Source organism: Cytobacillus stercorigallinarum (genome assembly GCF_014836495.1).
GTDB classification, from domain to species: Bacteria; Bacillota; Bacilli; order Bacillales; family Cytobacillaceae; genus Cytobacillus; species Cytobacillus stercorigallinarum.
This window is the reverse complement of the sequence record NZ_JACSQT010000008.1, coordinates 1-230,686: the sequence shown is the minus strand read 5'-3', so window position 1 is coordinate 230,686 and position 230,686 is coordinate 1. Positions and strand designations below refer to the sequence as shown.

Annotated in this window: 213 protein-coding genes, 3 pseudogenes, 3 riboswitches and 1 other annotated feature (1 of these 220 cut by a window edge); of the genes and pseudogenes, 68 read left to right on the top strand and 148 right to left on the bottom strand. The window is 35.9% G+C overall.

The genetic code is table 11. The annotated features are described in order from the left end of the window. Positions 1-898: the end of a squalene--hopene cyclase gene (gene shc, locus H9655_RS16370; protein ID WP_191815992.1), read on the top strand. It extends 1,046 nt beyond the left edge of the window; 898 of the gene's 1,944 nt are visible here — the last part of the coding sequence; its start codon lies off the left edge, out of view; its stop codon occupies positions 896-898. A 180-nt stretch (positions 899-1,078) separates the two neighbouring features. Here shc and H9655_RS22520 read toward each other — a convergent pair whose 3' ends face one another. Continuing rightward, positions 1,079-1,321: a hypothetical protein gene (locus H9655_RS22520; RefSeq protein WP_225230689.1), complete on the bottom strand. Its 243-nt coding sequence runs from the start codon at positions 1,319-1,321 to the stop codon at positions 1,079-1,081. A gap of 86 nt (positions 1,322-1,407) precedes the next feature. After that, the gene (gene purU / locus H9655_RS16365) at positions 1,408-2,307 is read right to left on the bottom strand and encodes a formyltetrahydrofolate deformylase (RefSeq protein ID WP_191815951.1); all 900 of its coding nucleotides are present in this window, start codon (positions 2,305-2,307) and stop codon (positions 1,408-1,410) included. A 266-nt stretch (positions 2,308-2,573) separates the two neighbouring features. Between purU and H9655_RS16360 the strand changes: the two genes are divergently transcribed. The 4 genes from H9655_RS16360 (at position 2,574) to H9655_RS16345 (ending at position 5,477) form a co-directional block, all read left to right on the top strand. Further along, a complete protein-coding gene (locus H9655_RS16360) occupies positions 2,574-2,951 on the top strand; it encodes a hypothetical protein (RefSeq protein ID WP_191815949.1) in 378 nt (125 codons plus the stop codon). Beyond that, positions 2,948-3,496 (top strand): hypothetical protein, encoded by a 549-nt coding sequence (locus H9655_RS16355; protein ID WP_191815947.1) that lies wholly within the window; start codon positions 2,948-2,950, stop codon positions 3,494-3,496. Before H9655_RS16360 ends, H9655_RS16355 begins: the two co-directional genes overlap by 4 nt. A 355-nt stretch (positions 3,497-3,851) precedes the next feature. Continuing rightward, positions 3,852-4,181, top strand: a complete 330-nt coding sequence (locus H9655_RS16350; RefSeq protein ID WP_191815945.1) for a hypothetical protein — start codon at positions 3,852-3,854, stop codon at positions 4,179-4,181. Positions 4,182-4,274: 93 nt separating this feature from the next. Next, positions 4,275-5,477: a CynX/NimT family MFS transporter gene (locus H9655_RS16345; protein WP_191815943.1), complete on the top strand. Its 1,203-nt coding sequence runs from the start codon at positions 4,275-4,277 to the stop codon at positions 5,475-5,477. A gap of 45 nt (positions 5,478-5,522) precedes the next feature. Here H9655_RS16345 and H9655_RS16340 read toward each other — a convergent pair whose 3' ends face one another. Then, on the bottom strand, positions 5,523-6,422 hold the full coding sequence (locus tag H9655_RS16340; RefSeq protein ID WP_318245502.1) for an AraC family transcriptional regulator: 900 nt from the start codon (positions 6,420-6,422) through the stop codon (positions 5,523-5,525). A gap of 216 nt (positions 6,423-6,638) precedes the next feature. Here H9655_RS16340 and H9655_RS16335 point away from each other — a divergent pair, with 216 nt between their 5' ends. Continuing rightward, complete coding sequence (locus tag H9655_RS16335) at positions 6,639-8,312, top strand: glycine betaine uptake BCCT transporter (protein ID WP_318245501.1); 1,674 nt, start codon at positions 6,639-6,641, stop codon at positions 8,310-8,312. Positions 8,313-8,340: 28 nt separating this feature from the next. On the opposite strand, the gene hemG is transcribed toward H9655_RS16335, so the two are convergent. Continuing rightward, complete coding sequence (hemG, locus tag H9655_RS16330) at positions 8,341-9,726, bottom strand: protoporphyrinogen oxidase (protein WP_191815941.1); 1,386 nt, start codon at positions 9,724-9,726, stop codon at positions 8,341-8,343. Positions 9,727-9,908: 182 nt separating this feature from the next. On the opposite strand from hemG, the gene H9655_RS16325 reads away from it, so the two are divergent. Then, positions 9,909-10,598, top strand: a complete 690-nt coding sequence (locus H9655_RS16325) for an ABC transporter ATP-binding protein (RefSeq protein WP_095370041.1) — start codon at positions 9,909-9,911, stop codon at positions 10,596-10,598. Further along, complete coding sequence (locus tag H9655_RS16320; protein WP_191815939.1) at positions 10,595-11,929, top strand: ABC transporter permease; 1,335 nt, start codon at positions 10,595-10,597, stop codon at positions 11,927-11,929. The genes H9655_RS16325 and H9655_RS16320 overlap by 4 nt, the downstream gene beginning before the upstream one ends. Before the next feature lie 102 nt (positions 11,930-12,031). On the opposite strand, the gene H9655_RS16315 is transcribed toward H9655_RS16320, so the two are convergent. The 7 genes from H9655_RS16315 to kynU form a co-directional block, all read right to left on the bottom strand. Next, a complete protein-coding gene (locus tag H9655_RS16315; RefSeq protein ID WP_191815937.1) occupies positions 12,032-13,096 on the bottom strand; it encodes a C45 family autoproteolytic acyltransferase/hydolase in 1,065 nt (354 codons plus the stop codon). A gap of 215 nt (positions 13,097-13,311) precedes the next feature. Continuing rightward, on the bottom strand, positions 13,312-13,734 hold the full coding sequence (locus tag H9655_RS16310; protein WP_191815935.1) for a GNAT family N-acetyltransferase: 423 nt from the start codon (positions 13,732-13,734) through the stop codon (positions 13,312-13,314). Between the two features lie 132 nt (positions 13,735-13,866). Beyond that, complete coding sequence (locus tag H9655_RS16305) at positions 13,867-14,766, bottom strand: hypothetical protein (protein WP_191815932.1); 900 nt, start codon at positions 14,764-14,766, stop codon at positions 13,867-13,869. Continuing rightward, the gene (locus H9655_RS16300) at positions 14,763-15,290 is read right to left on the bottom strand and encodes a signal peptidase I (protein WP_318245506.1); all 528 of its coding nucleotides are present in this window, start codon (positions 15,288-15,290) and stop codon (positions 14,763-14,765) included. The genes H9655_RS16305 and H9655_RS16300 overlap by 4 nt, the downstream gene beginning before the upstream one ends. 291 nt (positions 15,291-15,581) lie before the next feature. Continuing rightward, on the bottom strand, positions 15,582-16,430 hold the full coding sequence (gene kynA / locus H9655_RS16295; RefSeq protein ID WP_191815930.1) for a tryptophan 2,3-dioxygenase: 849 nt from the start codon (positions 16,428-16,430) through the stop codon (positions 15,582-15,584). Continuing rightward, positions 16,430-17,068: an arylformamidase gene (gene kynB / locus H9655_RS16290; protein WP_191815928.1), complete on the bottom strand. Its 639-nt coding sequence runs from the start codon at positions 17,066-17,068 to the stop codon at positions 16,430-16,432. Before kynB ends, kynA begins: the two co-directional genes overlap by 1 nt. Continuing rightward, entirely contained in the window at positions 17,068-18,336 is a 1,269-nt protein-coding gene (kynU, locus tag H9655_RS16285; protein WP_225230688.1) for a kynureninase, read from the bottom strand. Before kynU ends, kynB begins: the two co-directional genes overlap by 1 nt. A 184-nt stretch (positions 18,337-18,520) precedes the next feature. Between kynU and H9655_RS16280 the strand changes: the two genes are divergently transcribed. Both H9655_RS16280 and H9655_RS16275 read left to right on the top strand, forming a co-directional pair. Next, positions 18,521-18,970: a hypothetical protein gene (locus tag H9655_RS16280; protein ID WP_191815926.1), complete on the top strand. Its 450-nt coding sequence runs from the start codon at positions 18,521-18,523 to the stop codon at positions 18,968-18,970. After that, complete coding sequence (locus H9655_RS16275; protein ID WP_191815924.1) at positions 18,958-19,245, top strand: YxcD family protein; 288 nt, start codon at positions 18,958-18,960, stop codon at positions 19,243-19,245. Before H9655_RS16280 ends, H9655_RS16275 begins: the two co-directional genes overlap by 13 nt. A gap of 32 nt (positions 19,246-19,277) precedes the next feature. Here the strand turns inward: H9655_RS16275 and H9655_RS22515 are convergent. From H9655_RS22515 to H9655_RS16265, 3 genes and pseudogenes are all read right to left on the bottom strand, one after another. Beyond that, positions 19,278-19,497 (bottom strand): annotated as a pseudogene (locus tag H9655_RS22515) (IS3 family transposase); the annotation flags it as partial. A gap of 137 nt (positions 19,498-19,634) precedes the next feature. Continuing rightward, positions 19,635-20,600, bottom strand: a complete 966-nt coding sequence (locus H9655_RS16270; protein WP_191815922.1) for a bile acid:sodium symporter family protein — start codon at positions 20,598-20,600, stop codon at positions 19,635-19,637. Continuing rightward, a complete protein-coding gene (locus H9655_RS16265) occupies positions 20,601-22,016 on the bottom strand; it encodes an FAD-binding oxidoreductase (protein ID WP_191815920.1) in 1,416 nt (471 codons plus the stop codon). It abuts the gene before it with no gap. 174 nt (positions 22,017-22,190) lie between these two features. Between H9655_RS16265 and H9655_RS16260 the strand changes: the two genes are divergently transcribed. Both H9655_RS16260 and H9655_RS16255 read left to right on the top strand, forming a co-directional pair. Further along, positions 22,191-22,907, top strand: a complete 717-nt coding sequence (locus H9655_RS16260; protein ID WP_225230687.1) for a FadR/GntR family transcriptional regulator — start codon at positions 22,191-22,193, stop codon at positions 22,905-22,907. A gap of 50 nt (positions 22,908-22,957) precedes the next feature. After that, on the top strand, positions 22,958-23,434 hold the full coding sequence (locus tag H9655_RS16255; protein WP_191815918.1) for a glutathione peroxidase: 477 nt from the start codon (positions 22,958-22,960) through the stop codon (positions 23,432-23,434). Between the two features lie 410 nt (positions 23,435-23,844). On the opposite strand, the gene H9655_RS16250 is transcribed toward H9655_RS16255, so the two are convergent. The 4 genes from H9655_RS16250 to H9655_RS16235 all read right to left on the bottom strand — a co-directional run bounded on the left by H9655_RS16250 (position 23,845) and on the right by H9655_RS16235 (position 28,072). After that, positions 23,845-24,816, bottom strand: a complete 972-nt coding sequence (locus H9655_RS16250) for a proline dehydrogenase family protein (RefSeq protein WP_191815916.1) — start codon at positions 24,814-24,816, stop codon at positions 23,845-23,847. A gap of 383 nt (positions 24,817-25,199) precedes the next feature. Further along, a complete protein-coding gene (locus H9655_RS16245; RefSeq protein WP_191815914.1) occupies positions 25,200-25,910 on the bottom strand; it encodes a LutC/YkgG family protein in 711 nt (236 codons plus the stop codon). Beyond that, positions 25,894-27,336, bottom strand: coding sequence for a LutB/LldF family L-lactate oxidation iron-sulfur protein (locus H9655_RS16240; protein ID WP_191815912.1), 1,443 nt, complete (start codon positions 27,334-27,336; stop codon positions 25,894-25,896). Before H9655_RS16240 ends, H9655_RS16245 begins: the two co-directional genes overlap by 17 nt. 10 nt (positions 27,337-27,346) lie before the next feature. Continuing rightward, a complete protein-coding gene (locus H9655_RS16235; protein WP_191815910.1) occupies positions 27,347-28,072 on the bottom strand; it encodes a (Fe-S)-binding protein in 726 nt (241 codons plus the stop codon). A 444-nt stretch (positions 28,073-28,516) separates the two neighbouring features. Between H9655_RS16235 and H9655_RS16230 the strand changes: the two genes are divergently transcribed. From H9655_RS16230 to H9655_RS16220, 3 genes are read left to right on the top strand one after another with little or no spacing between them, the layout of a single operon-like run. Beyond that, positions 28,517-28,984, top strand: a complete 468-nt coding sequence (locus H9655_RS16230; RefSeq protein ID WP_318245500.1) for an RNA polymerase sigma factor — start codon at positions 28,517-28,519, stop codon at positions 28,982-28,984. Between the two features lie 3 nt (positions 28,985-28,987). After that, on the top strand, positions 28,988-30,178 hold the full coding sequence (locus H9655_RS16225; protein ID WP_191815908.1) for a hypothetical protein: 1,191 nt from the start codon (positions 28,988-28,990) through the stop codon (positions 30,176-30,178). A 3-nt stretch (positions 30,179-30,181) separates the two neighbouring features. Beyond that, positions 30,182-31,531, top strand: a complete 1,350-nt coding sequence (locus H9655_RS16220; RefSeq protein WP_225230686.1) for an MFS transporter — start codon at positions 30,182-30,184, stop codon at positions 31,529-31,531. Between the two features lie 327 nt (positions 31,532-31,858). Here H9655_RS16220 and H9655_RS16215 read toward each other — a convergent pair whose 3' ends face one another. The 6 genes from H9655_RS16215 to H9655_RS16190 form a co-directional block, all read right to left on the bottom strand. Next, the gene (locus H9655_RS16215) at positions 31,859-33,151 is read right to left on the bottom strand and encodes a globin-coupled sensor protein (protein WP_191815903.1); all 1,293 of its coding nucleotides are present in this window, start codon (positions 33,149-33,151) and stop codon (positions 31,859-31,861) included. A gap of 247 nt (positions 33,152-33,398) precedes the next feature. Next, positions 33,399-34,100, bottom strand: a complete 702-nt coding sequence (locus tag H9655_RS16210; RefSeq protein WP_191815901.1) for an ABC transporter ATP-binding protein — start codon at positions 34,098-34,100, stop codon at positions 33,399-33,401. Continuing rightward, complete coding sequence (locus tag H9655_RS16205; protein WP_191815900.1) at positions 34,093-34,848, bottom strand: ABC transporter ATP-binding protein; 756 nt, start codon at positions 34,846-34,848, stop codon at positions 34,093-34,095. The genes H9655_RS16210 and H9655_RS16205 overlap by 8 nt, the downstream gene beginning before the upstream one ends. Further along, a complete protein-coding gene (locus H9655_RS16200) occupies positions 34,848-35,843 on the bottom strand; it encodes a branched-chain amino acid ABC transporter permease (RefSeq protein WP_191815897.1) in 996 nt (331 codons plus the stop codon). Before H9655_RS16200 ends, H9655_RS16205 begins: the two co-directional genes overlap by 1 nt. Next, on the bottom strand, positions 35,840-36,700 hold the full coding sequence (locus H9655_RS16195; RefSeq protein WP_318245499.1) for a branched-chain amino acid ABC transporter permease: 861 nt from the start codon (positions 36,698-36,700) through the stop codon (positions 35,840-35,842). The genes H9655_RS16200 and H9655_RS16195 overlap by 4 nt, the downstream gene beginning before the upstream one ends. Positions 36,701-36,818: 118 nt before the next feature. Next, the gene (locus tag H9655_RS16190; protein WP_191815895.1) at positions 36,819-38,042 is read right to left on the bottom strand and encodes an ABC transporter substrate-binding protein; all 1,224 of its coding nucleotides are present in this window, start codon (positions 38,040-38,042) and stop codon (positions 36,819-36,821) included. Between the two features lie 653 nt (positions 38,043-38,695). On the opposite strand from H9655_RS16190, the gene H9655_RS16185 reads away from it, so the two are divergent. Both H9655_RS16185 and H9655_RS16180 read left to right on the top strand, forming a co-directional pair. Continuing rightward, entirely contained in the window at positions 38,696-39,793 is a 1,098-nt protein-coding gene (locus H9655_RS16185) for a CotS family spore coat protein (protein WP_404826108.1), read from the top strand. Next, positions 39,790-41,148, top strand: coding sequence for a glycosyltransferase family 4 protein (locus H9655_RS16180; RefSeq protein ID WP_191815891.1), 1,359 nt, complete (start codon positions 39,790-39,792; stop codon positions 41,146-41,148). Before H9655_RS16185 ends, H9655_RS16180 begins: the two co-directional genes overlap by 4 nt. A gap of 280 nt (positions 41,149-41,428) precedes the next feature. Here H9655_RS16180 and H9655_RS16175 read toward each other — a convergent pair whose 3' ends face one another. From H9655_RS16175 to H9655_RS16165, 3 genes are read right to left on the bottom strand one after another with little or no spacing between them, the layout of a single operon-like run. After that, positions 41,429-42,619: a glycosyltransferase family 4 protein gene (locus tag H9655_RS16175; protein WP_191815889.1), complete on the bottom strand. Its 1,191-nt coding sequence runs from the start codon at positions 42,617-42,619 to the stop codon at positions 41,429-41,431. Then, the gene (locus H9655_RS16170; RefSeq protein ID WP_191815887.1) at positions 42,619-43,572 is read right to left on the bottom strand and encodes an NAD-dependent epimerase/dehydratase family protein; all 954 of its coding nucleotides are present in this window, start codon (positions 43,570-43,572) and stop codon (positions 42,619-42,621) included. The genes H9655_RS16175 and H9655_RS16170 overlap by 1 nt, the downstream gene beginning before the upstream one ends. Then, positions 43,569-44,849 carry a UDP-glucose dehydrogenase family protein gene (locus H9655_RS16165; RefSeq protein WP_191815885.1) on the bottom strand — a complete coding sequence of 427 codons (1,281 nt, stop codon included), beginning with the start codon at positions 44,847-44,849 and terminating at the stop codon, positions 43,569-43,571. Before H9655_RS16165 ends, H9655_RS16170 begins: the two co-directional genes overlap by 4 nt. A gap of 206 nt (positions 44,850-45,055) precedes the next feature. On the opposite strand from H9655_RS16165, the gene H9655_RS16160 reads away from it, so the two are divergent. Further along, entirely contained in the window at positions 45,056-45,883 is an 828-nt protein-coding gene (locus H9655_RS16160; protein ID WP_191815883.1) for a UTP--glucose-1-phosphate uridylyltransferase, read from the top strand. A gap of 313 nt (positions 45,884-46,196) precedes the next feature. On the opposite strand, the gene H9655_RS16155 is transcribed toward H9655_RS16160, so the two are convergent. Beyond that, positions 46,197-47,282, bottom strand: a complete 1,086-nt coding sequence (locus H9655_RS16155; protein WP_191815881.1) for a CotH kinase family protein — start codon at positions 47,280-47,282, stop codon at positions 46,197-46,199. A gap of 156 nt (positions 47,283-47,438) precedes the next feature. On the opposite strand from H9655_RS16155, the gene H9655_RS16150 reads away from it, so the two are divergent. Beyond that, positions 47,439-47,648: a hypothetical protein gene (locus H9655_RS16150; RefSeq protein WP_191815879.1), complete on the top strand. Its 210-nt coding sequence runs from the start codon at positions 47,439-47,441 to the stop codon at positions 47,646-47,648. A gap of 148 nt (positions 47,649-47,796) precedes the next feature. Here H9655_RS16150 and rlmD read toward each other — a convergent pair whose 3' ends face one another. The 6 genes from rlmD to H9655_RS16120 form a co-directional block, all read right to left on the bottom strand. Then, positions 47,797-49,194: a 23S rRNA (uracil(1939)-C(5))-methyltransferase RlmD gene (gene rlmD / locus H9655_RS16145; RefSeq protein ID WP_191815877.1), complete on the bottom strand. Its 1,398-nt coding sequence runs from the start codon at positions 49,192-49,194 to the stop codon at positions 47,797-47,799. Between the two features lie 17 nt (positions 49,195-49,211). Continuing rightward, a complete protein-coding gene (locus H9655_RS16140) occupies positions 49,212-50,075 on the bottom strand; it encodes a DNA-3-methyladenine glycosylase family protein (protein ID WP_191815875.1) in 864 nt (287 codons plus the stop codon). A 175-nt stretch (positions 50,076-50,250) separates the two neighbouring features. After that, positions 50,251-51,165 carry a hypothetical protein gene (locus H9655_RS16135; RefSeq protein ID WP_191815873.1) on the bottom strand — a complete coding sequence of 305 codons (915 nt, stop codon included), beginning with the start codon at positions 51,163-51,165 and terminating at the stop codon, positions 50,251-50,253. An 81-nt stretch (positions 51,166-51,246) separates the two neighbouring features. Then, positions 51,247-52,041 (bottom strand): delta-lactam-biosynthetic de-N-acetylase, encoded by a 795-nt coding sequence (pdaA, locus tag H9655_RS16130; protein WP_191815871.1) that lies wholly within the window; start codon positions 52,039-52,041, stop codon positions 51,247-51,249. 116 nt (positions 52,042-52,157) lie between these two features. Next, a complete protein-coding gene (locus H9655_RS16125) occupies positions 52,158-53,708 on the bottom strand; it encodes a fumarate hydratase (protein WP_318245498.1) in 1,551 nt (516 codons plus the stop codon). A gap of 168 nt (positions 53,709-53,876) precedes the next feature. Further along, positions 53,877-54,059 carry an SE1561 family protein gene (locus tag H9655_RS16120; protein WP_191815870.1) on the bottom strand — a complete coding sequence of 61 codons (183 nt, stop codon included), beginning with the start codon at positions 54,057-54,059 and terminating at the stop codon, positions 53,877-53,879. Positions 54,060-54,203: 144 nt separating this feature from the next. On the opposite strand from H9655_RS16120, the gene yfkAB reads away from it, so the two are divergent. Further along, positions 54,204-55,331 (top strand): radical SAM/CxCxxxxC motif protein YfkAB, encoded by a 1,128-nt coding sequence (gene yfkAB, locus H9655_RS16115; RefSeq protein WP_191815868.1) that lies wholly within the window; start codon positions 54,204-54,206, stop codon positions 55,329-55,331. Between the two features lie 35 nt (positions 55,332-55,366). Here the strand turns inward: yfkAB and H9655_RS16110 are convergent, their stop codons facing one another. Together H9655_RS16110 and cax are read right to left on the bottom strand one after the other, a co-directional pair. Next, positions 55,367-56,176: a YfkD famly protein gene (locus H9655_RS16110; protein ID WP_191815866.1), complete on the bottom strand. Its 810-nt coding sequence runs from the start codon at positions 56,174-56,176 to the stop codon at positions 55,367-55,369. Between the two features lie 348 nt (positions 56,177-56,524). Continuing rightward, positions 56,525-57,583 (bottom strand): calcium/proton exchanger, encoded by a 1,059-nt coding sequence (gene cax, locus H9655_RS16105; RefSeq protein ID WP_191815864.1) that lies wholly within the window; start codon positions 57,581-57,583, stop codon positions 56,525-56,527. A 159-nt stretch (positions 57,584-57,742) separates the two neighbouring features. Between cax and H9655_RS16100 the strand changes: the two genes are divergently transcribed. After that, a complete protein-coding gene (locus H9655_RS16100) occupies positions 57,743-58,921 on the top strand; it encodes an MFS transporter (protein ID WP_404826107.1) in 1,179 nt (392 codons plus the stop codon). A gap of 189 nt (positions 58,922-59,110) precedes the next feature. Continuing rightward, complete coding sequence (locus tag H9655_RS16095) at positions 59,111-61,030, top strand: heavy metal translocating P-type ATPase (protein ID WP_191815861.1); 1,920 nt, start codon at positions 59,111-59,113, stop codon at positions 61,028-61,030. Positions 61,031-61,238: 208 nt separating this feature from the next. Here H9655_RS16095 and H9655_RS16090 read toward each other — a convergent pair whose 3' ends face one another. Continuing rightward, on the bottom strand, positions 61,239-62,063 hold the full coding sequence (locus tag H9655_RS16090) for a YihY/virulence factor BrkB family protein (RefSeq protein WP_191815860.1): 825 nt from the start codon (positions 62,061-62,063) through the stop codon (positions 61,239-61,241). Between the two features lie 20 nt (positions 62,064-62,083). Further along, the gene (locus tag H9655_RS16085) at positions 62,084-62,434 is read right to left on the bottom strand and encodes a YtxH domain-containing protein (RefSeq protein WP_191815859.1); all 351 of its coding nucleotides are present in this window, start codon (positions 62,432-62,434) and stop codon (positions 62,084-62,086) included. Between the two features lie 151 nt (positions 62,435-62,585). Between H9655_RS16085 and H9655_RS16080 the strand changes: the two genes are divergently transcribed. Continuing rightward, entirely contained in the window at positions 62,586-62,813 is a 228-nt protein-coding gene (locus tag H9655_RS16080) for a DUF1128 domain-containing protein (RefSeq protein ID WP_191815858.1), read from the top strand. 44 nt (positions 62,814-62,857) lie between these two features. On the opposite strand, the gene map (H9655_RS16075) is transcribed toward H9655_RS16080, so the two are convergent. Continuing rightward, entirely contained in the window at positions 62,858-63,604 is a 747-nt protein-coding gene (map, locus tag H9655_RS16075) for a type I methionyl aminopeptidase (protein ID WP_191815857.1), read from the bottom strand. 114 nt (positions 63,605-63,718) lie between these two features. Continuing rightward, a complete protein-coding gene (locus tag H9655_RS16070) occupies positions 63,719-64,234 on the bottom strand; it encodes a type 1 glutamine amidotransferase domain-containing protein (protein ID WP_191815856.1) in 516 nt (171 codons plus the stop codon). A gap of 338 nt (positions 64,235-64,572) precedes the next feature. Between H9655_RS16070 and H9655_RS16065 the strand changes: the two genes are divergently transcribed. Next, a complete protein-coding gene (locus tag H9655_RS16065) occupies positions 64,573-64,893 on the top strand; it encodes a helix-turn-helix domain-containing protein (protein WP_095370084.1) in 321 nt (106 codons plus the stop codon). 152 nt (positions 64,894-65,045) lie between these two features. On the opposite strand, the gene H9655_RS16060 is transcribed toward H9655_RS16065, so the two are convergent. The 6 genes from H9655_RS16060 to H9655_RS16035 form a co-directional block, all read right to left on the bottom strand. Beyond that, the gene (locus H9655_RS16060; RefSeq protein WP_225230685.1) at positions 65,046-65,171 is read right to left on the bottom strand and encodes an anti-repressor SinI family protein; all 126 of its coding nucleotides are present in this window, start codon (positions 65,169-65,171) and stop codon (positions 65,046-65,048) included. 286 nt (positions 65,172-65,457) lie between these two features. Further along, the gene (locus tag H9655_RS16055; RefSeq protein ID WP_191815855.1) at positions 65,458-66,363 is read right to left on the bottom strand and encodes a pseudouridine-5'-phosphate glycosidase; all 906 of its coding nucleotides are present in this window, start codon (positions 66,361-66,363) and stop codon (positions 65,458-65,460) included. Between the two features lie 15 nt (positions 66,364-66,378). Next, complete coding sequence (locus H9655_RS16050; RefSeq protein ID WP_191815854.1) at positions 66,379-67,473, bottom strand: carbohydrate kinase; 1,095 nt, start codon at positions 67,471-67,473, stop codon at positions 66,379-66,381. 112 nt (positions 67,474-67,585) lie between these two features. Next, the gene (gene motB / locus H9655_RS16045) at positions 67,586-68,353 is read right to left on the bottom strand and encodes a flagellar motor protein MotB (protein WP_191815853.1); all 768 of its coding nucleotides are present in this window, start codon (positions 68,351-68,353) and stop codon (positions 67,586-67,588) included. Continuing rightward, entirely contained in the window at positions 68,350-69,138 is a 789-nt protein-coding gene (motA, locus tag H9655_RS16040) for a flagellar motor stator protein MotA (RefSeq protein ID WP_191815852.1), read from the bottom strand. Before motA ends, motB begins: the two co-directional genes overlap by 4 nt. A gap of 206 nt (positions 69,139-69,344) precedes the next feature. Continuing rightward, positions 69,345-69,722, bottom strand: a complete 378-nt coding sequence (locus H9655_RS16035; protein WP_191815851.1) for a DnaJ family domain-containing protein — start codon at positions 69,720-69,722, stop codon at positions 69,345-69,347. 94 nt (positions 69,723-69,816) lie between these two features. On the opposite strand from H9655_RS16035, the gene H9655_RS16030 reads away from it, so the two are divergent. Next, entirely contained in the window at positions 69,817-69,978 is a 162-nt protein-coding gene (locus tag H9655_RS16030) for a hypothetical protein (protein WP_191815850.1), read from the top strand. Positions 69,979-70,035: 57 nt separating this feature from the next. On the opposite strand, the gene hutH is transcribed toward H9655_RS16030, so the two are convergent. After that, the gene (gene hutH / locus H9655_RS16025; protein ID WP_191815849.1) at positions 70,036-71,523 is read right to left on the bottom strand and encodes a histidine ammonia-lyase; all 1,488 of its coding nucleotides are present in this window, start codon (positions 71,521-71,523) and stop codon (positions 70,036-70,038) included. Positions 71,524-71,827: 304 nt separating this feature from the next. Between hutH and H9655_RS16020 the strand changes: the two are divergent. Then, a pseudogene (locus H9655_RS16020) lies at positions 71,828-72,400 on the top strand (toprim domain-containing protein); the annotation flags it as partial. Between the two features lie 131 nt (positions 72,401-72,531). After that, on the top strand, positions 72,532-72,648 hold the full coding sequence (locus H9655_RS22935; protein WP_404826106.1) for an aldehyde dehydrogenase family protein: 117 nt from the start codon (positions 72,532-72,534) through the stop codon (positions 72,646-72,648). A 561-nt stretch (positions 72,649-73,209) separates the two neighbouring features. On the opposite strand, the gene H9655_RS22765 is transcribed toward H9655_RS22935, so the two are convergent. Then, positions 73,210-73,338, bottom strand: coding sequence for a hypothetical protein (locus tag H9655_RS22765; RefSeq protein ID WP_263600760.1), 129 nt, complete (start codon positions 73,336-73,338; stop codon positions 73,210-73,212). Between the two features lie 351 nt (positions 73,339-73,689). Here H9655_RS22765 and H9655_RS16010 point away from each other — a divergent pair, with 351 nt between their 5' ends. Then, on the top strand, positions 73,690-74,010 hold the full coding sequence (locus tag H9655_RS16010; protein ID WP_191815848.1) for a ribonuclease E inhibitor RraB: 321 nt from the start codon (positions 73,690-73,692) through the stop codon (positions 74,008-74,010). A 446-nt stretch (positions 74,011-74,456) separates the two neighbouring features. On the opposite strand, the gene H9655_RS22930 is transcribed toward H9655_RS16010, so the two are convergent. Further along, a complete protein-coding gene (locus H9655_RS22930; RefSeq protein ID WP_225230684.1) occupies positions 74,457-75,677 on the bottom strand; it encodes a leucine-rich repeat domain-containing protein in 1,221 nt (406 codons plus the stop codon). Between the two features lie 15 nt (positions 75,678-75,692). After that, positions 75,693-82,355: a DNRLRE domain-containing protein gene (locus tag H9655_RS16000; protein WP_225230683.1), complete on the bottom strand. Its 6,663-nt coding sequence runs from the start codon at positions 82,353-82,355 to the stop codon at positions 75,693-75,695. 452 nt (positions 82,356-82,807) lie between these two features. Between H9655_RS16000 and H9655_RS15995 the strand changes: the two genes are divergently transcribed. From H9655_RS15995 to H9655_RS15985, 3 genes are all read left to right on the top strand, one after another. Next, on the top strand, positions 82,808-83,110 hold the full coding sequence (locus H9655_RS15995) for a hypothetical protein (protein ID WP_191815846.1): 303 nt from the start codon (positions 82,808-82,810) through the stop codon (positions 83,108-83,110). A gap of 222 nt (positions 83,111-83,332) precedes the next feature. Continuing rightward, the gene (locus H9655_RS15990) at positions 83,333-83,782 is read left to right on the top strand and encodes a hypothetical protein (protein WP_191815844.1); all 450 of its coding nucleotides are present in this window, start codon (positions 83,333-83,335) and stop codon (positions 83,780-83,782) included. Beyond that, positions 83,749-84,462, top strand: a complete 714-nt coding sequence (locus H9655_RS15985; RefSeq protein ID WP_191815842.1) for an efflux RND transporter periplasmic adaptor subunit — start codon at positions 83,749-83,751, stop codon at positions 84,460-84,462. The genes H9655_RS15990 and H9655_RS15985 overlap by 34 nt, the downstream gene beginning before the upstream one ends. Before the next feature lie 153 nt (positions 84,463-84,615). On the opposite strand, the gene H9655_RS15980 is transcribed toward H9655_RS15985, so the two are convergent. Continuing rightward, positions 84,616-86,805, bottom strand: coding sequence for a DNA topoisomerase III (locus tag H9655_RS15980; protein ID WP_191815840.1), 2,190 nt, complete (start codon positions 86,803-86,805; stop codon positions 84,616-84,618). 77 nt (positions 86,806-86,882) lie between these two features. Further along, positions 86,883-87,134, bottom strand: a complete 252-nt coding sequence (locus H9655_RS15975; RefSeq protein ID WP_191815838.1) for a transposase — start codon at positions 87,132-87,134, stop codon at positions 86,883-86,885. 116 nt (positions 87,135-87,250) lie between these two features. On the opposite strand from H9655_RS15975, the gene H9655_RS15970 reads away from it, so the two are divergent. After that, a complete protein-coding gene (locus H9655_RS15970; protein WP_191815836.1) occupies positions 87,251-87,478 on the top strand; it encodes a helix-turn-helix domain-containing protein in 228 nt (75 codons plus the stop codon). Between the two features lie 147 nt (positions 87,479-87,625). On the opposite strand, the gene H9655_RS15965 is transcribed toward H9655_RS15970, so the two are convergent. From H9655_RS15965 to H9655_RS15950, 4 genes are read right to left on the bottom strand one after another with little or no spacing between them, the layout of a single operon-like run. Further along, positions 87,626-88,342, bottom strand: coding sequence for a hypothetical protein (locus H9655_RS15965; RefSeq protein ID WP_191815834.1), 717 nt, complete (start codon positions 88,340-88,342; stop codon positions 87,626-87,628). Next, complete coding sequence (locus H9655_RS15960) at positions 88,317-89,978, bottom strand: tyrosine-type recombinase/integrase (protein WP_191815832.1); 1,662 nt, start codon at positions 89,976-89,978, stop codon at positions 88,317-88,319. The genes H9655_RS15965 and H9655_RS15960 overlap by 26 nt, the downstream gene beginning before the upstream one ends. 1 nt (position 89,979) lies before the next feature. Continuing rightward, positions 89,980-93,741 (bottom strand): hypothetical protein, encoded by a 3,762-nt coding sequence (locus H9655_RS15955; protein WP_225230682.1) that lies wholly within the window; start codon positions 93,739-93,741, stop codon positions 89,980-89,982. A gap of 3 nt (positions 93,742-93,744) precedes the next feature. Further along, entirely contained in the window at positions 93,745-94,974 is a 1,230-nt protein-coding gene (locus tag H9655_RS15950; protein ID WP_191815830.1) for a site-specific integrase, read from the bottom strand. Between the two features lie 120 nt (positions 94,975-95,094). Between H9655_RS15950 and H9655_RS15945 the strand changes: the two are divergent. Together H9655_RS15945 and H9655_RS15940 are read left to right on the top strand one after the other, a co-directional pair. Next, positions 95,095-96,639: pseudogene (locus H9655_RS15945) on the top strand (DNA topoisomerase); the annotation flags it as partial. Between the two features lie 198 nt (positions 96,640-96,837). Then, entirely contained in the window at positions 96,838-98,070 is a 1,233-nt protein-coding gene (locus H9655_RS15940) for an aminopeptidase (protein ID WP_191815826.1), read from the top strand. 288 nt (positions 98,071-98,358) lie between these two features. Here H9655_RS15940 and H9655_RS15935 read toward each other — a convergent pair whose 3' ends face one another. After that, positions 98,359-99,438 (bottom strand): hypothetical protein, encoded by a 1,080-nt coding sequence (locus H9655_RS15935; protein WP_191815824.1) that lies wholly within the window; start codon positions 99,436-99,438, stop codon positions 98,359-98,361. A gap of 279 nt (positions 99,439-99,717) precedes the next feature. Between H9655_RS15935 and mscL the strand changes: the two genes are divergently transcribed. Continuing rightward, complete coding sequence (gene mscL / locus H9655_RS15930) at positions 99,718-100,146, top strand: large conductance mechanosensitive channel protein MscL (protein ID WP_191815822.1); 429 nt, start codon at positions 99,718-99,720, stop codon at positions 100,144-100,146. A gap of 281 nt (positions 100,147-100,427) precedes the next feature. Here the strand turns inward: mscL and H9655_RS15925 are convergent, their stop codons facing one another. Continuing rightward, positions 100,428-100,766 (bottom strand): hypothetical protein, encoded by a 339-nt coding sequence (locus tag H9655_RS15925; RefSeq protein ID WP_191815820.1) that lies wholly within the window; start codon positions 100,764-100,766, stop codon positions 100,428-100,430. 127 nt (positions 100,767-100,893) lie between these two features. Here H9655_RS15925 and H9655_RS15920 point away from each other — a divergent pair, with 127 nt between their 5' ends. The 5 genes from H9655_RS15920 to tatC all read left to right on the top strand — a co-directional run bounded on the left by H9655_RS15920 (position 100,894) and on the right by tatC (position 105,107). Then, on the top strand, positions 100,894-101,529 hold the full coding sequence (locus tag H9655_RS15920; protein ID WP_191815818.1) for a Bax inhibitor-1/YccA family protein: 636 nt from the start codon (positions 100,894-100,896) through the stop codon (positions 101,527-101,529). Between the two features lie 113 nt (positions 101,530-101,642). Further along, a complete protein-coding gene (locus H9655_RS15915) occupies positions 101,643-102,392 on the top strand; it encodes a gluconate 2-dehydrogenase subunit 3 family protein (RefSeq protein ID WP_191815816.1) in 750 nt (249 codons plus the stop codon). Positions 102,393-102,416: 24 nt separating this feature from the next. Further along, positions 102,417-104,126 carry a GMC family oxidoreductase gene (locus H9655_RS15910; protein ID WP_191815814.1) on the top strand — a complete coding sequence of 570 codons (1,710 nt, stop codon included), beginning with the start codon at positions 102,417-102,419 and terminating at the stop codon, positions 104,124-104,126. A gap of 25 nt (positions 104,127-104,151) precedes the next feature. Next, a complete protein-coding gene (gene tatA, locus H9655_RS15905) occupies positions 104,152-104,358 on the top strand; it encodes a twin-arginine translocase TatA/TatE family subunit (protein ID WP_191815812.1) in 207 nt (68 codons plus the stop codon). 23 nt (positions 104,359-104,381) lie between these two features. Then, positions 104,382-105,107, top strand: a complete 726-nt coding sequence (gene tatC, locus H9655_RS15900; RefSeq protein WP_191815810.1) for a twin-arginine translocase subunit TatC — start codon at positions 104,382-104,384, stop codon at positions 105,105-105,107. A 115-nt stretch (positions 105,108-105,222) separates the two neighbouring features. On the opposite strand, the gene H9655_RS15895 is transcribed toward tatC, so the two are convergent. Together H9655_RS15895 and cls are read right to left on the bottom strand one after the other, a co-directional pair. After that, complete coding sequence (locus H9655_RS15895; RefSeq protein WP_225230681.1) at positions 105,223-105,537, bottom strand: hypothetical protein; 315 nt, start codon at positions 105,535-105,537, stop codon at positions 105,223-105,225. A 236-nt stretch (positions 105,538-105,773) separates the two neighbouring features. Further along, entirely contained in the window at positions 105,774-107,294 is a 1,521-nt protein-coding gene (cls, locus tag H9655_RS15890; RefSeq protein ID WP_191815805.1) for a cardiolipin synthase, read from the bottom strand. A 103-nt stretch (positions 107,295-107,397) separates the two neighbouring features. Here cls and H9655_RS15885 point away from each other — a divergent pair, with 103 nt between their 5' ends. Continuing rightward, complete coding sequence (locus tag H9655_RS15885) at positions 107,398-107,898, top strand: GNAT family N-acetyltransferase (RefSeq protein ID WP_191815803.1); 501 nt, start codon at positions 107,398-107,400, stop codon at positions 107,896-107,898. A 49-nt stretch (positions 107,899-107,947) separates the two neighbouring features. Here the strand turns inward: H9655_RS15885 and H9655_RS15880 are convergent, their stop codons facing one another. The 3 genes from H9655_RS15880 to H9655_RS15870 form a co-directional block, all read right to left on the bottom strand. After that, positions 107,948-108,280, bottom strand: coding sequence for an SCP2 sterol-binding domain-containing protein (locus H9655_RS15880; protein WP_191815801.1), 333 nt, complete (start codon positions 108,278-108,280; stop codon positions 107,948-107,950). Positions 108,281-108,622: 342 nt separating this feature from the next. Beyond that, a complete protein-coding gene (locus H9655_RS15875; RefSeq protein WP_191815799.1) occupies positions 108,623-109,141 on the bottom strand; it encodes an acyl-CoA thioesterase in 519 nt (172 codons plus the stop codon). A 65-nt stretch (positions 109,142-109,206) separates the two neighbouring features. Further along, a complete protein-coding gene (locus H9655_RS15870) occupies positions 109,207-110,121 on the bottom strand; it encodes a magnesium transporter CorA family protein (protein ID WP_191815797.1) in 915 nt (304 codons plus the stop codon). Positions 110,122-110,256: 135 nt separating this feature from the next. Here H9655_RS15870 and H9655_RS15865 point away from each other — a divergent pair, with 135 nt between their 5' ends. Beyond that, positions 110,257-110,514, top strand: a complete 258-nt coding sequence (locus tag H9655_RS15865) for a hypothetical protein (protein ID WP_191815795.1) — start codon at positions 110,257-110,259, stop codon at positions 110,512-110,514. A gap of 20 nt (positions 110,515-110,534) precedes the next feature. Here the strand turns inward: H9655_RS15865 and H9655_RS15860 are convergent, their stop codons facing one another. From H9655_RS15860 to H9655_RS15820, 9 genes are all read right to left on the bottom strand, one after another. Continuing rightward, positions 110,535-111,050, bottom strand: coding sequence for an RNA polymerase sigma factor (locus H9655_RS15860; protein WP_191815793.1), 516 nt, complete (start codon positions 111,048-111,050; stop codon positions 110,535-110,537). Between the two features lie 98 nt (positions 111,051-111,148). Beyond that, the gene (locus tag H9655_RS15855; protein WP_191815791.1) at positions 111,149-112,474 is read right to left on the bottom strand and encodes an oligosaccharide flippase family protein; all 1,326 of its coding nucleotides are present in this window, start codon (positions 112,472-112,474) and stop codon (positions 111,149-111,151) included. 375 nt (positions 112,475-112,849) lie between these two features. Continuing rightward, complete coding sequence (gene abc-f, locus H9655_RS15850; protein WP_191815789.1) at positions 112,850-114,736, bottom strand: ribosomal protection-like ABC-F family protein; 1,887 nt, start codon at positions 114,734-114,736, stop codon at positions 112,850-112,852. Positions 114,737-114,940: 204 nt separating this feature from the next. Continuing rightward, positions 114,941-115,105: an RAxF-45 family protein gene (locus H9655_RS15845; RefSeq protein WP_191815787.1), complete on the bottom strand. Its 165-nt coding sequence runs from the start codon at positions 115,103-115,105 to the stop codon at positions 114,941-114,943. Between the two features lie 274 nt (positions 115,106-115,379). After that, entirely contained in the window at positions 115,380-116,015 is a 636-nt protein-coding gene (locus H9655_RS15840) for a response regulator transcription factor (RefSeq protein WP_191815784.1), read from the bottom strand. Further along, positions 116,012-117,055 carry a sensor histidine kinase gene (locus H9655_RS15835; RefSeq protein WP_191815781.1) on the bottom strand — a complete coding sequence of 348 codons (1,044 nt, stop codon included), beginning with the start codon at positions 117,053-117,055 and terminating at the stop codon, positions 116,012-116,014. Before H9655_RS15835 ends, H9655_RS15840 begins: the two co-directional genes overlap by 4 nt. Then, complete coding sequence (gene liaF / locus H9655_RS15830) at positions 117,052-117,783, bottom strand: cell wall-active antibiotics response protein LiaF (protein WP_191815779.1); 732 nt, start codon at positions 117,781-117,783, stop codon at positions 117,052-117,054. The genes H9655_RS15835 and liaF overlap by 4 nt, the downstream gene beginning before the upstream one ends. Before the next feature lie 99 nt (positions 117,784-117,882). Further along, positions 117,883-118,527 carry a PspA/IM30 family protein gene (locus tag H9655_RS15825; protein WP_191815777.1) on the bottom strand — a complete coding sequence of 215 codons (645 nt, stop codon included), beginning with the start codon at positions 118,525-118,527 and terminating at the stop codon, positions 117,883-117,885. Positions 118,528-118,553: 26 nt separating this feature from the next. Further along, entirely contained in the window at positions 118,554-118,892 is a 339-nt protein-coding gene (locus tag H9655_RS15820) for a lmo0954 family membrane protein (RefSeq protein WP_191815775.1), read from the bottom strand. A gap of 167 nt (positions 118,893-119,059) precedes the next feature. Between H9655_RS15820 and H9655_RS15815 the strand changes: the two genes are divergently transcribed. Beyond that, a complete protein-coding gene (locus H9655_RS15815; RefSeq protein ID WP_191815773.1) occupies positions 119,060-119,974 on the top strand; it encodes a VanW family protein in 915 nt (304 codons plus the stop codon). A 325-nt stretch (positions 119,975-120,299) separates the two neighbouring features. On the opposite strand, the gene rraA is transcribed toward H9655_RS15815, so the two are convergent. Further along, positions 120,300-120,779 carry a ribonuclease E activity regulator RraA gene (rraA, locus tag H9655_RS15810; protein ID WP_191815771.1) on the bottom strand — a complete coding sequence of 160 codons (480 nt, stop codon included), beginning with the start codon at positions 120,777-120,779 and terminating at the stop codon, positions 120,300-120,302. Between the two features lie 307 nt (positions 120,780-121,086). After that, positions 121,087-122,229 (bottom strand): trans-sulfuration enzyme family protein, encoded by a 1,143-nt coding sequence (locus tag H9655_RS15805; protein ID WP_191815769.1) that lies wholly within the window; start codon positions 122,227-122,229, stop codon positions 121,087-121,089. Between the two features lie 176 nt (positions 122,230-122,405). Here H9655_RS15805 and H9655_RS15800 point away from each other — a divergent pair, with 176 nt between their 5' ends. After that, positions 122,406-123,929: an FAD-dependent oxidoreductase gene (locus H9655_RS15800; protein WP_191815767.1), complete on the top strand. Its 1,524-nt coding sequence runs from the start codon at positions 122,406-122,408 to the stop codon at positions 123,927-123,929. Positions 123,930-124,471: 542 nt separating this feature from the next. Here the strand turns inward: H9655_RS15800 and H9655_RS15795 are convergent. Next, positions 124,472-125,623 (bottom strand): DEAD/DEAH box helicase, encoded by a 1,152-nt coding sequence (locus tag H9655_RS15795; protein ID WP_191815765.1) that lies wholly within the window; start codon positions 125,621-125,623, stop codon positions 124,472-124,474. Between the two features lie 206 nt (positions 125,624-125,829). Here H9655_RS15795 and H9655_RS15790 point away from each other — a divergent pair, with 206 nt between their 5' ends. Next, positions 125,830-127,074 carry an MFS transporter gene (locus tag H9655_RS15790; RefSeq protein WP_191815763.1) on the top strand — a complete coding sequence of 415 codons (1,245 nt, stop codon included), beginning with the start codon at positions 125,830-125,832 and terminating at the stop codon, positions 127,072-127,074. 42 nt (positions 127,075-127,116) lie between these two features. Here H9655_RS15790 and H9655_RS15785 read toward each other — a convergent pair whose 3' ends face one another. The 4 genes from H9655_RS15785 to H9655_RS15770 form a co-directional block, all read right to left on the bottom strand. Next, the gene (locus tag H9655_RS15785; RefSeq protein WP_191815761.1) at positions 127,117-128,379 is read right to left on the bottom strand and encodes a S8 family peptidase; all 1,263 of its coding nucleotides are present in this window, start codon (positions 128,377-128,379) and stop codon (positions 127,117-127,119) included. Positions 128,380-128,785: 406 nt separating this feature from the next. Next, complete coding sequence (locus tag H9655_RS15780; RefSeq protein WP_191815759.1) at positions 128,786-129,778, bottom strand: zinc-binding dehydrogenase; 993 nt, start codon at positions 129,776-129,778, stop codon at positions 128,786-128,788. A gap of 226 nt (positions 129,779-130,004) precedes the next feature. After that, positions 130,005-130,748, bottom strand: coding sequence for a type I methionyl aminopeptidase (map, locus tag H9655_RS15775; RefSeq protein ID WP_191815757.1), 744 nt, complete (start codon positions 130,746-130,748; stop codon positions 130,005-130,007). Positions 130,749-130,911: 163 nt separating this feature from the next. Next, positions 130,912-131,112 carry a cold-shock protein gene (locus tag H9655_RS15770; RefSeq protein WP_095370123.1) on the bottom strand — a complete coding sequence of 67 codons (201 nt, stop codon included), beginning with the start codon at positions 131,110-131,112 and terminating at the stop codon, positions 130,912-130,914. Positions 131,113-131,354: 242 nt separating this feature from the next. On the opposite strand from H9655_RS15770, the gene H9655_RS15765 reads away from it, so the two are divergent. The 3 genes from H9655_RS15765 to H9655_RS15755 all read left to right on the top strand — a co-directional run bounded on the left by H9655_RS15765 (position 131,355) and on the right by H9655_RS15755 (position 135,444). Next, entirely contained in the window at positions 131,355-133,103 is a 1,749-nt protein-coding gene (locus H9655_RS15765; RefSeq protein WP_191815755.1) for a sensor histidine kinase, read from the top strand. Beyond that, positions 133,087-133,818, top strand: coding sequence for a LytR/AlgR family response regulator transcription factor (locus tag H9655_RS15760; protein ID WP_191815753.1), 732 nt, complete (start codon positions 133,087-133,089; stop codon positions 133,816-133,818). Before H9655_RS15765 ends, H9655_RS15760 begins: the two co-directional genes overlap by 17 nt. A 171-nt stretch (positions 133,819-133,989) precedes the next feature. Further along, the gene (locus tag H9655_RS15755; protein ID WP_191815750.1) at positions 133,990-135,444 is read left to right on the top strand and encodes a carbon starvation CstA family protein; all 1,455 of its coding nucleotides are present in this window, start codon (positions 133,990-133,992) and stop codon (positions 135,442-135,444) included. A gap of 226 nt (positions 135,445-135,670) precedes the next feature. Here H9655_RS15755 and H9655_RS15750 read toward each other — a convergent pair whose 3' ends face one another. Further along, positions 135,671-136,276: an exonuclease domain-containing protein gene (locus tag H9655_RS15750; RefSeq protein WP_191815748.1), complete on the bottom strand. Its 606-nt coding sequence runs from the start codon at positions 136,274-136,276 to the stop codon at positions 135,671-135,673. 225 nt (positions 136,277-136,501) lie between these two features. On the opposite strand from H9655_RS15750, the gene H9655_RS15745 reads away from it, so the two are divergent. Then, a complete protein-coding gene (locus tag H9655_RS15745) occupies positions 136,502-137,755 on the top strand; it encodes a sensor histidine kinase (RefSeq protein ID WP_191815745.1) in 1,254 nt (417 codons plus the stop codon). Positions 137,756-137,834: 79 nt separating this feature from the next. Here the strand turns inward: H9655_RS15745 and H9655_RS15740 are convergent, their stop codons facing one another. From H9655_RS15740 to H9655_RS15685, 12 genes are all read right to left on the bottom strand, one after another. After that, on the bottom strand, positions 137,835-138,404 hold the full coding sequence (locus H9655_RS15740) for a TetR/AcrR family transcriptional regulator (RefSeq protein WP_191815743.1): 570 nt from the start codon (positions 138,402-138,404) through the stop codon (positions 137,835-137,837). 70 nt (positions 138,405-138,474) lie between these two features. Next, positions 138,475-139,197 carry a DUF3888 domain-containing protein gene (locus tag H9655_RS15735; RefSeq protein WP_191815741.1) on the bottom strand — a complete coding sequence of 241 codons (723 nt, stop codon included), beginning with the start codon at positions 139,195-139,197 and terminating at the stop codon, positions 138,475-138,477. Positions 139,198-139,766: 569 nt separating this feature from the next. Next, positions 139,767-140,948: an L-2-hydroxyglutarate oxidase gene (gene lhgO / locus H9655_RS15730; RefSeq protein ID WP_191815739.1), complete on the bottom strand. Its 1,182-nt coding sequence runs from the start codon at positions 140,946-140,948 to the stop codon at positions 139,767-139,769. 21 nt (positions 140,949-140,969) lie between these two features. Continuing rightward, positions 140,970-142,226, bottom strand: coding sequence for a (Fe-S)-binding protein (locus H9655_RS15725; protein ID WP_191815737.1), 1,257 nt, complete (start codon positions 142,224-142,226; stop codon positions 140,970-140,972). Continuing rightward, positions 142,219-143,634 (bottom strand): FAD-binding oxidoreductase, encoded by a 1,416-nt coding sequence (locus tag H9655_RS15720; protein WP_191815735.1) that lies wholly within the window; start codon positions 143,632-143,634, stop codon positions 142,219-142,221. Before H9655_RS15720 ends, H9655_RS15725 begins: the two co-directional genes overlap by 8 nt. A gap of 17 nt (positions 143,635-143,651) precedes the next feature. Beyond that, positions 143,652-144,347: a FadR/GntR family transcriptional regulator gene (locus H9655_RS15715; protein ID WP_191815733.1), complete on the bottom strand. Its 696-nt coding sequence runs from the start codon at positions 144,345-144,347 to the stop codon at positions 143,652-143,654. A 255-nt stretch (positions 144,348-144,602) separates the two neighbouring features. Continuing rightward, on the bottom strand, positions 144,603-145,784 hold the full coding sequence (locus H9655_RS15710; protein ID WP_191815730.1) for a class I SAM-dependent rRNA methyltransferase: 1,182 nt from the start codon (positions 145,782-145,784) through the stop codon (positions 144,603-144,605). Positions 145,785-145,882: 98 nt separating this feature from the next. Further along, positions 145,883-147,169: a C4-dicarboxylate transporter DctP gene (gene dctP, locus H9655_RS15705; RefSeq protein ID WP_191815728.1), complete on the bottom strand. Its 1,287-nt coding sequence runs from the start codon at positions 147,167-147,169 to the stop codon at positions 145,883-145,885. A gap of 308 nt (positions 147,170-147,477) precedes the next feature. Beyond that, complete coding sequence (locus H9655_RS15700) at positions 147,478-147,993, bottom strand: PadR family transcriptional regulator (RefSeq protein ID WP_191815726.1); 516 nt, start codon at positions 147,991-147,993, stop codon at positions 147,478-147,480. A 248-nt stretch (positions 147,994-148,241) separates the two neighbouring features. Further along, positions 148,242-149,468, bottom strand: coding sequence for a cytochrome P450 (locus H9655_RS15695; protein WP_191815724.1), 1,227 nt, complete (start codon positions 149,466-149,468; stop codon positions 148,242-148,244). Positions 149,469-149,669: 201 nt separating this feature from the next. Then, on the bottom strand, positions 149,670-150,350 hold the full coding sequence (locus tag H9655_RS15690; protein WP_191815721.1) for a response regulator: 681 nt from the start codon (positions 150,348-150,350) through the stop codon (positions 149,670-149,672). 3 nt (positions 150,351-150,353) lie between these two features. Further along, positions 150,354-151,940: an ATP-binding protein gene (locus H9655_RS15685; RefSeq protein ID WP_191815966.1), complete on the bottom strand. Its 1,587-nt coding sequence runs from the start codon at positions 151,938-151,940 to the stop codon at positions 150,354-150,356. Positions 151,941-152,013: 73 nt separating this feature from the next. On the opposite strand from H9655_RS15685, the gene H9655_RS15680 reads away from it, so the two are divergent. After that, a complete protein-coding gene (locus H9655_RS15680) occupies positions 152,014-153,090 on the top strand; it encodes a DctP family TRAP transporter solute-binding subunit (protein WP_191815719.1) in 1,077 nt (358 codons plus the stop codon). A gap of 649 nt (positions 153,091-153,739) precedes the next feature. Here the strand turns inward: H9655_RS15680 and H9655_RS15675 are convergent. The 14 genes from H9655_RS15675 to H9655_RS15615 form a co-directional block, all read right to left on the bottom strand. Continuing rightward, the gene (locus H9655_RS15675) at positions 153,740-155,251 is read right to left on the bottom strand and encodes a succinate CoA transferase (RefSeq protein WP_191815717.1); all 1,512 of its coding nucleotides are present in this window, start codon (positions 155,249-155,251) and stop codon (positions 153,740-153,742) included. A 190-nt stretch (positions 155,252-155,441) separates the two neighbouring features. Further along, the gene (locus tag H9655_RS15670; protein WP_191815715.1) at positions 155,442-156,086 is read right to left on the bottom strand and encodes a LytTR family DNA-binding domain-containing protein; all 645 of its coding nucleotides are present in this window, start codon (positions 156,084-156,086) and stop codon (positions 155,442-155,444) included. 108 nt (positions 156,087-156,194) lie between these two features. Further along, a complete protein-coding gene (locus tag H9655_RS15665) occupies positions 156,195-157,505 on the bottom strand; it encodes a uracil/xanthine transporter (RefSeq protein WP_225230679.1) in 1,311 nt (436 codons plus the stop codon). A gap of 186 nt (positions 157,506-157,691) precedes the next feature. Further along, complete coding sequence (locus H9655_RS15660; RefSeq protein ID WP_191815713.1) at positions 157,692-158,900, bottom strand: acyl-CoA dehydrogenase family protein; 1,209 nt, start codon at positions 158,898-158,900, stop codon at positions 157,692-157,694. 95 nt (positions 158,901-158,995) lie between these two features. Then, on the bottom strand, positions 158,996-159,661 hold the full coding sequence (locus tag H9655_RS15655) for a methionine ABC transporter permease (RefSeq protein ID WP_191815711.1): 666 nt from the start codon (positions 159,659-159,661) through the stop codon (positions 158,996-158,998). Further along, positions 159,651-160,664 carry a methionine ABC transporter ATP-binding protein gene (locus tag H9655_RS15650; protein WP_191815709.1) on the bottom strand — a complete coding sequence of 338 codons (1,014 nt, stop codon included), beginning with the start codon at positions 160,662-160,664 and terminating at the stop codon, positions 159,651-159,653. Before H9655_RS15650 ends, H9655_RS15655 begins: the two co-directional genes overlap by 11 nt. Positions 160,665-160,748: 84 nt before the next feature. After that, positions 160,749-160,855, bottom strand: a riboswitch (SAM riboswitch). A 151-nt stretch (positions 160,856-161,006) separates the two neighbouring features. Further along, a complete protein-coding gene (locus H9655_RS22760) occupies positions 161,007-161,132 on the bottom strand; it encodes a hypothetical protein (protein WP_263600758.1) in 126 nt (41 codons plus the stop codon). 335 nt (positions 161,133-161,467) lie between these two features. Then, complete coding sequence (locus tag H9655_RS15645) at positions 161,468-162,334, bottom strand: peptidylprolyl isomerase (RefSeq protein WP_225230678.1); 867 nt, start codon at positions 162,332-162,334, stop codon at positions 161,468-161,470. Further along, a complete protein-coding gene (locus H9655_RS15640) occupies positions 162,321-163,550 on the bottom strand; it encodes a S1C family serine protease (protein WP_191815705.1) in 1,230 nt (409 codons plus the stop codon). The genes H9655_RS15645 and H9655_RS15640 overlap by 14 nt, the downstream gene beginning before the upstream one ends. A gap of 117 nt (positions 163,551-163,667) precedes the next feature. Continuing rightward, positions 163,668-163,961, bottom strand: coding sequence for a spore coat protein (locus H9655_RS15635; RefSeq protein ID WP_191815703.1), 294 nt, complete (start codon positions 163,959-163,961; stop codon positions 163,668-163,670). A 20-nt stretch (positions 163,962-163,981) separates the two neighbouring features. Then, positions 163,982-164,185: a hypothetical protein gene (locus H9655_RS15630; RefSeq protein WP_191815701.1), complete on the bottom strand. Its 204-nt coding sequence runs from the start codon at positions 164,183-164,185 to the stop codon at positions 163,982-163,984. A gap of 366 nt (positions 164,186-164,551) precedes the next feature. After that, positions 164,552-165,136, bottom strand: a complete 585-nt coding sequence (locus H9655_RS15625) for a class I SAM-dependent methyltransferase (protein WP_191815699.1) — start codon at positions 165,134-165,136, stop codon at positions 164,552-164,554. After that, positions 165,123-166,583 (bottom strand): HAMP domain-containing sensor histidine kinase, encoded by a 1,461-nt coding sequence (locus H9655_RS15620; protein ID WP_191815696.1) that lies wholly within the window; start codon positions 166,581-166,583, stop codon positions 165,123-165,125. The genes H9655_RS15625 and H9655_RS15620 overlap by 14 nt, the downstream gene beginning before the upstream one ends. Beyond that, positions 166,564-167,247, bottom strand: a complete 684-nt coding sequence (locus H9655_RS15615; RefSeq protein WP_191815962.1) for a response regulator transcription factor — start codon at positions 167,245-167,247, stop codon at positions 166,564-166,566. Before H9655_RS15615 ends, H9655_RS15620 begins: the two co-directional genes overlap by 20 nt. Positions 167,248-167,408: 161 nt before the next feature. On the opposite strand from H9655_RS15615, the gene H9655_RS15610 reads away from it, so the two are divergent. Next, positions 167,409-168,341, top strand: coding sequence for an aldo/keto reductase (locus tag H9655_RS15610; RefSeq protein WP_191815695.1), 933 nt, complete (start codon positions 167,409-167,411; stop codon positions 168,339-168,341). Positions 168,342-168,487: 146 nt separating this feature from the next. Here the strand turns inward: H9655_RS15610 and H9655_RS15605 are convergent, their stop codons facing one another. The 4 genes from H9655_RS15605 to H9655_RS15590 all read right to left on the bottom strand — a co-directional run bounded on the left by H9655_RS15605 (position 168,488) and on the right by H9655_RS15590 (position 171,710). Then, on the bottom strand, positions 168,488-168,874 hold the full coding sequence (locus H9655_RS15605) for a hypothetical protein (RefSeq protein ID WP_225230677.1): 387 nt from the start codon (positions 168,872-168,874) through the stop codon (positions 168,488-168,490). Positions 168,875-169,000: 126 nt separating this feature from the next. Further along, complete coding sequence (locus H9655_RS15600; RefSeq protein WP_191815692.1) at positions 169,001-169,186, bottom strand: hypothetical protein; 186 nt, start codon at positions 169,184-169,186, stop codon at positions 169,001-169,003. 44 nt (positions 169,187-169,230) lie between these two features. Then, a complete protein-coding gene (locus H9655_RS15595) occupies positions 169,231-170,397 on the bottom strand; it encodes a TraB/GumN family protein (RefSeq protein ID WP_191815690.1) in 1,167 nt (388 codons plus the stop codon). Positions 170,398-170,732: 335 nt separating this feature from the next. Next, positions 170,733-171,710: a ring-cleaving dioxygenase gene (locus tag H9655_RS15590; RefSeq protein WP_191815688.1), complete on the bottom strand. Its 978-nt coding sequence runs from the start codon at positions 171,708-171,710 to the stop codon at positions 170,733-170,735. Positions 171,711-172,006: 296 nt separating this feature from the next. Between H9655_RS15590 and H9655_RS15585 the strand changes: the two genes are divergently transcribed. Then, positions 172,007-172,297 (top strand): AbrB/MazE/SpoVT family DNA-binding domain-containing protein, encoded by a 291-nt coding sequence (locus H9655_RS15585; protein ID WP_191815686.1) that lies wholly within the window; start codon positions 172,007-172,009, stop codon positions 172,295-172,297. Between the two features lie 49 nt (positions 172,298-172,346). Here H9655_RS15585 and H9655_RS15580 read toward each other — a convergent pair whose 3' ends face one another. The 12 genes from H9655_RS15580 to H9655_RS15525 all read right to left on the bottom strand — a co-directional run bounded on the left by H9655_RS15580 (position 172,347) and on the right by H9655_RS15525 (position 182,631). After that, complete coding sequence (locus H9655_RS15580; RefSeq protein ID WP_191815684.1) at positions 172,347-172,802, bottom strand: NUDIX hydrolase; 456 nt, start codon at positions 172,800-172,802, stop codon at positions 172,347-172,349. A gap of 31 nt (positions 172,803-172,833) precedes the next feature. Beyond that, positions 172,834-173,970: a Ger(x)C family spore germination protein gene (locus tag H9655_RS15575; RefSeq protein ID WP_191815682.1), complete on the bottom strand. Its 1,137-nt coding sequence runs from the start codon at positions 173,968-173,970 to the stop codon at positions 172,834-172,836. Continuing rightward, complete coding sequence (locus H9655_RS15570; RefSeq protein ID WP_191815680.1) at positions 173,967-175,457, bottom strand: spore germination protein; 1,491 nt, start codon at positions 175,455-175,457, stop codon at positions 173,967-173,969. The genes H9655_RS15575 and H9655_RS15570 overlap by 4 nt, the downstream gene beginning before the upstream one ends. Next, a complete protein-coding gene (locus tag H9655_RS15565) occupies positions 175,435-176,532 on the bottom strand; it encodes an endospore germination permease (RefSeq protein WP_191815678.1) in 1,098 nt (365 codons plus the stop codon). Before H9655_RS15565 ends, H9655_RS15570 begins: the two co-directional genes overlap by 23 nt. Positions 176,533-176,664: 132 nt before the next feature. Further along, positions 176,665-177,441 (bottom strand): alpha/beta hydrolase, encoded by a 777-nt coding sequence (locus tag H9655_RS15560; RefSeq protein ID WP_191815676.1) that lies wholly within the window; start codon positions 177,439-177,441, stop codon positions 176,665-176,667. Between the two features lie 17 nt (positions 177,442-177,458). After that, positions 177,459-178,466 carry a FecCD family ABC transporter permease gene (locus H9655_RS15555; protein WP_191815674.1) on the bottom strand — a complete coding sequence of 336 codons (1,008 nt, stop codon included), beginning with the start codon at positions 178,464-178,466 and terminating at the stop codon, positions 177,459-177,461. Continuing rightward, positions 178,459-179,439, bottom strand: a complete 981-nt coding sequence (locus tag H9655_RS15550) for a FecCD family ABC transporter permease (protein WP_191815958.1) — start codon at positions 179,437-179,439, stop codon at positions 178,459-178,461. The genes H9655_RS15555 and H9655_RS15550 overlap by 8 nt, the downstream gene beginning before the upstream one ends. 387 nt (positions 179,440-179,826) lie before the next feature. Further along, the gene (locus H9655_RS15545; protein ID WP_191815672.1) at positions 179,827-180,468 is read right to left on the bottom strand and encodes a FusB/FusC family EF-G-binding protein; all 642 of its coding nucleotides are present in this window, start codon (positions 180,466-180,468) and stop codon (positions 179,827-179,829) included. Between the two features lie 100 nt (positions 180,469-180,568). Then, positions 180,569-180,832 (bottom strand): CD3324 family protein, encoded by a 264-nt coding sequence (locus tag H9655_RS15540; protein ID WP_191815670.1) that lies wholly within the window; start codon positions 180,830-180,832, stop codon positions 180,569-180,571. Between the two features lie 220 nt (positions 180,833-181,052). Then, a complete protein-coding gene (locus H9655_RS15535) occupies positions 181,053-181,772 on the bottom strand; it encodes a YebC/PmpR family DNA-binding transcriptional regulator (RefSeq protein WP_191815668.1) in 720 nt (239 codons plus the stop codon). A 105-nt stretch (positions 181,773-181,877) separates the two neighbouring features. Further along, a complete protein-coding gene (locus H9655_RS15530; RefSeq protein WP_191815666.1) occupies positions 181,878-182,225 on the bottom strand; it encodes a DUF3147 family protein in 348 nt (115 codons plus the stop codon). Then, complete coding sequence (locus H9655_RS15525; RefSeq protein WP_191815664.1) at positions 182,209-182,631, bottom strand: MarR family winged helix-turn-helix transcriptional regulator; 423 nt, start codon at positions 182,629-182,631, stop codon at positions 182,209-182,211. The genes H9655_RS15530 and H9655_RS15525 overlap by 17 nt, the downstream gene beginning before the upstream one ends. Positions 182,632-182,773: 142 nt before the next feature. Between H9655_RS15525 and H9655_RS15520 the strand changes: the two genes are divergently transcribed. Further along, complete coding sequence (locus H9655_RS15520) at positions 182,774-183,280, top strand: DUF6241 domain-containing protein (protein WP_191815663.1); 507 nt, start codon at positions 182,774-182,776, stop codon at positions 183,278-183,280. Positions 183,281-183,287: 7 nt separating this feature from the next. Here H9655_RS15520 and H9655_RS15515 read toward each other — a convergent pair whose 3' ends face one another. Together H9655_RS15515 and H9655_RS15510 are read right to left on the bottom strand one after the other, a co-directional pair. Then, positions 183,288-183,560, bottom strand: a complete 273-nt coding sequence (locus tag H9655_RS15515; protein ID WP_191815661.1) for a hypothetical protein — start codon at positions 183,558-183,560, stop codon at positions 183,288-183,290. Positions 183,561-183,705: 145 nt separating this feature from the next. Continuing rightward, the gene (locus H9655_RS15510) at positions 183,706-184,791 is read right to left on the bottom strand and encodes a citrate synthase/methylcitrate synthase (RefSeq protein WP_191815659.1); all 1,086 of its coding nucleotides are present in this window, start codon (positions 184,789-184,791) and stop codon (positions 183,706-183,708) included. A 111-nt stretch (positions 184,792-184,902) separates the two neighbouring features. Between H9655_RS15510 and H9655_RS15505 the strand changes: the two genes are divergently transcribed. From H9655_RS15505 to H9655_RS22850, 3 genes are all read left to right on the top strand, one after another. Beyond that, positions 184,903-185,781 (top strand): LysR family transcriptional regulator, encoded by an 879-nt coding sequence (locus tag H9655_RS15505; protein ID WP_191815656.1) that lies wholly within the window; start codon positions 184,903-184,905, stop codon positions 185,779-185,781. 125 nt (positions 185,782-185,906) lie between these two features. Next, positions 185,907-187,367, top strand: a complete 1,461-nt coding sequence (locus H9655_RS15500) for an aldehyde dehydrogenase family protein (protein ID WP_191815654.1) — start codon at positions 185,907-185,909, stop codon at positions 187,365-187,367. Between the two features lie 19 nt (positions 187,368-187,386). Further along, entirely contained in the window at positions 187,387-188,238 is an 852-nt protein-coding gene (locus H9655_RS22850) for a methyl-accepting chemotaxis protein (protein WP_191815652.1), read from the top strand. An 84-nt stretch (positions 188,239-188,322) separates the two neighbouring features. Here H9655_RS22850 and aspS read toward each other — a convergent pair whose 3' ends face one another. The 7 genes from aspS to pruA all read right to left on the bottom strand — a co-directional run bounded on the left by aspS (position 188,323) and on the right by pruA (position 197,694). Further along, positions 188,323-189,636, bottom strand: a complete 1,314-nt coding sequence (gene aspS / locus H9655_RS15490; RefSeq protein WP_191815956.1) for an aspartate--tRNA(Asn) ligase — start codon at positions 189,634-189,636, stop codon at positions 188,323-188,325. Positions 189,637-189,742: 106 nt separating this feature from the next. Then, positions 189,743-189,974: a binding site (T-box leader), on the bottom strand. 66 nt (positions 189,975-190,040) lie between these two features. Then, positions 190,041-190,721 carry a GNAT family N-acetyltransferase gene (locus H9655_RS15485; protein ID WP_191815954.1) on the bottom strand — a complete coding sequence of 227 codons (681 nt, stop codon included), beginning with the start codon at positions 190,719-190,721 and terminating at the stop codon, positions 190,041-190,043. A gap of 17 nt (positions 190,722-190,738) precedes the next feature. Beyond that, positions 190,739-191,854, bottom strand: a complete 1,116-nt coding sequence (locus tag H9655_RS15480) for a mandelate racemase/muconate lactonizing enzyme family protein (protein WP_191815650.1) — start codon at positions 191,852-191,854, stop codon at positions 190,739-190,741. Between the two features lie 59 nt (positions 191,855-191,913). Continuing rightward, positions 191,914-193,341, bottom strand: a complete 1,428-nt coding sequence (gene nhaC, locus H9655_RS15475; RefSeq protein ID WP_191815648.1) for a Na+/H+ antiporter NhaC — start codon at positions 193,339-193,341, stop codon at positions 191,914-191,916. 32 nt (positions 193,342-193,373) lie between these two features. Then, complete coding sequence (locus tag H9655_RS15470; RefSeq protein WP_191815646.1) at positions 193,374-194,465, bottom strand: amidohydrolase; 1,092 nt, start codon at positions 194,463-194,465, stop codon at positions 193,374-193,376. Positions 194,466-194,870: 405 nt separating this feature from the next. Beyond that, complete coding sequence (locus H9655_RS15465; RefSeq protein ID WP_191815644.1) at positions 194,871-196,070, bottom strand: ornithine--oxo-acid transaminase; 1,200 nt, start codon at positions 196,068-196,070, stop codon at positions 194,871-194,873. Between the two features lie 76 nt (positions 196,071-196,146). Beyond that, entirely contained in the window at positions 196,147-197,694 is a 1,548-nt protein-coding gene (pruA, locus tag H9655_RS15460) for an L-glutamate gamma-semialdehyde dehydrogenase (RefSeq protein ID WP_191815642.1), read from the bottom strand. Positions 197,695-197,913: 219 nt separating this feature from the next. Here pruA and H9655_RS15455 point away from each other — a divergent pair, with 219 nt between their 5' ends. Further along, positions 197,914-199,317, top strand: coding sequence for a sigma-54 interaction domain-containing protein (locus H9655_RS15455; RefSeq protein WP_191815640.1), 1,404 nt, complete (start codon positions 197,914-197,916; stop codon positions 199,315-199,317). 148 nt (positions 199,318-199,465) lie between these two features. Here H9655_RS15455 and H9655_RS15450 read toward each other — a convergent pair whose 3' ends face one another. The 4 genes from H9655_RS15450 to H9655_RS15435 form a co-directional block, all read right to left on the bottom strand. Continuing rightward, positions 199,466-201,274: an ABC transporter ATP-binding protein gene (locus H9655_RS15450; RefSeq protein ID WP_191815638.1), complete on the bottom strand. Its 1,809-nt coding sequence runs from the start codon at positions 201,272-201,274 to the stop codon at positions 199,466-199,468. Continuing rightward, positions 201,267-202,991, bottom strand: coding sequence for an ABC transporter ATP-binding protein (locus H9655_RS15445; protein WP_191815636.1), 1,725 nt, complete (start codon positions 202,989-202,991; stop codon positions 201,267-201,269). The genes H9655_RS15450 and H9655_RS15445 overlap by 8 nt, the downstream gene beginning before the upstream one ends. Positions 202,992-203,145: 154 nt before the next feature. Beyond that, complete coding sequence (locus H9655_RS15440) at positions 203,146-204,036, bottom strand: cation diffusion facilitator family transporter (protein WP_191815633.1); 891 nt, start codon at positions 204,034-204,036, stop codon at positions 203,146-203,148. A gap of 516 nt (positions 204,037-204,552) precedes the next feature. Continuing rightward, on the bottom strand, positions 204,553-204,759 hold the full coding sequence (locus H9655_RS15435) for a hypothetical protein (RefSeq protein WP_191815631.1): 207 nt from the start codon (positions 204,757-204,759) through the stop codon (positions 204,553-204,555). A 245-nt stretch (positions 204,760-205,004) separates the two neighbouring features. Between H9655_RS15435 and H9655_RS15430 the strand changes: the two genes are divergently transcribed. The 3 genes from H9655_RS15430 to H9655_RS15420 all read left to right on the top strand — a co-directional run bounded on the left by H9655_RS15430 (position 205,005) and on the right by H9655_RS15420 (position 207,601). Beyond that, positions 205,005-206,276, top strand: coding sequence for a sensor histidine kinase (locus H9655_RS15430; protein WP_318245497.1), 1,272 nt, complete (start codon positions 205,005-205,007; stop codon positions 206,274-206,276). Then, positions 206,251-206,922, top strand: a complete 672-nt coding sequence (locus H9655_RS15425; protein ID WP_191815627.1) for a response regulator transcription factor — start codon at positions 206,251-206,253, stop codon at positions 206,920-206,922. Before H9655_RS15430 ends, H9655_RS15425 begins: the two co-directional genes overlap by 26 nt. 100 nt (positions 206,923-207,022) lie before the next feature. Next, entirely contained in the window at positions 207,023-207,601 is a 579-nt protein-coding gene (locus H9655_RS15420; protein ID WP_191815625.1) for a YdhK family protein, read from the top strand. A 235-nt stretch (positions 207,602-207,836) separates the two neighbouring features. Here H9655_RS15420 and H9655_RS15415 read toward each other — a convergent pair whose 3' ends face one another. Together H9655_RS15415 and H9655_RS15410 are read right to left on the bottom strand one after the other, a co-directional pair. Further along, complete coding sequence (locus tag H9655_RS15415) at positions 207,837-208,322, bottom strand: GNAT family N-acetyltransferase (protein WP_191815623.1); 486 nt, start codon at positions 208,320-208,322, stop codon at positions 207,837-207,839. Positions 208,323-208,349: 27 nt separating this feature from the next. Further along, the gene (locus H9655_RS15410; protein WP_191815621.1) at positions 208,350-208,973 is read right to left on the bottom strand and encodes a Type 1 glutamine amidotransferase-like domain-containing protein; all 624 of its coding nucleotides are present in this window, start codon (positions 208,971-208,973) and stop codon (positions 208,350-208,352) included. A gap of 165 nt (positions 208,974-209,138) precedes the next feature. Here H9655_RS15410 and H9655_RS15405 point away from each other — a divergent pair, with 165 nt between their 5' ends. From H9655_RS15405 to H9655_RS15395, 3 genes are all read left to right on the top strand, one after another. Beyond that, positions 209,139-209,633 (top strand): sigma-70 family RNA polymerase sigma factor, encoded by a 495-nt coding sequence (locus tag H9655_RS15405; protein WP_191815619.1) that lies wholly within the window; start codon positions 209,139-209,141, stop codon positions 209,631-209,633. Next, positions 209,626-210,468, top strand: a complete 843-nt coding sequence (locus H9655_RS15400; protein ID WP_191815617.1) for a DUF3298 and DUF4163 domain-containing protein — start codon at positions 209,626-209,628, stop codon at positions 210,466-210,468. Before H9655_RS15405 ends, H9655_RS15400 begins: the two co-directional genes overlap by 8 nt. A gap of 470 nt (positions 210,469-210,938) precedes the next feature. Beyond that, positions 210,939-212,852, top strand: coding sequence for an acyltransferase family protein (locus H9655_RS15395; protein ID WP_191815615.1), 1,914 nt, complete (start codon positions 210,939-210,941; stop codon positions 212,850-212,852). A 317-nt stretch (positions 212,853-213,169) separates the two neighbouring features. On the opposite strand, the gene H9655_RS15390 is transcribed toward H9655_RS15395, so the two are convergent. From H9655_RS15390 to mtnK, 5 genes are all read right to left on the bottom strand, one after another. Further along, positions 213,170-214,168, bottom strand: a complete 999-nt coding sequence (locus H9655_RS15390; protein WP_191815613.1) for an ABC transporter permease — start codon at positions 214,166-214,168, stop codon at positions 213,170-213,172. Beyond that, entirely contained in the window at positions 214,137-215,675 is a 1,539-nt protein-coding gene (locus tag H9655_RS15385; protein WP_191815611.1) for a sugar ABC transporter ATP-binding protein, read from the bottom strand. The genes H9655_RS15390 and H9655_RS15385 overlap by 32 nt, the downstream gene beginning before the upstream one ends. 76 nt (positions 215,676-215,751) lie before the next feature. Further along, positions 215,752-216,819, bottom strand: coding sequence for a sugar ABC transporter substrate-binding protein (locus H9655_RS15380; protein ID WP_191815609.1), 1,068 nt, complete (start codon positions 216,817-216,819; stop codon positions 215,752-215,754). Continuing rightward, complete coding sequence (mtnA, locus tag H9655_RS15375) at positions 216,816-217,868, bottom strand: S-methyl-5-thioribose-1-phosphate isomerase (RefSeq protein WP_191815606.1); 1,053 nt, start codon at positions 217,866-217,868, stop codon at positions 216,816-216,818. The genes H9655_RS15380 and mtnA overlap by 4 nt, the downstream gene beginning before the upstream one ends. Further along, a complete protein-coding gene (gene mtnK, locus H9655_RS15370; RefSeq protein WP_191815603.1) occupies positions 217,865-219,049 on the bottom strand; it encodes an S-methyl-5-thioribose kinase in 1,185 nt (394 codons plus the stop codon). Before mtnK ends, mtnA begins: the two co-directional genes overlap by 4 nt. 146 nt (positions 219,050-219,195) lie before the next feature. Continuing rightward, a riboswitch (SAM riboswitch) is annotated at positions 219,196-219,349 on the bottom strand. 201 nt (positions 219,350-219,550) lie between these two features. Next, a riboswitch (SAM riboswitch) is annotated at positions 219,551-219,654 on the top strand. 98 nt (positions 219,655-219,752) lie between these two features. Between mtnK and H9655_RS15365 the strand changes: the two genes are divergently transcribed. From H9655_RS15365 to H9655_RS15350, 4 genes are read left to right on the top strand one after another with little or no spacing between them, the layout of a single operon-like run. Further along, positions 219,753-220,967 (top strand): 2,3-diketo-5-methylthiopentyl-1-phosphate enolase, encoded by a 1,215-nt coding sequence (locus H9655_RS15365; protein ID WP_191815602.1) that lies wholly within the window; start codon positions 219,753-219,755, stop codon positions 220,965-220,967. A 2-nt stretch (positions 220,968-220,969) separates the two neighbouring features. Continuing rightward, the gene (locus tag H9655_RS15360; protein WP_191815601.1) at positions 220,970-221,635 is read left to right on the top strand and encodes a 2-hydroxy-3-keto-5-methylthiopentenyl-1-phosphate phosphatase; all 666 of its coding nucleotides are present in this window, start codon (positions 220,970-220,972) and stop codon (positions 221,633-221,635) included. Further along, the gene (locus tag H9655_RS15355; RefSeq protein WP_191815600.1) at positions 221,632-222,261 is read left to right on the top strand and encodes a methylthioribulose 1-phosphate dehydratase; all 630 of its coding nucleotides are present in this window, start codon (positions 221,632-221,634) and stop codon (positions 222,259-222,261) included. The genes H9655_RS15360 and H9655_RS15355 overlap by 4 nt, the downstream gene beginning before the upstream one ends. Further along, a complete protein-coding gene (locus tag H9655_RS15350) occupies positions 222,248-222,781 on the top strand; it encodes a 1,2-dihydroxy-3-keto-5-methylthiopentene dioxygenase (protein ID WP_191815594.1) in 534 nt (177 codons plus the stop codon). Before H9655_RS15355 ends, H9655_RS15350 begins: the two co-directional genes overlap by 14 nt. 37 nt (positions 222,782-222,818) lie before the next feature. Here the strand turns inward: H9655_RS15350 and H9655_RS15345 are convergent, their stop codons facing one another. From H9655_RS15345 to H9655_RS15335, 3 genes are all read right to left on the bottom strand, one after another. Continuing rightward, a complete protein-coding gene (locus H9655_RS15345) occupies positions 222,819-223,358 on the bottom strand; it encodes a GNAT family N-acetyltransferase (RefSeq protein WP_191815580.1) in 540 nt (179 codons plus the stop codon). Between the two features lie 62 nt (positions 223,359-223,420). Next, positions 223,421-224,407 carry an acrylyl-CoA reductase family protein gene (locus tag H9655_RS15340; protein WP_404826105.1) on the bottom strand — a complete coding sequence of 329 codons (987 nt, stop codon included), beginning with the start codon at positions 224,405-224,407 and terminating at the stop codon, positions 223,421-223,423. 303 nt (positions 224,408-224,710) lie between these two features. Further along, positions 224,711-225,550, bottom strand: a complete 840-nt coding sequence (locus tag H9655_RS15335; protein ID WP_191815576.1) for an SDR family oxidoreductase — start codon at positions 225,548-225,550, stop codon at positions 224,711-224,713. Between the two features lie 127 nt (positions 225,551-225,677). On the opposite strand from H9655_RS15335, the gene H9655_RS15330 reads away from it, so the two are divergent. Beyond that, complete coding sequence (locus H9655_RS15330; RefSeq protein ID WP_191815574.1) at positions 225,678-226,607, top strand: AEC family transporter; 930 nt, start codon at positions 225,678-225,680, stop codon at positions 226,605-226,607. Between the two features lie 165 nt (positions 226,608-226,772). Here H9655_RS15330 and H9655_RS15325 read toward each other — a convergent pair whose 3' ends face one another. The 3 genes from H9655_RS15325 to H9655_RS15315 all read right to left on the bottom strand — a co-directional run bounded on the left by H9655_RS15325 (position 226,773) and on the right by H9655_RS15315 (position 230,611). Beyond that, positions 226,773-229,142, bottom strand: a complete 2,370-nt coding sequence (locus H9655_RS15325; protein WP_095370210.1) for a penicillin acylase family protein — start codon at positions 229,140-229,142, stop codon at positions 226,773-226,775. Positions 229,143-229,269: 127 nt separating this feature from the next. After that, positions 229,270-229,809, bottom strand: coding sequence for a GNAT family N-acetyltransferase (locus H9655_RS15320; protein WP_191815573.1), 540 nt, complete (start codon positions 229,807-229,809; stop codon positions 229,270-229,272). Positions 229,810-229,834: 25 nt separating this feature from the next. Continuing rightward, entirely contained in the window at positions 229,835-230,611 is a 777-nt protein-coding gene (locus H9655_RS15315) for an ArsR/SmtB family transcription factor (RefSeq protein WP_191815571.1), read from the bottom strand. Positions 230,612-230,686: the final 75 nt, after the last annotated feature.

The following is a 230,686-nucleotide window of genomic DNA, read 5'->3' as shown; positions in this document are numbered from 1 at the left end:
TAGTAGACAACAATATAAATTTGGAGATTGGATCATTCATAATCCTAAGACAAAACCAGGAGCTTGGGGGTTCTCTGACATCAATACTTTTCAGCCAGATACTGACGATACCTCAGCCACTCTTCGTGCTATTACTAACTCTGCAAAAAGCCGTGATGATATAAAAGAGGCTTGGAATTTAGGCGTCAATTGGCTCGTTTCCATGCAAAATGATGATGGTGGTTGGCCAGCTTTTGAAAAGAACACCAATAATAAGTTATTAGCTTTAGTACCAATCCAAGATAGTGAATTTATTCTTACGGATCCAAGCAGTGCCGATTTAACAGGAAGAGCCATGGAGTTTTTAGGAAATTACACACATATGCCGCACCAACATCCTCATTTTCACAGAAGTATTGAGTGGCTTAAAACACACCAAGAAAAGAACGGTTCCTGGTATGGCCGATGGGGCATTTGCTATATATACGGGACTTGGGCAGCTCTTACAGGATTATCAGCTATTGAATATGACAATAAAAGTAAAATGATCAAGAAGGCTACGAGCTGGCTACGATCCATTCAAAATGCTGATGGAGGTTATGGGGAATCCGCATTAAGTGACAAACAAAAAAAATATATCCCATTAGGTGATAGTACACTCACACATACAGCATGGGCCATAGATGCATTAATTTCGGTAAGTCAGAAGCCAGATGAGACAATTAAAAGAGGCGTAAAATATCTCCTCACATCTTTGGACAATAAAGATTGGCGTGAAGACTACCCTGCAGGGCAAGGTCTCGCGGGTGCTATTTATTTTCATTATCACAGTTATCGCTATATTTTCCCCTTATTAGCGTTGGCACATTATCGAGAAAAATACGGAGAAAATGAGTATGATAGTAGAATAACACCGTAAATAATTTACCTTTTTTCCACTCAAGAAAAGCCCGCACCTATTATATTCATTTAAAATCATTCAATGTGATCTGGGCTTTTTTTGAGGAATGATAAGGCTCGTTAGTTTTAGGGCGGAGAGATTATCAAGAATCGCTGCTTTATATTCTTTTCCTCTTTCTTTTACATTCCAACAACATTACTAAAAGTGTTGCAAGTAATTCACTTGGAAATTTCCCTTCTCCCTTTTCCCAGAAAGAACTTCTTCTGCAGGACAACCATAATAGCGAATTGTGCCGTTATTTTTTTCGTTTTCATCGCTTATAACAGCTTCCACACCAGCGGTACTGTTTGCGAATGTCCTGGTAATGCATTGAAAAAAATTTAAACAAGCTGTCAAATTCAAATTCCCGCATAAATAAGGATATTTTCTTACTTTAATCATTCTTTTTGAACAATAAACCGCTTTCATCGTTTTTAGGAATAAAAAATCGAGGAAAAATCCCCGATTTAAGTATTATGATTTATTTTTTAAAAAACAACCGTTTTATTACCATATACAATCACGCGATCTTCAAGATGCCACTTTACTGCTCTAGCTAAAACACTGCGCTCGATTGAGGCTCCCTTTCTCTTCAAGTCCTCTACTTCATCCCTATGATCAACTCGACTTATATCTTGCTCGATAATCGGCCCCTCATCTAAATCATTGGTGACATAATGTGAAGTTGCACCGATAATCTTCACTCCACGTGCATAGGCACGATCATATGGTTTCGCACCAACAAATGCCGGTAAAAAAGAATGATGGATATTAATAATTTTATTCGGTTGAGCAGACACAAATCGCGACGTTAAAATTTGCATATAACGAGCGAGAATGACAACATCGATATTATATTCTTCAAGTAATTGTAGCTGCTTTGTTTCCACTTCTTCACGATTTTCTTTTGAAGCAGGAATATGGTAAAAAGGTATACCTAATGACTCAACAATTTCTTTTGCCTCTAGATGGTTACTAATAACTAATGGAATTTCCATCATCATGTCGCCATTCTGCCATTCTAGGAGTATCTCTCTTAAACAATGTAGTTGCTTTGATACGAAGATGGCCGTTCTTTTTAATTCACTATTTTGTTGTAACTTCCATTCCATCTCAAAATCTTGAGCAACATTTATAAATGACTCTTTCATTTGTGCAAATTTTTGTGGAAGGTCAGGGCACTCAAATTCAATGCGCATAAAAAAGTTGCCGCCTTCATGATTAGTAGAATATTGACTGGATTCAATAATATTGGCTTGATATTGAAATAAAAACTTCGAAATATGGGCGACAATCCCTGGTCGATCAGGACATTTAATGAGTAGGCGTCCCCTATTTTTATTTTTCTCTTTATAAACTTTTGCTTGATTATTAAATAATGTATTCATGTTGCACTCCTTCAATATATTTATTGCATTTTAACCTTTTCTTTCATAAAGACGCAAACCTTTTGCAAAAAAAAACACTCATTGTACATTGCTTGAAATCAGACCCCATTCTCTTATACTATAATAGGAGCATGTAAGCTGTGTTTTTATATTACAGAAATATGACTTTAGTGGCATTTTTGTCATAAATAATCGTATTTCGACAAAAAGGAAGGTATAATTATAAAATCACAGGATAATAGTTTCATATGAGGAGGAATTATGAGATGGAATGGGTATTAGCCATTTTACTTGGTGCAGCAGTTGTGTTGCTCATTTTATCATTTGTTAAGGGTAAACAATCGAAATCGGAACAAGAGCAACATATTGATCAGGTTTCTTTTTCCTTAATGGATGAAATTCACCAATTGCAACAAAAAGTGAAATTCATGGAAATAGATGCTGAGATAACTGCCGTAGAAGCAGGTACTTCTGAAGTACAATCTGATCATAGATTACTTCTACGCGAAATGATAGACCTACATAGAAGAGGATATTCCAACGAAAGCATCGCTCAAAAACAAAAGATGTCTTTACAAGAAGTGAACAACCTACTAGCTCCATACGAAAAACGTAGTACGGAAAGGAGTAAAGTAGCTCAATGAGTGAAAAAACGATGCGCAGCTTTGCTGGTGGTTTAATTGTTGCAGCAGTCATCCTCGGAATTACCTATTTCCTTAGTCCGTCTGATAGCAAACAAACAGAAGCCGCTGAGCCGAAAGCAACCGAAGAAGTAGACCAACCAGCTGAAGCAAACAAAGAAGAACTTAGTACAGAAGAGATGGAAGAAGCATTACAATCTCAAGGATTTATTATTCACAGTGAAAAAGAATGGAACAATATCAATAAAGATATGAAAGATATTGCTTCTGTTAAAGAAGAAAATGAAAAGCTTAAAAAGCAACTTAACGATGCCAAAGCAAATGAAAATGAAAAAGCTGTTTACCGTACGATGCTCACAGTTACTTCTGGTATGACGAGTATCGACGTCGGTGATGCACTTGAGTCCGCTAAAATTATTAAAAATGGTAAAGACTTCTTTGATACAGTAGAGAAAAAAGGCCTCGAAAATGACCTGCGCCCAGGTACATTTGAAGTTAATAGCGACATGTCAATGAACGACCTTGTTAATACAGTATTTAAGAAATAAGTTTCCTCGAGAAAAGCATTTGATGACATCATCAAGTGCTTTTTTATTGTCTTCCTAACTCCTCAGTATTAAACAAGTAGCAGTGAGTAGAAACCATTTTCCCATAAATCATAGCGATAACAGTAAAAAACTGCGCATAGATGATTTGCTCATAGTGCATTTGCCTTTGATAGTTGCGCAAACTCCGATAAATAATAGAGCAAAAGCGACATAACCCTCCCTTCCTTTAATTAAGTTTCTAAGAAGAAAATGAATAATCGCAGCATATTAATATCAAAATACTCTTATATCATTCAATATCGACAAAAAATAAATGAAGTTTAAATTGATAAAAGAAGATTGGGGAATGTTCATTATGAGTATTTATGTATATCAATCGTTTCAACTTAAACAAGAAAACTTTCAAGAAGGTATTCAAAATCTCGCTAATATCAAAAGCTTTCGCAACGAAAACTATAGTCACGAGATTGAAGTCCTCTCCCCTATTTCCGGCAAGGATCATACCTATTGCCTCATTGCCAAATATGAAGGGCTCGCCGAGATGGAACTGCAAAATAAAAAAATGTTCGAAGACGAAAAATACAAAAAGATGATTAGCGATTTCTTTATTGAGCACACCGTGCAAAATAGTATAGAAACTCAATTGTTGCGCTGTCTTCAATTACCACCGAAGACAAAAAAATAATAGACATTAAAAAACATGTCATCACCCTATACATTAGTCAGAAAATTCATTATAATTAACGCGTCTTGGATAACTTGAAAAGAGGCGTTAATTATGACAGATAGAAGCAATCAAGGTAGGAATATACTTATTTTTATAGGCATCATCGCAGTTGCGTTTAATTTACGTCCTGCGATTACTTCAGTTGGCCCAATTATTGGAGACATTCAACATGAAATGCAATTTAATACGAGTACAGTGAGTTTACTAACCACATTCCCTTTATTAGCTTTTTCAGCCATCTCCTCCTTTGCCCCTATATTTGCAAAAAGATGGGGGATAGAGAGGACACTTTTCTGCGGGCTAACACTGATTGGGCTAGGTATCTTCATGCGCTCTACTAATATATTGTTCATTCTATTTGTTGGTACCTTCATGATTGGAATAGGAATAGGTATTTGTAACGTGTTACTCCCAAGCCTTGTTAAAGCACAATTCCCTTTAAAAGTAGGATTAATTACCGGCATATATACGTTAGCAATGGGTGTATTTGCTGGTTTTGCACCAGGTATTAGCGGAACACTTTCTAGCAATGGAATCACATGGGAACCTAGTCTACTCATTTGGGCAATCCCTGTCATACTTGCTTGTATTCTATGGATACCATTTATTAAAAAGAGACCTAAAATAAATCCTGTCCCGCTCCTTTCATTCTCTACTTTGTTTAAATCGGGCATCGCATGGCAAATCACCGGATTTATGGGATTACAATCGTTTATTTATTTTGGTTTTTCCACATGGTTACCAGAGATTTTGTTATCAAAAGGTTTCACGTTAGAAATGGGTGGTTGGATGCTTACTGTCATGCAATTTTCGGGGTTACCAGCAAGTTTTTTTATTCCTATACTAGGAGAAAGATTAGCGCATCAAAAATGGATTGGCTTAGGAATTGGTTCAACTCTTATTACAGGTTTATGTGGGTTATTTCTTACTTCAAGTACGGTGATATCATTTCTGAGTATTATCCTCATCGGTCTTTCTCTAGGTGCTGCCATAAGTCATTCTTTAGCATTAATGAGTCTACGATCTATGAACAGTGAGCAGGCAGCCTCTCTTTCTGGCATGGCTCAATCTTTTGGTTACTTATTGGCCGCATGTGGTCCTTTCTTACTTGGTTTTCTTTATGACCTTTTCCACCAATGGCATACAGCATTTTTTGCCCTTATTACTGTTGCTATTCTTTTTACTTTATGTGGTATTGGCGCAGGAAGGAATGTTTTTGTGCAGGAAACCACAAACCTCAAGCAAATCTCATAATCGTTTAGCTGGGTTTATGATTACAACCCAGCTTTTTAATTTTATTTAAAGCTCTTTGATTACAGGGACCCAAATTTCTGAGTAAAAATCGCTACGATTAGAATCACCTTCAGGATATACCTCTAACTCAACCGTTCCCGCATGTCTATAACCGCTTGTTGGAAACCATTCTGAGAATATTTGTTTCCACGTGTGCTGCATTGCTTGTGGCATCTCTCCTGTCACTTGAAATACGGCCCAAGTTGAAGCTGGAATCGTTATTGTTTCAAAGTTAGTCGAATCTCCATCATAGTTCACAGCAATCCAATATTCAATCTCTTGTTGTTTTTTATAATCCACACAAACACCAAGTAGACCTTTGATTGAACCATTATTTAATGAAAGTAAACGTTCACAAGTCCCATCTTGATTTACTTGATTCCAAAACTTTGGAATTTCTTTTAGATTTTCATCGTTTTCAAGCGAATAATTCTTTCTTATACCGACTACTTGAAAGCTTTCTTTTGAAATAATCGTATGATTCATTGGTTCGACTCCTTCTAATGTTACATGTATTTTTAAAGGCTGATATAATTGTAACTTTCCACGGTACTTCTTTACTTCTGATGGTGAGATATGATGTTGTTTTTTGAATGCCTTAGTAAATGCTTCTGGGGTTTCATAGCCGTATTTTAGTGCAATATCAATGATTTTCTCATCAAAATTACCAAGCTCTATGGCTGCACTTGTTAACCTTCGTCGTCTTATATATTCCCCTAGCGTCATATCCGTTAAAATGGCAAACGTTCGTTGGAAATGAAAAGGAGAAGTATTCGCTTGTTTTGCTACCTCCTCACTGTGTAATTTTTCCAACAAATTGGCTTCAATATAATCCAACGCTTTTTGTATATCTGTTACCCAACTCATATTCTCTTCCCCCTCCGCTTTGATTGTATAACGCATCATTTATTTACTCCTGTCATTTATTGCTCTGTTTGGATAGGTTAACTCAGGTCGCAAAAAGGAAGAACTTCCTATCACTCTTATACGCCTTATTTCCCGACACCATTTTTCACATGATCAGTGTACATAATAATTATATTAATTCGAAACACTAAAAAGGAGGAAAAGAAATGAGATCGATTTAAATGTTTCGAAACATAAAAAGGGTGGGATACGAGAGTGAAAAATATAGATAAACAACAAAAATTCGGGGCCGTCTTTTATTGGTCAGTCAGTATTTTACTCGTTTTAATTTTAATCGGTGCATTCGCTCCAAAGGTGATGGAAAACTATACAGCTGCTATTCAATCAGCCATCACCTCTACTTTTGGATGGTATTATTTAATCATTGTCACTATTTTTGTTTGTGTCTGCTTATTCTTAATTGTTAGCCCTTATGGCAAATTAAAACTTGGGAAGTCTGACGAAAAACCAGAATATAGTTATCCTACTTGGTTTGCCCTTTTATTTAGTGCCGGGATGGGAACAGGACTTCTTTTTTGGGGAACGGCAGAACCTATTTCTCATTTCGCTATTGATTCTCCTACAGGGCAAATGGGTACAGATCAAGCCGCAATGGACGCTTTAAGATACGTCTTTTTTCATTGGGGTATTCATGGTTGGAGTATATATGTCATTATTGCTCTTTGTATTGCCTTTTTCAATTTTCGGAGAGGGGGAGATGGTTCGATCAGCTCTACTCTATCCCCTATTATGAAGAATACAGACGGTCCTTTAGGAAAAATAGTAGATATTATCGGTATCATCGCCACTGTTGCCGGAATCGCAACTACTCTTGGCTTTGGTGCTAGTCAAATTAATGGTGGGATCTCTTACATTTGGAATGTCCCTAATTCTTTTCTAATACAATTAGTGATTATTATCATTATTACAGTTATATTTTTGATTTCAGCAGTTACAGGTATTGATAAAGGTATTAAAATCTTATCGAATGTGAATATGATTCTTGCTCTCGTGCTCCTCCTCTTTTTTATTATTTTTGGTTCAACGGTTTATTCCTTAAATTTGTTCACAGACACGATCGGGAAGTATATACAAAGACTGCCAGAAATGAGTTTTAGATTAACACCAAATAATGAGCAAAGTAGAGAATGGATTAATAATTGGACAATCTTTTATTGGGCATGGTGGATGGCATGGTCTCCTTATGTCGGCACTTTTATAGCAAGAGTATCTAGAGGAAGGACCATCCGTGAATTTACTATTGGCGTATTGCTTGTACCTACCATCGTCACTTTTATTTGGTTCGCTTTCTTAGGAGGTACCGCTATCGATCTACAAATGTCAGGGATAGCTGATTTGGCTTCAATGAATACTGAGCAAATGCTATTTGGGACATTGAGAGAGATGCCTATAAGTTTTATCACATCTCTTCTCTCTCTCATCTTGATTGCCATTTTCTTTATTACTTCAGGTGATTCAGCTACGGTTGTTTTAGGTATGCAATCAGTAAAAGGCGTGTTAAATCCTTCTAATCGTAATAAACTCATTTGGGGTGTCTTATTATCAGCCATTGCTACTGTATTGCTTTACTCTGGAGGCCTCCAAGCACTACAAAATACAATGATTATTGCTGCATTCCCATTTTCCTTTGTAATGATCCTAATGACTATATCTTTAGTTAAAGAACTTCAACAAGTGAAAAAGGAACTCGAACTTTCAGGAGCAACAAAGGATAAATTAATGTCAAGAAGGTTACAAAAACAATTAATCAAACAAGAATTAAAAGAGGAAAAACGTTGGATTGAAAGTAAAATGGAAGAAGAGAAAAAACGCTTAAAAAAGAAAAAGAAAGAAAAAATCGAAGAACTAAATAACAAGAAGGAGGACTAACCTCCCCCCTCTTGTTATTTTTATATCTTCACAATGTAGCTGTTATTTTTCTAGCTACTTCAATACCATTCTCCATACAATCTGGAATGCCTGAACCATAATAAGAACTTCCTGCTATATACACGCCAGGATATTTCTCTAGAAGTGTTTGTTCAATTCCTTTGATTACCTGTGGGTGGTCAAGTGTATAAGTGGGCATTAATTCATTCCATTTGGTTATATCCCATACAATGGGTTCAGCTGCTAGTTTTAAGCTTTTCTGTAAATCTTCTCTTGCAAGATCAAGTAATGCTGTATCTTTCTTATCCTTCACTCTATCGAATGAAGGATGGCTACTTTTGTAAAAGAGACGGACAAGGAGATTTCCACTTTTAGATGTATGTTTCCATTTTCTACTCGTCCATGTACATGCATTGCAATGTAGCTCATGATTATTTGAAGTAATAAAGCCCGTTCCATCTTCGGGTAAAACCGCATCAGGAACATCAAATCCTATGTAAACACTAATAAGTGAACTGTTTTTCATGTTAGAAAAATAATGATTCAACGCTGCATCATCAAGTAATTGTTGCGCAACTTGATGTGGAGTGCTCATAACAATATAATCTGCTTCTATCACTTCACCGTTTGAAAAACTCACCTTATATTGTTGCTTCTCTTTCTGTATGGATTGTGCCTCGTATCCTTTTCTGACTTCGACTGTCCCAAGAGATTTTTCATATGCGTCAATAATGGTTGAAAGACCATTTTTGAAAGAGAGGAATTTCTTCTCACCGCTACTCTGATATTTCTCTTTATGAGCGTTGAAACCCTTGATAATGCTACCGTATTTCTCTTTATATTCGAAAACAGCTGGCAAGGTAGATGAGATTGTCAAATCTTGTAGTTTTCCAGAATAAACACCCGATAATACCGGAGCAATCTGCTTCCTTACTAATTCTTCACCAAAATAATAGCTAAGAAAATCACCAATACTATCTTCTACAGTAAAAGGGTTCTCCTTGTGATAAACATCTTTTAATGCCCGAACTTTTCCTTCAGCAGAGACTAATGTACTTTTAGCCAATGACTCGATACTTGTTGGTATCCCAAATACCGCATCAACTGGGATGGGCTTTATCTCCCCATCGGTAAATAAATACGAGCGACCTGTCCCGTTATAGACGACCTCTTCATCTAAATTCAATTCTTTGAAGATCTCTCTACCCATTACTTTTCTGGAGACAATCGAATCAGCGCCCGTTTCCATCATAAACCCATCTGCTTCAATGGTTTTAATTTTTCCACCTAGATGATTGTGTGCTTCTGTTAATATAATGCGAATGTCTCGATTGTTTGCGTTTTTCCATTTTTGTAGTTCATGGGCAGTTGATAGACCATTTATGCCACCACCGACGATTAACACCGTTTCCATTACGTACACCTCGACTTTTTCTCAATGATAATAGTTTATCACAACATCACTACTTCAACTCAATCTCTATTAACAATTGAATGACTTTTGCATTTCAAAAATTTTTTTTGATAAATATGTAGGGATACTCCATTTCACTTACGTCTATTAAGTTGTATTCAAAAGAAAAGGTGGGAAAATGCATGATTGAGGTAAATAAGATTTATCATTCTTTTGAAATAGGTAAAAAAGAGAAGAAAACGGTCATACCTGTTCTGAAGGATGTATCATTCCAAATTAACAAAGGAGAAATTGTATCCATTGTAGGTAAAAGCGGATCTGGAAAATCAACTTTACTAAATATTATTAGCGGATTTATTAAACCAACGGATGGTGAAGTTAAGATTAATAATCAAACTGTGACGGAGCTTTCTGAAGGAGAGTTTGCTTCTTTTAGACTTCAGCATATCGGATTTATCTTTCAAAACTTTCAATTGATTCCAAGTATGACAGCATTCCAAAATGTTGAATTGCCGCTGACTTTTAAAGGGATGAATGAAAAAGAAAGAAAACAAAAAACACTAGAGACACTCGAGCGCGTTGGATTAGCAGAGTTTAAGGACCATTATCCAAGCGAGTTATCCGGTGGCCAACAACAAAGGGTCAGTATTGCTCGTGCACTCGTAGTCAATCCACCTCTTATTCTCGCTGATGAACCAACAGGTAGTCTAGATAGTGACACAGAGAAAAGCTTACTCGCTTTCATTAAACAATTAAATGAAGAATTAGGGATTACTTTCCTTATCATTACTCATGATGAAGAGGTTGCCGAGTTCGGTCATCGCACAATAGAAATTGTTGACGGTCATGTATTGGAGGAAGTAGGGAAATGACATTTAAAGATCAGTTTAAGTTCGTTAGACAAAATTTAAAGAAGAATAAATCTAGATTGTTTATGACAGTACTTGCTACTGCGATTGGTGTTGCATTCTTAATTGTACTTGCCTCTGTCGGCTTCGGACTTCATAAATCGCTTATTTCTGATATGATGCAAAACCAATTGGTTACACAAGTGGAGATCTACGGGAAAGAAGATTCACAAGGACTTAAAAATGAAGATATTACTTACTTTGAAGAGATGGATGGAGTTGAAGCTGTTACCCGCAGAAATGAATTGGCGCAGATGCCTTTCTTCCAACTAGATGACTATACATCTAATACGAATGCCATCGTCACACACTTTCCATCAGAGATTAAAGCAGACTTCAAGCTCGCCTCTGGGCGCTTACCTGAGGGGGAGAATGAAGTTGTTGTCGGTTATCACTTTACTGAAAGCTTAATTAAAAACGGTGCTAACCCTGAGAAATTGTACGATGATGAAGGAAATATCAACGAGGACTATGTCTATACTGATGACTTGCTAAATAAAGAAATGGACATGGAAGTAATTAAATTAACAGATGGGAAAGAAACGAAGAAAACCATTTCTGTTAAAATTGTAGGAATCGCTGAAAAGCCTGCTCGTGATTGGGCGTATGAAGAGCATGTCTTTATTTCCGAAGAAATTTTACAAGAAGTTGAACAATTCACTGGCGTTATGCGCGGGGCATCTGAAATGTACGAAGGCGGCGAACTTGACGCCAATCAATCGGAAGAAGTCTATGATTATGTAAAAGTATACGCAAATAACGTTCAAGAAGTAGAAGGAATTAACAAGGCTCTTGAAGATAAAGGCTATATGATTTATTCAATTGCCAATGAAATGAAACAAATTAATGTCATTTTCCTTATTATGAAAATCGGCCTTATCTTTATTGGTACGATTGCACTTATTATTGCTTCCATCGGTATTTATAATACAATGACAATGGCAGTCACGGAAAGAGCACCAGATATTGGGATTATGAAAGCGATTGGTGCACATCCACGTACAATTAAAAATATCTTTTTATTAGAAAGTACTTATATCGGCTTATTAGGCGCCATCTTTGGTACGATTGTTGCTTATGGTATCAGCTTCCTAGTCAATTTATGTGTACCATTTATTATTCAAACAGCATTTGATGAGGCAGCACCAGAAGGATTTTTATTATCATATATTCCTTGGTCACTTACCCTTATTAGTGTCGGTATTTGTTTACTCGTAACCGTATTCTCAGGTCTCCGTCCAGCTAAGAGAGCAACCAAAGTGGATGTTCTAAAGGCGATGAGAAGAGAATTATAATCAAAATCAACGCCATTACAGGCCAGCCTAAAGCCAGTTGCGCATTTCTTCATTTGCACAACTGGCTTTTGTTTTATATATATTTTCTATTTGATTGTCGCTTCATTTAAACCAATTGGCCCCTTCATCCATGTGAAGAAAGGGAATATCGGTATCCACTTCACCAGTCATTTTCTCCAAAGAAAAATCTTGTCCGGATAGCCAGGAAGAAAAGTCAAGCTCATAAGGTTGCTGATCACCACCTAATGCCATCCATACTTTTTGACTACGCGGAAAATAAACCGATGTATGAATAGTCCCCGCCCAGCTTCCATACAAATCAGAAAATACTCCTTTTCCTTTACCATTCATCAATTGAAAAGCTTGCTCTGGACTACTTATTGTTGCACGGTTTTCTTCCATAACTGCTAAACGACGCTTTGAATCTGCTAATTGATGGCGATTTTCTGTTAATAGTTTCTCAAAATGATTTGTACAAGATAGTGTTTCACGCACTGCCACTTTTCTTGGAGTGGCTTCTACTGCTGCACTTCTCCCCTTTTTATCATGAACAACGTAAGTAAAGGAGTGACGATGGGGAATTTCTTTTAACATCGCAACGGCTTCTTCAACATTTTGACATGACTCTAAAATAAGTCGGCCAATCATACAACAGATAAATCCATTACCTGGTCTTCTTCTATTCATAAAGTTATAGCCCATTGCTAAACCATGCTCATTCATACCATCCATTCGACCTGTCACTCGTTGCGACGGACCAATGATACTATAACCCATTCCATCAGTTGGTTGGAATAGTGTATATCGCCCTTCATATGTTTTAGGATGATAATCATAATTGCGGATTAAATAATCTTCACCTATATAAATAGAACAGCCTGATTTATGATGATTCACGCGATAGCCACCGAATTCTTGTAACACTCGCTCGATTGGCCATTCTAATGCCTCTTGTAAACCAATGAGTTCATCCCAAACTCCTGGAGCAAATTGTGTAACCATCGCCTTTGCTTCTTTTACATTGATTGTAAAGCGCGGCTTCCTTACCTTCCACTGGTCTTCTCTATTTTTCAAGGACAATGAGTCCTTTAATAATTCCCCTTGCAAAAAACCATAATCATAATGATTGCCTCTAAATTGAATAATATCACTATAGATTTGCTTCATATGTATCCTCCTTACAGTTGCTCTTAACCTAAGCATACTGGAAGTCCTGGGCAAAATAAAGACAACCAGTCAGGGCAAATGAATCTGCAGGATACCATCAACTTTTTGTGTTCACAAACATCTGTGAACATCTTTCCATTTCATTTCTTTTCCAATACAAAAAAACGAGCACAGCTATCGGAATAGCATTTGCCCGTTTTAATGTGAGAACATGTTTATATCGATCTCTTAATCTTTCTCCCAGACTGTCTCTCATAATTGCGTATAATCATGCTATTCCCCTTTTTCATGGCGAACCTTTCATAGTAAGGAATTAAATCATCATCACAAGATAAGTCAATCATATAAATATCGCTCAGCTCCTGTAACATCATCTTTACAAGGGTTTCTCCAATTCCTTGCTGTTGATAGTCTGGTCGTACTTCTAGCAGCGGAATGTATGCCGAAATCACACCATCACTAATAGCCGTAATAAAGCCAACAACTCTTTCGTTTGTTTCATCAATGGCCACAATCGCTTTATAGCTATTTTGCATGAGGTATAAATGCGTGTCTGGTTGCGGATAATTCCCCCATCCAACAAAAAAACCTGATAGCCTGTCTATCGTTATATCTTGTAGATTACTCGTATATATCATTCTTTACCCCTTTTCTTATTAGATTAGGCTGAAAAGAAGATATATATTGATTCATATAATAACAACCACCTTGCCCCCTTCTTAAACTCTAACTAAAACCATTCAACTGTAAGCTGTAGTTGCCTGCCTTCATTATTTATTTCCCGTAAACCATTTGTATAACTGCTGTGATTCAATAGTCAAATAAACATTTGACTCTTTTCTAAAATCAATTACACCAGACTGGGAAGTATTGACACGATCCGCTGTTAATTTCCAAACTTTTTCTCCTGCGTAATATTCATGATCAGTCACGACTTTATACCATGTATTTCCTCCCTCTTGTGATTCCGTTATTGTAAAATTACCGACTTTTTTCTCGAAGTCTCCATTACCTTCTCCCATCTTCACTTCAATGACTTTATTACCTTGGTCATTTTTATAGAAATTCACTTCTTTATTTGCTGTTGTTCTGAGATTCCCTGAAGGAGTGGCCTTAAAAGCGATGGAACCAGTATAATACGGTGGCCCTTCCTCTTCATCCACTTGCGTAGCAACAACGTTCAGTTTCAAGTTCCCTGTTTTCCCTTGGAAATTAATATCATTGTCACCATGCGGCCATCTTGCGAAGATACGAAATTGCTCGTTATCCACTGTCGGTTTAAATGTTGAGGTATGATCGATTTCTTTCCATTCCCCATTCACTTTTCTTTCTAATGACAAAACAATTGGCGAGTTTCCATTGGCAGGGAATAATTTACCCGATGGAATTAAATCCACTTGATATTCAACGGGCAACTCCGTATCATTCTTTTGAATTTCAAAAGCATACACTTTGACAGGCTCCATCCCTGGGTAAAAATTTTCACCTAAGGAGAACTGTCCATTACCTATCGTCTCACCATTTTCATTCACCGCGTTCACATTAAATTTTGCTGCTTGTACTGTATTTCCTGTACTCGTAAAACTTTTAGAAAAATAAGCAACAGTCCCAAAAATAGCTGTAGCAATTAATAATAATGCTAATGAACTTAACGATAATTTCGTTTTCAACTCTTCTCCCCCTCAAATTCATTTATGTTTATTTTTTTGTTTCTCCTTTTAAACAGCTTGTCCGAAAAAATAATGACGAGGACGATGAAAAACATCACACTTAAACCAAATGGACTGATTAGGAATTCAGCTATGGAGCCTACCTTTGGCAACACCCACTCCACTTTTCCTGTTAGATGTTCAGTCCGTATCTTCGTTTCATCCTCTGTATTATTTGCATCGCCCTTCGTCTTAAAATATGAGCCAGATTCATCCTTAGCTACTTCAGTTACTCTATGAGTGACAAAGTCTGCCCCATTCCTATATGTAATCACATCATTCTCTTTAATTTGATTAAACGGAGATTGTTTAATCACAACAACATCACCCGGTGAGATGCTCGGCTCCATGCTTCCTGTTAATACAATAAGAAGACTTCTGCCAAATAAAGATGGTGGCCTTTCTTGATTCTGGTCACTAGTGATTAAAGTGTATAAAGAAAGAACACCTAATAAAATGAGAAGGACAAATAAACTATTACCAATGACCGAAATAATCTTTCGAATACTCCCTCCTCCCTTCTCGTTTCAATTGTTCCATCAATTAAGAATAAATATAGTAATATTAGTAAAATATGACAAGAGATTAAATACCTAAATATTCAGAAATTTAAGTATAAAATAATCGAATCCTGTTATAAATGCCTACTTTTTACCTACTGAATGATTAATTCCTATCTTTTCATTCATTCACCCAACAATTTGCCATAATAGCAGAAAAAAGCCTCTAACATCCATTCATACAAAGAGACTTTTATCCCATTACTATTTAACCTTTTATAATTCTGTTCTTATCATCCATAACTCAGGGAAAAATTGTTGATCGATGACTTTCTTTAGATAACCGACGCCTGATGAGCCACCTGTCCCTTTCTTAAAACCTATTATTCTCTCTACTGTTTTCATATGTCTAAATCTCCATTGTTGAAACGAATCCTCAATATCTACTAGTTTTTCACCTAACTCATAGAGCTCCCAATACTTCTCATTATTTAAATACACCGTTTTCCATGCTTCTTTAACCGATTCATTATATTCATAAGTATCTTGAACATCTCTACTTAGAATCATCTCATCAATTGTTAATCCATTACGATGTAAACAATGGATACTCACATCATAGAGGCTTTTGGCTGCAAAGGATTTCAACAACTCTTCTTTCAAGTCTGCATCTTTTTGATAGATTTTTAGCACATGCGGTGTTTTATACCCTAAAGCAAACTCAATCATACGATATTGATAAGATTGGAAGCCTGATGCTTGTCCGAGGAAAGGTCGGAACTCGATATACTCAGATGGTGTAAGAGTGGATAGAACGTCCCAAGCTTGAATAATTTGTGATTGCGTTTTCGTTACCCTAGATAAACATTTTTGGGCTGTTGACAAGTCATCCGCTTCAATGGCTGCAATACTTGATTGTATTTCATGTAAGATAAGTTTCATCCATAATTCAGATACTTGGTGAATAATAATAAACAACATCTCATCATGATGACCAGACAACCTTTTTTGCGCGCCTAGTACTTGATCTAGTTGCAGGTATTCACCATATGTCATATTTTCTTCGAATGAGGTGTGTATCCCTTTTTCATTCTCAAACGGAGGCTGCCCTTCTTTTTTTGTCATTACGCACCTCCTCCTTCTAATTTTCTTATTACTGCTCTTACTGGACTGCCATCTCCGCCTGCAATTCTTAGGGGAAGGGCAATCAGTTCATAGTCACCCTGTGCAATATCATGTACAACGATATTCTCTAGTATATGAATACTGTGTTGATGGAGCTTATGGTGAATAGGTAATGCTTTACTATCCAATTCATCCACTGACGGAAAATCAACACCAATCAGTTCCACCCCACATTTTTGTAAATATTGCGGGACATCTTCACTTATGACAGGTACACTTGTCGGAAAATGCTTTGGTTTAGCCTCATTACTCGTTTTGATTAATAGTCGCTTTACATTTTGTAATGGGAACCGCTCTAATAGGGCTGTCGTAATTCTATCTTCTCCTGATAAATCAATCAGCTTAGCTCTACCAATATACAAATTAATATCCAGTTCATCTGTTTTTGTGCCATCTTCTATAAAATGAAACGGGGCATCTACATGGGTACCGATATGTATACTTGTTGACAGTTGACCAATGTTAACCGAACCGGTCTCTTTTCTCGTTGCAGATAACTTATAAGAAAAAGCTTCATCTCCTGGCCAATGTGCCATCCCATTGTGTAGTTGCTGAGAAATATCTATCCAATGTCCCATTAGGCAATCACTCCTCGTTTATTTTCGAATTTTTTATATGTTTCTTCTTCCATAATTTTCTTCAGTATGCTTATCGCACGCCAAACATCTTCAAACGAATTATATAAAGAGACAGGGGCTAAACGGATTCCATCTGGCATGCGGAAGTCAGGAATGATTCCTTCCGCCTTTAAAGCTTTGCATATTCTCGCTGCCTCTCTATGTCCAAGTAAAATATGTGCTCCTCTACTCTCATCTTTTCGGTTGTAAAGTTGAAAGGCAAAAGGTTTTAATTCATTGTGAATTAAGATCATCATATACTCTGTTAATTGCAAAGACTTTTCCCTAATAGCCTCTATGCCCACTTCATCAAACATAGAAAGCGCGCCCAATAATGGTGCCATGCTTAAAATTTGTGGTGTGCCCATTTGATAGGCACTTGCATCATCTGCTAGAGTCATCTCATGTTCCATGTCAAATTGTTTCTGTTTATGAGAACCAAACCAGCCAGCTAAGCCAGGAGCTGTTCCATGATGCCTTTCATTGATATATAAACCACCTACAGCACCAGGTCCACCATTTAGATGTTTATAATTGCACCAAAAGGCAAAGTCAACATTCCATTCTGTTAAGGAATGGGGAATAGCCCCAATCGAATGACACAAATCAAAGCCAATTAATATCTCTCTTTTATGGGCTTCTTCGACTAACCTTTTCATTTGTAGAATTTGTCCACTTCGATACAAAACACTTGGTAAAATAATCAGTGCCACTTCTTCATCCATCGCTGCAATAATATCTTCTTCACGAATAAATTGCCCATCTCTACTTTGTATACTAATGAAATGTTCTTCTGAATAGCCTCTCATACGAAGATGGCTTTTGATCGCATAAATATCAGACGGAAAGTTTAGCTCATCAGCAATAATTTTATTTTTCCCTTCCTTTGGTTGGAAAAAGGTAGCCAATATTTGATGCAAATTAACAGTTGTAGAATTTGATGCAATAACTTCTGCTTTCTTAGCACCAACTAGTTTGGCCATCCTTGCCCCAATTGTTTCGGCCATATAATACCACGGAGCCTTTCCCTCGGTCCAACCATCAATCGCGTATTCCTTCCATGATTGAATGACTTCATTTAGTGATTGTTCAGCTCTTTTAGATAATAATCCTAACGAGTTGCCATCTAGATATATTAAATCGTCTCTCAAGTAAAATTCCTTACGATATTTTGCCAATTGATCTTGCTGGTCCTTTTCTTTTGCAAAAGCAAGTGAGTATTTGTTCAAGCAAACACAACCTTTCTGAAAATTATCTATATCGCGAAAATTATAGCTAACTTCTTTCATCATTGCAATGAATAACGGCCTAAATGAATTATGTCAAAAAACGCACAATCTAATTTTGCTTACAAATTGTTAACCTATTTTGATATAATAAGTAGTAATACACTATTAGGGGGAACTATAGATAATGAAAAAAATTTTTGCAGCCATACTTACTGCAGCACTTGTCTTTTCACCAGTAGGCCCAACAATCTTCCAAGACCAGGTTTCAACTGTTGAAGCGAAATCTTATAAATCAGGTAAAAAAGGTGTTAACTTTAATAACAGCACAACAAACAATAACAACCAATCGAATGTTCAAAATAACCAACAACAAAAAAACAACACGGCTACAAATCAACAACAAAAGAATAATGGCGGTTTCTTCTCTGGCGGATTAATGAAAGGACTTATGCTAGGTGGACTCGCGGGATTATTATTTGGCGGCCTTTTTGGAAATATGGGTATGTTAGGTAGTATTCTTGGTTTACTTGTCAATGTTTTAGCTATTGTCTTTGTCATTATGATTATTCGTAAAATCTTTACAATGATTAAAGATAAAAAGAAAAAACAGGAACCAAATCCATGGAACAATTAATTATTCCTGAACAAGATATTGTCAATGCATTATGCGTATACATTTCTCGTAAAAAACAAGTGAAGCTAGAAGAAGTCGAAATCGAGCTCATGTATGATGACGATTATGGTTTCTCTGCAGAATCTCATGTTGGCGGTCGTATGCAAGTCTTAATTACAGCGAATATTATCGAAGCATTAAGATTATGGTTAGAAGAATTTCTTAATCGCGATCCATATGCAGGTATAAACCTCGTACTAGACGAAGAACAAGGGATTATCGCTGTTGTACAATAATAATAAAAGGAACATCCATTTTAAGCTGTTCCCTAATTCAACGATATAATAAAAAAAGGTAAGAATTTTAACTGATGATCTCTATATTGTTTAGGGGTCATCTTTTTTAGATTCCATTGATATCGATAATGGTTATCATACATCTATGTCCAAAGAAAGATTCTAGAGTAGCGTTACCCCAACAGTTTCCCTTATAGCCACAGACTGACCTAATCCATGCTTTTTCAGTAGTTCCTGATATTTTGGACTTGTATTGTAAAAGTAGCTTACTCGTGTTGTCTCCTATTTCTTTGGACAAAAGTTTAAGTATATAAAATACCTGTAGATCAACACTATTTTTTTGTGTGTTTTATCTACAGGTACTAGTTTTTTTCGGATGCTCTTTTTAATTATACAACTTTATTTTTAATTTCTACTGGTTTAGTATCCTTAACTGGACGCTTCGCCCAATAAGTTGCTAGGATAGGTCCAGAAATATTATGCCAAACCGCACCTAAAGCACTTGGAATAGCCGCAACTGGACCAAAATGAGCTAGTGCTAATGTTACGCCCAAACCAGAATTTTGCATGCCCACCTCAATGGATATTGCCCTTCGTGTGCCTTCATCCATTTTAAATATACGGCCAGCTAAATAACCTAAAAGTAAACCAGCTGCGTTGTGTAGCATTACCGCGATAAAGACTAAAAGACCAGCAGTTGCTAACTTTTCTGCATTTCCGGCCACAACAGCTGTGACAATAATGATGATGGCTGTAACAGAAATTAGTGGTACGACATTTAAACTTTTTTCAACCAGTGTAGGTAATAGTTTCTGTACAACAATCCCTAAGATAATTGGGATAATAATGACTTGTATAATGGACAAGAACATTTGCCAAGCATTTACTGGCATCCATTGACCTGCCAATGCTAAAAGAATAAGAGGTGTCATGATTGGGGCTAAAAGAGTCGACATTGAAGTCATCGTAATCGATAGCGGTACATTCCCTTTAGCTAAATACACCATAACATTTGATGCTGTTCCCCCAGGAACTGACCCTAGTAAGACTAAACCAGCAGCTAACTCAGGAGGTAATTGCAGTAAGTAGGCGATAGCAAATGCAGTCAATGGCATAATCGTAAATTGAGCCACAAATCCAAGTAAAACTGGAAGTGGATGTGAAAATACCAACTTGAAATCCACTGGCTTTAAAGTTAAACCCATACCAAACATTACTATCCCAAGTAACAACGTAATATAACCACCAAATACGAGGAATAGCGGAGGATAAAGATAGGCAACCACTGCTGCAATTATCACAAGAACAGCAAAGTACTTACCTGCCAAATTACTAATCGTTTCTAGAAGTTTCAATTAACTCTCCCCCTCACCTTTAAAAGGAATCACCTTATTTGGATTTAAGATATGATTAGGATCTAAGACATTCTTTATCTTCCTCATCACATCTAACGCTTTCCCATGTTCTTGTTCTTGATATTTCATTTTTCCTACCCCAACACCATGTTCGCCAGTACAAGTGCCACCCTTCTCTAAGGCATACAAGACAAGTTGTTCATTGAAATGTTTTGCTTTATTTACTTCTTCTTCATTATTCAAATCAATCATAACAAGCGAATGGAAGTTTCCGTCTCCTACATGCCCTGTCAAACCACCAATTAAATGAATCTCATCGAGGCATTTTCTTGCGTATGTAACAGCACCCGCTAATTCTGAGATCGGTACACATACGTCTGTTACCATCATTTTTTTACCTGGATAGCCGTGTACATAAGCGTAAGCTAAATTATGTCTTGCATCCCATAAAAGGTTACGTGCAGCCGTATCCGTCTCAAATGTAATATCTTGACAATGGAAATCAGCTACAATTTCTCTCATGAATTCAACATCTTGTTGAAGACCTGCTTCATTACCATGAAATTCTAAAAATAACGTTGGTTTAATCTCGTAATTGGTCTCACTATACAGATTCACTTGATTAATTGAAGCTTCATCTACCAACTCAACTCTGCCAATCGGAATACCAGCTTGTAGAATGCCAACCACAGCACCAACTGCATCATCAATTGTAGGGAAAGTTGCTCTACCAGCCATTTGGAATTCTGGAATACCATACACTTTTAACGTCAACTCAGTAAAGCAGCCTAAAGTCCCTTCTGATCCGACAAATAATCCATTTAAATGATAGCCAGAAGAAGACTTAGCGGCTAAACTACCGGTATGTATGATTTCCCCATCAGCTAAAACAACTTCTAAATCTAGTACTTGATCTCTCATTACACCATATTTAACTGAAGTTGTTCCACTTGCATTGGTTGCCGCCATCCCGCCTAATGTAGCATCAGCACCTGGGTCAACAGGGAAAAACAAACCGTACTTTTTCAACTCTTTATTTAGTTGCGAACGAGTCACACCTGGTTGAACCTTTACTAAAAAGTCTTCTTCCTTTACTTCTAAAATTCTATTCATTTCAGCAAAATTCATTGTTATTCCCTTTTTGTAAGGAATGACATGTCCCTCTAAACTTGACCCAACCCCAAAAGGAATAATCGGCGTTTGGAATTCTCCCGCCTTCTGTATAATTTGACTGACTTCACTAGCATTTTTTGGATAAACAACAATATCAGGATGACTACCTTTATGATAGGATTCATCTTTACTATGTAAGTCAAGGATGGTTTCATTGATAGATACTTGTTCATCTGTTAAAAAGCTCAATAAAGCGCTTACTAATTCTTGCTTATTCGTTTGATTGCCCTCTGTTGTTTTCATCTGTTTAGTCTCTCCTTACAAATCAAAATTGTACAGACCAATTATTGAATTTTGAGAAAATTGGTCTAACATGTTCTCATTGTACAAGAAAATTCAAAAAAATCAATAATTAAAAATTTAAAATTGCTGCATTTTCCCTTTTTTTGTATGATGATATGAAAGGGAGTGGAAATCATGTCGCAAAAGAAAAAAATACATATGATTATTACCGAACAATTAGAAGGATACATTATCAATCAAAAACTATCACCAGGAGATCGCCTCCCCCCTGAAAGAGTATTAGCAACTCTCTTTTCCTCTAGCAGAACATCAATTAGAGAAGCATTGAGAATTTTAGAAATGAAAGGTGTCTTAGAGATTAGGCAAGGGAGTGGAACATACATTAAATCAGTTGAGTATTTAACTTCTGAAGCACCTATCCTTTCTGCTAATCCGAAGACAAATATATATGAAATGTTAGATTTACGAAAAATTTTAGAAGTGGAGTGTGCTGGCTTGGCTTCCACTAGAGCGACATCAACAGATATAGCCAATATTCGTCATTCGCTTTTATCGATGGAAACGGCATCCACACCAGAAGACGGCATACTCGCGGATTTTCAATTCCACTTACATATCGTTTATGCGTCACACCATACTATATTTATCAATCTTATGACTAACCTTACTGAACATATGAAAAATACAATTAAAGTAACAAGGTCAAATCGGTTTGCCAAAAACAATAAACGGGAAAAATCTACTATGGAAGAACACCGTGAAATTTACTTGGCAATTGCATCAGGAAATGGTGATGAAGCGCGGCAATTAATGAATAACCATATTAATAGGGTAAGAAAAGAATTAAGCGAATCCATGCTTTACAATGAACAAGCTGAATTCTATCTATAAATAGTCTATTGGGCTAAAACAATTCTACTTTATATTTGGAGGAAAAAATAATGAAAACCATTTATGACTTTGAAGTAAACAAAACAAATGGTCAACCGCAACAGTTAAAAGATTTTGAGGGAAAAGTAATCTTAATCGTAAATACGGCAAGTAAATGCGGCCTTACTCCTCAGTTTGAAGGATTACAAGAGCTATATGAAAAGTATAAAGAAAAAGGCTTTATCATCCTTGGCTTTCCATGTGCTCAATTTAACAATCAGGAATTCGCGAATATCGATGAAACAACAGAATTTTGTCAAGTGAATTATGGTGTCTCCTTTCCTATGTTTGCAAAAATAGATGTAAACGGCGATAACACAGATCCACTGTTTGCTTATTTAAAAGAAGCGAAGAAAGGTGTACTTTCAAAAAATATTAAATGGAATTTCACCAAGTTTCTTATTGACCGGAACGGGAAAGTATACGACAGATATGCGCCTACAACCGAACCTGAAAAATTAACGAATGACATTGAAAAATTGCTCTAAAATGAATAGAAGGAGAGTGTGACGAGGCTGAGACTTAAGTATTCTAGCTAATGATTTATCCTTATGATTAGTAGTATCTAACATCTAATGATTCGGTTTTTCGTGTGATTTGAACCCTTATATGACAAGAATAGTGAAATGGAGCGGAAGACACTCGACTCCTGCGGGAAATAGAGGGAAAGCTGAGACCCCACAGGCAATGCCTTAGGAGGATCACCCCTCCCCGCGGAAAGCGAGTGTACGTGAGCGCAATGGAACGGACTTTTTATGCAAATGACGTTTTAAGATCTTCATTTGTTATTGTTCTTTTTTGAGGTTAGCTCGTTTAATTATGTCCCAGCCTCTTTCCTTACACTCTATTTTCCATAATCAAAAAAAGGCTCCAATTTGGAACCTTTTATTATATCAGTCTATTTTTTCTTTTTAGATAATCTACCAAGTAAGAACGCCCCAGCAGCAACACCAAGAATGGTATTCGTCTTCTTATTAAATACTTGTTTTGCAACGAGATTAATGTTTTGTGGTCTTTCTGCAAGACGTCTCATGTAATAGCCGTACCAGTCATCACCAAAAGGAATATATGTGGTAAAATGATAACCTTCTTTCGCAAGCTCTAATTGCATTTCTTTTCTGAATCCATATAACATCTGGAATTCAAATTGGTCATTTGGAATATCATGTTCCTTTACAAATTTCTTCACATGATTAATTACATGATGATCATGTGTCGCAATGGACGTGAATTTACCATGTAACAAATGAAATTCTATTAGTTTAATATAGTTGCTATCAATATCTTCTTTAGAAGTATAAGCAACTTCAGCTGGTTCTTTATATGCGCCTTTTACAATACGCAAACGATAATTTTTATATTTTTGTATATCTTCTATTGCTCTATAAAAATAGGCTTGGATCACAGTTCCTATATTATCATAACTTTTTGACAATTCATCCAACAAATCAAAAGAAGGTTGCAAACGGCCATGGTCCTCCATATCAAAATTGATAAAGATGCCATACTCATGAGCCTTACTTACTATTTCCTTTAAGTTCTCCAAACAAAAGGAGTAATCAATGTCTAAACCTAATTGAGAGGGTTTTAACGAAATATGGGCATCCACTTCATGCTCATGAATCGCTTCAACAACTGCTAAGATTTGTTCTTTTGCTGCAGTCGCATCCTCTTTTTGATTAACAAATTCCCCTAGATTATCTACTGTACATGAGATACCATGGGCATTTAATTCCTTAATCCTAACAATCGCTTCTTCAATATTTGTACCCGCAACGACACTTTGAGCACCGAGTTTTAAACCATATTTTTTTGCTGCACTATTTAAAAATTGATTTTGAGATAAGCCTATAAATAGATCTTTCAGCATAGCGATTACTCCTTGTCTATTAATTTTTACATGGTCATTATATCATAAATTAGCAATAAAAATTATTTTGCGAATAATTATTTTTTTCCTATATTTAAGAAGAAACAATGATTTCTTTCTTTAAAATAAATGTACCACTAAAAGAAAAGAAACAAACCAAAAAATTATATTTAAAAAATAAATAAGTGAGAATAAAACGGAAATAACCAGTTCATTTCCAGTAGGTGTATACATGTATGATGAATGAATGGGCCTACATATGAGAAAAAGCCATGACGAAAATTATAACAAAATGAAAAATGTCCATAAAAAAACGAACAAACACTATTCCCTAGTATTTGTTCGGATTCTAATTTTGCCAATCCCCTTGTTCCACAGTAAGCTTATAAATCAGAGATAATCATATAAGTTGCATTTATTGGTCCATGTACACCGACGACTAAGTTCATTTCAATATCAGCAGAATTACTCGGTCCAGTTATAAAGTTAATACAACTAGGGATTACTCCTGATTCTTTTATTTTTTCGCGAATATAATCCGCTGCTTGTGTCATCCTCGGTACGATAGAACTTCTAGGTACAAGTATAATTGATTTTTCTGGTAAGAAACTTACTGTTCTTCCTTTATGTTTATCACTAAATAATACGACAGTTCCCGATTCTGCAAGGGTAATCTCGCTAATCGTTAAGCCGATATTCGCCTTTTCTGCTAGTGCGATATTTTCTGCTTCAGCTTCATGATTCCATTCATAGTACGCTACACCTTGCTTATGCAATTCATCAAGCTTAGATGTAACACCCCATTCTTTTAATCTACTATCACGCCAAGTTACGATGGATTCACCCCCGTAATCTGACACTCGGTCCTCTAATGTTTGCGGCAAGTTTGCTAAACTTGTTTCAATCAAATCCGTGTGAATTAATTTGCATTGGTTCTTTAAAACCTCAATTAATTGGCTCTGTGATGCCCCCTTTAATACCCGCTTTTGTGGTGCATATTTCCACTGCGGTTTTTCTATCTTCTTGCTCACTTCATCTTTTCCTAGACGCGCTGCAATTTTCTTAAGAAATATTTCTCTATTTTCTATCGCCATGATTCTTTTCCTCCTTGCTCCTTTGTTTAAACCAGTCACGAAATCTTTCTTTTTGCGGAGCAGGAAAATCACGAATTTCAGTCCATGCCTTTAACGGACCGACACCTTTTGTAAGCTTTGTGCCATCAGAAAATGGACCAACCGCCTTGGAAGCAAATTTCCCACCCATTTTATATAAGGCAGGAGAAGCTGCTCCAAGGCCGAAAGCTTTCATCGCTAATTTTTCAGAGATGGGTGCTTTTCCTTCTTTTTCAACAATGACTTGCCTATGTTTATGAAGGAGGTCATGCAAGGGTATTTTCACCGGACAAACCTCCGTACACGCCCCGCACAATGTGGAAGCATAAGGAAGCTCTTTATAGTCTTCATAACCCCCAAGTAATGGAGAGAGTACTGCACCAACTGGACCTGAGTAGATGGATCCGTATGAATGTCCGCCTACATGACGGTAAACGGGACAGACATTTACACAAGCGGCACAGCGTATACATTGTAGGATCGATTGGAATTCTCCACCTAAAATATTTGAACGACCATTATCAACAATAACTAAATGAAACTCTTCAGGACCATCCACTGCTCCCTCTTCTTTTGGACCACTTAAAACGGTAACATAACTTGGTAATTTTTGTCCGACTGCACTACGAGAAAGCATTCCTACCAATACTTCTAATTCTGTAAACGATGGCACAAGTCTCTCCATTCCCATTACAGTGATTTGTGTATCGGGCAAAGAAGTTGATAAGTCGGCATTTCCTTCATTCGTAACAAGACAAATTGAACCTGTTTCAGCGACGGCAAAATTACACCCTGTTATACCTACATCTGCTGTTAAATATTCATTTCTCAGCATTTTCCTAGCATGTTTTGTTAATTCCTCCGGTCTATCTGTTCCCTGGTAACCTAGTTTTCTAGTAAACACATCTTTTACTTGCTCTTTATTTTTGTGTAAAGCCGGAGCTACTATATGTGATGGAAGATCATGTTCATCAATTTGCAAAATATATTCACCTAAATCTGTTTCAATGACCTCACACCCAACCGATTCTAAATGATGGTTGAGATCGATTTCTTCTGTCACCATCGACTTCGATTTTACTACTTTCTTGGCATTTTTCTTCTTAATTACTCCTTTAATATAATCATTCGCCTCTTCTGATGTTTGCGCGAAGAAAACATGTCCGCCTAACTTTTCTACATTCTCACTTAGTTGAAATAGATAATAATCTAGATTTTCTAATACATGTTGTCTAATTTCTTCCCCATGTGCTCGCCATTCTTCCCAATCACCCAATTCATTGGCTGCATCTTGTCTACGCACTTCCAAGCGATCTTGCGCCCCTGAAACCGCCCCTCTCATAAAGCGATTTTCTAAACCAGATGTTACACGATCAGTAAATTGCTCATTTCCAATCCTCATTGGCATATCAATCACCCTATCCTTCTGTTCTACTATTTAATACTTCAGCAATATGCATCACTTTAACTGGTTCGCCCACGCGATCAATTCGTCCACCAATATTCATTAAACAACCGCCATCAGCGCCAATTAAAAGCTCTGCTCCTGTTTCATTAATATGGGCAACTTTTTCATCTACCATTTGTTCTGAGATGGCTCCCATTTTTACTGAAAATGTTCCACCAAATCCACAGCATTGACTTTTATTTGGCAATTCCTTAAACTCTAATCCCTTTACATGTGATAATAATTTCAACGGCGCTTCTTTTACACCTAACAAGCGTGTCATATGACAGGAAGTATGATAAGTAGCTTTTGCCTGATAGCTTGCGCCTACATCCTCCACTTTTAACACATCTACGATAAACTCTGTTAATTCATATGTTTTTTTAGCTAATTCTTTCGCTTGCGGCCCCCAATGTGGATCGTCTTTAAATAGTTGCTCATATTCATGAAACATATATGCACATGAACCAGATGGGCAAACCACATATTCAGAATGGCTAAAGGTTTCTATCATCCTCTTCATTGCATCCTTTGATTCTTTTACGTAACCACTATTGTAAGATGGTTGACCACAACATACTTGATTTTCAGGAAAATCTACCTCACAGCCTAGCCTTTCTAATAATTCTACAGTTGCTACTCCTGCTTTACTGTTAAACATATCCACTAAACAAGTAGCAAATAGTGAGACCTTCATCTTATAACCCCCTTATCGTGCTAGAAATAATCACATAACTACTACCTATCGTACCATTGTTTGTATATTTGTTAAATTCTAAATATTAATACGTACTATTCATAAGAGGAATAAAAGATATATGCTTTAAGGTAAAGAAAAGTTTCCCATGATAAGCTAGAGTATCAGGCATTATAAATGTGAAGAGAACGATGTACATATTCAATTATGTAGGCATGGTCAAATGAAGGGAACCCGGCAGAACCCCTTTTGCTCAGTTTTCATTAGAAATTTCTAGTTAGGAAGAAAATTCCTATATTTCATTCTTGCTAAAAACATTTTCTAGATCTGTTGTTCAAAATTTCACTTTTCTCAAAACTTTTTTATTTTCCACCAACATTTTAAGTATCTATTTCGTTATCTATATGAAGCTGAGAAGAAAAACTATCTTTCCATGGAATAAAGGTGATTGTATTGCAATCTATTTATTTATCATTGCGCGATGATTTATATAAGTTTGCTTCATCTATTGCTTATGATGAGCATGAAGCACAGGATTTGATCCAACAAGCTTTAGAAAAGGCCATGCATCTAAGTGATTTATCTTCTTGGCCAAAACATAAGCAAAAAGCTTGGTTTTACCGTGTCATGAAAAATCAACTGATTGATCAGCGGAGAAAATTCAAGCGAGAAATGAATATTGACCAAAATGAAGAAGTGATTTTACCTACCTTAATGAAAACCTCAATTGAAATGGTAGAGTTACTTAGCCAATTAACAGCTATTGAAAGTGATATCATTTTCAAAAAATACTGGATTGGCTTAAATAGTGATGAAATTGCTATAAAGCTCGACTTATCAGCTTCAACTGTTAGGTATCATTTAGCAAAGGCAATTAAAAAACTACGCAAGATTTTAGAGGAGGAAGAATGAATAATGGGACAAAAATATAGTAATGTCGGGGTTTTAAATCTTATTCAAGCGACTGAAGAAAGCATTCAAGATATTGAAAAGATTAACAATGTCGGATTACTCGTCTATTCGCAAAAGAATGCATACCTTGTGCCAAAATTAAATATAAAAAATATAGGTCAAACGATTATGGTCGAGAAGAATGTAAAAATGGCTAATGGTGTCTTCAAGGTTGATTCTGCATATTTAAAAATTGTGGATGACCATGAAATGGTATTTATCAATGGGGTGATCATTGTGAATGTAGATGTCACACTTGAAGAACTTCAGCAAAAGAACATTACATTTATTGTCAACGGTGTCATCTATTCTCCGCCTCACTTAAAAGGCGCAATCCAATCCAAACTATTAACAACAAATGGGACATTGGTCAGTTATAAAGGAGCAGAACCTAAATTAGAAAATGGGAACCTTCATTTAACAACAGGATATTTAGCCGGGCTAGATGAAGGCACAACTCTATTAGTTAATGGGAAAGTGACAATTGATGAGCATGTTGATTTAACATTATTGAAAGAAAAAATTGAGAGATTAGATATTAACGGCACAATCCATTATTATGATTTCCAACAATCTTTAATCTCAGGAAAATTAAGTATTAACGGTAAACAATTCATTATCCCAAAAGGGTATCAAGTACTCTCAACTCAAACCCATTTAAATAAACATAATATTAAGAGATATAAACAACACTTGATCTATACATCCAAACCGATATTTATTGATTCTACTGTAACTAGAGAAGGATTGAATGAGGCATTCTCTGCTATTCATTCATTATCTTATATCTTGTGTCCAGAAGGTACAGAAGATATTCTCTTTGAAAAATTAACGAATCTCGAAAATGAAGTATTTGTTTATGCTAAGAACTATATAGCAGTAAAAGAGGAGACATGGTTTTCGAGTAACTTTAAACAGTTAGATCCACAAACAACGGTAATCATACAAGGTCAACTAACAATCAATGACATGTTAACAAATGAAGATATTGACCATATCTCAGAAATTATTTTAGCAGGGGATATTTTAGTTGTAGATGAGTCAACAAAAGGGGTTTTAAAGAAAAAGATCAATCAATCTTTTAAAGGTGAAATTAATGTTGTACAAAAGCATGATGAGCAACCAGTAACTAATATTGGCGAACTTGTCTTATAAACCATGGAACATTTTCCTTATGAAATAGCAAAAATCAAAATAGAAGAATTGCTGAGTACGGTGGAAACACGCACTCAGCAGCTCCCTTCGCCATGGCAAACAAAAGAAATTCCCCGTTCCATATGGGAAATCAAAGGATACAATAGGTTATTTTTCTCTTATTGCCTATCAATGATCGGTCAATGGTTTGACATGGTAGCGATTATGGTCCTATTCGGGTATGTTTGGCAAACGAGTTCTTTTCTACTTGCTTTCATACCTATTGCTTATGCTTTACCACAAGTTTTGTTTTCGCAATTTTCTGGTATTTTTGTGCAGAAGCGCAATAAAATAATCCTTATGGGATGTGCTGATTTAGTAACGGTACTTCTTACAATCTTGCTATTCTTTGCAAGCACTCCCTGGTTAGCCCTCATTTTATTGGCACTTCGGTCTTTTGTCGGTACTGTTCACTTTCCCGCTCAACAAGGTTTAGTTCATGAACTCATTCCAGCTCATCTAAAACTAAAGGCTGTTTCTTGGAATGGGGGGGTGAATCAAGCAGCAAAAATCATCGCTCCATTAATAGGTGGCGCATTACTCACCTTATTACCTGCAAAACACTTATTACTATTTAATGCTTTCGCTTTTATGATCTCTGCATGGTTATTGTTTTCTTTGCGAAATATCATACGAACAAAAGCAAAGTATACGCAATTACGGAGTGATACTGTTGACAATACTTTTATTAATCAATGGAAAGCCAGTTGGCAAAGTTTATATCGTGCTCCTACTTTAATGATGGTCTTATCATTAAATATTGTAGGAATGTTCATTATCCAATTAGTGGACGCACAATTCCCTGCTTTATTTCACCTGATTGCACCAACAAAACCTGTATATATGACACTATTGATTGCAAGTATCGGGTGCGGTTCAGTATTTACAATCTATTTCATTAGTAAAAAAGAACGATTTTTGCGGTTAGAGAGATGGCTTAGTTTTGCCCTTCTTAGTCTTGGTCTAGGCTTTACTGGCCTTAGCTTTTTAGAAAAAGGCTTTTCCCTTAGCTATATTCTCCTCCTTGGTGTCTTATGCGGGATCGGAACTGGCATTTCTATTATTATTACTAACTATTGTATTCAAACAATACCAAAGGAAGACGAAGTGAGTGCCATTGCTGGTATTTATCAATCATTAACAAGTTCAACGATTTTTATCTCCCCTCTTGGAGGAGCCATTCTTATTCACCTTTTTGGGATTCAAAATATATTCTTAGTAAGTGGCTTAACTCTTATTATATTAACTTTTTTACCTTTTCTCATGAATAAAAAGACAGCTGCTTACTCATTTGTTAAAAGTCATAAAAGCTAGGTGCAACCATGTGTACCTAGCTTTTACTTAGATAAATTTTGTTTGATTTTTACACAAATAGGTAAATAAGTAGGGATAGAATAACAAGAGTGTTGATCATGTTAACAAGAGCGGAAGAATTTCTTTTTCTTCGTAATTTATACTATTTAAAAACTCCTACAGAAAACACTCGAACATCAAAGAAAGATAAAGGAGCAAATAGCTGAGAAGATTCTATTAATAGAAAGGGTTATACAGTTTAAGATTAAAAGCTAGATTAGATTGGACAACACTTCTGCCCTAAATTAGCATATCTTTTCATTTATCATTATATATTTTTTCTCATCGTCACATCTCTTGAGCGATTGAGGTTAAGTTCTCTGCTGTAAACGCGACTTCTTCAAATCCTTTTCCTAAAACATGGACTACGTTAACAATTTCATCGATTTCTTCCATAATCTTTTGATTCTGATGCATCGTATCTTTCATTGTACCAACAATATATTCAAAATGTTCTTCTGTCGCTTTCATATGAGACTGACCGTCTTGGACAGTATTACTTACTTCTTGAAGCGATTCACTTAATTTATTAATTTGACCATTTGTATTAGCGATTAATTGTGAGACATTTTCTACAGATGATCTTGTTTGATCAGACAGTTTTCTCACTTCCTCTGCTACTACAGAAAACCCACGTCCATGTTCCCCTGCTCTAGCGGCCTCAATAGCAGCATTGAGTGATAAGAGATTTGTCTGACTCGATATATCCGTTACAATTGTCGTAATTTCATGCATTTCATCCATCACATATAATAAATTTTTTACATCTTTTTTAATGTCTGCAACAGAGTCGACAATCGTCAACATTAACTCACCTTGTTCATTGATAAATTGTTTGCCGTTTTCAGCATAATCCTTCGCGCGTAGAGAAAAATCTTGCCCCTTCTCAGCATGGTCAACTATCTCTTCTGCTTGAGCAATTAATTCTTGGAAAGATGCATTCGTTTCTTCAGAAATGGCAGCAAGGGTTTCGGTTTCTGTTGCCACATTCCCTCTTATTTCTTGCTTCTTTTCTTCTTCTTTTGCTTTTATTGTCTCAATTTCTGTATCGTAAGCCTCTAAGACTAATTGTTGTTCGAAGCTGAAAATTTTTGTAACGGCAGTAATTAAAAGGCAACAATCACGAGATGTAAGATCCATCTTTTCAACAAGCTGGATAATCGATAATAATAATCCTTGGAAGGCAGACATATACCATTTCGTTTGTAAGCCTATTTTCACATGTACATGGGCAATCCTTAATCGCTTCACCACATACTCCTCATTTATTATTCCGGCAAACATTTCTTCAATATGTCTCATCAACGTTCCTTTCAAACGCTCTACCGTACTATAATCTTCAATAATTTTAATAAGTGATTGCTCTTTAAATATATTATCATAAAATTGATTGACTAATTGTTCACTGTTCGTATGAATGATTGGCTGAATCTTGTTTATGAGACGTAAATCAGTTTCAGTTAAATTGATTACATCTAATTGCCGTGCAAACTTAGAGGCATTACCAAGATCCAATACACCCTTCCCTTCATCAACCACTTCATTTAACTTTTCACGCGAACTTTTTTTAAACAAATTCATGAATGTTTCCCCCGAGTAATTTTATAGGTATATTATACTATTTATATCGGTTGTTTTTGAAATGATTCCACATTCCTACATAAATATAAATATTCACCTAAATCAAACTATCCAGAAATCTTTTTAACATAAAGGAACATTTCAATTGTAAAAAGTTGAAATAAGAAAGTGGGAATAAAAAATAATCACGAAACAGTTCAACGAAATATGAACTGCTCGTGATTGATTTGATATACTTTTTGGTACTTTAAACACCTAAATGAACTTTTAATAACTCTTCATTATGCAATAGCTCGTTGGGAAGCCCTTGCCAAACGACTTCTCCCTTGTTTAAAATAATCACCTCATCTGCTACACAACAAGCTAAATCAATATTTTGTTCCACAATTAACATGGATAATCCCGTTTTCTTCACATCTAAAATGATATTTTTGATTTGTTCAATAATAACAGGTGCCAGTCCTTCAGATGGTTCGTCCATTAATAAGAAGTCTGGATTAAGCAGGAGCGCACGGCCAATGGCTAGCATTTGTTGTTGGCCTCCTGATAATTCATTGCCCATATTCTCTTCACGTTCTTTTAATATCGGAAATAATTGATAGATTTCTTCAATTGTCCATTGTTTTTCACTAGATGTACTTTTTCTTTCAGCTATTAATAAATTTTCTTTCACCGTTAAAGAAGAAAAAACCCGTCTCCCTTGAGGTACAAGACCCACACCAGCTTTGGAAATATGATTAGGTGTTTTACCAATAAGCTCTTTATCCTTGAACGCAATGGCACCTTCTTTAGGAACAACTAGCCCAGCAATAGAATGAATCGTTGTTGTTTTGCCTGCACCGTTTCTACCGAGAAGGGCAACACACTGACCCTTATTCACCTTTAAATTAACACCATGTAATATATGGCTATGACCATAATAAGAATGTACTTCCTTTAGCTCAATCATGACTCAAAGCCCCTCCTCCAAAGTAAATTTCTTGGATCATTTGATTTCCTCGAATTTCTTCAGGGCTAGCGGTCATCATCGCTGTCCCATGGTGGAGGACAGTGATTTTATTAGCCAAACTAAACACAACTTCCATATCATGTTCAATAATAACCAAAGTAATACTTTCAGGTATTTTTTTGATTAGTTTAACAAATCTACTTGTTTCTGTTGGCGACATACCTGAGGTCGGTTCATCTAAGAGAATAATTTCTGGATTTGTGCTCAAGGATAAAATAATCTCTAATAAACGTTGTTCACCATAGGAAAGTTCTTTGACCAATACAGCACGCCGATCTATCATTTCCCATTCTTCTAGTAACCGACGACATTCTGCTGCTAAATCAGTATAATTCTGCATAGGTTTTATCATATTGAGGCGGTATTTTTTTTTGCCCATAATCGCTAAACGTACATTTTCTTCCACTGTTAATTCCTCAAAAAGATTGTTCTTCTGAAACGTTCTCCCCATCCCCTTCTCAGTTCTTTTAAAGGAAGGGATATGATCAATACGGTCGCCAGCTAAATACACTTTTCCTGAAGATAATGGCAATGTACCATAAATACAATTAAATAATGTTGTTTTACCAGCTCCATTGGGGCCGATAATCACATGACGTTCACCCTTTTTTATTTCGATATTGACATCTTTTAGGATATGCAATGCCTTAAATGATTTATTTAAGTCTTCAATTTTCAATAATGTCATTAACTAGCTTGCTCCTTTCCTTTAACCTGTTTATCTACAGGAGCATTTCTAGATCTAGATGGTTTAAACAACTTTAAGCCAAATGTCGTAACAAACTGGATAAGGTGCAATATGCCTCCTCTTTTTAGAAGAACAATTGCAATGAATAATAATCCTAAGATGAGCGGCCAACGATCCGTCATCGTACTAATATAGTTTTGCAGGAAAACAAATGCCCCAGCACCTAATGCCGGGCCAAAAACTGTACCCAGACCGCCAATAAAGACCATGATCATTACTTCTGCACCCATATGTACACTGAAGAGTGCCGGAGAAACAAATTGAGTTTTATAAATGTATAAACCCCCAGCTAAACCAGCCATACTACCGGCAATTAAATAAGCAATCATTTTATAAGTCTTCGGATTATAGCCTAGAGCAATCATTCTACCTTCATTCTCCATCATTCCTTTTAGCACTTTGCCTGCTGGGGCATTAACAAAAAGTTTCAAGAGAAAATAAGAAAGAACGAAGAAAAATCCCATCATATAAAAAAGACCCATATTAGAAGTAATCTCTCCAAAACCAAAATTAGCTGTTACACTGGCACTATAGCCATCATTTCCTCCCCAGAACTTCATTCTTGAAGTAATCAAAAATAAAACTTGAGTAAAGGCTAATGTAATCATTAAGAAGAAGACACCTTTATTACGAATAGCAATATAACCTGTAACGATTGAGAAACAGAGTGAGATGAGGATCGCTGCACCTAAAAGTAAATAGATATTTGCTGTATATTCACTCAAAATAGCAACTGTGTAAGCACCTAAACCAAATAGTGCACAATGTCCTAATGATGGCATTCCTCCAAAACCCATAATCAAACCCAAACTCATTGCAAAAATAGCGAAAACAAGAATTTCTGTTGATAAATACACCAAAAACGGAGAAATGAAAAGTGGCAGAATTAAGATAGTAATAAGCAACAGACCGGTTGATAAAAATGCTTTTTTCATGATTCCACCCTTCCGAATAAACCTGTTGGTTTAACCATTAAAATTGCGACCATTAATATGAAGATGAAAGCCATCGCAAACGTAGGCATATAAATTCTTCCGAAAATATCGACAAACCCAACAATCATTGAAGCGATAAATGCACCTTTCCAACTGCCTAAACCACCAATAATGACGACAATCATTGAATTAACAAGAATCTCCCATTCCATCATCGGGTACATTCCAAGTATTGGTCCGCTAAGCACACCCCCGAAAGCAGCCAGAGCAGCACCAAAAATAAATACCCCTGAAAAAATAATCTTCACATTAAATCCAAGTGCTGATACCATTTCCATATCATCTACACCTGCTCGCACAATCATTCCTACTCTTGTTTTTGCCTCAAAATACCAAAGGACGAAAGCAAATAGGATACCCATAGCAATGACGAACAGACGATAAGCAGGAAATGTCATACCCGCAAAATCTAGTGAAAAATCAAAGATTGCTGGAACTGGAATGGAGAGAAAATTACCACCCCAAATCCATAAAGCTAAATCACCAAGTACAAAAACGAGACCAACAGTTAACAAAACCTGATCGGTTTCACTCCCATGCACTCTCGATATAAATAATTTTTCAATAATAAGAGCAAAAATGGAAATCACAATAACCGCTAAAACCATTGATAGCCAAAAATTCATTCCGCTCCTTGAGAACGTATAAGCCACATATCCCGCGAGTATAAAAAATGATCCATGGGCAAGATTCATAATCTTCATTAAACCAAAGATAATAGAGAGACCTGCCGCCATTAAAAATAACAACATAGCATACGCCAATCCTGAAACGGTGTTAGCAATAAAAAATTCCACTTGTTCGACTCCCTTCAGAATAAATACCTTTTCCTCGACATTTTTTTATGGGAAAAGGCATTTACATCATGCCTCATCCCTTTCAACTCCTTTACAAGTAACGAGTCCCTCTTAAATATTATTTTGCTTTCTCGTAACCAGGATCTTCTGCCGGCATTTGCACTTTTTCATACGTACGAACGAGTTCAAAGACGATTTCGCCATCTTTCTCTACACCTTTTAAAATATAGTGATTTTGGATTGGATGGTTCGTTTTAGGATCTAACTCAATTGGTCCACGAGGGCTATCAAATGACAAACCAGCTTTTAAAGTGTCAATAATATCGCCAACTTCTGTACTACCCGCTTCTTGAATGGATTCAGACATCACTTTAGCCGTGTCATAGCCGTTAATCACATAGTTGTCAGGCACTTTATCATATTTCGCGGTATAATCTTCAACAAACTTTTTGTTTAACTCATTTTCTAAACCAACATGATAATGAGACAGTACATAACCATCAACTACCGCATCCCCCACCGCTTCAACTGTTGATGGGGCATTCAATACAGAGCCGCCATCGACAAGTGCGTAATTCTCAGCTAATCCAAATTCCTTAAATTGTTGCACAAACCTTGGACCGTCTGCTCCAGGTATAAACATATAGACAGCATCAGCATCATGCTGTTTAATTTGATTAATATAAGAAGAAAAATCACTTGTGCCTGAAGGTGCCCAAAGAATATCTAACACTTCTCCCCCATGCTCCTTAAAATTAGCAGAAAAGTCAGTTGCCTGTTCATGCCCAGCCACATAGTCAGAAGCAATAACGACAGCTTTTTTACCAATATTCTCGGCCATATCAACACCTAAGGTGCCTGCATAATTAAGAGATGAAAAACCAATTCGCCAAACATAATCACTTTTTTCTCCCCATGATAAGCTATTACCTGAACCGACTACATTAATGATTGGTACACGTTTGTCCTTTTCAGCAGCTTCTGTGAGTGCATATGAAATACTACCAATGGTACCTCCTCCAAGGAAATCCACTTCCTGATTCAGGGTTAACTGTTGATAGTTTTTCAACGCTTTTTGAGGATCTCCAGCATCATCCTCGAAAAATAATTCTACTGGTCTATCACCAATTTTGTTACCATTCTCTTCGAAGAAAAGCTCTACCCCTTCTTTCACCCCTTCACCCATAAAAGCAAAATTTCCTGTTAAAGCAAGTGTAAAACCTAATTTAATTGGTTCACCTTCACCATCTCCTGACGCCTGTCCACCACCACTCCCACACGCTGTTAAAAACATACTTACAACGAACATAATAGCCAGTACTAACCTTTTGTTTTTCTTCATTTACTCTTCCCCCTTTATTCATAATTTTCAGACCATTAAAACCGCACTATCCGACAGTTTTTGTTTTAAGTAGAAAACACTGTTGTTACAGTGCTTACTTGTCATTTATTATAGTGGATAGAAAAATAGATGAAAAGACTTAATTTTTTATAAATTAATTATATTCTGAATAAAGTTTTATTAATAAATCTTTCTACTCAATAATTTTTAATAAATCATTGTTTTCTATATAACTTTTTATTATTTAACAAAAGAAAATTACCATATATTTTTTATAAATCGCATGTTAAGACATCTTACATTTCTAGTAATATACTAATGGTTTTGGAAAAATCATCACAGCTATAAAAAATTAAGAAAGTATTTATGTTTTAAATAAAAAACATAGATACTCTCTTAATACATAAATGTAAAAGTAAGATGTGTATCATCAACCTCTTCTGACAAATCCATTAATAGTAATGAATCGATAGCTCTACATATATCCAAAGTTTTCAGACCTTTTTACACAAATAAATAACGTCTAGGTTCACTTTTGTTTACATGGGCTTATACACATTATTTTTCATGATCATATGGACAAATGTCCAACCTATTTTAACCTAAGTGAATAGGATGTAAAGACAAATTACCCAAGGAAAGGAATGACTAGTTTGGAGCAGCTTATTACACCATGGGATTTAGATGAAACATTAGGTGATTTATATGTACCACCATTTATTGAGGAAATGGCTCAACAAGTGATCAAACAATACAACTTTAATGTGAGTAGCATGGAAGTTATAACAACAAAAGCAGATAAGGGTGGACTAATATGGAAAATCAATACGAACAAAGGACCCAAAAGTTTAAAAATACTCCATCGGAAACCCTCCAGGAGTTTATTTAGCATTGGTGCACAGGAATATTTAGTCCATGAAAAAAAGGCTAGAATACCAGCGATTGTAAAGACAAAATCGGGTAGCAATATTGTGGAAATGGGAGGGAAAATCTGGTTTGTCGCCGATTGGATTGAACCTCTCTATCCAGTATCCGCCGATATTGAAGGAGCAAAGCTATTGAGTAATGCTATTGGAGAATTCCATCAACTTTCCAAAGGATATGTTCCTCCTAAAGGGGCAGAAAATGCTTCAAGACTTTTACGGTGGCCAAATGCATATAAAAAAGTCGTGAGAAAAATATCTTGGTTTAGGAATGTAGCCAATTTATATTCAGAATTGCCCACTAGCAAGACCATTCTAAATACGGTAGATATGTTTGAGGAACAAGCAAAAAAAGCGTTAACTATGCTAGAGCAATCTTCTTATCAACAAATGGTGACAAAAGGAAATAAAGAATGGGGATTAGTCCATCAGGATTATGGATGGTCGAATGGACAAATGGGACCTGGGGGCATGTGGATCATCGACCTTGATGGTGTAGCATATGATTTGCCTATTCGAGATTTACGCAAACTCATTTCTGGTTCTATGGATGATCTAGGAAGATGGGATATTAATTGGATTGTAGGAATGCTGGAAGCGTACAATGAAGCTCACCCTATCACTGACGAGTTGTTCGAAATTCTATTAATCGATTTTTCATTACCTAATTTATATTATAAAAATGTAAAAGATATGTTATTCGAGCCAACTATAGCATTAAATAGTGAATTGGATTCTGTTGTCCAACGAATCGTAGAAATAGATAAAACCAAATGGCCTATTCTTGAGCAATTACGAAAAGAATGGAGAGGGGGAAAAAGAAAATGAAAGTACTAATAGTCTGTACGGAAAAACTCCCAGTCCCACCAGTAAAAGGTGGAGCCATACAAACATTCATCGCTGGAGCTATTCCAAACTTAAGTAAAAACCATACTATTACAATAATAGGAAGAAGCGATAAAACCTTACCGGATAAAGAAATAAAAGATGGGGTTCATTATGTAAGGGTCCCAGGAGGATTATTGGAGACATATCAGGAAGGGGTTGTCAATTATCTTAAAAACAATACCTTTGACTTAATTCACATCTTTAATCGCCCTCGCCTAGTATTGCCAATACGGGAAGTGGCACCAGAATCACGTCTAATATTGAGCATGCACAATGATATGTTTAAGAGGGAAAAAATCGAGCCTGAAGAAGCTCAAAAAGCAATTGATCAATTAGATAAAATTATTACCATTAGTAATTATATTGGTAATGAAATAGTAAAGCTTTACCCTGATGCCCAACCTAAAATTCAAACCATTTATTCAGGTGTGGACTTAGAACGCTTTGTTCCAACGTATTCTGCCAAGGGTAAAAGAATTAGAGCTTCCATGCGGCAAAAACACAAGCTCGAATCGAAAAAGGTGATTTTATTTGCAGGGCGGCTTTCAGTAAACAAAGGAGCAGATACCCTGTTACGATCTATGGTGGATTTAGCTAAAAAGCATCCTAATGTGGCTTTGGTTTTAATGGGGGGTAAAGGTTTTAGTGATAATAGAATGACCGATTACATTGCTTATATTAAAGCGATTGCAGACCGCCTTCCTATACCAGTTATAACGACTGGCTTTGTTCACCCTGATCAAATTCAAGATTGGTTTGCTGCTGCAGATATATTCGTTTGTCCTTCTCAATGGGAAGAACCTTTAGCTCGAGTACATTATGAAGCAATGGCAGCAGGGTTACCCATTGTGACAACTGCCCGTGGTGGAAACCCTGAAATAATCGAGATTGGAAAAAACGGGTTTATTGTTGAGCAAGCAGATAATCCTCAAGAATTTGTCACTCACTTATCCAAATTACTTTCTAGTCCTTCCCTCTGTAAGGAAATGGGTCAATATGGACGTAGCTATGCAGAAAAAAATCATAATTGGAATCGAGTCATCGACGATATTTCCCAAGTTTGGAGCGGGATTGAATATAAAATTAAAAATAACGTTGACATTAGCAGTACTTCAAAAATGAATGACGAGAAAGAAGAGCAACTGTTAACCAAAAAAGCAGTAGCTGAAAAGGTCTCGCCTCTAGAGAAAAAACATACCCGACCAAAACAAAAGCAGCCAATTAAGAAGATTACTACTTCTTCCATACCATGGCTTAATAAAGAAATAATCGCTAATAAAGCAAGCAACTATTGAATCCCAACAAAAACATCCTCATAAATGACAAAGCCGTTGAAATTTATGATTATAAAATTTCAACGGCTTTGTTTGATTTAATAAAAATAAGGATAACTTCTGATAAAGTTAAGTTACCACAACAACATAAAATCAGAAAGAAGGGTCCTTCTTTTTAAAGATTACACACTAGATTTTGCTTTATTAACTGCCAAGGATTTACATGATGTTTCTTAAACATTAAAAAGGATGAGCATAAGGGTTGCTAGCAACTCTAACTCAACCTAATTTTGTTAAATGATTAAAATCGAAAGAGCGGCAACCGGAACATATTACGAAAATTGTCTTTGTTTTGTTTTGGCATCAAATCAGAATAAACGCTGGTTAATCGGCTGGCCACATGATGGAATTGAAAATTTGCTTCCACTAATTCTCTTGCATTTCGTGTCATTTTATTTACTGCATCCGGGTTCTTTAAATAAAAATTCATTCCTTTTGCAAATTCACTCACTTGATCATACTTTTCAATTAAATAACCTGTTTCTTTATGAGAAACGATCTCTGCATTTCCTCCCCTATTAGTTGAGATAATAGGGATACCAGCAGCAAATGCTTCATAGTGTACCCTAGCTAAGGGTTCTTGCCATTGTGAAGAACAACAGAAAATATCACTCATTAAAAAGATATTCGAAATTTCACTTGCCGGAATAAAATTCGTAAAGATAACTTTGTCACCTAATGGTTCAGCTAGTTTCTTCAAATTACGAACATAGTTATTTATTCCATCATCACTAAACCACTTTCCCCCAGCTATCACAAGTACTGTATCAGGGTGTCTTTTAGCAATAGCCTTAAAGGCGGCTATTAGAAGATGAGGACCCTTATTTTTAGTAAGCCTTCCAACAAATAATATGACCTTTTTCTCTCCGATATTGTATTTTTGTCGATATTCTTCTCTAATTTGTTTTCCTTTCTCTGACCAGACAGGAGGATATTCTAATAGATCTACCCCTGAGTACACTACTTTTGTTTTTGATTCCGCTTCTGGAAACCGCTCCACAACCGTTCGTTTTATATATTCACTAACGGTAACAATCCTTTCCACAGCGTTTACAATTTCCTTGCCATTCTCTAATGATACTTTTTTTTCAGCAAGCATATCATTATGAAGTCCTAAAACAAATTTACTTGATGGGGAAGCCTTTTTGTAGAGAGGAATATTTAAAGGACGGTTAAAAACATGAATAATGTCGAACCTTTTTTCAGTAAGTATTTTAGCAATATCCATTTCATAACTTTCAGGTGGTAACCGAATGTATTGCACTTCGTTACGTACTTCATTATCAGGTAGAGATGGATCAGTGACAGAGAAAATAGTTAGGTTATATTCTTTACTGAGAAAAGGAACTACACCGTCAATCATCATTTGAATAGCACCTCCCTTTATAGCAGGAGAAGGGAGTTTTTCTGTACAAATTAAAGCAAGCCTCATTACTCTTCCTCCTTGTAAATAATTCTTAAATCATTTATTTCTCGGAGAAGCCCTTCTTTTAACGGCACAACTGGCTTATATTGAAGAATCTTCCATGCTTTTGAAATATCTGCCCAAGTATGTCGTGGTTCTCCACGTGTTTGCCCGATAAATTCCACAGTCGCTTTTTTACCTGTTAGCTCTTCTAATATTTTAATGACATCCAAGATCGATTTCCGTTCTTTACCACCGATATTTATTGTCTCTCCAATGGTATCCTCTGCATATAGAGCAGCGAAAGTTCCTTCTACACAATCTTCTACAAACGTAAAATCACGTGTTTGGTTGCCATCCCCGTAAATTGGAATAGATTTATTCTTTAAAATGCATTCAATAAATCGATGAAACGCCATGTCAGACCGTTGCCTAGGTCCATAAACAGTAAAGTATCGAAGTATAGTTATTGGGAGACCATCATTTTCACTGTATACCTTACATAAATACTCTCCTGTCAGCTTCGTTACCCCATAGGGAGAAAGTGGCGAAAGCGGGCAATCTTCTGAAACCATACCAACCTTTTCTCCATATACAGAAGAGGTAGAAGCGTAAATAAACTTCTTTAAAGGAATATTTTTACAAGCCTCTAATAACCGTTGGGTGACGAGAATATTATTTTCTTCATATAGTTTAAAGTTGTTACCCCAGCTAGAACGAACACCAGGTACAGCAGCTAAATGATATATCACATCATCTTTGCTAAGAATTTCACTCCAATCAATGCCTAGTAAATTCTTATTTATAAATTGAAAACGTGGATGGATCAACAGATTTTCTATATTTCTTAGTTTAATTGACTTCTTGGAAGGATCTATAAAGCCGTCAATGCCAATAACAACATTCTCTTCTTCCTTTAATAACCTCTCACATAAATGAGAACCGATAAACCCAGCGGCTCCTGTTACGATAATCCTCATTGTCTCGCCACCCCAATATATTGAAGTTGATGGTTTCTTACAGTTTTAGGGTCAATAATATTCCGGCCATCCACTAAAATATTCCCCTTCATTAAATCATGTACCATTTTCCAGTCTACGGTTTTAAACTGGTTCCATTCTGTAGCAATGATTAATGCATCTGCTCCTTTAATAGCGTCATACATATCTTGATGAATGGTAATGGCATGTTCAAAAGAATGAACAATAGGATCATAGGCGTGGACCTCTGTCCCTCTTTCCAATAATTTCTCAATTAACAATAATGACCTTGACTCACGTATATCATCTGTGTCGGGCTTAAAAGCTAAACCCCAAACGGTTATTTTTTTTCCATCCAAGTTGGTTAATTTATTTGTTAATTTATCAATATATAAATCAATTTGAGAGTCATTGATATTTTGAACAGCCTTTAACATCTCCGGATCGATATTTTTTTGTTTCGCAGCGTATTCTAATGCGCGAATATCCTTTGGAAAACAAGACCCACCATAACCTAATCCTGCATTTAAAAAATAGGGACCAATTCTAGTGTCTGTCCCTAACGCTTTTGCAATTTGAGTAACTTCCACATTATAGGCGTCGCAAATACGGGCGATTTCATTCATGAATGAGATTTTTGTTGCCAATAAAGCATTATTGGCATATTTAATCATCTCTGCTCCCGTTAATGAAGTAAGAATAAAAGGAGCATCTAACTTCTCATAGAGCGTTTTTATGATTTTCATAGATTGGGGGCTTTTTCCACCCACAACAATTTTATCTGGATTCATCATATCAAATACAGCATTTCCTTCTCTAAGAAACTCTGGATTGGATACAACATCGAACAGACGAGAGTCGATCCCTTTTTCTATTAAAGTTTGATGTATCCATTCATTTGTACCTGGTAATACCGTACTTTTAATAATAACTGTTTTATGAGAGGTTATCGTCTGTACTAGGGTGTCTATGACTTCGTTCAAAGCAGTTAGATTTTGACTCCCATCCTCATTTGTGGGGGTGCCGACTGTAATATAAAGAATTGGGCATTCTTTTATCACGCTCTGAATATCGGTTGAAAAATGAAGGAGACGTCTTTTTTTATTTCGAACAATCAGTTCCTTTAAACCTGGTTCATAAATAGGGATGTCTCCCTTAATTAATTTCTCTATTTTCGATTTATTCTTATCAACACAATAAATCTCATGACCTAAGTCAGCCAACACAGCACCAGTAGTTAAACCTACATACCCTGTACCAATGACACATATTTTCACCATTATCATCCTTACTTGCTCATGTTAAAAACATTCAATTTATCATTATCTTATTTAGCTTCAAACAAAACGTGAAAGCGGGAAAAGGATTTAGGGTAAAATTGAAAAAACAAAAACTAGATGGTTATGTACCTTTTCTTATTGGACAAATTACCAAGTAAAATATATTAGATTAATATATAGAAAGTGAAGAGGAGAGGTTTAAGATGAAGACAATAAAAAAAGCAATTATTCCTGCTGCAGGTTTCGGTACGAGAAATTTGCCAATAACAAAGGTGCTTCCCAAAGAAATGTTTCCGATTGCAGGTAAACCAGCCATACAATATATTATTGAAGAAGCGATAGAATCAGGAATTGAGGAAATCTTAATCGTGGTATCCCGTAACAAAAATATGATTTTAGATTATTTTGATCGATCTCTAGAATATGAAGCCTTTTTAGAAAAAACAGGAAAGCAGCATTTATTGAAAAAAATTGTAGGACCTGCTATTTCTATTCAATATGTCCGTCAACCCTTTGCAGATGGACTAGGTGCTGCAATACTTTTAGGTAAAAGATTTGCGAATAAAGATCCTTTTGCTGTTCTTCTTCCTGATGATATATTTTTACAAAGTGGGCAACCCGCTTTACGAGAGCTTTTAGACGTATACGAAAATTATCAATCTACTGTAATTGCGCTTGAAAAATTGCACGAAGAGTTATTAAAAAACTACGGGGTAGTGAAAGGAATTAATTTGAAAGATAATACTTATGAAATTTCTGATATTGTAGAGAAACCCCGCTCCACTCCGCCATCTAACTTAGCCGTAAGTGGGAGATACATTTTTGAACCATCTATTTTTTCATATTTAGAAAAAGGTGAGAAAGGAGTTGGAGGTGAAGTTCAACTAACCGATGCAATACAAAAATTATTAAAGTTAGAAAAGTGTTACGGTGTGGAAGTATCTGCAAAACGCTATGACATCGGTACGGATAAAGGATATTTCAAACTTATTCAAAAATTAATGACCCATTCTGAAAAAGAGGATGAATAGTCATCGGTTAAATCACTTGAATTATCCTGTCATTACATGCACATTCATTATTAGAGTAAGACACAACGAATGCATTTTAACGATTTATGGAGATTCCGCAGCCTGATCTCAGCCGTGTTTTGTTTAACAAACTAGTCCAATAAAAATTAAACTTGAAAGCGATTCAAGAGGATTTATCTAGGGCTGCCTTCAAATTCAGCACCATCGACGAGGCATACTCGTATGCTGTCGAATCCCCGTCCATAGGGACCTTTCATACTCTGTTTCCCCCCCTTTGCACACCAATATGACTCCCATCTAAAATACTGAGAGTCTATACCAGATCATTAAGTTGATTTCTAAGATAATGATTGCGTTGTAAAATAAATTGCAGGATAAATGCTGGCTCTTTATCAAATAATTCTATGGCATCCTTTTTATATGGATCTAATGCTATATAGGGACGTAATAGATTATAAAGATTAGTAATTCTTGGTTCAAATTCCGAAACGGTAAAATAATTCTCTAATATTTCTTCTAAAAGTATGCGGTATTGAACACGGAATTCCTTTACATCAAGAAGTCTTGCAGTGAGTGTATTAAAACCTTCAATAGGTACTCGGTTAAACTTCATAACCCGTCCATTCCAATCTCTGCCAAATGTTGCATCGAAATCCCAAGGGATCATTTCATACAATCCTGTCTCACCATTTCGATAAAGTGCATAATTTTGAATAAAAGCATCGTAGTTTTGTGTGCAAATCACACCACACAGCCAAATGAAATATTTTTTGACATCCAAGTACTTTATAATTTCTTTGCCAAATTCATTACGTGGTATCGTATTAATTTTTATTATTAGCTTTTCTAAATCAAAATCATCCTCGCTATCCCCTAATTTACGAAAATACCCTGCAATCAGGGAAGATTTGGGCTCTCCTTTCGTAGTTAATAAAGAAAAATTAGTTTGATGATTGGTTGCATAATAAATAGGTCCATTTGAAAGTTGTCTTTTTTGTAAAAACAGATCATCGACAGATTCAAGCTGTAAGTAAACTCCTGAAGGTCTTCCATTAACCTCAATGAAAACATGCCTGCAATCAGGGGAAAGGCTCCCAATTTGCTTAAAAAAATCAAAAGATAGCTTATTTCGAATAAGAGAAGGATCGCAATACTCTGCATTGAAGTGAACTTCACGTCCGAAAAATTCTTCATTATATGTGCCAAAATCAATTTTGTAAGATTTTTTTCTTAATTTCCGCGTATGATTTCCTCGATAAGTAATACCGATATCGAATGGATGATTGTTTATAACTAATTTGGCAGGAATTAATTCCTCATGCCAAATATTTTTTTCCAAAAATTCTATTAGTTCCGGTTGCGCAGAAATACTTAAAGTAGGTATCGTATTCTTCTGCATCTTATATCATCGCCTCCCTCACTTTACTCATTATCATATGAAAAAAATAAGGCAAATGATTATTAATTAATTGGAAGTTTAGAACCAATAAAAAATTTCTTCATAAAATAAACTACCTTAAATATTAAGGATTATTATTGGAAGGTGGTTTTATAGATGGGGAAAGACGACGTAAAAAAACTCCTTAAGGAGGCAAAAGACGCTGGAAATGAGGAATTCCTAAGTAAAAATCCAGGTTCAAAAGGTAAAGATAATCGTCCTGGCTCTGGTTCTGGCTCCGGTTCAGGTTCTGGCTCTGGTTCTGGTTCTGGCTCTGGTTCTGGTTCTGGCTCTGGTTCTGGTTCTAGCTCTGGCTCTCGTAAATAACCATTAGACCCCACAGTTTGATAAAGTATTTAAATAGTAATAAGTTAATATAGGGTCGCTACAAACTAAAAAAGCAAGAAGTTGATGTGGTCATTCTGACGTAGTTAAAACGCGATGAATCACATCAATTCCTTGCCCAAACACCTTGTTAAATCAAGGTTAATAAGGCGACACACTCCACGTGCGCCGTTTGCGGAAACATGTCTACCGGCTGTATGCTTTTCACTTTATATTGACGGTGGAGAAAATCGATGTCTTTTGCTAGTGTAGATGGGTTACAAGACACGTAAACCAATTTTTTCGGTTTGACTTGTTGAATCGTTTTTAATAATGCTTGATCTAAACCTGTTCTTGGGGGATCGACAACGATAACATCTGGACGAAAGCCTTCTTTCACCCATTTAGGTAACCATTCTTCTGCCTTACCCGTTACATATTTAGCATGTTTCACTCCATGTTTAGCTGCATTTCTTTTTGCATCTGCAATTGATTCCTTAATGATATCCATTCCTCGTATTTCTTTTGCTTGATCTGCCAACCATAATCCAATTGTTCCTACTCCGCAGTACGCATCAACAATCGTTTCTTTACCAGTTAAATTGGCTGCTTTTTTGACTTCATTATACAATTTGACGGTTTGCTCAGGATTGAGTTGGAAGAAAGTACGTGCAGATAATTCAAATTGGATATCCCCTAACATTTCATATATAAACGTTTCACCCGCAAGTGGTATAGTTTCATCTCCAAAAATGAGAGATGTTTTTTGGCCATTGACATTTTGGATAATCGAACGTATATTGGGGATCCGCTTGGTAGCTTCTTCTACTATGAGTGAAGATTTTGGGAGCTCTTTTTGTCTTGTAATGAGCACAACTTGTACTTCCCCGGTCTTCACGCCTACTCTTGTCACAATTGTCCGGATATCACCTTTACGCGTGCGTTCATTATACGCACTAATGTTTAAATCTTGAAGAATACGTTTCATCGTATTCGTTACAGATATCGTTTCTGGCTTCTGTACGATGCATTCATCAATATCAATTAGCTGATGCGAATTCATACTATATAACCCGGCAATCACTTCACCTTGCTTCATCCCTACTTGGAATTGGCTTTTATTCCGGTATCTCCAAGGATCCTCCATTCCGATTGTTTGTTTTATATGAATGGTGCTTGGATCTATTTTGGTATGTCTCTCCAGTGATTGAATAATCATATCCCTTTTTTCTATTAACTGACGATCATAACGAAGATGTTGTAACTGGCATCCGCCGCACTCACCGAATAACGGACATGGTGCCTCTACTCGGTAAGGAGAAGATTTCCTGATTTTTTTTATCTTTGCTTCTGAAAATTTAGGCTGAACATTTGTAACCTCTACGACAACCTCTTCATCAGGCAGAGCACCAGGAACAAAGACAACTTTCTTTTTAAAATATCCGACGCCCTCCCCGTTAATCCCTAACCTTTTGATTGTTAAAGGAAACCGTTGCTTAAGTTTTAACTGAACGGCAGTTTCTTTTTTACGATTCGTTTGTTTATTCAAAAATAATCACTCCACAGTTATTCGATACTACGCCATAAATAGTAGGTGGCGTAACTTAAATAAGGCGTCCAGTCTTTTGCATATAATTCCATTTGTTCGTAGGAAGGTTTCTTGTCCAATTGATAAAGCTGTTTTAACGCATTTTGCAAGCCAATATCTGCCATTGGATAAAGATTCTCTCGACCTAAACCAAACATCAAAAAATTCTGCACTGTCCATGGACCTATGCCTTTTAATTTAATCAGTTTATCATGAATTTCACGATCTGACAGTTCTTTTAGTTGCAATAATGATAATTGCTTTTCTGCCAACTCTTTAGCAATGCCAATAACATACTCCGATTTCCTCCCACTGAATTGTAATGCTCTTAAATCTTCAATGGTTAAATCAGCTACTGTTGCAGGATCAGGATAAAACCAAACACCATCTATCTCATACCCAAACTTTTGCACAAACCTCATTGTAAGCGTATAAGCAAATTTCATATTCAATTGTTGATGAACAATACATTTGAGGAGCGAACCAAATAAATCAAAATCTAACACAAAAGGTGTTCCATAATGAGCAAGAAAAACATGGCGTAAATCCGTTTTTAGAAAATGTTGATGAACACCTGCTAAAGGAATATTCCAACGAAAAATCTCAGTTAATCTAACCAACGCTTCTTCATTAGTTGCTTCATTTAATCCTGTAATATGAAATTTTGGTTTGTTCGTTGTACCCAAACCTGTAATCGTAACGACGATGGATTCATTATGTAGCTTAAGAGGTACCTTTAACATTCTCCTTTCCCGATTAACCCATAGAAGTGGGTCACTTGATAAGCGACTTAAAACAGCATCAAAATTATATGGACCAGCTATTTCTTTTATTATCTCCATTCTCCGTTCATCCTTCACTGTTTTGTCTTGTATTATACTAAGTACCTTTTTCGAGCCTGTTAACAACTGTCCTCTACCAAGACGAATACTTGTTCTTATACGTAATTATAACAAGAATTTTACATTTATTTAATGGGGATTTTTACTTCTTATACTGTATCTATATTTATGTTGCTTAAAAATTTTGATGGAACTTTGTTGGCTTTGTTTTTCTCTTTTTTATGGCTAATAGCTCCGGGGCGATTTCTGTTTGCTTTGTTTTTCTCTTTTGCATGGCTAATAAAACCAGGGCGATTTCTGTTTGCTTTGTTTTTCTCTTTTGCATGGCAAATAGATCCGGAGCGTTCTCTGTTTGCTTCGTTTCTCCCTTTTGCATGGCTAATAAAACCAAGGCACTCTCTGTTTGCTTTGTTTCTCCCTTTTTCATCGCTAATAGATCCAGGGCGCTCTCTGTTTGCTTCGTTTCTCCCTTTTGCATGGCTAATAGATCCAGGGCGCTCTCTGTTTGCTTCGTTTCTCCCTTTTGCATGGCTAATAAAACCAGGGCGTTCCCTGTTTGCTTCGTTTTTCTCTTTTGCATGGCAAATAGATCCGGAGCGTTCTCTGTTTGCTTCGTTTCTCCCTTTTGCATGGCTAATAGATCCGGGGCGCTCTCTGTTTGCTTCGTTTCTCCCTTTTGCATGGCTAATAGCTCCAAGGCACTCTCTGTTTGCTTTGTTTCTACCTTTTTCATCGCTAATAGATCCAGGGCGCTCTCTGTTTGCTTCGTTTCTCCCTTTTGCATGGCTAATAGGTCCAGGGCTATTTCTGTTTGCTTTGTTTCTCCATTTTTCATCGCTAATAAAACCAGGGCTATTTCTGTTTGCTTCGTTTTTCTCTTTTGCATGGCAAATAGATCCGGAGCGCTCTCTGTTTGCTTTGTTTCTCCCTTTTGCATGGCTAATAAAACCAAGGCATTCTCTGTTTGCTTCGTTTCTCCCTTTTGCATGGCTAATAAAATCAAAGCACTCTCTGTTTGCTTCGTTCCTCTCTCTTGCATGGCTAATAAAACCAAGGCGTTCCCTGTTTGCTTCGTTTCTCCCTTTTGCATGGCTTATACTCCAAAGCACGCTATATTTGCTATTACAAATCGAAAACACCTACAATTAGACTTCATTGTAGGTGTTGACTGTTAATATAAGTAAGGGCTATCCAATGTTTGGCTCCACATGAGATCATCTAATGATTTGAATTCATATCCTCGTTTTTTCAAGTCCACAATTGCTTGTTGCAATGCGTCTGCATTATCTTTGGATACTGTGTGTAATAATAATATACTTCCTGGATGAATCTGCTTCATAATGTTGTCATAGGAGTATTTCCATCCTTTTTGTTGATCTGTTTTCCAATCAACAAACGCTAGAGACCAAAAGATATGCGTATAGCCTAATTCGTTTGCGTAAGCCAATCCTTGTTCGTTAAAGATGCCACGAGGTGGCCTTAAATAGGACATATTTTTCACACCTGTTAACTTTTCAGTCTCCGCTCTTACTTTTTCTAATTCTTGTTTATATTTATCGCGACTGATCCTTGTCATATCTGGATGTGTCCAAGAATGGTTTCCAATAATATGCCCTTCTTTTGCCATCCTTTTTACTAAATCTGGAGCCGTGCGTATATAATGACCCGTAATGAAGAATGTCGCCGGAACTCGTTCTTCTTTAAGCACATCAAGAATTTGATCCGTATAACCATTTTCATACCCATTATCAAAAGTAAGATAAATCTCTTTTTTAGTCGGATCTCCCTTATAGACAGATTGATGCTTTAAAAGAAGATTATCAAGCATTTTTCCCGCTTCTGCCGGTGATTCATTCTGTGCTTTTTTAATTCCCCAATGGATAGGAGCTTGGCTGAATTCGCTTGCTGAGACAGGGATTGAGCAGATAAACAGAAAAGTACTTACTAATATCATCAATTTTTTCATCGCGCTTCTCCTTTTTTTCTTATTGTTTGCTAACAACAATAAATTACGAGCGCTAAAAGTTTCCAAGTCACATAAAAAAAGAGACACCACGCAATGCGGGTGTCTGAGGAAAGAAGTTAAAATACACGTTCTTTAAATTTCGATAGCTTCTCTAATGAGGATTTGTCTACATCTCTATGAAGACTATTTCCATGAGAATCCATTGTAACCACTGCTGTGAAGCCTTCTACGCGCAGGTGCCACATTGCTTCTGGAATACCGAAGTTCATTAAATCTACACCTTCTACTTCTTTAATGCAATCAGCATAATATTGCGCTGCTCCACCAATTGCGTTTAAGTATACGCCACCGTGCTCTTCTAGCGCCTTTAATGTTTTCGGTCCCATACCGCCTTTTCCAATCACGGCGCGAATACCGAATTTTTTCATGATATCCCCTTGGTAAGGTTCTTCACGAATACTTGTCGTTGGGCCTGCTGCTTTTACATGCCATTTCTCTTGGTCATCTTTCATCATTACTGGTCCACAATGATAAATAACTTGTCCATTTAAATCTACAGGGGCATCGTTTTCCATTAAATGATGGTGGATCGCGTCACGACCTGTATACATTCGACCATTGATTTGGACAACATCGCCAACTTTAAGTTCACGGATTTGTTCTTCTGTAATTGGTGCTTGAAGCGTTACCACTTTTGTTTCCTGTTCAGCTTCTGTTGTTGCAGCTGTTTCTTGTGCCGCTTCGTCAGCAAAATTAATTTTTTCACCATCTTGGTAATGCCATTCGTTAATTTCACCTGTGTCAGGATTTACTTTTACTCCAAGTCTACGATACGCCCAACAGTTATAGGCTACAGATACGAAAAAGCTAGCAGGAATACGATTCATCACACCAACTTTACATCCTAATAAAGTTGTTTCTCCGCCGAATCCCATTGTCCCAATGCCAAGCTCGTTCGCATTTTCAAGAATATATTCTTCAAGTTTTCTTAAATCTTCATTGGGGTTTACATCATCTACAGAACGGAATAGTTGTTCCTTTGCTAAGTCATAGCCAGATGAACGATCTCCTCCGATACCTACGCCTATGAATCCCGCACTGCACCCTTGTCCTTGTGCTTGATAAACCGAATGCATAATACATTTACGTATACCATCTAAATCACGTCCAGCTCTACCTAAACCATCAAGTTCTGCAGGCAAGCTATATTGAATATTTTTATTTTCACAACCGCCGCCTTTAAGAATTAAGCGAACGTCTATATAATCTTCTTCCCACTGATCAAATTTAATGACTGGGGTTCCGCCACCTAAATTATCTCCACTATTCGCACCTGTTAAGGAATCAACAGAGTTCGGTCTCAATTTACTATCTTTTGTAGCCTCTGCAATCGCATTTTTAATGGCTTCTTTCAATTTAAGTTGATTGACGCCAACTGGTGTTTTAATCTTAAATGTCGGTAAACCTGTATCTTGACAGATTGGTGATACGTTATCATCTGCCATAGAGATATTATTTGTAATGGTTGCCAAACTCATCGCTGATCTCGTACCAGCACTTTCTCTTTCTTTTGCTGCCTTAATTGCCCGACGAACATCCTTCGGTAAATTTGTCGATGTTTCTACAATTAAGTCGTACATACTTTTTTGGAATTGCTCCATATTCATTTCTCAAAGTTCCCCTTTCCCTTTGCGAACGATCCATTTCTTTTGCGAAAAATTAGAAATCATTTTCGTATACCATTATATACTCATTCTTTAGTCAAGAAAAGACCAACAGTAGAAACAAAAAAATGGTGAAACCCAATTTTCTTTCCTGGGCTTCACCACTTCTTTTTAATCTCTATGATTAAATTCCCTCACCTTGGATTCAAGGTCGTCAATCATTTCGATGAGGCGATCAACATCCTCTAACTCAGTGTTTTCAGGTTCTATCGCATCTAATACGTCCATAAACATATGAAGACGTTGCTTTAAGAAAGCAACTTGATTCTCTTTATCAGTAATTGACTTGCCCACTGTATTCGCTCCTTTCTCTACACAACTTTAATCCTACATGAAATGCAATAGAGCTGCAATAAAGCTTTATTTTTCTTTAAAGGTTGACAGAAGCTTACGTTAGATGAATAATGACTACAGATTTACTTAAAGGAGTTTTTTTGAATGATATCTCAAACATTACCAATTTCACCAAGTTATGACCCTTGGGAAGCTTATATGGATATCGATGATTATGGAAAATTAACCTTATCCAATATTGAATTTACAACTACAGTCCTTTGCAATATGCGTTGTGAGCATTGTGCTGTTGGTTATACGCTGCAACCAAAAGATCCTGATGGACTTCCAGTTGATTTATTAATCAAACGTTTAGAGGAAATCCCCCACTTGCGTTCACTCTCCATAACGGGAGGCGAACCGATGCTTTCGAAGAAGTCAGTGAATAACTATGTGATTCCTCTTTTTAAGTATGCTCATGAACGCGGCATTCGAACACAAATTAATTCTAACCTCACATTAGATAGAGGTAAGTATGATAGCATTATCCCTTATTTAGATGTTTTACATATTTCTCATAACTGGGGTACAGAAGAAGAATTTATTGAGGGCGGTTTTGCTATGATGGAAAGAAAACCATCTATACAGCAACGACAGGCACTCTTTGATCGTATGATAGAGAATAGTAAAGAACTCGTACAAGCTGGTGTAATGGTCTCTGCTGAGACAATGTTAAATAAAAGAACATTACCGTATTTAGAGAAAATCCATAAGCAAATAACGGAAGAAATGCATTGTCAACGTCATGAAGTTCACCCAATGTACCCTTCAGATTTTGCATCTACTCTTGAAACGTTATCATTAAAAGAAATGCGCCAAGCAATCCATCATCTATTGGATATTCGTGACCACGATACTTGGATGCTTTTTGGCACATTGCCGTTTTATCCATGCAGTAATAATGAAGAAGATTTAGCTTTATTGCAACGTCTTCATAATGAGCAGAATGTCACTGTCAGAAATGACCCTGATGGACGTTCGAGACTAAATGTCAACATTTTTACTGGTGATGTGATTGTAACGGACTTTGGTGATACGCCTGCATTAGGGAATATACAAACTGACTCCCTTCCATCTGTTTTCGATAAGTGGATGGATACGAAGCTTGCTAAGTCTTTAAATTGCCATTGTAGTGAAGCAAGATGCTTAGGGCCAAATGTGTTAGTAAAAGACAGCTATTACCCTGAAATCGATTTTCAAACTAAAAAAGCAAATATATCAGTTAAGAAATAGAAAAGTGCGCCAATAGGAATGGCGCACTTTTCTATTTATCGAGGTCGTTCCGAAACAATAAATCCAAATGAGACATGATCCTGTATTGGGATCCATGCACCAATGCCTTGAGAAGTTATATTTTTCACGACTAAGGTTTTTTTGTTTCCTTTCAACATTATATACACTTCACCATAAGTGACTTTTCCTTTTTCATTTATAGCAGGTGCGTATGCATATAGGTAGCCAAGGCGATTGATCGCAACATGATATTTATGATCTTTTTTCGTTCCTGCTCCTACAATCGTTTCAAAGGATAAAGGTAATCCACTTTTTTCTGTCGCCTTCAACAACATCATCTTTTTTACATCTTGCGAATGTGGAACCTTGGAAGTAAGTCCACCTTTCACAATCTTTTGCATTTCTTGAACATAATTCATTTGAAAAACCGCATCTCCCCCGCGATTATCAAAATAGTTCGTATTTATCTTTTGAAACTCCCAATTAGGAGATGTTTCTTGTGATTGATAATTGAGAGGCCATTGACCTAAATAAACTATCGCACGGTAACCGATGGCAAAAGGTGTACTATTTACTGTTGTTTCATTTAACATACGTATTAATTCAGGGTTGTCTATCTTTACTCTTGATGTCTCCATTAATTCTTGCGTTAATTCACTCGGCTGTAATGTTGGTAAATCTTGAGCTGGATTTGGATACGTATTATCCTTTTCAACATTTAATACAGAACTTGGTATTTCTATCGTTGCCTCTTTTGTCTCTATTTTTCCTTCAGCAGATGTCGCTGATTGAAAGGATATTACCCCAATGGTCATCACTACTAAAGCATATAGCCATTTCTTCATTTTTCTTACTCCTTTCAAACTTCATATGCATTAGTTTTTTCGTATGATGTGAATATTATCCATAAAGGAAAATAAAAAAGTAACACTTTTGTAATATTTAGAATATTTACAAAAGTTATTATATATTTTATACTATGTATACACTCACTCGAAAGGGGGGCAGCTTCATTACGATTCGCTTTATTTATGAACAAACACCATAAAGGAGTGGTTAATGAATTCAAGCGAATGAATACTAGCAGTCCTCGATTAAATACTTAATGAGTTTAAACAAAATGCAAGCGTTTCCTTTTTTGTTCAAAATATTTCAAAACGACTCCTGCTAACCTCGGAGTCGTTTTTTTATTATTAGAGTAAATAAAATCCTATGCCGATAATGAAATAAGCTGCTAGAAGGGTGCCACCCTCAAACCAATTGGACTCACCATCGTTGGAGATCACAACCATAAGAAAAACAGCTGATACCATCGTGATTAATTCTGGTACTGTAAATACGAGCGGCATAGATACAGGGAAAAATAGTGAGATAAGGACAAGTATGGGCGCGACAAACATAGCTACTTGTAAAGTAGAACCAACGGCAATCTCTACGGCAATATCCATTTTATTTTTTGCTGCCATAATAATGGCGGAAGCATGCTCTGCGGCATTCCCTACAATTGCAACGATAATGACGCCGATAAACAATTCCGACCACCCAAAAGTCTCCCCTACTTCTTCAAATGTGTGGACTAGATTTTCAGAAATATAGGCTACAGCTAATGTAGCAAGGGCTAATACTAGTATTGATTTTCCTTTGCTCCATTCTGGTACCTCCTCCACTCTCTCTTTTCTATCTTCATCCCCGTTATTATACACCCCTCTATGTGTAACTAATTTAAAGAATAATGCAGCTAAATATAAAGCCATCAGGATGATGCTAATTCCAATACTAAAGATCATCGTTTTTTCTTCATTCATTGACATTGAAAATATCTCTGGAATAACGAAAGCAACAATGACTGCAAAAATAAGCAAGCCTGCATTATGCCGGGCATCATGGATATTGAAGCTTTGCCTCTTAAACTTTATACCACCGATAAAAAAGGAAAGACCCGCTACTAATAATAAGTTACCTAGTACACTTCCTGTTAACGATGCCAAAACAACACCAATTAATCCCTCTTTTAATGCAAAAATCGCAATAATTAATTCAACCGCATTGCCGAAGGTCGCATTTAATAACCCACCTATTCTAGGACCAGCAATAATACTTAAACTTTCCGTCGATCGCCCCATAAAACTAGCTAAGGCAATAATAGAAACACAATAAATAATAAACATCAATGTACTGGACCAATGTAGGAGGCTTCCTATAATGGATAACGGTACACCAATAAATACGAGTATAGCAAAAACCTTATTCATCCCATCCTCCTCCAAAAAAATCGCTTTACTTTTCTTAAGATAAACATTTTTATGGATTGTTATGAAAAGATTATGATTATTCTCTTGTCAATTTCTTCTTCCACATATAATATCTATTGTGGTAGAAGATTTATTATTTTCAATTATTGGAGCTATTTTATGGACAAAAAACTAAGAGTAAGGTTTTGGATATTAGTATTCATTGTTGCGATATCAGGGTTTAGTCAAGGGATGCTATTACCGCTAATCGCTATCATTTTTGAAGGTGATGGTGTATCTTCAAGTTTAAATGGCTTAAATGCAGCAGGTTTGTATATTGGTATTTTACTTATTTCTCCTTTCATGGAGTATCCGCTAAGAAAATATGGTTATAAACCAGTCATTATTATCGGGGGACTTCTTGTAGCTACTTCCCTCTTATTATTTCCATTATGGAAAAGTTTTTGGTTTTGGTTTATTTTAAGATTATTGATTGGAATTGGCGACCACGCCCTCCATTTTTCAACGCAAACTTGGATTACGTCATTTTCTCCTGAACGTAATAGGGGGAGAAATATTTCAATCTATGGATTATTCTTTGGTATAGGGTTTGCTGTCGGACCACTTATGACACCTTTCGTTCATATAAGCGAATCTCTTCCATTTATAATTTCTTCTCTCTTTTGTTTTATTGCTTGGGGGTTTGTGTTCTTTCTCGATAATGAGCAACCACAGCAAACCATTGCTGTTCAATCACTAAAAAGTACTTTCCATCGCTTTTACGATGTATCTACTTATGCTTGGATTGCCTTTATTCCACCATTTAGTTACGGGTTCTTAGAATCGTCAATAAATGGTAGCTTTCCCGTTTATGCCGTGCGCATGGGAATTGAAGTCTCATCGGTTTCGTTATTGCTTACTTCATTTGCAGTGGGAGCAATTATTTTTCAGTTGCCTTTAGGGATGTTAAGTGATCGCTTTGGGAGAAGAAATATTTTAATGATTATTTTATTGAGTGGTTTTATTCTTTTCTCTTCTGCTGCGATATTCGAACAGAATGTAAACATACTTATGTTGCTACTGTTTTTAGCAGGTATGGCAGTTGGAAGTACTTTTTCATTGGGGATTAGTTATATGACAGATCTCACCCCCACTCAGCTTTTACCTACTGGGAATCTTCTTTGTGGTGTTGCCTTTAGCTTAGGAAGTCTTATTGGACCATACATAGGTGGTTTATTTATTCAATATACTCAATCACTTAGCTTTTTTGCTGTTATTAGTGTGATGATGCTCATCAATTTTACGATTATTGCTTATTTTGGTCGTCATAAGATGAGTAAGCCTTCCATTCACAGTTAATTTTTGCTAAAAAAACACTATAATATAGACGATATCCCTTTTCAAAAATGACAATATAATGTAAAATTAAAACAATTAAATATTTCAATTCGGCAATTTTTCTGCTGTCACCTATATGGTGGCAGCTTTCGTCGTTTTTAAGGGTAATGATGTTGATTATTCTTCTCAATAGAATGGAGGAAATGAAATATGGAAGAAAATGTCCTTGTGCAAAAACACCCGCAATCATCTAGTCAATTATTCGAAAAATTACTGCCACATATCGAGCTTATAGCCGCGATAACGTCAGGTGTTTTTATTCTTATCGGTTGGTTACTGAGTAAAGGCGGGTATGAAACTACTTCTATTACCATCTTTATCTTATCTTTTATTATCGGAGGATTTGCTAAGGCGAAAGAAGGTATTGAAGAAACAATTGCTAATAGAGAATTAAATGTAGAGATGCTAATGATTTTTGCCGCAATCGGCTCTGCAATTATTGGTTATTGGATTGAAGGTGCCATACTTATTTTTATCTTTGCTATGAGTGGCGCACTAGAAACATATACGATGAATAAAAGTAAAAAAGAAATATCTAGCCTAATGGAATTGCAACCTGAAGAAGCTTTATTAATTCATGAGGATAGAGAAGAAGTTGTTCACGTTTCTACATTAGAAATTGGTGATAAGATTCTAGTTAAACCAGGAGAACGCGTTCCATCTGATGGAATCATCGTTTACGGACAAACAACGATAGATGAAGCAACAATTACTGGCGAATCGATTCCTGTAACAAAAGGGTTATCTGCAGAAGTGTATGCCGGCACAGTCAATATGAATGGAGCCATTAAGGTAGAAATTACTAAGAAAGCTGATGAAACTCTTTTTCAAAAGATCATTCAGCTTGTCCAATCAGCGCAAAGTGAAAAATCCCCTAGTCAGTTATTTATAGAGAATTTCGAAGGAAAATATGTAAAAATTGTACTACTGACCGTGGCACTTATGCTATTTCTCCCACACTTCTTACTGGGATGGAGTTGGAACGAAACATTTTATCGTGCCATGATTCTCCTAGTAGTGGCCTCACCTTGTGCCCTTGTCGCCTCTATTATGCCGGCTACATTGTCTGCGATTTCAAATGGCGCAAAACAAGGAATTTTATTTAAAGGTGGGGTGCACTTAGAGAATTTAGGCCATATTAAAGCCATTGCCTTTGATAAAACAGGTACTTTAACTAAAGGACGTCCAGAAGTAACAGATTTTATTACACTACACACTCAGCATCGTGATGACTATTTGCGCATCGTTGGATCAATTGAAAACCATGCCAACCATCCACTTGCAACTGCCATCGTCACGTATACAAAAGAAGAACAAAGCTCTCCCCTTCTAGAGCCCGAATCAATCGAAGATGTACCAGGATGGGGCATTAAAGCTGTGATGAACGGTGTCACTTGGAAAATTGGTAAACCATCATTTATTTTGAACAATAACGAACTTGCGCCAGAATTAAAAGAACAACAAGAAACATTAGCATCTAATGGTAAAACGATTGTATTATTTGAACGCGATCATGAGGTTTGTGGATTAATTGCATTAAAGGATCAAGTTCGGCAAGAAACAAAGACTGCGGTTAAACAATTAAATGATCAAGGGATTTATACTATTATGTTAACAGGTGATAGCCAATCAACCGCACAAGCCATTTCTACTGAAGCAAATGTAGAAGACTTTATTGCAGAATGTTTGCCAGAAAAGAAAGTCGATCATGTAAAGGAATTAAGGAATCAGTATCAACAAGTAGCAATGGTTGGGGATGGAATTAACGATGCGCCTGCACTTGCAACTGCAAATGTCGGAATTGCTATGGGAGAAGGAACAGATGTTGCATTAGAAACAGCTGATATTGTTTTAATGAAAAACGACCTTCCTAAAATCGCTCATGCAATTTCCCTTTCCAAACGTATGAACACGATTATTAAACAAAATATTGTTTTCTCAATATCCGTTATTATGCTGTTAATTTGCTCCAATTTTCTACAGATATTAGATCTTCCTTATGGTGTAATCGGTCATGAAGGATCAACCATTTTAGTGATATTAAATAGCTTAAGACTGTTGAAGGACTAAAAGAAGCAGCTATCCAATGTTTGAATGGATAGCTGCTTCTTTACTTTAATGATAGCCGTTTTGCTTATTAGCAGAACCAGATGTTTTTTGTTTAGGTTTATTTTTACCTTTTTGTTTTGTGTTACCATCTTTATTTGCAGTCAATGTACTCACCCTCCTTAACCTTAGGTTGTCCATTTTCATGCACCATACAATCAGGTAACTTTTACTATGTGTTCTTAGCTTTACTGTATTTATTTAACAATGCGTTGATTTCTCCACCAATCATAATAATAATGCCAGTTAAATAAAACCAAATCATTAAAATAATGATGCCACCAATACTGCCATATGTTGCTGAGTAATTTCCAAAATTACTAACATAATATGAAAACGCATAGGAAGAAAGAATCCAGCCAATTGTAGCAAAAAGTGATCCTGGTATAACTGTCACATTGGTTAACCTCTTATTAGGGGCAAACCAGTACAATCCACTAAAGATAATAAAGATTACAAGCGGGCTCACCAGCCACCTAAGCGCATTCCAAATGCTCAAAAATTGTTCAGTCAATCCAAATACATCAAAGATAAATAGCCCAATTTGTTTACCAAACACAGGCAATAATAAGGCAACTAAGAATACGAAAATCATAGAAATAGTCAAAAGTATTGCAACACCTCTTGCAACAATAAATGATCGACTTTCAACAACATCATATGCCTTATTAAAAGCCCTCATAATGCCATTAATCGCGGCGGAAGCGGACCACAATGTACCGATAATACCAATTGATAACAGGGTGCCATTTTTCGTTGAGACAGCACTCAAATTGTCTTCTAATAATGACATAATTTCTTTAGGTGCGAAATCCCTAACGATAGCAAAAATATCCTCTTGAGTAATCGGAAAATATGGCAGCAATGATATTAAAACAATTAATAATGGAAAAAGTGATAGAAGAAAGAAGTAAGCCAATTGTGCAGCTACGCCAAATACATCATCCTTATCTATTCGCTCCCATAACTCCTTTCCAAAAGTAGTGACTTGTTTCATCAGCGATCCCCCAAACCTTGTTAATTACTCTTTACATTCCCTTCTAACGTCGCTTCTGAAACCTCTACTTCGCTTTTAGGATCATTTATGGCTTCTCTTGTTTCTATTGCTTTAGTTTTAATATCCTCTATTGTGGCCGTTAAGAAAGCCACATCTTCACCGATCTGCTGGGCTGCTGTTCTAACTTTTAAAGAAACACCCTTCACTTGTTGAACGGCTTCATCTGGATTTTTTATGTAATATTTTGCACTTTCTGTCGTTTCTCTGCATTTTGATTTTGCGTTTTCTCTTGTATCACGGTCTAGCATCGTAAGCGCACCGCCCGCTAGCGCTCCAAGGACAACACCTTTCCAAAACAATGATTTTCCCATTTATTTCGCTCCTTTACTTATTTTTAATCTACCTACACTTTATTTTCTTTTTTTCTATAAAAACATGCAAGTTTTACATCTATCCATGGTTGACTTTTCACTTTAACCATGGAAAGATTATACTACTGATGTATATGGGGGAGGAACTTAAGTGAATTTATCACAGAAATCAACTGAGAATGTCGATTTTATGATCGAAAAAATTAAAGAAAAACTAAAAGTATTAAACATCGGCGCCATTAAATCTTCTCATTTTGACGAAGAAATGTACGAAGAACTAAAAGATATTTACGATTTAGTTATGAAAAAGAATCATTTCAGTCCAAATGAAATGCAAGCAATCGCTGAAGAATTAGGAAACTTGCGCAAGAATAAATAATTGCTTATTATAAGCAGCTGCAAATCATGCAGCTGCTTTTAGTTTTATTGTTCAGTTAAAATCTTAATACCATCTTTACCGACAGCAATTGTATGTTCATATTGAGCTGATAGACCACCATCAACAGTCCGCGCAGTCCAGCCATTTTGATCCATCTTCATATGATGCATCCCAGTATTGACCATTGGTTCAATAGTAAAAACCATACCTTCCTTTATTCTTGGCCCTTTATGTGGAAGGCCAAAATGAGGGACATCTGGCTTTTCATGAATGCTCGCCCCTATACCATGGCCAATAAATTCTCTTACTACTGAGAATCCTTTCTCTTCAACAAATTGTTGAATCGCATAACCAATATCACCAATGCGATTGCCTATCTTCACTTGCTCTATTCCTTTATATAATGATTCCTTCGTGACATCTAATAAGGTAGACACCTTTTCATCCACTTCTCCAACACCATACGTCCAAGCTGAATCTGCAAGGGCACCATTATAATTGACTACCATATCAATCGTAACAATGTCACCTGATTTTAACGGTTCTTTTCTAGGGAAACCATGACAAATTTCATCATTAATGCTAGCACAGGTAGCATATTCATATCCTCGATAGCCCTTTTGCTCAGGTGTAGCTCCTCTTTTCTTCAGATAGGCATCAACAAATTCTTCAATTTCCCATGTGGTTATACCCGGTTTAATTCTCATGGCAATCTCTTTATGACATTCAGCAAGTACCTTACCTGCTTCATGCATCTTTTCAATCTCTCTAGGTGATTTCAACACGATCAATAGCAAAACCTTCTTTCAGTCACTGTTATATTAAAAGTTATTATACTCTACTTATTAATATTAGCGCTGAATGAAAAGTTTTACAAAAATCATGCAATGTTTGCTTCTCAGAAGTTATCCGAGTAATTTTAAAGACTCTCTTGTAAAGGCAGGAATATCATCTGGTGTGCGACTCGTCACAAGTTGATCCTGACAGACAACTACTTCTTTATCCTGAAGTTTAGCTCCTGCATATTCCATATCTACATGAATCGATTTATAGCCTGTTGCGCCTCTACCTTCTAATGTTTTAGCAGAAATTAATAATTGTGGTCCATGACAAATTGCAAAAACAGGCTTTTTCGCATCCATCATTTTTTTCGTGAATTCAACAAAACGATCATCTGCTCTTAATATATCTGGAGAAAATCCACCAGGAATAAAGAGAGCATCAAACTCATTCGGATTTACCTCATCAATACTTTTATCAATTGTCACTTGATCATTTCCTTGTTTTCCTTTAACCACTTTCCCTGCTTCTGATTCAATTGTTATCATTTCGTGTCCTGCTTCTTTATAACTTTTTGCTGGCTCTGTATATTCAGAGTCCTCAAACATATCGGTAATTAGACAAGCAATTTTTTTACTCATTTACTATCTCTCCTTTATGATTTATATTGTTGGTTATATTATGTCCGTTCCCTGAAAGTCTTCCCTTAAAACATCTATGTATGTTAATAAATCTACAAGGAAAACAATTTCTACAACTATACTTGATAATTATTTTCTGTTAAAATTCTTTTAGAAAGTTAAGAATTCAATCTATTCAGTTTATACAGTCTCCTTATCAAAAGCTCCGTTATGTAATGATTTAAAATTTTTTATTACAATTAAAAGACTAAGCGATTACAATTTACGGACATAAGCGGTTGAATTCTCTTTTTTTGTTATGATACTGTTAACAACAAAGATAGATAGGGTGAACGTAAATGATTGGAAATCGAGTCAAAGCATTAAGACAAGAGAAAAAAATGTCTTTATCAGAGCTTGCGGATCAAGCAGGAGTAGCAAAATCCTACTTAAGCTCATTGGAGAGAAATTTACAAACGAACCCTTCCATTCAATTCCTCGAAAAAATCGCAGCTGTACTCAATGTACCTGTTGATCACCTTATCCATGATCAAATTAATAAAGAAGAATTAGATACTGATTGGATAAATATAGTTAAAGAAGCGATGGAATCTGGGGTTTCAAAAGAAGAATTTCGGGAGTTTCTCGACTTTAATAAGTGGAAAACTAGGAATAAATAGGACAAGCATACGCATTAATGTGTAAAGAAAAATACGAGTTATTAATCATCCTTCGATAATCTTGGTGATTATCGAAGGTTTTTTTATTCTTCATAAATATCTTACCTTTAGTCGTTTAATGAACAATGGTAGAAATTTGGTCAGAAATAATGTTAGTCCTCTTCTTTAGCTTGAAGAAAAACTCTCACCTCATCTTTATTTAAACCTAATTGTTTTGCTTCTTTAATAAGGGCAAGCCATTCTTCATCTAATATTTCTATCACTAAAGACCTTTCCAAATTAATCCCCCTTTAGACTTGAAGCATCGTTTCATTTATATCTATTTTGTGAAAATAATTTTAAATTATTTTCAGATTATTGTAGATATTTACATTTTACTACTTGTTCATTCTAAAATCTGCTAATTTTTTTCTTCATTTTCAACCAAAAAACGACAAGCGTATTACGAAAATTGTAATATATAGGGATAAATTGGGATTTTAGTTCAAACTATTGATTACCTGAAAGGCAACCTTCAAGTCTTCGTTAAAATAGAAGCTTATTGATGTTCGATTAGTATATAAATTATAATTGCATTGCAAGCTTTGCCCCAATCTCTGCATTATGCTTAACTAATGCAATATTGGCAGCCAAACTTTTACCACCTGTTAATTCTTTAATCATACATAGGAGAAATGGTGTGATTTCTTTTCCTGTGATACCTTGTTCTTCTGCATGAACAAGAGCTTGATCAATCATCTCATTCATTTCTTGTTCTTTCAGAGCATGCGCTTCTGGTATGGGATTGGCAATAACTAGCCCCCCATTTAGACCTAAACCCCATTTTACTTTCATTATTTCAGCAATCTCTTTTATCTCATCAACACGAATATTGACATCATATGGGCTCTTTCTCGTATAAAAAGCAGGTATCTTTTCTGTACGGTAACCGATGATTGGGACACCATGTGTTTCTAAATATTCGGCTGTTAATTTAATATCTAGAATCGATTTAGCACCGGCACAAACGACAGCAACATTTGTCTTTGCTAATTCTTGCAAATCGGCCGAAATATCCATTGTTTCACACGCCCCTCTGTGCACACCCCCGATCCCTCCTGTTACAAATACTTCAATACCTGCTAATTCTGCACAAATCATCGTGGCAGCAACAGTCGTCGCTCCATGCTTTTTCGATGCAATAACATAGGGGAGATCTCTTCTACTAACTTTCATTATTGATTCGTTCGTTGCAAGCAGTTCAAGTTCTTCGTCTGATAAGCCAATCTTAATTCTTCCGTTTATAATAGCAATAGTTGCTGGTATTGCCCCATTCTGTCTGATGATCATTTCAACTTCTTTGGCAGTATGTACATTTTGAGGGTACGGCATACCGTGTGAGATAATCGTTGATTCGAGTGCGACAATTGGCTTTAACTGTTTCTTTGCTTCTATCACCTCATCAGAGTAATCTAACCAATCTTTTCTCATTTGTAACAACTCCTTTTAAAAATATTCTTTAAAGGCTTGTTGTAGTCTCTTTGGATTTAATTGTGGATGAACTGTTTCTTTACTTGTAAGCGTTACACTCGCACAGATCATTCCTATTTTACATGCATCTTCTATATGCATCCCTTTTTGATGTGCATAAATAATTCCTGCTGCTAATGCATCTCCAGCACCTGTAACATCAACGACATGAACATAAGGGGGCATAATAGCTCCTGCCTCTCCATCTTGTGTTGCAAAAACAAGCCCATTTTCTCCTCTCGTTATCACCACTCTTTGTACACCTTTTGCTAAAATCATTTCACATGCTTTAAAGTAATCTCCTTCACTTGTAAGTTTCACTCCCGAGAGCAAACTTGCCTCATCTTTATTCGCAATAAGGAAGCTGACGCCTAGTAGTTGATCAGGAAGTCTTTTAATTTTCGATGTAGATACTGTTGTTATACTTAACGGTGTATTGAATTGTTTACATTTTTCAATTACTCTTGTCAAAATAACATTTGGGAAATTCGTATCTAGAACAACCATACTAGCCGAAGTGAAATACCTCCATCGTGATTCAATTATTTCCACATCGAGGATATCGTTAATTCCCATATCGGATAATGCTATTTTCATTTCCCCCTCTTTATCTAAAACTGCTGTATACGTTCCTGTTCGGCAAGTAGGTATAATAATCGACGGTGTTGTATCTACTAATGGCTTAAGACGATCTAACAACCACATGCCTTCATGATCTTCACCAATAGCAGCCAGTAATGAAACGGACATTTCAAGTCTAGCCAAATTCTCCGCAATATTCCTTGCCACTCCACCTCCTGTTTGTTCAGTCTTTACAGGATTGGATGTTCCTTCATCCAATCGATCGTCTGCATGCAATTTTCTATCAATATTGGCAGCTCCTACACATAAAATAGGATCTTGCTTTGGCAAAATATAAGCCCTACCTGAGATATAACCATTTTTTGAGAGAGAGGAAATATAACCTGCTACGGTAGAACGAGAAATATTTAAGCTCTCTGCTAACTCAGACTGTGAAATATACGGATTTTCTTTTATAAAATCTAAAATCTGTTGCTCTTTTTCATTCACTGACTCCCCTCCTCAAACATTTGTCTATATTATAAACAATAGTTTGATATTTCTGCAAATTATAATAAGTCTCATGTATTTTTCATAAAAAAACAGATAAACTTTTTGAAGTTTATCTGTTTTGTGTCAATTCCCTAGGAAGTATTAAAATTTCTACTCTACGATTTCTTTCTCTTCCTTTTGCCGTGTCATTCGATTCTTTAGGTTTATATTCACCAAATCCTTTGGCACTAAACCATTCAGGATTAAGTTCCGGATTACGTAAAAGGACTTTCATAAAATTGACAGCTCTCATTACACTAAGTTCCCAGTTTGATTCAAAATGAGCGTTCCGTATCGGTATATTATCCGTATGCCCACTAATAATAATATTCCTTGGAGGATTCATAATAAGTAGATCAGAGATTTCTTCTGCTGTGTTTATATCTCTTTCTCTAACTTCTGCACTACCTGAAGAGAATAATACATTATCTCGAATCGTTACAAGAAGTCCTTCAGTCGTAAGCTCTGTTTCAAATTTATCAGTAATATCATTACTAATAATAAAGTGATCAACTTTGGCCTTTAACTTTTTAAGTTCTTCCGTGTCTTGTTCCTCATCAGAAAGACCAGACAGTTGACTAGCTGACACACTTTCTTTTTTTATAGGGGCCGTGCTTCCTTCTGGCATTGGACTTGGAAAATCAATAACACCATTCCCCCCTGAAAAAACCTCATTAAACGCAGTGGACATTTTTTGAAACTTTTGAACATCGATTGCACTAGAAGCAAATAAGACGATAAATAAAGCAACTAATAATGTAAGTAAATCCGCATAAGGCAGTAACCAGGATTCATCCACATGCTCATCTTCGTGACTCTTCTTCTTCCTTCTAGTCATGATTCCATGCTTCCTTCTTCTAAAAATTCTTTTCTTTCTTTTCCTGGTAAGTAGGAAGATAATTTTTGCTCAATTACACGTGGGGATTCTCCCTCCAAAATAGATAAAATTCCCTCTATCATCATCCTCTTATGTTTTGCCTCTATTTTAGACTTCCTCTTTAGCTTATTTGCGAAAGGATGCCATAATACATATCCTGTAAAGATCCCTAACATCGTTGCCACAAATGCGGCGCTTATTGCTTCACCTAATGCGTTAATATCGCTCATATTTCCTAATGCGGCAATTAATCCAATGACGGCCCCTAATACACCTAGAGAGGGGGCATATGTGCCAGCTTGTGAAAATATTTGCGCTGCTGATTGATGGCGCTCTTCCATTGCATCAATTTCTTCATTTAATACATCTCTAATATAATCAGCGCTCTGTCCATCCACCGCAAGTGATAAACCATTCTTCAAAAAGGGATCATTGATTTCATTTATTCTTACTTCTAATGATAACAACCCCTCTTTACGCGCTAGCTGAGCCCAATCAGCAAATTGATTAATGATTTGAGACATCTGTAACGTCTCTCTTTCTTTGAATATTACGCTTAATATTTTAGGTATTCTTTTTACTTCAGAGACTGGGAAAGCGATTAAAACAGACGCTACTGTCCCAACGATAATGATCATAACGGCAGCTGGGTTAACTAATACCCCTATTCCTACTCCTTTTAAAATCATACCTAGCACAACAGCAATAATTCCTAATATGACACCTATCCAAGTTGTTTTATCCATCCTTATCACACCTACTTCAAAAAATACTTACTTAAAACTTTTTACTCATTACTTTTTTATCAAATACTGGTTTCTTTGTTTTATTTCGACATATTTCTACGTAAATGAAGTATCTTAACAAGGTATTTTTTCCTTTTTGTTTTTTTTGTAAATATATACACAAAAAAACCACACAAAAATGATTGAAAAACATCATTTCTGTATGGTTATCTAAAAAGCTTGTTCTCGATTTTCTGCTCATAATTTTTGAAGATTTGCGCGTTTGTTTCCACTTTTCTTTCTGACAATAACGCTTGAAACTTTAATCTCTTTTCATTTAGCTCTTTTTTTAACTCTCCTTCTTTTTCTTCATTCTCACAACTAGCAATTAATTGTTCGATTGTTAGCATCTCTTTCTTAAGATCGATTTCCTTTGTTGTGTACCCTGCATTTTTCATTATTTTATAAGACATTCTTAGAGATTCTGGTACTCCATTTAGTTCGTCTTTCGGTAACGGCTTACCACGACCTTTTAAATGAGCAAATTCTCCCTGTCTTTGTGCTTGTTTGATTTTCTCTTCCGCTAAAATTGAAAATAAATCCATTATGAACACCTCATCTTAACTTATTATACTGCATGCTTTTACATATCCCTAGCGAATGAAGGGAAATATAAAATGGAAAGGAGCGATTCACTAAATGTCAAGAGGTAAACATTTTAACCATAAGAACAAACAGCATCCAGGGGCTTTTACTGAACAATATCAAAAAGAAAAATCAACTGAAGCGCAAGAAGACGAGGAGTTTTTAGTCGTTCAAGAAGCTTTTAAAAATCGCATTGAACAAAGAGAAAACCGTTAATATAGGCATGAGGCTGTAACCTTCAAACTGGCTTACAGCCTTTTTTATTGAACAACGTTAAGCATAAGCTTTATTTTTAAGCCACTCCGTGCACTTTTCGATATCGGTAGAAAAAATACGATCCTGTTTTATCGTTGGTACAATTGTTCGACCTTGTTCATATAGTGAGCGGGTATGATTAGCCATCTTATCTATTCCTTTAAATTCTACCGCTTGCATCGCACAAATCAATTCAATTGCAATCACTTTATTTACATTTTTTATGATTTGATAAGCATGCCTTGCAGCAATCGTTCCCATACTTACATGATCCTCTTGATTAGCTGAAGAAGGAATTGAATCAACACTAGCAGGATGAGCCAGTGTCTTGTTTTCGGACACGAGTGAAGCTGCACAATATTGCATAATCATAGCACCTGATTGCAACCCTGGTTCTGGGCTAAGAAAAGCGGGCAATTGATTGAGTTGTGGATTAACTAACCTTTCTATTCTTCTTTCAGATATATTCGCTAACTCTGCCACGGCAATTTTCAAAAAATCCATAGCTAACGCAATTGGTTGACCATGAAAGTTCCCGCCTGAAATTACCTTTTCTCCATCATTAAAGATTAAAGGATTATCTGTTGCAGCATTTATTTCAATTTCGAGCTTTTCTTTCACATAGTTAAGGGCTTGCCAAGTAGCACCGTGAACTTGCGGTATACATCTTATAGAGTAGGCATCCTGGACTCTTATCTCTCCTTGAACAGTAGTTAACTTGCTACCACTTAAGTATGACCTCATCCTTTTTGCTGTTGCGATTTGCTCAGGATAGCCACGAGCTTCATGCACTTTATGATCAAATGCATCGATTATACCATTTAATGCTTCTACCGAGATTGCCGCGATCTTTTCGCTTTCATAAGCTAAGTTTTCCGCTTCAATATAGGCGATTACTCCTTGAGCGGTCATAGCTTGCGTCCCGTTAATTAACGCTAGACCTTCTTTTGCTTCCAAAGTCAGCGGAGTGATGTCACATGTCTGTAGCACTTCTGCACTCTGACGTTTTTGTCCATTGAAAAATACTTCACCTTCTCCAACCAGTGTTAGTGCTAAATGGGATAGCGGCGCTAAATCACCACTTGCACCCAAGGACCCTTGCTGAGGAACCACGGGATGAATACCACGGTTTAGATAAGTAACCAATCGATTGATTAATGATAGACGAACACCTGAATAGCCTTTTATAAGCGCATTTGCCCTTAACAATAACATTGCCCGAGAAACCTCCTCTGGGAATTCCTCACCCACGCCACAGGCATGAGAGCGTATTAAATGGATCTGCAACTCCTCTACATGTTTGCGATCAATATGGACATCACTAAACTTCCCGAAACCGGTCGTAATGCCATATACCGTTTTTCCTTCCGCAACCATTCTCTTTACAGCCATATGACTTCTTTCTATATTATCTATACTAATACGGGCTATCTTAACTTCTTCCCCTTGAAAGACTACCGCCCTCACTTGCTCTATCGTAAGTTGTTCCCCTGTTAATTCAATCATCTTATTACCTCCTTATCACTGTAGCAAAATAAAGAAAAGACCCGAGTATCACTGAAATGATACTCGGGTCTTTATTGAAATGATTTCATTATTATTTACGCGCATGATACTTCACCTATTTAATCTGTCTTACATCTATATTATAAAGCAGTACTTATCATGTCAATTGATTTTTACCATATTTTACCTAGTTACCATGTTATCAAGATAAAGCACTAGACCCCCATATAAATTCATTTCATTTTCCGCTATAATAATTACGACCCTTTAGTTTAGGAGATTGTTTTTTAGGAAGGGAGCAATTATGAAATCATTAGTATTAGCCGAAAAACCAAGTGTCGGCAGAGAAATAGCCAGAGTATTAGGGTGTAATCAGTCACATAAAAACTATATTGAAGGTAAGCATTATATTGTTACTTGGGCGCTTGGCCATTTAATAGAACTCAAGATGCCCGAACATTACGATAGCAAATACAAACAATGGAAACTAGAAGACCTGCCTATTATTCCTGAAAAAATGGGCATTAAGGTAATGAAGCAAACAAGTCATCAATTTAAAACGGTCGAGCATCTTTCCAAGCGAAACGATGTAGGAGACTTTATTATCGCCACGGATGCTGGACGCGAAGGTGAGTTAGTTGCTAGATGGATTTTAGAAAAGATTAAATGGAAAAAGCCAATCCACCGCCTCTGGATCTCATCTGTCACTGATCGAGCAATACAACAAGGATTTAAGAACCTTAAACCAGGGAAAGACTTTTTAAATTTATATGATTCTGCTGTTTGCAGAGCTGAAGCCGATTGGCTCATTGGATTAAATATTTCACGTGCATTAACAACGAAATATCAAGAACCACTTTCTGCTGGTAGAGTACAGTTGTATCCTGTCAATAGCTAGGGTGAAATTAATATTTCTTGTATTTATATGACTTGTATGATTTTCTCCCAAATTTATATGGTTAAAAGATCCTTATTCTAATATCGCACCATTATGGCACTCAAGATTGTTTGCACCAATTGCCTCTATTATCAAGGGCTGAATCTGATGAAGAAGCCCTCGCCCTGGCTAATGATACAGAATATGGCCTAAGCTCCGCCATCTTTACGAATAACCTAAAACACTGAGAAGACTGGGCTATGAAAATTAATAGCGGAATGACCCATAATAATGACCGAACTGTCAATGACGCACTTTAATACTTATTACTTTGAATTTATTTTGAGAAAACCTTTTTTGTAATTAAATATCTACTTTATTGACAATAGTCCAATCGCAATGTGTCTAATCCCTCAAAAAGGAATATCAGATATAAATAAAGACCGACTGCAAAAAATCATCGTTTAATAACTTTCTGAGTCAGTCTTTTTAAAAGATACTATTCCTAGGATTTCCTCATTTTATATTTTCATTAGTCTCACTGCGCTAATTTGATATTATTTTCTCTAACGAATTTAATAGTTTTTACAGAATCGCAATTTGCACTTAACGCATCTTATGTCTTTTTTATGGTATCATTGTTAATTTTATTTATGTCCTGATTATCAAAAGTGTATATTAAATAGCTTATCAACTCCTCCTCATTGGAATCTGCTACATCTACATTTAGATTTAAAATATCCCAAAACCATACTTGGAATTCGTCTATACTTATTTATTGTTTTAAATATTAATTAGGTACTCTTTCCTTATTTGCTATCAGAATTATCCTCTGGGTCGAATAATTCTGATAGCAAATAATAAAATTGAGAATCCTTATTCACTTTATAAATATCTAATGATTCACTTGCTACCTCCATGCCACACATACCTTCCATCCGGGTCTACCATCGTTATAAGGTTATTATTCGCATACGTATACCCATTTTGAATCAAGATATCAATTGAGAGTCTATAAAGTGCAATAGTATCAAGTAACCAACCATATAGAAAAATCTCAAAGAACGTTCATTCCAAATTAATAGACCATACTGTTGTTGAGGAAATCTCCATAAAGCATTTATGATATCATGAGATTATACAGTTCTGTACTTAAAGGTAAAGAATAGTTTATTATAATTACTATTGGGGATATTATTTCAAATAAGAAGAACAAATAACAAATTCTTTTGGTGAAAATGGGTAGTTGCTAAACGGATCTTTAATATTTAAAAAGGAGAAATGGTAAAATGAAATTTCCTAATAATGATGATGGACAAGCATTGAAAATGTTATATAAAGAAGGAATAGATTTTAACGAACCACATTATCTAGAATTGTTTGTTGCAGTTCCTGATGAAAAGAATGGTAAAGCTACATTGGATATATTAAATAAACAGGGGTTTAATTGTGAATTAGAACAAGATGAAGAAACTAGAGAGTGGACATGTTATTGTACTAAAAAAATGATTATAAGTTACGATGACATTATCAACGTACAACAGCAGCTTGAAGATTTATGCAAACCTTATGGCGGATACCCGGATGGATGGGGTGTAATGGTCGATTAAAATTTAACAATTTCTTGAGGAATCATTAAATCTCATATATGAATTATATGCAAAGTCAAATAATAAAATAAAAAACGCCTATGTAGAAGGTTAGTATAAGTTACACTAAACTCACCTTTTTTAACATAGGAGTTTTTATTTAATTTTATTTTTATTTCTAGATAACCAACAAAAAATTTGGTTATCTAGAAATTCCCTAATTTAATCTTTGATATTTTTTCCTTATAGAAAAATTAATCGTCGGTCTAAAGTTGATTAAAAAACTGCATTTTCAGTCGTTGCAAATAAAACAGGGGTATTTAAGTTCTGTTTAAGCCATCTGAGAAATGTATCGATTTACCATCTTGCTTTATACATGTAGGCGATGCTTCTGGCGACTAAAATTGGCAACAACACATATGACTAACCAATATTCTACTTATAAATATCAGTTCTTTAATACCTTATTACCATTCTCTCCATTCTTCAGTAATATCATCTACAATTTCTAGTCCTCCTGAACTTGCTACTTCCAAAATAAACTCTATTAGTTCTTCTCGTTCCATAGTTTCTATAAAAAAGTCATACTCCACATTGAGTTTATTAAATTTTAATACCACACTCTTTACACTTTCTATAAGTTCCTCTATTGTTGGGGTATTTAACGCTTTAATCTCGCTAATATAGTTTTTCAAGACTTTTTCAGAGGAAGCTAGGTTTTCTTTTGTAAACAAATAGTCACCTTCTTCCATTCGTCTTTTCCACAACACTATTGGCATCTTTTCATTTAACTGCTTTTCCTCGTTAGATTCACTTATATTTTTTCGATTATCTTGAATAACAGAATAACCTTCTAGATGGTGTGAATAATGTTTTTTCTGTGTAAAGTATACATAATCTAGTCCTTCACATGCACTCAAGTCTCCATCCAATACATTTGTACCGGGAAATATGAAGGTTTTTAAATTTGAAAGTTCTTTTATAAAACTAATAGATAGAATCTCCCCGCAATCCGGTATTACTAGTTCTTCTAACCATTTTAAATTCTTTATAGCCTTATAATCATTAATTTTCTTACAATTTTCAATTTTAAAAGTCCGTAAACAAGTAGATAGATACTTAACCTCATCAATATCTTTTAATGTCCTTAAATAATATAGTCCTAGATGCCTTAACTTCTTCAAGTCTTGAATACCATCAAGTGAAGAAATATTAGATTTAACAAGCTCTAAGAATGAAAGTCTTTTTAAATTCCTAAATTCTTCAAGGTTTTTATTTTTTGGTTTATATCCCCATAATTCCATTCTCCTTAAGTTTACGAGGCTTTCCATACCTTTTATTTTAGTTGGCAATTGCCCGTATATTATTTCAAGACTTGTACATCTACTAAAGTCAATCGAAAGAGAAGAATCTGTATCATTAATAGCTAGTACTTTTAAATTTTTTAAAAAGTATAAACCCGTCAAATCTTTTATATAATGATTAGATATAGATATATTTTCAATATTAGGGCATTTTTTTAAAAAATTTATATTATCTTGTTCATATAAATCATCTATCTGTAATCTTTTAATTTGGTGCTGATTTACAAATATAATGGATTCTTCTACATTAGTATTATTAATAATGACAATATCACCGTCATCTTCTTTTCTTAATACGACTTCCCCGATTTTTCTTGTACCCATATAACCTCCTAATAATTAATATCTGCCATAATCTTGGTAGTGATACTTTCTACCCGGGCTATTTATTTTATTATATAATTTTCCACCTCTACCATAATTGTGTTTTTTCATTAATTTATACTCTTTTTTAAATGCACTCCTGTGATTTTTAGCCGGTTTCCACATTATAGTTTTAACTTTAGTATTATTTTTGCTAGCATGTTTTTTAGCAGAAACACGAGACCTTTTAACACTTCCTTTTCCTATATATTTATATCCATTATTATATCTTACAACATAGCTACCTGGACCTTTTGTTACTTTGGATAAGTTTTTCACTTTTTTATATGTCTTATATGCTTTATATCCCCTATAAACAGCAACTCCACCCATAATAACAAATTGTGCGTAATGACCATCCGGATCTACCATCATTATAGGATTATTATTCGCATAAGTATAACCATTTTGTGTAAGAATATCATCGTCATCACCAGGTTCTGGATCAAGAGATAAGAATACACCGTGAGTTGAGTGATAGTATCTTGCCATTAAATAATAGAGACCTGTTTCTTCATCAAACTGATACCCGGCATAACGGAATGGATTTTCTATTGCTATACCTGTACGCTTTGTTTCTAATGGATTTCCCCAGCTATCATAAGAATAGGAAGCCGCGATATTCCCAGATTTATCTGTTAATGCAACAACATCCCCACGTGGATTATAATGATAATAAAAAGTGTCTGAAACAGATGTTCCACTATGTTTATTAAAGGCTAAGCGTTGACCATCTGTACCATACACATAAGATCTTAATACTTGATCACTTGCATTCGATTCATATAAGACGTTTAAACTGTCCCCATCATAAATATAATTTGTAATGGTTCCTTTAACATTCTTTTGAATTCTTCTACCATCGTCATCATATTTATACTCTGCATAAGGAGTGGTTTCATCTTTTTTGTAAATAGCAGTTAATTGATCAGCTGCATTCCATTCATAGATGTAAGTACCATCTTCTGTTCGATTTCCTTTCGCATCAAACTTAATTGTTTCGTTCCCATACTTGATCAATTGGTTCATCACATTATAGGAAGCAGTTATTGTAGATTGATTCCCCATCTTTTGAGATATTCTGTTCCCGAACCCATCATATTCATACTCATTTATGGTTCCATCTTGTAATGTCTCCTTTGTTAATTGATCAAGGGAGTCATACATAAACTTATCAGTATCCCCATTATTATAGACGATTTCTATTCGATTCCCATTCGCATCGTAAGTATATTTTTCATCAATAACGGTTGTCATTGCACCTGTTGCTGCATCTACTTTATTCGTAGACATGGAAATGACTTGTCCAGCTTGATCATAGACGTATGTTGTTCCAACTCCATTTGCTGGTGTATAAGTGGTTACATTTCCAGATTCATCATAATCAAGCCTAAAAGTATTGCTATTATTTTTTACAACTGTGTTTTGTTCAAGTTTATTATATTCATAACTAATGGTTTGATCCGTACCCTGGTGTGAAAAAGATGTACTTTTCAGTTTATCTGAATCAGTTGGATACTTCCAATTTAACGTCGCTAGCTCGCTATCATTCTTCTTCAATTTCTGTGTAACTAAGCGATCTTTATCATCAAATGTTTGTTCTTTTTTTAGTTTATTCACATGATCAATAATCAAAGTTTCATTACTATTCTTATCTTTGTTAAATTCAAACATTAACTGATCGTTATAGTAGATTTTATCGATACGGTCTGCTTCGTCATAGGCGTTTTTAATATATTGTCCGTTCGCCAGCGTTGTTTGAGTTAAATTATCATTATCATCATATTGATAACTAGTTTTCTTATCCAACGGATCAATCACAACAGTGAGCTTGTTATCTTCATCGTATTGATACTTATACGCTTGCTTTTTGTTATCGGCTTCGATATTTTTTACTGTGTTATTTCCATTTTTATCATATTCATAAGATAAAAATGTTTTATTTGGTAAGGCCAATTCCTTTAACTGATCGTTATCATCATAAGTATATGATTTTTTAAAGCCCTTAGGGTCTACCTCACTTAATAGGTTTCCAACATCATCATATTTTTTTTGCGTTTTTCTTCCTAAAACATCAGTCAAAGTTTCAGCATAATTCTTTTTCAAGTCATACTCAGCTGATGATAGGATGTTCCCCTCTATCAATCTAAATGCATCAAACCATACCGTTCCTAAATTGTTTCCCCTGAAAATTCCATAGAAATCAATAGATGTGATGGCTTTTTTTGCATCCAGATAAAGAACAGCTCTATTCCAATCTTGCGTACCTGTAGGAAACGGTGAGTTTCTAGATTCAGAAGTTCCATCCGCATATTTAATTGTAGCCCAGATAGAATAATCTGCGTTTGGTCCTTTATCAATTGCGTTTGTTACATTCTCACTCATAGATACAGCAGTTAAACTAATTGGCTTAGGATTATCTACCGGTTGGTTCAATACGAAAGTTTGTCTATAATGAATACGATCTTGTGTGGTTGACGTTCTTGTCATTTTTACAGACCTGTCTCCATCATAAGCTTCATCGTCCACAATGCTCGCTGATCCAGAAGCAAGTACCCAACCTGTTTTCCCTTGTTCAAAACTACCGTTTGTAACTGGATTATAGGAAGAAGACACATGTGACTTCTCTAATTGAACTCGATCAAACCATGCTTCTCCAGAGGTTGATGAATGATTGTGATCGATTTCAAGATATAATCGCACTTTATCAACATTTTCCTCTGTTTTAAACGTAATCTGCCTCCGCGTCCAAGGGTTTGTTCCTGTCATCGAAGAATACTTATTACTATCCCATTTAACCCCGGTGCTACCATTTAGTTGCCGTACATTTAAGAAAACTTTGGCGTTCTTTAAGTTAGCTGTTTTAATATCAGCACTAAACGTATATGTCTGATTAGGTTCAACTTGTACATCCTGAATATAAGCAGAATACCCTAATTCTGTGCCTGTTGTATTGGAAACAGTTGTTAACTTTAACGCTTTATTACCTCCGAGTGTCCTATATTCCTTATCTGGAATCGTAACTAAGGAACCTGTACCCGAAGCTTTAGAATTAGTTAATGTCCAATAATCAAGGTTGTTTTCAAAACTAGAATTTGTAATTAGATTGTTTCCTACTGCTAAAGATGAACTCGATTGAATCTCATTTCCAAAATCATCAAACTTTGCTACCGATGATATAACCCCAGCTTCATCTGTTTCTGAGATTGGGTTTAAGCCATCATATGCAATGGTGGTTTTTTCTTTTTCTGTATCGATATATTCCACTAAATCATTATTAGAATTATACTTATAAGTTTCTGTTCCATAACTATCCTTAGAGGATGTAACATTCCCATTTTTATCATACTGGTATGATTCTGTTGCTTCTTTTCCGATATCTTTTGGATTCCAAGACTTAATTAAGTTATTACCTTGATATTCATATCTTGACTCTAAGTTTTTGTTTGCTCCTGATTCTTCTGGTGCATAGGCATCAATTTGTTTTACAGGATTGGCAGCTGCGTTATACTCGAAATAAGTTTTATTTCCCTTAGGTTTTGTCAAAATTAATGTTCGCTTAGCTAGGTCATATAAAAAGGATGTACTTTTGCCTTTTGGGTTTGTTACCTTCTGAATTCTTTTTTCTTTTGTATCGTATTCATAACTAGTAATCACAGGTTTTTCTGAAGTATAATTTGGATCAATAACTTTAGATAATTGTTGATTTTCATTGTATTCATAAGTTGTTACTTCATTACTTGAATTCGTGACAGTAACTAATCTTTCATCTTTATAAGTAAAAGTTGTAGTTCGGCCATTAGGGTCTGTCAATTTAGAAACGAAGCCATTAGAATAATCAACCTTAATTACTCTACCAGAAGCATCTGTAATGGTTTTTAATTGATTATCGACATATTCGTATACAGTTTTATTCGTTTCTTTTTGGGCATCCCGAATTTCTTTTAATCTTCCAGATGTTTTATCAAAGTACATCTTGTTTTGATCCTTAGAAGTTAAAATGAAATCCGTATCTGTTTCATCTAACTCTAGATATACGCCAGTTGGTGCTTCATAGGAGCCATCAGATTTCTTCGTAAAACTATGTGTCGTACCATCCTCATCAGTAAAGTTGACATAGGATGAGTCAACCACTACATTCATCTCGGCATCACTAAACCATCCTATTCCAAAAATCCCTTTTGATGACGACAAACTATTATACGTTCTTCCTATTCCTAGTCCTGGCCCTCTACCATCTATTGAATAATCTGTTTCGTCTATGATTAAATTACCTGTTGCTGCATTCACAACACCATTGTGTACATCTATTCCTGTCCAGTAATCTTCCATACCTAAGTAATCTTCAGCGCTTGGGATTGTTGGCTTGTATAAACCTGACCAGTTACTTTCTGGATGTCCTAGATTGCTGTATGCTTTGATTTTGAACCAATAATTTTTAGCGTTCGGATAATTTCCTTTTGCATTCCTATATACAGGAGAGGGGTCAATGGATAGTTCCGTTCCTTTTCCATCTAAGTTTAACTTATATCTTCCATCATCTATTTGGGACTGGGTTGGCCAAAGGCCTTTATTTTGAGTTGTCCATTCTGTCGTCTCATTATCCACTATCGCTACATCTTCATATTCTTTTCCATTATAAAGAGCAATTTTGTAGCCATCTGCTCCCTCTACAGGTTCCCAATTTAATTTTACATAACCCGATTTTTCACTTAAAGCGTTGGAATAAGGTCTGCCAGTAGGAGTTTTAGGTATCTCCATTGGCATATATATTCTTGTGGCTCCCGATTGAGGGCTATCACCGCCTGGGTAAATCGCAACAATCCTTACCCAATAGTTCCTCGCCTTAGGATAAGTTCCTCCGTCTACAACTGCATTTTGATACACAGGATTAGGATTAAAAGGTAGCTCTGTTCCTGTTTTATCTGTACGTAATTTATATTGTCCGTCTTTAATTTGGTCTTCTGTTGGCCAAATCTTTTTTCCTTTTGTAGACCAATTTGTTACATCACCAACATTAAAAGAATCATAAGATTTTCCATTATATACTAATACCTTATATCCAGTTGCTCCATCTACTTTATTCCAACTTATATCTAAGTAACCTGTTCCTGTGCCAGATCCATTAGATAGGGCATTGACTGATGGAGCTGTGGGAGCATCATAGTGATAAGTAACTGATAAATATGGTTTTAAAGCAGAATTATCTGAAGAAACAATCTTCTTCCAGAATTCCATTCCGTTCCCATTTGCGTGTAACTTAAAGCCATTATTTGGTTTAGTTCCTGCGGCCCATGCTTTTACGGTATTTAAAACATTGAATTGAACCCATTCATCTCTACCTACATTTAGATTTCCAATATTCGTGGAGCTAGGTTTATTGTTCCATGTTAATGTAGAAGCGTTCCAACTCCCCGAAACTTCGTCCAGCCAAAGCCCATTTTTAGTAGAAGCATAGTATGCATGTGTTACATACATGTTCAAAGTAGCTGAATCAATGATAGCTTTATCTATTTTTGATATATTTTGTTTAATAAAAGCAAAATTGTTACCTGTAGTACTGTCATAATTACCAACCTTCAAAACATACTCATTTTGACTTGAATCCCATTTTTGAGAGGATGATCCATAATTAGTTGTAGGATATGCACTCGACACAAAGGCATCTGAATTCGTTGTTAATGAGGTGGTAGGATCTATGTATACTGGAAATACACGTTCAGAGTCTGTTAGCCATTTTTCATCGGCCGTCACTTTTAATAGATATCCATCTTCACTCTTTTCTAAGTCGTAAGTGACGTCTTCTGATTTAGCAGCCTCTGCAGACAACTCATCAATATTTGAATCGGTCATGAATGGCTTAGGCAAAGTAAAAACTAAATTCTGTTTTTCTTCGTCAAAAAATACGATTGATCCATCCTCTTGAATTTCCCCTTTTAGCTCAGTTTTTAGGGAGAATGTAAAAGAATTAAGTCCCGTATAAGATTGTAAAACAATATCTTCTTTCACATTTTCATTGAATGTAATATTTCTTAAGTCTATATCTGGAAATATATTTTTATGTACAATGACATTTCCATCATATTCAGGCTTGCGATCTTGTACCTTGCTTTCTTTTTCTTTGCCTTCTGCATGTAGAATTGAAAACTCTATAGAGTGATAATCCTTGCTGAAAATAGCATAACTTCCTTTATTCATTTCTTCATAAAACACGGATGATAATAGCGTATTTTCTGTTTCTATTACTTTTTGATTTTCTAGCTTGGTCTCATATAAATCACTTGAAACATCTTCAAATTCACCTTCTGCTTCAATATGAATGGGATCAAAATATATATTTTTAGTAAATGTCCCATCTTTATTATCGAAAACTTTAGAATTTTCCGTTCTTTCTTCGATCACCTCTGTTATTTCTTGAGACTGACCTGATTGTAATTCCTTGCTGGGACTAATTACATTCTCCTGGCTTTCTGTTTTTGGTGGATCTTTTTCATTAGCAAATGCGTCGTAGGGTATTGATGTAAATACTAATAAGATAGCTAAAATCCATACAAAGTATTTTCTCAATCTAGTATTCATTGATATTCTTCCTCCTTGAAAATATATAAGCAAATATTTTGCTCCAGAAGATTCTAGCATATTTATAGTATATTAGAAATAATTATTTTTTTCGGTTCAGGAAAAATGTTTTAGGATTGAATACTATAAAAACATACAAGTTTACCATTTAGTCTTACATTAATAACATCAGATGCGAAAATTGATAGGTCAAAAAAGCGAATGCGATATCTATGTCAAGGTATTTCAACATTTATAGAACAAGAATTACTGAAATACAAGCTTTTAAAAAAATGCTAAGGAAGTGAAGAAAACGCATAGTGATAAAAATCCCACACAAATTACAATATATGGTTATAATAGTAAGTTTTATCTTGGGAGACGCATTTTTATGGGTTTTCGAGTATTTCTTTTTCGTAGGTTAAGGAAACCACGTTTTCTATCACACCAGTTGAGAAAAGAGGAGAGTTTTGTCGGCTTATGGAAGCGTATCCTGTTATTAGCATTTATAAGTATGGTAATAATAGGGGTTTATGCATAGTAGTGAATCAGTTTCAAAAGTTATAACTGACCTTCCAAGAGGGGAATATGAAGCGCAAAAAACATTATTTTTCTTTGGGCAAATCCTTTGGGGGCTTGTATGGTCACTGTTGGCAATATTCATCCCATCCCTATTCTTTTGGACACTTATAGATGTTGAATATCGAAAACTATTAATCGTTCAAATGATTGTATTTATTATTATTTTATTAGAGAAACTAATCAATATTTCTATTAATCTCATTCTAGAAGTAGGAACAGAATCGAATATTTTTTCATTTGGAATTATTGCATAATCAGTTACCTCAATTGAACTCATTACTCATTTTTTTGCTCAAATCACATTATTTAAACTCTGGGCTATTATTCTCACATTTCTATACTATAAAAACCTTTCTGAGAAATCATCCCGTTTCCTTATGTTCTCACTCATAGGTTTTTATGTATTTTTCATCATTATTGTAGCGCTCTTATCTTATATAAAATTTGAAAATATTATTTAATAGAGGGATTCCTTCATGAAGTGGAAGCTAATTACAACCTTGGCTCTGTCTATTTCCATCTTTCTTTCAGTGAATATCGTCCTTATTTTTAAGGGCGGGAAGGATATTAGTCGTGTCAACTATATAACTAAGTGGATATCGGTAAAGGAGCAGGATCTGCTAGAAATAATACCCTCAGTAGATGTCTTCATCCCTAAAGAAGAACAGCATATTTACTATAATTCAAGTAATGGCAGTTTTGACAGGTTTTTAGTTCAGAAAGGGGAATCGGTGGAACCGGGAACAGAGCTGTTTCAATACTCGCCCAACGAACTTAACGCAACAAGAGAATCCTATCAAGCTGAAATCGATCGGTTAAGAAAAGAAATCACGAGCATTGACCAGCATATTTCCGAAATGACAAGGATTAAACCCAGCTCGAAAAAAGCAAGTTGGAAAATGAAATCGAAAAATATAAAGATCTGATTAAACCTACAGATATCATTCTCAAGCAATTAATTGAAACAAGTGAGCTATCTGGAACGGTCAAAGATATTAAACATGAACTCACCAATCCAATCATGACAATTATCTCCAATGATCGGCAAATTGAATGCAATCTTAATGAGGATGAGGTTCAGCAAGTTCTGCCTGGAATGAAGATTTTTATTACTTATAATAACAGCAATCAACAGCTTAACGGTGTAGTCGATAAAGTTTTTACGTATCCAAATAAAAAACCTGAAGTGGGAAAAGAAAGCAGTTACCCTTTTACAGTTCAACTCGAGGAACAATCGGAACAAACAAATATTTATGGGCAGCATGTCAACTTAAAAATCATCACAAATGAAGTGACTGACGCATTAACCATCCCGGTAAAAGGGATGAAGAAGGAGAATGTAAATTATTATAGCTATGTTCTCGGCACTGGAGGGATGATCGATAGAAGAGAAATCGAACCGGGGCTAAGGCTTAACCAAACGCAAGAGGTTAAATCTGGACTGGATTACAGCGAGTTGGTTGTAATGGAAAATCCCCTTTCTATAAAAGCAAATCACCCTTTTATTACGCGTATAGCTCCCATGCAAAACACGAAAGCAAGTTATCAGAAGTTATCAGGTGGTGAGATGGTAATATCAATTATAAAAGGCTTCCTAGCTAGATAAAAGCATCGAAAATTTTTTTCGCTGCTTTTTTAATTTATATACATTTTTATATCGATAGATTTGCTGTCTTTCTTTCAAATCTACAATTAAGTAATAAAATAAGATAAAAAAAAGCTGAGTCATGTGGAAATTTTCTACATGCTCAGCTTTTTGTTAGTCGAACTTAAGTCCTTTTAGTGCTTCTGCAAGCGCATTATTAACCGGTTCTTGTTCTTTATTCTGTTGCATTAAGTATTGTTGAACAGTACGTTTATCGGCTTTACCACGAGATTCTTTCTTACGTCTTGCTTCAAAATCTGATAGCTTTTCACGATGGCCACATTTACATACAAAGATTTGACCTTCACCTTCACCTCTCAGTTCTAGTTTCTTCTTACATTGTGGGCAGCGTGCGTTTGTTATACGTGATACATTTTTACGGTGACCACATTCACGATCTTGGCATACAAGCATTTTGCCTTTTTTACTGTTCATCTCAAGCATCGGCTTACCGCAATCCGGACAAGATTTTGTAGAGATGTTTTCGTGCTTGTATTTTTTGTCACTTGCTTTAATTTCATTCACGATTTCTTTTGTGTGCTTTTTCATTTCATTGATAAAAACATCTTTTTTTAGTTTACCTTTTGCAATTAGTTCAAGCTTTAGTTCCCACTCTGCTGTTGTAGCTGGTGAACGTAGTTCTTCTGGAACTAACTCTAACAGTTGACGACCTTTTGGAGTAATGTGAATTTCCTTCCCACCACGCTTTTCAATTAGGAATGAATTAAATAGTTTATCAATGATATCTGCGCGTGTGGCAACTGTACCTAACCCTCCAGTCGCTTTTAACGTGTCTACAAGCTCTTTATTGCTCGATTGCATGTACTTTGTAGGGTTTTCCATAGCAGATAATAATGTAGCTTCTGTAAAACGTGCAGGCGGTTTTGTTTGACCTGATGTTTGTGCAATTAATTTGTTGTTTAATACATCACCTTTTTTAATATGTGGTAGTAACTGCTCCTTTACATCCTCTGAAGACTCTTCATCATCAAAAAGATTTTCGTATACTTCTTTCCAACCAGCGTTGATCACTGTTTTACCTTTGGCAATAAATTTCTCTTTTCCAATTGTCGCTTGTAATGTTAATTGTTCATACTCATAAGCAGGGAATAACACGGCTAAGAAACGTCTCACCACAAGATTATAAATTTTACGCTCTTTATCCGAGAAAGAAGAATAATTAACGTATCCTTCAGTCGGAATGATTGCATGGTGATCACTCACTTTTCCATTATCTACAAACGCTTTAGAAGGTTTAATTGGCTTATTTAACACTTTATTTGCAAGTGAACGATATTCGCCAACACCACAAGCTTTTAGTCGCTCCGGAAGTGTACTAACGATATCTGAAGTTAAATAACGAGAATCAGTACGAGGATATGTTAAAACCTTGTGTGATTCGTATAGATTTTGCATGATTTTTAATGTTTCTTTCGCAGAGTAGCCAAATAATTTATTGGCATCACGCTGCAATTCCGTTAAATCATAAAGCGCTGGAGAGAATGTCTTTTTAGCTTTACGATCAATTCCTATAACGGTTGCATCTTGACGACCAAGTGATTTAATAATAGCATCAGTCTTTACTTTGTTAAAGCTTCGACTATTCCCTTTAGCATCTTGCCAAGTTAGTTTGACTGAATCAGTTTGCGCTTCAATGCCATAGTACACTTGTGGTTTAAAGTTTTTAATTTCATCTTCACGTGCAGCTATCATGGCTACAGTAGGCGTCTGAACACGCCCACAATTTAACTGTGCATTATATTTTGTCGTTAAAGCTCTAGTGGCATTTAGTCCGATGTACCAATCTGCTTCAGAACGAGCTACGGCAGCAAAATATAAGTTTTCGTATGCTTTACCAGGTTTTAAATTATTGAATCCATCTTTGATTGCCTTATCTGTAACGGATGAAATCCACAAACGTTTGATTGGTTTATTTACTTTAGATTTCGTAATAATCCAACGGGCCACTAGTTCACCTTCACGACCCGCATCTGTTGCGATAATGATTTCATTTACATCATTACGATTTAACTGTGATTTAACGGAATTAAACTGTTTACCGGATTGTTTAATTACTGATAGTTTTAAACGATCAGGTAGCATGGGTAAATCTTCTAAATTCCACTTTTGATATTTCTTATCGTATATTTCTGGATCAGCTAGGGTTACTAGATGTCCAAGTGCCCATGTTACGATATATTTATCGCCCTCTAAAAAGCCGTTCCCCTTTTTATTACATTTCAGTACATTCGCTATATCGCGAGCTACGGATGGTTTTTCTGCTAATACTAAACTTTTTGCCATGTCTTCATGCTCCTTTAATATCTTGTACTGATAATATAACACAGTTCTAGTACATGAAATATGGATGGCTATTGATTCTATTTGGAAGTCATAATTGACATAGCCTGTTTAAGTATTTCTACTTCCTGTTTTAAGCGTTTATTTTCTTTTTGTATAGCGTTGAATTCTTTAAAAGATATAGCTGTTCCATCAGCGTATAGCTTTATCCAGGAATAGATAGCAGTTGGTGAAACTTTATATTCCTTCCCCAGTTCAATTGGTGTTCTTCCTTCTAGATGTAGTTGAACAATTTTCTTTTTAAAATGTTCGTCATATTTTTGAGTAGGCATAAAAAATCTCCCTTATAAAAATGTTTATTAATATTGTAGCATCACCTCTTTATGATGACTATAGTCGGTCGATTAAATCAACTAATTTCTTAGTTAATTAACTAAGAGGTGAGCTTATGGAGATATCAAAAGCATTTGGTAATGTGTTGAAAAAACACAGAAAACTAGCCGGACTATCCCAAGAACAATTGGCATTACAATGCGATTTAGACCGAACCTATATCGGGTTACTCGAACGCGCACAAAGGCAACCAAGTATCACTACTTTATTTAGTATTTGTGAGGTATTAAAAATAAAGCCACATGAATTGATTAAAGAAGTTGAAAAATTATATGGAATTTAGAGGATATACTTTGAAAGCTACAGAAGGAATTAAATAGTAAAAGCGATATATAAAAATGCACCTAGATTAAGAGAACCGTGCTAGTAATTAGGTTCTCTTAATTAATAGGTAAATATGATTTTTCCATTTTATTGGTTTACTGCGGAACTACAAATCAAGGTCTTCGATAAGTGTATTTTTACCTTTATTCGGTAATGATACTACATTTTCAATCGCATTTTCAGTATTAAGTTCTAGCATGGCCTTATTAGGCTGCTCTTTAAAAATATCCTTGAATAATTGTTCCACTGTAGCAGATCTAGTCTTTCCTGTTGTAATTAGGTTTATTAAACCAAGATCCTTAATGCTTGATAGATTCGCCCATTGAAAAAGAACATTTTGATAGATTTCGTTATTGTTCTTAAGATTTACTATCTCAGCTTTAAGGTCTATGATTTCTTGTGTCATCTTGGCTTCTTTTTCTTTAAGTTGGTTGTAGCGCGTAGATATTCTACGAAAGCCATACTCATTTACCTTCAGTTGATTGATAACTTTCTTTTTAGTAGCTGGAGTGTCTTGTGAAAATCTGTTTATAACATCATTTGTTGAGATAATTCCAATGAACTGATTATTATTATCTATTAAAGCGCTTCTCTTCTTATTGATTTCATCAATTAATAATTTCCCTTGACGACCAGGTTTTCTCCAAAAATCTTCACTCAGTTTAAAATTTAATATTCCATTGTTATATTCCTCCAGTGCATAAGAGAATATTTCTTTATATTTTATAATTTGAACATTTACATGGGCCTTTAAGAAATCATCAATAATCTTTAGAAGAATATCCTTGGGATATAATTTAGGTTTGCGTCCCCGACTTTTCATACACTTCAAACCTTTCCTTTAGCTTTGCTAATTGGTATAATGCATCCTTTACTTCTTTAGAACTTTTAACTAGTTGGTAATTGAACTGTGAATTTGTTTCATCAAATACATCATTTTTATGATGAATGAGACCAGTTTTATGAAGCGCTAGTAGTTTATCGATGCATAATTTAAGAATAGATTCCTGATTATCAATTATGTTTTGTAGTTTATCATAATGATTTTGATAATCATCTAAGGTTATTCTCCAATGTTTACAGAGATAATGCTCATCTACAGGACAGTCCTGTAATGGATCTATACAATAACCGATTTCTAATGGAATTTTAACAACTTCAGAAACATCCATGGTGGTATTCATCGCATTTTTAAAAATAATCTCCTTGAAAAATTCATTTGAAAGGTCACCAATGTGTCTTTTTTGATTTGTTAATAACTTTATTAAATCGGAATCAATCCAATATTCCAAGTGGTTATGATAAGCCATTTGAGAATAAATAGAATTGTGTCCTCCTAATCTAGCAATCTCACTTGGATGATAACCTTGCAACATTAAATTTAAAAATGCAAAATGACGAGTGTCATTTGGTCTTATTTTTCTAAATATATTATAAGGTGATTGAGTATATAGTTCTGAACTGTTCTCTAATAATTTAAAGCCATACTTCTCACAAACAATTTCATTGTAAAATTTGTTTAATAGATTCTTAAAATTGCTATAATTAAAAACTTCAGGTTTTACATTTTGTGTTGTACTATATGTTTGTAATAATGTTTTAGTTGGTTTAATTGAATATATTTTTTGTTGATATAACTTGATTGATTTGGCAATTTTATTTGATATCAAAACTTTATCGTAATTTATTTTGCGATTCCTTAGATATTTACTTCTAGGTAAAGCTAAAAAATATCCTTCCTTGTTAAGAGTTAAACAATCAAATTGCAAATTGCAAAATTCACTAATGCGTATTGGGATAATGTTTGTTAAATTCCACCATAAATAAATCGGATAGTAATCCAAATACTCTTTGTCAGTGTGCTCACTAGAAAAGTATACTTCAACTATTAGGGAAAACTTAAGAACATCGTGACTTGATGGTAATTTTCTTATTGCAGGTGAATTATGTGTTTGATAGTATCTCAAAATTAGTTCCAGATACTCTTCTGGCACTATTAGATCTTGGCAAAAATCAAGAAATTCTAATAGAAGAGATGCCTTCCTTTGCAGAGAATTAGGTCTAAGATCTTTAAAAAAATAGTTAAGTTCAAATTCATCTATTGCTTCTAGATTAAACCCTTTACTTAAGATCAATGCATCTTTTGCTCTCCTCACTTTATTTACTAAATACCGGAAACTATAATTGTTCTCTAAAAGTAAAATAAACCAAGACTTTAATAGCAAGATGAATTGGTTAGTGTCAAATTTCTTTGATGCGAAAGAATCAAAGCTAAAATCTACATAATTTGATTGTGAAAAATATTCATCATAAATATTCCATCTATTATCGGATGCTGCGGCTGTAAGATTCACACCTGCATCTTTAAGGCTATTTATCCTATCTTGTAAGGTACCACGGAGACTCTCATTAAAGTGAGTTGATGTAGACGAAAAATCTAAACTATGATTATTCTCCATATTAAGTGCCTCCAATTGTTAGATTTTCATTTATACCACCTAAGCTACGTATGTTATTTAAGAAATCCGAATATTCCTTGCCTAAAAATGAGCTTAGTACACTTTCTCCAAATTGTTTTTTAGCAGCACTTATTAAGGAAAGGTTTTTGTATAATAAATATGTTAATCTAACCTTTTCTCCTTTATAAGAAATGTTTTGAATCTGTTCTAATTTAGGTATCAAATTATTTAGGTTGTAAACGGTCTTTGTTAGGACATAGAAATGTGGGATTGCAAATGGGCAACTGTTACATTTTCTATCTAAGTATAAACAATCGCCGAGAATACATTGCCAAAAGGAATCTTTGCCCGGCAGTTGATTCATATTTATTAAATCAAATATTTCCTTTTGTTGGTCTCCTGATAGATTCTGAACGAAATCGTATAAAGGTTTCCTCTGTTCTTCAATAGCATTTAACATTATGGAGAAGCTTTCAACTTTATATATGTCTCCAAAAACGGTGGCTAACAGATTCTTTTCATTGTTTTCTATAGAATTATTTTGAGGTTCCCCAATAACAATTTGTTTTAAATAATCATAGGTATAGCCAAAATAGCCTTTATCGAATAATTGCTTGCTAATTTTATTTAGATGTTCTTCATCTAAATGTACATATCTGTTAGTGGTGTCTATAGAATCATGATTTCTAATAAATTTAGTGATCTCCAATGGGTTACGATTTGTTTTTTGTTTTAGGATTGAATTCACAAAGGTTATAAATGTACTGTTGGCCTTTAGCGATTTAAATTTAAAATTGTTTATAGGAAAAGTTTTGAAAAACTTATCATGCATGCTAGAAGTTAATTCGTTTGAATTACCTAAATCAATTAAGTTATTTCTTTTTGAATCTGCCATTTGAGCTTTAAGTTCACATAAAATGATGGCGTTAGCTACGGGTAACATCATATCTTCTGAAATAAAGAAATAGGCCTTTTTGCCATTTTTGTTATGATAAACATTCATCAAGTTTGAAGTTAGTTCCCAGATGACTTTTGTAGCTTCATCTACAGTTAAGTTGTGATTTTCAAATGATTTGTAATCCTGCACAGGGATAGATAAGGGAATACGGGGTATCTTTTCAATAAAATCATTACTTCTCCATCCGTTATTTAAATGAAGCATTACGTATAACCAAATGGATTCATAATTCCCCTTTGTCCCATCCATCGACTTTGCCTTATATTCGGAAATAGCATTGTCTTTATGGAATTTAATTTCTTTAACATAGTCAAGTAGTGTTAAAAACTCATTAGTCGAATAGATTTGCTTATTGTGCTGAGAGTTTGCCAAACGCTCCTTTTTTTCCGCATGGGGGTTATTAAGCTCTGAAACCGAGTAATTACAATTGGAAAACCTTAAAAGTAAGTGATTAAAGAAACTATATAAAACTTCTTTGTAAGTACCTGGGACTCTATTGTTTAAAAACACGAAATTAATCTCATTAGAAGTCATGTCCATAATTTCCTTTGAAATTAATGTCATCTGTAGTAATTCTGTTATTTTAATAAATCGAACAAAAAGTTTCTTGATCGTTTTAATATTTCCGTTTGAGCTTAATAACTTTTTTGAGGCAAAATTATGCCATACTGTTTCCGTTTCTTTAACCGAATTAGAAAAATGCAAATCTAATTCTTTGATTGCTTTCAAAAGAATTTCACCTGGGAGGGTAGTATATTTCAATTCATTTTTGTATTTCTCCATTAAATTGGAAACCTTTAATGATTTCAAATAATTATCTATAACCTCTTTAGAATATACAGTTTTAATATTTTTCAGGCGACCAAATCTCAAATGGGATGGTATTTGCACTTTTTTTCCGTTTAAATTTAATGCAGCGCCAGGGACTTTCGCAATAGCCTCAGTAATGGTATAGTTTATGCCTAAAAATTTTTTTTGCTCTTGATACAATTTTTTAAGCAGATTAGAACAATCCTCTTTCAAATAGTAATTAATATTTCTATACTCAAACTTATGAATTTGAAAGTTTTCTTTATTTTCATCAAACTGTTTCCTTGAATAGTCCAATTTGGCTATTAAATCTTTTTCAGAAATTATAGTTTTGATTTCGCCATTTACGGATAGTATTGGATAGTTTGTTATTTCTTCAATAATCTGGGTAATCTTTTTATCTTCCAAATGTCCAAGTACTTGCAGTGAATTTTTTATTTTAGAAACGGTGCTTGGACCATTTTGTATAACGTTAACAGATTCTAAAACAGCATGTCGATTTTCTTCGGTAATTTGTCGATCTTGATTATTTATTCTGGCAATAATGGTATTGATTTTATCTTTCGGAAAAACCAAATGAAAGTTATAAAATTTCTTAAACTTCACTTCAATCGGCAATTTTTCAGAAATCAAGGGAATATTCAAATCTGAGCAAATTCTGTAGAACTTATTTATGTCATATCCTAGCAAATGTTCCACGTCGCTAATTAAATAATAATTCGAATCGTAGTAGTTATATAGATCTGTTCTTCTTTTAATAAATCCATCTATCTCGCTTTTAGACCAATAATTTTGACGTGATGGGGGTATTTTTATAGGTGAAATATTAAATTTTTCCATATATCTGTTAATGTTATTCGGTATATCAAGTAATTCCATTAGTTCTACAGAAGTATAATATTTAGTTAAATCATTTTTAGTTTTAGTTAGAGATAGAAATTGTTTCTTATCATAAAAAATAAAAGCATTCGCAAACTTATATACATTATCAACAGGTCGAGTACGGATAGAGGTTAATCTACGAATAAGATTTCTAGAATAGCCCAAGTCCCTTATTTGATCACCAGTTATTTTAGTTTCAAGGTTATGTTCATAATTTTCATCTATAATATTTTTAAGAGAATTTATACTCGACTTGTTGTAATAAATTATTTCATATTTTCCATTTGACGTTGACGGGATGCCATATTCTTTGATTACCTTTTTGAATTTTTTGAAATTTGTAAAACCTAAATATTCTCTGGCCTCTTTTTCACAGATAGTATGAGTCAGAAAATCCTTAAGTTGTAATTTTTCTCCCACTTCATCCTTATTATAAAAGGCAAGGACTCCAGCATACTCGTTAATCCTATCAAGAGGCTCTGCTTTATATGTTTGGAGTCTCAATCTGTCTAATTTACTAAACCCAAGGTCTCTTACTTCCTTAGTACTTAAACGATTGGCTTTATTAAATGAATACCTTTTTTTAACCAAGTCGATAAAGAATCTTATATCTGAGTCCTTATAATACTTAAAGGAGCTATGCCCCTTTTTTACCTCCTTGATTTTGCAATCATTTAATGCACGTTCAAGTTGTTTAGGTGTTTTAAAACCCACTAATTCCATTATTTGTGAAAGCGCTAATAGTTCACAACTATTTTTTTTAGATGCTAAAAAAGCATTTACTTCTAATTTGTCATAGAAGAAAGAGACTCCAGCAAAATTTTTATATCTGTCGAAAAGAGTGGTGGGCTCGCTTTTAAGAATAACTCTGTCATAGCTGGTACAACCTAACATAATTATTTCCTTGGGAGTATATTTGTTTGAGTAATTGTCTTGATACCGCTTTTCCAGAATATCCCGTAAGTTATTTATAATATTGGTATCAAAAATAGCTTCTTTAGCATTATTAATACCTACCTTTTGTATTGAGGCATCTTTGAGAAATAATCTAGTTTGATTAATTGATAAATGAAGAAGGGTTGAAACTTCCCTTAATGTCATATGGATACGCATGCTTTACACCTCCTTTAGCATGTTAAAGTTTTTGATTGCTAAATTCATAGAGCTAAGTAATGTATTTTCATCTACATAACTTAATGCAGACTGTAAGCTTCTGTCGCCCCTAGCTAATGCAATCTGGGTGGGGGTTAGACCCAAATCTATTAATATGTTAGTGAAAACACCCCTGCCAATATGTGTAGACCATTTGTTGTTTGTTAAAAGTATATAATCTTCGACTTGATTTTTTATTAGTAAGTCATTCAGAAACTGTTGTTTAATCTTATCAATTTTTGCTGAATATCTTTTGCCCCTTAAGGCATTGAAATTTCTTGTTGAGATAAAAAGTGCCTCGGAAGTTCCCTTAGTTCCCTTAGTTCCTTTAGTTAATTTAGTTAGCATTTCTAGATGCTCTTCATATAGGGGCTTTACAATTTCAGGACAAATACATATTTGATCTCTTGGATATTTAACTTGAATATCAGCTTTGTTTATTGCATCGGCAAATAAAATGTCTTGATTGTCTCTAAGCTCAACTATTAGGTTACTATTAGTCCATTTTAAACTAGAGCGTTTTAAGTTAATAACTTCGGAGCGTCTTAATCCTCCAAAAAATTGTAAAGCTATACCTAATGCCATTAGTGGTTCAATACGCTTTGCTGTCATTATAAAATCTATAATTAGTCTATTTCTATTTTTACCAAAATCCTTAATAACATTATTTTGAGTGGAATTCCTTATTGGTACAATAATATCTAAATCATTAGTGGTTTCAAAAACGTTACTTACTATTTTCCTGCTTTTTCGACCATGATAAACAGTCTGGTAATCCACACTAAATGATTGGCTAATTATACTTTCTGAATTTAACCAATGGAAAAGTTTGTTTAGATACTGTATCTCAGTTTTTACATATTCACTCTTTAATTCACCTGCTCTACTTTTTAGTGATAAATAGGAGATATAATCAGCCCCATGCTGAAGGGTTAGACTGCTTAATCCTCCTATAACCAATTCAGTATAACTAACCTTATCTTTTGATAAATGATTTAAAAACCTAGTTATTGCATAAGCTGCATTTCTTTGACTATTAATAGATTTTCCTTTATTTTTATATTCTCTTTTTATGAAATTTGAAAGAGGTGAGGGAAATATTAGATAATCATTTTCTTTAACTCCGATACCAATACTACTGAATATTTCTCCACTTTTTGAAGCCTCATCAAATTCCCTTACTACAAATCTCATAGTTTCCCCCCTGTAAGTTCCATTTCTATTCTTATTCAATTTTTATACCCAAAATAAAAATACCCATGGGTGAAATTATTTTTGATATAATCACTATTAAAAGAATATATTAAATTCCGCCCTAAAAACAGTATACATGTCCAAACCCCCACGCTTTCTCTTATAATGGATCGCGAGAAACAAATCCAGAAATTCATCCCACAAGAATATTGGTTGATTCATGCAAAAGTGGGTGGATTACAAACAGAATGGGAAAACAATGGTGAGAAGCGAATCTTTAATAGTGATAAAGCAGAATCGATTAAGAAACAAACAGCAAAAGTCAAAGCAACAGTACAATCGATTACGCGTAAAGAAAGAAGTGAATCACAACCACTTCCATATGATTTAACTGAGCTACAACGTGATGCCAATAAAAAATTTGGCTTTTCAGCTAAAAAAACATCATCTGTGCTGCAAAAATTATACGAACAACATAAAATCGTAACGTACCCACGGACAGACTCTCGTTATTTAACAAGCGATATGGAAAGTACAATGGTAGAAAGATTAGAGGCAATTGCAGGTGCTTATAGTACAGAAGTAAAACCTTTGCTAGCGAAAAAGGGTAAGGTACTAGCCAAAAAGGTATTTAATAATAGTAAAGTGACGGATCATCACGCCATCATACCAACAGAACAAAGAGTACATCTTAGTGATTTATCAACAGATGAGAAAAAATTATTTGATCTCATTACGAAGCGATTCCTTGCTTTATTTTATCCGCCATATCAATATGAGAGTGTACAATTTAAATTAGATATAGCTGGTGAGACGTTCGTAGCTAAAGAAACCCATATCATTGACTTAGGGTTTAAAACGCTTCATTCATCTACGAATGAACAAAGTTCAAAGACAGCGTTGAATCAATTACAACAAGGTAAACAACTGCAAGTTCATGCAGTTGAAATGGATAAAAAATTAACTGAACCCCCCGCTCGCTTAAGTGAAGCCGATTTATTACAAGGGATGGAGAAATTCGGTTTAGGCACACCTGCAACACGTGCCGAAATTATCGAAAGACTTATCTCCTCAGAAGTAGTGGAAAGACAAAACGGGCGCTTCCATTCCACTCAAAAAGGAAAGCAGTTAATGGAGCTTGTAAATGACGAATTAACATCTCCAGCATTAACAGCTAAATGGGAAAAAGAGCTTGAAGCAATCGCACATGGTAAAGCAAAGCGCGATGACTTTTTAAAGAAAATTAGACAACAAACGAAGCAAATTGTATCCGAAGTAAAGAAAAGTGATAAATCTTACCGCGCCCATAACTTAACCGGATCGAAATGTCCTGAATGTGGCTCCTTCTTGAAAGAACGGAATACGAAAGAGGGGAAAGTCCTCGTTTGTTCGAGTCTTGATTGTAATTTCAGGAAAAGAAAAGATCCGAAGCTATCTAATCGTCGTTGTCCTCAATGCCATAAGAAGATGGAAATTCACAACGGAAAAGCCGGCACCTACTTCCAATGTCGTAAATGTAATGTGGTTGAAAAAGCGACTGATAAGAAACAAAAAGTCAATAAACGGGAAGAAAGAAAGCTTGTTCAGAAATACTCTGCCAACAATGATCAATTCGGTACGAGCCTTGGTGATTTATTAAAACAAGCAATGGAAGATAAAGAATAACCACCACACTGTCAATTCAGTAAGCATCTTGCTGTTTTGGCAGTTTTTTGTTTATATTGAACAACCTCTTGCTTATGTTTTAAACGCTTAAATCGTGCAGTTCTTCCCTCTATTTTGTCATGAAGATAAAAAGTTTCTTTTTTCCTATAGAAAAGTTACAATAAGTAAGAAGTTTTTGACAAAGGGAGTGTACATAGTATGAGTACTTTTGAAGAAAAGCTCGAGAAATATGCAGAATTAGCCGTTAAAGTGGGGGTCAATATTCAAAAAGGCCAATCATTAGTCATCAATACTTCTATTGATTCTGCCCAACTGGTTCGAAAAATTGTAAAAAATGCTTATGAAGCGGGTGCCGATCAAGTTATTGTGAACTGGAATGATGATATTGTTTCTCGTACAAAGTATGAATTAGCACCGATTGATTCCTTTAAAGAGTATCCGAAATGGCGTGCGCGTGAAACGGAGGAATTAGCAGAAAATGGGGCAGCTTTTATCGCGATTGTCTCTTCTAGCCCTGACTTGCTGAAAGGAATTGATCCTGAGAAAATCAGCACATTCCAAAAAGCATCAGGTCAAGCTTTAGCAAAATATCGTAAAGCTGTGCAAACAGATAAAGTAAGCTGGACAGTAATTTCCGCACCTTCTCAAGCTTGGGCCAATATGGTGTTCCCTGACGCAAAAGAAGAGGAACGCGTCAACTTACTATGGGATGCTATTTTTAAAGCAACACGAACTGATTTAGATGATCCGATCCAAGCATGGAAAGATCATGATCAAACATTGCATGAAAAAGTAGAATACTTAAACGCAAAACGTTATAAAAAATTACATTACACCGCACCAGGAACAGATTTGACCATTGAATTACCTGAAAAACATTTATGGGTTGGTGCTGGAAGCGTGAATGAAAACGGTCATGAATTCATGGCAAACATGCCAACAGAGGAAGTGTTCACAGTGCCACATAAATATGGTGTAAATGGCACTGTCCGAAGCACCAAGCCACTTAGTTATGGTGGTAACATTATTGACCGCTTCTCGATTACCTTTAAAGATGGAAGAATAGTTGATTGTAAGGCGGAGGAAGGCGAAGCTATACTAAAACAACTAGTTGAGACAGATGAAGGTTCTCATTATCTTGGTGAAGTTGCGCTTGTACCATTTCAATCACCGATTTCTCAGTCAAACCTGCTTTTCTATAATACATTATTTGATGAAAATGCATCGAATCACCTCGCTATCGGCAGCGCCTACGCCTTCTGTGTAGAAGGTGGCAAAAAAATGAATAGTGAAGAGCTAGAAACAAACGGATTAAACGAGAGTATCACCCATGTTGACTTTATGGTCGGATCCGCTGAAATGGATATTGACGGTATCCTTGAAAATGGTGTAACTGAGCCTGTATTCCGTAAAGGCGACTGGGCATTTTAATAATGAATTAACAATCAGACCCGAACGATATCGTTTGGGTCTACTTTCGTGAATTTTTTTGGGGGCATTTTCTTTTAGATTTTGATTACACGCTTTGCATTCTGGGTTTTTGTGAATCATACTTTATGGCTTTTCTTTCCTTCTGATGGGACACTGCTGTTTGTGATTCAGACTATGGTGAAGCGCTCATCTCTCTTTGACCTTTTGGATTTAGGCAGCACAAATAGGCTGCTACTATCTTATTTTTAAAATTTTCACAGCCTACCTATTGATCGAAATATAGCGTTTTTACTGCTTGCTTAAAGAGAGTTGCTTAATATCCCCTGATTCATTCGCATAAGTTTTAATGACATATTTATCTGCAAGAAACTCAGAATAGATTACCCCGTTCTCCTCTTCTTGTCTAACTGGATTTCCTAATAACTTCTTGAGATCTTCTAATGAAGATTGTAATCTTTCCCCAGGGATGGCAACAGTAGATACAGCTCCATCTTCTCGGTTATAGAAATAGATTGTTTCTGGATACATTAAATACTGTTGTCCATGAAGGATTCCCTCTTGAATAAAATAAGGATTAGATTTTTTAATGTCTTCGATGTTCGTACCAATCGGATAAGGGCCACCCATAGGTATGCCCATTTTCGCTCTTTCAATCACTTCTTTAGTCAACTCAATATTTTCATAAGGATAAAACACTTCTTCTGTCTCGCTCCAAATATCTATCCAAGACAAATCTAATAATGTTTGATAAGCACCAGAATCTTCAGTTACTGTTGCTTCATCATGAAGTGAAAGGACTAATGGATCTGTTTGTAATTCCCAGCTGAGAAAAATTGACTCATTTTGATTAACCGGATAGGCTGATTGGAGGATATTTTGACTTAAGGATTTAAGTTTTCTATCTGTTAAGTTAAGCAATTCTCCCCCTTCAATCGGTACCTCTTTCAATATTCCTTGGTCGATTGAAATAACACGAAGTGACGAAACTTCCTCACTTTTTTCAAGTGATAATATAATAAGAGATTGTTTATTTGTATTCAGTGAATAGATATTATTTTTATTGAATTTTTCATAGGAAAGCTCTTGGCTATATGCCATTTTACCATTCTCTTCCGCAACAAAAAATGAATATTGACTACTATCATTTTGATTTGAGGAAATATATACTTCATAGCTTTTTTCCCCATCCATCATTGTTGTTTCGTAAATTGCATTTTCTTTAAGCACTGCCACCTGTTGTTTTTCTACTTCATCCACTTCATGAGCAACAGTTGAACTTGGCTCCATTTCTTGTTTGTTCACCTTTGACTCATTCATGCAACCAGACATGAGGGTAGTTAACATTAATATATATAAATATTTCTTCATTTAAATCTCCCTATCAACAAAAATCACTTGGCTCTTGCCAAGTGCTTATATTCTAAGTAAAGTCATTTTTTATAAAAGACTAGTCGTCAATTTTATTTAAGCTATCATAAAGTTCATTATTGACATTCTAAATTGTAACAAATCTGAAACAATACTACAAACAGAATAAATAATCGTAAAGTAAACTTAATGTCCTGATTTCTCCTGTTTACTATGTTTAAATATTTATATACAATGTTTCTTAACGAATTCAACATAAGATTTGGAGGGATTTTTGCTATGTTACAAGAATTTAAGAAATTTGCTATGAAAGGCAATGTGTTAGATCTAGCCATCGGGGTCATCATAGGGACTGCTTTTGGAAAAATCGTTACTTCTCTAGTGAACGATCTAATTATGCCAATCCTTGGAATCTTTATCGGTGGAGTTGATTTCACAAATCTCTCCTATTCCCCTCCATTTGGGGAATCCGTTATCCTATATGGACAATTTATTCAAACCGTTTTCGACTTTTTAATTGTCGCTTTTTCCATTTTCCTTTTTGTCCAATTTATGAATAAAAGAATACGGAAGAAAGAAGAAGAGGAAACTACACCTGAACCGCCAGAAAAAGATGCAAAAGAAGAATTACTAATCGAAATTCGTGACTTGTTGCAAAAACAACAGCAGAATTCACTTGATATAACCAAAAGAAATCATGAGTCCTAAATAAAAACTAGAATGTATTTATATGAGTGGGCATAAAGACATGCCCGAGACCCACAAGGTAAATCGATTCAATATGGTGGCAACAATAATCAGATTAAACAACATATGATCATAACCGTAGCAACCACGGCAAAACTTGTAATAACGGTCAAATCGATATCGCTTTACTTCCATTCGTTTCAGGTGAATAATAGGTAAATCTAAAACACAGTGAGCTTTTGCTGCTGTGTTTTTTGTGTTTTTAGTTGAGTTTGAATCATGGGTGAAACCGAAACGAGGCATTAATACTGCCATGAGACAAAAATTTGATTTGTTTTAAGCTGAAATGAGTCATTAATACCGCCATGGACAAAAGTTTGATTCGTTTCAAACTGAAACGAGGCATTAATACCGCCATGGACAAAAGTTTGATTCAATTCAAGCTGAAACGAGGCATTAATACCCTCATGGACAAATATTTGATTCGATTCAAGCTGAAACGAGGCATTAATACCCCCATAGACAAATATTTGATTCGATTCAAGTAGAAACGAGGCATTAATACCCCCATAGACAAATATTTGATTCGTTTCAAGCTGAAACGGGTCAATAATACTGCCATGGACATATATTTGTTCCATTCAAGCTGAAACGGGTCAATAAAATTACCTAAGGCAAACAATATGATAAGATTAGAGCAAAAACTGAAACAAGTTTAAAAAGATAACCAATCAGACACAGTCAGCCCATATAGAAAGAAGTGATCCAATGCTATCATCTATTCAAAAACAATATTTCCGTCGTGTTATTTTTATTTTTATGGTCTCTCTTGCTATTGCTACTATTGGGGTCTTCCTTGGTACAGTTGTTCCAAGCCAGTATTTTCTCCCAATCAAAATTATTGAAGTAATTATGTTAATCATTGCTTTTTTTCTCAGACGAAAAAAGGGCATTTCTTACTTTTTCTTATTCTTATTTACTTTCATATCTGGTTTGTCTATTTATCCAATTATACATCAATATGTGTCTTCAATTGGTATGCAAACCATACTAATGACGCTCATAGCAACAACCATCATTTTTATTTTCATTGCCAGTTATGCCACTATTACAAAGAAGGATTTTAGTTTTTTAGGCGGTATATTATCAGTGGCATTACTTGCCTTTATTATCATAGCCATCCTACGAATCTTTTGGCCATTAGATGACACTTCATTACTCATTTATTCTTTTATAGGTGTCCTTATATTCAGTGGCTATATTCTATATGATTTTAATCGTTTAAAAAAATATGGTATCAAAAAAAGCCAAATCCCTACTTATACTTTAAATTTGTATTTAGATTTTATTAATCTCTTCCTTAACTTACTTAGATTAATTGGTTTACTGAAAGATAGAAAATAACAAACCACAATGACAGATTACTTTCTGTCATTTTTTTATATCCAAAAATGAATAAATCTGGATAATTGGAACACTTTATAAACATAATACGAAAAAAAGGAGGTTTTTTACGAATGGCTGAACAACACTCTGAAAAGAAAATGTCAAGAAGGCGCTTTATTAGAAATTCTGGATACGTAGCAGGTGGACTTGTCGGTGGAGGAATTATCGGTGGGCTCATTGGGGCCAATATGAATGATGAGCAAGAAAGTACAAATACCCAAGGGGAACATCAAGGAACCAGCTATCTACAAGCACCTCTTTATTTTACAAACCCTGAAATGTTTGCCGTTCTAGTGGCTGCTTCTGAAAGAATTTTCCCAAGCGATGATAACGGTCCAGGTGCTGATGAATTGGGCGTTGCCTATTATATTGATCACTCGCTCGCTGGTTCTTGGGGGAACAACGCTCGTGAATATATGCAGGGACCTTTCTTTCCAGGATCTAATTTCCAAGGTTATCAATCCCCTCTTAAGAGGCATGAAGTGTTCGATACCGGGATAAAGGCACTGCAAAAAGTAGCCAATGAAAAACACGAGAAGAATTTCCCTGACTTAGAAGGAGAAGAACAAGATGCTATCTTAACTTCCTTCCAAAATGATGAAGTTGAGCTCAAAGGAGTAACATCCAAAACTTTCTTTAATATTCTTCGAGCAGCAACGATTGAAGGCGTATATGCTGACCCTGCTTATGGTGGAAATATCAATATGGAAGGCTGGAAAATGAAAAACTATCCAGGCCATCAAATGAGTTATTACGACAAAATTGAATCAGAAGAATTTATGGAAATTAAACCACAAGCCCTACATTCTTATACAAAATAAGTGGATGAAACAGGAGGATATACAATGGCTGAAAAATTACCTAAAACCGATGTCGTCATCGTCGGTATGGGCTGGGCTGGTAGCATTATTGCTGCCGAGCTTGGTAAGGAAGGATTAAAGGTTGTTGGATTAGAACGAGGTAAAGAAAGAGGCTTGAAAGATTATTATGTCGTACACGATGAGCTTCGTTATGCTATTCGTTATGAATTAATGCAAGATTTATCAAAAGAAAGTTTGACTTTCCGTAATAATCAAAAGGAAAGAGCCCTTCCAATGCGTCAACTTGGTTCTTTCCTATTAGGTGAAGGCTCTGGTGGTTCTGGTGTTCACTGGAACGGCCAATCCTTCCGCTTTTTGCCCTATGATTTTGAAATACGATCAAAAACAATTGAAAAATACGGTGAAAGTAAAATCAAAGGATTACAAATTCAGGATTGGGGCATTACATACGACGAATTAGAACCATACTTTGATAAATATGAGAAAGTCGCTGGGATTAGTGGTGAAGAAGCTCACTTTGGACCGGAACGTTCCAATCCATATCCGACACCACCGATGAAAGAGACACCATTAACCAAACGCTTTAAAGATGCAACAACTTCATTAGGTATGCATCCGTATCATATGCCTTCAGCTAATTTAAGTGAACCATATGAGAACATGTACGGTGCGAAAATTGCTAACTGTCAATATTGTGCATTTTGTGAACGCTTTGGTTGTGAATACGGTGCAAAGGCAGATCCAACTGTTGCTGTCATTCCTTTTGCTAAGGAAACAGGCAATGTAGATATACGCAATTTTGCTAATGTAACTGAAATCATCCATGAAGGTGGAAAAGCAACCGGTGTGAAATTCGTAGATGTATTAACGAAAGAAGAATTCATTCAACCGGCTGATACAGTTGTACTTACGAGCTATGTCATGAATAATACGAAACTACTTCTACATTCAAAAATAGGCAAAGCCTATAACCCTGAAAACGGGTCTGGTGTGATTGGCAAAAACTATTGTTATCAAATTCTCCCTGGTTCTACAGGCTTTTTTGAAGAAGAACGCTTTAACACTTTTATGGGGGCAGGAGCACTAGGTGCAACAATTGATGATTATAATGGGGATAACTTTGATCACTCGGATTTAAACTTTATCCATGGCGGCTCTATCTCCATTAATCAATCAGGTAACCGACCGATTGGCTCAAATACCGTTCCATCTGGTACACCAAATTGGGGAGCTGAATTTAAGGCACAATCAATTAAGTATTTTACAAGATCACTCAATATTGGAACTCAAGGTGCTTCTATGCCTGTACAACATAATTTTATGGATCTTGATCCGACGTACAAAGATGCTTATGGTCTACCATTGCTTCGCCTAACTTACGACTTTACCAAACAAGATCGAGAGCTTTATAACTATATCGGCAAAATTGCAGATCAAATTATGCTTGAGATGGGCGCAGATAAAGTAAACGAACGTTCGAATCTTGAAAGTTATGATATTGTGCCATATCAAACAACTCATAATACTGGTGGTGTCATTATGGGGGCTGAACCAGAAACATCTGCTGTTAATAATTATCTGCAAATGTGGGATGCTGAGAATGTATTTGTAGTAGGTGCATCTGCCTTTGCACATAATGGGGGCTATAATCCAACGGCAACAGTTGGTGCACTCGCATTCAGAGCGGCAGAAGGCATCCTCAAATATAGCAAAGAAGGTGGCATGCTCGCCTAACTAGTAGGAAAGGGGTTGAATTGCAATGGGGTTAACAAATATCGGTATACCAGGTTTAATCATTATCCTTGTCATCACCTTAATTATCTTTGGACCTAAAAAACTACCTGAAATTGGCTCAGCTTTCGGAAAGACATTAGCTGAATTTAAAAAATCGACAAAAGAAATTATGGACGATAGTGAGAAGGAAACATTAACAGTAGCTGCAAAAAATGAAGAGGAATCTAAATAACATCTGAGATGGAGGCTTGAAAAATGGAGAATAATGACCAAACACTAGTAGAGCATTTAACTGATTTAAGAAAAGTGCTCATTCGATCGATTGTCTTCTTTGCCTTTTGTTTTATCCTTTGCTTAGTGTTTATTAACCACCTTATTCCCATTCTAGCTAATGATTATGATCTCGTCATGCTAGGGCCATTAGATGTAATTAGACTCTACACAGGGATTGCCGGTAGCATTAGCCTCGGTATTTCCCTTCCCTTCATTGCTTTTCAAGCATGGCTATTTATTAGACCTGCTTTAAATGATAAAGAAGCAAAAATCTCGATAATGTTCATTCCAGGAATTATTTGTAGCTTTGCCATTGGCTTATCATTTGGCTTATTCGTTGTATTCCCAACCATTTATGGCTTTCTCATGCATCTTGGCGAAAGTAATTTTTCTATGATGATTACTGCTCGGGAATATTTCTCATTTTTATTGATTTCTACTATTCCGTTCGGGTTTCTGTTTGAAGTTCCTTTATTATTAGTCTTTCTCACGAATATCGGAGTCGTATCCCCTGAAATGCTAAAGTCTGTTAGAAAATACGCCTATGTGGTGCTCGCTATCGTTTCTGCACTCATTACGCCACCAGACTTTTTCTCACAAATACTCGTACTCTTTCCTTTAATTGGACTATACGAACTCGGACTATTTCTGTCAAAAATCAGCTATAGAAAACGATTGGTCATGGAAGCAGAGTTGAATAAAGGGTAATTTATTGATCGTTATAAACGATGGCATTTCTTATGGGTAACTTTAAAATAGGTGTAAGAAGCAATACAATCTCTTATAGTGACAAGGAAAAGGATAATGAGGTATTTAGTTTTAGTCATTTTTTAATTAAATTGCGATATTGCTCGATAAAATGCTTAGGTACATCTCTCATATAAAAAGGATACACACCACGATTCGTATGTAAATACAATGTACCTAGCTTTTTTTTCGATTCTCTAAATGAAATATCAAAAACGGCATGAATATCAATTTCGTCTTCACTCCATTTAATTTTCTTATCGAAAAGTTTGATTTCACTTTCTATTTCCTCATACTTCTGGACATTCCAATCAATTTTGCGCACAACTTTTATATAAGTAAGACTAGCAATAAGTTCCAATGGCGAACCCCCAATATTTAATATCTTCATTCTATTGGATTGTTAGCGAAAACGACAATCATTTGCTTAAAAATAAAGAAACCATTTGAGAAAACTTTAGAATAATGATGCGGTTAGAGCAAATTCCTATTCCCCTATTTAACATCTTAAATATTACTAACAGTTCAGAAAAAAACGAAGAAAGAATGGATGCTTTTTGCCTTTAAGAACCAGCTTCCGATTCTTTCATACGGTTACGAACAGTTCAAAACCATATTGCGAATTCTTTAAAGTACACCAGAGAATAACCTCGCAAATGACTCTTTTGTTCTTTCAATTAAGCCTCTTTTATAAAACTGTACCGGACTTATTTTAAAACTATCTTTCATATCATCTTCATAATGAGCAACTAAATCTCTTATAGAACTTGTCCCATATAGAAAAACATTCACCTCGAAGTTCAAATGAAAACTTCTCATATCCATATTAGCAGTCCCAATACTGGCTAAATTCCCATCAATAATAATTATTTTTTGATGAAGGAAGCCTTTTTTATATGAATAGATCTCTACTCCATAGCGAAGAAGTTCAGAAAAATAAGAACGGCTAGCATATTGCGTGAAAAAACTATCATTCGTTTCCGGAACGAGAATTCTTACTTCAATCCCTTTTGCCGCAGCCACTCTTAAAGCCGTCCGAATGGATTCATCTGGTACAAAGTAAGGGGTAGCAATCCATACAGAATAATCAGCAGACGAAATCATCGAATAATAAAAATCCCCCATAATTCCCTGTTGTGTATCTGGTCCACTAGCAACGACTTGAAGCGCCCCGTCCACCACATCATCTTTCTTATGTACAGGTTTCCTATCATTACGATATTTGTCCAATACTTCTTCGTCAGCAACGTATTCCCAATCTAATAAAAATATCGTGTGCAGTATATAGACAGCTTCACCTTTTAATAAAAGATGAGTATCTCGCCAAAACCCAATTTGCTTATCTTCTCCCAAATATTCATTTCCAACATTCAATCCGCCTGTAAAGCCGATCTCTCCATCAATGATGATAATCTTACGGTGATTTCTAAAATTAAATTTCTGGTTAAAAAAACCATACTTCAAAGGTGAGAATGGTTTGACTCTGATGCCCGCATCCAACATCTGATTGATATCTTCCGTATGAAGCGTTAAGCTCCCTGCTGCATCGTAAATAAATAACACTTCTACGCCTTGCTTGGCTTTATCCATTAATATCTTCATTATTTCTTTTCCTAAGCGATCAGAACGAAAGATGTAATATTCCATATGAATGAATTTTTTTGCCTGTAACAACCTTCTCTTAATTTCAAAAAAGGTTGCATCACCATTTTTTAATATGGTTGCTTTAGATTTCGTACTAATCGGAGTTAATGATGTATGATTTGCAAATTCCGCAAACCGAAGCTGGCCATCTTGAAGGAATGATATATCTTGTTCCTCTTCCCTATGCATTAAGCGTTTCCATTCATCTCTATCTCTGCTACGCTTACTTTTGAATAAATACCCTTTCATATATAATTGCCCTGAAAATAAATAAAACAAATAACCAAACACCGGAAAGAATACGATTACATACATCCATAATAATGTATGCTGTGGGGTTCGATCTTCCAGCATAATGGAATAGCATATGAGTAATATTGCCAAGCTATAAAATACAAGGCATATGATCGTAGTTAATATACTTGTTGCCAGAAAAAGACCGATATATAATGTAACCATCAGAGTAAATACGAATAAAAATTCTACTCTTCTTCTCCCTTTCATTACCATGCCCCATCCCGTAAGTTGCTGTTATTATTAGTACCCTAATTTTCATTGAAAGAAACGAGCTCATTTATTATTTTTTATAAACGTTAAGGAGAAAAAAATGAAAATCATCCCTTTACATAAAGAACATGCCGAAAGTTTCAAACAAATACGCCTAATTGGACTTAAACAACATCCAGAAAGTTTTGCATCTAGTTTTGAAGAAGAAGCAGAGCAGTCGATACAAGATATCGAAAAGAAATTGCTCTCTAGCCAAGCAATCACTTACGGTGCTTTTCATGAAGGAAGGTTGGGCGGCATCATCACTTTGTTATTTGAAAGTAAATTAAAAATGCACCATAAAGCATATATCGTTGGTTTATTTGTACAAGAGGAATTTAGAGGACTCGGAATGGCGAAGCAGTTAATGAACACAGTCATTGATAATGCACGGGTAGTTGAGACTGTTGAGCAATTACATTTAACTGTCATGGCTGATAATCAACCTGCACTAAAACTATACAAAAAACTAGGGTTCCGCTCATATGCTCATGAACCACGTGCTTTAAAAGTGGCAGGACATTATTATGATGAGATTCATATGGTCTTACCATTAAAATGAGTTTGAGGCAGGAGTTTACATAAAACGCCCTGCCTCAGCACAATACCAATTATAAAGATTGATATTTTTTTAATATTTCCTGAAGCTTCAATGCTAACCCAACATTACCTTCAACCTTTAAACCACCTGTCATAAACGCTACGGTTGTGTTTAAATCACCTTTTAATAAACTAGAAAAGTGGCTATCACTCATTCTTAATTTAACCGCAGGATCGTCCGCTTCCCCTTCAATTACACTTACCTTTCCATCGCATAACACAATTTGTATAGAGCCACTTTCTTTTAAATCCAGTTGAAATACTCTATCTTTTTCATTTGCAATATACTCTGGTTGATTATTCATTTTATCCGTCATTTCTTCAAGTTCAAGTAATACCGACATGTCATGTTAAGCCTCCTCTTATTAATAAAACACTTTAAGATGTTGCAAGGACATTGAAATGTAAACATAATAAATATGAAGAATTTCGTTACTTTAAAATACTCAATTTCCAAAGACTTTCAATGTAATCACAGAGTAGCAATAAAGTATAGCCATAAAATGGCCTCGTATTATTTCATTCATCGCAGTAACTTTATTTATATTCTATGCGGTAAATACATCTTCCTGCCTAAATGAATAATTATTCATTTCCCCTCTATACGAGAAGGTTCTTTTTAAATAAAAATAACTCGCCAATTGGCAAGCTATTTTTATAACCCATGTTTACATGTAAGAAGTAACCTATTCTCTCCAAGGGAGTTCTGTGCCAAAGCTCTGTGCCCTTTTTTCGCTATCCTTCCTTCTGCGCTTCCTATGTTCTGCCCTCTCTTTTCCACTTTCATATAAGCTCATTTCTTCATCAGTCACTGGTACAATTTTAGGAATCGGCGCTGGTTTCCCATCTTCACCAAGCGCTACCATTGTAAGAAAAGATAGGGCACATATATTTCTATCGCCTGTTAAAAGGTCCTCCGAGATAACCTTTACAAATATCTCCATAGAAGACCTGCCTGTATATGTAACAAATGCTTCTAAACAAACCGCATTACCCGCGTAAATGGGATGTAAGAAATCAACGGAATCAGTTGACGCTGTTACAACCGCTTTTCTTGAATGCCTCATAGCAGCAATCCCGGCAATATCATCTATATAAGCCATTAACTTCCCACCAAACAACGTTCCATGTCCATTTGTATCTGGTGGTTGAACAATACTTGTTTTGACAACATATGATTCTTTACAAAATTTTGATTCACTCACACTATTTTCTCCCTTCATAAAAGTATCAATAGATACCTCTATATACATCATACCTTATATTTCCGTTACTTAAAGAATGAATTCTTCTTTCTTGATCTAAGTGTATCACCTGTCCAGCCCCTTTTAACTAATAATAAATAGACAGCTACAGTAGATAGAATAATAATGATTAATGCACCTGTGTATCCCCATTTCTCATCTAATTCCGGCATAAATTTAAAATTCATACCCCAGAGTGCTCCCCATGCACTAATTGGTGTAAATAAAGTCGTAATAACGGTTAAAGTTTTTATGACTTCATTTCCACGATGAGAGGATACCATTTCTTCAAAATGGACAAGATGATCAATTTCTTCAATATACTCTCTTGTTAACATACTTCCTCTCTCTAATCTTTTTCTCATATTTTTAAAATGTTTTGTCTCAACAATATCGCTTGAAAACGTCTCTTCTAATCCTAACGATAATTCTGTTATTGGAATCATAAAATTTTTCCAAACTAATACTTCATGTCTTAACTGAAAAATCTCTTCCAAACGAGCGATGCTGTTTTTTTGTTTAATTTCCCAAAGCACTTTGTTTAATTTCAACTCGAAATCATCAATTCTTTTAATGCTATTTTTTAAGATTTCCGCTAACAGAATAGAAAAAACAGCTACTGCATTTTCCGCTTCTTTCATATCATTTATATGGCTTTCTTGTTCAAATTCACTCGTTATTAATAAATGCTCTGTTAGGAAATAATGGAGAAGCTTATATTCACTTTGTTGATTAAGCTTCTGTTCGTAGATGAGCGATCCACAAATGAAGGCTTTCCCTTCCGTTGACTGTAAATGGAGATGATTAGATTCTTGAGAAGAAATATTCTTAACCCATAATTCAATCTCTTCTTTATAATATAAGGGAAATTCCTGATAGTTGTTTGCTTCCGGCTTAAAATCATTAAACCATTGCCAATTATTAAGCTCTTTTATCTTCATTCCTTCTCACCCTCCTACTTTAACATTCCCTGAAAATGAATATAACAAAACCATATGTTTACTTTTAAAAGAAACGGGTATTTATCATACATGCAAGAAATAAATTTTCCAAATAAACACGAAGGAGGAGTTAATATGAAATCTCGTCCAAAGAACTTTATTCTAGCAGGAGTCGGCGTAACAAGTTTACTATTACTTGCTAAGAAAGAAAATCGTGAAAAGCTACAGACATTTACGCATAAAATGAAAAGTTATCTACCTACTAATGAAGAGAATCAATATGATTTAAAAGCAGGCCATCCTGACCCACAAGATACTCGCGATAATGAAATGGTCAGTGAAGGTGCCATGACTTCGGTTAATTATTATAATAATCAACAAGAAGAAAAATAACCTAGGGATTTCTCCTTAGGTTATTTTTCTTCTACCATCATTGGAAGAAGCTTAGCTTTCCCTCTCCTCAACCTTGTCTTTATCGTAGAGAGGGGTAGCTTTGTTTCTTCACTTATTTCTTTTAATGACATCTGTTCGAAATAATAAAGATATAGTGGCTGTTTATATTTTTCAGGTAGACAAAAGATAATCTTTTCTACTTCTTCTCGATTACTTTTTTTAACAAACAATTCATCTGCCCCTGGAGACTTGGCTTCTTCATATAAAGCTGGCAGCTTCTCTTCTAAAAATTGTCGTTCACTTTGTTGCTTTCTCCATTGATCCCTACATTTGTTTAATGCAATTTTATATAACCAATTTTTAATATTCGTTTCCTCTTTTAAAGAAGGAAAAGCTAAATAAGCTGAAATTAAGGCTTCCTGTAGTAAATCCTCTGCTCTTTGGGGATGTTTAATTAAAGAATAAATGTATCTGTATAATGATTGAGCATACTCGCTCACATAATTTTCGAATGTATAATTAATTGTTGCTTCCATACTTCATCTGGGTCTATTACCCTTTCCTCCTTTATTTCTTTTCTCACCCTAATAGACGAAGAATCGGCCTGCTTCCCCTACAGCTTTTTTTATTTTTTTTAAGAAAAGCTTGTTTGTTTTGTAAGAAACCAAGTGACACCAATCTTCTTACATATCGTCATATAATGCATGAACATTAATAAAATGGCTCCCATATTTATCCCTAAAATTACGCCATGCATTTGCAGACTTTCCATTGATCCAAATACATACATCCCAACAAAAGATATAAGTGTGGACCACACAGCATGATAAAAGGCATCTTTCATAAGCCCCAAACCGATAAGAAATGCTTGCATAGGGAAAATAAAAAAGTGTAACAAAAAGAATGGCCAAAGTAATTGCACGTAAATACTTGCTGCTGTTGAATGGAAAAATGTACTTGTTAAAGGTTCGGCAAAGAAATAAAAAATGGTAACAGATGGAACACCATACAAGAAGGTGATAAAAAATACTTGTTGAAGCAACCGCCGTAAGTAATTAAGCTTCTCTTCAGCATATGCTCTTGAAACAGTCGGAATGAGCATAACCATAAAGGAATGGGCAATAAAAGCAGGAAACATTCCTATCGTCATCGCTACACCAGCAACCATCCCAAAATGTTCTGTGGCAATATCCGTACTTATTCCTGACTTTAGCAGTGCCGCTTTTATTAAAAATGGCTGTATAGCATGGGTTAAAGCATGAAATATCCGTAAACCTGTTGTAGGGATAGACACCCCCATCAAGTTTTTCCAAACACTCATTCCAGACATCGGCTCAAACGGCAATTTCTTCATCCTTTGATATTGGATGACAAATAAATGAATGAAGTAAGCAAAAATCGCTATTTCACTGCCAACAAATGTACAAATTGCTATAAAAACTGCCGTTTCCGTTTCAAAGCGAAATAAATGAAAAAGTAGAACAAGCAATGTAAGCTGGATGAATTTTCTCAAAAAATTAGCAGAAGCTATCTTCCCCATTTGTTCGTTGCCCATAAAATAACCTCTAGCAATAGAAGAAAATGAAATGATCGGTATGAGAATAATAGCCATCCATCTTAAAAGTGGATGATAATCATCAAAAACAGTGATAAATGGAAGAATCGCTGATGCTAACGGGATTAATATAAGTGAAAAGATAACCGTCATTCTAATCACGTGATTGAGCATACTATAATGATATTTTCTATCCTTTTCCGCAATAAATTTAGAGATAGAAACAGGCATTTCAAAGCTCGCTAATAACACAATCAAAAAAATGGTTGGTAGAATAGACATATATAGCCCTAAACCATGTTCACCCAATTGCCTTGCAAGCACCATATTAATCAGAAATTCAATACATTCACCCGCAAAAGCCGCAAGAATTAATAAGAGCAATCCCTTGAAGAACTTGTTCATTTCGCCTCTCCTTTTTGTCCCCACAAATAAATAATCTCTTACTATCCTATGAGACAACCCTAACAATTATTAACCTAGTTGAATATTTGTTTATTGATCACTTCACCTATTTGTATATTGCCTAACGTAAAAGGGCCTATGTAGGGGACAAATAATATAGATAAAGTCGGTACACTACAGAGGATCACGGGATTAGTAGGAAATCGCGGAATTTTTATTTTTGCGGAGCCTTTCATATACCAAGGTTTTGTAACATGTAGAAGGGTTGCCCAAAAGTCGAAGAAGTGACTTTTTGAACAACCCTTTTAGATGTAATATTCTGTATGCTAATATAGCCTAATTGCTAACCATGTATTTTTGCAATCTGCTTTTTATCTATTCTTCCAATAAAGAGACTGACCACTCCTTATATAAGTGATCTAGTTCCATTTGACATTGTTCCTTCTCGTATTGCAAATCTTGGAGGATGCTTAAGGCTTCCCCGTCCATCATCTTTCTTTCTATGATTTGTAATCTTTCTTCTAACTTTTCCATTTCCTCTTCTATACCTTTTGGTTGATGATTATTTTGCTTTATTGTACTTTCCCTTTCATCCTTTTTTATCGCTTTCTTACTTGGAAGTGCCACCTGTTGCATTTGGTTGCTCCACTTTTCCCATGCATATGCGAATGATCCATTAAAATAGGAGAGCTTTCTTTGATTCAATATATACGTTTGGTTAAATAATTGTTCGATAAAATATCGATCATGAGAAACAGCTAAGATGGTTCCTTGAAATTCCTGTAGTGTCTGTTCAAGCACTTCTCTCGATTCAATATCTAAATGGTTTGTCGGTTCATCAAGAATAAGAAAATTCACATTTTGATACATAAGTTGTGCTAAACGTAGTCGCATGCGCTCACCACCGCTTAACTGTTTCACTTTTTTATGAACGGCATAACCATAGAAAAGAAAATTTGCTAGAATCCCTCTCGCTTCTCCCTCCGCTACGGCATGTATGTCCCTGAACATTTGTAGTACGGTTTTTTCTTGGTTTTCGCTCTCTGTAAATACTTGTTGAGCTAAGTAACCGATATGACAATTACTGCCCACTTGCAATTTTCCTTCATCTGGAAGCAAACGTTGTAAAATTAATTTTATCAAAGTAGTTTTACCACTTCCGTTTTCTCCAACAAGTACTGCACGATCCTGAAATCGTAAATGCATGTCAATACTTTCTAATACCATCTTCCCACTAAAAGATTTAGTCATATTTTCAATAACTAACGTGTCTTTCCCACTTCTTTCTTCTGCTGCCAAATTCAAATGTATTTTGCGATGAAAAACTGGTTTTTTTACCTTTTCCATCCGATTTAGTGCCTTTTCCATACTACTTGCTTTTTTATGAAGGCCGGCATTAGGTGGGTTGGCTTGATTCGCCCACTCTCTTAACCTTTTTATCGATTCTTTCATCTTTTTTATTTTCTTCTGTTGATCTTCATACTTTTGAAATTCCTGTAATAGCCGCCTTTCTTTTTCTTTTATATAATCAGTATAATTGGTATGATAGTTCGTTAACTCTTCATCTTCTAAATCCATAATCATCGAAACGGTTTGATCGAGAAAGTACCGATCATGTGAGACCATAACAATCGTTCCTTCATAGTCTTTAATAAAGCTTGTTAACCAATCAACAGCTTGAAGATCAAGATGATTTGTCGGTTCATCCAATAATAATAGATCTGGTTTCTTAAGTAGCTCTTTTGCTAAGCAAACTTTTGTTTTCTCTCCACCACTCAGCATTTGGAACTTTTTCTCCATTAATGTTTCTATACCAAGTCCATTAATGACTGTTTTTATTTTCCCTTCTATTTCATAACCATCGTTATTCATAAAATAATCTTGTAATTTTCCATATTCATTAAGTAGTTGTTCTACCCCATTCGATGTTTGTGATTGAGCTAATTTTTGTTCCATATCTGTTAGTTTTCTTTTCATATCAAGTAAATGAGAAAAAGCTTCCTCCACTACATCCAAAGCAATAACCGATTCATTATATTCTGGTATTTGATGTAAATAGCCAATCACAATATGTTTACGCCAATGTATTTGACCTTGGTCAGGTTGTTCTACCCCAGCCATGATTTTTAATAATGTAGACTTTCCACTACCATTTCTTCCTACAATACCTACTCGCGAGTGGTTACGTATGTCAAAACTAATATTAGTGAAAACTGTATCACCACCGTACAATTTCGTTATATTTTGTCCGCTCGTTATCATTTCATTTTCCTCCATATAAGAATAGCTCCATTCGTCACTTGTCAGCAGCTCAAAGCAATTTTTTACCGACCACCGCTAGCAACATGAGCTAGACAGAAATTTGATTAGATGATAAAAAGGGCCACAGAGAATAAACTTCTCCTGTGACCCTTTCTCATTTAAATGTAAATACTCACCTGTATCCATACAAGAAAATATTCATTATTATGCTCTTTGTTGGGTGTGAAGAGATGTTTGACTGCTTATTTTGGCTATGCAATTGTTAAAAAAGGACAGACGTATCCCGTTAAAAGTCATTGCGCCAAAAATTGCACAGAAAACAGTTAAGTGTTCAAGCCATTTTCCACGCGTTAAAACAGTTCCACTCATCTCTTCTACACCTCCTTTTCCAATCAATTACTATTAGTGTAAATGAAATATTCTAAAATAACAATCATTTTTAAAACTATTATTAGATTTTCTTATGGGTATCATTTCTGTGCTGTGGGAAAACACATTAGCTGATAATAACCCGTCTGGGGGATTTATTTGAAGTTAATATGAAGGCATGATCTACATTTACTCATTTAGAAAATCAGTTCACTGGTAAATATATCAGGTTAAGGACAAAAAAAGAGAGCTTCATCACAAAGCTCTCCTCAAACTATTCTTTTACTATATGATTCTTAAATGCATAGATGACGGCTTGGGTACGATCTTGGACATCCAATTTACTTAAAATATTACTTACATGTGTTTTGACGGTTTTTAAAGCAATGTATAATTCATCAGCGATTTCTTGGTTAGTTTTTCCTTGCGTCATATGAAGTAGAATTTCCATTTCTCGACTGGTTAATTCTTCGTGGAGAGGTTGTTCTTTATTCCCTCTCATCTTTAACATCATTTTTCCAGTGACCTCAGGTTCTAAAACAGATTCTCCTTGATGTGTTCTGCGAATCGCGTGTGCAATTTCACTTGCTTTTGATGTTTTTAACATATAGCTCGTAGCTCCCGCTTCAAGTGCTGGATACACTTTTTCATCATCTAAGAAGCTCGTTACAATTATTATTTTTGCTTCTGGCCATTTCTCGATAATATGCTTTGTCGCTTCAATCCCGTCCATTTCTTTCATCACTAGATCCATTAGAATAATATCTGGTCGTAATTCCATCGCCAGCTCTATCGCTTGTTTGCCGTTATCCGCCTCACCGATTACTTCAATATCAGGTTGAGCGGATAAATAAGCGGTCACACCAATCCGCACCATTTCATGGTCATCTACAAATAATACGCGTATCATTTTTCTTCGCCCCCTCCACCTTCAATAATTGGTACTTTTACTTCTAACCTTGTTCCCTTATTAGGAAGACTGATCATTTTTAATGTGCCACCAATCTCTAGCGCTCTTTCATACATATTTTGAATACCGTATGAACCCGCTTTTGCCTTGTCTACATTAAAACCGATACCATCATCAATAATACGTAGAATGGCAAACCCATCACGTTGAATAAGTAATACATCTAATGTATCTGCTTTCGCATGACGCAAAGTATTGGAAACCGATTCTTGTAAAATGCGAAAAAGATGATCCTCAATACCTTTATCTAAATAAAAGTCCTCTGCTCTCCATTTGATATTCATTGTGACTTTTTGTTTTAACTCAAGCAGCAGTTCCTCGATTCCTTCCGTTAACTTTTTTCCTTTTAAGGCAACAGGGCGAAGATGAAGCAATAAAGCACGCATTTCTAGCTGGGATTGATGGATCATCCCTTCTACTAACTGCAATTGCTTGAGATCATTGGCCGATTTTTCCTCCGTTTGTTCCATAATCGCTGACATTAACATAGAGGCAGCAAATAACTGTTGACTTACTGAATCATGTAATTCTCTTGCCAAACGATTTCTTTCTTCATAAATAATTTCTTGCATGCGATTATCAATATCTATCGCTTTTTCATTTGCAAGCCGTTGCGTATACTTTGCCTGTTCTGATATTTGCTTCTGTATTTTAATTATTCTTTGATATATGTTTTGCACATCGGCACTTACTTCTTCATGATTAACCGTGAGTACTCTGCCTTCTTCTACCTCATGAAGCCAGCCTTCCATTTCTTTCAGTTGCTTCTGCCATCTATAACCAGATAATAGCCCATAAAAAACACCTAATAAGATGCTTATCATTGGGGCAAACAATGCAAAGGGAATATCTACTACTTTAAAATGCCAGAAATCAATCAGGCGAATAGGGAAAACAAAATAAAACGACAGCATCATGCTAATAAGTAATAGTAGTGAAAGAAGCACCCCATATAAGATCTGACGTTGAGCCATATTCATGAGCGCTTCACCTCTAAATCACCCACAATTAAAGAGGTGACGATTTTCACCTTTTGTTCAGTTTGGTTATAATTTTCCGTCTCAAAAATATAATTGCGGTTAAAAGCTCTTTTTTCTACCAAATCGAAAATCTGACTAGAGCCAACAATAACAGAATGATTGATTGACACCTCAACATCATAAGGAATATATATGCGTACATTTCCAATAAGGTTTTTGATAAAGATAATATTCTCTTGATTAGGTAATACCGTATAGCTCAAATCAATTTCAGTATCCCCTAAGCCACATTGGATATTTATATCTCCCCATTCATATACTTCTTCAGAAGTATTTTGGTGCCCATTGATTTTATTCGTTAATAAATTCTTCTTCTGAACTACAGCCTCTTTTCGCTCATCTGTTTTCCGCTGTTCTGCTCTCGGCTGAACTTTCTTTGGTTTTTTTTTCGTTAAGTAAAATTGATAACCAAAATGAACAATAAGTGCAAGAATTAACAACCTGAATGCCATCATATTAAATATTGTAATCGCAAAAAGTAAAATTCCTAGCCAAAAAAGGACCTTTCCCCTTGTCTTCGGCATCCATTTACGACCAATATAGATCATACCAATTTCAATGATAATTGAGAAGATCAGCCCATGATTAAAAAAGAAAATTTCTAAAATAATCATTGCTAAGGCAATGAATATCCACATTTTATAGTCCTCATTCCATTTTTCAAACATGTGACATCCCTCCTAATCATGTTGTTTAAAAAGGCGCAAGTCGGCCTTACGCCTTTCAATGCTTGTTTCTCGGTCAATTATCTCTAGCATACCATGTTTTTATGACTGCAAGGAATCATCCTTTTTCATTTTCAATTCTAAATCAGCAATTTTTTTATCAATATGATTATGGAAGTATTGGTTTTGTACTTTTTGTTCTAACTCTGAAATATATTTCTCCATATCATTAAACTTATCATAAGCTGTTTGGTAAGATTGTTCCTCGCCCAATACTTTATTCATTTTTACTTGTGCACGGGTTACATTTTCTCTGCCCATTAATTGCATGCGGCGAATTTGCATATCCTTTAGTTTATGCTTCATTTCTTCATACTGTCTTTCTAACTTTCCAAGCTCCTCTGATGCTTCTGCCACCATCGTTTGTAATTTTTCTGCCCTTTCAGAAAAGTACTGTGATTCCGTCTTCGCAAATGTCGATAGCTCCTCTTCACCTGCACGTTCTGCAACTTCCGCTTGTCCTTTTCTTTTAGTTGCCATATCCATGGCATGGGCAAGTTCTTTACGGAATTCTTCTCTCAGTTTATATTGTCTTTCGATATACTTTTTCACTTTTTCTGTTTCTTGTTCACTTTGCCTCAAATACTGGTTTAATAGCGCAATAGGATTTTTACTTTCCTTTTTGTCGAGCACCTCATTGATATCTGTTACAATCGTGTTTTTGATTCTTGTTAATAGATTTACCATATTGTCTCCTCCTATTGTTTCCATGATTATTTATGAAGATCGGACCATTGCTTCTCAAAGTTCACAAATGGATCATCACTTTGTCTTGTTTTTGGCTGTTCTTTATTCCAATTTTTATAAATCAGGTAAATGACGTAAAGAGCTAGGACAGCTAAAATTGCCGGGATATTACTAATAGAGAACAATAGTAATACGACACCTACAGTACCCCACGCTACTTTTTCCCAACCATCTGATTTGATAAATTGTTTAAATACTAAATAAAGTAATGCAGCTGTAATCGCTAATCCGATAAGTGAACCTAAATTTGCCAGTACCACAATTGCTGCAATTCCACCTGCTATGATTAAAAGAAAATTTTTCATTTCTCTGCCTCCTTTCACTATTTATCTTACCTATTTTTAAAATTGTACATAACGTGCCACAGCTTGATTTTGCTCTAAGACTTAAGTCTGAACGAGAACTGAGCCCCCATTTAATTCTATACATGTAAAACGAATTTAAGTTCATACTACAATTGGGAGGTGTGACAATGTCTCAATACTGGTTGCTTTCATTTTTGTTAATGATTTCACCTATCAATGATGATTCGATATTCACGATTAAAAAAGAAGAGAAAGTGATCACACAAATACAGAGAGAAGACTTTGCTATTCCACAGTCCAATTTACCATTTATCGAAATGAAAAAATTCGAGTCATTTATGGAAGATCTCGATAAAAAAACATTTATTGCCCCTAAAGACGCTTATATAAAAGGAAATACGATTATCCCGGAAATTGAAGGAAAGCGTTTATACCGGAAAGAATTTAAAAATCAATTTTTTCGCTATTATTTCTCCAAAGGGGTCTCAACTATCCAGCTTCCCCTTATATCTGTACCAGCCAGAGTGGATAGGGATTTAATCAGTCAAATCAATGTAAAAACAATTGGACAGTACGTCACTTACTTTAATAGCAATAATAAAAATCGCTCGCATAATATTTCATTGGCTACTGAGGCTATTAATAACTATGTCATTTTTCCTGGAGAGACATTTTCTTTTAATGATGTTGTTGGGAAAAGAACGAAGGGTAAAGGCTACTTGCGTGCGCCGGTAATTGTTAGAGGGGAACTATCAGAAGATATTGGTGGTGGGATCTGTCAGGTGTCTTCCACACTATTTAATGCCGTCGATCGTGCCGGCGTAGAAATTGGTGAGAGATTCTCACATAGCAAAAGAGTCCCTTATGTACCAAAAGGAAGAGACGCAACGGTAAGTTGGTATGGTCCAGACTTTACCTTTACAAACCCATATGAATTTCCATTACTTATAAGCGCACACATTTATGGTGGTCAAATGATTGTTGTAATCAAATCTTCAGACGAAATTGAGACTTCACCACGCCATGTTCCCAACGCATCAAAGATATTACCAAAAGAAATAAGTGCAAATGGGGATACTTAAAAAGAAGAATCGTTATCCGACCTTATTTTTATCACCTGTTTTGAAATTAAAAGTGACGCCTAACTCTAAAATAAAGAATGTTCATGTCCCCTTCAAGTAAGAATGAAGAAATGAATTCTACTTTGAGGGGGTTTATTTTTTTCTATGGCAAAGTAATCCTGTAAAATGGGACGGTTGTTAATGTCAGCCGAAAGAAGAGCGAACGGCATGGTCATAGCTCTTCTAGACAAAAAGAACGAAAGAAACGCGCCCCGAAAATTCAATATCGACACGCGCTTACTGCTTAGCTTTTTATGGTAAACTATTCGAGGACAAGCCCCCATTTTTATAACAATGGCTTTTCTGAAACAATGACCCCATCTTCATCAGCGTATACATATTCGTCTGGCAACCAATCGAGCCCGCCAAATGTCACGATCGTATTCCTATCTCCTTTGCCCGCTTTTCTACTTTTTAAAGGACTGCTACCTATTGCTAATACACCAATATCCATTGCTGCTATATCGGCTGTATCTCGCACACAACCATAGATAATGACACCCGCTAGCCCGCGCGTTTCTGCAATTTTTGCTAACCGATCGCCCATAAGTGCACATCTCCTCGACCCGCCACCATCAACAACAAGCACATGACCTTCTGGGATACTTTCTAGTGCTTCAAGTACAAGTACATTATCTTCAAAAACCTTAACTGTTGAAACTTTACCATGAAATTTCTTTTTCTTACCATATGAATAGAAGACTTCTTGATTTACCTTTACCAATTCATGATGACCATCACATAAATCTGCTGTTTTAAAAGACATGATATCCCTCCTCACTCTACTCATTAACTTCGTCATCCGATGAAAAGTTTCCTTTTTCTAATGGAAAGTAAAAGTGATGACTTGCATATAAGTGTAATGAAAGGGGTCGATCATTATCGCTTATTTATGGATAGTAACATGCGCTTATTTACTCATCGTTGGTTTGGGTGCAGGTGTTTTTGTTTACACGTTAAGGTACGCGCTCCATTCAAAAGATTCTACCCAGATAGATGAAAAAAAAGAAGACATAGATAACCTTTTAAATTAAATGTTTTAGGCTGTGACCACTCGGTCACAGCCTCTCTTTTTACTTATTCATTGCTTGTTTAATAGCCAGAGAAATCTGTGCAATAATATCTTCGTAATGTTCAATACCAATAGAGATTCTAATCAAATGCTCATTAATGCCTAACGCCTTACATGTTTCTTCCGGTACCGCTCGATGAGAAGTTGTCATTGGATGTGAAACAGAGGATTCAACACCAGCTAAAGTAGGAACAATTTTTATCCACCCTAGTGAACGGAAAAATGTTGATACATCAGCTAGTTGTTTTAGTTCAATCGTAACCATTGCCCCATATCCATGTGCGCCATTTTGTTCGAAAGGATAATAAACTTTTTCTATCCCCTTATGTTTAAGTAGAGCTTCTGCTACTTTTTTCGCATTATAAGATTGTTCCCTCATTCTTAATGCTAATGTCTTTGCTCCCCTTGCTGTTAACCACGCCTCAAAAGGACTTAAGTTCACGCCAAGATTAACTACTTTTGCGGAGGCAATTTCGATTAACTCTTTACTTCCAACGATTACACCAGCAGTGACATCACTATGCCCACCAATATATTTCGTCGCACTATGAACAACCATATCTACTCCTAGTTCAATCGGCTGACAATGAAACGGAGAAGCAAAGGTATTATCAATCAATGTCTTCAAATTGTATTTTTTCGCCAATGATACAACAGCTTTAAGGTCTTCTACTCTTAATAATGGATTAGTAATTGATTCTGTATATAAAAGCTTCGTATTCTCTTTAATTGCCGCCTCGACTTGCGTCATATCGCTAAAAGGAACAATCGTTACGTCAATACCGAATTGTGTGAGCTCTTCTACAATAAGGTGAAAACTTCCGCCGTATACATCATCAGTAGCAATAATATGATCGCCATTTTTAGCTACTGCTAATATTCCTACCATAATGGCACCTAAACCTGATGCAGCTGCAACTCCTGCTTCCGCGCCTTCTAATCTTGCAACCACTTCTCCTAGTTCATCGGTGTTTGGATTGCCTGATCTCGTATACAAGTAGTTGCCGTTTCCACTATAAAAACCCTCTAGTTCTTCTAAGCTTTTAAAAGTAAATGCAGAAGTTTGGTAAATCGGTGTTGTTTTACTTTGAATGGTACGCTTTTCTTTTTTGTCTCCATGCAATAATGCCGTCTCAAATTTCATTTGACTGTTTCTCCTTTTAATACACTAAAAGTATAAATCGCCTTGTTTATTTTTCATAAATTTCTTAATTCTATCATTATAGCTCACAGTACTTTTTTACGTCAATTGAGGAAAGAAGTATAAGAAGCACCTATAAGGCTATATTAAACGGAGATATATATTTTAGAGGTGATTGTATGAATAATGAAAAAAATGACATGCCGAAATACCCTCAATCGTATTGGTTGAAAGAAAAACAACATCAATATCAATCATTAGAAGGTAACACAAAAACAGATGTAGTTATCATTGGCGCTGGTATAACAGGGATCACTTCTGCCTACTTATTGGCTAAAGAAGGTTTGAAAGTGATTTTATTAGACGCCGGGGAAGTTTTAGCAGGAACGACTGGGCATACAACTGCAAAAGTGACGGCACAGCATGGCTTAATATATGACGAGTTGATTGAACATTTCGGCATAGAGCAAGCAAGACTATATTATGAAGCCCAAGCTGATGCAGCCAAAATGATTGAAAAAGAAGCAGCAAATATAAATTGCGATTTTAGTAATGAAAGCTCTTTTATCTATGCAACCAATGATCAATACAGTGAAAAATTAACTTTTGAATATGACGCCTATAAAAGGTTGGGGATTACTGGGCAATTAAGAGATAGTATCCCATTCTCCATTCCAACTACCGGCGTGCTTGAAATGAATAATCAAGCACAATTTCATCCAGTTAAATATTTAGAAGGCATACTTAAACGTTTCATCGATCTAGGGGGCACGGTATTTGAACATACAACGGTCGTTGATATCGAGGAAGGGAAACAACCTGTTGTCATAACGAACGAAGGGCATCGTATTTTATGTAAATACGTTGTGATGGCATCACATAGCCCATTTTTAAAATGGAAAGGGTTATACTTTTCCAGGCTCTTACCTGAACGGTCATATGTAATTGCTATCGAAGGTGATGACGATTTTAAAGGAAACATGTACTATTGTGCCAATAACCCTGTTCGATCAATCCGTGCTACAACTTCAGAGGAGACAGGTAAGAAACTTATTCTTATTGGCGGAGAGGGTCATAAAACAGGAAAAGGCATTAACACTTATCAGCATTACGAGGCATTGCAAGCTTTCTCTAATGAGGTCTTCGGGAAGAAACCAATCACCTTTCGCTGGTCTGCACAAGATTTAACTACATTAGATAAAATACCTTATATTGGTCCTATCACGTCTGATGAAAATAATATCTTCGTGGCTACCGGTTATCGCAAATGGGGTATGACAAATGGTACAGCTGCTGGAATTTTATTAAAAGATTTGATCACTGAACAGCATACACCTTATCAGGAACTTTTCACCCCATCAAGATTCCATGCAAACCCTAGTATTAAGAATTTTATTACTTATAATGCTGATGTTGCAGGACAATTAATTAAAGGGAAACTTGAGCCAGAATTTAAGCACCCTGAAGATCTAGCAAATAATGAAGGTGGCCTGGTGAAAGTGGATGGAAAACGCCGAGGCTGTTACCGCGATGACGATGGTCAGCTTCATATTGTTGACACGACTTGTACTCATCTAGGGTGTGAAACAGAGTGGAATGCCGGTGATCGTACTTGGGATTGTCCCTGTCATGGATCACGTTTTTCATATGATGGCGAGGTCGTTGAAGGTCCAGCAACTGAACCTTTGACAAAGCTGGATTAACGCATATGATCTTTGGATTGTGCGACTATCAGATTGAAAAAATAAAATGAACGCCAAGCGATTTCCAAGATTGATATTGCAACATATAAGTTTGATAAAATATTGAAGATGTGTGGGCAAATAGGAAATGTAATGTTATGTACAACATTCAAGCGGAATAGGTAGAGAAGCGCGTAAGTCGTGTTTTTGTCCATTCTTAAATAATCAAAAACGGGCATTGATTTCTTGAGTTCCTTTCCATCTTAAAAGTGGCGTTTTCTAAAGCTCACTGGAACCTTCTCCTATAGAAAAAAAATGAACTGCACCCCAATTGGGTTGCAGTTTTTCTATGGCCAAGGAAGCTGTCAATAGAGCTGGAAATGATCCACACTTTCAGAATATGGAATACTACAACTAGAAAGCAGGAAGGCGAAATATAAAATGAGTCCGGTACAATACCGAACTCATTTTACCCGAGTGGCCTAATGAAATAACCATGTTACTTCACAAACTTGCGGGATTTCTTATCATTTCTTATTGTAGCCTTTGACACTATGACAACCTTAGCGTCTTTTTTCGTTTGACTGGCGTTCTGGATTGACGATTTTTCCACCATGCATTATTTTCTCTTCTAATTGAAGATTTAAATCTTTAGCAAAACGTTTTAAATCTCTTTCTTCATTTATCGTAACAAGTGATACCACTGTTCCATCTGCACCAAAACGACCTGTTCTCCCTGAGCGATGGATATACTGCGTTTTCTCACGCGGTAAGTCAAAGTGGATGACATGAGTAATTCCCTTAATATCTAACCCTCTCGCTGCTACATCTGTTGATAAAAGTAAGCGCGCATCCTTTTTCCTAAAGCCATTTAAATTTTTAGATCTTTCAAATTTATTTAAATCACTGTGGAGTACATTTACGTTAATATGGTTATACTCTAGCTTTTCTTTCATAATCATGATATTGGGGATATCCTTAACAAATACAAGCGCCTTCAAATCATCTATTCGAGAAAGCTTTTCCAATAATTTAACTTTTTCCCGTTGTTCCACCTTAAAATAAAGATGCTTCACATCACCCGCAGTGATCGTCTCATCTTTTTCAATAGTGATAACCTCTGGTGATTTCATCCAACTTTTAGCTTCCACTTCTATTGTTTTAGGTAAAGTAGCAGAAAACAGCACCACTTGCCTTTCCTTTAAAGTAGCTTTTATTATATTTTTTACATGCTCAAGATGTTCGGGAATGAGAAGTTGATCTCCTTCATCAAGGACAACTGTTTTTACCGCATGCATTTTCAATTTCTTTTGCTTAATTAATTCAAGAATTCTGCCTGGGGTTCCTAAAACGATATGTGGGCGTTGTTTTAATTTTTCTAGCTGACGCTTTACATTCGCACCACCGATAAATGAAGCACTTCGGATATTACTTTCTTTTCCCCACTTTTGTGCCTCACTTAAGATTTGCATAATTAACTCTTGTGATGAGGCGAGAATAACTACCTGTACCTCTTTGCTGTCTGGTTGAATTTTTTCTAAAACAGGTAATAAATACGCTAACGTTTTTCCTGTACCTGTTGGGGATTGAGCAATAAGATCTTTTCCCTCTAATACTTTAGGAATCGCCTCTTGCTGTATATTTGTTGGTTGTTTAAATTGCGATTGTTCCCATACTTTTTTAATAAACGGCTTTAGTTCGCCAATAACTTCCATAGATGATATAACTCCTTTATTTAACAATAAACAGTTTAAACGACTTCACGCAGATGAAATACGTTTATAATACATAATATAAAGGTATCCTGTCCAAATAACAATGGCTCATGTAAAAACATCCTCGGTAAGTCGAGTTAAAAACCTTTTCCTTTTTATTTTGGTTAAGTTCGTTTATGATAAATTTAGTGTTACGAAATGTTTAAATGAGAAAGAAGTGTTCGTTCATGATCCATCCACAAGTAAAGACAAATATTAAAATTATGTGGTTTGCCAACTTCTTTGTTTCAGCTAGTATGACGATGGTCTTGCCATTTATATCATTATATATTGAATCATTTGGTCAGTTTTCTGACGCCTATATTCAAAGATGGTCGGGGTGGATTTTTGCCATTACATTCGTTACTGCCTTTATTGTAGCTCCAATTTGGGGGAGAATTGGTGATTTGTATGGAAAGAAAAAGGTGTTAATCATTTCGGCTTCAGGAATGGCCCTTTGTATTTTCCTATTAGGTTTTGCGACAAGCGTATGGCATTTGTTTTATTTAAGACTATTTATGGGTATCTTCACAGGTTTTATTCCCCTTTCACAAGCTTTTATTTCTACACAAACACCAAAAAGAATGGCAGGACAAGTGCTTGGCACCTTACAAACAGGTAGTATCACAGGCTCACTTATGGGACCTTTAATCGGTGGGGCTCTAGCTGACATAGTCGGTTTTTCTTCTACTTTCAATTGGACATCATTAGCCATTTTTATCTCTGCGATTCTCGTTATCTTCACGAAAGAATTTCAAATTAATGAAGTGAAGAAGTCAGAGAAGCAGAATTATACGAGTAAAGAAGTATTAAAACATATACTTACAAACCCTGTTCTTGTAACTGTTTTAATCTTATCGATGTTGATTCAAGTGGCTCATTTTAGTATTCAACCGATTCTGTCCCTTTATGTCAGCGAAATACATGGCCCAGAAAATTTAGCTCTTTATGCAGGTATCGCTTTTTCCGCAGCTGGTGTAGGCAACTTGATGATGTCAAAAACATGGGGAAAGCTAGGAGACAACTATGGTTATATAAAAATATTAATGGCCTTATTGTTTTTAGCTGGTATCGTCTATCTTCCAGGCGGATTTGTCACTGAGATGTGGCAGCTTATTATTATTCGGTTTGCTCTAGGAGTAACCATTGGAGGAATTATCCCTGTGCGCATTGCCTATATTAGACAGGCTGCACCTATAGCCATGCAAGGAGAAGTGTTAGGATATAATACCAGTTTAAGATTTTTAGGAAATGTGATCGGACCTGTTATGGGAGGAATGGTTGCTGGGGCCTTTGGATTTACTGCCGTTTTTATAACTACAAGTCTATTACTAATTGCAAGCGGGTTTATCCTTCTCTTTTCAGTTATGAAAAACCCTAGATATTTAAAGAATTCTAGCACGTCATCATAAACAAAAGAGGTTGCTACCTGAATATAGCAACCTCTTTTTTAATTATCTTACTCTAGGGTAACCAAATCCTGATGCATAGTCGTCACCTGTTGAGGCACCAATTCCACCTTTAATATCATAAACTTTGGCACGATTTTGTAATTCTGTTCTTAAAGTAGATTTACTCCATGAAGGATTCGCAGCCCAAATTTTTGCTGCTAAACCAGCTACATGTGGTGTAGCCATAGATGTACCACTAATTGTGTTATAACCGCCATTATACCAAGTAGATTCTACTGCTGCACCTGGAGCAGATACTTCAATATCACGCTCTTGAATGACATAATCACCATCAGTAGCTGGGTTACCTCTTGATGAGAAATTCGCTACGCGATAAGTCCCATTTTGTTGTACATTCTCTAAAGCTGCAACTGCAACTGCATTAACCAATGCTCCTGGGTAACCAATTGTATTACTACCTGAACCACTATTTCCTGCCGCCGCAACAACTAATACACCTTTATTGTATGCATAGTCTACTGCACTCGAGATAAGTGAATCTTTACCAGAAGAACCAAGAGACATATTAATAACTACTTTGGAACCTGTGCTAGTTGCTTGATCTGCTACATGTCTAATTGCTGCAGCAATATCATCTGAATAACCAGAACCGTTGTCACCTAACACCTTGTATGCCCAAAGTTTCGCATCAGGAGCTACACCGTAAACACCTTGCCCATCACTACCACCATGTGCTAAAACAGTTCCTGCCACATGTGTACCATGACCTTGGCGATCCGTACAAGAGCCATTTACAAGTGGACTGGATTGTGTAAAGTCTTTACACTGTTCTGCTGATCCTGCTAAGTCAATATGATTGGTATAAACTCCTGTATCAAGCACAGCAACTTTAATGCCATTACCGCCTGATGTTTCAGTTAAAGATTGATTATTATAGATTGATTTAATTCCCCATGGTGTTTGTGAACTTGGCACAGCTGTTACTTCTGCTTTCGACACTTCTCCTGTTACCGTTGCTATGCTCATTTCATTTACCTTTTGTACTTCGACATTTTTTGTCGCTTGTAATGTCTGTAACTCCTTAGCATTCACATCTGCAGTGAAACCTTCTTTACCAAAGTCCCATCGTTTTTCATACTTTGTTTCTAATGCATTAACAGAATTGCTAGGGGCTTGTATCAATACGCGATATGTTTCACTTCCCTTTGCCTCATCTGAAACTTGTGCAGAAATACCTGATGCAAAGACGGACATCCCTAATGTAAGACTAAGTAGTGCAGCTGCTACTGTTTTCTTCTTCGTCATTTACTAGTTCCTCCCCAAATTTTAATGTCTTACTTAAGGGATATTATATTTCAAATATTCAGACGGCAACAATGTGTAAAATTCAGCATTTATTTATTTGTAAAAAACAGTAAATTTGACATATTTCTTTCCAAGTAGCAGGCCTTCAGACATTTTTTTCAAAAATAAATCAGGTATTTTTTTCCATTAAATCAATATTCATGATAATAACCCTTTTTATTACTCGGAATTAAAAGTAAATTTAGGTCTCTAGAAAGGTATAAAAGTGTAATATCACACCCTTCCTCCCGTGAATTTGAAGGAAAAAGTGTTTTTGAGTGCCATTTATTTCTTTCCGCCGCGATTTCTTATGATGATAAAAGAAAGAGTGAACAAAGTTTTTAATTTCTTCGTTCACTCTCATTACTCATTTCCCTATTTGAAAGACGATTTTTCCTAGCTGTTTTGCTTGTTCTAATCTTGCAAATGCTTTTTGATAATCTGCTAACTGATAAACTTGATCCATTACCGGCTTGATTTGATGATCGTTTATAAATGTAAGCATTTGTTTGTATTCTTCTGCACTTCCCATTGTGCTACCAAGAATATTTTGTTGTGCGTAAAAGAATTGACGAAGATTTACAGTCACTTCATCTCCTGTGGATGAACCGAAAATCACGAGTGTGCCTCCTTTACGAAGAACGGCTAGGGATTGGTTGAATGTTGCAGCTCCGACTGATTCGATTACTAGGTCCATTTTGCCACCAATTTGTGCTTGCCAATCTGCCCCACTATCAAGAGCTTCTTTCGCACCTAATGATAAAGCTTTTTCTCTCTTTTCTTCCGAGCGAGAACTCACGTATGCTTCCGCACCAGCGGCTACGGCAAATTGTAAAAGAGAAGTAGCCACTCCCCCGCCAATACCAGGAATAAATACTTTCATTCCTGGCTTTACTTGCCCTCTTGTAAATAAGGCACGATAAGCAGTTAAACCTGCTAACGAAAACACCCCTGCCTCTTCCCATGACATATGTGGAGGTTTAGGGAAGGCATTAATGGCAGGAATAACAATATGATCGGCAAAAGTACCGTGATACGGAAAGCCAACAATCTCAAATCCCTCTGGGGGGGCGTCACTGTTTTTTTCCCAGCCTAATCCTGGATTAATAACGACCTCATCTCCGACTTTAATATTTGTCACCTCTGCACCAATTTCCACCACAATACCTGCACCATCAGAACCTAATACAAGTGCTGGGTCAGTTGATTGATGTCGATGGAGAATAAATAAATCTCTATGGTTTAATCCTGCCGCCTTTAATTGAACTTTTACTTCTTTATCACCAACAGGAAAATCATTTACTTCCTGATAATCCGTTCCATTTATTCCTGCTTCACCTTTATGTATCACTGCCTTCATACGTTCCCACACTCCCTTTTTTATATCTATCATAAGGGTAATCTATTGTTGTGAAAAGTAATAAACCTTAAGAGAATTGTATTTCACATTCAGGCATCTTCATCACACGGGAGATTAACATCCTTTCCTGTTTGTCTGTTCAGCATAACCACATGAATGAAAGATACTTTCCTACATAAAAAAAAAGAACGACACGATTAGATATCGCTACCGCTCTTCATTTCATTTACTTCGTAATAATCATTGGGCCTTCTTTAGACACAATAACTGTATGTTCACATTGAGCAACAAAACTTTTATTAGGTGTAATGAAAGTCCAGCCATCACTTTGTTCACGAACTTCTTCATCTCCAGTGGAGATAAAGGGTTCGAAAGCAATAACCATCCCTTCTCGCAATAATTGATTATCCCAGTTATCATAATAATTAAGAATATGATCTGGCTTTTCATGTAAAGAACGACCAATTCCATGGCCAGTTAAATTCATAATCACATTAAAACCATTATTTTTTGCTGTTTGATAGACAGATTTCCCGATTCGATTCAGTTTCGCACCTGGTTTTATTTTTTTTAGTCCCTCATCGAAAGCTTTTTGTGCAGTTTCACATAAAGTCTGTAGTTTCTCATTCCCATTACCTACAACGATTGATAAACCTGTATCAGCGAAATAACCATTCTTTGATCCAGATACATCAATATTAACTAAATCTCCATCTTGAATCACTCTATTTCCAGGGATACCGTGTGCTACTTCCTCATTTACACTAATACAAGTATATCCTGGGAAGTCATACTCACCCTTTGGACCAGATAATGCTCCATGCTCTTCAAACATTTTCCCAGCTATATCATCCAATTCTTTTGTTGTGACGCCAGGCTTTGTTTGAGCAATCATTTCATCCCTAATTAAAGCAACAATTTTCCCGATTTCCTTTAAACCCGCTAAATCTTCTTCAGTTTTTACAATCATAACGATTCCTACCTTTATTTAGTCTCTATTTATATTATAGTCTATTTATCATAAAGAAAAAAAGGATTCCAGTAAGTTTGTAATTATACTACTTTTTAGAAAACAGTACCTTGTTTCGGCAAAAAAAATACAAGCCCTTCATCAGGCTTGTATTTCAACTATATTATAGTTTAACTACATTAGAAGCTTGTGGTCCACGTTGACCTTCTTCTACTTCAAATGTTACGCTTTGTCCTTCATCAAGCGTCTTGAAACCTTCAGTTTGGATAGCTGAATAATGTACGAATACATCTTGTCCTTCTTGTGTTTCAATGAAACCAAAACCTTTTTCTGCATTAAACCATTTCACTTTTCCTTCTGCCATGAATAAATCCTCCTTATGTATAACACATAAATTATGACTATTCTTGTGGAACATACATGAAGCAAACGTATATACACTCGCATCTTTCTTACATTCCGAACAAAAATAATTTCTTTCATAATAGCAGAAAGTGGAAAAGATTGCAAAGGTAAAAGCGGGAATTTTTTGAAAATTTTTATGATACTTAGATATTTTAGCCTTTTAATGTATGATAGAAATATATATAATGAAGGAGCTTTTTTATGTTTGAATTGTTCATTACTATGTTAGAGAGGCTTGGTATTATTGTTACCATAGCCTTTATTCTAACACGGTTCCAATTTTTTCGAGATATGATTTATAAGGAAAATGTAAAAAAAGATCTTCAATTAAAAGCAATTTTATTTTTTGGTTTTTTCGGAATAATCGGGACATATACAGGTTTATCTTTAAATGCTGAAACATTAAATATAAACAGATGGGCATCTAATTTAACCAGTGAAGAAGCCATTGCTAACTCACGCGTAATAGGTGTCGTTTTAGCTGGACTGTTCGGGGGCTATAAAGTAGGTTTAGGAGCTGGACTAATTGCAGGAATCCATCGTTTTACACTAGGTGGCTTTACTGCCTTCTCATGTGGGTTAGCAACCATCATGTCCGGACTAATTGCAGGCTACTTTCATAAGAAGAAAGACCATGTAAAGCTATCTTCTGCCTTTTTTATAGGAGCTACTGCAGAAGCCGTTCAAATGCTTCTTATTCTCCTTCTGTCGAGACCGTTCGAAAAAGCTGTCTCTTTAGTTGAAGTAATCGGTGTGCCAATGATTATTGCAAACGGTGTAGGATCAGCTTTGTTCCTCCTTATCATTAAAAATGTAGTGAATGAAGAAGAAAAGGCAGGAGCACTACAAGCACAAAAGTCATTACGAATCGCTGATCAAACTTTATCACATCTTAGAAAGGGAATGACACAAGTCTCCACTAAGGCAGTCTGTACCATATTATTAAGGGAAATCCATGCTAATGCAGTGGCCATTACAAATAAACATGTGATTCTTGCCCATGTTGGTTCAGGTGATGATCATCACCGAGTAGACCACCCCATCCAAACAGAAATTACTAAAGAAGTAATTAATAATGGTAAATTAATTGTTGTAGGTAATGAAGAAATACAATGTCAAAATGACCATTGTCCACTTGGTGCCGCTGTTATTGCTCCACTTAAGCAACGTGGACAAATCATCGGTACTTTAAAAGTATATTTTACCTCGGAGAAGGAAGTGACTAATTTAGAAATTGAGTTGATCTCAGGGTTAAGTGTGTTACTAAGTAATCAGCTAGAAATAGCCGAAGCAGATAAAGCTTTTCAATTGGCTAAAGAAGCAGAAATTAAGGCTTTGCAAGCACAAATTAGTCCCCATTTTCTTTTTAACACATTAAATACCATTGTCTCTCTTGTAAGAATTGATGCCGATAAAGCAAGAAAACTGCTTATTACTTTGTCCCAATTTCTAAGGCAAAACTTAAATGCAACGACAGCAAACCGTATCACATTGGAACAAGATATTCTTCATATGAAAGCCTATTTAATGATAGAACAAACGAGATTTGAAAACAGAATACAAGTCGAATATTATATTGAGAATGAAGTTCTTGATAGTAAGATTCCACCGCTCACCTTGCAGCCAATTGTAGAAAATGCCATTATACATGCATTTAAGCAAATGAACAAAAATTGTATGATTAAAGTACAAATTAAACAAATGAACAATCGAGTTGCTATTTCGATTAAAGACAATGGTATGGGCATTAAGCATGATAGATTAAAGCATATTGGGGAAGAACCAATCACATCAAAAACAGGTACTGGTCTCGGATTATACAATGTAAATAGAAGATTAATTATGACATTTGGCAAGAATGCCAGATTACACATCAAAAGTGAAGAAAACAATGGAACGGAAATAACCTTTAATATACCTGTGGAGGAAGAAAATGAAGACAAAGATTAAAGTGCTCGTTGTAGATGACGAGCCATACAGCCGGGAAGAATTAAAGCATTTGTTATCAATATTTGATTCTATTCAAATTGTTGGCGAAGCTGATTCAGGAGAAGGTGCCATCATACAATCGATTCAATTACAGCCAGATATCGTTTTTCTTGATATCGAAATGCCCAAAATGGATGGCATGCAAACAGCTAAAAGTTTAATGGAATTCAAAAATCCACCTAAAATCATATTCGCAACAGCTTACCCTCAGTTCGCTGTAGAAGCTTTTCGCTATGAAGCGATCGATTACTTACTAAAACCATATGATGAAGAACAACTTTCTGAGACGGTCAGCCGGATAATCAAATATTTAAAGCCAATAGATCTGCCCAAACAAGGTAAATTAGCTGGTAAGCTGGCAATCGAAGAGAATGGAGAAATAATTTACATTGAACCTAAAGATATTATGTATGTTTATAAGGAAGATAAATTTTCACGAATTATCACTATAGATAATGCTTATGAGACAAAAGCATCATTAAAAGAGTTAGAAAATCGACTATCTACGTATTCTTTCTGTAGAATACATAAAAGCTATTTTGTTAATTTAAGATATATTAATAAACTTTCTCCTTGGTTCAATGGTGCATTTCAGTTAGAGCTAAAAGGATCGAATGAAAAACTTTCTGTCAGCAGAAATTACGTAAAGGATTTAAGAACAAAACTAGAAATATAGGTCATGACACTCAATTAATTATCAGACTATTTACACTAAAAAATGCATCTTAATTTAATATAAGGACCTCTTACTCACGGATTTATACATGTTATGCTCAAAATACTCAACCTTGAATCATAGTCATTTATAATAAATGAAAACGTATACATTAACAAAGGAGGCAATGCTATGATTACATTTATTTCTTGTATTATCTTATTAATTGTTGGTTATTTCACATATGGTAAGTATGTTGAGAAAGTTTTTGGGGTGAAAGGAAATAGAGCGACACCTGCATTCACACATAAAGATAATGTTGACTACCTACCTATGAGCACAAAAAAAAACTCACTGATTCAATTACTTAATATTGCTGGTACAGGTCCAATTTTCGGTCCGATTTTAGGTGCGTTATATGGCCCAGTCGCGTTTGTTTGGATTGTTATTGGTTGTATCTTTGCAGGTGCTGTGCATGATTACTTAACAGGTATGATTTCTATAAGAAACAGGGGGGCTCACTTACCTGAGTTAGCGAGTAAATTTTTAGGGAAAGTTATGAAGCATGTCGTAAATGCTTTTGCCATTCTATTACTATTATTAGTAGGTACAGTCTTTGTTTCTACTCCTGCTAGTTTATTACATCTATTAATGGACGGAAAAGTCGCACTAGGTCTTATTGTCGGATTTATTTTTCTTTACTATATTTTAGCAACACTCCTACCTGTTGATAAAATCATTGGTCGTCTTTATCCTTATTTTGGTGCGTTATTAGTAATTAGTGCATTAGGTGTTGGTATCGGTCTTTTAGTCACAGGTGCACCTATTCCTGAACTTTCTTTTCAGAATTTTCACCCTGACAATGCTCCTTTGCTACCTTTATTATTCTTTACAATTTCATGTGGGGCGCTATCTGGATTTCATGCTACCCAAACACCAATTATCTCTAGAACGACTCAAAATGAGACGCAAGGCAGAAAGATTTTCTATGGAATGATGATTGCAGAAGGTATTATTGCCATGATTTGGGCCGCAGCTGCTATGAGCTTATTTAATGGTTATGGTGGTTTAAATGAAATGCTTGCTGCCGGTGGTCCTGGCGCAGTAGTAAGTGAAGTATCTACAACCCTACTTGGCGCTATTGGTGGTACATTAGCTGTTTTAGGAGTAGTTGTACTTCCTATTACTTCCGGGGATACAGCATTTAGAAGTGCGAGAATGATTATTGCCGATTATATTAAATTCCCTCAAATTAAATTTTCTAGTCGTTTATGGATTGCTGCTCCATTATTTGCGATTTCCATGGTACTTACACAAATAGATTTCAATGTGTTATGGAGGTATTTCAACTGGGCGAACCAATCAACCGCTGTAATCGCATTGTTTGTTGGCGCCATGTATTTGTATATTGCTAAGAAAAATTACTTTATCGCATTAATACCAGGTAGCTTCATGTTAGTAATGGTTATTACTTATATCTTAAATGCTCAAATCGGATTTGGCCTCTCTATGACTACTTCTTGGATAGGCGGAGCTATTGGAGCGATCGTTCTTATAACAATATTCTTTATTGCAGCACGTAAAGCAAGAGCGAACAAAATACCATTGGAAGAAGATATATCTAATTGGAATAATAGTGTAGCTTAATGTTTCATATCTGTATATGAGTCTCTGATGATCAATCAGAGACTCTATATTTTGTAACGATAGAAAATAGTAGAAAAATGTCAGTTATAGAACTTAGGTTATAATTAACCTATCATATGACACGTTCAAATAAACATAAGCTTTTACTAAAAAGGTGCTTTCACTTATCATTCATTTACAGTGAAAACACCTTTTATACGATAATTTACCAATATTTATGAGGGAATCAAATATACTTTTTTACTTTAGGTTGATACTTACGCATCGGGCCTTTCTTGAGTATATCCTTTAAATACGATTCTCCATTTGGATTTTTGTTTTTCAATAATTCTAGTAAATATGTAATATCATCCATTGCTCTATGATTTTGATAGTTTGTAATTCGATGGCCTTTTAAAAGGGTCAATAATTTACTGTTATAAAAGCCATATTCTTTCCACGGGACTCCCCTCATCGTACAATACCATTTCAGTTCATTTACATCATTAGGATACATTTGATAGAGAAAGCTTCTATCAAATGATGCATTATGAGCAAGAACAATATCCGTATACGCGAACATCTTCTTTATTTCACGATCATCAAAGCTTTTCCCCACCACATCTTCAAAAGGGATGCCGTGAATTTTATAAGCTTGATTATAATTTCTTAATGCACTAGTCGATTCCGGTTCTCTTAAATAGCTTCGTTCATCTTTTATTGAAAGAATATCCCCTGTCTGTTGATCAAACGAAAATAATTTCAAGGCGATTTCAATTACCTCATCATTAACTGGCGACAAGCCCGTTGTCTCTACGTCGAGAACAAGTCCTAACCCTTCATTTATATGCACACAAACCCTCCGCTCTCTTTTTTTGTTTAGCATATAATAGAAAAATAAGAATTGCCAGCAGAAAAGAAAGGAAATTTTATTGCTTGAATCTGATTCATATTCATTAGAGTATTTTGAAATTAGTAGGCATCACCCATTATATTTTTCTTAATTTTCCGCATTTTTATTGTCAGATGAAAGGAAAACATATAAAATTTTCCTATACACTAAAAGGGATGTGAAAAAATGGTCATTACCACTCATTTTTTCCTTAATCTATCACTGTTAATTGTCATCCTATTTTTTCTGCTCGTATGGATTGAAAAGAACCTTGGTTTTCATTTTTCAAAAACATCAGCAACTATTACTCTGTCCCTGATGATCGGAATTTGTTATATTTTTTCATTTGAACCAGAACCTGGATTAATGATGGACTTAAGGATTATACCTGTAATATTAGGTGGATTGTATGTTGGTGTCGGTCCGTTACTCGTAATTGTCGTTATTGCTGTAAGATGTTTTTATGGAATTAATTTAGGATTCTATGTAACTATGTTTGAATATCTTTTGCTAGGATGCTTATTTTTATATTTATACCCAAGATTTAAGCAGATTTCTGCTAATAAGAGAATTATGCTAGCTGTTCTTATTACTTTTATCTCTAGTATCGTTTCACTCATTTTATATGAGTTATATGTACCACAATTAAACTCACTTGATTTATGGTTTGCCCTTCTTACCATTCCAGCTCTTGGTGTAGGAATGGCCGTTTATATTATTGAATTTGTCTTCAAAACGATCGATATGCAGAAAAAGCTTATCATTGCGGAAAAACTAGAAGCCGTTGAGCAAATGGGGGCAGCAATTTCACATGAAATTAGGAATCCACTCACAGCTGCTGCGGGATTTGTACAATTATTAAAAGAACAAACACTTTCTCCTTCAAAAAGAAATGAATACTTAGAAATCGTCCAACATGAACTGGCATCAGCAGAACGCGTCATTCAGAACTATCTTACTTTTTCTAAACCTGGATTAGATAAAATTGAAACAATGAATGTCAAGAAAGAACTAGGTCATGTCATTAGTATACTACGGCCGATAGCTAATCAAAATTCGGTCGAAATAACAACCAATTTCTCTATCATAGGTGACATCGAAGGCGATAGACAAAAGTTTCAGCAATGCTTCTTAAATGTTATTAAAAACGCCATTGAATCGATGCCAAGAGGTGGCCAACTGTATATAAGCTCTAATTATTCTTCTACGCATATTAGAATCGAGGTTCAAGATACAGGGCTTGGTATGACTGAAGACCAAATTCGTCGTCTAGGAGAGCCTTATTATTCCACCAAAGGGGCAAAAGGGACTGGGTTAGGAATGATGGTTGTTTTTAGTATCGCCAGAGCAATGAAAGGAACAATAAAAGTGCAAAGTAAAATTAATGAAGGAACTGTATTCATCTTTACATTTCCGTCCGTCCACCCCCATTCCTCCTAACCACGCTATAAAAATAATAAGAGCAGGGAATCATAAAATTCCCTGCTCTTAGCACTTCAATAATACTTTCTTTTTGTAATTATGATAAGCCCTTTAAAACGAACCAAGCATGTGCCTCTGCATAGGATCGAATCTCTTCAAAGTCTTTCACATAACCTTTATGGTGTTGTATAAAACCATGAAGGGCAATGAAAGCAGAATAAACAAGTGATTCCTCAGTTTGTTGTTCTTTTAGTTGTAGAACAGCATATTCAAACCGATAGTATGTTTTTTGGGCTATTTCTGTAATCGAATGCTTGTCGTTACTCGTATAAAAAGCAAATAATAGATCGTAACGGTGATGAAGGTTAATACCAAATTCCATGAAAGAAACTAAGAGTTGATTAAGCTTATCTATTTTATTATCGTCACCATATTGAATGGTGACGATCATTTGTGTCAGAACATTGAAGTCCTCCTCAATGATCCGATATAATAAAGCATCCATATGATTAAAATGAACCGTTAGCGCCTTCACTTGGCATCTCATTTTCATAGCAATTTCTTCTAAAGTAATATTATGATACGCATTATCAGTTACAAGCTCTTTAACAACAGCCACTATTTTATCCGCAGATATGTATTGATCATGAAAATGATGTGTTGGCATATGTACCCCCCCAGCCCTATTAAATAGTAATTAAATTTTAGCACCAGGGTTTTTAAGACACAATCCTTTATCACATATGAGATAATATTTGCTCTGTCATTTTCTTTCCTTGTTTTTGTTCTCTTTTATCTACCTTCCACCCATTGCCAAAATGTCTTAAAGTAATCATTTCGTTCATTCCACTTTTATTTTTATAGAGAATTAAGATTTCCTCTTTATTGAAGTAGATGAGTGGTTGAATGGTATTTTTATACTTTGATGTTGTTTCATTATTGATATCTTTCACTACTTGCATTACTGGTATGAGACGATCAGTCCAACCATTTTTGCTTGCTAGAAATTGAAACTGATTAAAACGGGTTTGATGATATCTGCGCCACCTTTTTTTGAAACTATGTTCCATGTCATTAGCCACCTTTCGATAAAAGTGATTAACCTTTTTCTCTTCTTCGTCTCCTTTATGTTTATAAGTGATGACCTCTGGACCTAGAGGTGTCAAATCTAAAACAAGAGAATCTTGCCCGTACGGAGGTAAGTACCCTTCTTCATACGTAGTTATTTCAAGTTTGAGAATCATATGATACCCTTTTCGATTCCATTTAAGTTTCTTTATCTCCGTATCATACAGATTGTATTGTTTTTCATACCCATAATATTGATGAATTTTTTCAGTAAGTATAGGTGCTAGAGATGTTAAAAGTGCATCGGATACGACAGAAGAATCTTCACTAGCTACTATACCATTTGGAAAAAGAATGAAAATAAGCAATAATAACGTCACGATCTTCTTCATGTGTAAACACACTCCTTTATCTTTATCATCTCCCGCATACTTATAAGTAACGGCTGTAATTTCTTCCTATTACTGTTTGACATCAATCTCCTTTGACTACTTATTTTCCGGGAAATTTTTAAAAATAAAAGAGAAAAAAGGCGATTAATGTATATTTCCCTTAGTTCTGTTTGACATATGAACTAAATTCTAAGTAAAAGAAAAGAGGCTAGGATACAACTAAATGAGCTAACCTCAAAAAAGAACAATAACAAATGATGATCTTAAAACATCATTTGCAAAAAAAGTCCGTTCCATTGCGCTACAGTCACTCGCTTTCCGCGGGGAGGGGCTGAGCCACCTAAGGCATTGCCTGTGGGGTCTCAGCTTTCCCTCTATTTCCCGCAGGACTCGAGTGTCTTCCGCTCCATTTCACTATTCTTTTCATATAAAGGTTCAAATCACACAAAAAAAACGAATGATTAGATGTTAGATACTCCTAATCATTCGGGTGATTCATTAGCTAATATACTTATGTCCTAACATCTTAAATCCTAAAAAAATTTGTTTATTTACCAAAAATTCAGTTTTTATATTAGTTTTCTTACTATCTCCTTGCCAATATCAATAGACGCCGTTGCAGCAGGGGAGGGTGCATTTAATACATGAATGGCACGTTTGCTCGGCAATATGTAAAAATCATCAACTAATGAGCCATCATCCTTCAAGGCCTGTGCTCTAACTCCTGCCGGTCCTGTTTTTAAATGTGTTGCTTGTATTTCTGGCATAAGTTTTTGAACATTCTTTAAGAAAAGTTGTTTAGAGGCTGAACGAATCATTTCCTCAATCCCTTCCTTCATATAACCACTTGCTAGTTTCCAAAATCCCTTATATGCTAACACCTCAAATAAATCCGGTAAATAAATATCTGTCTTTCGGTAACCTTCACGTTTGAAACCTAATACTGCATTTGGACCGACATCGATCGCACCGCCAATCATTCTCGTAAAATGAACACCAAGGAATGGGAATTTTGGATTGGGAACAGGATAAATTAAATGCTTTACTAAATGACGTTTTTCCTCAACCAATTGATAGTATTCACCACGGAAGGGAACAATTTTCATATCAGTTAATAATTTTGCTTTTTTCGCAATCCGATCGGAGTGTAGACCACCACAGTTGATATAAAATTGACCTTTTATATCTCCTTGATCAGTGATAACAACTACTTCATTATTATCCTCTTGAATGGCCACAACTTCATGATTAAGTAGAATATCTCCACCTTTATAACGAATGATATCCGCCATTTTTTCGGCCACTTGTCGATAGTTAACAATTCCTGCCATTGGTACATGAATGGCTCTTTTCCCATTTACATGTGGTTCTCTTTCCAATAGTTCTTCTTTTTCCATTAAATGAATATCAAGTCCGTTCTGTCGCCCTCTTTTATATAGATTATCTAATAGTGGCAACTCTTCTTCTTCACTAGCGACAATTACTTTACCGCAAATATCATATTCGATATCATTACTTTCACAAAAATCCTTCATGGATTGTCCGCCGATTTTAGCTAATCTCGCTTTCTCACTACCTGGCTTATAATAGATACCAGAATGAATAACACCACTATTATGCCCTGTCTGATGTGCCGCTACATGGCTTTCTTTTTCAACAATTGCAATTTTCAACGATGGTTTCCGTTCTAGTAGTTCAAACCCTACAGATAAACCAACAATTCCCCCACCAATGATTATATAATCATACATTCTCTTCACCTTCTATCATTTCTATAAACCACATGCTTCAGCTAATATTTCGACAATATGAACGACTTCTACGCTCATCTCTAACCCTTCACGCTTCACACCCATGCACATTTGTAGATGACAACCTGGATTAGAGGTGACAATCACTTCTGGTACTCTTTCTTTTACATAATCCATTTTTTCATCTAAGATTTCCATTGACTCTTTATAATGGAAAATATTATACGTTCCCGCTGACCCACAACACATATCCATTTCTGGAAGAGGAATATACGTAGCGGCTGGAATACGCTGAATAAGGTCTAACGGTGATTTTTTCACTTTTTGCACATTTGTTAAGTGGCATGACGGTTGATACGTAATCTTTTTTTCGACCTTTTTTGTAAACTGAATATCCAACTCTGCTAAAATCACACTAATGTCTTTGCTTTTTTCAGCAAATACTTTTGCTCGTTCAGACCAATCTGGATCGAACTGTAGCAGCTGATCATATTCAACTAACATTGCGCCACAACCACCAATACTATTAACAATATAATCATAGTGATCTTTTTCAAAGGCACGGATGTTTTCTTTGGCTAATTGTATCGTCGTTTCGCTATCTCCTTCATGATGCTGAAGAGCACCACAACATGTCTGATTTTTTATCACTGTTACTTCACAACCGGCATGCTTAAGCAACTTTATGCTTAAATCATTAATTCGTGCAAAAAACACATCCATAATACAGCCAGTAAAAAAGGCGACCTTCATTTTTGTTTCTTTATGAGGTATGAGTGTCCCTTTTCTAAGTGCTTTATCGGGCTTTGTGATGTTAGGTAAAATCGCTTCAAATGCACGTAAATTTTCAGGCAGGATCTGTATTCCCTTCGTTACTTTAGCTAATTTTTCTATACCAGAATGTTGATAGAACCTAAGAGAATGATTCATCGTATTTAACATTCCTTTATTAGAAAGTCCTTTTTTCATAGCCAATTGATTAAAAAATGGACTTCCTTCTTGCTGCATCCTTACTTCTTTATATGAAGATAAAATTTTTCCATATTGTACATTAGTAGGACAAGCTGTTTCACAAGCGCGGCAGCCAAGGCATAGTTCCATAGAATCTTCAATTTCTTTTAGTGAGATTTTCCCTTCAGAAGCCATCTGTACTAAGTTAATTCTTCCTCTTGGCGAATGTCTTTCTTTTCCCATTGTCGTATATGTTGGACAGGCAGGAAGACAGTAACCACATTGGACACAATCAAATGTTTCTTCATAAGCTAATTGATTATTCATCGACTAATACGAGCCTTTGATTTTCATTTTCAGGAAAAACCTTACCAGGATTCATGATATTTTTGGGATCCCATGCGATCTTCATTCTTTTCATCATATTTAATCCAGCCTCCCCTAGCTCCATTTTCATAAACGGTGTCTTCATTGTGCCAATGCCATGTTCGCCTGATAAAGTCCCACCTAGTTGTATAGCTGTTTCGAATATCTCAGCTACAGCAAGTTCGACTCTCTTCATTTCTTCTTTATCCCTTTTATCAGTAATAATATTGGGATGGAGATTACCATCGCCTGCATGCCCGAATACAACTAGATCAATATTGTATTTTTCTTTAATTTGTTTTAGTCTTTTAAACATTTCTGGGATTTTACTTCTTGGAATTGTCGCATCTTCAGAAATTTTCGTTGGTTTTTTTCTTACAATCGCTGGGGAGACAAGTTTTCTCGCTTTCCAGAGTTTCTCTGCTGCTATCTCATTCGCTGCTATCTGAACTTCCCGTGCTCCTACCATTAGGCAAACTTGTTCTACCTGTTTACACTCATCAGCAATTGCCACTGGATGACCATCTAATTCTATAAGGATAATAGCATCAACATCGGTCGGAAGTCCGATTGATTCATATTCTTCAACAGCTACAATGGAAGCTTGATCCATAATCTCCATTTTAGATGGTAATATTCCAGAAGTGAGCACTTTCGATATGGCTCTTCCTGCATCGACAATATCATCGAAAATAACCATCATCGTACCGGTTGCTTGTGGCCGTGGGACTAGTTGTAGGGTTGCTTCGGTAATAATACCTAATGTACCTTCAGATCCGACTATCAGCTTAGTTAAATCATAACCAGTAACATTTTTAATTGTACGACCACCTGTTTTAATGACTTCTCCCTCAGGTGTAACGACTTCTAACCCCAACACATAATCTTTTGTTACCCCATACTTTAAACCTCTTGGTCCACCAGCATTTTCCGCTAAGTTACCACCAATTGTTGACACATGCGCACTACTTGGATCAGGGGGATACATCAACCCATATTTTTTCGCAGCTTTGTCTATTTCAGCTGTCAATACTCCTGGTGAGACAACAGCAATTGTATCATCACAATCTATTTCTAATTTTTGATTCCATTGAGAAAAGTCCAGGACCACTCCACCATGAACAGGCAATGGCCCACCACTTAGACTAGTTCCTCGACCTCTTGGGTACAAAGGGACTTTATATTGATTGGCCACCTTTACTATAGATACAACTTCTTGTGTGGACATTGGCTGTATGACTAATTCTGGTAAATAAGCACCGAACGACCCATCATATGAATAAGAGACTAAATCTGCTTTTTCTTTTAACATTCTCGTTGGTGATTTTATGGCTTTTTTAAATTGTTCGACCATCTCATCTGTTAACATGATGGCACCTTCTTCCTTTACTTTTCTTCTTTTAATTTCTTCCTTACATTTTGCAAATGACTCTTCATTGCTTTTCTTGCATTTTCTTCATCTTGACTTTCTATCGCTTTATATATCGCTTCATGCTCAAGATAGACGCTTTCCCTTTTTCGTTGTAATCCTAAGTTCTTCTTTAATGAAAAAGCGACAGCCTTACGGTAAAGGTCACCGATATTATCCATGACCCCGACCATAAAGCTATTCTTTGTTGCTTCAATCATATACTTATGAAAATCCAAATCGGCTTGAAGGCCCACTTCATCAGGGTTAGTAAGTGTCTCCTCTAGCCCTTTTAACGCTTTCTTGATTTTCTCTAAGTCGGAAGAATCACGACGATTAGCAGCTAGAGCAGCGGCCTCTGTTTCCATAATTATCCTTAATTCCAATAACTCAAAAACCTCTTCTAATGAAATATATTGCAACGTTAAACGGTCCATCATATCGACAAGATGTAATTCTTTCACATAACTTCTGCCACCTTGCCTTGATTCAATGATGCCACTTGCTGATAAGACACTGAGTGCCTCCCTAACTGGAGCGCGGCTTACGCCAAATAATTTCGCCAATTCATTCTCAGAAGGTAATGGTTGATTGGGCGGAAACTCTTTGCTTTTAATTTTTTCATTTAATTGCTCTAATACTTGCGCCGATATCTTCTTCCGTTCAATTTTCATTTGCTACTAATCTCCTTTATTTAATCCCTTTAAAGCTTTCAATCTATCAGTCTCTGAACATAAATAAAAAATCATCACACCATTTGGAGGGCCCCATCCAATAGTGGAGACAATCATTATATTTAAAAAATCAATGAAAACCTTCACTTGTATTACAAGTATACAACGAAATATTAAAAATACAATAATAATTCTAAAAACTTTAATAATAAAAAAAGCTAAAGGAGACACTTCACTGTATCCTTTAGCTTTTTATTAAGTATTTTTTCTTATAAATAACACCTTAAGATAATTGCTTTCTTGGTAGGAAGAATTCGTTTTGAAATCATGTGGTAAAGTAAATTCTTCAATGATTTTATACTTCTCATTTGCTGAAGAGAAAGCTTTTGCCACAAATGTCTTAAATTTTTTCATTGAAACATTACTCGCATTAGATGAAGCGACAATGACCCCTCCTTGATTGGTAATTGAGATGGCTTCTTCTAATAAAGAAGCATAATCTTTTGCCACACTAAAAGTATGTTTTTTTGAGCGAGCAAAACTAGGTGGGTCTAAAATGACAAGATCGAATGTTACCTTTTTTCTCACTGCATATTTAAAGTATTTGAATACATCTTCAACAATGATGTCCTGTTCTTCATAATCAATACCATTTACACTAAACATTTCGATTGTCTTCGCTTTACTTCGATTAGCCAAATCAACACTTGTTGTTTTCACTGCACCGCCTAATGCAGCTGCTGCCGAGAAGGCTCCCGTGTATGAGAAGGTATTCAAGATCGTTTTACCATTGGCATATTGATCCCTTATTTTTTTCCTTACTTCCCTTTGATCTAGGAAAACCCCAACCATTGCACCATCATTAAGATAGATTGGATAGTTTATCCCGTTTTCTTTAACGATAATAGGAAATGTCGGCTTTTCACCACAAACAAAATCGTCATCTTCTACATACTGCCCTTTATGATTAAACCTTTTCTTCTCATAAATAGCCTTCACTGGCAAACATTGTTCTAATGCTGTAATAATCTCCTGTTTAAATTGATAGATCCCTTCACTATACCAACTAATGCAATAATACGTATCATAATAATCTATTGTAACACCTCCAACACCATCGCCTTCTCCATTAAAAATTCTAAAAGCAGTCGTTTCTGGATCGTTAAATAGTTTTTGTCTATGATTTACTGCTGTCTTCAGCTTTTCCATAAAAAAAGCTTGATCTATTTGTTCATGCTGGTTTGTCGTTAATACCCAGCCTCTGCCTTTATTTTGAATTCCATAATAACCTTTACAGAGAAACTGTCCTTTTTCATTCACTAACTCAACAATCGTACCTTCATCCATTTGAGGAATTCGTTCAACAGATTGTTCATTTATTAATGGAAAACCTTCCTTATACTTCTTTATGTATGACGGTCTTACTGTTAACTTCATATACGCTCCACCTTATTAATCAATGATTTATTTATCGTACCACAAATAGCAACTGACAGACAAAGCCCTCTCAAGTTTATCTTGAGAGGGCTTAACCGTTAACTTGCTTTATTCACTTCATGTGAGATCTCTTTCATATTTGAAATCGCATGTTGATATTTTTCTTCATCAAATTCTTTCTCGCTTTTCGCAACTGCGATTGTCGCAATACCGTTACCAATCATATTCGTAATGGCACGACCTTCACTCATAAAGCGGTCAACACCGAGTAAGAGGGCTAAACCTTCTAACGGGATTACTTGAATGGCTGCTAATGTCGAAGCTAGTACGATAAATCCACTTCCCGTTACCCCAGCAGCTCCCTTAGAAGTAAGCATAAGAATTAAGATAATCGTTATTTGTTGTCCAATAGATAAATCGACACCAAATACTTGAGCTAAGAATACGGTAGCCATAGAAAGATAGATTGAAGTACCATCAAGGTTAAAGGAATATCCTGTTGGAATGACCAAACCGACGACTGATTTGGACGCGCCGAATCTTTCCATTTTATCCATCATTCTTGGTAGAACGGATTCCGAAGAACTCGTTCCTAATACGATAAGTAACTCATCTTTAATAAATCGTAAATATTTAAATAGACTAAAGCCATAATATTTACATATTAAGTTTAAAACGATAAAGATGAATAAGAACATTGTAATATACACACTCATCATCAACTTTGCGAGCGGTGCTAAAGAACCTAAACCGAAATGTCCAATTGTATATGCCATTGCACCAAATGCACCAATTGGCGCAGCTTTCATTACATAACCAATGATCTTAAAAAACACATGGGATAACCGGTCAAGAAAATCAGTAATAACTTCTCCCCGTTTACCTAAAGAAGCAAGAGCAACCCCAAATAGAATGGAGAAGAATAGAACTTGAAGAATATCTCCCTCCGCAAAAGCGTTCACCATATTTGATGGTACGATATGTGTAACGAATTCCATCCAATCAATGCCTTCCTCAGCATTGGTTGTATATTCAGATACATCCCCTTGTTCAAGCTCATTAAAATTTAACCCGTCACCTGGTTTAACAATATTAACAACTATTAACCCAATGACTAGAGCAAGCGTCGTAACCACTTCAAAATAGATAAAAGCTTTCCCACCAACTTTACCTACTTTTTTCATATCTCCCATTTTTGCGATACCTAATACAATGGTTAAGAAAATAATTGGGGCAATAACCATCTTCACGGCATTAATAAAAGTCGTTCCTAAAGGCTTTAATTCTTTACCTATATCTGGCCAAATTAAACCAACTAACACACCAAGTGCAATCGCTGTTAACACCTGAACGGTTAAGTTCTTAAAAATTCTTAAAAATCCCATGTTTATCATCTCCTGTCCCACTATCTATCTGACTATTCTTTGTAATTAGAATGATAGCGTTTTCAGAAAATGAAAAGAAGTTTATGGTCATAGTGAACATTTTGTTCATTTTGGTCTTATTAGTTGAGAAAGAAAAACGATTGGAATATCAAGTTACATCATACTATTCATTATAGGAGGAGAGTGTACTTTCGAGGTTATTCCTAATCACTCAAACTTTAAGCATCTAAGGGAAATTTAAGGTCCCATTTGGAATAGAAGAGACGAAAGAGAGCCTCAATTTATTTTAGCTCTCTTTTGTCTAGTAATTATTTTAAGAATTCTAGTACCCTCTCTAACCATTTAATATTAAATTCTGCTTTTTCAAATGCGTGAGCAGCAATTAATTGGCTTGAGTCAGAGACTGTGTCATGTCTTTCCTTTTCTGCTTTTTTCGTTTTTAATGTATGCCATCTTTCTTTTTCTTTGAGAATGGTTTGTTTCAAAATAGAAGCGGCTTCTGATTTATTAATATAATTTAAGAAATGAATGGCAATATACAAATCTGCCACTTCCGTATACTTTTGAAAACAAAGATAGAGCTCTTCTACTAGATGACGACGCCCCTCACTTGTTATTCGATAAAGTGTTTTTTCTGGACGACTTCCTTCTTGTAGCTTTTGTACAGGTTCTATCCAATTCTTCTTATGCAATGCTTCAAAATCATAATAGAACTTCCCCTCACTAATCTTTATGAAAGGCTGTGCATTCAATAGTTTTTTACGGATATTATAAGGATAGTCTACTGAATGTGCTAACATACCTAAAATATATATTCTGATCATTCACCCGTTCACCTCCAAAAACGTATATAGCTATCTTAACTTATACTGGGAAGTAAACGCATCTGATTCTTTCATTATGGTTTCAAATAATAAGGATGCGCTCGTTGATTAGCGGTAAAATCGATAGACTTATAATAAAAAAAACGAACATATTCATTAGAATTTGTTCGTTTTTTCCAAGAAAACTATTCATTTATTTACGCTAACTAATCATTCGTTTAATTTCAGCTGCATCATTATATTTAAATTTAATAAAGTTTAAGGGGCAATGCGGTTAACGTTTGACCGGTCGCAGAATCTGTTAAGTTGGATTCTAATTCAAATGACTCGACAGATTCGATTTTTGTAAAATGCTTAACTAAGTTTTCCAAAATAAGCTTTAGCTCAAGTCTTGCTAATGGTGCACCTAAACAAAAATGTGGTCCATTTCCGAATGTAAGATGTTTCTTATTATTCTTCCTATGAATATTTAATTGAAATGGCTCTTCAAACATTTCCTCATCCATATTAGCCGCACTCATCCAGGCAACAACGACATCGCCCTTTTTCAAGTCTACCCCTAAAAGATTATTATCCTTCTTCACCGTGCGATCTCTTCGACTCATATGGAAACGATATCGCAACATCTCTTCGACTGTCCAATCGATATATTCAGGGTGAGCTTTTAATTCTGAAAATAACTCTTTGTCATCATATAAAAGGGCATAAAAACTTGTTGAGATCATATGACTCGTTGTTTCTACACCTGCACCTAAAATAGCCATTGTCATTTCAATAATTTCAAAGTCTGTTAGTCTTTCCCCATCTACTTCAGCCCTAATGAGATCAGAAATGATATCATCTTGTAACTGCTGGCGCTTTTCAATGATGACTGGTTGTAAATAAGTAAAGAACTCTTTAATTGCCTGATTTTTTTGGTTGTCGATTACATCCTTTTTGCTCTTATCATATGGTAGAAATAATATATCGACCCATTTCTTAAATTTAATCACATCGGGCTTCGGAATCCCTAATAAGTCTGACATCACCATTGCAGGCATTGGATTAGCTAATGCCGCTACGATATCTTCCGTTTTACCCTTTTCTATTTGTATAATTAAGTTTTCAGCAATTTGATTTATTCGCGGTTTCCAATTTTCTAAACTTCTTGGTGTAAATGCTGATGCTAATAGAGATCTTCCTTTTCTGTTATTCGGAGGATCCATTTTCAAGAAGTTTACTTTACTATTCATTTGCTTATCATCTTCACTAAACTTTACTGAAATCGTTGTACGGTCTCCTTCACTGGAGAAATGTTCATAGTCGCTTAAAACGGTCTTTACGACATCATACTTGAATGCATTCCAAGTGTCTGAATTCTCATTATAACGAATAGACCCACTTTCAAGCATCGATTTGTACCATTCTAACGGTTGGAATTGTTCTGATCTTGAATCAAAATGTTTTATGTCTTCTAATGAGATAATCTCTTTCATTTAACATTTCCTCCTCTTTGATCATATGGAGATAGATTATATACTTTAATTAAAGTATATAATCTATCGTAAATTTTCTCCCTTTCATCGTCAATGCATGGAAAGTAGTAGTTTTACTATAGGGGCAAATGAACTAAAAAGAACCGTTGAATAGCCTCAACAGTTCTTTTAGTTCATGATTATTATTCTCTCTTCTCATCACTATGCTTTAATCATATACCGATTCACAGGCCTCCCCACTCCACCATATTGTATATCAAGTACAATTACCCCTTTTTTCTCTAAATAATCAAGATATCTCCGAGCTGTCACCCTTGCAATCCCAATACCGCTAGCCACTTCTCCAGCTGCTTGCGGTTGTTGTTGAACTTTTAAATAAGTAATGACCTCTTTCAATGTAAATTCATTCAGGCCCTTAGGCAAATCTGCCTCTATTTTCGTTACTTGTTCTGTATAAAGCAATTGGTCAAGTTGCTCTTGTGACATTGTTCCTTCATTTTTTAAACTGTCACGATATTGCCGAAACTTCTCAAGTGCCTGCTCCATTCTATCAAATTTAAACGGCTTCATTATATAATCGATTGCCCCATTTTGTAGCATGATTTTAATCGTATCCTTATCTTTTGCTGCCGAGATCACGATCACTTCTGCATTGAGTTTTTGTTTCCTTAATTCATATATAACTTTTAATCCATCTTTTTTCGGCATAAACACATCAAGTAATATTAAATCTGGTAATAAATCTTTAGCTAGCCTAATGCCTTCTTCTCCGTTATTGGCAATGGCTTTCACATGAAATCCCTTTACCTTAGAAATAAACCCTTTATTAACTTCTTGAACCATTGGATCATCTTCAATTAATAGTACTTGAATATCATTCATTAGTTAGACCTCCCCAAAGGTAATTAGAAAAGAAGTACCTTCATTTACATTAGAAGTGACAGTTATTTGCCCTTCCCCTTTATCCACAATTTGTTTGACTAAATATAATCCGTAACCAGTCCCATTTTCTTTTCCTTTTGTGAAACCTTTTGTAAAAATTTTTTCTAAATTAGATTCTTCTATACCTATCCCATTATCTTCTACTAGAATGGAACAAATGTGATCATCTTGTTCGATACTAATATCAATTATTTTTTCTTCTCTATCTAGTTGTTCAAAGGCACCGAAAGCATTCTCAACCAAATTACCTAATAATAAAACAAAATCATGATGATCTAAATGAGGAGGAAAGTGATCCAAATTACTATTAGTATCAACTGTCACGATAATATCTAGTTCCTTCCCTCTTCTGATTTTGCTAATAAGAAGTCCAGCTACCGCATCGTCCTTGATCACTTCATGAAGAAATAAAGAAATACTTTCTTGTTCTTCTGAAGCAGCAAATGCAAGTTGAAAGGCCTTTTCTGGCTTTCCTAATTGGATAAGCCCAGCAATTGTATGCAATTTATTCATATGCTCATGATTTTGCACACGCAGTGCCTCAACAAAACTCCTTACACCAGTCAGTTCCTCTGCTAATTTTGCTACCTCTGTCCTATCTTGGAAAATAGCCACAGCGCCAATTAATTGACCATCTTTATTAATAGGAATTCTCGTACTCAAGATGCTTTTTCCACTCACCATAATTTGTTCATTATAAACTGGTTCATTTCTCTCAACGATTTCTGGTAAACGGGTATCTTCTAAAACGGAACGAATCGATAACCCCGTTACTTCTCCGCTCACATTAAATATCTTTTTGGCTTTTTCATTAAAAATTGTAATCTTCTCATGATAATCAATTGCAATTACCCCTTCATTGATGGAATGAAAGGTCGCTGTTCTCTCTTCAAACATACGTTTAATTTCAAACGGTTCTAAATCAAACATTTGCTTCTTAATATGATTGGCTAATATATATGAGGCAATAAACCCCACAATAAGAGTTAGGAAAACGATCAATAGGATCTCTTTAGAAAAGCCAGAGACGATTTCCTTGAAGGTTGGGATTTTATTACCAACCATCACCACACCTATTTGGTTTAGTTGTTCATCTTTTAATACTGGAATAAACGCTCTTAAATATGTACCATCTTCTCCCTTGGCTTTAGAAAAATAAATATGTTCTGCAAATGCAGGATCTTCATCACTACCAGTTGACACATTACCTATCATACTTTTAACTGGGTGTGAAAAACGGACCCTATCCATATTCATGACTACAATATAATCCGTATTATTTATGACCCTTATTTCTTCCACGATGGGGTTAATTATCTCCCAACCCTCATCTTCCTCAAGACCATCTTTTATATCTGCAAATTCTGCTACAGTCCTAGCTGTACTCATTGATTCGCCTCTTAAGTCTAGTTCTTCTTGCTGTTGCATATTTGCGATAACAACAAGCCCACAAATTAGCAGTAAAAAGATAACAACCCCGTATGATAGCAATGTTATTTTCCAACGAATAGGTATTTCCTTCAAACAAATCTTCCTTTCATTGCCATCTAGACTTGACCTTTAATCTGAAAATAAAGATACTATTTAGTATGAGGTGAAGGTGATGAAAAGTAAATATAGCATCATACTATTAACCATTATTATAACGCTTACGCTTTTTTTTAGTTTCAAACAATATATACTTTCAGAAGACCTTCCTTATGATGATGAACAAGAAGGGCTCAACGATCAAATCGTTTTAACTTTTAGTCATGTTGTCTCCAATAATACACCAAAGGGAATGGCCGCTGATAAATTTGCTGAGATTGTTGCGGAAAAATCGGATGGAAATATTAAAATTGTCGTCTTCTCTAACGGCTCTCTCTACTCTGATATAGAAGAAATACGTGCTGTTCAAGAAGGAAATGTTGATATTATTGCCCCCTCAACATCTAAACTTGGCATGTTAAACCCTGCATGGGGCGTACTCGATTTGCCGTTTATCTTCCCTTCCTATGAAGCCATTAACGAAGGATTAGATGGGTTTATCGGGCAAACATTATTATCTAGTGTTAAGGGGGATGGACTCATCGGCTTAGCTCATTGGAGTAATGGATTTAAACAATTCACATCAAATGATGGTCCAATTATTTATCCGAAAGATATAGCTGGACAAACATTCAGAATCATGCAAAGTGATGTCCTCTCATCACAATTTCTTACATTGAACGCCAATTCAGTGAAAGAATCTTTTAATTCTACATATGACTTATTAGACAGTGGGAAAGTAGACGGCGAAGAGAACACCATCTCTAATATTTATTCTAAAAAGTTTTTTAACTTACAAAAGTATATGACAATAAGTAATCATGGCTATCTCGGTTATGCCGTCTTAATGAATGAAAATGTTTGGAATAAGCAATCAAGAGAAACAAAGCGAATCTTAACTGAAGCTATGGCTGAAGTCACGCAATGGAATCGCAAACAAGCTGCGCAAATGAATGAAAATCAACTCGAAGAAATAAAAAAAGTGAGTTCAATCGACATTCATGAACTAACCAATGAAGAGAAAATCAGTTGGAAAAAAGTCCTTGACCCCGTCTACACTCAATTTAAAAATGAAATTGGCAGTACTTTGATCGACAAAGCATTAAAGCTCAGAGATAAATACGAAAACGAAACAACTGATGAAAGGGACTGAGTGAGGCAACTTGAATCCAACCAAATTTTTGACCCGGGATCTCTTTTTTGACTCGTTTCTGCTTGAATCCAATCAAATTCTTACCCGGGTTCCCTTTTTTGACTCGTTTCTGCTTGAATCCAATCAAATTCTTACCCGGGTTCCCTTTTTTTGACTCGTTTCCACTTGAATCCAATCAAATTTTTACCCGGGTTCACTTTTTTGACTCGTTTCTGCTTGAATCCAATCAAATTTTTGCCCGGGTTCCCTTTTTTGACTCGTTTCTGCTTGTATCTAACCAAATTTTTACTCGGGCTCACTTTTTTGACTCGTTTCTGCTTGAATCCAATCAAATTTTTACTCGGGCTCACTTTTTTGACTCGTTTCTGCTTGAATCCAATCAAATTTTTACCCGGGTTCCCTTTTTTGACTCGTTTCCACTTGAACCCAATCAAATTTTTGCCCAGCCACACCTTTTTTGACTCGTTTCCACTTGAACCCAATCAAATTTTTGCTCAGCCACACCTTTTTTGACTCGTTTCCGACTCAGTCTCTTTCCTTTCCAGTATATATATAGGACAAAACCAATGGGGAACCACGACAAAAAGTAACCTGAGCATTGACTTAGGTTACTTTTACTAACACGTATTTAATAATTTTGCCGTTTCTTTTATACATCTACTTTCTCTGAAGTTAACATTGTGCCATTTTCCACATAGTTAATGTGCCAAGAAAAGGCTTTTGCTAGGATATGTGGAGTTTGGCCACCTGCTGATAATGCTTCATAATAATAATCTCTCAGTTGATCTTTGTATAATGGATGCGCACAATTTTCAATGATGAGCTCAACTCGTTCACGTGGAGCCAACCCTCTTAAATCTGCGTAGCCTTGTTCTGTGACAATTACGTCAACATCATGTTCTGTATGATCAATATGCGAAGCAAAAGGTACAATACTTGAAACTTTTCCATCTTTAGCAATTGATTTTGTCACGAATATAGCTAATCTTGCATTTCTGGCAAAATCTCCTGATCCACCAATACCATTCATCATCTTAGTTCCTTGAACATGAGTAGAATTTACATTACCATAGATATCTAGTTCCAATGCTGTATTGATAGAAATTAATCCTAATCGACGAATTAATTCCGGATGGTTCGTGATCTCTTGTGGCCTTAACAATAACTTATCGCGATATTGATCGAAATGAGCAAACACTTCTTGCATCTTTTCTTCTGAAAGTGTAATGGAACAGCCTGAAGCAAACTTTACTTTCCCTGCATCAATTAAATCAAACACTGCATCTTGAAGTACTTCTGAATACACCTCTAAGTCTGTGAATTCTGAGTCAATCATGCCATGTAAAACAGCATTTGCTACGGAACCAATGCCTGATTGTAATGGGGCAAGTTTTTCATCTAATCTACCTTCTGCAATTTCATTGCGAAGAAAGTTGGTTAAATGTTGCGCCATAATAACTGTTTCTTCATCTGGCTGAACTATAGTTGATGGTGAATCACCTTGTTCAGTAAATACAATCGCTTTAATTTTCTCCGGATTTACTTTAATCCCTATCTCTCCAACACGATCAGCTACGTTTGTAATAGGAATTGGACCACGCTCGCCTTGTTTATCCGGACTATAAATATCATGTAACCCTTTTAACGATGCTAATTGGGCCATATTAATTTCAACAATTACACTATGGGCATGTTCAGCAAAAGAAAGTGAGTTACCAACTGATGTTGTAGGTATAATTGTCCCATCTTCTTCAATCGAAACCGCTTCCAAAATAGCTACATCCACTTGTAATACTCCGGAACGGATGAGTTCTGCTGTGTGAGATAAATGTTGATCAACAAATAAGAAGTCCCCTTTATTAATGCCTTTTCTCATTGTTGAGTCCGCTTGAAATGGTAATCTCTTATTTAAAATACCAGCTTCGGCAAACAACTTATCCACATCCGAACCAAGAGATGCACCTGTATACACATTCACTTTAAAATCTTCTGTTTTTGCTCTTTCTGCTAATGCTACAGGAACCGCTTTCACATCTCCCGCACGAGTAAATCCACTTAACCCCAATGTCATTCCATCTTTAATCATTTCTGCAGCCCCTTCTGCAGTCATGATATTGTTCTGAAGTGTCTGAATTTTAATTCTCCCAAGTTTATTATCCATATTCCCATCCCTCTTTCTGTAAAGAATACTTAATAACTATTTTACTAATAAATCAGAATGGGGTTATTTTTTTAGTATAATTAATGAAAAATTTTGATAAAACAGCAAAATCTGCCGATAAGCCAGCAGATTTTTTCAGATAATCAGAAAATATTGAGTTGAATGGCTATTCATCTAATATGCTTTAAGTTTAAAAACCGAGCAACTTACGAAAATAGCTAGAATAAGATTGACTAACAGGCACTTTTGCACCATTTCTCATTAATAATAAGAAAGTAGAATGTGAGTCAGGAAATATCTCTTGTATTTGATTAACATTCACCAAGAATGACCTGTGACAGCGAATAAAGTTTTCCTTTGGTAAAATATACTCAAACTCCTGTAGCGTATTTTTATGCGTACCAGAAGAGTAAATAGAATGAACATGTGTTTTACGATCCTTGGCTTCCAAGAAATATACTTCATTAAATGGAACCGGTACCCAGCCATCACTTGTCTTTAATGTAACGACAGATTTCCCCTCTGTCAATGTTGGAAAAATAGCTGTCACACAACCTTCAATTTTCCCATCATTTTTAAATGGAACAGCCATCCCGTGATAAGGTACGCCAAATACATCCCTATTAATAAACTCTGATACCTTTTGTTCAGCCTTAAGCGCTTTATCAGCAATACTTCCTTCTTTTACAAGGTCCCCTGGCCGAATTTTCAAGTCCACACGTTTACTTGGACGATAGTAAATATACTCTTTTGTATTTGAAACTACAATTGACACTTCATCTGAAAATAATTCCCCAATTACATCTAGCAATGAACTCAGTGTAATTCCTTCCATCGCAAAAATCCCCTTTTTTGATTCGCTACTATTCTATCTTACGTGTTTTATTTTCATTTGCCTAGTCAAGAAACGTGCAAGAGTATGTCTCGTACCAAAGAAAAAACATCAACTTGCTTTTCCTCTTTTAATAGGATGATCTTCATATTTACCCCAGTTCACTGTTTTTTCTAAAATAATTGAAATAATCACACCCATAATTAGCCCATTTGCTAAAAAGGGTTGAACGAGTACAGGTAATTCCGAAAAGATAACAGGTGAAATGTTCATAATACTAATACCAATTAATATAGGTGCTGCTAATCTAAATATCGTATTGGAATTAAACGTCTGTCCATTTAAACTACTGAATGCGGTACCAAATAATTGCATATACGCAACAAACAAGACTGCGTTTCCGACAGTAACAGGTAACATTGAAAGAAACGACCCTAAAATGGGAACAATGCCAATGATCGTAAGCAAGGCACCACCAATAAAGAATGGTTTTCGTTCATAAATTCTCGTACTTTGTAAGAAACCAATCGTTGATGTAAACGGTGTATAAGGAACAAGTCCAAAACCAGAGCCAATAATGGTGGAAATTGAAGTAATCATCATTGAGCCTTTAAACTCTTTTTTGGCTGCTCTTCTTTGTAGAAGCTTTTCAGCAGCGTTAATAGATGCAAAAGTATTACTTAAATTTAATAACACAGCAACAAACGTGACAACGACAATTCCTATTTCAAGATTAGGAGCTCCTAACGGAAAAAGTTGAAAAGGTGCCGATGTTGTCATCCCAGCGCCATCATTACCAAACAATAAGACATAACCGAGCCAGCCTCCTAAAAGGCCAATTAAGATAGAAAAATTGCTAATAAGTTGATTACCTTTCATTTTTAATGTAGCGACAATCAGCGCTAATACTACAGAATAAAGACTTATTCCTATGTCAATGACGCCAGTTGAAGTCATCTTTAACATACCTTCAAAGAAGATAAACATTAATTGAAAGGTAAGCAAAAATAAATATACAGTCATTACCATCGGACTAAAGATGGCTTGCAATAATGAAAAACCACCACAAGCGATCAGCAAAATGGTCACTAGACTAGCTAAAATAATACCAGTAACAATTCCACCACCAATACGTTCTAATCCAATATTAAGCGCTTGTGCTGAAAGCCCAAGATTTAGGATAATTCCCCATAGCAACCCTGAATGCCCTTCCATAATCGGGAAACGATGGCCTTTCCATCCTTGAAGTATACAAGTAATACCTGTAAGTATGAGTGATGCTCTAATCATCATTGCCATCGTTTCACTAGATAGCTCAAATGCATTGGCAATGGAAATCGGAATGACAACAGTATTAGCAAAGATAAAAAAGACCCATTGAACGGAAGAAACCATTGTCATTGATGAAATAAACTTTTTCAATCTGTACACCACTTTCTACGTTATTCATTTTCACATCTACTAGTATAATTCATTTTAAAAGAAAAAAAGCCTTCAAAAAAAGAATTATGGAAAACGAAATAGGTTGAAGCCATTCTAACATATACGTATTCATACAAATAATAACCCTCTCCATATATGAAGAGGGGCATGTTTTAGTGATTATTTTTATCTTTTAAATGATAATGCTTTTTTCGCTAAATTGGTTATAACTACATCATCCATAGGAGGATTGTGCAGCCCAGCTCGCACATCACGGAAATAACGTTGCAGAGGATTTTTTTGTTGCAAGCTTTGTGCACCAACTATTCTCATTGCCCAATCGACCACTTTATTGGCACTGTTAGAGACAAGATGTTTGATTGCTCCAAGTTCAGCTCCTAATTCTCCTCGTTTATTCGGTTCATTATCCCAGCGATCGGCTATAGAATAGAGAGCTGTACGCGCTTTTAGTAGCTCGAGTTCCATTTCTCCAATTTTACGTTGCACTTCTGGTACTTCACTAATTGGACCTGGTAGACTATTAGGTTGATATTCAGAAGCGAAAATAATAGCATAGTTCCGAGCAGCAATAGCAACGCCAATAAAACAGGCAGCTGAATGTAGTAACCACGCATTAGGTATCGCATAAAAATTAGCATCTTCTATTTCTACTAATGCCTCTTCTTCTACAATTACATTCTCTAATACGAGATCATCACTGCGTGTACCTCGCATCCCTAACATACTCCAAGTTGGTTCCACTATCAAACCAGGATTCTCATGTGGTACAAGGAATATGCCAATTTCGCCCGAATCGTCAATCGTTGCTGTAATAAGAGAAAAATCTAATCCAGGTGCCATCGAAGCAAAAGACTTTCTTCCATTTAAAATCCATTGCGTTCCTTTTTTTACCGCAGTCGTCGCTGGTCGTCCACCACGGGTTGGACTGCCGGTTGCTGTCTCTGTTGCACAGCGGTTAATCAATTTCTTATCTTTAATAACCGTTTCGCATAACTTGGCAAACTGTTCTTCCTTCCATTTCCGTTTTACCCTTAAATCATAGATAACACCTAAGTGCCAACCAATACATAATGCCGTAGACGCATCACCTTGAGCAATCCTTTCTTGTATTAATAAATATTCATATAAGGAAATCTCTTTACCACCATACTCTTTCGGAATCGTCAGACTTAAATAATTTGATTGTTTCAATTCTTCAAAATTATCGAAGGGGAATTCTGCATTTTCATCAATCTTTTGCGCCCTCTTACTAAATCCTTCTGCTAATATCGCAGCTTTATGAAATAATTCTTCTTGTTGAGCCGTCTTAATAAATGGTCGAGCGAGTTGTTCAGCTAAATACGCTTCTTTAGATGAAGCTGTTATCGTGCTCATAGAATCAGTCCTCTCTATCTTTAGATAAGATTTATAGGATAAATAAATATAGTAAAGGCTCCATCCTCCTTTACTATATTTATTGTTACAATTTATTATCTCTTATCTACATATTTAGTTAATTTATCGCCACCAATTTGAATGATTTGCACCAATACAACGAGAACAACTACTGTGGTGATCATAATGACATTATCATAGCGATAGTAACCGAAACGTATCGCTAAATCACCAATACCACCGCCGCCAATAATACCTGCCATTGCGGAATAACCAATTAAACTAATAGTCGTAATCGTTAATCCTTGAACAATTCCAGGTTTCGCTTCTGGGACAAGGATTTCTTTAATAATCATCCAAGGGGAAGCGCCTACTGCTACTGCGGATTCAATGACCCCTTTATCTATTTCTCTTAAAGATGTTTCTACCAATCTTGCAAAAAAGGGAATCGCTGCCACGGATAATGAGACAGAAGCAGCTGTAGGACCAATCGTTGAACCTGCAATTAATTTTGTTAACGGCAATAGAGCTACTAACAAAATAATATAAGGAATCGAGCGGATCAAATTGACAATCCAACCAGTAACCGCATTTACAAATCTATTTTTTAAGAACAATCCTTCGTCGGTAACGAATAATAAGATCCCTAGTGGAAGACCTAGTATAAGTGCAGCAACTAAAGAGATGGCGACCATATAAATTGTTTGTAATACAGCTGTATTTAGTTCAGGAAGTAACGCCTGAATGGACTCAAGCAACATGTTCAACTACCTCCATATTCTGTGTTCTATCTTGAATATATTGTATAGCTCTTTCTATTTCAGGTATTTCGCCAGTCAACTCCATAATAAAAATACCTAGTGGCACTTCTTGAATATATTCAATCTTGCCGTGAAGAATATTCCCTTTTACTTTGAATGTTTGGAACAGTTCAGAAACAACAGATTCTTCTGCTATTGCACCTTTAAACTGAATCTTGATGATCGTCCCCTTCCTGTTTTCAATCAATTGCTGTGGTAAGTCAAATTGAAGAACACTTTGAATAAAGTCTCTTGTAAGTGGTTCAACTGGGTTCGCAAATATATCATACACCGGTCCTTCTTCTATGACCTTTCCATCTTGCATAACAGCTAATCTATGGCAAATCTCTTTGACTACTTCCATCTCATGAGTGATAAGTACGATGGTTAAGCCTAGCTTCTTATTAATCGATTTTAATAGGTTTAAGATCGACTTTGTTGTTTTTGGATCTAAGGCTGAAGTGGCTTCATCGCAAAGTAAAACCTTTGGATCATTAGCAAGTGCTCTGGCAATTCCTACCCTTTGCTTTTGACCACCACTTAATTGTGCGGGATACTGATGAATTTTATCTGCTAAACCGACTAATTCTAATAGTTCTTTCACCCTCTTATCTATTTCTTTCGGGCTTTTCCCTGCCGCTTTTAAAGCAAAGGCAATATTCTCATATACCGTCTTCGAACTTGCTAAATAAAAATGTTGAAAAATCATACCTATCTTCTGCCTTGCTTTTCGTAATTCTTTACTTGTTAAGGCCGTTAAATCAACGCCATCAATTTTCACTTCACCAGATGTTGGTCTCTCCAATAAATTAAGACAACGTAATAAAGAGCTTTTCCCAGCTCCACTATAACCAATAATCCCGTATATTTCCCCTTCTTTAATGGAAAGAGATACATTGTCAACGCCTATTACTTGCTTTTTTTTGCTTTTATAAATTTTCACTAAATGATTGACTTCAATCATTTACCTCACCCTCCCTCAGGTCCTCTACAACATAAAATGAGCCTCTTTCACTTTGAAAGAGGCTCAACAAATGATTGTTATTAAACCTTATCTTTCAGAATGAAATCATTCTGCAGGATTTAGCACCTTCCCTTTAAAAGGAGGTTGCCGGACATCTTCGGGCCTGGTCCCTCAGTCTCTCTCGATAAGAATCATATTCAATTTATTGTATTGCTTTGATAAAGGAAATTTTATCGGGTATTGATTTAATTGTCAATAGTATTTTGATTATTAATACATTTACTTATTTTCCTCTTCGTTTAAACAGAAAGATAAATAAAGTTGTTCCTAATAAAACAATGTTTAGGTCCACATACAAGATGATGGCTGACGTTGAGAATTTCTCTTTACTAGGTTACGTCCCTCACCACCAAGCATATCTGCAAACCCTTGCAGTGGTTCAAAATCTCCATTTAGGCATGTCAACATCTGTGTTCCTTCATTGCCATTTAGCAGTTGGAACCCTTCTCTCCTAGGAAACATGTGATTAGCTTCAGAAGTTTCACTAAAAAGCTTTGAGCAAGTATCGATTCTGACTTAGTCTCAGCAAATGCTGGTAAACTATCATCACCCTGTATCCATTGTAGATATTCTTCTGTTGTAGGATTTTGTTCTACATAAGGAAATATCCAGGCACTTGTTTGCGTTGTTTCGTTATATATTCATTAGCAATCTCTCATTTGCATGAGGATCGGCATGCATAAAGTAACTTATTGAGATTTCATGTTACATTCTTTCAATCTTTTCAATATCGATCACATCCTTTAAATATACGTTTTAATCTCATATTCTTCGTACTTCTCATTTAGCCATTCCGTATATTCAGTTGAAAGCTTAGACTCTATTAAAGTCTCTTTTATTTCTGCTTTCGCATCTTCGTAATTGGCTGCTTTCGCTTCTTTATGATCTGTTACTTTAATAATGTGATAACCATATTCTGTTTTTACTGGATCACTCACTTCTTCCACTTTCATAGCAAAAGCCACTTTTTCAAAGGCTTCTACCATTTCACCTTCACCAAAATACCCCAATTTTCCACCATTATCTTTATTCGCCTCATCGGTTGAATAAGATGCTGCTAATTCAGCGAAATCGTCACCATCATCGAGTTTCTGTTTTACTTCTTTGGCAGTATCCTCATCTTCCACTAGGATATGACTTGCTTCTATCTCTTCTGCCTGGGCCAAACTGTCTTTATTCTCTTCAAAGTATGTTTCCATCTCATCATCAGTAATTTCAATTCTTGGTGTGATCAATTTCTTTGAACCTAAATAGATTTCAATATTATGTTCTATAGAGTCATAGGATACCCCGTTTTCATCTATTACTTCTTTAAATGCCTCTTCTCCCCCATATTGCTCCATATAGGCATCCATTTCTTCAGCCACTTCTTCTTCAGTTACAGTTACCTTCTCTTTATCCATTTCCTGAAGAACAATTTGATCAGATATTAATGTATCTAGAACAGAATTGCCATATTGAGACATTAACGCTTCATTCAAATCATCTTTGCTTATGTTTTCTCCATTGACTGTCGCTGCTTTTGAATGGCTATTGTATAAAACAACAGCAATGACAACAGCTGCAACAAACATACAACCGGTGGCAATCAATAATTTATTCTGTTTCAACTTGCTTTTCCCCATTTCCTTGTAACGTTACTTCCACTGTTTTCTTTTCACCATCACGATAAAAACCTATTTCAACTTTATCGCCAATTGAAAGGTCTTTATAAAGAGATGCTCTTAAGTCATTAGCGTTTGTAATCGTTTGATCACCAATTGAAACTAAAATATCCTCAGCCTGCAATCCCGCCTTTTCTGCTGTGGAACCTTTCTCAACTTGGGTAATAATAGCACCTTCTTCTACATTTTTCGGTAACTGTTCTTGATAAAACTGCGGTACTTGATTTAAGTCCATCAAACCAACACCTAGATAAGGTCGAATGATTTTACCATCCTCCATTAACTGATCAATGATACTCTCGACATCATTACTTGGAATGGCAAAGCCTAACCCTTCTACGCCACTATTAGCTATCTTCAAACTATTAATACCAACCAAATTTCCTTTTGAGTCAATAAGTGCTCCACCACTATTTCCAGGGTTTATTGCTGCATCTGTTTGAATGACATTTAAATCCCATTCTCCGGCTGAAGTAGAGACTGCAATTGACCGATCCACTGCACTTACAATGCCTTGAGTGACTGTTCTTGATAAATCTAATCCTAGTGGATTGCCTATCGCTAACACTTGATCGCCGGCACGAAGCTTGGAAGAATCAGTAAAAGAAAGAACTTCAGCGTCTACTTTTTCATTTATTTTTAACACAGCAATATCTGTTAATGAGTCTGTTCCAACAAGTTCAGCTTGAAGCTTTTCCCCATTATGAAGGGAAACTTGAATATTTGCCGCTCCTTCAATAACGTGATTGTTTGTCACAATGTACGTTTCCTTGTCTGTTTGCTTGAAAATAACACCAGAGCCAGTACCACTTTCAACTTCTTCTCCACTTTGTGTGTTGCCTGTGGAGCGACTAAAAGGGTTCGCTTGTTGCTCTTGCATGTTGACAACACCTACTATTGCTTTAGAGGCTTTTTCTACTATATCTGCAATCGATCCATCACTCGTCGTTGAAACCGTTTCAGCATTAACTTTGGAAACATTCGTTTCTGCTTGCTCCTGTACAACCTCCGTATGCTGCTTTGTTTCATTTGGAAAATAATTAATCGCTCCTAAAGTTAGGACTGAGCCCATTACTCCACTTGCTACTGTCATTGTTACACTTTTAAACCAAGTATTTTTTCGCTTCGCTTGATTATCTTCAAAATGATTGAATTCATTCATTAAAAATCCCTTCTTTCATTTGAATTGCTTGCCTCTGTTTATAATTTAATCAGTGAATGTGTCAGGCATATGTCAAAAGAATTTTTTATGTAAAAACGAAATAAAAACCTCCGAATATTATTCGGAGGGAGATGGGTTTAAATTATTTCGCATGAAGTTTTGTACATTTTCGATTTCTTCTACTGTAGCGAGTTGCGTTTCATACCACCCCTTCTTTTCCATTAATTGATAGATTTCCTTTTGGGCTTCTGCACTTGTTTTTAAACATCCCTCATAAATATCTCTCAATTCATCATGAGTTGTTTCCATTAATGTGTGGCTAATAGCGGGAACTCTTCCTTTTGCTAATTCTAAACATAATTGCAGCATTTCTCGTTCCGTTAAACCACGACCATTGATGTTATTAGGCAATGAAACCACCTCCTATAAAATTAATGTAATCTCCTCGATCGGTTGAAATAGGTTGATAATTCAGCAATCCTTAACTGATGTTCCTCTGCTAGTTTTTCCAATGACATCCTTACTTCTTCATCCTCACAAAGAGAAGCACACCAGTTAAACGTCTTCGCTGTTATTTCCTCCGCCCGAATTTCATCTTCAATTGCCGACAATTCTTTCGTCGTTAACTGATACATTTCGCCACCTCCCATACTCCTTTTTTTTAGTATGAAACATAATTGTATGTTTATTCCATTAGGCTGTTATTTCTTTTATCCCCACTGTTCCAACTAGTGCACCAATTTATTAGCGGTTAGGAAAAAGAAAAGTTTTTTGAAGATTAAAGTCGTGTGACTTTATTGAAATTCGACGGGAGTGATGAATTGCAGATTGCTTTTCTTCTGAGTGATGGGCAAATCATTTTTTCTCAGGTTTCCTCTACTTCTCACTCCATTGACGTAAAGCTTCATTTACAACTCACAACAAAAAACCCACTACTATGAGATAAAATCACGGTTTGCGGGTTAAATGTGAATAGCTTTCTTATATAGTAGGAGTCATGTCTAAATCGTTGCTACAATAAAATCTTCACCACTTTGCAGCATCAATTGATCTTTGCGCTCGCGAAAATACATCTCTTTTAAATCTATCGTTGAAACAACAACAGCAGGCTTCGCATCATCAAAACCATTCTTCTTTAATTGATCTAACCACCCTTGATTCTCTTCAAAATTTACGGGTACAAATTTTAAATAATCGGGGATAGAGTACCCTGTTTCCTCCAGTCTTTTTTTCTTCCATAACTGTGTATCAACTTGATCCATCTCATAAATGGTCATTTGAGGGAATACTTCTTGGTGTCTTTGGGCGAAAGTATCAAGCCCTGTACCAAGTATCACATATTGATCTATCCCTTTTTCAAATTGTTCAACAACTAAGTCATCAACAAAACGAGCGCGCGCAACAATTGATGCTCTAAAAGCACTTGTGTTTGCTACATCCATATCCGGACGTTTCTGCCAATCATTGTTTGGAGAAATCAGTTTTAAACCGATATTATCATGAAATATATTTGGTTTTTCATCGACAATTAAATGTAAGCCTCGCCATAAAGACACTCTTACAGCTGTATGATCAGGCTCTTTCACTTTGGTTCATTCTTTCTAGACTGCCCTTTTGATAAGGTAATTCAATCATAAATTCAGTACCCTGCGGGGATGTCTTAACTAAAATTAAATCACCATTCATTGATTGTGCCATCAATTTACTAAACGGCAAGCCAAGACCTAATCCTCTGACACGAAGCTTCTTTTCTTGACCACGAAAGAAACGCTCGAAAATGTAAGGTACTTCTTCGTCCGGTATACCCTTTCCACTATCAGTTACTTTTATATAAATATTCTTCGGTTCCTCTTCTATTTTAACTTCAATTTTTCCTCTTCCATCCATTGCTTGAAAGGCATTATTAAGTAAATTAATGAGAATTTGTTGTAATCTTATCTGATCAATTTGCACAAATAAAGGCGTGCTCGCTTGGTGTACAATAAGTTGAAAATCCTGGCTTCCTTCATGCGTAATTTCCCATTGGTAGACTGATTCCTTAATTAATTGATTGATTTCATATTCTTGTAGTTGAACTGGCATCACATTCGTCGCATATGTGTTAAAGGCTAATAAATCCTCCACCATTTTCTTCATTTTTTCAGTTTCTAATATGGACAGTTTGATAAACTCTTTTGCCTCTTCACCCTCAACAACTCCTTCATGAACAGCCTGCAACAATCCATCAATTGACGTAACCGGCGTTTTTAATTCATGAGTCACACCTGCTAACAGCTCAGTACGTAGTGTTTCTAATCTCTCTAACCGTTTGGACATTTCTTTAAAAGAATGAACAAGCTCATATAATTCCTGTTCTTGGTATGAATCCTTTAAATCAACTTGATAATTTCCCGCTTGAATTTCCCTAGCTGCATCTGCTACTTCTTGAATAGGTTTAGACAATCTTTTCGATAAGAAGTAAATCGCTGCCCAGCCAATTAATGCTAAACCAATAATCATAATGGCTAATAATCGATATTCCTGGTTTACTTCTGCTAAATTTGCTTTCGATTCTAGCATCACTACCCAGCCTACAGTCGTATCTTGATATGTAATCGGTACTTTTACAACATAAAAAGCCTCGTTCGTTGCATCATGATTTAATTCTTGAACTGTCTTATCCTCATTCAAAAGAACTTCGGAGAATTGTAACATTCGATCTTGTGATCGATTTGTTGTTAACGTATTTCCATACGTATCAACAATTGAAATAAGGGGATCACTTTCCAAATCTATAAAACGGCCCCTATCATTTAAATACCCTGGGACATCTCCTTTGGGAATTGGCTGTCCTTCACTCATTTCCACAAATCGGTCAGCAATTTCTTCCGCCATTAACTCCATAATATTGAGTCGGTTTTCAACAGTCGTATGCCTAATCCATAAGACAGAAAAAAAAGCGATAATCGCAAGCCCAATACAAAGTGCCAGTAAATAGCGAGTCGTCCAATAACGAAGTAGAGAATCTCTAGGTTTACTTTGTTGATGAGACACTTAATTGATACCCCAATCCACGTAAAGTCTTGATTTCGCCTTCTTCAGTAGACCATGAATGCAAAGCTTTTCTAATTCGTTTAATCGCTAAGTCGACCGCTCGATCACTTCCCTCATATTCCCAACCCCAAACATGTTCAATTAATTGTGCCCTAGTAAATGTTTGATTCGGATGCTCTGCTAAAAAAATGAGCAGAGCAAGGTCTCTAGGCGTTAATTCAATGACAACATTATTTAATGTAATTTTATGAGACTTAATATCAATCATCAAACCACCGTACTTCTTGATTTTTTCTTCACTTTTACCCGTCCTTCTTAAGACCGCTTGCACTCTAGCTACCACTTCTTCCGCATTAAATGGTTTAGCAATATAATCATCTGCTCCTTCATTTAATCCATTTAAGCGATATTGGACATCTCCTAAAGCGGTTAACATAATCACAGGCGTACTCCATTGCGCTCTGATTTCTTTTAAAATTGACCATCCATCACGATCAGGCAACATCACATCCAATAGAACGAGTGACGGATGATAGTCATTTAATTTTTGGATAGCTTCTGCTCCATTAAATGCTTGGACAGTTTGAAAGTTTGCCTTTTGTAAATAAACTTTTAACACTTGGCTAATTGGTAATTCATCTTCCACTATTAAAACCGTTCTCATTTCACTCACCCTACTCTCCTCATGTATGTTTTACTATTCATTATCGTTCTGTTTCATGTCAAGTAAATGTCAACTTAAAAGAAAGAATGCAAATCGAATTTCTTTGTTATCTTAACATTATTTGGTATGATCAGATTAACTTAAAAGAAGGAGTGAAGTAAATGAAGACGAAACAAGAATTAGGTAAATCTGGACTTTTTGTTAATCCTATTGGTCTTGGAACAAATGCAGTTGGTGGGCATAATTTATACTCCAACCTTGATGAAGCACAAGGAAAAGAACTAGTTCATGAAGCCTTAAATAATGGTGTAAACCTTTTAGACACAGCCTTTATTTACGGGCCTGAACGGTCAGAGGAACTCATTGGGGAAGTTTTACAAGAAAGAGGCAAACGCGAAGAAGCAGTGATTGCGACAAAGGGCGCACATAGATTCGTTAAAGAAGATATTGTGATGGATAATAGTCCTGCTTTCTTAAAACAATCTGTAGACGATAGCTTACGTAGACTACAAACCGACTATATTGATCTTTATTACATCCATTTCCCAGATGAATCAACACCAAAAGATGAAGCAGTTGGAGCGTTGAAAGAACTGAAAGACGCGGGAAAAATAAGAGCTATTGGCGTATCTAATTTCTCTATTGAACAATTAAAAGAAGCAAATAAAGATGGTTATGTAGATGTATACCAAGGGGAATACAATTTATTGCAGAGAAACGCTGAGTCAGACCTACTTCCTTATACAAAAGAAAACAATATTTCATTCATACCCTATTTTCCGCTAGCATCTGGCTTATTAGCAGGGAAATACGATAAAAATACTACATTCAGTGACTTACGTGCGGACTCCCCACATTTTCAAAAAGAGGTTTTTGAAGAAAACTTAGCAAAAGTTGATCAATTAAGAGGTATTGCCCAAGCGAAAAATGTGGACGTCGCCCATATTGTTTTAGCCTGGTATTTAACAAAAGACAGCATCGACGCCATTATCCCGGGCGCTAAAAGAGCAGAGCAAGTGTTGAATAATTTAAAAACATTAGAAGTGCAACTATCCGGAGAAGAAATAGAGCAAATTTCTACAATCTTCAAATAATGATATAAACTAATGCTCCCCTATCAGTAGCCAGATTTTTTTAAAACCTGTCTAGCTATAGGGGAGCATATCAAATTCGAAAAACTGGATTTGTTCGTGTGAAATTCATACTTTAAACTTCGCTAAGTCCCATCTAATTTTTCTCTTCATTCATTTGCTTTAACGACAATCACCTTCGTATATTGTGTTGTTTTACAGCCAGATAAATCTTTTTCATCAATAATCTCCAAATCTAATGCAGACTGAATTTTCTTTTCATCTGGTATTTTTTGAATCAGTTGATGTTGATTAATAGATTCTAATTTGTTTATCGTTTTCTCTCTATCGTACTGCTCTTTCACTCTAATTTGACGCTGTAATTTATATTGGGAGAGGATGAGTTCACCTTTTTCGTTTCTCCCTACTGATTGATCAAAGTATTCATTGAATACTTTTTTCATCGCACCTAACTCTTCATCAATTTGTTTTTTTAATCTGCTGAGCTCCGCATAGCGTACAAGTACTTCATTGGTAATCACCCTATTCGTATTCATGCTGTCCCCTCTTTCATTCGTGGTTATTTCATTGTATTGAACAACCTCAACTGTTATGACAAAAAGAGAACATCACAGTGAAAACCCACATAAAAAAACGCCTTCTTAAGAAAAGGCGCTCTTCCATTACTTTTTATCTTTTTTATCAAGTATTAAAAGTAACCACATAATGGTGCCAGATAAAACACCTGCACCAGCTGAAATCAACGTTCGATCACGTAATACTAATTCTGCTGAATCTGATTCCAGCATATTAAACGCTATTATCGCAACTATAATTGCAACAATAATAATTGTTGGGAATTTCTTCAAACGTCATACTTCCTTTCGATGAACATAGCTAACTCTAGTATAACTTATAAATGATCAATAAATAAACGAATGACATCTGCTCCGCCTATAAAAGTTCCTAATGACCCACCTAAGTTGGAAAGGACTATAATCAGCAATATTCTTGTCACCTTATTATGCCAAAAGCCTTTTAGTGTAAACACATCTTCTGATAAGTTTTCAAAATCACGTACATTGGGCCTTTTAAAATAAGCTTGGACAAAACCAGCGAACCAACCAACAGCGAGCAATGGGTGAAGAGAAGTAAAAGGTGCAGCAACAAAAGCTGTAACGATAGCAAGCGGATGACCAAATGCAAGCGCAGCACCAATTGCAGCTAAGGTGCCCGTCCACAATGCCCAACTAATTGTCTGCTGCATTCCAGCAGTTGGATTAAGGAAGAAGGTTACAGCAATCACCGCTAAGATAAGAATAGGTATCATCCAGCCTATCACTTTTGGCGCTTTTGATTTTGGAGGTACTTCCGTTAATTTCTTAAGATCGTGCTTTTTTTCGATTTCCCGTTTGATACCTGGAACATGAGCTGCTCCTAATACAGCAACAATCTTTTCACCTGGCGCATTCTTTATTTTTTCCGCCAAATATTGATCACGTTCATCAATTAAAGGTACTTTTAATTGTGGGAATACCTCAGTAAAATCATTTAAAATGGAATCAATTGAATCTTGATTTTTCATTTTTTCTAACTCTTCTTCAGTAATCGTTTCATTGCTAAAAATACCGGCAAATACTTGTGAAAGTAACATTGCTTTTCCCTTGAAACCCAGCCCTCTCCAAATACGAGAAAACGTAATCTGGATATTTCTATCAGCTAACACAAGTTTCGCTCCGGTTTCTTTAGCCGATTCAATACCTTGAATCATCTCTTGACCTGCTTTAATTCCGAATTGTTTAGCCATACGATTTTGAAAAGAGGAGATAGCAAGGTTCATTAATAAAAGTGTTGCTTTCTTTTCTTTAATTACTTTAAAAATATCCGTATCTTTCCATTTATTTCCTTCTGTAATAGACTCATATCTACCTTTATCTAACTCAATACATACGGAGTCAGGCTGCTCTCTTTCGATCACTTCCTTTACTTGCTCCGCACTATTTTTTGATATATGTGCTGTACCAATAAGGATAAATTCTTTATCATACATATGTATTCTTGTAATATTTTCTTCTGACATGCAACGATCTTCCCCTTCATCTAACCTAGCCGTACTTTTTTATACATATAACCATACTAAACTAGAAAGTGCAAAATGAAAATTGATTTCTCTTATTTCTTTGGAAAATCCTTCTCCATATTACTCTCTTACTCCCCGCTGTTATAGAAATTGTATACTTACAACTTAGATCATACATATGAATAGTATCCCTATCATCTAAAAGGATAATCAACTAAAGAGGTGGATAATTGTTTTAAACAAAATGAATGTTAACGACGCCCCATCCTTTCTCATAAAAAAACGCGATCAAATTAGATCGCGTTTTGAATCCAAGATAAAACTCATAAGGTGCCTCATTCTTTTTTGAAATCAATGTTGCTTCGTACCGTATCGATGGGTCTGACTAGTCCTTCAATTTGTTCTCTTTTTGATTCAAAGAATGGTGGCAGTGATAACGATTCACCTAATGTCTCATATGGTTCATCTCCCATAAAACCTGGACCGTCTGTTGCAAGCTCAAATAGAATTTGCGGTGCAACTCTCGTATACAATGAGCCGAAGAAGAAACGGTCAATAAACCCTGATGATTGATAGCCAAATTGCGCCATTCTTTCAGTCCAGTGATCAATCGCTTCCCTATCTTCCACTCGAAAAGCAGCATGATGAACGGTACCGTAACCTTGTCGTGCCATCGGTAAAACGGTATTATACTCAACAATGACTTGTGCTCCATTACCACCTTCGCCAACTTCAAATAAGTACAAGTCACCTTCTTGTGCAATTTCTCTAAACTCTAATACATTCATCAGCATTTCTTTAAAATAATCAATATTAGATACACGTACAAACACTGGACCTAGGCCAGTAATCGCATACTCTAAAGGAATGGGACCTTTTTGCCACGGTGTTCCTGCTTCGACACCTTTATTATTTTCATCAGAAATAAGCTGATACTGCTGATCATCGAAGTCAACAAACGGCAAAACTCTTTTGCCAAATTGTTCTTGAATACCGCTATGGACAACATTTAACCGATCAAACCTTTTTACCCAATAATCCAATGCCGCATCACTAGGTACGCGAAAAGATGTTTGATAAATTTCATTTGTACCATGAAGACCTTTTGGTATATTAGGGAAATCGAAGAAAGTCATATCTGTTCCAGGACTTCCCTTATCATCTGCGAAAAATAAATGATAGGTTTGAATATCATCTTGATTGACAGTCTTTTTGACTAATCTCATACCTAAAGTATAGGTGAAAAATTGATAATTCTTTTCTGCACTACTAGTAATCGCAGTTACATGATGAACGCCTTTTATACCAAACATAGAATCATTCCCTTCTCGAATTAATATTTCCATAATAAAATAGAAGTATTTATATATCTCGAATTAAAATATCTTTAACTTGAGATAAATTTATCACGTATTCGATTTTCTGTCAACTTATTCAGATTATTGCTCTAAACCCATTTTACAGAAAAAAACTTTTATGACAAAAACGATAAAAACAGTAATATAAATGTAACCAGTTTAATAAAGGATTTTCGCTAAAATTGTATAATATTTAACTATCTAAAAAAAAATGAAGTGGAATCCACAACCATTAATAGGAGGTCGTCATTTTGAAAAGCACAGGCATTGTTCGTAAAGTTGATGAATTAGGGAGAATAGTCATTCCAAAGGAACTAAGAAATACTTTAGAAATTTATGAGAAGGATCCACTTGAAATATTCGTTGAAAACGATCGAATTATATTACAAAAGTATAATGCCAGTAAAGCTTGTCAAATTACTGGTGAAATCGAAAATGATAACTTAATCCTTGCTGACGGAAAAATTGTACTTAGTAGAAAGGCAGCTGAGTCACTAATAACAGAAATTAGAAACAAACAATCACTGTTGCATTTTAAATAAGAGATTAAAAAACAAGGCTCTTCATGTACATAATAAGAGCCTTGTTTTTTTATGTCTGCTTTAATAATTGTTTAACTGGTTCTATATACTTTTGATAATTCTCGATTAATTCACTCGGCAGCTGTTCAATAGGAAAGAATTGTGCAGACAAGGTTTCCTCACTATTTGTCGTTATTTTCCCACTATAATCATTTGTCATATAAACCGCAGTGATGGCATAAAACTGATCGCCGTTTTTTGTACGTACAAAGAATTCCTTGCCTGAAAACAACTGAACAAACGAAAGGTTCTCGACAACAAGCCCTGTTTCCTCTCTTACTTCCCTTTTCGCTGTTTCTTCCATACTCTCACCTAAGTCCATTATTCCTCCCGGTAATCCCCAACGAGACTCCGGCCTTTGTTGTAGCAAAATCTCATTTTGCTTATTGATGATAATAACAACTGCCCCTGGTAATAGTAATGGCTCCTTACCTACATACTTTCTTATCTTTTTATAATATTCCATATCAAGTTTCATCCTCTCCCCTAGCCTCAATCTAATTAGAGAATTGATAATCGTACTCTCCTGTTTTTGTAATCGTAATATCTATATTTATATTCGCAAGAGAATCTTCTGTTAGTGTAAATCTTCCTTTATAATCATTCTTCCAACGGTCATAATCTTTTCTATAAACAAGTTCCTCAAGATTATATAAATCCGCCTTTATTTTTAAAGCATTCTCATAGGACTCTCTAATTTCCTTCTCCATTTTTTCCGTAATTTTTTCCTTCAAAATAGGTAACGAAATTTCTTTATGAACTTCAATAATCCCACCATTTGCACTAACATCGACATCAAATTTATCTTTGTCTAATTTATTTATTTTCAAATGTGGGTCTAATTTGGTAATAATGATGTTTACTTCATCATTATCTTCCGTTTTGATTCTTAATGGAGACCTTTTTGTAGTCTTTGTCACCCAACGTAAGCCTCTAAAGTCACTTATAGGTAGGTTCCCTAAATATTTTTTTCCTTTTAATAGGAACACTCCAGCGTTTTTAGCTGAATCATTTGTTGCTCCCTTAGTTGTCCAAACATCCTCTTTTACTGATATCATCGGTAGTTTTGTGGTGGTAGCTTTTTCAGTAAAGTCTGAATAGAACCGGTGCATTCTGATAGGTGAAATGATAGAGTGTACATGATAGACTTCCTCTGGATTAAAAAGTGTTGTTTGAACCGCGGAGCTAAAAAGACTTGTTACAAGTAAAATATCCTCAATTGAATCTTTCGTGCCATACATCCAGTTCGTTTCTCTTATCTGTTGAAAACGAGCCAAACTATCACTTATTTGATCAATCCCATGTTGCAGTAATCGTTCATGAAAAATAATAATTCCTATATGTGCCCAGTATATGATTTGATTGGATTTATCGTAGATCTCATTCATAGCAGCTTCCATTGATTTTCCTTGCCCTTTAGCCACCCATACCTTCGATGGCACTGTTGCTGCTTGTTCCGACTTTGCTACACCTGCAAAAGACACGACCTGCGCGTACAATATATATTCCTCTTTTTCCTTATTATAATCAATGCCAATAGCAGTAATATATTGCATTTCTACAATATCCTTTGCATCCCAACAACCACTTAATAAAAGAGCACATACGATAATAGGTATGAGGATTTTTTTCATTTTATCCTACCCTTCGTATCATCCTTAGGTCGCATAGTACTTGACCTTTTTTTTCGTAAAAGATAAGGTTTTTCTAAAATACTTGCAAATGTATCTTTAAATGACAAAGGAGAAAGTGGCGCTAAATAAGGCAAACCAAACAGCTCTAGCCTAGATAAATACAATATCACTGAAAAAATACTGATAAAAAAGCCAAATAATCCGAGCATTGATGAAAAAAGCAGGATATAGAATCGCACTAGGCTTATGGAGGCACCAAGTGACTGGTTAACGAGGGTATACGCAGCAACAGATGTGACACCAGCAATAACAAGCATGGTAGGAGCTGTTAAACCACCCCTTATTGCTGCATCACCAATAATTAGCCCCCCTACGACCGTTAATGTTTGTCCGATTGCCCTTGGAAGGGTATTACCTGCTTCCTTAAATAACTCAAATAAAGCTAAGACTAAAAATGCCTCTAACGGTGGTGATAATGGTAGCCCCATTCGCGAAACCGTAATAGTCGCCAAAAATGGGAAAGGCAATTGATCCATATGAAAGGAAATCATAGCAACATAAAATCCTGGCAAAATACTTGATATGACAAGACCAGTTAGCCTGAAAAACATTTGCATATTCGTATAATAATATTCTGTGAAGCGATCTTCCGGTGTTTTTAATTCTGAAAATAATGTAGATGGACCAACCATTACAGTAGGACAACCATCAACAATAATGACAAATCTACCTAAATCTAAATTAGCAACTACGTTATCAGGGCGTCCGGTATAATTAAACAAAGGAAAAAGAGTATAGTACTTACCTGACAATACTTCTTCTAAATCTGTCGTACTAATGATCACATCTGTTTCAATTTTTGCTAACTGTCTTTTTATATCAATGACATATTGATCCTTTATTATATCTTTCACATATAATAAACTTATTTTTGTCTTCCCTCGAACCCCTAACTCAATAACTTCATTTACTAACGTTGAGGTTTTATACCGTTTTCTTATTAAGGCAAGGTTAATACTCAGGTCTTCCACAAATCCATCTCTTGGTCCGCGAAAAGATAATTCCGAATTGGACTCTTCTGGTGAACGGTTAGGAATTTGAGGGAGATCAAATTTAAAAATTTCGTCTAATTCTTCCACTAGAACAAAAACCATCCCAGAAAAAATATCTTCTGCTATTGATTCTTTATCTTCTTCCTCAACATTCACTTGATACATAAGTAATTGCTCATTTTCTTCCCTCCTTTCAACTAGGCGCCGGTCTGCTATAAAACTTTCTTCTAACCTACCTAAAGCCTCACTCAATTTACCTTTATCGATCATTACTTCAGAAAAGAGAACAACAACTTTCCCTGGTTGTGGATAATGCTGAAACGAATAATTAACAAATTGCACGTCCCCATTGATTGCGAATTGCTCCCTTAAGTACTGCTCATCCAATTTATCAGTTTTCGGCTGTCTTTTTTTATTGTTTAATCGCGTTTTCATTTTTTGCCACTCTTCCTTTAATTAATAGGATTAGATGAATACAGAGCATCACAAGTAGAATCCCTATTACAGTAATAGAAAAAAAGTAATGATCAATCATGAGTCTATAAGTCGGTCCATCAATGGGTAAAGATAGACCGACGATTAAAAAAAGACATACACTAATTAATAAAGTCATTTTCCTTTTCTGCGTCTTAAAATGAAATAAATCCCCAATAATAAAGATAGACAAGCTAATACGAATAAACGCACCAGAAAGCCATTGATAAATAGAAAAAAAATCCAACTTATTTAAAAATTTGCCTAAAGTAATCAAGCGCCATTGTGCATAAGCAGGATTCGTTAATTCTGATGCTTGTTCCGGGCCAAATTCGGTAATTGCACCAATTAAAGGGCCAAAATTAACAAAGACGAAGAACAAACATACCGGAATGAAAAATTTTAAAGATATATTATCTCGAATATGATGCTGTAATAAAACTAAGAGAAAAACCTCCAAAAGTCCTCCTGATAAAATAACAACACCAAAAAGAATAGGTGCCCATCCCTCTTCAAAAACGGGAAAGAGTAACGAATAATCCTTAAACTTAAAGTTCGCAATCATTATAAAAAAGCCAAGGAAACAAACGATTGGAAATAAAACCCCACTAGCAATCGTAATAGCTTTTATACCTGAGAGTGCAGCTAATAAACAAAGAATGATTAAAATAGTAAATAACACATACTTAGGTGTTTGTATCATATAATTGGTATTCACCCACGAAAAAGTCGTATATAAAGTGACAAATACATTGATTATTAAAAGAAAAAAAATCAATGATCGAATGGCATGATATACAAATGGAGGACTGTTAGATTTAAGCCAATTGATCAAATTTTGTTGCCCTGTTTTTTTTATAATGATGTAAATGAGAGGAATCCATATGATATAGAGACTTCCTGCTATAATTAAACTAATCCAAGCGCTTCGCCCGGCCACGGTTAATACAGAGGGTAATACAATCACATGAGTCATCAAACCAATGGCAAGGCCTAATACAGGAAACGAGTTTAAAGCCGTAATACTTTTGACCACTATCTCTTACCTCCCTTTTTTCTTAATATGAGGGAAGAAGTTGGTTTTTATTCCAAAATATAATTAGAGGTTACGAACCTTGGAAATAGAAAAACGACTTTGTGACATCACAAAGTCGTTTTTCTAAAATGATTATTGTAAAAATCGCAAACCATTACTCAATACAGTTGGTATAATAGAAGCATGATTTTCTCCTTCTATTTCCTTATAGATAACTGATAGTTGTTTCATTTCCTTGATTTTTTCATAATACTTTCTAACAGCACCCAATAAATGTTCCTTTTCATCCCCACCTGCGGCAAGAAAAAGACGGGTATCACTATTCTTTTGCCTTTGTTCAAACCGTTCCGTAAAAGCAGGCACTTCTTGCATTAAAGCTTCACCATTCCACCAAATTGACGGACTACAAGCGAAATACGCTTGATAAGAAGATGGATTGTTCATCATCGTCATTAATGTGAATAACCCACCTAAAGAATGTCCAAATAACGTTTGATTATCACGATTAACCGGAAACTCCTTATAAATGGCTGGTTTTAACTCATTTTCTATAAAAACATTAAACTGTTCGGCTCCACCAGTATCTGGCCATGCACTACCATCTGGCCGTAGGGGTAAATGGTCACTTACTGCAGGCGGGGTAAAATCAAATACTCTCCTTGAATGAAAATCTTTTGCTCCATACCCTATACCTACAATGATTACTTCAGATACACCTGTTTTAGCAGACCGTTTCGCCTGCAACCGAATAACTTCCTTTATCAATTGAAAATAGGCATCACCATCAAGTACATAAAGAACACCAAAGCCTGCAGATGGGGGTGGGCTCTCTGGCATATGAATTGATATGACATAGTCTTGCTTTGTTTTCGATTGTAATGTCCATTGTTGTATTTCTGTATGTAACACTTTCCCATCCCCCATTATTATTGTTTTTGTTTGACTAATAAATATAAGAAATATGGTACACCGATCATTGAAATGACAATCCCTACCGGTAGCTCGACTGGTGTGAACACATTTTTGGCAACAAAATCAGCAATGACCACAAGGAACATACCAATTAAGCCTGAAATCGGTAAAATAAATTGATGCTTCATTCCTACCAATTGTCGTGCAATATGTGGTGCCATTAAACCAATAAAACTAATATTTCCCGAAACAGATACACAAGCACTAATTAACCCAATGCTTAAAATAATAAGTTTAATCTTTTCACGCTCAACAGGTACTCCTACACCTTTCGAACTTATGTCAGATAGTCGAAAAAGATCTAATAAATAACTTTTCCTTAAAATTAATGGAATAAGAATGACTAGCCAAGGAATCATTGAAATAATATAGATCCAATTCGCATTATAAATACTCCCAGATACCCAGACAGCGGCCATCTCATAATCAGATGAATTCATTTTTAATGATATATACATAGAAAGGGCACCAAAACCAGAACTAATGGCAATACCAGTTAAAATTAATCGACCTGTATCAAATGTCCCCTTTTGCCAAGAAAAGAAAAAGATAATAAACGCTGCGAGAATTCCACCAATCAATCCAAAAATCGGCATAATCATGATAGATAGCCAACCAGTTAAATCCATTTGGCCTTGGAAAAACAACATAAAGATAACAATCGCAGCCCCTGCTCCAGCATTGATCCCCAGTATACCGGAATCAGCCAATCCATTTCTTGTTACACCTTGAATGACCGTACCTGCTATACCTAAGCCAAATCCAACAAGTGCCCCAATGACAATTCGAGGCAAGCGAAAATCAAAAATAACTAAATCAAGCTGATCAGACGGATCAATCCGGAATAAAGTATTGATGACATCAGTAAAATTTACATTTATAACCCCATAAACTAAACTTACATAAGCACTCACTAAAATAAGAATAGATAAAACAATCGCAATAAGAACGGTTTTACGCATGCTTTCCGCCCCCTCTCTTATAAATTAGGTAGAGGAAGAATGGCACACCTATGAGTGCTGTCACAACGCCAATGGGTGTTTCGAACGGATGATTGACAAACCGGCTAATGATATCACATACTGCCAAAAATATCGCACCAATTACTGCAGAAGAGGGGATGAGCCACCTATAATCCACACCGACTAAAAATCTCGCCATATGAGGAATAATTAACCCTACAAAACCAACCTTACCAACGAGGGCCACTGCTGTCCCAGTCAGACAAATGACAGCCAATAAAGCAAGTGCTTTCACCCATTTCGTCTTTTGCCCCAAAGTAACGGCAATTTCTTCTCCTAGAGAAAGAATGGTAATATGGCCAGAAGTAATGAGAGCGATAATCAAGCCAATGACACCAAATGGAATGGCCAATAAAAATGTATCTAAATCTACTTGATGAAGTTTGGCGTTATACCAAAAACTAACATCTTGTGAAATTTGAAAATACGATGCTAAAGCAGCAGAAGTACTTGATAAGAAAGTTCCTATGACCGTCCCAATAATCGCTAATCGGACCGGTGTTAAACCTTTTGGAATTAAGGAGCCGAATCCATAGACAATCCCTGCACCTAAGGCAGAGCCGACCATTGAAAACAGTATCATTTCAATTGAAGCCATATTCGGCAAAACAATCATGCAAATAGTAATAACAAATGCGGATCCATCTGTTACACCCATAATAGATGGAGAAGCTAAATAATTTCTTGTCATCCCTTGCATAATCGCACCTGATACAGCTAAAAATGCACCAACTAACATGGCCGTTAATACTCTTGGCAACCTTGAGGTAATAATAATCGCATGATCCGTATTCCCTTCATCGTATGCAGTAAAAGCTTCCCAAATCGTTGATAAAGATATCCCTTTAGTTCCATAAATAACAGATAGAATAGTTGTTATTATAATAAGTAAAGGTGAGATCAATATAATCATTTTTGCTAATCTTGTTTTATTCTTCACAATCCCCACAACTCTTTTTATTTATTTTTCTATTAAAATGGATAGAAATAGTTAAGATATTACCGTCTTTGTTTTTATGTAAAAAAGCCACCTAAAACCCTAGCGAAAATGATAATCGTTATCATTTACTATAATAAAACATTTCCTAATTGACAAGATAAAAAGAGAAAAAATTGAATCTTCTTATACTTCTAAGTAAAAAAACACATACTGTTAGCTTGTACAAGCCTTCCGCATGTGTGCTTATTACTAGACAAATGATCACATTTAACATCTCCACAAAAAAAAACGGCAACTTCTTGGCTGAAGTGCCGTTAAAAAATCAAATCAATATCCACTTAAGTATTTCGCTAAGATTCTCTAATTTCCTTTTATATGTCGAATAAATTTAGACAAATGCAGCAAAGTTTCTACATGATGATTACAATCTTTCATATCTTTACACACTGTGTTGCCTCTTTTGGTAAATGTACCAACGACTTCACCTTTTGTCTCAACCATGAACATGCCTGTATCTGTAAATCGATGACAAATATGACAAAGCGCTTTTTGTTGAGAAGGTTGGAAAGTTCCCCTTAAACCAATATAGCGTTGCTCGAATGGGGCCACAATCATCCGGTACTGACTACCCTTTTCATCCCAAGATAGATAAGTCATTGTTTGATAATCTTCTGCATCAATTAATGGGAACTTCAACTTTTTCACCTTTGGAAATAACTTCTTTAATTTCGATTCTGACAAAGCTGGGAAGGGGATTACATAGCGCTTTAATTCATAAAAGAATTTATCTGCAGCCAACCGATCGTCAACAGATTGCATTTGTTCAAGTAAGGAAGCCTGCTCCTCAGTCATATCAGACAATGATTGCTGAACTTCTTCCCATGCCAATGTTTTTACTGTTTTTAATATTGCTGGATCATTGACAGAGGCCTTGGCGTTTATTATTTTATTCACTTGTTTTTTCACAACATTATACTGTTCGTTTGTCATAAAGGCTATCATTATTTTCACTCCTGCCTTAATTTCTTCCTTTATAATTTAACCTATATGTACACATAAAAAAATGCCGATTTTAAATAAAATTAAACTCGGCATCCATCACTCATTTTGTATAAATAATTTTCCTGATTGTCTCGTGAGCTAAAAAATATTCTTCACTGAGCTCATCTATTGTTTTTCCCATACTATAGGAAGCTCTAATCTCTTCATTTCTTTGACTAAGTTTGTGTCTCGCTCCTGATTTCATTCCCCAACCAGCCTTTTTATGAAGAGGTTTAGGGATATAAATCGATTCACCTTGAATATATTTCTGTATCTCTTTTAATAATTCAGGTGGCAACACATTCTTTGCTTTTTGATATCTCATCTTCCGCTCGCTCCTTATTGATTCTATAAAATAAGGACGCAAAGCCTAGTGAAGATACATGGCGATTGCTTTTATTCTACCTCACACAAAGTATCGCCTTCTCTATAGGCTTTGCGTGAGCTGATTCATTATTTAGCAAAAAGGTGATTTGCATATTGTGACCACCTCCTTAAATAGAATAAAATGGATGCGAATTTAAAAAACGCATCCATCATTTATATTATTCACTCATGTCTACATTATGGTAAACACGTTGTACGTCATCTAAATCTTCTAGGGCATCAATTAATTTGTCAAATTGTGCAAGTTGTTCTCCCTCTAAGTTCACTTCTGTTTGTGGTAACATTGTTTGTTCTGCAACCGTAAACTCTTCAATGCCAGCACCTTTTAACGCCTCTTGCACAGCATGGAATTGGTCAGGTTCTGCATAAACAATCACAGATTCTTCTTCTTCAAGAAGATCACGCACATCAATATCCGCTTCCATTAATATTTCTAATACTTCATCCGCTGTTTTCCCTTCTAATCCAAAGACAGCTGTTGCATCAAACATATAAGAAACCGAGCCACTTACGCCCATATTTCCACCGTTCTTACCAAATGCAGCGCGTACATTTGATGCTGTGCGATTGACATTATTGGTAAGGGCATCAACAATAATCATACTACCTCCAGGACCAAATCCTTCATAGCGAAGTTCATCATACTTTTCTTCCCCGCCGCCCTTCGCTTTATCAATCGCGCGGTCAATAATATTTCTCGGCACATTATATGTTTTTGCACGTTCCAATACTTGTTTTAATGCCTGATTCGATTCTGGATCAGGTTCCCCTTGTCTTGCAACAACATAGATTTCAAGGGCAAATTTCGTATAAATACGGCTATTATTGGCGTCCTTTGCCGCTTTCTTATCTTTAATATTATTCCATTTACGGCCCATATGTCCCACTCTCTTTCAACTTTTATCTAATCGTCATTCTTTTAGATGCACTAAATATCCATTGATTATTATAACGCAAACCGCTAAGAGAAAAAAGCTCGATGATTAATTAATGTTTTTCCATAGGTTAAGTAAGACAAATTGCACTCCGAGAAAAACAGCCCAACCAAACACACCAAAAAGAATAGAAACAGAAAAAGAAAAAGCAGACTTTAGCGAAAAAAAGATAATAGCCAAAAGCACAATCGTACTTGGTAACCCTAAAAGAACACCAAGTGTAAATTCACTCATCACTTCTGTATCATTCTTTTCTATCCAGAGCCACATTAGGCTTAATAAACTAACAAGCGGCAATGCAGCAATGATACCGCCATATGTTGGGAAACGTTTAGCCATTTCTGTGACAACGCCAATGATGATTGCTGAAAATAGTATTTTAACTATTAGTTGCATTTTTCGCTCGCTCACTTAATAAGTGTAAGGCTTTATCAATCAATTGTTGCTCTTCGGTCGTCAAACTAGCTAAAATATGCTCTAATTTTCCCTCGTCAAGATTTGCATTTCTTTTTAGCACTTGTCTCCCCTGTTCAGTTAACCTTAATATAACCATTCTCTCATCTACTGTTGACCTTTCTTTATGTATCCATGACTTGTTAATTAACCTCTTCACATGCTCAGAGGCAGTATTGTGTGAGACGTCAAGATTTCTCGCTACTTCTTTTATTCCAATATGTTCACATTTATCTAAAAGCTGCAAAATCCTTACACCTTGATGGGATATCTTATCCTCATTTTGATTTTGATAACGCAAGTAAAAATAGATGTCTGTCCAGTATTTATTTATTTCAGTTGCTTTCAAATCATCAACCTCATTCTTTTTTATCTTATAATAAGATTATATCGTATAATACGATAAATATACAAATGATTTTAAATTATGGTAAAATATTCGCAATAATCTGTATTAAAATGATACTCTAAGAAAGGTGATTCAAATTCATATGAAAAAATGGCTCATAATTATAATAAGTGGCTTTGTGATTATTAGTGGAGGATGGTTTACAGCAAGTTATTTAAGTGATGATTCTCTTTCTGCATTTAATCATCGGGATGATACTTCAAATAAAGCATCAAAAGAAGCTAGTTTAGATGTGGATACGGCTGCCTATACGGAAAATACTGGATTAAGTCCAGAATCGACTCAAAGTAAAGTAATTGATGTGATGCATAAAATGACGCACCAAAAAGTCAAGGCAAGTGAAAAATGGGGTTCCGTGCGAATGACAGAACAAGCAATTGAAGAAGTGCGAAAGACGATCGAAAACAATCAATTTGAACATGAAGAAGAGCTTTTAGCTATATTAGATAAATGGAGCAAAGGGGATTTCTCTAATGTAGATAATGATCACAATTATTTCTGGTCATTGCAAAATGGCACAATTGGTAAGGCAACTGGAATCTTATCCCCAAAAGAAGAAGCAGCTTTTATCGAGAAGTATTTTGAATAAATCGAAACTACTTACTTTTCCCCTTTTTTCTATAAAATATATTAAGTACAACCATTCCTAAAAAGCAGAGAACGGCATAATATGGATAGCCTGAAACTTTATAGGCATACAACGCTTGATCCACCACAGTAGGTGTTCCATCTGGTGCAGGTGGAAAAATAAGATGATTCATATACAACTCATCGCCAATAAGATAACCACCTACAATGTTTGTAGCAACTAAATAAAAACACATCAACAAAAACAAGACAAACATACTAAAAGAGTAAATATACTTCATAACCGCCCTCCCACATACGCTTCATATATTTTATTTCAAATCATAAATATATAGGTAATAACATCTATTTTAGTGTAAAATTACATTATAAACAAAATAATTGCCCATTTGTTTGGGCAACCATTTTGTCATTTACATACAGAGATTATTTTTCCGATCCGACATACGTCGATTGTGGTCTGAAAATGACATTATCTTCAGCTTGTTCAAGAATATGTGCAGTCCAGCCTACCATTCTAGCAGCAGTGAAGGTGGGCGTAAAAAGAGTAGGTTCCATTGAGAGCGCTCTCATAATTGCCGTTGCGTAAAATTCAACATTGGTATATAGCTTACTATCAGGTTTTAACTCCGCAAGTATTGTAACCACTTCCTTTTCGACTTCAATCGCAAAATGAAGCCAAGAATCCTCTACTTGCATCGCTAGTAACTTTTCTTTTAATGCCTCGGCTCTCGGATCAACCGTTTTATATACGCGATGGCCAAACCCCATTAATTTTTCACCACTTCGTATTTTATGTTTAATCGTTTTCTCTCTATCGTTACTAACCTTCAATTCTTCTAATAATGCGATAACCCCTGTAGGTGCACCACCATGTAATGGACCTTTCATTGTACCAATTGCTGTGACAATACTAGAAACGATATCTGATTCAGTCGAAGCGGTCACACGAGCGGCAAATGTTGATGCGTTCATACCATGTTCCATCGTTAAAATCATATACGTCTCTAATGCTTGAACATGAGCCATTAACGGTTTTTTTCCAGTAAGCATGTATAAATAGTTTTCAACATGTGACAATTGCAGCTCTGGATGGACCACTTCTTTGTTGTCTAATAGTCTCGTACGGTAAGCAATAATCGTAGGAACCACCGCTGTTAGCTTGATTGCTTGTTCCACAGTAGGGGGAAAGCTGTAAGCTTGATCACCTTCTAATGAAATAAGTGTTCGGATAACATCCATTAAACTCATATCTCTAGGTAATGCCTGCAGCACTTCCCATTGCAAAGGGCTTATAGCTCTATGATCTTTTATCTTTTGAATGAACTCCTCCACTTCCCTACCCTTCGACAATTCACCATACCATAGTAGGTAGGCTACTTCTTCAAATGTTAATGTTTTTGTCAATTTTCTAACATCATACCCTCGATAAGTTAATCTGCCTTTTTCTCCATCTACAAGAGCCACTTTTGTTTCAACCGCAACGATTCCCTTTAAGCCTTTACTGATCATGTTCATTCTCCTCTCTTCTTTTTTTTAGTATACGCGTGCTATATAATTAAGAAAATTAAATATTTTTTATCAATTTATTTAAAAATATTAATTGAAAGGACGGGGAGAAAATTGGATTTCCAATGGTTAAAAACCTTTATTACAGCAGCAAACTATTTAAACTTTAGACAAACGGCAGAAGCCCTTTATATTTCGCAACCGTCAGTTACTGTCCATATACGTCATCTAGAAAAAGCATTAGAAACCACTCTTTTCAAGAAAGAGGGACGATCCATGCGCTTAACAAAAGCCGGGAAACAATTTCTTCCGTATGCTAAACAAATTTTATCAAGTTTTGAAGAGGGTAAAAAAGAACTTAGTCATTATACTCAAGGATATACGGCCTCACTAAGCATAGGAATTTCTCCGATTATCGCTGATACGATTCTACCTTTTGCCTTAAAAAATTATATGCGTAAACATCCATTTGTTGAAGTAGCTGTTTCTGTACTAGAACCCGAGGAAATGGAAAAAGCACTCTTCGAAGAGGATATTGATATCGGCTTGAGCTGTAATCTCCCTATTTCAAGAGAGGTGCAATATCAAATACTATACTCTGAAGATGTTAAATTAATTATCGCGCATGATGGAAAAGATGCTGAAAGTGCACCACCATTAGATGAGGAAGAGATTTTAAATCATAATCTTTTAATTACCGACAATCACCCTATATACTGGTCAAAGCTAAAAAATGATCTCCACTATCAGTATTCCTTTATCAAAACAATGAAAGTATCGCAAATTCATATTTCTAAACGGTTCATTATTGAAGGATTGGGAGTTTCCTATTTACCGCTGTCCACTGTAAGAAGAGAATTAATGGAAGGATGGTTATTAGAAGTCCCTCAATCAAAAATTTCATTACCCCAAACGCATACATACGCTTGGATGAGAACAGAAACCAACCAACAAATTGATTTCATGCGATATTTACAAAACTATCGTTTGTGACAATTCAACGAAACATGAACAATATTAGATATAATTACCTATATATTTTACATTTACTAACTATCATATTCGACTCCTATGGTCGATAAACAACTTAGATTCATATATTCTAAGGAGGTTTTTCCATGAGTTTTCAATTATCAGTATTAAATAAGCAGTTTATAAATGGAGAATGGCGTCAAGGAAAAAGCCAAACTCTCTTACAAAATATTAATCCATTTAATGAAGACATCCTTGCAGAAGTAAATGGTGCTACATTAGAAGATATTGATGAAGCCTATCAGGCTAGTGCTAAGGCTAAGCTAGAGTGGGATCGTGTCAACCCTTATAAAAAACGAGACATATTAGAAAAAGCGGTAGCCATTATCGACTTACATGAAGAAGAGATTGTCCAGTTAATTATTGCTGAACTTGGAGGTACTCGATTAAAAGCGGCATTTGAAATTGGCCTTGTAAAAAATATGATTAAAGAGGCAGCCACTTATCCACTACGTATGGAAGGTAAAATTCTGCCGTCTACAGAAGACCATAAAGAAAATAGATTATATCGAGTTCCAGCTGGTGTGGTTGGCGTCATTAGTCCATTTAACTTCCCTTTCTTCCTTTCTATGAAATCAGTTGCTCCAGCACTTGGCGCGGGTTGTGGAGTAGTCCTCAAACCTCATGAAGATTCAATGGTAACTGGTGGTACATTAATAGGAAAGATATTTGAAGAAGCCGGTGTACCTAAAGGATTACTAAATGTTGTATTATGTGATATTAAGGAAATAGGCGATGGCTTTGTAGAACATCCTATTCCAAGAATCATTTCTTTTACCGGATCTACTACAGTAGGTAGCTACATCGGCCAAGTAGCAGTGAAGAACTTTAAAAAGCCTTTACTAGAGTTAGGTGGTAATAGTGCTTTTATCGTTATGGAAGATGCAGATATTGATTATGCCGTGAACGCAGCAACATTTAGCCGTTTTACACACCAAGGACAGATTTGCATGTCTGCGAATCGGATTCTCGTTCAAAAATCAATTTACCCAACGTTTATGAACAAGTTTAAAGAAAAGGTAGCAGCACTTAAAGTCGGTGATCCTAGCGACCCTGAAACCGTGATCGGTCCTGTTATTAACAAACGACAAGCAGCAACATTAGAAGATTTAATTCATACGGGCATTCAAGAAGGGGCAGAACCTATCCTATTAGGAGAAATTAGCGGAAATTTAGTTGCACCAACGATTTTAACAAATGTGACACCTGAAATGACAGTAGCACAAAAAGAACTCTTTGGTCCTGTTGTATGTATTATGACTTTTGATACGGAAGAAGATGCTGTTGCTATCGCTAATCATACACAACTCGGATTAAGCGGGGCGCTTCATACTGCCAATGTAGAACGCGGTGTTGAAATGGCAAAAAGAATTCACACAGGTATGATTCATGTAAATGATGTCACGATTAACGATGAACCTATTGTTGCTTTTGGTGGTGAAAAGCAATCCGGCCTTGGTCGTTTAAATGGGGAATGGAGCTTAGATGAGTTTACTACAATGAAATGGATTTCTGTTAATTATAGTCAACGGCAGTTGCCATATTAATAATTAGGGAGATAAAAAGATGATTGAAACAGAACAGCAATCAATAAACATAATGGACGCTTTTCTAAAAGTAGCGCCTTACTTAAATACATTAATTCAAGATGATATTACTATTGGTATATATGATACAGAGAAATTAATCATTAATTATCCAGGAAAGACATTTTCATTAAATGTCTCTCCCGGGGACCCTCTAATAGACGGTGATATTATTACAGAATCCATACGTACAAATTGCACGAAAACATCGATGGTACCAAAAGAATTATTCGGTTTTCCCCTTATTGCAAAAGCCATCCCCCTTCATAATGAGAAGGGTGAAGTAATCGGTGGAGTAGGTATTGGAATTAGTTTAGAAAAGTCCAATCAGTTGTTCGATGTAGCAGAAAGTCTTTCAGCAGTATCAGAGCAAACAGCTGCAGCCATTGAAGAGATAAGCAAATCAGTGACGATGCTTGCAGATAAAGTGACTGACATGTCTTCACAAATGGGGACTGTAAGCCATAGTGCAGATGAAATCGGAAAAATATCCACTGCAGTAAAGAGTATTTCTGATCAAAGTAACCTTTTAGGTTTAAATGCAGCGATTGAGGCAGCACGAGCTGGGGACGCTGGAAGAGGATTCTCTGTAGTAGCAGAAGAAATTCGTAAACTTGCAAGTAATAGTAAAGACCATGTTTCGCAAATCGATCAAATTACGAAAAGTATCGCGGGGTTACTCACTGAGCTTAATCAATCTTTCTCACAAATTCATCAATTAACAGATACCCAAGCAGCCTCCATTCAGGAGTTTTCAGCGACGATTCAAGAAATTAGTCGCAACGCACAACATTTAGTGGAGATGGCTGATACGACAGTAGAAAGCGATTAATATCCTTTCTGCCTTATCATAGCTTGCCTTCCATAAAGAAGCACGAACAAATACTTATATCATTAGCATTTGTTCGTGCATGACTTATGGGGTTAATCGATGTCGATCTCGTGGGAATGCCGATGCAAAGCGGACATTAGGCCGATTCATTATTTTAGCTGTCAATCGCTCTAAGCCTATTGCAAGACCCCCATGTGGAGGCATACCGTATTTAAAAACATTCGTATAACTTTCAAAATCTGCAACTTTTAAGTGATTTTCTTCTATTGAAGAAATTAATTCTTGATAATCATGAATCCTTAAGCCACCAGTTGTAATCTCTATCCCTTTATACAATAGATCAAAAGAATCTGTGTATAATGAGTGATTTTCTAATGGCTTGGCATACATTGGTCTAACTGTCTTTGGATAATGTGTGATAAAAACGAATTCACTGTTTTCCTTTTCAGAAAAATACTGACAAATTAAGCGTTCTCCCTCCGGATCCAAATCTTCCATCTCACTAGTCGATTTATGATATTCATGAGCTAAAATTTGCTTTGCTTCATGAAGGGATATACAGGGTATTCTTTCTATTAAAGGAATGGTTACACCGACCTCTTGCAACTCTTTTTGATAGCGGTCCCGAATGGTGTTAAAAATAAAACGTAAAAGATTCTCCTCTAATTCCATCAACTCTTTGCTCGAAGATACAAACCCCATCTCTAAATCAAGTGAAATGTATTCATTTAAATGTCTAGATGTCGCATGTTCTTCCGCTCGGTAAACAGGAGCCACTTCAAATACACGTTCATATCCTGCTGCTACCATCATTTGCTTATAAAATTGTGGTGATTGCCCTAAATAAGCAGGTTGATTAAAATAGTCTATTGAGAAGAGGTTCGCCCCTCCTTCAGCCCCTGCTGCTACAATTTTCGGCGTGAATATCTGGATAAAATCCTCATTTCGTAAAAAAGAGGTAAAGGCGTCAACAATTGCTGACTTCATATTAAACATTAGATGCTCTTTATGGTTCCGTAGTGATAAAACACGATGATTCAATAATGTGTCCATGTGGACATCTAATTCTTTTTGATTCAGTTCAATTGGTAAGGGTGCATTAGCAGCGTTTAATAACTGAAGCTTATCTACAATTACCTCTACACCCCTATCGGTTTTCATTGTCTTTACAACAAGACCCTGTACAGAAATGACAGATTCTAATGAAAGTTTCATTTCAGCAAATTCATTCTCTAATACACATTGAATAATGCCGCTACGATCCCGTAACTGTAAGAAAGTAATTTTCCCTAAATGTCTAACACGATGAACCCACCCACATAGTGTAACCTTTCTTTTCACATATTCCATTACAGCAGAGCAATTCACACGGCTTATTCCTTCATTGATTTTGCCCATCATCATTCACACTCCTTATTATTTTGTTTGCATCGTCGTTATCGTCATCATCACTATCCATGTGAATCACCCCTTTCTAATCACACAAAAAACCGAGCTTCATCCCAGAAGGGACGAGGCTCGGTTCTCGCGGTACCACCCTAATTATTACATCATACAATGTAATCTCTTATACGCCCGTTAACGGTGGCCACCGTCCATGCCTACTCAGTAATACCTTTCAGATGGAACTCATTGGTGTCTTTCATCTAACTCCTTATCGCCACTCTTTCAGCTCAAATAAGTAGCTCTCTTATAGATAAGGGTGTCAAACTACTCCTCCAACTCAACGCTCTCAAATATTATTATTTAAGATACATCGCTTCACTCTAAATGTCAAACTATTTCGTATTATATCTCACATATTAAAAACGAGCGTAAACCACCTTTGTCCCCTGTTCTGCTATGATCATTTTCACTCCACGCCAACCAGACTGCAAATATTGCTGTTGTTTGCTGATATCATCCATCTTTATTTCAATCACTTCTCCTTGTTGGGCAACTTTAGCAGCTTGCAAATCTTTCATAAAAACATAGCGAAGGCTACCCCCATATTTCTCCTTAAGTCCAATGATTTGCATATCTTGGACAAACTTATCCTTAAGGGAAGGGTAATTAAAAGGAGCGACTGTACAACAAACATATCTATAATGATGTGCTTCTTCTTTCAATTGTTCCATTAAAATTTGAGCAAGTTTTTGCTGTAGTTTGTTCCCTCTATACATTGGATCTACATTAGATATTTCTTGATAGATAACCGTAGACAAATCCTTTACACCAGCATCTAGGCCCAGATGCTCGGGATCATTCTCAGGCGGAATGAGTAATGCGCGAAAGGCAATTAATTGCTCTTTGACCCAAGCACCAACCATTTTTCCATTTCCCTTTAAAATATAGAGGAACTCCTCTTTCGATAATGGCTGTAATACTTTTTTATCAGGTAGGGCATGGATAACCTTTTGTTGCAATTGCAGAATTTGTTCAATATGCTGTTCTTCTAGATTTATAACATCATAAGATGGGCCTTGTTTGGTTATGTCTCTCATGGTTACATTCAAACTCTTCAACTCTCCTTTAATACATCTTCAAATACAGTCAGTTCTTTTAGCATCTCTTCATCAATATTTACGCCTAAACCAGGTTGGTCTTTTAAAGAAATATAAGGAATATCATAATGTAAGTCACCGATATCCTTAGAGAACTTAAGTGGTCCAGTTAATTCTACACTAGTAATATTCTTTTTAGAAAAAGACACATGAAAACCTGCACTTGAAGCAATTGATGATTCTACCATTGATCCGACCTGGCACTCAATCCCCGCTAGTTCTGCCTGATATGCAAGCTTAACTGCTGGCAAAATACCACCACACTTCATCAACTTAATGTTTATCCGATCACATGCATTTTTCTGAATAATCTCTTTCAACTCTCTTGCTCCCTTTAATCCTTCATCAATCATAAGGGAAACGGATGAATGAGACCTAATAAATGCCATACCATCAATATCATCTGCCCTTACCGGTTGCTCTAACCAATCTATATCTACCGTTTCTAATGCCTTTATTCCTTTTAAAGTAGCAGCCGCTGTTTGCCAACCTTGGTTAACATCCACTCGTATCACTGCTTGGTCTTTAACGCTATCAGCAACTGCCTTAATTCTTGCTACATCCCCATCCACATCTCTTCCTACTTTGATTTTAAAAGATGTGTAACCTTTTGAGACTTGTTCCAGTGCTTCTGTCGCCATCTTTTCTGGCTCACCAATACTTAACACATGTGTGATGGGAAATTGCTCATGGTAACGTCCACCGATGAGTTGATACACGGGCACTTGTAGTTTTTTACCGATTAAGTCGTAACAAGCAATATCGATCGCTGCTTTAGCAGCAGGTGCTTGATAGATGAGCTTGTCCATGATTTCATGTACCTTTTCAATTTCCATTGGATTGATTCCTAATATGGCTGGTCCAAGCGTATGTTTAATTACTTGATAAGTGCCTTCCCATGTTTCTCCTGTCACATGCTCATCAGGTACTGCTTCTCCATAGCCTATCAGCCCTTCATCTGTTTCCACTTTTACGATAATAGATGGCATATCTTTATATGTGTGATAACTGATAACAAATGGCTGCTTTAAAGGTAGTCGAATGGCATAAATAGTAATGGCTGAAATCTTCATTTAAGTCTCTCCTTCTTAATGGAAAGAAAGCCGAAGTCATTCCTCGGCTTTCTTTATCATTATGCATTTAATGATGCATCCTCTTCTTTCTCCAACATCCTTTTCTCTTCATCTGAGATTTTAACAATTGTAAAGCCTATGAATGCGTAAATAATCGAAAGAATCGGAACAATAAAGTTAAAAATCGCATATGGTGCATATTCTAATGCACCTATTCCTAATGTGCCAAGAATAAACACTCCACATGTATTCCAAGGAATAAATACTGACGTTAACGTTCCACCATCTTCAAGTGACCTTGACAGATTTTTAGAGTGGAGATTTTTATCACGATATGCTTTGGAAAACATCCTTGCTGGGACAACAATTGAAATATATTGTTCAGAAGCAGTAGCATTTGTTGCAAATGCAGATACAATCGTCGTTGCCACAAGACTCCCCGCAGATTTAGCTAACTTTAGGATCTGATTGACAATCGCTTGTAGCATACCGGTGTTTTCCAGTATCCCCCCAAACGTCATCGCTACAATTGTCATGGAGACGGTGAACATCATCGAATCGAGCCCACCACCATTAAAGAGGCCGTCTACCATTTCATTTCCGGTATTAAGCACATAACCTGCTTGTAAGGCATTGACTGCTTCAGAGAGCGATCCACCTTGTACAAATATTTGGCACAGCACCCCTAAAAGAATACCAACGACTAATGCTGGTACTGCGGGAACTTTTTTTGCAACCATCACAATGACAATGAGTGGCACAAGTAATAACCATGGGGAAATAACAAAGGTGTCTTGTAAGACAAGAATCGTTTGTTCGATTTCCCCTGGATTTGCTCCACCTTTACCAAAATCCTTCCCTAAGAACCAATAAACACCTAAAGCAATGAGAATTCCTGGAATTGTTGTATACAACATATGCTTAATATGATCAAATAAATCCGTACCTGTTAAACCGGCTGCTAAATTTGTCGTGTCAGAAAGTGGCGACATCTTATCTCCAAAATAAGACCCTGAAATAATTGCTCCGGCAACCATTGGTGCAGGAATGCCCATACTCAAACCGATTCCCATACCTGCAACACCAATTGTACCCATTGTTGACCAAGAACTACCGATTGATAAAGAGACAATCATACAAATAATGGTTATCGTTACAAGGAATAAAGACGGTGTAATTATTTTCAATCCATAGTAAATCATTGTCGCGACAATACCGCCACCTAGCCAAGAGCCGATGACTAAACCAACTAACATAATAATAATGACAGCCGGTAATGCCAGTTTAATCCCCTTATACATCGATTCCTCAATATGTTTCCAATTATATCCTGCTTTCCAAGCAACTAATGCCGCTACAATTGTGCCAATAATTAATGGAATATGAGGTCCTTGATCTAAATAAATAACCGCAATCATCATTGTTATTATCATGACAACTAAAGGAATTAGCGCCATACCAAATGTCATCTTTTGATCCTTTTTCATAGAAATCCTCCCAATTCATTTTTTCACTTTAATTACGCTTTCATTAGTGTTGCTGCTACTATTCGAGCACCCTGGTCCAATACTGTATGATTAAATCTCATTTGCGGGTGGTGCAATCCAGGCTTTAAGTCAGCACCTAAACCAATCATTGTTGCATGGACATTTGGATGTTTGATTGTATAAAAATGAAAGTCATCACTTCCCGGGGTAATGAGCGGGGGAGCCACACTTTCTGACCCTAAAACCTCTGTAATTGCCCGTATTGCCTTCGCTTCTGCTTGTTCAGAGACGACTGCACCTGGTGTATAATCTTTCCAATCAAATGAAATATCGACATCAAACATTGCAGCAATATCGCCTAACCCTTTACTCACTTTTGTTTGTAGTTCTGCTAATTGTTCATTTTTTTGCGCTCTTATATCAATACCAAAGGTGGCATGGCCCGGAATGATATTTAAGCTTTCTCCACCTGTTTGAATGTTAGTTAATTTGACAGAATACGCAGCAAACGGGGACAAATAGATATTTTTTAATAATTGATAAATCGCAGCAATTATATCAATTGCGCTTCTTCCTTGATGAGGCCTGGCGCCATGGGCATCTTCACCACTAATTTTTCCTTCTAATGTGACACATGCACCGTGATGGATGGATGGTGATACTTGTCCTAAAGATAATTCTTCATGTGGTCTGAGATGGATGCCAAACAAATGTGTAACACCTTCCATCGCGCCATGCTTAATCATTTCTAGAGATCCATTCCCTTTTTCTTCAGCTGGCTGAAAAATAAAACGGATGCGCTTACTTAAAGCTTGCTTATCCAAATAAAGAATACTACCTAAAACAATAGCCATATGCGCATCATGCCCACAGGAGTGATTTGCACGATATGTACCATCCACTTGCTGCCAGAGTGCATCCATATCGGCTCTTACAGCAATCACTTCCTCTCCATTTCCCACCTCTGCAATTACACCTGTTAAATCCCCAAAAGTTTGATAATCAACTTTTAAACCACTCAAAATAGACATAATTTTTTTGGTTGTCTCATACTCTTTAAAACTAGGTTCTGGATGGTTATGAAATTCATTAAACCATTCTTGAATTTGATCTTTATAGACCATAAAATCATTCCTTTTAGACTTTATAAAATTTTTCAAAAATTCATTTTTGACTAATCTTTGGATACACAAAAAGCCTTGTACGAATGTACAAGGACTTCTCACTAATGAACAGTATGGCCAGTTCTTCTTTGGTGAGAAATCTCTAGCTGAATTTGTTTGCACTAAGTTATATTACTATCATGTTTTATTAAGCAATACTCTTTACCAAGAAACAAATGAGAACAAGATCTATCTAAAAAAGAAAGCGTTTACGTTTTTTAAAAGTTTGATAACTTCCATGAAATAAAGGATTAGGAGAAAGATAAATGTGATCGATTGTATCTTTCTCCTCTTACAGTATTAAAGTGATTATTATGATAATATCATATATAGAAGAATTATTCTAATAATTTATTAAAAACTGTCTTATCCTAAAACTTTTACTATTTTTTCAATTGCCCAATCAAGGTCTTCTTTAGAAATAATAAGTGGCGGGGCAAAGCGAATAACCGTATCATGTGTTTCTTTACAAAGAAGCCCTTCTTCTTTCAATGCTTCACAATATTTACGTGCGGGTTCAGTAAGCTCCACACCGATAAACAACCCACGTCCACGGACTTCTTTAATCATGGGATTGTTTATTTCTTTCAATTGATCAACAAAATAGTTACCTAGCTCTAAAGATCGCTCTACAAGCTTCTCTTCTTTAATTACTTCAATGGAAGCCATAGAAACCGCGCATGCCATTGGGTTCCCACCAAATGTTGAACCATGTGAGCCCGGATTGAAGACACCTAAAACTTCCTTGCTTGAAACAACACAAGAAATTGGGAAAACCCCTCCACCTAAAGCTTTACCTAGAATGTACATATCAGGACTTACGCCTTCCCATTCACAAGCAAACATTTTTCCAGAGCGTGCTAGCCCAGCTTGAATCTCATCAGCAATGAACAGGACATTCTTCTCTTTACATAAATCACGCGCTTCTTTTAAGAACCCTTCTGGTGGAATAACAATTCCAGCTTCTCCTTGAATCGGTTCAATTAAAAAGGCAGCCGTATTTTCTGTAATAGCAGCTTTTAATGCAGCTATATCTCCATAAGGAACTAGCTTAATCCCCGGAAGCATCGGACCAAAACCTTTTTGGTATTCTTCTTCTGAAGAAAGGGAGACAGCTGTCATCGTTCTGCCGTGGAAGTTTCCAATACAAGCAATGATTTCTGCTTGATTCTCAGCTACACCTTTTACATCATAAGCCCATCGACGAGCTGCTTTTACAGCTGTTTCCACCGCTTCTGCACCTGTGTTCATTGGCAAAGCCATTTCCATACCTGTCAGCTCACAAATCATTTCATACCAAGGACCCAATTGGTCATTATGGAAAGCTCTTGAAGTTAATGTCACGCGGTCTGCCTGGTCTTTCAACGCTTGAATAATCTTTGGATGGCGATGTCCTTGGTTAACTGCTGAATACGCACTTAACATATCCATGTATTTGTTACCCTCAGGATCCTTCACCCAAACACCTTCTGCCTCACTAATAACAATTGGCAGTGGATGATAGTTATTCGCACCAAATTTTTCAGATTGTTCGATCAGGTGTTTTGTTTGTACTGTATTTTTCATCTTTATCGACATCCTTCCTGTTTTGATTAATAGGTCGCTAGAAAGGGATAATCATCCCTTTCTGCCTTGATTGAATTTAATACATTTCAGACGTAGTTTTTGCTTGCATATGAAGCATAATATAATCTGGTCCGCCTGCTTTTGAATCTGTACCTGACATATTAAAACCACCAAATGGCTGATAACCAACAATGGCACCCGTACAACCACGATTAAAATAGAGATTACCGACATGGAAATCTTCTCTTGCTTGTTGGATATGTTCACGATTATTCGTGAGAACAGCTCCAGTTAAGCCATATTCTGTATTGTTCGCGATCTCGATTGCATGATTAAAGTCTTTTGCCTTTGTAAAACCGACGACTGGACCGAAAATCTCTTCTTGCATAATGCGCGCTTGTGGGTCTAGGTCCGCAAATATCGTTGGCTGAATGAAATAACCTTTAGAATCATCGCCTTCACCACCAAGCATAAGCTTTCCTTCTTCTTTTCCAATTTCAATATAACTCATAATCTTATTAAATGCTGATTGATCAATGACTGGGCCTGTAAAGTTACTTCGATCTTCTGGATTACCTGCCTTTTTCTCTTTAGCAATTTCAACTGCTCTTGCTAGTACTTGATCATAAACCTCTTCTACAATGACTGCACGAGAACAGGCTGAGCATTTTTGTCCAGAAAATCCGAAAGCAGAAGCGACGATTGATTGTGCAGCAAGCTCTAAATCAGCATCTTTATCAACAACAATCGTATCTTTCCCTCCCATTTCAGCAATCACACGTTTAATCCAAATTTGACCATCATTTAGTTTAGATGCACGTTCGTTAATTCGAAGACCAACATCTCTTGAGCCTGTAAATGAAATAAACCGAGTATCCTTATGGTCAACTAAATAGTCACCGACCTCTGCTCCACTTCCTGGTACAAAGTTAAGTACGCCTTTCGGTAATCCAGCTTCTTCTAATACCTCTACAAATTTAGCCGCAACGATTGGTGTCGTTGAAGCTGGCTTTAAAAGCACCGTATTACCTGCCACAATCGCAGCAACTGTTGTACCAGCCATGATGGCAAACGGGAAGTTCCAAGGAGAAATAATAACTCCCACTCCAAGTGGAATATAGTCATAACGATTGTATTCATTCGGTCGGCTATTGACAGGTACGCCATCTTTAATCGCTAGCATTTGTCGGGCATAATATTCTAAGAAATCGATAGCCTCTGCTGTATCAGCATCTGCCTCATTCCAAGGCTTACCCGCTTCTTTTGTCATTAGAGCGGAAAACTCATGTTTACGTCTTCTAATAATTGCAGCGGCTTTAAACAAAACATCCGCACGCGTTTCTGGCTTCACTTTACGCCAAGATTGAAATGCGTTTACAGCCGATTGCATTGCTTTTTCTGCTAATGCTTGATCTGCTTTTGACACACGACCAATGACTTCTTCTTTATTTGCTGGATTGTTAGATACGATTTTCTCTTTTGTAGAGATTCTTTCACCATCAATTAATAAATCATAATCTTGACCTAAATAGGATTTAACCGTTTCAAGTCCTTTTAAATAATCCGCTTGATTACTTTCTACGCTAAAATCAGTAAATGGTTCATGTTTATATGGCTGTACCATTCGAAATCCCTCCTACTCTATATTTTGATTCTCTTATTCTATTTTTAACGTTCCCCATTATTATTGCAAATAACGTGCCAATTACTAAAAATGCGAATAAATAATATATTTCTCTTATTAGACGCAAAAAAATTTTTCGTTATGCAAAAATTTTTTTCACCCCTTCCGCAAATTTTTTTTGCGAATGTGTATAATAAGGAATTACAGGGGGGGACATTCATGAACAATTTTCTAAAACGAATGAATTACTATTATGACAAAGTCTTAGATGAAATTGACGCTGGTGTCCATGTCGTTGATGAAGGCGGAAATACGGTTATTTATAACCGAAAAATGGCTGAAATTGAAGGGATGGCTAAATCCGAGGTACTCTATAAAAACTTATATGATGTCTTTTCATTTGAACATAATGAAGAAAGTCGGTTACTTGAAGCGGTTGAAAAAGGCATTAAAATCGAAAACGCAAAACAAAGTTATTACAATAATCAAGGACTAGAAATTACTACGGTTAATCATACTCTCCCCATTTTCTATGAAAACGAGCGTATTGGCGCAATGGAGATTGCCCGCGATATTACAAAATTAGAAAAGTTAATCAGGGAGAATAGACAACAAAGAGAAGAAACCCGCTTTACTTTTCAAAGTATCATTGGTCATAGTCCTGCCATAACTGATGTGATCGAGGCAAGTAAAAGAGCGACGCGAACGGATTCTTCTATTTTAATTATCGGGGACACAGGTACAGGAAAAGAACTATTTGCTCAAAGCATTCACAACGCAAGTGAGCGGGCACATAAACCATTTATTTCGCAAAACTGTGCTGCCATCCCGGACAACTTAATTGAAGGTTTGCTTTTTGGTACGAAAAAAGGGGCATTCACCGGTGCAATCGAAAGACCGGGATTATTTGAAGAAGCAGAAGGTGGTACACTTCTACTGGATGAAATTAATTCTTTAAATATACACTTACAAGCAAAATTATTGAGAGTTCTACAAGAGAAAAAAGTAAGACGAGTGGGGGATACGAGAGACCGGTCATTTAATGTCCGTATTATTGCTACAATTAATGAGGATCCGATTGATGCAATTACACATGGACATTTAAGAAAAGATTTATATTATCGGTTAGGTGTCGTTTCTTTAGCTATCCCTCCGTTAAAAGAGCGTAGAGAAGACATAGAGGAACTTGCCTACCATTTCATTCATAAATATAATGAAAAGTTTGCAATGGGAGTAAAAGATATTGATCCTCTCCTTTTATCAAACCTTTTTCATTATGAATGGCCAGGTAATGTCAGAGAGCTAGAACATCTTATTGAAGGCGCAATGAACTTAATCGAATACGAACAAACGATTACCTATCATCACTTACCTTTTCATTATCGTCATCGATTACAATCCCAACCATTCTTGAGAAAAGAGAAAGTATTCGAACACTCAACCGACAGCCATAAGTTTGAGCACATTGGGCAAACTTTAAATGACTATTTAACAAAAGCCGAGCGCGAATTTATTCAACAAGCTCTTATAAGAAATCAGCACCATATTACCAAGACAGCAAAGGAACTTGGTATGAGCAGACAGAATTTGCAATATAGGATTAAAAAACACCATTTACAATAACATACACAAAAAACACTAATCTGTTGATGATTGTGCAGGGCAAGCTCAAGCCCTCGCACAATCATCTCCTATTTTAATTTCAATGTGAATGCTAATCCGTTTCATCCCTTCAAAACTCACTTCGAGTTGCTTTCTGCCTTAACTTTTGTTAATTTAAAAACTGCTGTTTATACATATCTGCATAAACCCCTTGCTTATTATATAACCGCTGATGACTGCCTTGTTCAACAATTTCTCCATCCTTTATGACCATAATATGATTGGCTTGCTCAATTGTTTTGAGGCGATGGGCAATGACAAATGTCGTTTTCCCTTTTGTTAATTGTGCCAATCCCTTTTGAATTTGAATTTCAGTTTGTGTATCAATACTGGATGTGGCTTCATCTAATATTAGAATATTGGGATTCGCAAGCATTGCTCTTGCGATAGAAAGAAGCTGTTTTTGTCCTTGACTTAAATTGCTACCGCCACTTTCGATAAACGTATCATATCCTTTCGGGAGATGCTTTATAAAGGCATGAGCTGACGCAAGCTTGGCTGCCTCGATTACATCTGTATCTTTTGCTTTAAGCTTCCCATAACGAATATTCTCCATAACCGTTCCAGAAAATAAATAAGAATCTTGTAAAACGATTCCGATATTTTTACGAAGTAGACGTATTTCATAGTCTCTTATGTCTTCACCATCAATATAGATTGCCCCTTTTGTAACATCATAAAAACGAGCGAGTAATTGAATGATGGTTGTTTTACCTGAACCAGTTGGACCAACGATGGCAATAGTCTCTCCAGCTTTCACACTAAAACTAAGCGATGATAAAACCTCTCTCTGCTCATAAGCAAAAGAAACATTCCTAAATTCAACATTTCCTACCAATGCCGATACCTTTAGAGCTGACGGACTTTCAACTATATCTGTTTTTTCATCTAAAATTTCAAAAACACGTTCTGCACCAGCTATGGCCGATTGAAAAGTGGTAATCAAATTAGACAACTGATTAATTGGACGGTAAAAATTACGGGAATACGTCACAAATGATGCAATCATCCCTATCGAAGCCATATTTACAATCGCGAGTAATGCGCCTGTAAAAATAATAAAGGCTAATCCCAAGTTATTTATAAAGTTATTCACAGGGCCAAGAAAACCTGATGATATTTCAGCACGAATAGAAGAAGTTCTTAACATTTCATTTTTATGCTCAAAAGAAGTAAGAACGTCATCCTCTTTGCCATATAATGCAATAATCTCCAATCCAGAGATTGACTCCTCTACCTGCCCATTCACTTCGCCGAGATCTCGCTGTCTCGCAGAAAAATAATGACTACTATAAGAGACAATCGCTTTCGTTGCTAAAAACATAAGTGGAATCACCAAGAATGCCACGATGGCCATCACACCATTTAATGCAATCATCGCAATCGCTACTCCGGTAATTGTTAAAACGGATGAAACGATTTGAATCACACTTTGACTAAGCGCTGCATGTAAATTATCGATATCATTTGTTACTCGACTCATTAATTCGCCATAAGAACGCTTATCGAAAAATTTCAACGATAAACTTTGGAGCTGATCAAATAATTCCTGACGGATTTTTTTTATTGTTAATAACGACACATTTACCATGATGAGCGTTTGTGCCCATGTAGTAATAGATATAAGAATATATATACATGCTAGTAAGGCGGACATGACAATGGTACCTGTAATTTCACCTTTTAAAATAAAATCATCAATGATGACACCGATTAAATAAGGACCAGCTAATGTAAATAAAGTTGATAATAACACCATAAAAACAACAAGTATCATTCTTATCTTTTGTTGTTTCATATACTGCCATATACGTAGCAATGTCCCTATAAATTTTTTCGGTGTCGCCCCTTTACCATTCATACGGCTAGGACCTCGGCCAAAATCTAGTGTTTTTTGTTCTTTTGGTTGATTACTCATGGCCGGCTCCCCCTTGTGTTTGATAAATCTCCTTATATACTTCACTTTCTTCTAACAACGTCTCATGATTACCTTTAGCGACAATCTCACCCTCATGAAGAACAATGATCTCATCCGCTTCTCTTATTGAGGATATTTTTGATGAAATAATCACTTTCGTCGAATGACGTTGGTTTAATGCATGTTGAATTCCCTTTTCAGATAGGGCATCAACGGCTGAGGTTGAGTCATCAAGAATGAGCAAGTCTGGCTTCCTAATAAATGCTCTAGCAATGGAAAGTCTTTGCCTTTGCCCACCGGAAAAATTCTTCCCTCCTTGCGCCACTTCATACTCATAACCTTCATCCAATTTATCAATAAATTCAACTGCACAGGCATCATTTGCCGCTTGCTTCATTTCTTCTAGTGATGCATCGGTTCTCCCATCTTTTAGATTGTCTGCAATAGTACCTGAAAATAATAGCGCACGTTGGCTAACAAAACCGATTTGTTTCCGTAATGTTTCCTTCGTGTAACTTTTAATATCCACACCGTTCAAAAGGATTTGACCATGATCGACATCATACAATCGAGGAATGAGTTTGGCTATTGTTGTCTTTCCACTACCAGTTGGACCAATAATTCCTAACGTCTTTCCTCGTTGAATAGTGAAGTTTATATTTTTTAGCACATATTCACCATTTTTGCTATAACTAAAAGCAACATCTTTAAATAATAAATGCTCCTCTTTCTGTTGAGCAATGGTATGTTCACCGTCTACCATATCTTTTTCAACCGTTAATACTTCTTGAATTCGATTAGCCGAAGGGAAAGCTCTTGTTATTAACATCAACACATGGCTACTGGACATCAAGCCATTCATAATAATCGTCATATAGTTAATAAAAGCAAGGATTGCTCCGACTTCAATTGTTCCTCCATCCACCTTTATGACACCAAGCCATAAAGCAGCCACAATGCCTAAATTCACGATAAAAAGCAATAAGGGCATCATAAGAGCAATCAATTGTTCTGCAGAAATATTGACCTTCGTTAACATATTGTTTTTTTCGGCAAATCGCTTCATTTCAAAGTTTTCTCTTCCGAATGCTTTAACGACGCGAATACCGGCTAAATTTTCTTGTAAGCGGGTATTGATGCCATCGATTGCTACTTGCACTTTTTCAAATAAAGACGCTGATTTTTTGGTGAAATAAATAATAATAATAAATAAAATCGGCACAGCAATCATAACAATTGGAAAAAGTTCTCTTGCAGTAAAAAAGACGATTAGGACACTGCCAATGAACAATAACGGCCCCCTTACAAAAACTTTTAACGTCATTAATACCGCGCGCTGTAATACACTAATATCATTACTTACAATCGTTATGAGCTTGCCCGAACCATAACGATCCACGTCCCTACTAGAAAATTGCACAATACGATTAAATACATCCTTTCTTATGTCTGTTGAAAAATGAACCGCAGCTTTTGTGCTAAAAATAGAACAACCAACCCCACCTATTAAGCCGATGATGGCGACAATAATCATAGAAATACCAAGCTGAATTGTCAGCTCCGTGTTATTATTAGCGATCGCATTATCAATCATATGTTGCATAATTGTGGGCTGAAGTAAATCCATACTTACTTCGATAAACATTAAAAATGGTCCTAAACAAGCCAAAAACCAATATGGCTTTATGTAATTTAATAGTCTTCCAAATGAACGCATCCAGTCTCTCCTCTATTTCTTTTTCTAACTTATTTATTTTAACGCTTACTTACTCAATTTGGTCAAATAGATTTTCCCCTTTTGTAAATGTTTTGTTCTCCCAATAGTAAAGAAGCTCACCTGAATTTAATCAGATGAGCTTCTTTACTTACTATTAGGCCCTATCTTCACAAGTTTCATGAGGCTCAACGTGAACATGAACATCATAAACATGATGATTCTCGATTAATTCTTTTTCAACTACTGTAGCGAGATCATGGGCAAGGTTAATATCCATCGTTCCTTCTACACAAATAATCACATCGACAACAATATTATTTCCATACAAACGCCCTTTGATTTCCTTTATTTCTTTCACGCCTTCAATCGCATGAATGGCATTTTCATATTCCTCAATCTTATCTTCATCAAAGCCGTCTGTTAGTTGATGTGTTGAGTCTCTGAAGATCTCCCATGCTGTTTTAACAATCAAACAGCCAACTATTACAGCTGTTACTGTATCTAACCAAGGTAATCCAAGTTGTGATCCAAATATACCAATTGCTGCACCGATACTAACCAGTGCATCAGAGCGGTTATCCATAGCCACTGCATACAATGATTTACTATCAATACTATTAGCCAACTTTTGGTTGTAAATAGACACAACAAACATAATTGCAGCAGCCAATAAAGCCACATATCCAGCAATCGCATTAGGCACTTCGGAAGTTTGATTCACTAAAGAGGAAAACGCTCCAATAATTACTTCTGCACCGACAGCAAACATAATAAAAGCAGCAATCAAGGAGGCAATTGCTTCACTTTTCCAATGTCCGTATTTATGGTCTTTATCTGGAGGTCGTTGTGAAATTCGTAAGCCCACCAGAACGGCAATACTCGCAATGATGTCTGTCACATTATTTAATCCATCTGCTTTTAGAGCAGCTGAGTTTGTCATATAGGCAACGGTCAACTTAAAAACCGATAGTATGATGTAAACAATAATACTTAACTTTGCACCTTTTTCACCAATTTTTAAATTCTTATATTTTTGTTCATCCACTAAAAACACACCCTTCAATCGCTATATTTATCATAGCAATCACTAGTCGAGTGGGTCTATAGCAACCTTTTTGGCTCATTGAATTTAAATAGGGATAATAAAAAATTGTTGAAAGAGGCAAACATTTTATCGGTAATCCAAACATGTACAATCCCCCTAGCCCCTTCACCGTATTCACATAATGTCTCCAGAATCACACCTTTCATACATGAGATTAAGACCCTTTGCTATTGGTGGGCGATTTACTTCTATCTACACAAAAAAGGCTGCCAACTTAATTTGGAAGCCCCTAAGTATTGCAAGTCAAAATCTTGCTTTGAAATAGATTAAATATGTACGTGTACAACACGTATAATGAAAAACCGCACGATCAATAATTGGTTGGGTACATTTCTTTACTTGTATTCTAAATGCTAAATACTTGCGGATTTTTCCTCTTTTAAGTTGGGAAACAAACTCAATGATTAGACAACAGAATATTCCCAAACCATTATTTTTAATGAATTTACTCTCTTCCTATCGTCTTTTACTAAAAGAGCTTCCCTTTATATATAGAACGACAATTGTAGTAATGATAAGCCCAGCGAATACAAATGTCCCCATTCCTGCTCGATAGACGATATAGACATCCGTATGCTTAAATACATTAATAATCAAATATATTATTAGCGTCAAAGCAAGTACGATAATAATCGATGTGAATTTATTTTTACCACGATACATCATTCCACACCCTTTCACAACTGAAAGTGACTATCCTTAAGACCTGCTCTATACTTATGTACGAAACAAGCTATGATATGACAAGTCACTCTGCACACATTCTCCACATGTATTCTCTATAATTAGCGATAGGTGATGCTATGAAGAATTTATCCGTTAAACTAGGACTTCTATTTTTCTTGATTATTTTCACTTTAGAACTCTTTCTTTTTTTCTTTCTTCACTCTTCCTTAGTTGAGTCGAGAGTGGAAGAGGAACTTTTTTCCCTACAATCTAGAGGAGACGCTCATAAAGACACGTTAAGAACTAGTTTTGAAGCAGATACGATTCAGCATGTAGCTCTTATGGAAAGAGAAGCCAGTACTGATGTGATTGTTACAAACTTAAAGGGAAGTGTACTTGCTTCCTCACTTTCATTGGATATGAAAAAAATTATTTCATCAGGAATGAAGCTACAAAACGGTGTCGTAGAAAATGATTGGGAAAATCAACCCTATATTGTAACTGTAAGCTCTATTCCTAATCAAGGATACGTTTTCATGTTTCAAAACACTAATTCTATTCAAACACTGATTGATCGCTTAAATAATCATTTTTTTATTACAGGATTAATCACAGCTTTTCTAACGATTGTGATTATAATATTGCTTTCTATCGCTTTAGTCCGACCACTTAATAAGATGAAAGAAGCCACGATCCAAATAAAAAGTGGCGATTTCTCCATATCTCTACCTGATATTGGTAATGATGAACTCGGCAAACTAGCCAAAACCATCAATCTACTTGCCAGTGAGTTAAAACATTTAAAGCAAGAGCGCAGTCAATTTTTAGCCAATATTTCTCATGAATTAAAAACACCGCTCACTTACCTAAAAGGATACGCTGACATCGTTCAAAGAAAGGAGCTTCCAATTGAAGAACGTGAAAAATATTTGTCCATCATTCAGGAAGAAGCGAAAAGAATAAATACACTAGTAGAAGACTTATTTGAATTAGCAAAAATAGATCAATACGGCTTTAAAATGAAGAAGCAACCCATTCATTTAAGCGACTTTCTAGCCCATTTACATCATAAATTCGAACCAGCTTTCCACCATCAATCCATGAGATTACATGTGGAAATGCCAAAAGAAAATATTATTGTAAATATCGATTCAGCTCGAGTAGAACAGATTCTTTATAACCTATTGGATAATTCATTGAAATATAGTCAAACGGCTACGGAAACGACATTAAAGATATGGACGAATACAAACGATTTATATATAAGCATTGTTGATAACGGAAGTGGCATTCAAGAAAAAGACCTTCCACATATCTTTAAACGCTTCTATCGTGGGACATATAGCAACCATTCAAGTAATGTAGGTTCGGGTCTCGGTCTTTCGATTGTGAAAGAATTAGTCAATGCCCATAATGGTGACATTACTGTCAAAAGCAACGCAAAAACCGGGACAACTTTTACGATCATGTTAAAAGGAGCAGTATTAAATGAGAAAGATACTTTTAGTAGATGACGAAATGCGGATGCTTGATTTATTAGACCTGTATTTATCACAAAACGGGTTTTCTTGTATAAAAAAAACTTCCGGTGCATGTGCGCTGGACTATATGGAAGATCATGCTATTGAACTAGTCATCATTGATGTAATGATGCCTGATATGGACGGGTGGGAACTATGTCAATTGATCAAACAGCAAAGTGATGTGCCCATCATTATGTTAACAGCGAAAGGAAGTAAACCAGATGTAGTTAAGGGGCTAACCATTGGTGCCGACGATTATATTGCTAAACCATTTGATGAAGAAGAACTGATCGCTAGAATCGAAGCTGTCTTAAGAAGAACAAAAGCAACTGGCAGTGAAATTATATTTAAAGAACTACAGTTAAATAAGGAATCCTATGATTTTTACTATCTAAAGAAAAAAATCCCTGTCACACAAAAAGAATTTGTGTTACTTGAGCTTTTTTTAACTCATCAAAATCATGTCTTTTCACGCGAACATCTCATTACGAAAATTTGGGGATACGGGGTATATATCGAAGACCGAACAGTTGATTCACATATACGAAATATAAGAGAAAAGCTACGTGAAGTTGATTTCCCTATTGATCAGCATTTACAAACCGTATGGGGAATTGGGTATAAATGGGTATCATAATTTGTTCTTTTGTTCAGAATGAAGATGACAATTATTCCTTCATATAATCTGCAAATTTACAATCTATAATAATTGCAAACCATTAAAGGAGATGACCTATATGAAAAAGCAACTAACCGTTGGAATGATTGCCTTGTTAGCAATGGTATTTTTAGCTGCTTGTAATAACGACAATAATGCATCACCAGGTAATGATGAGCCGAATGGAAATGAGGAAATGAATCATGAAGAAATGGACCATGAGGGAATGGATCATTCTAGTGATGGTGAAATCCCGGAAGGCTTAGAAGATGCTGATGAACCCACATACGCTGTTGGCTCCACAGCGACAATAAAAACGGGACATATGGAAGGCATGGAAGGTGCGGAGGCAAAGATTGTTGGTGCTTATAATACAACGGCTTATGCCGTAAACTATACCCCTACTTCAGGTGGAGAGCCTGTGAAAAATCACAAATGGATTATTCATGAAGAGCTAGAAGAGCCAGGTGATGCACCATTACAAGAGGGAGATACCACTGTGACTACCGCTGATCATATGGAGGGTATGAAGGGCGCAGAAGTGGAAATCGTCTCAAGTGAAGACACAACCGTTTATATGATTGACTATACGCCAACCACTGGCACTGAAAAAGTCACGAACCATAAATGGGTGACAGAAGCTGAACTAGAAAGATAAGGATGGGCATCAGCGGCTCTCGTATCATCCCATTTGAATCATAGCATGATATCTTGTCCACATACCTTTTAGCTATCGCCAAGAGTTATGTGGACTTGCTCATTCTTTTGTGTTGTATCCCACTTTTGCGGATATCTTCTATTTTAATAATGATAGGTGACATACTTTAACGTGTCTTACCTTATATTCGTTTGATTTCTATAGGCTATTTTTATTTGATTAGATATCAGATTGTTCAAAATAATTTTCCCATATAATACTCATCATAATATTCTCCGTCCATTAATAACGACCTTCGTTTCACACCTTCTACTTCAAAACCAATCTTTTTATATAGCGCTAGTGCTGCTTCATTTTCTGATACTACTGTCAATTCAATCCGCATGATCTTTTCCTGATTGGCCCATGCCAGTACCGCCTGTAATAATTGCCCTCCAACTCCCATTCCTCTGTAATCTTTATGAATACCGACAACAATACTCGTACAATGTTTTTTCTTTCGCACCGTTTCTCTTATCACAAGTGTATACCCAATCAATTGTTCTCCATCTTCGGCACCAATAACCGTTATATGATCTCTATTAAGTAAAGCCTCTGCCCCTTCAACCGTTAATGTTCTTTCCCCTGCTTCCATCAACATATAAGGACTGCTTGCCTCTACATCCATCATCAATTGTGCAAGTTGTTTCGCATCATCTGCGGAAAGCTCTTTGATTACCATTCAGAACTCCATCCCTTCTCGATCTAATTATTCAAAAATATGTACATTCTTCCCTTCTAACGATTCAATCTGTCCATTTTTCAAATAAACACTTGCTTCGTCATCCAAGCCCAATCCTTTTTCTGTCTTCGTTTCAGTCATTACAGCAATTAGGTTCTGCTTTTCGTTCCATTTTGTATAATGAGCAGCGATAATATAACCTTGTAAGATACCTAAGCCATTTAAAATCATCCGTTGTTCTCCATTATAATCGCTCGGGGAAACCATGCAATATGCTGGACATATTAAAGCACCGGCAGAAAAGCCTGCGATTGGCACTCCTTCTTGAAAGAGTTGCTTTATTTCCTCCCCTACCCTTTTAGTTACGATATAGTGATGATAGGAAAGTGTGTCACCGCCACATATAATCATGCCAGTTATTTTTTCTTTGTTGATCAACGTAGTCTCTTCTAATAAATAATAGCGAAAATCTGTTACACCTTCTTCTTCTAAAATATGCTGATATTTAGACATATAAGATTGCCAGCCTTTACGATTCAAACAAAATATCGCTACATGTCCGTCTCTTTGATTGCAAAGACTGGCAAACTGCTTTCCATGACTTCTTCCAAAAGGCGGACTTCCACCAAATAAGAATAAATGTTGATCCATAAACACTCCTCCAGTTTCTCCACCTTTTCTTTTATCTTCGAATTCTATTCTTAAACAAACATTAGCATAATGAATAAATAAAAAGTTCATTTCCGCACAAACTTTTTCTATGAGATCAATCGTCTATCCATTGTACAAAGTTTTTTAAAAGGAGCTCCTTGAAAGATGAATAAGCAAAATATGTTTGTACAAATGGTTGAAGAACATAAACAAGATTACTACCGGCTTGCTTATAGTTATGTTAGAAACCAAGCAGATGCTTTAGATATTGTTAGTGAATCCATTAAAAAAGGATTGCTCTCAATCAATAAATTAGAAAATGTCGATGCATTAAGAAGTTGGTTTTATAAGATTATCGTACGTACATCGCTCGACTTCTTAAAAAAGCATAAACGCATGACTGTATCAGATCATGACACAATCACCTATTTGCAAAGAGGAGAACAGGATGTTTATATGCATTTTGACTTACATGATGCATTAGCACAATTGCCCTTACAATATAAAACGGTCATTTTACTGCGCTATTTTGAAGACTTAAAGATTCAAGAAATTGCCACTGTTATAGATGAGAATGTCAATACAGTCAAGACACGATTATATCGCGGCTTAAAATTATTAAAGCTTGAACTGACAGAAGGAGATGAAATGGATGAGTAATCGACTGAAAGAATGGCGTAGACAATATAATGATATACCTATACCGGCAGAATTAGATGACATCATCGAAAGCGCATTAACTAGTCACACCCAACAAAAGCATTCGAAAAAGCGGTGGTTATGGCCAACTAGTATTGTGGCTGCTGCGAGTATTTTTACAGCAACGGTAAACTTTAGCCCTCAGGCGGCAAAAGCAATGTCAGAAGTGCCTATTTTAAAACAAATTATTGAGGTTATTACCATTGATCAAATACACGAGGATGAAGAAAGTAAATCAATTGATGTAGAGATACCAGAAATCTCTGGTCTAGAAAACCACCAACTAGAAACTCATTTAAATCAAGCTTTTCTTGAAAAAGGAAAGCAATTATATCAAGAATATACGGATAGTAGCGGTCATCTAGCTATTCAAAGTGATTACAGCATTGTAAATGAAAATAATCAGATATTGTCCATCGAACTTCATACGTTTAAAGCCGAAGCATCTGGATATGAACAAAAAGATTACCTCACCATCGATAAAGAGTTACAAACGGTTCTCACTTTACCAAGTTTATTTACTTCAGAAGCATATGTAGAGGTAATAAGTGAAGAAGTTAAAAAGCAAATGAAGCAGAATATGGCTAATGATGAAAATCTCATTTATTGGCTAGATGATGTGGAATCATTTACAACTATTAACCGAGAGCAATCATTCTTTATCAACGAAGAAAATCACCTTATCATCTCATTTGATGAATATGAAGTGGCACCTGGTTATATGGGCGTTGTTCAGTTTGAAATTCCAACTGAAATGATTGATGAATTACTAGTGAGTGATCGTTATATCCATTAAATATGATTTGAATAAAAAATAATTGAGACCTCTCTTAAATTTTAAAAGAGGGGTCTTACTTTTTGGGAAGAAGCCATAATTGGAGCCTTGCATTTTAAATAACTTTTTAAAATGACCTTTTCTATAAGGTTATTGACCACCCAAAGATTCTTTTGCCCTGTTAACTGCTTATTTTTCCCTATTTAACAGGACTTTTCCCCCTTATAATATATCATTCTTTCCACCTATCCAAATCATTACATAATAAGAGTAAAATGAATAATTGTAGTGCTTTTTTATCGCTATTCTGCAAATTTTTTTACAAGCTTTTTGAAACTAAATACGATAGATTCATCGTCTATTTTATATGTTTATATAAATGAAGTTTATTAGAAAATAATACATAAATCAGTTAGTGGTTCACTTTTAAACGGATGATGATTCCATCCGGCAGCTAGAGTTTAATTGCATCAAAAATGGAGGACGTACATATGAAAAAAAAGACACACACACATTATATTACCGGGCTCGACGGACTGAGAGCGATTGCTGTTTTAGCCGTGATTGCCTATCACTTTCGCTTTGATTGGGCAGAAGGCGGGTTTTTAGGCGTTAGCTTATTCTTTGTTCTATCTGGCTACCTGATTACTTCCACTCTTTTACCGGATCAAAACAAAAGCATGAAATTAGATTTGAAGAAGTTTTGGGTTGGTCGTGCTCGCCGCTTATTACCCGCTTCTTATGCAATGATTTTTATTACCTTTGTGTGGGTCGTTCTTTTTCATCAAAACTTGTTATCCGTTATGCGTGGTGATGCGCTAGCTTCTCTATTCTATGTAAGTAACTGGTGGTTTATTTTCCACGAGGTTTCCTATTTTGATAGTTTCGCTGCGCCATCCCCAATAAAAAACCTATGGTCACTGGCGATTGAAGAACAATTCTATCTATTATGGCCACTTGTTCTAACGGTTCTAATTTATATTTTCAAGAATCGAGCAACCGTTTCAAGAATTATCTTTTTAAGCGCTTTATTATCTTGTTTATGGATGTCATTACAATATGACCCCAATGGTGATCCGAGCAGAGTTTATTATGGGACTGATACACGTTCATTTGAATTATTAATTGGCTGTTGGTTAGCCCTTGTTTGGCCAATGAAAAGACTATCAGCTAAGAAACTCTCACCACAACTAAAACAAACACTTAATGTCACAAGTATCGGTGCTCTAGTGATTTTGTTACTATGTATGTTTACCATTAATGAATATAATCCGTTTCTATATATTGGAGGCATGTTTCTAATTGCACTCCTATCAGCGGTTGTCATTGCTTGTGTCTGTCACCCATCAAGTATATTAAGCAAATGGCTATCATGGAAGCCACTTAGGTGGATTGGCACACGCTCATATGGTATTTATTTATGGCATTATCCGATTATTATTTTAACAACGCCTGTCGACCAAATAGCATCACCGCAACTATGGAGAGTGCTATTACAGCTCATCGCTATTTTTGCAATAGCAGAAGTATCCTACCGATTCTTAGAGCAACCGATTAGAAAATATGGTTTTAGAGCATTCTTTAAAAATTTCAAGAAAATAAATCCTCTTAAATGGAAAAGTTTAAATGGAAAGTATAGAATGGGTGCAGCTTTTGTTCCATTAGCAGCTATTATCTTTATTGCCGGTATGACCGGTGTTGTCAAAGGAGAAGAGCAGGAAGAGAAACCAACGGAATTAGTTATTTCCCAAGAAAACAGTACAGATCAACCGAAAGAAGAAACGAAAGAAGAAGCCTCGAATGTGCCAGAGAAAAATGACTCCTCAAAAGAAGCGCCAAAGGAGAAGACAGAAGGTACGGAAGAAGTAGAGGATGAAGTAGAAATACAGGCAGAGCCACTCCCTGCCGCTGAGCATTATAACCAAATTCTGGCCATTGGTGATTCATTAATGCTTGATGTTGCACCAAGTTTACAGCTACGCTTTCCTGCTATTACAATTGATGCGAAGGTGGGGCGTCAAGTTCATCAAGCAGTCGATGTAAGTCAGCAATACATTTCCTTTAACCAAAAAGAAAATGCGATCATTTTCATGTTAGGTACAAACGGCTTTTTCCGTGAGAAGCATTTAGATCAACTAATTGATTTATTTAGTGAAGCAGATATCTATCTTGTAAATACAAAAGTACCACGTTCATGGGAAGAAGATGTAAATGACGCTTTATTGAAAAAGGCGAAAGGTGAAGACCATGTCACACTAGTCGATTGGCACGAACTTGGAGAAAATCATCCTGAATACTTCGGTGGTGATGGCGTCCATGTAGGAAAAACAGGGGCAGAATCACTGGCTGAACTAATTGAAAAAGAAATGAATAACTATATTGAAGCATCCATAAAAGAAAAATAATCGACTAAATAGCCGCTGAACATTAAATGTTCAGCGGTCTTTTTATCAGCTGTGTGCTTGTTATTAAACCATGCTGGAGAGTGCATTTCCGTGAAAAAAGATAGAGTAAAGCTATGCATGCTTCGGCTGCCTCATCTGCATGGTGAGCTATGTAAACCAGTTTGCTCATTCATATAGTAGATAAGTAAACAACTGCATCCATATAGAGGAAACCCCAAAAAAATTACGCCAGTTAAAAATAAAAAATAACAAATACACCCCCGGCGCAAACTCCTCTATGTTTGGCTTCTATCTGTTTTGCCTCACCCACTACTTCTTTATAAGCTATTTGTTGAAGACTTATTTTTCGCATACATATAAGTCACAGCCAATGCTAACACGAGTACGGTCCCTTTAATAATGTCAAAAGCATAATAAGGTAGATTCATAATTGTTAAACCATTTAATAATACGCCGATGACTGCTGCACCAAAGAATGTACCTAGCGCATTGGGTTTTCCAGCCCCTAGTACCGAGTAGCCAACAAATACAGCTGCAACTGCTTCCATCAGTAGTGGTGCACCTGCATCGATTTGCCCTGATCCTACCCTAGCAGTAAATAAAACCCCTGCTATGCTAGCAAAAATTCCAGAAATCACATAAGCCATGCATTTAATTTTCTTCACTTTTACACCAGATAAGGTCGCAGCTTCGGCATTCCCTCCTGTCATATAGAAGATTCTGCCCCATCTTGTATAGTTTAAAAAGCAGTAGGAAGCTAACACTAAAATCATCATGATCCATACGGGTACGGGAATACCTAATAAATGCCCTTGACCAATCCATAGAAAGGCATTAGAAAACGCACCAATTGCTGTTCCACCAGATGTTAGTGGCATATGGTTATAGATAGAGTATCCTTCTGTATAAGTCCGATGTAATCCCGCTACGATATACATACTGCTCAATGTGGCTAATAAATCAGGAATGCCAATTACAACAATTAAAAACGAATTAAATAGTCCCACAGCCACTCCAACGATAATCGGTAATAGGAGAACTAACCATAGCGGTAAATCGTACCATACCATCAGTGAAGCAGTAAAAACAGTTGCGAGTGACATTGTCGAGCCAACAGATAAATCAAAGCCGTCAACTACTAATGTAAATGTGACACCGAGCGCCAGCACAGTGACAATCGAAATGGAACGTAATATATCCGAAAAATTATCATAGGTTAAAAAGAATGAGCTCACACTTGTAAAATAGCAAATAATAAGAATAAGTAACGTAATTGCCCCGTATTTAAATAGAAATGCGATCAATTTGTCCTTCATGATTGACTTCCTTTCCACCACTTGCATATAGTAGAATCTTTTCTTTCGTTGCCTTTTCTTGCGTAAACTCTTTTACGAATTTGCCATCATACATCACTAATACTCTATGACAAACAGTTAATAATTCTTGTATTTCACTACTAAAATACAAAATGGCCTTGCCTTCTTTTGCAAGCTGTTGAATTAGTTTAAGAATCTCTCTTTTCGCACCGATGTCCACACCTTTAGTAGGCTCATCAAATAAATAAATCTTTGCTTCATCTGATAACCACTTACCGATAACGATCTTCTGCTGATTTCCTCCACTTAAATGATTCACTTCGACCTCTGCATCTTTTGTTTTTACCTGCAAAGTTGAAATCACTTCTTCAGTAGCTTTTCTCTCAGCCTTTCTGTTCATAAATCCCGCTCTTACATACTTTTTTAGCTGTGGGAATGTTACATTCTTCGATATCGTTTCATTAATGAATAGCCCTTCTTTCCGGCGTTCTTCAGGAATATGAGTGATACCACAAGCAATAGCTGCTTTGGGATGCTTCAATTGTACCTTCTTACCAGAGACCATGATTTCTCCTGATTTGGCTGGTGTGTTTCCAAATATCGTTTTTGCTAGTTCCGTTTTACCAGCACCTACCAAACCCGCAATGCCTACAACTTCACCTTCATATACATTTAAACTAATATTTTGTAACTTTCCAAGATTGATATTCTTAAGAGCTAAGACCTCTTCCCCTCGTTTATAACTGTGCATAATCTTACTTTCCTCATGCCACACTTCTCCAAGCATTTGTTCAATCACCATTTCCTGCGTTATCTGATCAATTGGTACGGTTGAAATTCGACGCCCATCTCTCATAACGGTCACCACATCAGCAATGGCAAATACTTCAGGTAAACGATGTGTAATAAAAATACAACCAATTCCTTTTCCTCTTAGTTGCCTGATGACATGAAATAATTTTTCTGCCTCTCTATGTGATAACGGCGCAGTTGGCTCGTCAAAAATAATCACTTTAGTCGTTTGCACTAACGCCCTAGCGATAAGAACCAATTGCTTTTTCGCAAGACTTAGATTAGAAGCTGCTTGGTTTAGATCCATATCATTCACATCTAGTAATGTTAATGCTTCCTGTGCCTGGCGATGTAATTCCTTACGAGAGAAGAACCACCCTTTCTCTTGTGAAAAGCGATCAAGCATAATATTTTCTGCTACAGTAAGCTGGGGAACAATGGCTGTATCAACCTCCTGATAAACGCAAAATATTCCTTTTTCTTTCGCGTCACGAGGGTGTTGAAAAAGAGCTTCTTCGTTGTTAACCAGGATTTCTCCTTGGTCTTGTCTATATACTCCAGAAAGAATTTTCATTAATGTACTCTTCCCAGCTCCATTTGCTCCGAGCAAAGCATGTATTTCTCCTTTATGAACCACTAATTCCCCGTCCCTTAGTGCCATAACTTGTCCGAAACTTTTACTAATTTTTTTCATTTCCAAAACAACTTCACTCATTTAAAGGAGCCCTCCCTTCATAGATACGAAAACCGACTCTCTAGAAGTCGGTTGACTAGCTACAAACTATTTTCATTCACTTGTCTTCAAGTGCTTTTAGTTCTTCCGTATAACCTTGTTCACTTTCTCCCCAACCATCTATATATTCATGCAGTTCATTTGTAGTAATTGCCTCATCAGGTAATTGACTCTTCTCTACAAAAACAGGATCAAGGATAACTTTTTCGTTTGGCGAATCACCGTTTAATTTTTGGTATAAATATCGAACTTGAATACGACCAATATCTTTTGGATCAACGGCAGCTGTGGCTTCCCATGAACTGTTTTCTTTTTGTATCAGTTGCAGATCTTCGTCACTCATATCAATTCCGTAGACTTTAATATCTTCTCTACCTGCTTGCTCTAGCGCTCTGACAGCTCCTTTAGCAAACTCGTCCCATGCTGCCCAAACGGCTGTAATTTCACCTTCATTTGGATATTGTTTTAAAATTGCTTCCATTTGTGCTTGCGTATCTAATGCTGTATTGTCGGTCGCAGCACCAAATGCGGCTACTTCCTTAATATCTGCATTCTCTTTTAAAAATTGTTCATACGCTATTTGTCTTCTTTCCATCGGTGCAAATCCAGCTACCCAAATCTTAACAATATTCGCTTTCCCTCCTGCATCTTCTGCAAGCTTGGTTAATGTCAACTTCGCCATTTCTTCATCGCCTTGTTGAAGTACAGTGACATCTTTCACAGCAATGTCAGCATCAAAGACGACTACAGGTATATCTTGCGCAACCGCTTTTTCTACCCCTTGTGTTAACGCTTCCTTCGTTCCATGATCGATTAATATCCCATCAAATTTTTGATTAATCGCTGCATCTAAATTAGAAGCCATTTTTGCTAAGTCACCTTCTGAAGTAAATACTTGAACGGTTCCACCAAACTTTTCTACCTGCTCTTTTACCCCTTCAATATATTGGGCGGAAAATGTCCCTAAATTAATTTGCATAATCAGTGCGATTTTTTTATTAGCCAAGGGATGTTCTTTAGTTGATGCAGTTGCTTCACTATTTGAGCTGCTTCCTTTTGGCTGACAGCCTGCCAAAATTAAAATAAAAATAATAAAAAACGCTAATCCTATTCGATTGTTCTTCATACCTTAACTCCCTCTTCTGTTTTATTCAATAGTGCCAGTTTGCTTTGATCTGCTGCAAAAATGCCTTTTTCTGTAATGATTGCAGTAATTAAATTAGCAGTTGTCACATCAAACGCCGGATTAAATACTTTCGTTCCTTCTGGTGTAACCTGGTATGGACCGATATGAGTCACCTCTTCCGCCAACCTCTCCTCAATCGGAATATCTGCCCCTGATGCAATAGAGAAGTCAAATGTTGACAATGGTGCAGCTACATAGAAAGGAATCTGAAAATAGTTTGCTAAAATAGCTAGTTGCCATGTCCCGATTTTATTTGCTGTATCTCCATTCCTGGCAATGCGATCTGCCCCGACTATAATCGCTTCAATCCCCTTTGTTGCTATCGTATGAGCAGCCATATTATCAGTTATGACCGTCACGTCCACATTGGACTGTTGAAGTTCCCATGCCGTTAGGCGCGCCCCCTGTAGAACCGGTCTCGTTTCACAAGCGTATACTTGAAAGTCAACGCCTCTTTCCTTACCTAAATGAAACGGTGCCAGCGCTGTACCGTATTTCCCTGTAGCAATCGTCCCCGCATTGCAAATCGTTAATACTTTTTTCTTTCCATTCAAGAGACTGAGTGCATTTTCGCCAATTTGCCGACAAATCTCTTCGTCTTCTTGATGGATTCGCTTTGCTTCTTGCTCTAAACTGAGAATCGCCTCTTCTGTTGAATAAAGAGTTTCTATTCCTTTCATCATTCGATCCAAAGCCCAGAACAAATTAACGGCTGTCGGCCTAGAACCCACAAGATAAAGATAATCTTCATGAATTCTAAGATGGAAAGTTTCGATGTCGACACCTTCGTATTTTTTTGCAGCAATCGCTAAACCATAAGCAGCAGTGATTCCAATAGCTGGCGCTCCTCGCACTTTCAACTGAATAATCGCCTCAAAGACATCTTCAATGGTTTCGAGTTCTATCCAACTTGTTTGATGCGGTAATAACGTTTGATCTAGAATTTTCAATCTACCTTCTTGCCATTCAATGGGTGTTGGTATACTCATGGTGTATACACCTCAAGTTCCTTAAGAAGTTGCGAGATTGTTACTATGTTTTCGCGATTAATTATCAAGGATGAGCCTAATTGTATTGTTGCCTGCTTCACATCTAATCTAATTGAACTATCTTCTATCCCATCAAGATCCTTCACATGCGACAGTCCGATTGTTCTTCGTATTAATTCACATCCCGCTACTCCGATTGCATCTTTAAATACTTTAGCTAGAAAATATTCTAGCGCGCCTGGTACTTTAGTAAAAGGATGAACAACAGAATTTTGCCAAGCTTCTGAAAAATGATAAGAAAACACATCCCATACCTCTTCAATCTGTTGGCGAATAACCATTCTATCGTTTTCGTTTCGTACAAGTACTTGGAAAATTAGATGGGCAATATATTGGCCGACATCAAATCCAATCGGACCATAAAAGCCGAACTCAGGATCAATGACTTTCGTCTCGTACTTACTCGCAAAAATACTTCCCGTATGTAGGTCACCATGTAGTAAGCTCTCTGCTTCAGTGAGAAAAGCATATTTTATTTTTGCTACTTCGAGTTTCAACTTGTCATTAGCCCATAGTTGCTGAACACTTTCCGCCAACCCAGCTTCAAAATCATTCGTTTCCACATCAAAAAATGGATCGGTGAATACTAAATCCTCAGTGATTTTACATAGTTCAGGATTTGAAAATTTAGCAACCAATTTCTTTTTCTCAAACGGATGAAGAGCAAAATCTGAAGTTAAAAACAATGTCTTTGCTAAGTACTCACCAATATCAGCTGATAACTTCGGATAATGATTCCCTTGAATCAATCCCTCTCTTACAATTGTCAAATGCGAAAGGTCCTCCATTACAGTTAATGCAAGCTCTTCATCTGTTGCTAGTACTGCTGGGACAAGGTGAGGAACTGCTTCACCATGCTTCTTAAGCACTTCTGCCTCCAGTTTTGCTCGTTTAAGTGTTAGCGGCCAGCTTTCTCCCACTACTTTTGCATAGGGGAGTGCTTGCTTAATAATTACACTTTTACGATTAGAAGCAATACGGAAAACATAATTCAAATTACCATCACCAATCTCTTCCACCGTCATTTTTTCATCCGGTAAGAACAGATTTAAACTCTTTACGTATTCACATGCAGATTCCTCTGTTAAAGCGCGATACCCTATATTCTCTAAAACAGCCATCTCTCTTCCCCCTTATTTCATTATTTCTCTGCTGCACAAAACAGGGGTGACTACATAAAGAGATGTAGTCGGACCTGCTTTGTCACTACAGAAACAAAAATGCCCCTTTCCAGTACAGAAAGAGGCATTCGTCAGTACGATTTTGCCTCTCATCTTTCCAGAATAAATTCTGAATGGAATTAGCACCGTGCCTTACATTGGGCGCAGACATCTCTAGCTGCGCCTCGTTTCACAACGATATTACGGTCGGTTGCTGGGTTTCATCGGGCCATATTTCCCTCCACCTGCTCTTGATAAGAGTATAAAAGATTCATTTTTTTGAAATATCTTGAGCACATACTAGCACCGATTATAAAAAAGTGTCAATCTTTTTTTAAAATTTTTCATCTTTTTAAGCATAAAAGAATTTTGTCATATTACGTAAAAAATTCTCTGTTGACAGATAAAACACCTGGTGACATAATACAATTGTGCAAAAATTTAAAACGATAAACATAAATTTTCTTATCAAGAGCAGGCGGAGGGACGAGCCCGATGAAGCCCGGCAACCGATTCTAAATGAACACGGTGCTAATTCTTGCAGCAATCATGCTGACAGATAAGGAGAAGGTTCTATCAACTGCGAACTAACCCTCTTCTTATTAATTAAGAAGAGGGTTTTTTATTTTAATATCCATTCGAAATCATCAGGGAGGGTTCTCATATGGGAGATGTCATTGCAACTTATCAAGTATACGCAAGACCCGGTTCATTAGAGAAGAAAGCAGAGGATATCGCTTTAGGCTTAACGATAGGATCTTGGACAGCGTTACCATTACTTGAGCAAAAACAATTACTAAAACATAAAGGCAGAGTCACTGCACTACAAGAATTTTATGACGATGAACATCCCAATCGTTTCGGTGAAGTAAGGTGCGAAATGAGTATCGCCTATCCTACATATAATTTCACATTTGATATTCCAGCTATCCTAACAACCGTTTTTGGTAAATTATCTCTAGATGGTGAAGTAAAATTATTAAACCTGGAATTTGATAAGAAAGATCTTTCCCGTTTTTCAGGACCAAAATTCGGTATAAAAAATATAAGATCGAAACTAAATATACAAGATCGCCCATTACTTATGAGTATATTTAAAGGCATCATCGGCAGGGATATTCACTTTTTAAGAGAACAGTTAAGAGACCAGGCCATGGGAGGCGTTGATATTGTAAAAGATGATGAAATTCTTTTTGATGTCAACATCTCTTTAGAAGATAGAATTATCGCAGGTAAAGAAATACTAGATGAAGTCTATGAAAAGACTGGAAAAAGAACACAATATGCAGTCAATTTATCTGGGAGAACAATTGATTTACTAGATAAAGCAAAAAAGGCGACCGAATTAGGGGCGGATGCATTATTATTCAATGTCCACACTTACGGACTAGATATGCTCCAATCATTAGCTGAAAACAGTGAAGTGCAGTTACCTATCATGGCACATCCTGCTTATAGTGGAGCCTATATTTCTTCAAACTTCTATGGTGTCGCTCCTGACTTATTACTCGGTAATCTTACTCGCCTAGCAGGTGCAGATTTTTCTTTATTTCCTTCTCCATATGGTTCTGTTGCCATGGAAAAAGAAAAAACTTTAGCCATCGCTAGACAGTTAACCGAAGAAAATGGCTTGAATCAGGCATTCCCGGTACCTTCAGCAGGCATTCATCCAGGTTTAGTTCCGTTACTTTATCAAGACTTTGGCAATGATTGCATTATTAATGCGGGCGGAGGAGTTCATGGTCATCCTGAAGGAGCAGCTGCGGGCGTGAGAGCATTTAGGCAGGCCATTGATCACGCTATACAACAAAATACTCATCGTGCAACAAAAACGAAAGAATTGGAAGCAGCATTAGCAAAATGGGGAGGTACGTCGTAAAGATGACAAAACCAATGATTTTTTGTGATTTTGATGGAACAATTACTAATAACGATAACATTGTAAAGATTATGGAGCATTTCGGTCCTATTGAAGCAAAACAGATCAAGGAAGATATTTTAGCTCAAAATATTTCTATCCAAGAAGGTGTAAAAAACCTCTTTTCTCTTTTACCAACAAGTAAAAAAGAAGAGATTATCAATTTTGTATTAAATAGCGCAGAAATTCGTGAAGGATTTTCCGCTTTTGTTAGATATACACATGAAAACGATATCCCTCTTTATATTGTCAGTGGTGGGATTGACTTTTTTTTAGAACCAGTACTTGAGCCTTATGGGCCGTTTACGAAAGTATTTTGCAATCATGCAAGCTTTGCTTTAGAAACGATAGATATTCACTATCCACATCAGTGTGACGAATTATGTTCTTCCAAAGGTTGTGGCTGTTGTAAACCAACCATTATTAGACAACACTCATCTCCTGAACACTTTAATATTCTTATTGGTGATTCGATTACAGACTTTGAAGCAGCCAAAATAGCTGATGCCGTCCTTGCTAGAGATTTCTTAATTCAAAAATGTGAAGACACTGGTATTTCTTATACACCTTTTGAAACCTTCCATGATTGTATTGAATACCTCGATGAACTAGTTGGTGCGAAATCATGACAACGTATGAAACAAAGTGGGATACATTAGCTGATATTAAAGATGAATTAGCAGCTAGAGATTGGTTTATGGGTACTAGTGGTAATTTATCCATTCGCGTAGATGAAAACAGCTTTTTAGTCACTTCAAGCGGACTTGATAAAAGAAAGCGAACAGCCAATGATTTTTTATTAGTAGACTTAGAAGGAAGGCCTCTAGAAAGCACGTCAGCTAAACCTTCAGCCGAGACTTTATTACATTGTGAAATCTATAAGAAAACACCTGCAGGCGCAAGTCTACATGTGCATACAGTCGCTAATAATGTTATTTCTGAGCTTTTCTATCAGGAAGGGGCAGTAACTTTTCAGCATCAAGAGTTAATTAAAGCATTTGGATTATGGGGAGAAGATGATATACTCACCATCCCGATCATTCGCAATGATGCGGATATTCCTACATTAGCGGCCCACTTTTCTGCTTACGTCAGTAAAGAGAAAGGGGCAGTCTTAATTCATAACCATGGGATTACTGTTTGGGGAGTCAATGGATTCGAAGCAAAAAAATTATTAGAAGCTTGCGAATTTTTATTTCAATATAAATTATCTCTTATTCAATTAAAAGGAGGCGTTTTACATGGCAATTATTAAATTTAAAAACGAAGAAAAAGTGATTACTGATCAACAAGAGGTAGCTACATTTTTAACTGCACAAGAAGTCATCTATGAAAATTGGAACATCGAACAATTAGAAGTGACATTACACGAAAAATACGACTTGTCTGATGATGAAAAGCAAGCCATACTAGATGCATTTTCAACTGAAATCAAAACCATTTCTGAAAAACGCGGCTACAAAGCTGCAGATGTAATTTCACTTTCAGACAGTACGCCAAATTTGGATGAATTATTAATTAACTTTCAAAGAGAGCACCACCATACAGATGATGAAGTCCGCTTTATCGTAAGTGGGCATGGGGTCTTTATTATCCAAGGAAAAGATGAATCGTTTTTTGAAGTCCATTTAGATCCAGGTGATTTAATTTCTGTACCCGTAAACACACGTCACTATTTCACCTTAGCTGATGATCGAAAAGTTGTTGCTATTCGCCTCTTTGTTACACCAGAAGGTTGGGTACCTGTTTACGAGAAAGAAAAATTGAACGCTTAATATTAGAAAGGCTCCCCTTTATAAGCGGAGCCTCTTCTTATTTCTCTAAATAATAGATAAAAAATTCGCTCCATTCTCCACTATCAAATGAGAATTGAGACTGTTTTTCTTCATAATTAAAACCAATAGATTCTGCTAAATGAATGGAAGCGAAGTTATCACTATCAATATGTAATTCTATTCTTTCAGGTTGTAAATATTGAAAAATAAAAGGGATAATCGTTACTATACTTTCTTTTCCATATCCTTTTCGCCAATATTGATTGTGAATCGCATATCCAAGTAGTACTAACTCCTTGCCATTCCTCTGTGTTCGATACATTTCTATTTTTCCTATATGTGCACCATCATTTTCTCTGAATATACCCAGCTCAAATAATTGCCAATCATCCTCTTGCTTGCTCCATTGCTCGATTTTCTTCTTGAATTTATCTTTGGTATAAGCAGATAAATCATGTGGGCGACCTTCATCATGACGTGATTGCGATACTAGACGGTTCTTTAATCCCGCTATCCAAGCTTCATAATCTTCATACATATATGAACGAATGACGAGACGATTACTTTTCAACTGCATGTCTTTCGCTCCATTCTTATCGGAAATTAGGCCGTCTTTTTATCAGTTATTATGAGCGGAGACTATATATGTACAAGCACTCTGCCTCTCGTTTCTCCTTTTAAAAGCAACGGCAAGGCATGCTCCACTTCATTCAATGAAACTTCTTGAAAAATAAACTGATCATACGGAAGTTTATCACTTTCTTCTGCTAATAGTGCCCAGGCTTCTTCCCTCGTTTCCATTGGACAGAAAACGGAATCAACCCCAAGGAGACTAACACCACGTAAAATAAATGGAAAAACAGTCGTAGGTAGATTCGTTCCAGCTGTTAAACCACTGACCGCTACAGCACCCCCATATTGTATTTGGCTTAACAAGGATGCTAATGGCTCTCCACCGACAGGATCAATCGCTGCTATCCATTTTTGCTTGCTTAATGCGCTTAACTTCCCATCATATACTTCTTCCCTTGTAATCACTGAAGAAGCTCCTAAGTTCACTAAGTAATCACGCTCATTCTTTTTTCCAGTGCTTGCGACAACTTCATACCCACGGTTAGCTAACAAGGCAACAGCAAAACTCCCAACGCCACCTGTAGCCCCTGTAACTAGCACCTTCCCATCATTTGCAGTTAGGCCATTCTGTTCTAATTTTAATATGGAAAGAGCCGCTGTTAATCCAGCTGTACCAATCGTCATTGCTTTTTTTAATGTAAGTCCTTTAGGAAGTGGGAGTACCCATTGTGCAGGTACTCGCGCATATTCACTATAACCTCCGTATCTAGATACTCCAATTTCATAACTCGTAGCGATGACTTCATCTCCTTCTGAAAAATCAGGATGTTGAGATGAAACAACGATGCCTGCTAAGTCAATACCCGGTACCATAGGATATTCCCTAACGATATTTCCATTAGGTATACTAGCTAGACTGTCCTTATAATTTACTCTGGAGTATTTTACTTTAATGAGTACTTCTCCAGCAGGTAGATCCTTTACCTCAAACTGACGCAATTGGATAGAAAAATCATTATCATTTTTATCTACAACTAATGCTTTAAAACTCATTTCTGCCTCCATCCTTTCCTTTAATCTTCTTATATTGATTTCATTGTCCTTTATTCATTTCTACTACTTCTAAATGCTTTATCAACGTAAATTTGTTCCTCTACTTTTGTTTATGTGCCATCAGGAAATCTACTTTTTCAGACTTGTCTCATCCCCTTTGTCTATTATCTTAATAAACTCTTGTCATTCTTCTACTCTCATTTCCTTTCATTTAAGCATGAAACGATTCGAATAAACTTTTATTCACTTGTTTAATCTTTTCTTTCCATAGAGTTATCTTAATTAGCTATTAGATATTATTAGCTAAAGCGTCGTCTGATCTATGCTCCACCTCCAAAAGTGTTCGATTAGTTGGGGATCACTCGCCCTTTTAGAGACAGGGGCTTTTTTCTTGTCAATAAAGTACTCACCGGATATCCCTTCTACATCTGCACTCGTTGCTAAATAGATGGCCGTTTCTGCTCCTTGCTCTGCCGTTTTAAAAAAAGGCACCAGCAATTTTACCACTTTGCCACCAAACCCTGTTTCTCTATCCACACCTATGTTTGTGGCAACAGCTCCTGGATGAAGTGCATTCACTGTCACATTTGTATGCGCTACTCTTTCATGTAAACCTTTCATGAATAATAAATTGGCTAGCTTCGATCTTCCATAACCTTTTGCTACATTAAAACTCTTTTTAAAAAACGGATCTGAAAAATCAATTTTCCCCCATTTATGGGCACCAGAAGATACAATGACAATTCTTGCAGCAGCCGAAGCCTTCAAAGCTTCTAATAATTGGTTGGTTAAATGGAAATGACCGAGATGATTTACCCCTAACATCATCTCAAATCCATCAACTGTTTCTTGCCTTTTTATTGTCACTACGCCTGCATTATTGATTAAAAGATCCAAATGATGATATTTACTAGAAAAGGTTGCCACAAAATCATCGATGCTTTTGATAGAACTTAAATCACAGAGCATTAAATCTACATTTTCTTTTCCTGTAATGGCTTTCACTTTTTGTAGCGCGGCTTCACCTCTTATTTTACTTCTACAGAGCATGATTACTTTTACATTTTTATTTACAAGACCGATTGTCGTTTCTAAGCCCATTCCTGAATTCGCTCCTGTTACTATCGCTACTTTAGCAACCATAGCTACCCACACCTTTCTTATTGTCGTTAAGTATAAATGGTCCAATGATATTTTTATAGTTTTCTGCTTTTATGAACTATAAAAATATAAGAATTTTCAGTATAATTTATACTGAAAGGAGTGTCATATGGAAGTCACCTCTGTTATTCTTGCGATTTCAACAATGGGTATAATCATTGTTTTCGGAGCACTAATCGCTTTAAAGATATCAATCACAGCAGAAATGAAAAATATATTAATGATGATTATTTTAAATCTAGCTGTTCCCTTTATTATATTGAATGGTGTTTTCAATACTAAAATTACGGACGTCATTTTCCAACAAGTCTTTCTCGTATTCGGGATATCCATTGTATTTAATGCTGGAGGTATTATTCTTACATTAGTTCTAGGCCGTCTTTTACACCTTAATCAGCCTAAACAATTGGCTTTACTCGCCGCCCTAGGTAATACAGGTTTCATCGGCATCCCTCTTAGTGCTACATTATTTGGGCCTCTCGGTGGATTATTAGCCGCTGTATTTGATGCAGGGTTAGATGTCGTTCTTTTTTCATTAGGTATCTATTTATTACAAAGCAATCAAAAATTCCAATTTAAACAATTAAAAGCTTTATTAAACATACCTTTATTAGCCATTAGTTTGGGGTTGTTATATGTAATCAGTGGTTGGGAAGCTCCGATCATATTCAAGCAACTGGCTTCAATGCTATCTAACTTAGCTGCGCCATTAGCCATGTTATATATAGGCTTTCTGCTTCCAACTTTCTTTCAAGTTGGACGACGGTTTTACTTTCAAGGTTTATGGTTTCCTTTATTAATGAAATTGTTGATATTACCACTTTTCGCCATCATTTGTTTACGTTTTACGTCAATACAAACAGATTTAACTTTCTTATTAGTTATTTTAACAAGTATGCCTACCTTCATGCTGGCTTCAGTATTATTTTCCCGCTACACACAAGAAGAAAACGAAGCCATTATGGTAACGGTATATAGCACGTTAATTTCTATCTTAACCATTCCTTTGATTTCTTGGATAGCAAGCTTTCTTTTGTAATCATTTAATTACATTTTTTAGCCAGCCAAAAAGTTATTTTAGCTGGCTATTTCTCTTCTCATTCACCTTTCTCTAGTCCGTACATATTAAAAAGGGTAAAATCTTAATCGATTAAAAAATGCGTTGGATTTATCTTCTTCTTATCAACTCAAAAATCCTAGATAATCATTCTTCTGGTGTTAAGAGTAGTCTCTTCCCTTCAGGCTCCCCTAAAGTAGTCTTATGATAATCTCCCTCTACCCAATCCGCCATTTGATTTTGATACCAGTCACTCGATACATGCCCAGATTGACCTGGACCGACGATATGATAAGCCTGCATTGGATTGTTCATATCCATAACAAATCGCCATGATGCTCCGTGATTCACCGTCCCATCATTTTTAAATGCAGCTGCCTTAACAGTGACAGCACTTCCTCCTGTTGCCATACTACCTTGATAATTAAATAAATAATTTAAAGGAGCTACGCTAGATAACGGGTGTGTGAAGGAAACTTGGTGATAATCTCCCCAGTTCCAATTTGCCATATCGCCGCCTTCATCTTCCTGTATTTGTGAAAGTGTTTCCGTTAACGATACAACTAATAATTCATTAATGCCCCCTACATCCTTCACCCATGGCCCCGGGTTACCTGCAAATGCATTACGCAGAAGCTGATCAACAGCCGATCTTTTACCACCAAATAATTCTAACGTTTCTTTTGGAATCTGCTCTTCAAATAATGCTTCTCCTATTTCAACCATCCAGCGATTAAAAATATAAGGAGCAGCAAGATCTTGATGATCTTGATAGTCCCATTTCGATAAGATGTCAAGGGCTGATTGGATGTTCTCACCTTTTTCGTTTGCTAATTGCTTAAGCATCACAGGCACAAATTCTTCTGCCTGAAGGTTCTTTTCATCCATTTGTAGTTCCATCATATTTTCTGCAGTTAATTTATTGCTTCCACTTAATACTTCTTGAATACGCATTTGTCTATATGGTTGCGCCCAATTGTGACTGATATGATAACGGTAATCATCTCCTACCACCTTATTATTGGCTGTAGAAATAAAACCTTCTTCCGGATTGACGATAGTTGGTAATTCGTCATAAGGAATCGCACCTTCCCAAGCATACTCATCTGTCCATCCCGGTACAGGTAATAGGCCATTTCCTTTTTTCCTGATAGGAATTTTTCCATTCGCCTTATAAGCAATATTTCCTTCTCGATCTGTAAAAACAAAATTTTGTGCTGGTGCTTCAAAAGCTGCTAATGCCTCTTCGAATTCTTTCCAATTTTCAGCGTGATTCATATTTAAAATCGCCTCTAGTTCTGTCGTTGCCTCTAATGCTGTCCACTGTAATGAAAGTGCCGTTTCACTAGTAGCAGCATCGGCGGCAAACTCTGAAATAATAGGCCCATGTCTTGTCTCTATGACTTCATAATCAATTGTTTCACTATCCTTTACCTTTATAGGCTCAGCTATCACTTGAGCCTTCTCCCATTTGTCGTTATAAAGAAACAAGTGAGGATCTTCTGGATTTCTTTTTTCAATATAAAGATCTTGCACATCAGGACCAGTATTAGTCACACCCCATGCGATGTTTTCGTTATGTCCTAAAATAATTCCAGGGACTCCGGCAAATATCACTCCACCTACATTCACTTCATCAGACTGTAAGTGCATTTGATACCATACAGAAGGAGTCGCCAACCCTAAATGGGGATCATCTGCTAAAAGACTTTTGCCAGTTGCCGTTTTATCTCCGCTTACCACCCAATTGTTACTCCCATTGAATTCATGTGGGATAACAGCTTGAGCAAAGGCGGTTGAAAAATCTAATTGTTCTTTAGTAATAATAGTTGGTGCCTCTTCTGGATAGGTCGGAAATAAATCATACGCTTTTTCTTCAGGAAATGTTTGCAACAGATACTGTCTAAAAGCTTGATCTTTCCAATGTCCGCCCAAATCAAAGGCCATATACTTACCAATTGTTAATGAGTCAATTGGTTTCCATGCTTCCGGTTTATAGCCAAGTATCGTAAATTCTATTGGCCACTTTCCAGTGGTATGTAATTCCTCTATATAGGCATTTACTCCGTCTGCAAATGCATTTAATACCCGCATCCCCTCATCTGAATATTCAGCTACTGATTCTTCTGCTGCTCTTCTTAAGCCCAAGGTACGGAAATACTTATCTGTATCTACTGTCGATTCACCAATTACTTCACTTAATCTCCCAGATGCCTGCCGCCTACTTAAGTCCATTTGAAATAGACGATCTTGCGCTTGTACATATCCTTGGGAAAAGTAAAGGTCATACTCATTCGTTGCTTCTATATGAGGAACACCCATTTCATCTCGGACCACCTCAACAGCTTGTTGTAACCCTTTCAGTTGAATATCACCATTAACTTGAGGTAACGGGCGATTCAAGAAATAATAAGCGCCAATGATTACAAGTAGAATGAGCCCAAGAAGACTCCCTCCCATCCATAGTAGCAAGCGCTTCCATCTTACATTTTTCTTTGCCTCTGTTTTAATTTCCATCTCTCATCCTCCACCCACTTTCTATCTTTAATAAGATTCTAGAAGTAAATCCTTTTTCCTACTCTATTCATAAAGAAAAGAACAAATTCTTTTAAATAGAATTTGTTCTTGCATCAATGGTAGCTCATCACTTATATTCTCTTTTCAACAAACCATAAATAACTGTGTCAACATAATAATGATAGAGCCATTCGCCATCTCTAATCGTTCCTTCATATACAAAACCAAGCTTTTCAGGTATACGACGACTTTTACTATTTTTAACTGCAGCATGAATTTCTACTTTATTTAAATTAAGCTGAGTAAATCCGTAGGAAATCATCGCTTGCACAGCTTTTGTCATCAAACCTTTACCTTCTGCCTGCTGTGAAAGCCAATACCCGATTGTACCTATCCGATTGGCATGATTCAACTTATTATAGCCAATGATGCCGATTAACTTTCCGTTTTCTCTAATACCAACGGTTAAGCCAGTATTTCGATCCATTTGTTCAACTGTATGGTCAATAAACGCTTTTGAATCTTGAACAGATTTTGTTCCATCTACCCATGGAAGCCATTCGCGTAAGTATGTACGATTCTCATTAATAAGCGCAAATAGTTCATCCGCCTCTTCATACATAAAACCCTTCAATTCTAGCTCGTTGTTAATCTTTAACCTTATCATTATCGTTCCTCACCTGATTTCAACATTATTGTGAAAGATAGATGCCCATTTCCTCATTCATCCAATGGAGTGCTTGTTGTTTTAATTTATATTTAGATGTTTCAGTATCGACTAGTTTTGCTGTTTTTAAAATTTTTAAATGGTGATGAGCTGTTGTTTTCCCAAGTGCTAACCGCTCCGTTATTTCTTGTAAACTACATTCGCCTTCAGAAAGTAATTTCACCATTCTCATTCTTGTTTCATCCCCTAATGCCTTGTATCTAAGAACTAATGATGGATTAACTGCATAGGGCTTCGTATCTCTTATACTCTCATCCGATACTGAGTAATAGAATACTTTTGTTTCTTCTATATCAGCTTCAATATTCCACGGCCTGTATGTATATTGGGGAATGAGCATCACATTCTTTACACTTGGTTCGGGATGATAAATGATGCCTCCTGTCGCCCATTCTACTAATTCTTCAGCTGTCATCTTTTTATACATAGACTCTTTTAGCTTTTTATCTTTTTCGAGAATGTTTCGTAGCTGCTTTTCTTCTGGTTTGATAATTGCTTCATACCAGCCTGTCATTACTGTAACCAAATGCCTTTTCAAAAAATCTGCATCTGAAGAGCTAATATATTCAACATATTTTGGAAAGAAAGAATTATTTTCCGTTACTTCCTGCATATCTTTTATCGCTGTTTCATCTGTTGTTGAAGCATCACACCTTAATTGTTGGAAATCCGATCCGATATAAGGTAAACATATAAAGCGTAACGTTCTATCTGATAAATGATTAATATAATCAACAAACATCACTAGTGTTGCATTAATTTATTTTCACTATTAAAAATACTCAAAATGTTCAATTTTATTATTTTGTGCAAAGAA

Coding starts and splice junctions, on each gene's coding strand:
- H9655_RS16210 (WP_191815901.1), bottom strand. CDS start 34,100: ATGATTGAGCTAAAGGAAGTACATTCTTATTATGGTCATAGCCATATA.
- H9655_RS15895 (WP_225230681.1), bottom strand. CDS start 105,537: ATGAAGATATTAAATATTGGGGGTTCGCCATTGGAACTTATTGCTAGT.
- H9655_RS15580 (WP_191815684.1), bottom strand. CDS start 172,802: ATGGAATATTATAAAAAGATAAGAAAGTATGTAGGTAAGGAGCCATTA.
- H9655_RS15510 (WP_191815659.1), bottom strand. CDS start 184,791: ATGATCAGTAAAGGCTTAAAGGGAATCGTTGCGGTTGAAACAAAAGTG.
- H9655_RS15925 (WP_191815820.1), bottom strand. CDS start 100,766: ATGGAACAAATATATGTCCATGGCAGTATTATTGACCCGTTTCAGCTT.
- H9655_RS16055 (WP_191815855.1), bottom strand. CDS start 66,363: ATGAGAAAAGATTGGTTAGATTACTCTGATGAGGTGATAGAAGCAAAG.
- H9655_RS15360 (WP_191815601.1), top strand. CDS start 220,970: ATGACAAAACCAATGATTTTTTGTGATTTTGATGGAACAATTACTAAT.
- H9655_RS15740 (WP_191815743.1), bottom strand. CDS start 138,404: ATGCCAACACATCATTTTCATGATCAATACATATCTGCGGATAAAATA.
- H9655_RS15395 (WP_191815615.1), top strand. CDS start 210,939: ATGAAAAAAAAGACACACACACATTATATTACCGGGCTCGACGGACTG.
- H9655_RS16340 (WP_318245502.1), bottom strand. CDS start 6,422: ATGATGCGTTATACAATCAAAGCGGAGGGGGAAGAGAATATGAGTTGG.
- motA (WP_191815852.1), bottom strand. CDS start 69,138: ATGGATAAAACAACTTGGATAGGTGTCATATTAGGAATTATTGCTGTT.
- mtnA (WP_191815606.1), bottom strand. CDS start 217,868: ATGAGTATACCAACACCCATTGAATGGCAAGAAGGTAGATTGAAAATT.
- H9655_RS15695 (WP_191815724.1), bottom strand. CDS start 149,468: ATGAAAGAGATTATCTCATTAGAAGACATAAAACATTTTGATTCAAGA.
- hutH (WP_191815849.1), bottom strand. CDS start 71,523: ATGATTGAATTAACAGGGGAACAACTTACGATAGAGCAAGTGAGGGCG.
- H9655_RS15470 (WP_191815646.1), bottom strand. CDS start 194,465: ATGGTCTATAAAGATCAAATTCAAGAATGGTTTAATGAATTTCATAAC.
- H9655_RS15700 (WP_191815726.1), bottom strand. CDS start 147,993: ATGATCAGAATATATATTTTAGGTATGTTAGCACATTCAGTAGACTAT.
- dctP (WP_191815728.1), bottom strand. CDS start 147,169: ATGGGATTTTTAAGAATTTTTAAGAACTTAACCGTTCAGGTGTTAACA.
- rraA (WP_191815771.1), bottom strand. CDS start 120,779: ATGTCTTTTAAAACAGCAGATTTATGTGATGGTCATCATGAATTGGTA.
- H9655_RS16240 (WP_191815912.1), bottom strand. CDS start 27,336: ATGCCAATGAGGATTGGAAATGAGCAATTTACTGATCGTGTAACATCT.
- H9655_RS16140 (WP_191815875.1), bottom strand. CDS start 50,075: ATGGAGATAATAAAAGAAATAGCTGGTCCATATAATTTTGATGCTGTT.
- purU (WP_191815951.1), bottom strand. CDS start 2,307: ATGAATACATTATTTAATAATCAAGCAAAAGTTTATAAAGAGAAAAAT.
- H9655_RS15715 (WP_191815733.1), bottom strand. CDS start 144,347: ATGAAAATTGAACGGAAGAAGATATCGGCGCAAGTATTAGAGCAATTA.
- H9655_RS15345 (WP_191815580.1), bottom strand. CDS start 223,358: ATGCAGTTGAAAAGTAATCGTCTCGTCATTCGTTCATATATGTATGAA.
- H9655_RS15835 (WP_191815781.1), bottom strand. CDS start 117,055: ATGAATATGGCTCAACGTCAGATCTTATATGGGGTGCTTCTTTCACTA.
- H9655_RS15515 (WP_191815661.1), bottom strand. CDS start 183,560: ATGAAGTATATTTACTCTTTTAGTATGTTTGTCTTGTTTTTGTTGATG.
- abc-f (WP_191815789.1), bottom strand. CDS start 114,736: ATGATAACGAGCGGACAAAATATAACGAAATTGTACGGTGGTGATACA.
- H9655_RS15575 (WP_191815682.1), bottom strand. CDS start 173,970: ATGAAAAAAATCCTCATACCTATTATCGTATGTGCTCTTTTATTAAGT.
- H9655_RS16265 (WP_191815920.1), bottom strand. CDS start 22,016: ATGAAAACAACAGAGGGCAATCAAACGAATAAGCAAGAATTAGTAAGC.
- H9655_RS15765 (WP_191815755.1), top strand. CDS start 131,355: ATGTTTGAATTGTTCATTACTATGTTAGAGAGGCTTGGTATTATTGTT.
- H9655_RS15320 (WP_191815573.1), bottom strand. CDS start 229,809: ATGATAAGGTTAAAGATTAACAACGAGCTAGAATTGAAGGGTTTTATG.
- H9655_RS15780 (WP_191815759.1), bottom strand. CDS start 129,778: ATGAAGGCAGTGATACATAAAGGTGAAGCAGGAATAAATGGAACGGAT.
- map (WP_191815757.1), bottom strand. CDS start 130,748: ATGATTGTAAAAACTGAAGAAGATTTAGCGGGTTTAAAGGAAATCGGG.
- H9655_RS16010 (WP_191815848.1), top strand. CDS start 73,690: ATGAAATTTCCTAATAATGATGATGGACAAGCATTGAAAATGTTATAT.
- H9655_RS16205 (WP_191815900.1), bottom strand. CDS start 34,848: ATGACATTATTGAAAATTGAAGACTTAAATAAATCATTTAAGGCATTG.
- lhgO (WP_191815739.1), bottom strand. CDS start 140,948: ATGTATGATTATATAATCATTGGTGGGGGAATTGTTGGTTTATCTGTA.
- H9655_RS15355 (WP_191815600.1), top strand. CDS start 221,632: ATGACAACGTATGAAACAAAGTGGGATACATTAGCTGATATTAAAGAT.
- H9655_RS15770 (WP_095370123.1), bottom strand. CDS start 131,112: ATGGCAGAAGGAAAAGTGAAATGGTTTAATGCAGAAAAAGGTTTTGGT.
- H9655_RS16150 (WP_191815879.1), top strand. CDS start 47,439: ATGGGGAAAGACGACGTAAAAAAACTCCTTAAGGAGGCAAAAGACGCT.
- hemG (WP_191815941.1), bottom strand. CDS start 9,726: ATGGAAACGGTGTTAATCGTCGGTGGTGGCATAAATGGTCTATCAACT.
- H9655_RS16090 (WP_191815860.1), bottom strand. CDS start 62,063: ATGAAACAAGTCACTACTTTTGGAAAGGAGTTATGGGAGCGAATAGAT.
- H9655_RS15450 (WP_191815638.1), bottom strand. CDS start 201,274: ATGAGTAATCAACCAAAAGAACAAAAAACACTAGATTTTGGCCGAGGT.
- H9655_RS15955 (WP_225230682.1), bottom strand. CDS start 93,741: ATGCGTATCCATATGACATTAAGGGAAGTTTCAACCCTTCTTCATTTA.
- H9655_RS15610 (WP_191815695.1), top strand. CDS start 167,409: ATGAAGACGAAACAAGAATTAGGTAAATCTGGACTTTTTGTTAATCCT.
- H9655_RS15325 (WP_095370210.1), bottom strand. CDS start 229,142: ATGGAAATTAAAACAGAGGCAAAGAAAAATGTAAGATGGAAGCGCTTG.
- H9655_RS16135 (WP_191815873.1), bottom strand. CDS start 51,165: ATGCAAAAGGGAGAAACGAAGCAAACAGGGAACGCCTTGGTTTTATTA.
- liaF (WP_191815779.1), bottom strand. CDS start 117,783: ATGTTTGAAAAATGGAATGAGGACTATAAAATGTGGATATTCATTGCC.
- H9655_RS15870 (WP_191815797.1), bottom strand. CDS start 110,121: ATGAAGATAAAAGAGCTTAATAATTGGCAATGGTTTAATGATTTTAAG.
- H9655_RS15410 (WP_191815621.1), bottom strand. CDS start 208,973: ATGGATCAACATTTATTCTTATTTGGTGGAAGTCCGCCTTTTGGAAGA.
- H9655_RS15760 (WP_191815753.1), top strand. CDS start 133,087: ATGAAGACAAAGATTAAAGTGCTCGTTGTAGATGACGAGCCATACAGC.
- H9655_RS16250 (WP_191815916.1), bottom strand. CDS start 24,816: ATGCTGAAAGATCTATTTATAGGCTTATCTCAAAATCAATTTTTAAAT.
- H9655_RS16235 (WP_191815910.1), bottom strand. CDS start 28,072: ATGAAGGTCTCACTATTTGCTACTTGTTTAGTGGATATGTTTAACAGT.
- H9655_RS15845 (WP_191815787.1), bottom strand. CDS start 115,105: ATGAGTGGAACTGTTTTAACGCGTGGAAAATGGCTTGAACACTTAACT.
- H9655_RS15840 (WP_191815784.1), bottom strand. CDS start 116,015: ATGATACGCGTATTATTTGTAGATGACCATGAAATGGTGCGGATTGGT.
- H9655_RS16220 (WP_225230686.1), top strand. CDS start 30,182: ATGGAACATTTTCCTTATGAAATAGCAAAAATCAAAATAGAAGAATTG.
- nhaC (WP_191815648.1), bottom strand. CDS start 193,341: ATGAAAAAGGATCAAAAGATGACATTTGGTATGGCGCTAATTCCTTTA.
- H9655_RS16355 (WP_191815947.1), top strand. CDS start 2,948: ATGAGTGAAAAAACGATGCGCAGCTTTGCTGGTGGTTTAATTGTTGCA.
- H9655_RS16085 (WP_191815859.1), bottom strand. CDS start 62,434: ATGGGAAAATCATTGTTTTGGAAAGGTGTTGTCCTTGGAGCGCTAGCG.
- H9655_RS15880 (WP_191815801.1), bottom strand. CDS start 108,280: ATGTCGGTATTACTTGAACTTGAAGAAATGACGGATAAAATGAATAAT.
- H9655_RS15445 (WP_191815636.1), bottom strand. CDS start 202,991: ATGCGTTCATTTGGAAGACTATTAAATTACATAAAGCCATATTGGTTT.
- motB (WP_191815853.1), bottom strand. CDS start 68,353: ATGACTAGAAGGAAGAAGAAGAGTCACGAAGATGAGCATGTGGATGAA.
- H9655_RS15975 (WP_191815838.1), bottom strand. CDS start 87,134: ATGCCTACTCAAAAATATGACGAACATTTTAAAAAGAAAATTGTTCAA.
- H9655_RS15420 (WP_191815625.1), top strand. CDS start 207,023: ATGAAAAAGCAACTAACCGTTGGAATGATTGCCTTGTTAGCAATGGTA.
- cax (WP_191815864.1), bottom strand. CDS start 57,583: ATGAATAAGGTTTTTGCTATACTCGTATTTATTGGTGTACCGTTATCC.
- H9655_RS15970 (WP_191815836.1), top strand. CDS start 87,251: ATGGAGATATCAAAAGCATTTGGTAATGTGTTGAAAAAACACAGAAAA.
- tatC (WP_191815810.1), top strand. CDS start 104,382: ATGGAGAATAATGACCAAACACTAGTAGAGCATTTAACTGATTTAAGA.
- H9655_RS15555 (WP_191815674.1), bottom strand. CDS start 178,466: ATGCGTAAAACCGTTCTTATTGCGATTGTTTTATCTATTCTTATTTTA.
- H9655_RS16245 (WP_191815914.1), bottom strand. CDS start 25,910: ATGGCGATAGAAAATAGAGAAATATTTCTTAAGAAAATTGCAGCGCGT.
- H9655_RS16275 (WP_191815924.1), top strand. CDS start 18,958: ATGGAACAATTAATTATTCCTGAACAAGATATTGTCAATGCATTATGC.
- H9655_RS15990 (WP_191815844.1), top strand. CDS start 83,333: ATGAAGTGGAAGCTAATTACAACCTTGGCTCTGTCTATTTCCATCTTT.
- H9655_RS15655 (WP_191815711.1), bottom strand. CDS start 159,661: ATGTTGCTTGAGTCCATTCAGGCGTTACTTCCTGAACTAAATACAGCT.
- H9655_RS15795 (WP_191815765.1), bottom strand. CDS start 125,623: ATGGAAGTTATTGGCGAACTAAAGCCGTTTATTAAAAAAGTATGGGAA.
- H9655_RS15390 (WP_191815613.1), bottom strand. CDS start 214,168: ATGAAGGACAAATTGATCGCATTTCTATTTAAATACGGGGCAATTACG.
- H9655_RS15855 (WP_191815791.1), bottom strand. CDS start 112,474: ATGAACAAGTTCTTCAAGGGATTGCTCTTATTAATTCTTGCGGCTTTT.
- H9655_RS16155 (WP_191815881.1), bottom strand. CDS start 47,282: ATGCAGAAGAATACGATACCTACTTTAAGTATTTCTGCGCAACCGGAA.
- H9655_RS15745 (WP_191815745.1), top strand. CDS start 136,502: ATGGTCATTACCACTCATTTTTTCCTTAATCTATCACTGTTAATTGTC.
- H9655_RS15690 (WP_191815721.1), bottom strand. CDS start 150,350: ATGAATGATATTCAAGTACTATTAATTGAAGATGATCCAATGGTTCAA.
- H9655_RS15815 (WP_191815773.1), top strand. CDS start 119,060: ATGTCTCAATACTGGTTGCTTTCATTTTTGTTAATGATTTCACCTATC.
- H9655_RS15550 (WP_191815958.1), bottom strand. CDS start 179,439: ATGATTATATTGATCTCACCTTTACTTATTATAATAACAACTATTCTA.
- H9655_RS15435 (WP_191815631.1), bottom strand. CDS start 204,759: ATGTATCGTGGTAAAAATAAATTCACATCGATTATTATCGTACTTGCT.
- H9655_RS15530 (WP_191815666.1), bottom strand. CDS start 182,225: ATGCAACTAATAGTTAAAATACTATTTTCAGCAATCATCATTGGCGTT.
- H9655_RS16350 (WP_191815945.1), top strand. CDS start 3,852: ATGAGTATTTATGTATATCAATCGTTTCAACTTAAACAAGAAAACTTT.
- H9655_RS16320 (WP_191815939.1), top strand. CDS start 10,595: ATGACATTTAAAGATCAGTTTAAGTTCGTTAGACAAAATTTAAAGAAG.
- H9655_RS16000 (WP_225230683.1), bottom strand. CDS start 82,355: ATGCTAGAATCTTCTGGAGCAAAATATTTGCTTATATATTTTCAAGGA.
- H9655_RS15920 (WP_191815818.1), top strand. CDS start 100,894: ATGCTATCATCTATTCAAAAACAATATTTCCGTCGTGTTATTTTTATT.
- H9655_RS16260 (WP_225230687.1), top strand. CDS start 22,191: ATGTCGCAAAAGAAAAAAATACATATGATTATTACCGAACAATTAGAA.
- H9655_RS16160 (WP_191815883.1), top strand. CDS start 45,056: ATGAAGACAATAAAAAAAGCAATTATTCCTGCTGCAGGTTTCGGTACG.
- H9655_RS15400 (WP_191815617.1), top strand. CDS start 209,626: ATGAGTAATCGACTGAAAGAATGGCGTAGACAATATAATGATATACCT.
- H9655_RS15595 (WP_191815690.1), bottom strand. CDS start 170,397: ATGTCAGAAGAAAATATTACAAGAATACATATGTATGATAAAGAATTT.
- H9655_RS15950 (WP_191815830.1), bottom strand. CDS start 94,974: ATGAGATTTGTAGTAAGGGAATTTGATGAGGCTTCAAAAAGTGGAGAA.
- H9655_RS15540 (WP_191815670.1), bottom strand. CDS start 180,832: ATGAGATATCAAAAAGCAAAGAATGTGTTGCCACCTGAATTATTAAAA.
- H9655_RS16255 (WP_191815918.1), top strand. CDS start 22,958: ATGAAAACCATTTATGACTTTGAAGTAAACAAAACAAATGGTCAACCG.
- H9655_RS15480 (WP_191815650.1), bottom strand. CDS start 191,854: ATGAAGATTTCAGCCATTACTATTTATGCCATTCGACTACCTTTAAAG.
- H9655_RS15995 (WP_191815846.1), top strand. CDS start 82,808: ATGCATAGTAGTGAATCAGTTTCAAAAGTTATAACTGACCTTCCAAGA.
- H9655_RS15385 (WP_191815611.1), bottom strand. CDS start 215,675: ATGAGTGAAGTTGTTTTGGAAATGAAAAAAATTAGTAAAAGTTTCGGA.
- H9655_RS16095 (WP_191815861.1), top strand. CDS start 59,111: ATGGAAGAAAATGTCCTTGTGCAAAAACACCCGCAATCATCTAGTCAA.
- H9655_RS15315 (WP_191815571.1), bottom strand. CDS start 230,611: ATGTTTGTTGATTATATTAATCATTTATCAGATAGAACGTTACGCTTT.
- H9655_RS15615 (WP_191815962.1), bottom strand. CDS start 167,247: ATGAGAACGGTTTTAATAGTGGAAGATGAATTACCAATTAGCCAAGTG.
- H9655_RS22930 (WP_225230684.1), bottom strand. CDS start 75,677: ATGGGTACAAGAAAAATCGGGGAAGTCGTATTAAGAAAAGAAGATGAC.
- H9655_RS15915 (WP_191815816.1), top strand. CDS start 101,643: ATGGCTGAACAACACTCTGAAAAGAAAATGTCAAGAAGGCGCTTTATT.
- H9655_RS15940 (WP_191815826.1), top strand. CDS start 96,838: ATGAGTACTTTTGAAGAAAAGCTCGAGAAATATGCAGAATTAGCCGTT.
- H9655_RS16065 (WP_095370084.1), top strand. CDS start 64,573: ATGATTGGAAATCGAGTCAAAGCATTAAGACAAGAGAAAAAAATGTCT.
- H9655_RS16070 (WP_191815856.1), bottom strand. CDS start 64,234: ATGAGTAAAAAAATTGCTTGTCTAATTACCGATATGTTTGAGGACTCT.
- H9655_RS22850 (WP_191815652.1), top strand. CDS start 187,387: ATGATTGAAACAGAACAGCAATCAATAAACATAATGGACGCTTTTCTA.
- kynB (WP_191815928.1), bottom strand. CDS start 17,068: ATGGGACATTGGATAGATATTTCTCAGCAACTACACAATGGGATGGCA.
- H9655_RS15330 (WP_191815574.1), top strand. CDS start 225,678: ATGGAAGTCACCTCTGTTATTCTTGCGATTTCAACAATGGGTATAATC.
- H9655_RS16110 (WP_191815866.1), bottom strand. CDS start 56,176: ATGAAGAAATGGCTATATGCTTTAGTAGTGATGACCATTGGGGTAATA.
- H9655_RS15520 (WP_191815663.1), top strand. CDS start 182,774: ATGAAAAAATGGCTCATAATTATAATAAGTGGCTTTGTGATTATTAGT.
- H9655_RS15980 (WP_191815840.1), bottom strand. CDS start 86,805: ATGGCAAAAAGTTTAGTATTAGCAGAAAAACCATCCGTAGCTCGCGAT.
- H9655_RS15455 (WP_191815640.1), top strand. CDS start 197,914: ATGAACAATTTTCTAAAACGAATGAATTACTATTATGACAAAGTCTTA.
- H9655_RS15500 (WP_191815654.1), top strand. CDS start 185,907: ATGAGTTTTCAATTATCAGTATTAAATAAGCAGTTTATAAATGGAGAA.
- H9655_RS16030 (WP_191815850.1), top strand. CDS start 69,817: ATGTCAAGAGGTAAACATTTTAACCATAAGAACAAACAGCATCCAGGG.
- H9655_RS16200 (WP_191815897.1), bottom strand. CDS start 35,843: ATGAAAAAAGCATTTTTATCAACCGGTCTGTTGCTTATTACTATCTTA.
- pdaA (WP_191815871.1), bottom strand. CDS start 52,041: ATGAAAAAATTGATGATATTAGTAAGTACTTTTCTGTTTATCTGCTCA.
- H9655_RS16125 (WP_318245498.1), bottom strand. CDS start 53,708: ATGAATATGGAGCAATTCCAAAAAAGTATGTACGACTTAATTGTAGAA.
- H9655_RS15660 (WP_191815713.1), bottom strand. CDS start 158,900: ATGAGCACGATAACAGCTTCATCTAAAGAAGCGTATTTAGCTGAACAA.
- H9655_RS15405 (WP_191815619.1), top strand. CDS start 209,139: ATGAATAAGCAAAATATGTTTGTACAAATGGTTGAAGAACATAAACAA.
- aspS (WP_191815956.1), bottom strand. CDS start 189,636: ATGGGCAAAATCAATGAAGGAATAAGCCGTGTGAATTGCTCTGCTGTA.
- H9655_RS15545 (WP_191815672.1), bottom strand. CDS start 180,468: ATGATAGCCTTTATGACAAACGAACAGTATAATGTTGTGAAAAAACAA.
- H9655_RS16310 (WP_191815935.1), bottom strand. CDS start 13,734: ATGATATATACGAGTAATCTACAAGATATAACGATAGACAGGCTATCA.
- H9655_RS15960 (WP_191815832.1), bottom strand. CDS start 89,978: ATGGAGAATAATCATAGTTTAGATTTTTCGTCTACATCAACTCACTTT.
- H9655_RS15860 (WP_191815793.1), bottom strand. CDS start 111,050: ATGGAAGCAACAATTAATTATACATTCGAAAATTATGTGAGCGAGTAT.
- H9655_RS16035 (WP_191815851.1), bottom strand. CDS start 69,722: ATGGATTTATTTTCAATTTTAGCGGAAGAGAAAATCAAACAAGCACAA.
- H9655_RS15590 (WP_191815688.1), bottom strand. CDS start 171,710: ATGTTTGGTATAAAAGGCGTTCATCATGTAACTGCGATTACTAGTAGT.
- H9655_RS15335 (WP_191815576.1), bottom strand. CDS start 225,550: ATGGTTGCTAAAGTAGCGATAGTAACAGGAGCGAATTCAGGAATGGGC.
- tatA (WP_191815812.1), top strand. CDS start 104,152: ATGGGGTTAACAAATATCGGTATACCAGGTTTAATCATTATCCTTGTC.
- kynA (WP_191815930.1), bottom strand. CDS start 16,430: ATGACAAAAAAAGAAGGGCAGCCTCCGTTTGAGAATGAAAAAGGGATA.
- H9655_RS16190 (WP_191815895.1), bottom strand. CDS start 38,042: ATGAAGAAAAACAAAAGGTTAGTACTGGCTATTATGTTCGTTGTAAGT.
- H9655_RS15725 (WP_191815737.1), bottom strand. CDS start 142,226: ATGAATAATCAATTAGCTTATGAAGAAACATTTGATTGTGTCCAATGT.
- H9655_RS15650 (WP_191815709.1), bottom strand. CDS start 160,664: ATGATTGAAGTCAATCATTTAGTGAAAATTTATAAAAGCAAAAAAAAG.
- mscL (WP_191815822.1), top strand. CDS start 99,718: ATGTTACAAGAATTTAAGAAATTTGCTATGAAAGGCAATGTGTTAGAT.
- H9655_RS15640 (WP_191815705.1), bottom strand. CDS start 163,550: ATGAATGAATTCAATCATTTTGAAGATAATCAAGCGAAGCGAAAAAAT.
- H9655_RS16325 (WP_095370041.1), top strand. CDS start 9,909: ATGATTGAGGTAAATAAGATTTATCATTCTTTTGAAATAGGTAAAAAA.
- H9655_RS15415 (WP_191815623.1), bottom strand. CDS start 208,322: ATGGTAATCAAAGAGCTTTCCGCAGATGATGCGAAACAACTTGCACAA.
- H9655_RS15340 (WP_404826105.1), bottom strand. CDS start 224,407: ATGAGTTTTAAAGCATTAGTTGTAGATAAAAATGATAATGATTTTTCT.
- pruA (WP_191815642.1), bottom strand. CDS start 197,694: ATGGTACAGCCATATAAACATGAACCATTTACTGATTTTAGCGTAGAA.
- H9655_RS15885 (WP_191815803.1), top strand. CDS start 107,398: ATGAAAATCATCCCTTTACATAAAGAACATGCCGAAAGTTTCAAACAA.
- cls (WP_191815805.1), bottom strand. CDS start 107,294: ATGAAAGGGAGAAGAAGAGTAGAATTTTTATTCGTATTTACTCTGATG.
- H9655_RS15785 (WP_191815761.1), bottom strand. CDS start 128,379: ATGACGAAGAAGAAAACAGTAGCAGCTGCACTACTTAGTCTTACATTA.
- yfkAB (WP_191815868.1), top strand. CDS start 54,204: ATGATATCTCAAACATTACCAATTTCACCAAGTTATGACCCTTGGGAA.
- H9655_RS16215 (WP_191815903.1), bottom strand. CDS start 33,151: ATGAATTTGTTTAAAAAAAGTTCGCGTGAAAAGTTAAATGAAGTGGTT.
- H9655_RS16315 (WP_191815937.1), bottom strand. CDS start 13,096: ATGAAGCAAATCTATAGTGATATTATTCAATTTAGAGGCAATCATTAT.
- H9655_RS15570 (WP_191815680.1), bottom strand. CDS start 175,457: ATGAAAACGCGATTAAACAATAAAAAAAGACAGCCGAAAACTGATAAA.
- H9655_RS15350 (WP_191815594.1), top strand. CDS start 222,248: ATGGCAATTATTAAATTTAAAAACGAAGAAAAAGTGATTACTGATCAA.
- H9655_RS15825 (WP_191815777.1), bottom strand. CDS start 118,527: ATGGTAAATCTATTAACAAGAATCAAAAACACGATTGTAACAGATATC.
- H9655_RS16225 (WP_191815908.1), top strand. CDS start 28,988: ATGGGACAAAAATATAGTAATGTCGGGGTTTTAAATCTTATTCAAGCG.
- H9655_RS15865 (WP_191815795.1), top strand. CDS start 110,257: ATGAAATCTCGTCCAAAGAACTTTATTCTAGCAGGAGTCGGCGTAACA.
- H9655_RS15670 (WP_191815715.1), bottom strand. CDS start 156,086: ATGGAAGGAATTACACTGAGTTCATTGCTAGATGTAATTGGGGAATTA.
- H9655_RS16175 (WP_191815889.1), bottom strand. CDS start 42,619: ATGAGGCTTGCTTTAATTTGTACAGAAAAACTCCCTTCTCCTGCTATA.
- H9655_RS15965 (WP_191815834.1), bottom strand. CDS start 88,342: ATGAAAAGTCGGGGACGCAAACCTAAATTATATCCCAAGGATATTCTT.
- H9655_RS15425 (WP_191815627.1), top strand. CDS start 206,251: ATGAGAAAGATACTTTTAGTAGATGACGAAATGCGGATGCTTGATTTA.
- H9655_RS15465 (WP_191815644.1), bottom strand. CDS start 196,070: ATGAAAAATACAGTACAAACAAAACACCTGATCGAACAATCTGAAAAA.
- H9655_RS22760 (WP_263600758.1), bottom strand. CDS start 161,132: ATGTTGACATGCCTAAATGGAGATTTTGAACCACTGCAAGGGTTTGCA.
- H9655_RS15680 (WP_191815719.1), top strand. CDS start 152,014: ATGAAAAGTAAATATAGCATCATACTATTAACCATTATTATAACGCTT.
- H9655_RS15805 (WP_191815769.1), bottom strand. CDS start 122,229: ATGAAATTTGAGACGGCATTATTGCATGGAGACAAAAAAGAAAAGCGT.
- H9655_RS16170 (WP_191815887.1), bottom strand. CDS start 43,572: ATGAGGATTATCGTAACAGGAGCCGCTGGGTTTATCGGTTCTCATTTA.
- mtnK (WP_191815603.1), bottom strand. CDS start 219,049: ATGGCTGTTTTAGAGAATATAGGGTATCGCGCTTTAACAGAGGAATCT.
- H9655_RS16360 (WP_191815949.1), top strand. CDS start 2,574: ATGGAATGGGTATTAGCCATTTTACTTGGTGCAGCAGTTGTGTTGCTC.
- H9655_RS16280 (WP_191815926.1), top strand. CDS start 18,521: ATGAAAAAAATTTTTGCAGCCATACTTACTGCAGCACTTGTCTTTTCA.
- H9655_RS15820 (WP_191815775.1), bottom strand. CDS start 118,892: ATGAAAAATTTTCTTTTAATCATAGCAGGTGGAATTGCAGCAATTGTG.
- H9655_RS15935 (WP_191815824.1), bottom strand. CDS start 99,438: ATGAAGAAATATTTATATATATTAATGTTAACTACCCTCATGTCTGGT.
- H9655_RS15790 (WP_191815763.1), top strand. CDS start 125,830: ATGAGAAAGAAGTGTTCGTTCATGATCCATCCACAAGTAAAGACAAAT.
- H9655_RS15755 (WP_191815750.1), top strand. CDS start 133,990: ATGATTACATTTATTTCTTGTATTATCTTATTAATTGTTGGTTATTTC.
- H9655_RS16100 (WP_404826107.1), top strand. CDS start 57,743: ATGGACAAAAAACTAAGAGTAAGGTTTTGGATATTAGTATTCATTGTT.
- H9655_RS16345 (WP_191815943.1), top strand. CDS start 4,275: ATGACAGATAGAAGCAATCAAGGTAGGAATATACTTATTTTTATAGGC.
- H9655_RS15485 (WP_191815954.1), bottom strand. CDS start 190,721: ATGAGAGACATAACCAAACAAGGCCCATCTTATGATGTTATAAATCTA.
- H9655_RS15630 (WP_191815701.1), bottom strand. CDS start 164,185: ATGTATCAGTTAACGACGAAAGAATTGTCGGCAATTGAAGATGAAATT.
- H9655_RS15605 (WP_225230677.1), bottom strand. CDS start 168,874: ATGAATACGAATAGGGTGATTACCAATGAAGTACTTGTACGCTATGCG.
- H9655_RS15365 (WP_191815602.1), top strand. CDS start 219,753: ATGGGAGATGTCATTGCAACTTATCAAGTATACGCAAGACCCGGTTCA.
- H9655_RS22520 (WP_225230689.1), bottom strand. CDS start 1,321: ATGATTAAAGTAAGAAAATATCCTTATTTATGCGGGAATTTGAATTTG.
- H9655_RS15720 (WP_191815735.1), bottom strand. CDS start 143,634: ATGTTAACAGATGAGATGGTCGAACAATTTAAAAAAGCCATAAAATCA.
- H9655_RS22765 (WP_263600760.1), bottom strand. CDS start 73,338: ATGGAAGGTATGTGTGGCATGGAGGTAGCAAGTGAATCATTAGATATT.
- H9655_RS16180 (WP_191815891.1), top strand. CDS start 39,790: ATGAAAGTACTAATAGTCTGTACGGAAAAACTCCCAGTCCCACCAGTA.
- H9655_RS15710 (WP_191815730.1), bottom strand. CDS start 145,784: ATGAAGTTAACAGTAAGACCGTCATACATAAAGAAGTATAAGGAAGGT.
- H9655_RS15380 (WP_191815609.1), bottom strand. CDS start 216,819: ATGAAGAACAATCGAATAGGATTAGCGTTTTTTATTATTTTTATTTTA.
- H9655_RS15800 (WP_191815767.1), top strand. CDS start 122,406: ATGAATAATGAAAAAAATGACATGCCGAAATACCCTCAATCGTATTGG.
- H9655_RS15910 (WP_191815814.1), top strand. CDS start 102,417: ATGGCTGAAAAATTACCTAAAACCGATGTCGTCATCGTCGGTATGGGC.
- H9655_RS15675 (WP_191815717.1), bottom strand. CDS start 155,251: ATGGATAATAAACTTGGGAGAATTAAAATTCAGACACTTCAGAACAAT.
- H9655_RS15535 (WP_191815668.1), bottom strand. CDS start 181,772: ATGGGCCGTAAATGGAATAATATTAAAGATAAGAAAGCGGCAAAGGAC.
- H9655_RS15735 (WP_191815741.1), bottom strand. CDS start 139,197: ATGAAGAAGATCGTGACGTTATTATTGCTTATTTTCATTCTTTTTCCA.